The organism is Gemmatimonadota bacterium (assembly GCA_041390105.1).
GTDB lineage: Bacteria > Gemmatimonadota > Gemmatimonadetes > Longimicrobiales > Gaopeijiaceae > JAGQIF01.
Genome location: JAWKQO010000001.1, coordinates 1885053 through 2115738, shown reverse-complemented (window position 1 = coordinate 2115738; position 230686 = coordinate 1885053). Strand labels below are relative to the sequence as shown.

The following is a 230686-nucleotide window of genomic DNA, read 5'->3' as shown; positions in this document are numbered from 1 at the left end:
GGTTCCGGTGCCTTTTCCACCGGTCCCTCAACGAGGAGCATCGATGCCTCCCAGGGTCGTCAGTACGGGCCTGGTCGCCGGTTTGGTCATGAACGTGTTCGGCTGGCTCGGGAACCAGTTGTTGCTGGGACGTGAGTGGGAGGCCGCCATCGCAGGCTCCCCCTTCGCCGCGATGCGTACGCGGACGATCTGGCATGAGCTGGGCAGCCTGGCGCCGGACTTCGTGTATGGGCTTGCTCTCGCCTGGTTGTTCGTGGTGACTGCGCGCGCGTTCGGACCCTCGCGCGCCCAGGCGTATTCGGGAGCTGTCGTAGTGTGGCTGGTGGCCATCGCCACGCCCCTGCTCGGCACCGCCAACGCTCAGTTGATGCCTTGGCGCGTAACCCTCCTGACCGTTGTACTGGCACTCGTCATCATGGTGCCTTTGGCCGAACTGCTGTGGTGGCGCCTCGGGTCGACCGTGGGTCGGGCCTCGGCACCAGGTGGATGACGGGACTATTCCCACGATGTTCCCCGCCCGGCGCCCGACAGCCGGCCCCGGGGCTCCCGGCCATCTTTCGACTGAGGAGTAGCCCCTTTCCTGGAGGAATACCATGGAAGGCCAGGAAGCTCGCCAGAGGGCAACCCGCCAGGTCGAAGCGAAGCTCGGCTTCTACGTCCACGCGGTGGTGTACGTGGTGGTCAGCGCGCTTCTCGTGGTCGTCAACCTGAAGGCGTCCCCCGCAGACCTTTGGTTCCAGTGGCCGCTTCTTGGCTGGGGGGTCGGCATTCTCATGCACGGGTTGAACGTCTTCGTATTCGAAGGTCGGTCGCCGGTACGCGAGCGACTGATCGAAAGAGAGTTGAGGAAGAGCAGTGCGAGCAGGACCTGATGCCGTTCGCTTCTGCTCTCACCCTCTGACTCGGCGGCTCGTGCCTGCCGGGGTGTAGAATCGGGATAGCGCCATGGACGTGAAGACCAACAAGGACGTGGTGCGCCGATTCTACGAGGAAGTGATCAACCAGTTGAGGCTGGAACGGATCCCCGAGTTGGTGGGCGTTGAGTACACCGAGGTGATGGATGGTCGACGTCACCCCGTGGGTCTCGCAGGAGTCGAGGCGCATGCCCTCGGCGTCCGCGGGACCTATCCGGACCTGCATCTCACCATCGACCGTCAGATCGCCGAAGGCGAGTGGGTGGTCAGCTGCGTCACGGCTACGGGTACCCAGGCGGGCGAGTGGATGGGGATGGCGCCGACGGGGGAGCGGGTGACGTTCACAGGTGTCAACGTGGACCGCGTCGTCGACGGCAAACTCGTGGAGCACGGCGGAGCGGCGAACATGCTCGGTCCGCTTCTCGCCATCGGGGCGATCCGCGTTGTGGGCCCGGGAGGCCCGACGGCCTGAGACGGTCCGGAACCCGGCGCCCGCTCGAACCGGAGCCCCCCCGTTGCGAGCACCCTCTGGTGGAGACGCCGGATCCGGCGGTAGGGTAGCGGCAGAGGCGAGCCACTGGCCCGCAGCGCAGTCCTCGAGCCTTCGCCCTGGTCACCGGAGCCGGCGTGCGGCGGGCGAGTCGCCTGCGCGCGCTCGCGGGTGCGGATCCAAGGGGGGCAGAGCCGCAATGGACGACGTCTGGGCGGAAGGCGAGAGCTACGAGCCGTACGTGGGCCGCTGGAGTCGCCTGACGGCACGGGCGTTTCTCGAGTGGCTCGACCCCGCGCCAGGGTCGAAGTGGATCGACGTGGGCTGCGGAACCGGAGCGCTGAGTCATGCCATCCTGGCGCTGACTCAACCGGTGCGACTGTTGGGAGTCGATCGCTCCCCCGGGTTCGTGGCGCATGCGCGCCGCACGTCCCCAACCGGGCGGGCCCGGTTCGCGGTGGGCGACGCGCAAGCCCTCCCGGTGGGCGGCGGCCGGTTCGACGTGGCAGTGAGCGCACTGGTATTGAACTTCATGCCCCGGCCGGAGCGCATGATCGCCGAGATGATTCGCGCCGTCCGCCCCGGCGGGAGCGTGGCGCTGTATGTGTGGGACTATGCGGCGAAGATGGAGATGATCCGGTGTTTCTGGGACGCCGCCCTGGAGCTGGACCCCGCGGCAGGCGCGCTGGATGAAGCATGGCGCTTTCCGCTCTGCCAGCCCGACGCCCTCCGTGCGCTCATGGCGAACGCGGGGTTGAACCGGATCGAGTTCGAACCGATCGATGTCGCGACGGTTTTCGGTGACTTCGCGGACTACTGGTCTCCGTTTCTTCGTGGCCAGGGGCCGGCGCCGGGCTACGTGGCCTCATTGGACGAGTTGGCCCGGGAGCGATTGCGGAAGGAGCTCGAGCGCCGCCTTCCAGTAGCGACGGACGGCTCGATCGCGCTCGTTGCCCGAGCGCTGGCGGTCGGGGGGCGGACGTGACACTCGGGCCCATCGGTTTGACAACTCGTGGCGACCTGCGGTACGTGATGGGTCCATTGAAAGGGCCGCCTCCAGAGGGCGCGAACCTTTGAGGAGGTGCCGCTGTCATGCGTGAGCCCAGGAATCCAGGGTTCGAGGTGGTCGTTCGCGAGAGCTTCGCGGCGCAGCGCTTCATGGCGACCATCGGAGCGACACTCGATCGCCTCGCGCCCGGAGAGGTCGACATCCGCGTGCCCTTCCGCCCCGACTTGACTCAGCAGCATGGCTTCCTTCACGCGGGAGTCGTCTCCTCGGTGCTGGACAGTGCCTGCGGCTATGCGGCGTTGAGCTTGATGCCCGAGGGCGTGGGCGTGCTCACCGTCGAGTTCAAGACGAACCTGCTGGCCCCCGCGCGGGGCCGTGGCCTCATCGCCCGTGGTCGGGTCCTGCGGTCCGGTCGGACGATCAGCGTGTGCCAGGCTGAGGCGTCGATGCTCGACGAGGACGTGGAGACGCCGGTGGCGACCATGCTGGGGACGATCATGACGATTCGGGAACGACCGGACGTCGTGGGGTGAGGCCGAAGCGACGAAACGAGCCGATGTCGAAACGTACTCCCCCGCAGACTGTGGGCCCGGTTGAAGGCGAGGCCCTGCTGGAGACCCTGAGCGCACGCTTTGCAGCCAACCCGCACCGTCACCCGGGCATCGCCTGGGCGGACGTGCGGGCGAAGCTGGAAGCCCAGCCGGCCAGGCTATGGGCGCTCAGCGAGATGGAGCGTACGGGCGGCGAGCCGGACGTGGTGGGCCTCGACACGAACGCGGACGAGTACCTCTTCGTGGACTGCTCGAAACAGAGTCCTGAAGGCCGACGCAGTCTCTGCTATGATCGGGCGGCCCTGGACGGACGGAAGAAGCACAAGCCGGAAGGGAACGCCGTCGAGACCGCCGACGCCCTGGGTGCGACCCTGTTGGACGAGGCGGAGTACCGGCGCCTGCAGGAGCTGGGCGAGTTCGACACCACCACGTCGAGTTGGCTTCTCACGCCGCCTGCCATCCGGGCGCGCGGAGGCGCCATCTTCGGGGACTACCGCTACGGAACCGTGTTCATCTATCACAACGGGGCGGAGTCCTACTACGCCGCCCGCGGGTTCCGCTGCGTGCTACGCGTGTAGGTGCGGCGCGTCGCGGAGGGGCGGCTCAAACGGACCGAAGCGCGCTCCTACCGCCGCTCCCCCGCGAGGATCAGCACCCGGCCGCTGCGCGTTCCGTTGATGGCGCTGTAGGCAGACGTGAGCAGGAGGTCTACCACACCGTCGCCGTCGACGTCTCCAATGCCCGTGGCGTCGAAGCCGAACGTCTCCCCGGGCACCCGGCCGGTGATCGCGTAGAGCAGGTGGCCGTCCTTGCCGGAGCGGATGTAGACCTTGCCTCCCGACGGTGCCGCGGCGGCGTGCTGCCATGCTCCGATGACGACGTCGTCGAGCCCGTCCCCGTCGATGTCGCCACCCAGGTCGGCTACGCCGATTCCGAATCCGTCACCGGCGGCTTCGCCGGCCAGTGTATAGAGGCGGGCGCCGGACGCGCCGGAATGCACGTACACCCGCCCGGTCTGCGGGCCACTGGTTCCGTCCGCCCAGTCCGACGAATAGACGTCCGGAACTCCGTCGCCGTCCACGTCGCCCAGGATGGAGACGAACATGGCTCCGTTCTGGGCGCCTGAGGCTTCCGCTTCGACCACGAAGTCGGGCTTCGCGGTGAGCCCGGTGAAGACGTAGGTCCGGCCACCCTGGGTGGGCCCACCTCCCGGTGCGCCGACCAGGAACGCACGACGCGCGCCGAAGCGCCAGCCTCCGACCGCGCTCCCGAAGCCCTCCCCCGCTTCGCCTTTCCGCTCCCACAGGACGCTGCCGTCCTTCCCCGAGTAGACCCGGGCCACTCCGGCGCCCTGGAGCGCGGCCGGTGCGCTCACGATCACGTCGTCGTGCCCGTCCCCGTCGAGATCACCGACATCGGCGACTCCGCCGCCGAAGCGATCGGCGGCGTCCCCGCCGAACCGGTGCAGCACGCGCCCGTCCGCACCCGAATAGACGTAGGCCGCACCTTCTCCCGGCGCTCCCGCGACGACGTCGGGGATGCCATCCGCGTCGACGTCCCCAGCCGACTCGATGCTGGTGCCGAGTCCCGCGCCCTCGGTTCCGGTGGCCGACCAGAGCAGTCGACCGCTGCCGCTCGAGTAGACATACACGCGGCCGGCGCCTCCTGCTGCCTGGGTGGCCGACGTGGTCATGTCGTGGATGCCGTCGCCATCCACATCGCCGATGTCCCGAGCGATCCAGCCGAACACGTCTCCCTCGGCCTCTCCTCTCCAGTCCCGCAGGATGCGGACGGGTTCCACGAAGGGCGACGCGTACTCCGCTGCGGTCGGGAAGAGGCTGGCGTAGCGCGGATCCTTACGGAGTACTGCTGCCTGGGGGACCAGCCCGATCTGCGTGAGATTGAAGGCTCCTCCTTCCTTCACGTGCTGCAGTCGCTCGAAGGCGTGGTCCAGGTCGCCTTCGGCAGCGTAGGAGAGCCCGGTGAAGTAGTAGGCCTGCCAATGGGTCGCCGGTGTCTTCTCGGCTTCGGCCAGGGCCGCACGAGCCGACTCGTAGGCTCCGGCACCCAGGTGCGCTTGGCCGAGCAGCAGCCAGGCGCGCGCGTTCTGCGGTTGCTCTGCGGTCAGTCCCTGCAGGATCTCCACAGCGCCCGCATAGTCCTGGTTCTGGAGACGCTGGACGGCCTGCTGCATCGGTGGCGCCTGCGCCGCGACCGCGCTGGAGGCGAAGATCAGAGAGGGGAGCAAGAGGACGCACCGACGCAAACGCATGCCGCACCGACCGTTGGCGACGAGGAGACAAGTGGACCCGTTGGGAAAGGGCCGCGGGTGGCCGTTCCCAGCCGGGTTGTACGGTGGGTGGGGCCTGGGGTTACCGGAACGGGAGGTCGTCGGATCGGTATGCCCTTGTCATGAAACGCGAAACGCGTGGCACCAAGGGTTGGGCGACGGGCGCCGCCGCGGCGGGAGCGACCGCGATGGGAGCGATGGCGGTGGGCGCCCTGGCCATCGGGGCGCTCGCCGTTGGACGGCTCGTGATCAAGAGGCTGCGGGTCGGTCGCTCACACTTCGGTCGTCTCCAGGTCGACGAGCTCGACGTAGGCCGGTTGCGCGTCGGCGAGCTGGTGGTCGTCAGGGGTCCGCGTCGTATCCGGCTCCCGAGGAAAGCCGCCGGCAACGGACGCCAGATCCCCCGCTTTTAGCGGCGCCGCCCGGCCCACCGAGCCGGGGGGTCTCGGAGTGCTTGCGCACGGGGGCCGGGCGGAGCATGGTGGGCCACCATGAGCCGCCTGATGCGATTCCCCGGTGCCGTGCCGCGCGACCCCGCCGTCGACGCCTGGCTGCAGGATCACGCCGGTGCCCTGGGCGAGCTGGCGCGCACCTGGTTCGACGTCCTGCGAGGCTGCGGAGACGACGTGTGCGAGCTGCTGCACGACGGTCAGCCCACGGCCTGTGTGGGCGACGCCGCCTTCGCCTACGTCGATGCGTTCAGCGCCCACGTGAACGTGGGCTTCTTCCTGGGCGCCGAGCTGCCCGATCCGCGGGGGCTGTTGGTGGGCAGCGGGCGCTTCATGCGTCACGTCAAGCTGAGGCCTGACACCGTCGTCGACGTCGCCGCGCTCGAGTCTCTCGTCCAGACTGCCTACGCGGACGTCCGAGATCGTGTCGGCGTCGTCGACGAGGCCGCGAGCTCGTAGCGGGCGCGGCGTCCGACGCGGCCATCGAACCGGAGAGCACGCGTGGAACGCGCCGTCCCGATCCTTCCTGCCGACGCGCTGGACGTGGCTAGGGCCTTCTACGTGGACCAGCTCGGCTTCGAGGTTCTGTTCGAGGCCTCCGCCGACGGGAAGCGAGGCCTGCTGGGCGTGGGCCGCGGAGGAATCCGCCTCACCATCGACAGTCCGATGGAGGGACACGGCCGAGCGGCCTGTGTGTCGATCGAGGTCGCCGACGTCGACGCCCTGTTCGCCGAGTGGAGCGCGCGTGCGGACGTGCTGCGCGAGCCGAGGGACGAGCCCTGGGGCGCCCGCACCTTCGATCTCCTGGATCCCTCCGGGAATACCCTCTTCGTGATGGGTCCTCAGCGGGGAGCGGGGGACAGTCGGCCGGACCAGGCGCCCGCGCGGCCTTCGCCCGAGGGCCTCGAGGAGCTGCACACGGACTTCGCGCGGGCCATGCGAGAGGGAAACACGACCGGCGTGTTGGAGCGGCTGCACCCCGACTATGTCCTCTGGTCTGCCGGCCGACCGCCGGTTCGCGGACGGGAAGCCCTGCGTTCGGCCTTGGACGCCGCGTTCGAGCGGTTCGCCGTGGAGCCCACGTTCGACTGCGAGGCGCGCGCCGTGCAGGGGGATCTGGCGGTCGAGCGAGGATGGGACGTTCAGGTGCTTCACCCCCGAGCGGGCGGAGCGCCACTGACGCAACGTCAGCGCGTCACCCTCGTGTCCCGCAGGGACGAGGACGGACGGTGGCGATTCGTGTGGGGCATGTCGCACGGGGTGGAAGGCGGTGCGACGTGACCGCCGACACCTGAGGGACCGCACGTCGTCGCATGTGGTCACGACTCTCCCCCACGACGCAGCGCACGCTGCTCCGCATCGTACCGTTCGGGGTGATCTGGCTCCTGCTGGCGCAGGTGTTTCTGATCTCGGACTATGCCGCGACCGGCAGCTTCTCCGACGTTCCGGACACGGCCATCCAGTTGACTCCGGCCATCTACGTCTTCGCGTCCCTGGCCGTCGCGTCCGTCGGCCTGCTGGTCGGTGCGATGGAGCTGCTCTTTCTGAATCGTCGCTTCACCGAGCGGAGCCTGGGCGTGAAGCTGATCGGAAAGACCGCGTTCTACGGCGTGTTCCTGGCGGCGGTCATCGGCGTGACGTTTCCCATCGCGGCTGCGATGGAGATGCAGACCGGTCTGACGGATCCCCGCGTATGGGAACGATTCAAGGCCTTTGCCATCAGCAAGACCAGCCTCGGGACGGGCGTGCAGCTGACCGCGTCCCTGGTGGCCTCGCTCTTCTATGCGGAGATCAGCGAGCACCTCGGACCGCACGTGCTGACCAACTTCCTCACTGGGCGCTACCACACGCCCAAGGAGGAGCGCCGCGTCTTTCTGTTCTCCGACATGAAGTCGTCGACGCAGATCGCGGAGCGACTCGGGCACGCGCGCTACTTCGACCTGCTGCGGGCCTACTACCAGGCGTTGGCCGAAGCGATCGTACAGACTGGCGGACAGGTGTACCAGTACATCGGCGACGAGGTCGTGGTCTCCTGGCCCGAGGCGATCGGAGTGCGGGACGGCAACTGCATCCGTTGCGTGCTCCAGATGCAACGCGATCTGGGACGGCGAGCCGGCTGGTTCCAGGCCCGCTTCGGTGTCGCTCCGGAGTTCAAGGCCGGGCTGCAGACGGGACCCGTGACCACCGGTGAGATCGGGGCCCTCAAGAAGGAGATCGTCTTCACGGGCGACGTGCTGAACCAGACGGCACGGATTCAGGGACAATGCGGAGCGCGGGGAGTGGACGTGTTGGTGGGCGATGCCCTGGCCTCCCGGCTCGCGGGGGTGGAAGGCGTGGAGTTCCGGTCGCTGGGGGAGCAGGTGCTGCGGGGAAAGGACCAACCCGTGGAGTTGTTCGCGTTGGCGAGGGAGGGATGATGGGCGACGAGCTCGAGGAAGTGCGGGCGTTCTGGAACCGGATCGCGGCGGATTGGCAGATCCAGGTGGGGCACGACGGCGATCAGAACCGGCGACTCAACTCGGATCCGGTGCTCTGGGAGCTCGTGGGAGACGTGAGCGGACTCGATGTCCTCGATGCGGGATGCGGCACCGGCTACCTCACCCGGGAGTTGGCTCGCCGAGGGGCTCGGGTGGTGGGCGTCGACGTGTCCGAGAGGATGATCGAGATCGCCAAGTCGTCGGCTCCCGAACTCGACGTTCGTGTCGACTCGGTGACCGCGCTCGACACCCTGGACGACGAGCGGTTCGATCGGGTGGTCTCCAACTACGTCTTGATGGACGTGCCGGCCCTTCGCGACACGCTGGGGGCTTTCTACCGCGTCCTCCGGCCGGGTGGCGCGGCGGTTCTCGTCTTTTCGCATCCCTGCTTTCCCCAGGGGATGCGCACCGAGGATCCCGAGGGGCGCGTCGCATACGTCTGGGCGCAACCCTACTTCGAACCCCACAAGGTCGTGGAGCCACCCTGGGGGCACTTCACGTCGGACTTCATCTGGTTCCATCGACCCCTGTCGGACTATTGGAAGGCGTTCCGCACCGCGGGCTTCGTGGTCACGCACTTCGAGGAGCCGCGTCTCACTCCTGACCGGTATGCGCTGGCCCGGTCGGCGCGCGAGCTCGAGCGGGCCAGGACGCGGCCCTACTCGGTGGCGTTCAGGCTGGAGAAGTAGGCGGCGTCCGTACCGCGACAAACCGGCCGCGGCGCGCTATTGTCGTGAACGGATCGTCCGCGGCGGCACTGCGTGGCTGGGCCCGGAGCGCAGTGAGTGGTCGTCGGAGAAAGGGTCCCGCGCACAGGTCGGGAGGGAGTTTCGGAATGGCGGAGGGTGGCGTGAACTGGACGGGAATCTTGCTGCGGCTGATCGCCGCCGCTGCCTTGGTGCACCTGACCTACAACCCCGAGGGGGTCTCGTTCTACCACTGGGCCGTGGCGCCCCTCTTCCAGAGCCCCCTGCCGGAGGGCTATCCCAGCGCCCTCATGTTTCTGAGCGGGGTGCTCATACTGATCGCTTGGGCGGTCTTCGTGCAGGCTACGCGGCGCTCTCTGGGCATCAAGGGGGCCATCCTGGTGGTGGCGCTGGGGATCGGGTTGGTCTGGCTGCTGGTGGAGTGGGGAGTGCTCTCGACCGAGGGAGCGCCCGCCGTCACGCACCTGGCGCTGGGAGTGATCTCGCTGCTGCTCGGCGTGGGCCTCAGCTGGTCGCTCCTCAGCCGGCAGATCACCGGCCAGGTCGACATCGACGAGAGCAACTGAGGGGCCGAGGCCGTTTGCGCCGAATCGGGAAGGCCGCTGCCACTGAGCGGGCCATCACCCCGCCCGCGGCGCGGGGTGCCGACCTGACCAAAGTCGGGGTTGCCGGTGCTGCCGACGGCTCCTATCCTTCGCGCTCCCCAACGAATCCATCGGAGCACCGATCGATGAAGAGCATCGCCATCCCCGCACAGGACACGACTCGCCGTCGCATGACGGCGCTCGGCGTCTTCGTGCGTCCCCAACCACTCCCGGGGTGGCGGTAGTCCTACACTCGCGCCAGGCGAAAACGGACGGCCTCCCGGTGACCCGGGAGGCCGTTTTCGTTTCCCACTTCGGCTCTGATGGAGATCCCATGCCGGTAGAGAACACCGAGATCGAACGGCGGCAGTCGGAGCGTCCTCAGGAAGGCGGTGTGCTCCAATTGATCGTCGACGCGTTGCGGGGCCGGGGGGCGTCCCCCACCGAGGGGCCGCTCACCTCCGCCATCCTGCTCCTGGCCATCCCGATGGTCCTGGAGATGGTGATGGAGTCCATCTTCGCGGTGGTCGACATCTTCTTCGTGTCGCGTCTGGGGGCGGATGCCGTTGCTGCCGTGGGCCTGACCGAGTCGCTGGTGATCGTCGTGTACACGCTGGCCATGGGACTGTCCATCGGCGTGACGGCCACCGTGGCGCGCCGCATCGGTGAGGGAGACGCGGAGGCGGCGGGGCGCGCCACCGCGCAGGGCATCCTGCTGGGCATCGCCATCGGCGTGAGCCTGGGCCTGATCGGCCTGTGGAAGGCGCCGGCGCTGCTCGCGCTCATGGGCGCGAGCGAGAGCGTGGTGGTGGTAGGACAAGGGTACGCCCGCCTCCTGCTCGGCATGAACAGCGTGATCGTATTGCTGTTCCTGCTCAACGCTGCATTCCGGGGAGCGGGGGACGCCGCCATCGCCATGCGCGTGCTGTGGCTGGCCAACGGGCTCAACCTGATCCTGGATCCGGCCCTCATCTTCGGGCTGGGGCCGTTCCCGGAGATGGGCGTGACGGGCGCTGCGCTGGCCACCACCATCGGTCGTGGAACCGCCGTGTGCGTCCAGCTGGTCACGCTGTTCCGGTTGTCGGACCGACTGCGGGTGGCGTGGGCGCTGTTCCGGCCCCGGCTCGACGTCATGGGCCGCCTGGTGCGGCTGTCCGCCACGGGCACCTTCCAGATCTTCGTGGGAACGGCGTCCTGGTTGGGCTTGGTGCGGGTCATCGCGACGTTCGGGGCCGAGGCGGTGGCGGGCTACACGGTGGCCATCCGCATCGTGATGTTCGCGCTGCTGCCCGCCTGGGGACTGTCCAACGCGGCCGCCACCATGGTGGGCCAGAACATGGGGGCAGGGCTGCCGGAGCGTGCGGAGTCCGCCGTGTGGAGGGCGTCGTTCATGAACTTCGTCTTCCTGGGCACGGTGGGCGTGGTCTTCGTGGCCTTCGCCCCGCAGCTGGTGGGATTGTTCGGCGTGGATGCGGTCACGGGTCGTTACGCGGTGCATGGCCTGCGCATCATCGCGGCGGGCTTCTTGTTCTACGCGTACGGCATGACGCTGACCCAGGCCTTCAACGGGGCCGGGGACGCCTGGACGCCCACCTGGCTCAACGTCGCTTGCTTCTGGATGTGGGAGATCCCGCTGGCCTGGGGGCTGGCGGTGCGGGGAAGCTGGGGAGCCGAGGGAGTCTTCTCGGCCATCGCCATCGCCTACGCCACCCTGGCCGTGGCGGCCGCAGTGCTCTTCCGCAGGGGGCGCTGGAAGGCGGTCACCGTCTGAGGCCAGACCCGGAAATGGCGTAGTTCTGCGGATTTCACGGGGCGTGAGGGTGGAGGGCGGCGGCTTTCGCTTCTCGGGGTGAAGGGAGAAGAACCTGAACCCCCGAGGAATCGAACATGAAGCGCATGACCGCCGCCTTCCGCCCCGCGCTCGCGCTCGCGATCACGCTCGTCGCCGCCGCCTGCGACAAGAGCGCCACCGGCGTGGATCCCGAGCCCGTGGCGCCCACGGCCCCCACCGTCGCCACCATGGCCGTCACCGGATCGGGGACGGTCTACCTCCGTGCCACGCTGGCCGCCAACGTCACGGACGTCGATGGCGACATCGCCGACGTCACGATCGATTGGGGCGACGGCACCACCTTCACCGTCGCCAACGGCTTCGATGCCATCAAGTTGGACCACGACTTCCCCGCGGCCGGCAAGACGTACACGGTGACCCTGACCGCGCGCGACGCCGGCAACCTCAGGACTACGTCCACGAAGTCGTTGAAGATCGATCCGGCCCCCCGCGCCTGCTTCGACGTCAAGGTCATCGGGGTCTGCTACCAGACGCATCCCAACTACAAGGGCGCGGACCTGGTCTTCACCGCCTTCGACAACAAGATCACCTCGATCACGCTCTCGACCACCAAGAACGACATCGAGACCTTCGTGCCGGTGGCGGGCATCGTCGGGCAGGCCAAGGTGCGCCTGACGGCAGGGTTCTCGGGTAGCCGCGGAAAGAGCTCGATCCGGCTGCGCGTCTACTCCTGCACGCTCTTCACCATCTGCAGCTCCGAGATCTACGACAAAACCCTGAAGTGGTAGCGCGAGGGTCCATGGATCGGGTCGAGGTGGGCGAACCCCCGACGACTGAACTCGCCCTCCCGACCTTCGAGGCCGCTCCGCCCTTCCGGGCGCGGGCGGCCTCGCCGCGTCCGGGGGGTCACCGACTGCGTCCGGGCCGCACACGCCGCAGTGCCCGGCGGCGGAGCCGCTCAGGAGGGGAGGTTCGCTGGCCTGCGGCCCTCGAACCTGAAGCGCACCCGCTGGCCCCCGGCGTCTTCGGCCACCTCGAACCAGGCCGGCGCGCCGGTGTCGACTCCGCCCCGAGCATCGCGCATCTCGGGGAGGGGGATCACGAACAGGCCGGTCAGGTCCAGCGTGTCCTGTGCCTCCTCCTCACCCATGTCACCGATATCGACCACCACGGCGCTGTCCTGGAGCAGGGGCAGCTCGTACTGGATCAGCAGGTCGGTCTGGAGCGGGGGCAAGCCGGGGACCGCCAGGGTGCCGCCTGCCGCCAGCAGGTCCGGTACGCGCCGCCCGTTGAAGTCGAGCGCGTCGTACAGGCTGGGGTCGTAGTGCGCGTACGAGCCTGTGGCGATCGCGTCCAACGCGGAGAGGATCCCGACGAAGTTGGTGCGACGGAGGTGCTGCTTCTGGGGGTCGTCCCGCCAGGCGCCCGACTCGATCAACACCGTGCTGGCACCCCAGGCGCCGATGAGGTCGCCGAAGGCACGCGGGTTGAACGTATCGTCGTACTTGGCGATGTGGTCGTCCACCAGGGGGCGCATGGCCGTGAGCACCACGGAAGCCACCTGCATGGCGCGCCGCCGCTTGTCGTCGACGCTGCGGGCGGAATCGAACGCCGGCGTCAACAGCGCGATGGCCACGCCTCGGTCGGAATCTCCGACACGTACGGCCGCGTTCTGGTCGTGCAGGTTGAAGCCGAAGGCGGGGCTCAGCGAGTCGTTGAGCGCCTTGAGCAGCCGACCCTCCGGCGTCTGCAAGCGACGCGCGTCCCGGTTCACGTCGATGCCCTGGGCGTTGCGGCGCCGGAAGCGCTCGGCGCCGTCGGGGTTCAGCATGGGTACCATGTACACGGTGGCCCCTTCCGCGATGCGGCGCGCCAAGGGATGCTCCGGTTGCTCATGGAAGAAGCGCACGATGTCGGCCAGCGCCATGGAGGCGGTGCTCTCGTCTCCATGCATCTGCGACCAGAGCAGCACGGGGACAGCTCCCCGCCCGTAGCGCAGCAGACGGATGTCCCGGCCCTCGGCGCTCGTGCCGACGACCGCTGCCTGCACCGTGCCTCCGAGGTAGGGGGTCACGCCGGACCAGTAGCGCGCGTGGTCGAAGCGCCGATCGTCCAGGCCGGCCACCCGTACTGCTTCATGCAGCGTGACCAGCTCTTCCGGCGAGGTTTCGGGTGGCGGCGGCTGGAACCGTTCGGGACGCTCGCACCCGGCCAGCGCGGACAGCACCACCAGAAGACCGCCGCGTCCTCTCATCAGAACGCGAACAGCCGGGTGACCTTGAGCGTGAGCAGTCGGTTGATCAGACGGGGATCGCCCGGCGCGGGGTCGAGATTCCGTCGCTCGGAGTAGACCAGGAAGAGATCGCTCAGCGGCGCGTGGATGATGTTCAGGCGCACGTTGGTGACCAGCTCGTCCGCCGATGTGTTGTACTGCACGAACGCGTTCAGGAACGTGCGCGTGTTGCGCGAGTAGCCGAGCCGACCCCCGTACAGGTCTGCGTCGACCTCCTGACCACCCAGCGTCAGCCGGTTGCGTTGGTAGCTGCCCTCGATGAACCAACGGAAGGTGGGACGCAGCGTGATCGTGCCCCCGACCGAGGTGCGGTCCCCGTCGTAGAAATCACCTTTGGTCATGGTCAGCGATCCGGCAACGGGCCGGCCCCCGTCCGAGCGGTAGGTCAGGGAGGTGAGCCCGAAATCGTACTCGCCGGCGGGTACCGTGGCGCCGGCGATGGCGGTGGCGTCGGCGAGCCGCTCGTATTGCCGCACGTGCTCGACGGTCAGGGTGGAGCTGTCGAGGAAGTGGATCTGCAGTCCCGGCGTCACCTCGCGGGTCTCGAGCTCCCCATCCAGATCCGTGTAGACACTCACGTCCACGTAGGGATTCAGCTCGGCCACGTTGGGCAGGTCGGGCTGCGGGTGGGCACCCATCGTCACGAACCCCTGCCGGAAGCCGCGCCTGGCCACGAAGCCCAGATCGGGCTCAAACCCGTCTCCCACGGTCTTGCCGAAGGCGGAGAGGTCCCATAGTGGGTTGCGCCAAGCCACCTCGACCTTGCCGGCCGTGTTCTGGCCGGTGGCGTCGGGGTCGTCGGTGAAGGCGAAGTAACTGTTCACCAACGTGGATCCGAACCGGAAGTTGCCGTCCACGCCGAAGGCGCGGTTGTAGTCGTCGGAGCCAGCGGCGGTCTGCTGGCGGTTGACGAACATGAAGCCGATATCGGAGCTGGTGAAGAGGTTCCGTCGCAGGCGCAACACGGAGAAGTTCTCCGCGGGTGCCAGCGTGTCGGTACGGGTCTGCATGTTGAGCAGGCCCACGTCGAAATTGCCGATGCGACCCGTGAGGCGCGCACCGCCCGCGATGGGCAGGGGCTCGCGACCGGGGGATAGTCCGATGCGGCGGGAGTGGAACAGCTTGAAGTCCCGCGGGCTCGACCCCAGGCGGTAGTTCCGGACCTGGGCGTCCTGGAAGCTGAAGATGCCCTCGTTCTCGAGGAAGAAGTCGCGCTTCTCGGGGAAGAACAGCGGAAAGCGCGTCAGGTTGACCTGCTGCTCATCCACCTCGACCTGGGAGAAGTCAGTGAGCGCGGTCACGTCCAACGTCAGCTGCGGCGTCACGCCCCACTTGAGATCCAGACCGCCGTCCAGGTTCGTGTCGGTGCCGGTGACGTTGAGGCCCTGGGCTCGTCCCACGCTGGTAAAGGGCTTGACCCAGAGGTTTCGCCCCTGCTTCAGGTTGGTCAGACCGGTCAGGGTGCCCGCCAGGGACATCTTGTAGAGGCGGTATTGCCGCGAGAGCGGCGCCCACATCGAGTCTTCGCTGTAGCGGCGGATGCGGCGCGAGAAGTTGATTCCCCAGGTCTGCTCTGGCTTGCTGGCGTCGAAGCGCAGCGTGGTCATGGGAAGGGCCAGCTCCACCACCCATCCGTAGGGCTGGATGGAAGTGGCCACGTCGACCACACCTTCCCACTCCCGATTCACGTAGGCCTGGTCGTTGAAGGCCTGGGCGTCGAACAGGGCGCCGGCGGGATTGATCGCGAACATGAACGCGTTCTGCCGGTCGAAGTAGGTGTCGAGCGCCACACCGAAGATGTCGGAGTTCTCGGTACGGAAGTCCTGCTCCAGCCCGGCCGAGAAGAGTTGGTCGGGACGGGCGTCGAAGAGCACCGCTCCGATGTAGATGGTCTCGTCGTCGTAGAGGATGCGCACCACGGTGCGTTCCCGTGAGTGGACGCCCTGCCGTGGGATGGTGGCCCAGAAGACACCGTCGGTGGAGTCGGCCTCGAGCCACGCGTCCTCGTCCAGCACGCCGTCCAGGGTGATCGCGGCCGTGGTGTGGTGAGCGGCCAGCGTGGGTCGGGGCAGGGAGAGCGGATCGTCCACCGCCGCCATGGGGGCCTCGATGCCGCCCGCCTGGGCGGTCGCGGCCGAAGGACGTGCCGCTGCCAATGCGGCCAGCGTGAGGAGCGCGCAGGGGAGCGCGGAGCGGGATCGTGACATGGCGCCCGATTTGACCGCAGCCGAGCGGGAAGTCAAGTGGAGCGCCCTATCGCCAGGGCGAGGGAAGGGGGGCATACTTCCAGCGCCCGCGACCGACGGACCTCCTCCCGCACCGATCTTGAGCCGGACTGACGAACAACGCCGCACGCCCGGGCCCGTCCAGACTGCGGTGCGCTCCGGGACCCCGCTGACCCTGACCCTGTTGCTGTGGGCGATGCTGCCGGCGGCAGGTGGGGCCCAGAGTACCTCCGGGGCCCCGCCCCCCGACCTGGAGGCGCTGCCCCGGCCCACGGTGACGATCGGTCGGGTGTCGGGAATCGAGATCGACGGGCGACTGGACGAGCCCGCCTGGGCGAGCGTGGTCCCCATCACCGCCTTCCGGCAGGCGCAGCCCTTCGACGGAGAGCCGGCCTCCGAGGAGACCGCCGTGTACCTCGGCTACGACGAGGGCGCGCTGTACGTCGCGGCGGAGATGCACGACTCCGATCCCCAGGGGCTGATCACCAAGAGCCTGGAGCGCGACGCGCCGGGGATCCTCTTCGAGGAGATGGACGCGCTGGGGATCGGCCTGGATACGTTTCTCGATCGTCGCAACTCGTTCGTCTTCTTCGTGAACCCCGAGGGAGGCCTCAAGGACGGGCAGACGTTCGACAACGGCCGCAGCCGCGACTACGGATGGAACGGCGTCGTCGACGTGCGGACCACGGTACACGACCAAGGCTGGACCGTGGAGATGCGGATCCCCTGGCGAACGCTGCGCTTCGATCCCGGCCTGGCCGACCAGCGGTGGGGCCTCAACCTCATGCGTCGCATCCGTCGCAAGAACGAGGTCTCGTACTGGGCCCCGCTCGATCGGCGCAACCGGATCTTCCTGGTCTCGCTCGCGGGGACGATGGAGGGACTCGGCACCCTGCCTGCGGGGCGCAACCTGACCGTCAAGCCGTTCGCGCTGGCCACGCGCGCCTCGGGTACAGCGATCGCCACCGATCTCCGCGGCAACGAGGCCGACGCCGGTATCGATCTGAAGTACGGGATCACACCCAACCTGACGCTCGACCTCACCTATCGCACCGACTTCAGTCAGGTGGAAGCCGATCAGGAGCAGGTCAACCTCACTCGCTTCCCCCTCTTCTTTCCCGAGCAACGCGAGTTCTTCCTGGAGAACTCCGGCACCTTCACCTTCGGCGACGTGAACCATGGGCCGGGCTCGCCCCGCTCGGGCACGTCGCTGAGGGACTTCACGCTGTTCCACTCCCGCGAGATCGGCCTCAAGTCCGGAACGCCGGTCCCGCTCCTGGGCGGGGCGCGCCTGAGCGGACGGGTCGGTCCCCTCGAGGTGGGCCTGCTGAACATGCAGAGCGAGGAGTTCGCCGAGGACCCGGCCGAGAACTTCAGCGTGGTGCGGCTGCGCAAGAGCGTGCTCGGGGATTCTGACGTGGGTGTCATGTTCACCAACCGACAGGCCACCGGAGTGGAGGGCGGCGCGTACAACCGCACGGTGGGCTTCGACACCAACCTCCGCCTGGCCGGTCACCTGTACGTCAACGCCTACGGCGCCAGCTCCAGCGATGGCGAGCCAGGAGACGGCGAGGCGGCCCGCCTGGCCGTGGGGTGGCGGGACGCGTTCTGGGACCTCTCTTCAGCCGTGCGCCGCATCGGAGCCGACTTCGACCCGGGCATCGGCTTCGTGCGTCGGACCGGCATCCGGGAGGGCTATGCCACCGTGGGTGTACATCCGCGGGTGGGTCGCTCCTTCCTGCAGGAGATCAACCCGTACGTCGAAGGCACCTATATCACCGACCTGGACGGACGGCTGGAGACCCGAGAGGTCGGCGGTGCCGTGGCCTTCAGCTTCGCCGACCGCTCCTCGATCAACGTCTCGTATACGAATCGGTTCGAGCGGCTGAGCGCTCCCTTCCGGGTGTCCGGGACCGAGATCCCCATGGGCGACTACAGCTTCAACGAGGGCTCGGCCCGCTACAGCTCCAGCCAGGGTCGCTCGTTCTCGGGGTCGGTCAACGTGTCGGGCGGAGGCTACTTCGGCGGCACCCGCTTCAGTGTGGGCGGCTCGGGCCGCTGGCAGCCCAGCGCCGGCTTCACGGCCGAGCTGGAAGCCTCGCGCAACGATCTGTCGGTGCAGGGTCAGGACTTCACCGTCAACCTGTACAGCGCCCGCCTCAAGTACGCGGTCTCCACCACGCTGAACTTCGGTGCCTTCGTTCAATACAACGGCGACACCGGAGAGACGATCACGAACCTGCGGGCGAACCTGATCCACGCGCCCTTGAGTGATCTGTTCCTGCTCTACACGGAACGCCGCGAGCGGGACGGCGGCGGAGTGCTGGAACGTTTCGTGACGCTCAAGGTGACGCGCCTGCTCGTCTTCTGAAGAGGAAGCCTCCGATGGATGCACGTCCCAGAGTCGCTCTCGTCACCGGGGCAGGGTCCGGGATCGGGCGTGCCTCGGCGCAAGCGCTGGCGCAGGGCGGGTTCACGCTGGTGCTGGCGGGGCGACGGGCCCAACCCCTCGAGGCGTTGGCGGCCGAGCTGAGGGAGGGCGCGCTGGTCGTTCCGACCGACGTCTCCGACCCCGCCGCCGTACACGCGCTGTTCGACGCCGTGGAAGCCCGCTTCGGCAGGCTCGACCTGCTGTTCAACAATGCCGGAACCGGTGGGCCCGCAGTGCCCTTGGAGGCGCTCTCCGTGGAAGACTGGCGGCGCGTGGTGGACACCAACCTGACCGGTGCCTTCCTGTGCGCGCAGCGGGCGATCGCGCTCATGAAGCGACAATCTCCCTCCGGCGGGCGGATCATCAACAACGGCTCGCTCTCGGCGCATACACCCCGTCCCTACTCGGCGCCCTATACCGCGAGCAAGCACGCGCTCACCGGCTTGACGAGGTCGATCGCCCTGGAGGGCCGTGCTCACGGCATCACCTGCGGACAGATCGATATCGGCAATGCCGCGACCGCGATGACGCAGCGGATGGCCGAGGGCGTACCACAGGCGGACGGGTCGACGAAGAGCGAACCCCGCATGGATGTGGACGACGTAGCCCGAGCGGTGGCGTACATGGCGAGCCTGCCCCCCGACGCGATGGTGCTGAGCCTGACGGTGATGGCGGCGGAGATGCCCTTCGTGGGACGGGGCTGACCACAGCGACGTTCGGGGCGCGACCGAGGAGCCCCCGCAGGCGGACGCCCCGGCGCTCGGGTGTCGCCCGCCACGGGGAATCGCGCGCAGCCAGGGCGAAGCGAGGGCCGGTCTACTCAAGGGATGGGGGGGCCCCCATCTTTCCCGACTGACCCCACGCTCGACTCCAGCCGCCCAGGTCCCATGCTCCGAACCCATCCGGCCGGCCGCGCCCTGGCGCTGACCCTGCTCTCCTACAGCCTGAGCGGCGCGGCGCCGCTGAGGGCCGCGCAGCAGGCCGGCAATGACGTGGGGAGCCAGCCCGAGCGCTCGGTGATCGACGGATCGCCCGCTCCTGCGGCCCCCGCCTCGATCACGCGTGACGCCTCCGGGCGCGCCACCGTGCGGGCCATCCGCTTGAGTGAGCCACTCCGTCTCGACGGCCGCCTGGACGAGCCGGTCTACGAAGGCAATGAGCCCTTCGGCGACTTCATCCAGGCGGCCCCGGTCTCAGGGGCGCCCTCCACGGAGCGCACGGACGTCTGGATCTCCTACGACGACGAGAACCTGTACATCACCTGCCGCTGCTGGGACTCCTCTCCGCCCTCGACCTGGATCGCCAACGAGCTGCGCCGCGATACGCCCGGACTCCGCAACAACGAGCACTTCGGTGTGATGCTGGACACGTTCTACGATCGGCGCAGCGGATCGATGTTCTACGCCAATCCGTTGGGGGGCCGCTCCGACTACCAGGTCGTGGATGAAGGTGGCCCCAACACCGATTGGAATCCCGTATGGGACGTGGCCGCGGGCCGCTTCGACGGAGGCTGGACGCTCGAGATGGCGATCCCCTTCAAGTCGCTGCGCTACAAGGAGGGGCCGGAGCCGCTCTGGGGCATCCAGATGCGGCGTTCCATCCGCCACAAGAACGAGTGGGCGTACCTGAATCCGGTCCCGGCCTTCCTGGCCGGACCACAGGCGCTCAACCGCGTCTCCTCCGGAGGCACCCTGGTGGGGCTCGATCTTCCGCCGGCCGGCAGCAACGTGGAAATCAAGCCCTACGGGCTGGCGGGGCTCAATACCGACCGTACGGCCGATCCGGTCGTGGACAATCGCACGAGTGGTGATGTGGGGGTCGACCTCAAGTACGCGCTCACATCCAACCTCACCGCCGACCTCACGCTGAACACCGACTTCGCGCAGGTCGAAGTGGACGAGCAGCAGGTCAACCTCACCCGCTTCAGCCTCTTCTTCCCCGAGAAGCGCGAGTTCTTCCTCGAGGGGCGCGGCATGTTCGACTTCGGCCGCGGCGGGGGTGGGTTCGGATTCGGCGGGGGCGGCGGCGGTGGAGGGGGTGGTGGTGGTGGCGGAGGGGGTGGCGGTTTCGGAGGAGGCGGCGGAGACGCGCCTTCACTGTTCTACAGCCGCCGCATCGGGCTTCAGAGCGGTGAGCTGGTGCCCATCCAGGCGGGGGCGCGCGTCACGGGCAAGGTGGGCTCCTTCGGCGTGGGCGCCATGAACATCCAGGCCGGAGGCGTGGACGCGGCGGGGATCCCGTCCACGAACTACTCCGTGCTGCGCGTCAAACGCGACATCCTGAAGCGCAGCTCCATCGGCGCGCTCTTCACCAATCGCTCGCAGGCCGCCGGGGGCGAGGGCTCCAATCAGGCCTATGGCGTGGACGCGGCGTTCGCGTTCTTCACCAATCTGAATCTGGGCGCCTACTGGGCCCAGACCGCCACCTCGGGCTACGGTTCCGACGATCAGAGCTGGCAGGTGCAAGGCGCCTACGCTGCGGACAAGTACGGGCTGACTGCTTCTGCACTGGAGGTGGGTGCCGACTTCAACCCCGAGGTGGGTTTCTTGAGGAGGAGTGGCTTTCGCAAGTGGTCCACATCCGCCCGCTTCAGCCCGCGTCCGGCCGCCGTGGAGGCGGTCCGCAAGCTGACCTGGGTGGCTACGGTGGACTACTTCGAGGACCGCCAGGGACGCATGGAGTCCCGCAGTCAGGAAGCCAACTTCAACATCGAGCTGGAGAACAGCGACCAGGTGTTCTTCCAGACCACCAAGGCGTTCGAGCGTCTGGTCGACCCGTTCGAGGTGTCCTCCGACCTGACCATCGTTCCCGGTGCCTACGAGTTCACCGACTACCGGCTGTCCTACAATTTCGGGCCGCAGCGGCGACTTTCCGGGAACGTCGCCTTCAATTGGGGCGAGTTCTACGACGGGTCCATCCGTTCGCTCAGCGTGAACCAGGGCAGGGTGGTGGTCACGCAGCGCCTCTCGCTGGAGCCCGGTGTCAGCCTGAACTTCATCGACCTACCCGTTGGCGAATCCACTCAAACCGTGCTGCGACTGCGCGCGGACTACGCCTTCACCGCGCGCATGTTCGCGAGCAGCCTGTTCCAGTACAACGAAGACGCCAACAGCCTCTCCAGCAACGTCCGCTTCCGCTGGGAGTACCGGCCGGGCAGCGAGCTGTTCGTGGTATGGACCGATGAGCGCGATACGGGACCGGGTGGAACCGGGCTCCGCAACCGGGCGCTGGCGCTGAAGTTCACGCGATTGCTGCGGTACTGAGGCCTGGGTCGAACGGATCCCTGCCTTGACCAGGGAACGGTTCGGCGCTAATGGTAACCATATGGTTACCATTCTTGCCGAGACCGATCCGACCCTGGACCGGACCCTCCACGCGCTCTCGGACCCGACACGGCGGGCGATCCTGGCCCGCCTGACGGAAGGGGAAGCCACCGTGGGAGAGCTGGCCGCGCCCTTCGAGATCACCCGCCCCGCCATTTCCAAGCACCTGCGCGTGTTGGAGGGGGCGCACCTGGTGCGGCGTACCCGGGAGGGGCGGGTCAGCCGCTGCGTCCTGGATCCGACGCCGCTCAAGGACGTGGCCGATTGGGTGGGGCGCTATCAGCGGTTCTGGGAGCAGCAGCTGGACGGGTTGGCTCGGTACCTCGAGCGCACTGCGCCTACGGCGGCAGAGGAGGAGGGATGATGGGGGAGACGTCGACCGTGAAGGTCTCACGACGCGTCGAGGCGGGCCTCGAGCGCGTGTTCCGTGCCTGGACCGACCCGGCGCAGATGAAGCAGTGGGCCTGCCCCGAGCACGCCGTGGTCGAGGAGGCCAGCGTGGACCTGCGGGTGGGCGGAGGCTACGAGATCCGGATGCGGGGAGACGAGGAGCGCTACACGGCCTACGGAACCTATCGCGTCGTCCATCGCCCGCACCGACTGGTCTACACCTGGGATTGGCGTGAGGAGGCGCACCGGATGGGTGAGACGCTGGTCACGGTGGAGTTTGTCGCGTCCGGGGAAGGAACGGAGGTCACCGTGACCCACGAGCGTTTCCCGAGCGTCGAAGCGAGGGACGGGCACCAGTTCGGTTGGACGAGCTGCCTCGATCGCTTCGAGCGCCTGCTGGCGCCCTCGCGGGCGGGTGCAGCCGGTACAGGGGGCTGAGGCGCCGCCGCTCGCGCGTTGGTGTCCCCGCCAGCACCGTTTCGCCGTTGGGCTCCTTGGATGCCGCACACTCTCCAGGGAGGGACAGATGCCGAGACCCCCGATCCGCCGCGCCGGTATGGCCCTGACTGCAGCCGCCTTGGCCCTGGTCACGGTCCAGGCGGGCGCCGCCCAGAACGTGTTGAGTGCCTTCGCGGGGAGCGTCGAGAAGGGAGTCTACGAGGCGGACTACGATGCGCTGGAGTACCCGGTCGAGATCGCGGCCGACCCTGAGGTCGCTCGGGTCGAAGGTGCGCTGCTGAGCCGGGTGCTGACCAAGCCTCGGGACAAGAGCACGCTCGAGGTCTTTCGCAGCTACGAACGGGAAATCGCGTCCGCCGGCTTCACCACGCACGTGTCGTCGGGTCCGGGCCTGCCCCTGCAGCAGACAATCCGCAAGGTCTACATGCGTTCTGGAGCGCCCCTCAACGCGCGGGCCTACCGGAACACGGACGGCCGCGTGGGGCGGAGCGATCTCGACCGCATCGCGACGCAGCCCGACTACTATCTGGTGGCAAGCCGCACGCGGGGAAGCCACACGCTGTACGTCTGTGTGCTGATCTCCACGAACCAGGATCTGTACATGGTCGAGGAGCTCACCGTGGCGGCGATGGAGGAGGGCACTGTGAGCCTGGATCTCGAGCGGATGCGCTCCGAGATCGCCGAGACCGGGAAGATCGCGATCTACGACATCCACTTCGCCACCGGCAGCGCGGCGATCGAACCGGAGTCCGCTGCGGCCCTGGCCGTGATCGCAACGTACCTGTCGGATGCGCCCGGAGACTTCTACGTGGTGGGGCACACCGACGATACCGGAACGTTGGAGGGCAATCTGAGGCTTTCCGCCGAGCGAGCCGCGGCAGTGCGTGAGGCGCTGGTGCGAGACCACGGCGTGTCCGCGTCCAGGCTGGAGACCCGCGGGGTCGGCCCCCTGGCGCCCGTGTCCACCAACACCGGCGAAGCCGGCCGCGCGCTGAACCGGCGCGTCGAGATCGTGCAACGGCTCGGCGGGAGCCGCTGAGCCCGAACGCCGGATGCTGTGTCCGGACGCGGATTGCCCCGTATGGGGCTGAAAGCGTGGCCCGCCGCCCGCGTACGTGACCTCGTCCCTGGGACCTCGGTCTGGCGCATGCATCTGTCCTGGAGCGGAGGGAGAATGGTCGCGCGACGACGCAGCGTGGAACGGCTTCGCTCGCTTGCGGCGGCCGCGCTCTGGCCCCTGGCTGCGGCGTCCACGCCCCTGGTCGCGCAGGATCCCACCGGGATCTGGCGCATCGAGGAGTGGCGACCGGGCGTCCTCGCGAGCGTCGTGCAGGAAGGCGTGCCCTATTCACAGTATGCGACCTCCCTGATCGTCATTGGTTCGGACGGAGTCCTGGTCGTCGACACGCGGGACACGCCCCGTGCCGCCCTGGATCTGTTGCGGGAGATCCGCGCGCGCACGGACCTACCGGTCCGTTGGGTGGTCAACAGCCACTGGCACTGGGATCACATGGGTGGGAACCAGGTGTTCGCGGACTCGTTCCCGAACGTGCAGATCGTCGCCCAGGCGAACGCAGCGCGGCGCATACGCGAGGACGGGGAGGCACGCTTCCAAGAAGAGATCGACCGGCTGACGGCCCGCTCGGAGCGGCTGCAGCGCTGGTTGACCAACGGGGAGACGGACGACGGCAGGGCGTTGAGCGAGGCGGACCGCCAACAGGTCGAAGACGTGCTGGACCGGGATCAGGTTCGCGTCCAGGACCTGGGCGCGGTGCGAGTGACGGCTCCAACCCTCGAGGTGCAGGACGCCTGGAGTCCGCCGGGTTGGGAGGGGATGGTGGAGGTCCGGCATCCCGGCCCTGCGCACACGGACGGAGACCTGATCGTGCGCCTCCCGGGCGCGGGGGTCATGGCGGTGGGCGATGTGATCGAGCAAGGACTTCCCTGGTTCGGGGATGGTACCGTGGGCGGGACGCGCGAAGTGTTGGACCATCTGGATGACCTCCTTCCACTTCCGGGCCACGGCCCGGTGCCGGCGGACCGTTCGCTGTTGAACGGACAGCGGGCGTTCCTGGACGCAGCCTGCACCGTGCTGGAGCGGGTCTGGACCTCCGACCAGCCGGTGGACGAGGCGCTGCTGGCGCTCGACCTCGATGCCCACGCCGCGGCGTTCCCGGGAGTGGGCAGGGAGGCCTTGATCGACTTCGTGCGGGGCGTCCTGGAGCAACGGGCCAACGAGCGGCGCGCGGGAGCGGCGGGTTTGCTCTAGGACCTTGCTCGCCCGCGACGTAGCGGGCCGTTGCTCTGGCACTGCGCCGACCGGAAGTGCCGATCCGCCGCATCACGTTGCGCGTGCCTTCCCCGGGGACGCATTCTGCGGCGCCTGGTGCATCACTTCCTTCGTCGGGGCGTCTGGTCGTGGGTTCTCCCGTTGTTTCCCCTGAACGTGAGCGTGCCGCGCTCGCCGAGCTCGCTGCTGCCTACGGCGTCAAGACACACTATTTCGACGGTCTCGACCGGCCCGTCGAGGTGGCGCCAGACACCCTGGTGCGTGTCTGCGCCGCGCTCGGTGCCGCGATCGCGCGCGCGTCCGATGCGCCCGACGCGCTACGCGCCCACCAGGAGGCGGTACGGACGACTGCGCTCCCCCCGGTGTTGGTGGCGTGGGATGGCACCTTACCCCGCGTGCACTGGGCCGCGGCCGGTCCGGTGCGGGCCGAGGTGCACCTCGAAGGCGATGGAGTGATCTCGTTGTCGGTGGCCGAGGGCGTCCTGACCACCGACGCGCCGCTGCCCTTCGGCTACCACCGCTTGACCGTGGAATCGGGGTCCCACGTCGAAAGCGCCAACGTGATCGCGGCTCCAACGCTGGCGTTCCGTCGCGACCGGGACGGGCACAGTTGGGGCGTGGGCACGCAGCTGGCGGCGCTGCGCTCCCGTCGCAGCAGAAGTCTGGCGGATCTCGCAGACCTCGAGCGCTTGTGCCGGTGGGTAGGTGCGCACGGGGGAGACCTGGTCACGGTGCTGCCGCTGCTGCCCACGTTCAACGGCGCGCCCGCCGAGCCCAGCCCCTATAGCCCGGTGAGTCGTCTGTTCTGGTCGGAGCTCATCCTCGATCTGGGCGGCGGCCATCGTCCCACGAAAGCCCCCGGCGTGCTGGACGTCTCCCGCGCCGATGAGGAAGTGCGGGCGGCGCTACGAACGCTCCCGGTTCCGGACCGGGCCGCACTCGATGCGGAGTTGCTGCGCTACGCGCGCTTCCGGGGCGCGCAGGCGCGCTGGGGCCGCAACTGGAGGGACTGGCCCTCGGGCCCCCGGGCGGGGCGGCTTTCCGACGGGGACGTGGACCTCGAAGAGGAACGCTTTCATCTGGTGGCGCAATCGCTGGTGCGTGGCCAGCTGGACGGTCTGCGCCACCGGTTGGAGAACGACGGTGTGCGTCTGGGCCTCGACCTGGCGGTGGGCGTGCATCCCGACGGATACGATCCGTGGTCCCGCCAGCCGCTCTTCGCGGAAGGCATGTCGGTGGGCGCGCCTCCCGACCGGGGCTTTCCTTCGGGTCAGGACTGGGGCTTCTCTCCCGTGCTGCCGGCAGCCTCGCGCGTCGAGGGGCATCGCTATCTGGCCGCGTCCATCGCTCATCAAGCCAGCCTGGCCGGGGTGCTCCGTATCGATCACATCATGGCCTGGACCCGGCTCTACTGGATTCCGCACGGGTTCGGGTTGCACGAGGGGACCTACGTGACGTATCCGGCAGAAGAGCTGTTCGGAATCCTCACGCTGGAATCGCATCGACACCGGTGCGAGATCGTGGGCGAGAATCTCGGGACGGTGCCTCCCGAGATCGGCGAGGCGCTTCCACGCCACCGGATCTGGGGGATGTACCTGGCGGAATTCGAGGCCATGGGTGACGCGCCGCAGTCACCCAGCGAACAGCAGATGGCCCTGATCGGCACGCACGACACGCCCACGTTGGCGGGATGGATCGCTGGGATCGACATTGACGAGCGGGTGCGCTGCGGGCTCCTGCGCGAGGATGCGGCGCCGGGCGAACGGGAAGCGCGCACGGCCGGGGCACGCCGCCTGGCAGAGCTGCTGCTCCGCGACCCGGACGATCTCCCCACGCTGTTGGGCGCCCTGCTGGACTGGCTCGGGCGCTCGTCCAGCCCACTGGTGGTTCCCTGGCTCGAGGATCTATGGCTGGAGTCCGAACAGGTGAATCTACCCGGGACCCGCTCTTCAGAGCGCCCCAACTGGCAGCGACCCATGTCGCGGCTGCTGGACGATGTCATGGCCGACGTCGAGGTGGCGGAGCGGCTGCGCCGCCTCCAGGCCGCACGTCAGGCCGCCTCCGCGGATCCCTCCCCCTCTGACTGAGCGAGATCGTATGTCATCCGAGCTCTCGGGAGCAGCGACGCCCCACGACCGGGACCGCGGTCCTGCACGGGCCGCGGCGGAGACCCTCAAGCGCAAGCCGCGCCTCTCGTTCTGGGACATCTGGAACATGAGCTTCGGGTTCCTGGGGATCCAGTTCGGGTTCGCGCTGCAGAACGCCAACGTGAGCCGGATCTTCGAGACGCTGGGGGCCAGCGTCGAGGACATTCCGATTCTCTGGATCGCGGCGCCCGTGACCGGACTGCTGGTCCAGCCGGTTGTCGGCTATCTGAGCGACCGCACCTGGAACCGGCTGGGCCGGCGCCGTCCCTTCTTCCTGGGCGGAGCCATCCTGGCCACCATCGCCTTGATCCTGATGCCGAACTCGCCCGTGCTGTGGATCGCGGCGGGGATGCTCTGGATCATGGATGCCTCCATCAACGTTTCGATGGAGCCCTTCCGCGCGTTCGTAGGGGATAACCTCCCCTCCGAGCAGCGCACCACCGGCTTCGCCATGCAGAGCTTCTTCATCGGCACCGGCGCGGTGGTGGCCTCCATTCTTCCCTGGCTCCTGACGGAACAGTTCGGCGTGAGCAACGAAGCCCCCGCCGGTGTGATTCCGGACTCCGTGCGGCTGTCCTTCTATCTGGGCGCAGCGGTCTTCTTCGTGGCGGTGTTGTGGACGGTCCTGCGCTCCTTCGAGTATTCGCCCGACGAGATGGCGTCGTTCGAAGAGAACCAGTCGCGAGAAGCGTTCATCAAGGACATCCGTTCCCCCGCGCAGCTGGCCGAGAACGGGGGGCGTCAGGTGGCGTGGGGTGCCACGCTGGCCGTGGTGGGGACGTTGTTCACGCTCTGGCTGGCGAGCCGATCCATCCATGAGGTCATGGTGCTGTCTTCCGGCCTCATCGTGGTAGGCGCCCTGCTCATGGTGTCGGGGGCGCTGCAACGCGCGGGACGGTCCCAGAACGGCTTCGTGACCATCCTCAACGACTTCCAGGACATGCCGCGCACCATGAAGCAGCTGGCCTGGGTCCAGTTCTTCAGCTGGTTCGCCCTCTTCGCCATGTGGATCTACACGACCGCGGCCGTGACCAGCCACATCTACGGCGCGTCCGACCCCACCTCGGCGCTGTACAACGAGGGGGCCAACTGGGTGGGTGTCTGCTTTGCCACCTACAACGGCATCGCCGCCCTGGTGGCCTTCCTGATTCCGGCGTTGGCCCGCCGCACCAGTCGCCGGGCGGCACACGCGGTCTGTCTGGTATGCGGAGCGCTGGGGCTCCTCTCGGTCTTCCTGATCTCGGACCCGACGCTGTTGCTCGGGTCCATGGTCGGCGTCGGCATCGCCTGGGCGAGCATCCTGTCGATGCCCTACGCGATCCTGACCGGGTCGCTGCCACCCTCGAAGATGGGGTACTACATGGGTGTCTTCAATTTCTTCATCGTGATCCCTCAGATCGTGGCGGCTTCAGTACTCGGCTTCCTGATCGGGCGCTTGTTCGGCGGTGAAGCCATCTACGCGCTGTTGGTGGGTGGAGCCTCCTTGGTCTTGGCGGCCCTCCTGACGATGCGGGTCGACGATCACGACGATGTGGCGGCTGCCAGTGCGAGGTGAGGAGGTGACGATGGACTGGCGCGCGCGCAGGACTGGACGAACCCAGTGGGGCGCAACACGGGTGGCGCTCACGCTGGCACTGAGCACGGTCACCGGGTTCGGGTGCCGCGCGGAGGCGACTCCCGCAGGCGACGCTGCGGCAGACGAGCCTCCCACGTCGGCGGCTGTCGCTCCCTCGGAGCCCGAGTTCTGGAACAGCGCCACCGTCTACTTCCTCCTCACGGATCGGTTCAGGAACGGGGACCCGTCCAACGACTTCGCACTGGGGCGCGCCCGGGATGGAGCGCCCCTGCGAAGCTTCCTGGGCGGGGACTTCCGCGGTGTCCTCGAGAAGATCGAGGAAGGCTATTTCGACGCCCTCGGCGTCACGGCCCTCTGGATGACGCCCTTCGTGGAGCAGATCCACGGAAGCGTCGACGAAGGCACCGGACAGAGTTACGGCTTCCATGGCTATTGGGCGCGGGATTGGACCGCGGTCGAACCTGCCCTGGGCAGCGTCGAGGATCTACGTGCGCTGATCGACGCGGCGCACAGGCATGGCATGCGGGTGCTCATGGACGCCGTGATCAACCACACGGGCCCGGTGACGCCCCTCGATCCACAGTGGCCGGACGAGTGGGTGCGCACGGGTCCCCGCTGTGTGTACACGAACTACGTGACCACGGTCGAGTGCACGCTGGTAGACAATCTCCCGGACGTTCGTACCGATCGCGACGAGCCCGTGGAGCTGCCGCCGCTGCTGGTGGCCAAGTGGGAGCAGGAAGGACGGCTCGCCGAGGAGCGGGCCGAGCTCGACGCGTTCTTCCAGCGCACGGGGTATGCCCGAGCGCCCCGCTACTACCTCATCAAGTGGCTCACCGATTGGGTGCGGGAGCTCGGGATCGACGGGTACCGGGTGGATACCGCCAAGCACTTCGAGGAGCGGATCAGCGCCGAGCTGGCGCGCGAAGCCGAAACGGCGCTGGCGGAGTGGCGGGCTGCCCATCCCGAAGCTGCCGGCGACGATCTGCCCTTCTTCATGGTGGGTGAGGTCTACGGCTACGATGTCGACGGCGGAGCGGAGTACGACTTCGGAGATCGACGCGTCGATTACTTCGAGTTCGGATACGATGCCCTGATCAACTTCGGATTCAAGCGGGCCGCGACGGGACCGATCGACGACCTGTTCAGCCGCTACTCCAGGGCGCTGAGCGAGGGAGCCGTGGAGGGCTCGGCGATCCTGAACTACGTGAGCTCCCACGACGACGGGGAGCCCTACGACCTGGAGCGGCGAGATCCGCTGGGGGCGGGCACGCGCCTCCTGCTTTCACCCGGTGGTGCGCAGATCTACTACGGCGACGAGGTGGCGCGACCGCTGCAGGTCGCGGGTGCGCAAGGCGACGCGAACCTGCGTTCGCCGATGGAGTGGGACGCCATCGACGGTGGCGACGTCCGCACGCGTGAGATCCTGGACCACTGGCAGAAGCTCGGACGGTTCCGCGCCGCACACCCGGCGGTGGGGAGCGGACTGCATCGCTCGCATCAAACGGACCCGTACATCTTCAGCCGTACCTTGGAGCGCCCCCAGGGTGCGGACCGGGTGTTGGTGGCACTCGCTGCGGCACCCGGCGTGAAGACGATCCCGGTGTTCGGCGTGTTCGAGGACGGCACGGTGCTCGAAGATGCCTATTCCGGCTGGACGGGCCCGGTGCGTGCCGGGGTCGTCACCGTGGAGAGCGCGTTCGGGATCGTCCTGCTGGGAGAGCCCCGGTGAGAGCGGCGGTCGTCGTCCGCCGTACCGCCGTCCTCCTGATCGCGGGTCTCCTGCCCGAAGGCACGCATGGACAGGAGGCACCCGCGGGCCCCCGTCTCCGCGCCGAGGTCGAAGGAGGGCGGGCCATCCGCCTCTCGTTCGTGGGGGTGGCGCCCGTCAGCGACCCGCGCGAGGTCCGACTCACGGATGGGCGAGGACGGCCCCTGGTGATCGAGGCGCTGCTGCCCAACACGGCCGACGCGGTACTGTTGGTGCCTGCCGCACCGTTCGATCCAATGCGCGTCCACTACGTGGAGGTTCCCTCGCTCGAGCTCGCGGCGTTGGTACGGCGCGATCCGCTCTTCCGCGCCCTGTACTCGGCCAAGCCGCTGGGCGCGCTCGTTGCCGAGGACGGAGCCCGCACCGACGTGCGGATCTTCGCCCCGCGAGCGACGGCGGTGCGGCTGTTCCTCTATCGCGCCAAGGACGACGCCCCGGAGGAGGCGTTCCAGGTGGTGGGGATGGTGCGTGATCCGGACGGCGTCTGGGAAGCCACTCTGGACGGGGATCTGCACGGCTCCTGGTACGATTTCACCGTGCACGGTCCGGACGACCCGGGCAACTGGTTCTACGAGACCCATCCCGTGCACATCTCCGACCCCTATGCGCTGGTCAACGACGATGCCCAGGGGAAGTCGAGGATCTGGCGCGACGGACCGCCGCCCCCGCCGGTCCGTGGCGGCCGCCCCGCCATGGAGGACGTGGTCGCCTACGAAGTGCACGTGCAGGACTTCACCGATCTGCTGCCGGTGGCCCTCGAAGACCGAGGCACGCTCGCGGCGTTCGCGCGCGCTGGACTCGTCAACCAGCACGGAGAGCCGGTGGGATTCGACCACCTGGTCGAGCTCGGCGTCAACGTGGTGCACCTCATGCCGGTTCAGGAGTACCTGCACTATCCGGACGAGGCCTGGAGAGCGGCGTTCGCGGAGGACGACTTCGCACGCACGATGGGGATCGACCGCGAGAACTACCAGTGGGGATACCGCACCACCCACGCGTTCGCGGTCGAGAGCCGCTTTCGGCCTCGCGGTGCGGAGCCAGGCTCCGAGCGAGAGTACTTCAAAGCGTTGGTGCGCGCCTTCCATGACCGGGGCATTGCCGTGGTCATCGATGTGGTCCCGAACCACACCGGGGAGAACATGGATGGGCGCCACTTGCTGCTCAATTTCAACGCTCTGGATCTCCCCTACTACTACCGGACCGACGAACGCCTCCAACACATCGGGCCCTTCGGCAACGAAGTGAAGTCCGAGGAACGGCCGATGGTGCAGCGCTGGATGCTGGATCAGCTCCGCCATTGGGTCGAGGTGCTCGGCGTCGACGGGTTCCGCATCGATCTGGCCGGTCAGATCGATCGCCAGACCTTGGGCTGGATCAAAGCCGAGCTTCCCTCCGATCTGATCCTGTACGGAGAGCCGTGGATCGCACCGAGTGACCCGGACGTGCGCGCCAACCCCGACTGGGCGTGGTACAAGGCCGATGCGCCCATCACCTTCTTCCAGGACGACGCCCGCAACGCGATTCAGGGATCGCCCTTCGACGTCGAAGACCGGGGCTGGGCCGGGGGGGATGCGGACGCGCGCGACGCGGCCATGCGGGCCCTCGCCAACGACTACCCGGAAGAGCCTCGCACCACGTCCGGCATCGCCTACGTCGACATCCATGACAACTGGGCGCTGACCGATCGATACGCCAGCGAAGACCACGATGGGCGGAACGGCGTGGACCTGGGCGCCGTGCGTCGGGCCGCCGGATTGCTGCTGACCTCGGCAGGGCCGGTGGTGCTGCACGGGGGGACGGAGATGTTGCGTTCCAAGGGGCTGGCGCCGCTCGAGGCCCGAGAGGTGGAGGCGGTGGGCGGCACCGTCCACTTCAAGGGCCGGGACGATACGTACAACCTGCGGGCGCCCAACCGCTTCCTGTGGGAGACCCTGGCCCCCGGTTCCCCACAGGCTGCGATGCGGGACTATTGGAAGGGGCTGTTGGCGCTACGTCGCTCCTCCCACGGGTCCGTCTTCCGGGTGCCGCACGTTCCCGAGGGGCACTATCGCTGGATCACAGCCGACGATCCCCATGTGCTCGGCTACGTCGTGGGCGAGCAGGTCCTCGTCCTGGTGAACAACGGAGACGAGGCGGTGCGGGTGCGCGTCGACGTCGGCGAGGGTGCGTGGCGTCAGGTGGCCGACGCCGAACGGGTCGACGTGGAGCACGGCGTGGCGGGAAGCCTGTCGCGCCTCGCCGGAGGGAGTCACGAGATCTCCGTACCGGCCGGCGCCTTCTTGCTCTGGGTCCGCGAGGCCTCTCAGTCCTCCAGATAGTCCGGCCAGCCGGGCTTCGTCTGCGCCGCGAACACCACGAACGACTCCAGATGGGCCACGCCGTGCTGGGTGGTGAGCGCATCCATCGTGAAGTCCCTCAGATGTTGGATGTCCCGCGTGGCCACGTGCATCAGGAAGTCGTGCTCGCCCGTGACGTGGTAGAGCGCCCGCACCTCGGGGAGCGCGATGGTGTGTTGGCGGAAGGCCTCCACCAGCTCGCGCGTGTGGCGGGCCAGCCGTACCGCCACCACGGCCTGAACGCCCACACCCAGCGCCCCCGGGTCGACGACCGCGTGGGCTCCGGTGAGGACGCCGCGGTCGAAGAGCCGCCGTACGCGCTCCAGACAGGCGGACGGGGATAGGCCCACGCGCTCGGCCAGGTCCCGGTTGGAGAGCCGGGCATTCTGCACCAGGAGCTCGATCAGGCGCCGATCCGTTCGGTCCAGGGGTGTTTCCATGGTTTGATTCCGAATTTAATGCGGTCAACTTGAAAGTGAGTAGAAGATAATACCATCCTTGTGCTGTAACTCAGAACAAGGAGGCCTTCCATGCGTGCCAGAACGAGGTTCGCCACCGCCGCCGTCCACGGTGCCTGGGACCCGAAGGGCCTCGGGGCGGGAATGGTGCCCCCGATCGACCTGTCCACCACCTACCGCCTGCCGATCGGGCCGGACGGGCCCGCCCTGATGGACGGATGGGTGGCGGGCGAGGAGTTGGACGGGTCGCCGATCTATGCGCGGCTCCACAACCCCACCGTCGCAGCCTTCGAGCGTGGGCTGGCCCGCCTGGAGGGCGCGGATGGAGCAGTGGCGTTCGCGTCGGGGATGGCGGCCATGACTGCGGTCCTGCTGGCGGCGCGAGTGGCGGGCCAGGGGAACCACGTGGTGGCGGTGCGGCCGCTCTACGGCGGGACCGACCACCTGCTCTCCAGCGGACTGCTCGGGCTGCGGATCACCTGGGCGACACCCGAGGCGGTGGCTGAGGCGATCGAGGCGGATACGGTCCTGGTGATCGCGGAGACCCCAGGCAATCCCACCCTGGATCTGGTCGATATCGAGGCGCTGGTGCGGGATGCCGGCGACGTGCCGGTGTTGATCGACTCCACCTTCGCTACGCCAGTGCTCCAGAACCCGATCGCGCACGGCGCGACGCTGGTTCTGCACAGCGCCACCAAGTTCATCGGCGGGCACTCGGACGCGCTGGGTGGCGTCGTGGCGGGACCGGACGCGTGGGTGCGGCGTCTGCGGCAGGTACGGATCGCGACCGGAGCGGTGCTGCATCCGCAGGCCGGCTACCTGCTCCACCGCGGCCTGGCCACACTCCCGACGCGCGTGCTGACGCAGCAGCGTTCCGCAATGACGCTCGCCGAACGGCTGCGCGCCCATCCTGACGTGCTGGAGGTTCGCTACCCGGGACTGGCGGCCAACGCCGGCCACGCCGGGATCGTGGCGCGTCAGATGCGTGGGCCCGGCACGATGATCGCCTTCCGTGTGCGCGGCGGATCTGCGGCGGCTCAGGGGCTGCTCGGTGGCCTGCGCGTCATCACCCCTGCGGTGAGTCTGGGTTCGGTGGAGACGCTGATCCAGGTTCCGGCAGACTTCACACACCGCGCCATGGATGCGGACGACCGTGCGGCTGCAGGGATCCCGGACGACCTGCTACGCCTTTCCGTCGGTCTGGAAGATGTTGAAGACCTGTGGGCGGATCTCGCCGCAGGACTCGAAGCCGCGCGCGAAGTGGGTGTGGACCGCGCAGAACGTGTGCTGGCCGGCGTGTGAGCGGGACTCAGCGCCAGCCCAGCTCGATCACCTCGAAGTCGCGCGCCCGCAGGCTGGCGAACGCCGGGTTCAACACGTCGTTGTTCCAGCGCGCGTCCATGGTGCCCTGTACGTAGAGGTCGCTGCCGTTGTCTGCGACGATCAGCCCGTAGCGTTGCATCGCCCGGAAGATGCGCTGGACCTCCGGCGCATACCCGGAGAGATCGACGCTGGGTTTGAGACGCAGGCGCGCTCCCATGGGCAGAGCGAGCGGGTTGGAGCCGGCGGCGTGCGACGCAGGCCAGACGTAGCCGTTGGTCGACCGCACCGTGACGCGGAAGGCGTGCTCAATCTCTTCGCTTCCCATCGCCTCGTGCGCCTTGACCAGCCCCGGGAAGATGGCGAGGCCGGCAGCATCGGCGGACGTCCACCCCTCCGGGCGCCGATCGTTGCGGCCAAGATCGAAGACGGCGCCTGAGCCCGCCTCCCAGCGCCCGGCCGACGCGTTCCAGCGTGTGGCCCAGGTCTCGAACAACAGCCAGCGGTCGCGGTCGACGATCAGCAGATGCCGGTCGCCCTCGTCCCCGCCTCCGGGCGCAGCGCCTTCGACGTGGTTCGCCTCGGTGCGGGCGACGGACGGGATCGGATAGCCCAACGGCCGACCCGGGGCACCTTCGTCGCTTTCGTCGCCGTAGAGCGTGAACGTGACGGGAACCAGCGGCTGCTCTCCGTCCACCGCGACGTAGGGGATGCCATAGGGCGGCGGTCCGAAGTCCGGGTGCAGGCCGCGGTCGGGACCGATGAACTGGATGAAGGCGCCGGAGCGCGGGTCGACCGGTGCGGTGGAGAGGTCGCGGTTCCACCAGTTGTCGGCGGGGAAGGGACGCCGCCCGGACAGCTCGTCCAGCAGGACCACCCCTTCCTCGCCGGAGTCCTCCGGTGCAGCCGGCGCGCCGGAGCAGGCGGGGAAGCAAGCGAGCATGAGCGCGAAGAGCGGGATGTGTCTTGGCATGGGCAGTTGGACTGCAGCTTTCGTGCTGGCCCCGCCGCTTCGGGCCCGAGCTGCACCGGCTGCCGCCCGGGGCCGCTTGCGGTGGGCGGGCCCGGTGTCGACGTTGGCCCTTCCGTTGGCCCGTTGGCAGCGAAGCATCCTGGAGACGTTCCCATGTCCCGTCTGTCCCGCCGCGACTTCGTCACTCGCTCCGCCGGCATCGGCGCGGGCGCCCTCACCCTCGGACGCCTTCCCGAGGAAGCCGGCGTCCACGCGCGGCGGGTCGGCACGCCGATCGTGATCACCAGCCACGACAACGCCACCGGCCGCCAAGCCATGGTGGAGGCGTGGGGCATCCTGGGGAACGGCGGCTCGGCGCTGGATGCGGTGGAACGGGGCGCCAATGTGATCGAGGTCGATCCAGAGGACACCAGCGTGGGCTACGGGGGCCTGCCCAACGAGAACGGCGTGGTGCAGCTCGACGCCTCCATCATGGACGGCAAGACCTACAGCGCCGGGTCGGTGGCCTCCATCGAGAACATCAAGACCCCGTCGTCGGTGGCGCGCCTGGTCATGGAGCGCACCGACCACGTGATGCTGGTCGGTCCTGGTGCTCTGGCCTTCGCCAAGTCCTTCGGCTTCCCCGAAGAGGACCTGATGACGGAAAAGTCACGGGAGATGTGGCTGCGTTGGAGGGAACAGCACAGCGAGAACGACGACTGGGGACCACCCGACCACATGCGTGGCCGACGCACCGGAGGATCGCAGGACGCCGGGGCGTCGGGGCGCTTCGACCCCTACGGTCCCATGGAGACACACCACGGCACCACGAACGTGCTGGCCGTCGATGCCAACGGCGACGTGGCCGGCATCACCACGACCAGCGGCATGTCGTGGAAGGTGCCGGGTCGCATCGGCGACTCGCCCATCATCGGCGCCGGCCTGTACGTCGACAATCTGGTGGGTGCCGCAGGCGCCACCGGGCGCGGCGAGGACGTGATCAAGTCGTGCGCATCCTATTTCATCGTGATGCGGATGCGGGACGGTCGCAGCCCGCAGGAGGCGTGCGAGGACGCGCTCCACATGATCGCCGAGCGCTACCGGGCGGTGGGGATCGACTACATGCCCGGTGAGAAGTTCGTGGCCATCAACAAGGATGGCGAGGTCGGCTGTGCGCAGTCGCAGACCCGTCGCGAGCCGGGGATGACGGTGGCGCAGGGAGGCTCCATCGAAGTGGTGCGGGGCAGCATTCTCTATCCGGCCGGATAGGGGGCTTCAGATCCTCCATGTCTGTTGCGGACTCCCGTGACCGACGCGGTCCGCGTGTAAGAAACGTCCCCGAAACGGGACACTTCGTTTTCGTCGCTCCTCAATCCTTGCGGCGCGGTCGGTGTCGATCGCAGGCAGGGCCCCCTAGTTTCGCGTTGAGAAGGGTCTGCTCGCGGCCCATTGCTTAACGATGCGAGCATTTCCGCAGCACACCCACTTCACGGCGACCGCGAGAGTAGCGAGATTCGTCGTCAAGGTCCGCTGGGGCCGGCCAGAGGTGTCCCCCGCCTATGACACTGGCCGGTTGGCAGGGGCTCTATGGTACGGTCGAGCGCCGATTTGGCCTTCAATCGCCCGGTTTTGGCGATGCGCTACCACCGGCACCTTCAAGGTGCCCGGATGAGGCCGAAGCCCGGCCGGCGCGCATCTTTCCCGCCAAGACCGTCAGAAGTCTCCCCGCACCCTCCGTCGAGATCTCCCCGATCGGTACGGAAGCGTGTAGTCCGTAGGGTCCAATTTCCCCCGGCAGGCTTCTCACAACAATCAACCTCGAGCAGCCGGTCGACGACCGGAAGGGGTGGTCCCCATGCTGCGGTTATGGGTCCGTTCCGCTGTTCTCGCCATGTTCCTGGCACTCCCCTCGGGGAGCGTCCTCGCGCAACAGCCGACGACGCTCACTGGGAGGGTCAGCGCCTCGACCGGCGAGCCTCTCGCCTCGGCCAGTGTCTTGGTCGAGGGCCTGAATCTCGGCTCCCTCACCAACAATGAAGGGCGGTTCCTCATCATCATCCCGGCCGCCCGCGTCACGGGGCAGACCGTGCAGGTCACGGCCAGTCTGATCGGCTGGACCTCACAGAGCCATACGGTGACCTTGCAGCCCGGCACGCAGAGCCTGGACTTCACCTTGAACGTCGACCCGCTCCGCCTGCAGGAGCTGGTGGTGACAGGTGCAGGCACCCAGCGCGCTCGGCAGAAACTGGCCACGACCATCAACACCGTGCGCGCTGAGGACATCGAGCGCGCTCAGGAAGTCAACATCGTCACGGCCCTGGCCGGGAAGGCGCCCAACGTCGAGGTCACCAGTTCGGCGGGTGATCCCGGAGCGGGTGCCTACGTCCGCATCCGAGGTGCCAATTCGCTGTTGGGAGACGGCCAGCCCCTCATCGTGGTGGATGGCGTTCCGGTCGACAACAGCTCCTATAGCATCGAGACCAACGCGGCCGGTACGGTGGAGCAGAACCGAGCGGCCGACATCAACCCTGCCGACATCGAGAGTATCCAGATCCTCAAGGGGGCATCTGCCTCGGCCATCTATGGATCGCGCGCGGCCAACGGCGTAGTGCTGATCACGACCAAGTCCGGCAAGGCCGGAACCAACAATGTGCAGTACCGCATCTCCGCGTCATTCGATCAGGTAAACAAGGAGGTGCCGCTGCAGACCCGCTTCGGCCAGGGGCTGATCGACCTGCCAGACGTGGGGGGCACTACCAACGACGCCTGCATCGACGTCTACGGCCTTCCTCAGGACCGCTGCCCCACCAGCTGGGGCGCAGAGTTGGGTGCGGGCGTTCCGACGTTCGATCATGCAGGCGAGATCTATCAGACCGGGACGCGCTACGACCAGTACATGAGCTGGTCCGGCGGAAGTGAGACCACGCAGTACTTCCTCTCGCTTGGACGCACCGACCACGGTGGTGTGATCAAGGGCAACTCGAACTACGACCGTACCACCGTCCGCCTAGTGGGGAGTCACCAGTTCCGAGACGATCTCAAGATCGGTGCGAACTTCGCCTACACCGATTCCCGGGGTGACCTGATCCAGCAGGGATCGAACATCTCCGGTATTCAGCTGGGTGCGTTACGTACGCCTCCTGATTTCAACAACCTACCCTACTTGACGGAAGACGGGCTGCACCGCAGCTATCGGCGCCCGAACCCGACGTCGGTCACGCAGGGCAGAGGCTACGACAATCCCTTCTGGGTAGCGAACGAGATTCCGAACACATCCGAGGTGGGGCGGACGTTCGGCGACGTCAATGTCACCTACACGCCGTTCAACTGGCTCACGGTCAAGTATGCGCTGGGCGCCGACTACTCGAACGACGACCGCCTGACGGTCTTCCCCAAGAGTTCCTCCGACTTCCCGGACGGTCGCATCATCCGGGCGGATCTGAACAGCTTCCAAGTGGACCATAATCTGGTCGCGACAGCGGAGCACCAGTTCACCGACTACCTGACCACGTCGCTCTCGGTGGGGCAGAACCTCAACCACCGCGAATTCAAGCGCTATCAGGTCAACGGACAGAACCTGATCCTGGGGACCGATCAGCTCGACTTTACGGTGGACCGGATCCCCGACGAGTTCTTCTCGAAGATCCGCACGGACGGGTACTTCGCCCAAGGGTCTGTAGACCTCTACGACCAGATCTTCGTGACCGGCGGTGTACGCCTGGACGGATCGTCGACCTTCGGGGGCCAGGATCAGCGCTTCTTCTACCCCAAGGCCAGCGTGGCCTGGGACTTTACGCAGTATGTGTCGCACCGGGCACCGGTGTCGTTCGGGAAGCTGCGTGTGGCCTACGGCGTGGCCGGCAAGCAGCCGGACCCGTACTCGAACGTGAGCGCCTACACGACCGGGACGATCACCGACGGGTGGCTGAGCCCCAACGGGCTGCAGACCATCTACTCGGGTCTGGAGGGGGTGATCTCGCAGGCGACCCTGGGGAACGCCGACATCAAGCCCGAGCGGACGTCCGAGTTCGAAGCGGGCGGCGACCTGGCGCTGTGGAGCAATCGCCTGGCGCTGGGGCTCACCTACTACCGCCAGAACACCACCGACGCCATCCTGCCGGTGAGCATCCCACCGAGCACGGGTTACACGTCCAAGTTCGCCAACGCTGGTCGGTTCGAGAACTGGGGTTGGGAGGCCACGGCGGACCTGAGGGTGCTGGACAACAGTGATTTCAGCTGGAGTGTCGGCGCCCAGTGGGCCAGGAACCGGAGCTGTGTGAAGGATCTGGCCGGATCCGAGCAGTTCGGCCTGGCCGGATTCACGGGCGCAGTCGCGTCGGTGATCCGACCGGACCGCGATGCCAACGGCAACATCACCACCTGCCATCCGTTCGGCGTGTTCTACGGGGACGACTTCATTCGCTTCGGACGCGGGTCCACCGTGGACGGTGTCGACATCGACACTGCCTACCCGGGTTGGCGGACGGGTGACCTGTTCATCGGAGAGGACGGATTCCCGCAGTACGATGAGCAGAATCGCGTCATCGGAGACCCGAATCCGGACTGGACCGGAAGCATCCGCTCCTCGGTGACGTTCCGGAAGAACCTGACGGTGAGCGGCCTGTTGGACATCAAGTATGGTGGCGACGTATGGAACGGCACCAAGGGTGCGCTCTTCTTCTTCGGCACGCACAAGGACACCGAACCCTATCACGGGCAGGGCAAGAGCGAGGTCTTCGGTCAGACCTACTATCCGAACGAGCGCGTGCATGGGCCGGGAGCCGGGCAGTCCGTCAATCTGGATTGGAACAGCTGGTTCTGGGGCGGGATCGGAAGTGGCTTCACCGGGCCCAGCAGCCAGTTCGTCGAAGACGGCGGCTTTGGCAAGCTGCGGGAAGTGCAGGTGTCCTACACGTTCAACCAGGGCGAGGTGCTGGACCGCCTCGGTCTCAGCAGCCTCACGCTGGCCGTTGCCGGCCGCAACCTCTGGACGCACACGAACTACTCCGGTATCGACCCCGAGTCGAACCTCTGGGGTCAGACGCTGGGTCGCGGGATCGACTACTTCAACAATCCCCAAACCCGGTCATGGGTCGTCAACCTGACCGTGAACCGGTAGGAGGGATCGATGAACATGAACCGAGGGATCGCAGGTCGCATGGCGTCGCTGATGGTTCTGGCGAGCATGCTGCCCAGTTGTGACTTCATTCAATCGACGACCGTGGATCCCAACGCCGTCCCCGACGCGACGATCGACCAGCTCTTCGCGGGGATTCAGGTCAACACCTTCTACTTCTCGGAGAGCCAAGTTGGACGTCTGGCGGCGATCTGGACGCAACAGATGGCAGGAACCGACCGTCAGTTCGCGACGTTGGATCAGTACGTTCTCACGGAGGGCGATGCCGACGGCGAGTTCTCCTCCGTCTACACGGGGGGCGGCCTGGTGGATCTGAAGCGGGCCGTCGCACTGGCCGAGGACGGCGGACGCAGGGTGTACGCCGGGATCCTCAAGATCCATGAGGCGTATCTGGTCGGCATGGCTGCCAGCGTGTGGGGAGACATTCCCTTCTCGCAGGCCGCCGACCCCGGTGTGGCGACGCCAGCGCTCGACGATCAGAGCCAGGTCTACGCGAGCGTCGGCCAGATGTTGGATGCCGCGATCGCGGACATCTCCAGCGGTGAGGGCACGGGTCCGGGAGGCTCCGATCTCAACTTCGGAGGCGATGCGGACGCCTGGCTCCAGATCGCCTACACGTTGAAGGCACGCTTCCTGATGCACCAGGCAGAGCTGGGGGGAGCGGCGATGTACCAGGCCGCACTGACTGCGGCCCGCCTGGGCATCGACGACCCCAACCGGAACTGGCGGGCCATCCACAGCACCGCGGCGCCCGAACAGAACCTCTGGTTCCAGTTCATGCGTGACCGATCGGGGTACATTTCGGGCGGCGACTATCTGATTCCGCTAATGACCGCGAATCAGGATCCGCGCCTGAGTCTCTACTTCGCGCAGGTGGATGGGGCCTACCAGCCCCGGGTGTCCAGCCTCTCCGAGACGGGCTTCGGCGCGAGGGACTTCAGCTTCCCCTTCGTGACCTGCGCCGAGGCGCGCTTCATCGAGGCTGAGGCGAGTTACCGGCTGGGGGATGAAGCGGGTGCACGCGGCGCCGCGTTGGCGGGGCTTGCGTGTCAAGAGTCTGAGTGGTCGGTGGATCTGTCCGGGATCGCCACCACCCTGCAGGCAGCCGGCGGGCCGGAGCTATTCGACCGCATCATGGAGCAGAAGTACACGGCGCTCTTCCTGAACGCCGAAGTGTGGAACGACTACAAGCGGACGTGCAGGCCCGGCTTCGTGCCGCGGGCGGGGGGAGTGCCGGGAAGGCTGTTCTACGGACTGACCGAGCGTCAGACGAACCCGAACATCCCCGCCCCGGCACAACAGCCGCAGCGCAACGCCAATGATCCCAACCCCTGCACCTAGTCGGGTGGTGGATCGAAGGATGAGAGGTCCCCAAGCCTCCCATTCGGAGCGTCCGGAGTGCGGCCCCTACGGCGCACTCCGGCGCGCGGCTCTCGCGTGGATGCTGGCCGTGTGGGCGCTGACGGGCTGCTACCACTACGTGCCCGTGGCGGAACCGGTCCCGAGAGGAGCTCTGGTTCGTGCGCACCTGTCCAGCCCACTCGATGTCGAGCTGCGGCAGGTGACGGCGCGCGACGTGACGTTGCTCGACGGGGAACTCATCCGTTGGGACGACGTCGACGGCATGGCAGTGTCCGCGCGGTGGCTGTTGCAATCGACCGGTTACGAGATGGGCGGAGAGGGATGGACGGTGGAGATTCCGGCCGACGTGTTGAGTGCCGTAGAGCAGCGACGCCTCTCGCTGCCACGTACGTTGGCGTTGGTGGCGGGAGGCGTCCTCGGGACCTATCTGGCCTTCGATGCCATCGGCATCGGTGGGTTCGGGGACGGTGGAGGCAACAGCGGCGGGCAGACGCGGTGACCCGCGTAGCTCCGGGGAGGAAGCACGCCCCTTCTCAGATGGGGCAGTGGCGCGTTGGTGTCCCCCGCGCCCACTCGTCGATCAGGGCTGCGACGTCGACGCCGGGAGCGATCAGGCAGACGTGGCCGTGTCCCTCCAGGATGCGCAGCGATGAGCCCGGCGTCAGCCGGTGCATCAGACGCGCCTGCGCAACGGAGGGAACCAGGTGGTCCCGGTCGGCGGCCAGGAACAGCGTGGGCACGTCCAAGTGGGGAAGACGGTCGCGTACGTCGTAGCGCATCAAGACGCGCAGGCGATTCACGTACCCCTCACGCGTGGTTTCCTCCGTGAGCTCGAGAAAGCGCTGGATCTCGTGGCGGTGCGTGTGTGGGGAGTGCATGCGGAACGCCGTGAGCCTCCGCACCACCGCCATGGTCTGCCAGGAGATCAAGCCCAGCGCCCGCACCGCCAGCCGCAGCCGGTATTGTGGGCGGAAGTACGGAAAGGAGTTCAGGATCACCAAGCCGGAGACCCGCCCGGGCCGAGCCAGCGCGTAGCTGAGAGAGAGGGTGCCGCCGAACGACTCTCCCACCAGGATGGGGGGGCGCCCGGCCGGCAGGTGCTCCAACACGGTGTCCAGGTCCTGGATCAGCGTGTCCATCTCCTGCGCCCCGTCCCTGAGGCGGTAGGTGAGCACCGTGTGGCGCTCCGCCAAGGCCGGTGTCTGCCGATAGAACAGCAGACCGGTGCCGTCGATGCCCGGGACGTAGACAAGCGGCGGCCCTTTCCCCACGATCTCTATGCGGGGATCGTAGGTCGGCACGTCCGAATCGCGTTCCGGAGGCGCTCCCCCACTGCCCGAGGGTGACATGTCGGACATGGGGCAGAATACCGAGCGAGGCGTCGGGAGATCCGCGTCCGAGCCTCTGGCCGCGGCGGGCCGGGCTCCTGGCGGCGGCGTGGCGCGCGTTTCTCGCGTTGCCTGGACGTTCGTGTCCGTCCTGGCGGTCGAGACGCTGGTGGTGGCGCTCGCGCTGGCGTTGCCCGGAATGATCGGGGTCTTTGCCCTGGAGCAGACCGTCGGCAGCCCCTACGAGCGGGCTCTGGTCCTGGCGCTGATCGCGGTGCCCGCCTTCCTGCTGTTCACGCTCGGCCTGATGGTGTGGTCGGCGCTGGCCACCCGCGCCCTGGGGTGGCGCACGCCTCCCAACGTGAGCCTGCCTCTGGCAGAGCTGAGCTGGCCTCTCCTCGACTGGGCTCGGGGCATGGTGCTTCAACACTTCACCCGCCTCTTCGCCGGGGCGGTGTGGCGGGCCAGCCCGGTGTGGACGTTCTACCTCCGGCTGAACGGCGCCCGCATCGGACGCCGGGTGTACGTCAACACCCTCTCGATCGTCGATCACTCGTTGCTCAGCATCGGCGAGGGAACCGTGATCGGCTCCGACGTACACATGGGGGGACACTGGGTGGAGCGTGGCGCCGTGCATACCGCGCGCACCACCATCGGTCGCGATGTGACCATCGGGAACGGCAGTGTGGTGGGCATCGGTGTGACGATCGGCGACGGTGCCCAGGTGGGCGCGCTGTGCGTGGTCCCGAAGTCGACGCACATCGAGGCCGGAGCGGTCTATCTGGGCGTTGCTCGGCCCAGCGGGGACCGGCGGGGCGCGGCCGACAGCGACTGAGGGCGCGCCAGCGTCCCGATCCTCCGGGTGGCGCGGCCGGAACCCTTCATCCGCTGCCCGATCCGGTCAGCGACCGATCATGCGCCTGGCCCGCTGCAGGTTGCGCGCCGCTCCCTCGTGGCCGGGGTCCACCTCCACGGCGCGCTCAAAAAGGCGCATCGCCTCCTCGCCGTCACCGCGGCGCGCCAGCAGCACTCCGAGATTGTTCAGGGCGTGGGAGTTGGCGGGCTGTAGCTCGATGGCCCTTCGGTAGGCTCGCTCGGCGCGGGCTTCATCTCCGAGGTCCGAGAGCACCAGGCCCAGATGATAGTGGACGTCGACCATGGTCGGGTCGAGCTTGACCGCCGCCTGCAGCTCCTGCAAGGCCTCGTCGTTGCGCCCGTTCTCGGCGAGAAGGATCCCGTTCGTCTTGCGGACGCTGGCGACCTCCGGCATGAGGCGGGCCGCCTCCTCGGAATAGCGCAGAGCTTCCTCGAGACGGTCACTGCGCTGCAACACCGTCACCATCTGAAACAGTGTATGCGGGTCCCGCACGATCGCGGTCGCACGTTCGGCGAGCCGTAACGCTTCTTCCTGCTTGCCGGCCCAGGTCAGGACACGGGACAGGTTCGTGAGCGCCGTCACATTCGCCTCCACGTCGACGCTGCCGTTCACGCGCTCACTGATGCTCGCGATCTCCGCCTCATTCCAACTGGAAACCGGGGTGGCGACCTCCATCTCCACCATCTCATCGATGATCGCCAGCGCCAACCTGCGGTTGACCTCGATCGTCGGATGCACATGATCGAGAAAGCTCTCCTCGCCGGGAATGCCGTCCGGTGCAGCCCGCTCGACCATGCCTGCGAAGTCCACCAGGCCGTTGGCGGTCCGGGACGCGACCTCGGAAACGATGTCCGGAATCGGTGTGAGCGCCCGCAGCGGCGCGACATCCTCGTCCCGCGCCAGGATGAACGCTCCGCGGGCCTCGTTGGTGTCTCCCAGGGCGAGCAACGCCCTGCCCTCGAGGAACAGGAGATCGGCGTCCCGCGGGTCGATCGCGAGGCCGCCCGTGGCGAGGTCTGCGGCCCGCTGGTACTCCTGGGCGTCCACCTGTTCCGTGATGGAGGCTTTGAGCTGACGGATCTGGACAACCTCGGTTGCGTCCAGGCCGGCGCTCGGTTCGGACTTGAACGGTGAAAAGTCACGGATGTTCGACGCGGGCGAAACGAAGATGATCCCCGCCCCGGACTGCTGTCCGATGTCGGCCATGCGCTGCAGGCTGATCTGAAAGTGCTCCAGCACCGCGTCGCGCATGGCGTCGTCGCGGTGATAGTCCTCGGGCCCGACGGATCTGTCCAACACCGCCTCGACCTCGGTGCCGAGCTGCGCCTTCGGGGGATAGACGATGTCGGAAAGCAGGCTGTAGAGGCGAAGCCGCGAGGCGAGCGACGCCAGATCGCGCATGAACTCGGGCGTCTGCAGCAGTCGGTCGTAGGTGCGCTTCTCCAGAAACTCGTTGTGGCCCGTGTAGATGACGAACAGGTCGGGCTCGTGTCGAGTCAGCTCCTCCATCACGCGCACGACGCGGTAGCTGGCGTAGCTGATGCCGCCGGCGTTGATGACTTCCCAACGCTTCCCTGGATCCACGGCCGGTAGGAAGGCGCGCAACCAGCCACAGAAGGACGTGCGGTCCTCGTACGGCCGCCCGTAGGTCGTGGAGCCTCCGAGACAGAAGACTCGCTGGACCCCCGCCGCCTTGGGGACTGGGAACTGCTGCTGGTTGAACCAGTTGAACTTCGTGCTCGCAGTCTCGAAGACGCGCTCACCGTCCGGTGTGCTCGCCTCGACGAAGAGTGGCGAGTATCCGGCGAACCCGACCAGCGGATCGGACCGCTCCTGGAGGGGCTTCACGCCCGCGAGGTAGAGGAGCCCTTCCATCACGAGGAGGAAGACCAGCGCCACGGCCAGGCCGAAGGCGGATTGCTTGATGATCCTGGTCACAGGAGGTTCATTGCGTTCAGGCCACGTCCGAGTCTCCTCCCACTATAGCACGATCTAGCCGAGCGAGCCGGCCGTGATGAGCTCCAGCAGCCCAGGGACCGCACGGTCCGCCATCGACCTCAACTCCTCTGTCGTCCGGTTCTGGACCGGATGCTCCACCCATAAGACGCCCGGTTCGAAGCCCAGGCTCCGGGCCTGGGCCGCCGCCGCGTCGCGGAACTCGGTCGTCGCGACCAGGACGCCCGGGATGCCCAGGTCGTCCCAGGCCTTGATGTCGTGCAGACCGCACGATGTGCACGACCCTCAGTCGGCGAGCGCCTCCACCACCACGTGAGCGCGACGCGCAACATCCTGTACGAGGTCGGGGTCGGCGGGTTTGGCGTTGGTCGGCTTGGAAGCCCGGATCACGTCGATGCCCCGCTCCACGAGACGCGCCTGAAGGTGATCCAGGAATTCGTCGCTCCGGATCTTTCCGAGATCGAACAGGGCCACGGTCTTTCCGTCCAAGGAGGACGGCGGTGCGACGCGGGGGCGCATGAGCGGCGAACGTTCGGAGGTGGGGTCGTGCAGAATCGTCATGCCAGAATCTCCCGTGTCACGGGTTGCGACTCGTCGGCGGCGCGGCCGCCGATCCAGCCCGAGATGATTGCCGAGTAGAGCCCGGCAGGGCCTCCTGCCCGAACGAGCAGCAGCCCATTCGGATGGAACTTGGGAATCGCGGGATCGCCCGCGCGCTCTGCCGGCACGCCCTCGCCGATGCCTCCGGCTCCACGCACGACCTCTGCGCCGGGGCGCGTCGTGGCCGCCTGGAGCTCGGCGGTGATGCGCGCACGGTCCCAGCCCGCCGCTTTGAAGATCCCGTAGTGCTCGGGGGCCAGCACGAGGATGGCGTTCCCCCACTGACAGAGCTTGGTGTGGTTGACCGCAAGCAGGCTGGCCGCCAGCGACCGCGTCAGCTCTTCCGGAGTGCGAGAGCGTTGGTCCACGACCCCCTGGATGCCCTCTCCCTGGAACAGCGTGACCGCGCTCTTCCCGGGAGGGATGCCGCGCGCGACGGAAAGTGGCTCCCACGCCGGATCCGACTCGTCCTCGGCGAAGCAGAAGGTGAACTTGCTGGGGGCGCCGAGCGTGGAGCGGTCGATCTCCCCGGGTCGACCCCCGCCCACGTTGCGAACGATGAGGTTCAGCGCTCGACCGATCGTTGCGGTGGCTCGATTGCCGGGGCCCAGCGCGCCGATGCCGGGATTCATTCCGAGCCTGCGGGCAACGGGCCCGTTCACGACGATGACCGGGCTCGAGAAGCAGGTCGTGCAGGTGACCCCGTGCAGCGTGAACCGTGGATCCAGCGCGGTCTCCACGATGCCGAGCAGCAGGGGGAGGTACTCCGGCCGACACCCCGCCAACACCGCGTTGATGGCCACCTTCTCCACGGTGAGTTCCGCCAGATCCGGTGGCATCCTCCCGATGACCTCGCCGGGCTCTCGAACCGTGCCCGACAGCATGCGCAGGATCCGCTCCGGGGTCGGTGGCACCACCGGGAGCCCGTCGCTCCAGCCACGGTCGTAGCAGACCTCCACCGGGTCCTGGAACCGATCCACCTCCACCGGTCTGCTCTTGATCCCGGGGTCGCCGTAGCGGGCGGTGAGGATCTCCGCGACGCCGGGCAGGACCGAGAGCGAGCCGCAGCCCGCTTGCCACTCGCGAAGATCCGCGCCCAGGCCAGGCAAGCTCGTCAGAGTCCGCCAGTCCTCCCTCACCCATCCTTCGGTGCGTGCGGTTTCCTTGCCCCCTTCCACTCGGATCACCGTCGGCACCGTGTGCACGCCCAAGCGAAAAGACGTCTCCAGGGACGAGTCGTCCCGGACGTCGGAGAGTCCATGGAGGAAGTCACCTTCGTCCTGGAACCAGGCGTGGACGCGCGTGCCGGCCTCTTCCAGCTCGCGCAGGACGGGCACGACCAGCCGACAGGTGGGGCAGTCGGCCTTCAAGGCGACATGGAGGCCATCGGCCAACGCGAGTGGGGCACCGGATGGGGTAGCGCGCATCGAGGAGCGTCCGAGAAAGCGTCGCAATGGGCGAGACCTTCCGAATCATAGGGGTGGACGCGCGCCCGCGCCCGTCCCGCACGGGTTGCTGGAGGCCTGTATCTCCAGCACCCGGGCCCCGCTTCCCCGCCGGGGCCGCCGGTCGGGGCTGGGCCGCTTGCGCCCGGGCGCGGTCTATGCTAAATATTCAGCACACTGCTATGAAACTAGCAGCGCCCGCCGACGTACGGTTGGGACATCCGACTGCCGCCGGGGGCTCGGAGGGGGCGCAGTGCGGGGCTGGCGCGGACCGAGGAACGTGAGGGGACACGGATGAGTGAAGAGCTACCGTTGAGCCGCCGCGAGCGGCAGATCATGGACATCGTCTACCGGCACCGCGAGGTGGCGGTGAGCGATGTCCTGGACGAGCTACCCGATCCCCCCAGCTACTCCGCCGTGCGTGCCCTGATGCGCGTGCTCGAGGACAAAGGACATCTGCAGCACCGGCAGGACGGGCCGCGCTACCTCTACCGGGCCACGGTCCCGCGCACCCAGGCGCGGGAGCGGGCCTTGAAACGGGTGCTCGACACGTTCTTCGAGGGATCGACCGAGAAGGCCGTGGCGGCGCTGCTGGATCGGACCGCGGGATCGCTGGAAGCGGAGGAACTGGAGCGGCTGTCGGCGCTCATCGAACGGGCTCGGCGGGAGGGGCGATGATGGTGGACGTGTGGAGAATGGTGGTGGCCTTCGGACCGACGCTCGCGTTCGGGCTGGCCAGCGTGCTCGTGAAGGGGGCTGTGCTCCTCAGCGTGACGGCACTCGCCGCCCGCGCGCTCGCTCGCACCCGCTCGGCGGCCGTGCGACATCTGGTGTGGGTCACCGGGATCGGTGCGCTGCTGCTCCTCCCGGTCCTGTCGGGGGTGTTGCCCCGTTGGCAGGCGCTTCCCGCGCTGGTTCGACAGCCGGCCCTGGCGTTCGACGTCTCCGAGGAGGCGGTGGCAGCGTCGCCGGCGCTGGCCTTCGACGTCTCCGAGGATGCGGCAGCGCCAGCGGTTCGGGACGTGACGGTCCCCTCGGTGCTGGAGCCCGTGGCCGTCGCGGGAGTCGGCACATCGGTGACGGCGGCTCCGAGCGTCGGTGCGCGCGGCGGCGACGCGTTGGCGTTCACTCCCCTGCCACCGGCTCTGGAAGGCAGCGCACGATTCCGGCTCGACTCCGTGAGCATGGAGGGCTCCGCCTGGTGGGCGTTGCTGCTGCTCTGGGCCGGCGGTGCGGGCTTGCTCGGGCTGACGACGATCGTCGGACTGGTCCGGGTGGCGGCCCTGGAGCGCGGCACGGCGCCGCTCACGGGAGCGCGCTGGGATGCGCTGCTGGAAGACGCCTGCGCGGACATGGGCGTGACGAGGACGGTACGCCTGGTTGAAGGCGAGGGGATCCCGGTTCCCATGACCTGGGGGCTGAACCGCCCCGTGGTGGCGCTGCCTGCCGACGCGCGGTTCTGGAGTGACGACCGCCTGCGTCAGGCCCTGCTGCACGAGCTCGCGCACGTGGTGCGCGGGGATCAACCCGTGATGCTGCTCGCGCGTCTCATCTGCGCGCTGCACTGGATGAACCCGCTTTCGTGGGTGGCACTCCACCAGTTGCGGGCGGAGAGCGAGCAGGCGGCGGACGACCGCGTCCTCTCGGTCGGCACCCGAGCGAGCGACTATGCCGCGGGGCTGATCGCCGTCGCGCGCGGGCTTCCGGCCAGGCAAGAGCTTCCGGCAGCTGCCTTCGCCATGGCCCGCAGCAGCCAGCTCGGAGGTCGTGTGGAGGCGATTCTGGACCCGGCGCGCCGCCGTGCGGGAGCGACCCGCTGGGACGTGCTCGCCGTGGTGATCGTGTTGAGTGGGTTCGCGGTGCCGCTCTCGGCTCTCGCCATGCGCAGCAGCGAGCCGACACTGGCGGGGCTGGTGGAACTCGTGCCGCCGCTCGCGCCCGACGTCACGGTGCGCGTAGTGCCGGACGTGGGCGTGTGGGTCGAGGTGCCAGCGGTTCCGTCTCCCGTGGTGGCACCGCTGGCACCTGGGTTGCCCGGGCCGGAGCCCGTGCCGGTGGACGTCGGGTGGGTGGAGCCTGCGCTTACGCTGCTTCCCCACCTGAATGCGCTCCCCCACGCGGCTCAAACGGACCCATGCTTCGATCCGGACCACCGCGTCAAGAGTGACCAGGTCAACGTCGACGACGAGCGCATGAGGGCGTTCTGGGCCACGGCCGCATGCACATGGGAGTTGGAGGTGCGTGGCGAGGTGCGCTTCTCGGAGGACGAGAGCGGGATCGAAGCGCTCTCCCGTGGTGGCCGCTTCGAGCTCGAGCAGTCCGGCCAGGGGGCGCGCAGGCGCATTCGCATCGAGTCGGGTGGCAACGGGCGCTTGGAGCGGCAGTACTGGGTGGACCGGGATGAGCGTCCCTTCGACGAGGCGGCCGGCTGGCTGGCCCAGGTCATCCCGGAGGTGTACCGCGTGACCGGCCTTGACGCCGAAGCACGCGTGCAGCGTATCCTGGCACGCGGCGGTGTGCCGGCCGTCCTGCAGGAGGTTGGCCACATCCGCTCAGGGTACACCACGCGCATCTACCTCTCGCACTTGTTGGCGACCGGTGGACTGAGCCCATCCGAAGTGGCGGCCGCGCTGGACACGGCGAGCGAGCAGATCTCCTCCGACTACGAGATGGCGGAGCTGCTGACCCGCGTCCAACATGACCTCGCTTCCCAACAGGTTCGCGTGGCGTATCTGCACGCCGCCCGCACGATCGAGTCCGACTACGAGATGCGCCGCACCCTGGAGGCACTGCTCCGGGAAGATTTGACTCCGGCGGAGACCGGGGCGCTCATCGAGCTCGCCGCCGACATCGGATCCGACTTCGAGGTGGTGGAGCTCCTGGTGAAGCTCGCCCGTCAGGCGGACATGGACGACGCCACCCTGACCGCCTTCCTCGATGTGATCCAGAGCGTAGAGTCCGACTACGAGGCCCGCCGTGCCCTCGCGGCCGCGCTGTCCAGCGCCCCTTTGTCGGACGGTAACGTCGACCGTCTCCTGGACCGGGTCGACACCATGGACTCGGACTTCGAACGGGCCGAGGTCCTGCTCGACCTGGTGGGCCGCCTCGACTCCGTGGGAGACCGCGTGCGACAGCGCCTGCTCGACTCCGCGGACCGGCTGTCCTCCGACCACGAGCGCGGCCGGGTTCTCTCGGCCGTCGCCCGCGCCCGCTAGCAGCGGCGTCTGCAAGGGGGCCCCGCAGCGCGGGGCTCCCCTGTGCGTCGCCCGCTCCCAACTCACCATTCCCCCCGAGTTCTGCGCCATGTGTGCTAAAAAAACAGCACTTGTGTTCTTCGTCGGCATGGTGGGGTTGTCCGCCCTGGTGCCGGTCGCGTCGGTGGCCCAGTCCAGCCAGGGGGGAGAGCGCTCGCGCTCCCTCACCGTGCAAGCGGTCGCCGTGCCCGCAGCGGCGTTGCACCTCGACGGGCGTCTGGACGAAGACGTCTGGGCACGCGCGCCCGTGGTCAGCGACTTCGTGCAGAAGGAGCCGATCGAGGGAGCGCCGCCCAGCCAGCGCACGGAGGTGCGCGTGCTCTACGACCGGGACGCCCTCTACGTGGGTGCCCGTTTGTACGAGAGTGACGGGGAGGTGGTGCGAGCGCCGGTCGGTCGCCGCGATGAGGAGGGGCAATCCGACTTCTTCCTGGTGAGTCTCGACACGTATCTGAACCGACGTACGGCGGTGACCTTCGGCGTGACGGCCGGCGGAGTGCGCTTCGATCGCTATCACGCAGTCGATGACGAGGAGAGCTACGACGACGCCTACGACCCCGTCTGGGCGGCGCGCACCAGTCGCGATCCCGGAGGCTGGAGCGCCGAGATCCGCATTCCGTTCTCCCAACTGCGCTTCACTCCGGGCGTCGAGCAGCGGTGGGGCATCAACTTCGCGCGAGGCATTCCCCAACGGGAGGAGCGCATCTACTGGGCGGCAGTGCCACGCGACGTGCGCGCCTGGGCCTCACGCTTCGGAACGTTGGAGGGCATCCGAGCCGTGGATCCCACCCGTGGCGTGGAGATGCTCCCCTACGTCGCCAGCGAGGCGACGCTGATCTCGCAGCCAGACCCGGACGACCCGTTCGCGCGGGCCCGGGAGGGCTCGGTGCGGGCCGGCGGAGACCTGAAGGTCGGCTTCGGTCCCAACGTCACCCTGGACGCCACCGTCAACCCCGACTTCGGCCAGGTCGAGGCGGACCCGGCGGTCGTCAACCTCAGTGCCTTCGAGGTCTTCTTTCCGGAGCGCCGGCCCTTCTTCACGGAGGGGAGCCAGCTCTTCAACAACGGCAATCTGTTCTACTCCCGCCGCATCGGGGGCCTGCCGTCCGTGCCGGTGGACGCCGACTACGTCGCCGCCCCCGAGACCGCGACGATCCTGGGAGCCGGCAAACTGACCGGCCGCCTCGAGAGCGGGACGTCGTTCGGGGTGCTGGGGGCTCTGACCCGAGAAGCTCGCGCCCGCACCTGGAGTGCCGACGAGGGCTTCGCGACGACACGCATCGCACCGCGCACCGCCACCGGGGTCGTCGCAGGCGAGCACGAGTTCGGTCGCGACGCATCGACGGTGGGGGTTCTGCTGACGGGCCTGCACCGCACCCTGGACGGCGCTGACACGCTCAGCGACTTCCTGCACCGCAGCGCTGTGGGCGGGCAGGCCAACTTCAACCTTCGCTTCCGCGGAGGCGCCTACACCGTGGCGGGGGCTGCGGGCTTCACACACGTAGAGGGAAGCTCCGCGGCCATCCTGCGCACGCAGCGTTCGCCGGTGCACTACTTCCAACGCCCCGACCAAACGCACGTATCGCTCGACCCCACGCGCAGCGCGCTGGTGGGTCATACCGGGTTCCTCACAGTCAGCAAGAACAGTGGCGCCCACTGGTTGTGGAGCGCGGACAGCTACTGGGAGTCCCCGGGGTTCGAGCCCAACGACGCCGGACGGCTGGGGAATGGGGACGAACTCGGCGGCTTCCTGAACCTGACCTACCGGGAGACGCAGCCCGGGCGCTGGCTCCGGAACTACTCGGTCACCGTGTCGCAGGAGAATCTGTTCACGTTCGACGGCACACGGACGTTCGGTGCATTGCGTTCGGACGCACGGCTGACGTTGCCGAACTTCTGGCGGATCAACCTGACGGCCTGGCGCGACTTCCGCGCTCAGTCGCCCACGCTCAGCCGTGGTGGTCCGTTGGTGGGCACCGGGCGAGCCTGGGTGACCATCGCCCAGCTGCTCTCCAGCGCTGCCTCCGACACGCGCTGGAACGGCCGCATCTTCTTCGGAGAAGGTGAGCAGGGCGAACGCACCATGCGTCTGAGCGGCGAGCTGTCGCTCAGGCCCGGGCCGCGTTGGCAGCTGTCGCTGGCACCCAACTACCTGATCCAACGCAATCCGCGCCAGTACATCTCGCGCCTGTCGGGTGGCCCCGCGGCGACCTTCGGCGACCGCTACGTCTTCGCGTTCACGGACCGCACCACCTTCCTGGCGGAGATCCGGGCCTCCTACGCCTTGGCGCCCGACCTGACGCTGGAGGTTTACGCCGAGCCCTTTGCGGCCTCGGGTCGCTTCTTCGGGTACGGCGAGCTGCCGGAGCCGGGAAGTCGCGCGCTGCGCACCTACGGTGAGGACGGCACCCTGCTGACGGTGGACGAGAATGGGACCCGCACGGTCAGCGAAGGCACGCAGTCGTTCACGCTCGCCAATCGCGACTTCAACGTGCGCTCCTTCCGCAGCAACGCGGTGCTGCGCTGGGAGTGGCGACCCGGGAGCACGCTCTTCCTGGTCTGGCAGCAGGACCGCTTCTCCAGCGTGGGCGAAGGCAGCCGGGTGGGTGCCGGCGACCTGTGGGATGCCGTGACCACGCCCGGCGAGCACCGCCTGTTGCTCAAGGCCAGCTACTGGCTTCCCGTGGGATAGGGCGGAGCGCGGGTCAGGGGGCGTGGCCCCCCGACCCGCTCGCTGCTTCACTCTTCGCGCAGCGACTCGGCAGGGTCCAGGAGCGCTGCTCGGCGGGCCGGGATCCACGCAGCCAGCAGCACCATGGTGAGCAGCAGCGCGCTCACCGTACCCAGGGCCACCGGGTCGTAGGGGCTCAGGTCCAGGAGCAGCGAGCGCAGCAGGCGGGAGAAGACCACGGAGAGCGCTCCTCCGATGAGCAGTCCCGGGAGCGCCAGCAGGAAGCCCCCCCCGAGGAAGCGGAAGGCCACGCTGCTGCGGTCGGCGCCGAGAGCCATGCGGATGCCGATCTCCCGCCGGCGAAGGCCCACCGAATAGGACACCACGCCATAGATGCCCAGTCCCGACAACAGCAGCGCCAACACGCCCAAGCCGGACGTCAGCCAGGCCGCGATACGCTGCGGGAGGATCCCGACGGCGGTGTACTGGCCGAGGGTCGTGATCGCACCGAGGGACAAGTTGGGGTCGAGGTCGAGCAAGGTGCTGCGCAGGCCGCGGAAGACGTTGTCGGGGAGCGCGTCCGAGCGCACGACCACCTGCGTCGCGGCTGTCCATTCCTGCGGGAGCGGGAAGTAGAGGAACGGCTGCGCTTCGTCGGTGATCAGCTGGTTCTTGGTGTCGGCCACCACGCCGACCACCTCCCACGTCTGCACCGCCAGGCTGTCACCGTCCTGCACGCGAATGCCGATGGAGCGGCCCACGGCCGTTCCGTCCGGCCAGGCGTTCGCGGCGAACGACTCGCTCACGACCACAACCCGTGTGGAGCCGCGGGCGTCGGCGGGCAGAAAGGTGCGGCCCCTTCGCACCGGCATGCGCAACGTCTCGAAGTACCCGTCGGAGACGCGATTGAAGTCGGTGCCGAAGGGAGCACGATTCCCCTCCGCCATGTCCCATCCTTCGGGGACCACCGACGTACCGGAGCTGGACAGATCGAGCGGCAGGTCGGACGCCAGCGCTGCCTGCGTGACCCAGGGTTGCCCTCGGAGCGCTTCCAACAGGCGGGTCTGGAAGATGCGCCCCCGCTCCTCGTCGTAGCCGTCCAGGGTGAGGTCGAGGGCGGTGACCCACGCCCCCTCGGCCTGGAATCCGGTCTCGATGGCGGCGGCCCGTTGCAGGGACCTCACGAACAGGCCAGCCGCCACCAGTAGGATCAGCGAGAAGCCCACCTGCGCGGCGGCGAAGACCAGCCGCATCCGACCGGCACGAGCACCGCCGCTCCTTCCCTCGCCCCGGGCTCCGCCTGCGAGGCCGGTGCGCGTGGAGCGGAGGGCGGGAAGCAGGCCGAACACCAGCCCCGTGAGCAGGGTGATGCCCGCGGCGAAGCCGAGCACCCGATAGTCCGGTGCGAGATCGAGATGCAGGGGGATGGGGATGGGAAGTGTGTCAGGCCGAATCCCGGCCAGCACCCGGCCGGCGAGCAGCACGCCGAGGCCGCCTCCCAGGGCGAAGACCACCAGCGTCTCGACGGTAAGCTGTTGGATGAGGCGCGCGCGGCTGGCGCCCAGCGCCAACCGCACCGACATCTCGTGCTCGCGCGACGTGGCCCGCGCCAGGAACATCCCCGCCACGTTGGTGCACGTCACCATCAAGATCAGGCTCACCATGGCCAGCAGCGCGGTGATGAAGAGGCGCACGCCACCGCGACCGTTGCCCGGGATGGGGCCCAGAGGAACCGCGCGGAAGCTGCGCCGCGCGTTGGTGGCGGGATAGGCGCTGGCCAGGCGTGCGCCCACGGTGGCCAGCTCCTCGTTCAGACGGTCCAGGTCGGCACCGGGGGCGAGCAGCCCGAGCGCGAGGTGCCAGGACGCATTGCGCGCGGCGAACTCGTTCGGCTCACCGTCCAGCAGAGGCACCTGACTCAAGGGGATGTAGACATCCGGCTCGGCTCCGACCATGTGCCCGCGGAACGCGGCGGGCGCGACGCCCACCACGGTGTAGGGCAGGCGGTTGATGTGGAGGGTGGCGCCCAACACGTCCGGATCGGCGCCCATGCGATCCTGCCAGTAGCGGTGGGAAAGCACCACCACCGGGTGGTTGCCGGTGGTCGTGGACTCGTCGGAGAGGAAGTAGCGGCCGCGGCCCGGAGGAGCACCGAGAAGCGAGAAGTAGGTGGGTTCGACGGCGAACGCGATCGCACGTGTACCCTCGGCACCCTGCGACAGGCTGACCAGCTCGAACGTGAAAGCCGACGTGGACGCCAATGCGCTCACCTGGTCTCGGACGTCGGAGTAGTCCGGGTAGGCGAAGGTGTCGAAGCCCGAGCCGTCGAAGGACCGACCCAGCTCTACGACGCGATCGTAGTTGCCCACGCCCGGCAGCGGTCGAAAGAGGAGCGCGTTGGCGGCGCTGAAGACCGTGGTGTTGGCCGCGATGCCGATCGCGAGCGAACCCGCCGCGATCAGCGAGAACAGCGGCGCGTGTCGGAGCCCACGCAGGGCGACCCGCAGATCCCGCAACCAGTTGCCGAGCACGTGCCCTCCTCCGTTGGTGCGATGTTCGTCATCGGGCCGCGCGGCCCGGAGATCTCCCTTCCAGCGCGCCCGCACTCCACCGAGGGTCACATCGAGCAAGCCGCGGAGGCGGACGGCCCAGAGGGCTCGACCGGCACCGCGGGGTTGGGCTGCCGCCTGCTCCAGCATCCGCGTCCACACCCGGTGCATATCCTGGCCATACCGCGATCGGAACTCGCGTGGGTGCAGACGCAGCAGCAGCCACCAGAGTGCTTCGAACAGCGATCTCATGCGGTCCCGGGCTCCAGCAGCCGGCGTCGGCGGGCCAACTCCAGCGTCCCTTGCAGGCGCTTCAGCTCGGCGACCAACGCGTCGCGCCCGCGGGGCGTGAGCGTGTGCACGTTCCGCTTGCCGCCCGGTTGCGGCTCGTCCGGGTCGGAGGGCGTCTCACGGATCCACCCCGTCTCTTCCAGGTCGCGCAGGGAGCCGTACAGCGTGGCCGGCCACAGCTTCATGGCACCGTCCGTCTGCTCGAGGACTTCCTCCATGATGGCGACGCCGTGCAGGGGGCCGCGGGAGAGGGCCAACAGGATCTGGAACCACTGGGGCTTCATCAGGTCTGGCACCGCACGCTCCGGGGCAGGTGCCCGACGGACCGCTGCGCGAGAGCCCTTCCCAGGGAGGCGCCCAGCCGCCGGCGAGCATCTATACTGGTCGATATAGATAAGAACGAAGACGCACCGCGGTGGGTTTCAGGCGGGGCCGGGCACACTCGAGGGGCGGGGGCCGCTGCACTGCCGTCGGGCCGGCCGCTGCCGGCTGCGCCTCAGCTGACGGGCTTCGTGGCGGGACCCTGAATCCAGCGCCCGGGCTTTTCCCCGGTCAAGGCGCCACCCCGGATCACGAGGACCCCGTTGACCAGAAGGTGCTCGATGCCGGAGGAGTACTGGTGGGGGTCCGCGTAGGTGGCCCGGTCCTGGATGGCGTCAGGGTCGAAGACCGCCACGTCCGCCAGCATGCCGGGAGCGAGCCTGCCCCGGTCCGTCTGCCCCAGCCAGGTGGCCGGCATGGACGTCATCTTCTTGACGGCCTCCTCGAGCGAAAGCACGCCCAACTCGCGTACGTAGCGCGCCAGGACCCGGGGGAACGCGCCGTAGCTCCGTGGGTGGGGGAAGCCCTCCCCGTAGCCGACGTTGTCGCCGTCCGTCTCGATCATGGCCAGCGGGTGCTGCATGATACGGATGACGTCCTGCTCGTCCATGGCGTGGTAGATGGCGCTGAAGCCACCGGCCAGCTGCAGCTCGATCGCCAGATCGATCCCGGCTTCCAGATCCATCCGCCCGAATCCGCGATCCTCCGCGTAGTCGGCGAGCGTCTTCCCGTCGTAGCGGGGGTCGGAAGGCAACGTGCGGAACTGTACGCGGGCCAGGTCGGCACCCCCACGATCCTTCATCCAGATCTCACGCATGTCCGCTTCCATGCGCTCACGCGTGGCGGCGTCCGCCACCCGCTCGGCGAAGCCGGCGGCGCCACCGGCCAGTGCCCACTGCGGGAAGAGGATGGAGGAGCCCGTGCTGCTGGCCGCGTAGGGATAGAGGTCGTGCGTGATCCGCAGACCGGCCGCGTTGGCGGAGTCGATCAGCGCCAAGGAACGCTCGCTCCACCCCCAGTGCGCGGCGCCCGTGGCCTTGTGGTGGTTGATCTGGGCGGGGATGTCCGCCTCGTCGGCGATGCGGATCAGCTCCCGGACCGAATCCAGCAGGCCGGAGCCTTCGTTGCGCATGTGGCTCACGTAGATGCCCCCGTACTGCGAGGCCACCTTGGCCAGCTCGATGATCTCCTCAGCTCTTGCGTAGTTGGCCGGAACGTAGAGGAGTCCGGTGGACAGCCCCATCGCGCCCTGTCGCATCGACTCGGCCACCAGCTCCCTCATCTGGTCCAGCTCTTCGGGGGTGGGGTCGCGGTTGTCGAGCCCCATCACCTGGCGACGCACCCAGGAGTGGCCGGCCCAGAAGGCGAGGTTGGGCGCGGTCTCCAGGCCGGACGCGAAGGTGTCCAGCGGCCAGGGTTGATCGCCCGAATGCAGCGAAGCGGACAGCGTGGTGATCCCCTGGCGGAGGAAGTTCTCCGACAGCGGGTAGTCGGCAATGGAGAGCTGCACGTGCGAGTGGTTGTCGATGAAGCCGGGGGTGACCACGCGCCCCGTCGCGTCGATGACCTGGCGCGCCTCGCTGGCGTCGATGCCCTCGCGGGAGATGGCTACGATGCGGTCCCCCTGAATGGCGATGTCCGCCGGGAAGCGGGGAGCGCCGGTGCCGTCCACGATCTGACCGCCCTTGATCACGACATCGTACGTCTGCGCGAAGAGAGACGGCGCTGCGAGCAGGAGCGCGACGAGCAGCAGCACGCCGGGGTGGCGCGCGAGGGTCGAGAGGTGCGGGGCACGCAGCGTGACGGATCGCATGGCATCCTTCCGGATGGGCAGGGCGTCGAAGCGAAGCTCGCAGATGCGCCCGCACCATACCGCGCGGGCGGGCCCACCGCCAAGGCGGGTCCTTTCGTGAGTGCTGCCAATGCCCTATCTGAGAAGCGGGCGCGCGAATGGCGCGCGCCCGGTCATCGACAGGGCGCTGCCCCCACCCGAAGGCCATGTAGGTGCCCACGGACCGAGTCGCCTGGTCACGCATCGTTCTGCTCGTTCTCAACAATGCCTTCGTCGGAGGCATGGTGGGCATCGAGCGGACGGTGCTGCCGTTAATGGCGGAAGCCGACTTCGGCGTCGCCTCCACAGTGGCCGCAACCGCGTTCATCGTCACGTTCGGGCTCACCAAGGCCTTGATGAACCTGGCGGCTGGAAGCCTGGCGGATCGACACGGCCGGCGGCCGTTGTTGCTCCTCGGGTGGCTCTATGCGATTCCGGTTCCGCTCATCCTCATGTGGGCGCCTTCCTGGGCGTGGGTGCTCTTGGCCAACGTGCTGTTGGGCATGAACCAGGCGTTGACGTGGTCCATGACCGTGGTGATGAAGGTGGATCTGGCGCCGCGCAGCCTGTGGGGCAGGGTGATCGGCTGGAACGAGTTCGCCGGATACGCCGGGATGTCGGCCACCGCCGCGGGAACGGGAGTGATCGCCAGCACCTATGGCCTGCGACCGGAGCCGTACTATCTGGGTCTCGGCGTCGCGGTTGCGGGTCTCCTGCTGGCGATCGGTGTGCGGGAGACACGGCCGGTCCCTCGCGCACGGCAGGGCTGGACGCCCGTCCCACGCCCTCCCCGGCTGCGCACCGCGCTCGGGCAAGGAACGTACGCGCATCCCGGGTTGTCCTCGGCCAGCCTCTGCGGGCTGGCCACCAACTTCAAGGATGGGGCGCTGTGGGGTCTTCTGCCCTTGCTCCTGGCCACGCGGGCTCTCTCGCTCGGAGGGATCGGCTTCGTGGTCGCGCTGTACCCGGCGATCTGGGCCGTCACCCAGCTCTACTTCGGACCTCTCTCGGACCGCATCGGCCGCCGAGTCCTGATCGTGGCCGGCATGGGAGTGCAGGCGTGCGGTGTGTCGCTCTTCGCGTGGGGCGGCTCGTGGGCGTCCGCCGTTGCGGGGGCGACTTTCTCGGGGTTGGGGACCGGGATGGTGTACCCCACGTTGCTGGCCTTCGTCTCCGAGCAGACGGATGCGCGGGGGCGCGCGTCTGCGCTCGGCGTCTACCGGCTATGGCGCGACTCGGGGTACGCGTTCGGTGCTCTGACGGCGGGCGTGCTCGCGGATCTGCTTGGCATCCGTGCGGCACTGGTCGGCGTCACGGCGGTGCTGCTGCTGGCGTCGGTGACGTTCAGGCAGCGAGTCGACGCCGCCTGACCTGCGAGTTCTGGAAGGGCGTCCCCCGCCCCTGCCAGGAGCCGCGCACGGAGACGACCAGGCGACGACGCCCTGGCATCGTCTCGCGTGCGTGGACCACGGGGCGCAAGGCACCCCGATGGTCGCCGACGGGCTCAGGCGCTGCGACGCGCCTCGTCGGTGCTCTCTGGCAGGAATCCGGGCTCGGAGGAGGGATCGGCGCCGCGCAGGAGGGCCACCAGACGTGTGCGGTCCTCCGCTCCCGGCAGTCCCCACCCCTTCTCGTAGTGGAAGACGGCATCGACGGTCTTGGCACCGAAGTGCCCGTCGAGCAGTTCCAGGTGGTCTCCGGTCACCAACCCAGGATGGGCCACCCCGCAGGTGTGACTCAGCCACAGGAGCTCTTTGCGTAGCGTGAGCACATAGTTGGCGAGGCGGGCCGATTTGTCCGTCGGATCGAGGCCGCGCATCAGCCACGCGTTCTGCGTCGCCACTCCAGCCGGGCAGTGGCCGGTGTGACAGCGTTGAGCCTGGATGCATCCGATGGACATCATGGCCTCGCGCGCTACCGCGACCAGATCGCAGCCCAGGGAGAATCCCAACAGGGCGTTCTCAGGAAAGCCCAGCTTGCCCGAGCCCACGAAGGTGACGCGCTCGGCCAGGCCCGCTTCGGCGAACGTGCGGTACACGCGGGAGAACCCGAGCTTGAAGGGCAGGGCCACGTGGTCCGCGAACACCAGGGGCGCCGCACCGGTGCCTCCCTCTCCGCCGTCCACGGTGATGAAGTCGACGCCACGGTCCCCGCCTGCCATGTGACGGGCGAGCTCCTGCCAGAACTCGATCTCCCCCACCGCGGACTTGATGCCCACGGGCAGACCGGTGACCTCGGCGATGTGCTCCACGAAGTCCAGCATGGAGTCGACGTCGTGAAAAGCGGAGTGGCGGGCTGGGCTCACGCAGTCCTTGCCGGCGGGCACGCCCCGGATGCGTGCGATCTCGGGCGAGACCTTCGCGGCGGGAAGCACGCCCCCCAGCCCGGGCTTGGCTCCCTGGCTGAGCTTGATCTCGATGGCGCGCACCGAGTAGTGCTCCAGACGCTCCAGGAGTCGTGCCTCGCTGAAGCGACCCTGTTCGTCGCGAGCGCCGAAGTAGCCGGTCCCCAGCTGCCAGATGAGGTCGGCGCCGTGCGCGTGGTGGGGCCCCACGCCGCCCTCACCGGTGTTGTGCAGGCAACCCGCCAGGAGTGCGCCGCGGTTCATGGCTTCGACCGCGCGTGCGGAAAGCGCGCCGAAGCTCATGCCGGAGACGTAGACGGCGGAGTCGGGCCGGAAGGCGTGCTTCCGGCCCCGAGGCCCACCCAGCACCTTGGCGGAGGGGATCCAGTACTTGCGAGCCCCCTTCTCCTCAGCGCCGTGCGGAGCGGTGGTGCCCGACTCCCCGAAGGCGGAATGCTTGATGATCAGGAAGTTCGGATCCTCCTCGACGCGCTCGTCGGTTCCGAATCCGAAGTAGTTGTTCTGTCCCTTGGCCGAGGCGTAGACCCAACGACGTTGGGCGCGGGAGAAGGGCCGTTCCTCGGTGTTCGAGGTCACGATGTACTGACGGAGCTCGGGTCCCACGGACTCGAGCCAATAGCGGAAATGTCCGACGATGGGGAAGTTGCGCTGGATGGCGTGCTTGGTCTGCGTGACGTCACGCAACGCCACGGCGGCGACGACGCCGACCACGATGACCAGGATCCACATGCGCTGCGACCCCCCGACCAGGGACTTGGGGTCCCTCGACCGGAGGGCCCCGCTTCGAGAGAGTGTCGGACGGAGGTGGCGGATCTTGCAGGGCGGCAGCCGTGCGGGACCTGGCGATCTCCCGAGGCGGAGTGTCTCTTGGGACTCGTCTCCAACCCCGTGAGCCATGCTCGATCGCCGTGACTTCCTGAAGCGCTCCGCCGTCCTGGCCGGCACGCCGCTCCTCCCTTTCCGTTTCGCCGAGGCGCTTCACCGGCAGGGCCTGCCCTCACTGCGCGAGACGGTGGTCATCAACGCGCTGGGCGGCATCGCCAATCCCAACCTGCGCACGCCGGGTGACGCCGCTGCCGGCCTCGGGACCGACCCCTCCGATCTGAAACGCGAGCTGGACCGACGGGCGCTTCAGGACGTGGTGAACTCCGGCACCAGCGCCCTGAACCTCACGCTCGGCTACGTGGCGGGCCCCTTCGACCCGTTCGAGTACACGATCCAGGAGATCGGCAGGTGGGACGCCATCGTGCGCCGCTACCCGGAGGTGCTGCTCAAGGTCTGGACCGCGGCGGACATCGAGACCGCGAAACAGAGCGGACGCACGGGCATCATCTTCGGCTTCCAGAACTCGGCGATGGTGGGAGAGCGGGCGGAGCGAGTGGATACCTTCGCCGACCTGGGCGTCCGCATCATCCAGCTCACCTACAACGTGCGGAACCAGGTGGGTGACGGATCCATGGAGACCGAGAATCGCGGCTTGACGCCCTTCGGGTTCGAAGTGCTGGAGCGGCTCCACGGCGCGCGCGTGCTCGCGGACCTGAGTCATTCGGGCGAGCGCACCTGTCTGGATGCGATCCGGGCCTCGTCCGGGCCGATCGCCATCACCCACACGGGGTGCCGCGCCGTCACCGATCTGCCGCGCAACAAGACGGATGAGGAGCTCCGCCTGCTTGCCGACAAGGGCGGCGTGGCCGGCATCTACTTCATGCCCTTCCTGCATCCCCAGGGACAGGCCCGGGCCGAGGACGTGGTGCGGCATGTCGAGCATGCCCTGAACGTGTGCGGGGAGGACCACGTGGGGATCGGCACGGACGGGGGAACGACCCAGGTGGACGACATGGAGGCCTACCGGGCCGTGATCCGCGAGGAGATCCGTCAGCGCGCCGCCGCCGGCATCGGCGCCCAGGGCGAGTCGGCCGACGTGGTCCCGATGATCCCGGACCTGCAGGGGCCCGACCAGTTCCGCAAGCTGGCGGGTCTGCTCCGTCAGCGCGGCCACTCCTGGGCGGTGGTGGAGAAGGTGTTGGGCGCCAACTTCCTGCGGTTGTTCGGGGAGGTCTGGGGGGGCTGAGCCGAGTCGACCCTGGCGGTCCCCAGGCGCCCCGGGCATTTTTCGCACCTGGCTGGTCGCCCGGGGGGAGTTCCTCCGGCCTGCACCATCGCAGCTCCAACCCGAGGTCAGGCGTGAAGGTACTGGTTCCGGCCCTTCTGGCGGGCAGCGCCCTCCTGGTGGTCCGCCCGGCGGCGGGCAGCCCGACCGTGGGCTCCGGCGGCCCCTCCTGGAAGCCGGCTGCCCAGGTGATGGCCGACACCCTGGTGCGGCAGGTGGCCCGGACCGACCGGCACGGACCGGTGGGCTCCGCGCCGGGGGCGTCTCGGACCCAGCGGCACGACCCGGCCCCAACGGCCGCCGCTTCCGCGGCCGCGCCCGAGCTGGACGGTCTGATCGACCGCTACTGTCAGCGCTGCCACAACGAGCGACGCCAAAGCGGCAATCTCTCTCTCGCGGACTTCGCGGTGGACGGGGCCGCGGCGGAGGTCGAGACCGCGGAGCGCATGATCCGCAAGTTGCGGGCGGGTATGATGCCGCCGCGGGGTGCGGACCGACCCGCAGGGGACTCGCTGCAGGCGTTGGCCTCGACCCTGGAGACGCTGGTGGACCGGGCCGCGGCCGCGCATCCGCATCCCGGGACGCGCCCCTTCCAGCGGCTCAACCGAGCGGAGTACGCGCGCCTCGTCCTGGACGTCCTGGGCATCACCGTGGATGCGGCGGAGTGGCTGCCCGCCGATCCGCTCAGCTCGTCGTTCGACAACATCGCCGATGCGCAGACCATCTCTCCCACGCTGATGGATGCGTATCTGACGGCGGCTTCCGAGGTGGCGCGACGCGCGATCGGTCAGAAGGACGCGCCGGCGAGCTCGGTCACCTTCACCAACGCGCCGCAGGTCTCCCAACACGAATGGGAGCGGGTCGAAGGTGCCCCCTTCGGCACGCGCGGCGGGATCAGCGTGCTGCACTCCTTCCCAGCCGACGGCGAGTACACGGTCGATCTGGCCTTCATGTCGGGGTGGGGCGAGCGCTTCCATGACATCGACGTCTCCGTGGACGGCGAGCGCGTGGCGCTCGTGCAGTATGGCGGCGACATCGACTTCCAGGGTCGCAAGGCCTTCCCGGTGCGCACCGATCCCGTGTTCATCCGCGCGGGTGAGCACCGGGTGGTCGCCGCGTTCGTCCGCCGGATGGACGGCCCCTACGAGGACCTGATCCGCCCCAACGATTGGTCGCTGACCGGAACGGAAGCGTCCTACGGCACCACCTCGCTCCCGCACATCACCGCGATGACGCTCGAGGGTCCGTACAACGCCGTGGGGGTCTCCGAGACGCCGTCGCGCAAGCGCATCTTCACCTGCCGGCCCACCACGCCCCGTGAAGAGCAGCCCTGCGCAGAGGCGATCGTGGGACGGCTGGCTGCTCGCGCCTACGGTCGCGCGCTCGAGGGAGACGACCTCGCCGATCTGATGCGCTTCTACGAGCTGGGCGCCGAGGAAGGTGGCTTCGAGGTCGGCGTGCGCACTGCGCTGGAAGCCATCCTGGTGAGCCCGCACTTCCTGTTCCGCATGGAGCGTGAGCCCCGCTCGGCGGTTCCTGGGGAGGTCTATACGCTTTCGGGTCCGGACCTGGCCGCGCGCCTCTCGTTCTTCCTCTGGGGCACGGTGCCGGACGAGCGTCTGCAACGCACGGCGGCCAGCGGCCAGTTGAGTGATGCGACCGTGCTGGAGGCGGAGGCGCGCCGACTGCTCGCCGACCCGCGCTCGGCGTCGTTGGCGACGCGCTTCGCCGGGCTTTGGCTGCGTCTGCAGGACCTCGACAAGGTCCAGCCTGACGCCTTCTGGTTTCCGAACTACAGCCGGCAGCTGGCGCAGGCGATGCGACAGGAGACCGAGCTGTTCTTCGATCATCTGGTGCGCGAGGACCGGAGCCTGCTCGATCTGTACGGAGCCGACTACACGTTTCTGAACGAGCGGCTGGCCGCGCACTACGGGGTGCCCGACGTCTACGGGGAGGAGTTCCGCCTGGTGAAGCTGTCCGGGGACGAGCGGCGCGGGATCCTCGGCCACGGGAGCGTCCTGGTGCAGACGTCGCTCGGCAATCGCACGTCACCGGTGTTGCGTGGCAAGTGGGTGATGGAGGTGCTGTTGGGCACGCCTCCGCCGCCACCGCCGCCCGGTGTGCCGGACCTGGAGGAAACGGCGTCGGCTCGTGCGGGAGAGGTGCTCAGCACCCGGCAGCGCATGGAATTGCACCGGGCCAACCCGAGCTGCGCGTCCTGCCACCAGGTCATCGACCCCATCGGGTTGGCGTTGGACAACTTCGACGTGACGGGCAAGTGGCGCATCCGCGAGAACGGGGTCCCGCTGGACACGCAGGGCACGTTCTTCGACGGTACCGAGATTGCCAGCCCGGCCGACCTCTCGCGGGTGCTGCTGGAGCGGCCGATCTCCCTGTCCCGGACCTTCACGCAGAACCTGATGGCCTACGCGCTGGGCCGACGTGTGGAGACCGAGGACCAGCCCACGGTGCGGGCGATCGCGGCGGCGGCCGCAGCACAGGACTACCGCATGTCGGCCTTCATCCTGGGTGTCATCCAGAGCGACGCCTTCCGCATGAAGCAGGCGTCGCCCGGAGCCAGCACTACTGACGAGCGGACTCGCTGAACGTAGGGGACCGTACCACCATGCACTTCCTGACCGGAAAGACGGTGCCGCGCCGCACCTTCCTGCGAGGAGCGGGCGCCACGTTGGCGATGCCGCTCCTGGACGCGATGCTTCCCGCCGGACGGCGGAATGGAATGGGCCGGGCCTCGTCGCCGACCCGCCTCGTGTGCATCGAGGAAGTGCACGGGGTGCCGGGCTGCAACGAATGGGGCGCATCCCAGAACCTGTTCGCGCCTGCGGCGGTGGGACGAGACTACGAGCTGGAGGCGGGCAACGTCCTCAAGTCGTTGGAGTCGTGGCGCGAGCGCATGACCATCGTCAGCAACACCGACGTGCGCATGGCCGAGGCCTTCGACGCCGAGGAGGTGGGCGGCGACCACTTCCGCTCCAGCGCCGTGTTCCTGACGCAGTCCCATCCCAGGCAGACCCAGGGTTCGGACATCTACTGTGGCATCTCCCTGGACCAGTTGCATGCACAGCGCTTCGGCCAGGATACGGTGCTCCCCTCCCTGCAGCTCTGCATCGAAAGCACCGACAAAGGTGGGGGCTGCGACTACAACTACTCCTGTTCCTATACCGACTCGATCAGCTGGGCGTCGGCGACGACCCCCTTGCCCATGGTGCGCAATCCCCGGACGGCCTTCGACCTCCTCTTCGGAGCCGGCGGCTCGCCGGAGGAGCGAGCGCTACGCCGCCGCACGCACCGTAGCATCCTCGACTGGGTGGCCACCGAGATCGCGCAGATGAAGCGTGATCTGAGCGCCGAAGACCGGCGGCGTGTGGACCAGTATCTCGACAGCGTCCGCGAGATCGAACGGCGCATCCAGCGCATCGAGATCCAGAACACCAGCGGAGCACCGCGTGACCTGCCCGAAGCGCCTCCGGGCGTGCCGGACTCCTTCTCCGAGCACATGCGCCTGATGTTCGACCTGCAGGTGCTGGCGTTCCAGACCGACATGACGCGCGTGGTGTCGTTCAAGACGGGGCGGGATGCCTCCAACCGGGTGTTCCCCGAGAGCGGTTCCGACAAGGCCTTCCATCCGGCTTCGCACCATGGCGGGAAGCAGAAGAGCATCCTCGAGTTCAACCAGATCTGCCAGTACCGCGTCGGGCAGCTGGCCTACTTCCTGGAGCGCCTGCAGCAGACCAGCGATGGCGACGCCAGTCTGTTGGATCAGTCCCTGGTCGTATGGGGCTCGCCCATGGGGGACGCCAACCTCCACAACCACCGCCGCTGTCCGTTGGTGGTCTTCGGCGGCGGTAACGGGGCCCACCAGGGCGGACAGCACCTGAAGGCGCCGGACGGGACGCCGATGGCCAACGTCTTCGTGTCCCTGCTGCAGGGGCTAGGGCACGACGACCTCGCCTCCTTTGGCGACAGCACCGGCGAGTTCTCGCTCCAGCCATGAGGAGCCGGATGCGCCCGCTGGGCGGTACCGCCAACCTCACGCGCACGGTGGGTCTGCTTGGCCTCGCCGTCCTGTTGCTCGGCCTCAGCGGGCTGGAGACGCCCGTGGCGGACGCGGCCCAACGGGGCGACCTGGACGCGGTCAAGGAGCTGTTGCGGGCGGGGGCGGACGTGAACGCGGCCCAGGGAGACGGCATGACCGCGCTGCACTGGGCTGCGGAGCGCGGGGACGTGTCCCTCGCGGAGGTGCTGCTGTATGCCGGCGCCGACGTGGACGCGGGAACGCGCATCGGACACTACCGGCCGCTGCACCTGGCGGCGCAGTCCGGCGACGCGGACATGCTGCGGATGCTGCTGGCCGCGCGCGCCGACCCGGAGGCGGCCACGTCCAACTCGGGGGCCCGGCCGCTTCACCTCGCGGCCGCTTCGGGGAGCGCTGCCGCCGTCCAGGTGCTCATCGACGCGGGCGCGGGGATCGACGCGCGCGAGAGCGCTTGGGGTCAGACGCCGCTCATCTTCGCAGCGGCCGCGGGTCGTGTGGAGGTCATTCGCGCGCTGCTGAAGGCGGGGGCCGACCCCGGGCTGGCAGCCTGGTCGGTGGACACGGCCGAACAGGAGGCGGCGGACCGGGCGGCGGAGCGGCGTCTGCAGCAGGTGTTGGCCGAGTTCAAGGAGCGCGAGGGGGGAGGTCCCGGATGGCAGCCCACGCCCCGCCAGGTACAGGCCGCCATCGACGTCTACCGCGAGGTGCAGCGGCGCTGGCCCGACGTACCCGATCCCGCGGAAGAGGAGCGCCAGAAGGCCGAGGCGCAGAAGAAGACGGAGTCGGAGGACGCGCAGGAGGAAGGGTCGGCAGCACCCGACAGCGTGGCCGCAGCGGACAGCGTGGCGTCGCCGCCGGGCCAGCGTCCAGAGTCCGACGACGCATCCGCCGAGGACTCGGCCGCGGCCGTCCGTGCGGACTCCGCCAAGGCCGAAGAGCCCAAGCCACTCACGTACGGGCAGCTCGTGCATGGATGGGGTGGGCTCACGCCCCTCCTGCACGCGGTGCGACAGGGCCACACCGACGCGGTGCTCGCCCTGTTGGAGGGCGGAGCCGACATCAACCAACCTTCGGAGGGCGATCACACCTCGCCCCTGCTGATGGCCGCGATCAACGGGCAGTTCGATCTCTCGCTGCTGCTGCTCGGTCGCGGCGCCGACCCCAACCTGGCCAGCACGGCGGGCGCCACACCGCTGTTTGCCGTGCTGGAGCGGACCTGGGCACCTCGGGCCTCCTACGCCCACCCGGTGGAACACCAGCAACAGCGCGTCACGCATCTCGATGTCATGAAGGCGCTGTTGGATGCGGGGGCCGATCCCAACGCTCGCTTGACCACGCATCTGTGGTACATGGAGTACACCTTCTCGGTGCTCGGGGGGAGCGGCATCAACCTTCAGGGCGCCACTCCATTCTGGCGCGCGGCCTACGCCTTGGACGTGGACGCCATGCGCCTGCTCAAGTCCTATGGGGCCGACCCCGACATCCCCACCACCAAGCCGCCTGAGCGCCGGCGCCGCGCCCAGGACGAAGAAGAGAAACCCGCCGAGGAAGGGGAGTCGGCGGATTCCACGATGGCCGGAGGGGTCGCAGTCGACGCGGACGATGCGAGCGCCCGTGCGGACTCAGCGGCCGCCGCGGTCGAGAGCTCCGAGGGGGGCGCGCCGCTCAAGGCCAACGCCGAAGGCGAGAGTGCGCACGAGGAGGAGGCGCCCGCCGGTGAGGAGGAGGACGAGGACAAGGACTACTCTGGTGTGCCGCCCGTTCCCGTGGGCGGCCCGGCCATCTACCCCATCCACGCGGCCTCGGGCGTCGGGTATGGTCAGTCCTTCGCGGGGAACGCGCATCGACATGTGCCGGACAACTGGCTGGCGGCCATCAAGTTCCTGGTGGAGGAGTGCGGCGCCGACGTCAACGTGAGGGACGCCAACGCCTACACCGCGCTCCATCACGCCGCGTCGCGCGGAGACAGCGAGCTGGTCCGCTACCTGGTCGAGCAGGGGGCGGACGTCACGGTGGTGAGTCGGAAAGGCCAGACCACCGCAGACATGGCCAACGGCCCCGTCCAACGTGTGCAACCCTTCCCGGAGACGGTGCAGTTGCTCGAGAGCATGGGCTCGAAGAACAACCACAAGTGCGTCTCCTGCTGAAGGGTGCGCCCGTGGCAGGTCGCCCGCGAGCCCCCTGCGCGGGTACCCCCCTTCTTCAGCGACCTGCTAGCGAGCCTCCGCCGTCCGCTCCCGCTCCTCGACGCGATCGATGAGGTACTGGTAGGTCGACGCGTAGGCCAGCTCCGAGCTCTCCCACTGCGCGAGCGCTTGTTCGTAGCTCTCGATCAAGTCGTCGAGTCCCCTGCGGCCGCTCTCCGTCACGCCCTCGAGCGATGCCAACACCTCGGCCTTGGCCTTCATCTGACGCAGCACCACTCCCAGGTCCCTGCGGCGGGAGATCAACCCGAAGTACTGCGCCAGCAGGGGCCGGGGGATGCCGCTGCGACGGGCGATGGCGGGGTCCGGTAGGGCGACCTGCAAGGCTGCGGCGCGGTCGGCGAAGGGGTCGGCGATGCGGGCGAACGCCTGCACGTCGTCGGTGAAGGACCGGTTGCGCGCCACGTTCTCCACCAGCTCGGGCGTGCGCCGGCTTCCCAGCCAGCCGGGGACCAGCGCCACCAACATCGAGAGCCCGGACGTGCTGGCCCCCACCCGGGCGTCACGGGCGGCCACCAACGCACCGCCCAGGGTGCCGAGCCCTCCCACGGTGCGGAGCGCCGTGTCGAGCCGACGGTCGCCTGCTTCGGGAAACAGTAGGAGCGTGCGGGCGGTGGCGCTGATGGCCTGGAGGGTGGTGCCCAGGTCCGCCCATGCGCGCACGTGGCCGTAGAACTCCCCCACGGTCCACAGCTCGAGCTCCCTGGCCGTGGCCTCGGCGGTCGCGGTCAGGGAGTCAGCCCGCTCGGCGGCCAGGGCATCCGTCTGATGGACCTCGCGCAGGGCCTCCATCTCCAGGGTCAGGGTAGCCACCGCGCGCTGCAGGTCGGCGTTCTCGTCCTCTCGGACCACGAGCTGCGCTTCCAGGGAGTCGACGATGGCTCGCAGCTCGGCCAGGTCGGTGCCGGGGGTGGTGAGGCTGAGCCGCACCGCCTCGGCGAGCTGTTGACGCCGCTCATGGAGCTCGCGGGCCAGAGAAGCCGTGGAGACGGTGGTCTGGCGATCCACGCGCGCGACCAGATCCTCCAGGCGCAGGCGCAGGCGTTCGATGTTGGCGGGGGCTGGGCTGGTCTGGACCTGGGCGATCCCTGGGGTCGCGCTCGCGATCAGCAACGACGCCACGAACGGCCAACGGCTGCGGCGATGGGCCATGGCGGGGCTCCGGCGGCTCGAGGAAGGCGAAGGAGGCCTCCCTCTAGATAGAGCACCGAAGCCGACGGGGTTCCGCGGGGGAGTTGCCCGCTCCGCAACCCGCGAGGCCCCGTCCCGCGCGCAGCGTCAGGCGCGGAGCCGGGGGAGGGAAGAGGTCAGGCCTCGGGGCGTCCGTCGTCCTCGACGGGGCCCATCTCCTCGTCGAGTTGCCGTGCCCGCTTCCGGATCCACCAGCCGATGCTGCCCATCAGCCCGAAGGGCAGGGCCGACATGAAGGCGGCGGTGACGAAGAACGCCCGGCGATTCTCGTCGTTGGCGTCGAAGCACACGGGGCACGCGTGCAGGGCGTCCGGAAGGACGACCAGCAGGGCGAGAATCAGGATGGGGATCCAGCGGGCGCGTGTCATAGATAGACCTGAAAGTACAGGAACGGCCACAAAACCACCACGAAGTACCAGAAGATCTGGACCGTAGCGAAGTGGTCCATGCGAAGGCGTCCCCGCCGCAGCCGGGAGAACGCCCAGACCAGGCAGAGGATGGCGGCCACGGCATGCAGGGCGTGCGCTCCCACGATGAGGTAGAAGAACGCGCCATAGGGGTGGGCGGTCATGGTCAGGCCCTCCCGGATGAGCCCCACCCACTCCGCGCCCTGGAAGCCCACGAAGAAGAGGCCGAGCAACGCCGAGATGGCGAGAGGCACCAGCGCCTGCCGCGGCTGCTTCTTGTAGGCGAAATGCGCGAATCCCAACACCAGGCCCGAAACGAGGAGCGCGGCCGTGTTGATGGCGGTTTCCTCGAAGGGAAGGCGAGGCTGACCCAGCGGAGGCCAGAGCTGTCCGACCGCGCGTGACTTCACGATCACGTGGGCGGAGATCAACCCGGAGAACATCATGATCTCCGTGAACACGAAGAGCAGCATGCCCATGACGGAGTCGGGCACCAGCTTGGGCCGCTGCTGCGCCTCCGGGCGCTCCATCGTGAGAGTGGCGTTGCTCATCCGGATCTCAATGCCTCCGGGCGCCGCGTGACGGGGGCGCCCTCCGTTCGGTCAGCCGCCCGGGGGCGACTAGTGCTGTTCGCCCGCCGCTGCGCCATGCTCGCCCTCGAGCGGGATGCCCCGCTCGGTGGCGGCCTGGGCGGCCTCGTTCTCCCAGTTGGTGCCGGTGTGGCGCATCACGTCCGGCGCCACCGCAAAGAACATCAGGAACATCAGCATCAGGGACGCGGCCAGCACCCACTTCATGATGCGCCGCTCCGTACGGAGGTGCATGAAGTTCTGGATCACCAGGTTCGCTTTGACCAAGGCGATGCCGAAGGCCGTGATCAAGGTGACCCAGAAGATCCCCAGGAAGGGGCCCGCCACGCTGACCACCAGGAGGATCAGCAGCGTGAAGTAGATGCGGGTGTAGTTGATGTGGTGCTCGGCGTGCTCGCTCATGTCACCCCTACTTCGCGATGTACAGGAGAGGGAAGAGGAAGATCCAGACCACATCGACGAAGTGCCAATAGATCCCGATCAGCTCCACGCGTTGCAGCTCGCGATTCCTGGCCGCGTCCCGAGCCACGAAGGCCATGACCACAGCGCCCGCGATCACGTGCAGCGCGTGCAGCCCCGCGGCCGTGTAGTAGAAGCTCCAGAAACCGTTGGCCGTGATGGTGTAGCCGTGGCTGATCTCGGTATACCACTCGAAGCTCTTCACCCCGATGAAGGTGAGAGCCCCCAGAATGGTGAACATCAAGAAGCGCGCCGCCTTGGGCCCCTCGCCCTTCTCCGCGGCCTGGTGGGCCAGCACCGCCGTGAAGCTGGAGGTCAGCAGCACGAACGTGTTGAACGCGCCGATCCACGTGTTGGTCACGGCGGCGGCGTTGGCCCACTCCGGGTGTCCGATGCGGAACATCAGGTAGGAGGCCAGCAGGCCGCCGAAGATCACGACCTCGGAGGCGAGGACCCACCAGATGGCCAGGCGGCCTGTGGGGATTCCCGTTGCGTATCGAGTGGTGGCGATAGGCTTCACGTTACGTCGACCTCAGGCAGGAAGGTTCTGCGGCCAGTAGTCCTCGGAACGGTCCGGGTGCCCGTACTCGTAGGGGCCCCGGTACACGCGCGGCATCTGATCCGGCGGCCAGTTGCCGTGCGGCGGCGGTGACTCGGCCGTCCACTCCAACGTGTTGGACTTCCAGGGGTTCTTGGGCGCCTTCGGACCCTTCCGAATGCTGTGGAAGAGGTTGTAGAAGAACACCAGCTGGAAGAGCAACATCACGATCAAAGCCACGGTGGCCGTGATCCGCAGCGGCTGCATGGCCGCCAGCTCGGGGAAGTTCTGGAAGTTGTAGATGCGCCGGTGCTGACCGCCCAAGCCCAGCACGAACAGCGGGATGAAGATGAAGTTGAAGGGGATGATGGTGCCCCAGAAGTGGATCTTGCCCAGGGTGTCGTTCATCATGCGGCCGAACATCTTCGGGAACCAATAGCTGAGCGCCGCGAAGGTGCCGATGATGGCGATCGGGAAGAACGTGTAGTGGAAGTGGGCCAGCACGAAGTAGGTGTCGTGCAGGTAGATGTCCGAGCCGCTCGCCCCCAGGAAGATCCCGGTCACGCCGCCGATCAGGAACTCGGCGATGAAAGCCAGGGCCCACAGCATCGGGGTATTCAGCGTGATGGATCCGCCGTACAGGGTCGCGATCATCACGAATAGCAACTCGGCGATGGGCACCGAGATCAGCAGCGTGGTGACCGTGAAGATGTTGGCCATGCGGGGATCGATGCCGGCGATGAACTGGTGGTGAGCCCAGACGAAGAAGCTCAGCACGCCGGTGGCGACCGCCGTGTACAGCATGATCTTGTAGCCGAACAGCTTCTTGCGGGCGAAGGTGGCCACGATGTCGATGACGATGCCGATGGCGGGCAGCAGCACCACGTAGACCTCGGGATGCCCGAAGAACCAGAAGAGGTGCTGCCACAGGATCGGGTCGCCGCCCCGGGCCGGATCGTAGAAGCCGGTGCCGATGGTCTGATCGAACAGCAGCATCACTGCGCCGGCGATCAGGGGTCCGACCGACAGCATGAACAGGATGCTGGCGATCACGATCATCCACACGACCATGGGGATGTCATAGGCCTTCATGCCCGGGGCACGGGAGTTCATCAGCGTGGTGATGAAGTTGATGCCGCCCAGCAGGAAGGCCACGAACTCCAGAGCCACCGCGGTGAGCCACAGGCTCGACCCCAGCTTGGTCAAGCTGTACTCCGCGTTGGCCGAGAGCGGGGGATACGAGGTCCAGGCCCCTCCGAACCCACCGCCCTCGACGAACAACGAGGCCAGCAGGAGGAGGGCGCTGACCAGGAAGACCTGATAGGAGAGGCGGTTGATGCGCGGGAACACCATGTCGTCCGCGCCGATCATCAACGGAATCAGGAAGTTCCCGAAGGCGGCGATCAACACCGGCATCGCCACCCAGAAGATCATGATCGAGCCGTGGTTGGTGACCAGGGCATTGTATTCCCCGGGAGACACCACGCCGAAGCCCGGCACGGGAAGGCCGGGGAAGGCGAGCTGCATGCGGAAGACGTAGGCCATCAGCCCGCCGATCACGCCCATCGCCATCCCCGTGAAGAGGTACTGCATGGCGATGATCTTGTGGTCGGTGGACCAGATGTACTTGAGAATGCCCTGCGGTCCGTGGTGCTCGTGCGCGTGCGCGTCGTGACCGTGGACGTCGGTGGCGGCGACCTGAGCCATACTCTCGCTTTCCTCCGCTACTGCGAGTTCACGGGTGTGTTCGCAGCGACCCAGGCGGCATGCTGGGTCGCGTCTTCGATGAAGATCCGTCCACCCATCACGCCGTGGCCGATTCCGCAGATCTCGGCGCACTGGATGTCGTGGGTTCCCGTCTCGGTGGTCCGGAACCACCCCGTGATGGTGCGGCCCGGCACGGCATCCTGCTTGAGGCGGAAGACCGGAACCGAGAAGTCGTGCAGCACGTCGCGGGACTGGAGCTGGTAGTGGTAGGTCAGCCCGTTCTGGATGTGGAGCTCGTCCGTGGTCCAGATGTCATCGGGCGTGTCGAGCTCGTTGTCGGCGCCGGGATGTTGGAAGACCCAGGCCCACTGTTGTCCGATCACCCGGACGGTGGCATCGGCCTCGGGGAGGTTCTGCTTGACGTTGTACCAGACCCGCACCGCTGCCACCACGATCACGACGTCGCACAGCAGCACCAGTCCGTGTGGGATCGTGATCCAGCGCTTGAGGTGTTTCTCCTTCCCCGTGATGTACTGGCTCTTGACCCCGTCCTTGGCTTTGAACTTGAAGATCAGCCAGAAGAACATCCCCTCGGCGACCAGGAACCAGAAGCCGGTCAAGAGGAGGATGATCAGGATGACGTTGTCGATCGATCCCGCGTAGTCGGAGATCTGGGCAACCATGTTCTGGGGCATCGCCTACGGATTCCGTCGGGTCAGAGGATGAAGAGAAGCACGGCGCCGATGAAGAGCACCGCGCCGATCACCGTGGCCAGGAACGTCTTGCGCGCGTCGAGGATCGCCGGGTTGGATTCGTCCGGGATGTCCAGGTAGGAGTCCTTGATCGACACCTGCTCGACCGAGATGCGGCCCGTGGGAGTGACTTCGCTCGCCATGCTGGTTCCCCCTACTGCAGCGTCTGGATGTAGGCGATCACGTTCGTGACCTGCTGGTCGTCGAGCAGCGCGGAGTTCGGGCGCATGGTCTGCCCGAAGCCGTCGTTCGGATTGGCGCCCCGCCACCCCTTCCGGAACTTCTGGAACTGGGCCAGGAGGTACCAATCGTGCTGCCCCACCAGCGGCGGTGCCCGCACGACCTCGATGCCCTTGCCGTCGGGACCATGGCAGGCCACGCAGGTCTGGAACGACTGACGGCCCGCCTCCACGTCCCCGTGAAGGGTGGCGGCCGCCGCGACCTGCGGCATGCTGGCCACGTATTCGGCCACCGACTCGAGATCTCCTTCGAGGTCGAGCGCCTGCACCATGGACTTCATGCGCAGGCCCACGGTGTCCATGGGGTGGGCACCCCGCCAGTTCTGGCGGAAGCCGTTGAGCTGGGCTTCGATGTACCACTGGGGCAGGCCCGCGATGGCCGGTGCGCCCAGAACCTGGTTGCCCGCTCCGTTCGCGCCATGGCAGGGAGCACAGGTGTCGTAGAGGGCTTCCCCGCGGGCGATTCCCTGGGAGGGTGCGGCCCCGCAGGCCACGGTGCCCAGGAGAGCCATCAGGCCCACCCCGAGCTTCAGCGTCCGAGTTGGATGCATCGTCCTAGGCTTGGCTGGTTGATCAGGCGCCCGAGGCGAGCCGCTCCAGCGGAATCGCCTCGTCGATGAGCATGATCGGGATCTCTTCCCGCACTGGATACAGCAGGGACCCGTCCTCACGGACGAGTCCGGCCTCTAGAGCCACAGCGACCGTCTCGCCTGCGCGGTTGGTGACCGTCCCGGAGGAGATGGCCCGATTCAGGCGGTCCAGCAGGGCCGGCTCGGCCACGTGCAGGGACTGCTTGGATTCCGGGCAGACCAGGATCTCCAGAAGCTCCGGATCGATCATTCGGAAGGCGTGCTCTCCCGCTGGGCCGGGGGGCTCCGACCGGACCGATCGTCCGACCCGGCCTCCCCGAACTGAAGCCCCACAAGGTACCCAAACGGGGGCATTCTCGGGAGGTCGGGGTCCAAGCGCAACACCGAGGCGGGAGGGACCGTTGGGGAGGGTCTGGCGCGGCCTCCCGGAGCGGTGGTCCCTTTCGCATCATGAGTCCCTCCGAACCCCACCAGCGCGCGGCCCGGCACCTCGGTGCGCTGCTGAGGGCCGAGGGTACGGCCGACCGAGCCCGGCACGAGCGCGCCTACCTGAAGAGCTCGCTCCGGCACTGGGGGGTGCGGGTGCCGGTGATCCGGCGCCTGACCCGTCAGGTTCTCAAAGAGATCGGCCCCGACCTCCCGGACCCGCGCCCGCTGGTGGAGCAGCTGTGGGGCTCGGGCGTGCACGAGATGCGCATGGCCGCCGTGGAGGTCCTGCGGGCCCGCGCGGACGCTCTGGGGCTCGCCGATCTGGAGTGGTTGCGGCGGCTGGTCCGGGAGGCGGGGACCTGGGCGCTCGTCGATCCGCTGGCGGCAGACGTGGTGGGTGGGTTGCGCGAGCGGGTGCCCGCTGTGGCAAAGCGGCTCGACGCCTGGGCGCGGGATCCCGACTTCTGGGTGCGGCGCGCCGCCTTGTTGGCGTTCCTGGGACCTCTGCGACGCGGCGAGGGTGATTTCGAGCGCTTTGGGGACTATGCCGACCGCATGCTCGACGAAAAGGAGTTCTTCATTCGCAAGGCCATCGGGTGGGTGCTGCGGGAGACGTCCAAGAAGCGTCCCGCCCTGGTGACCCGGTGGGTCGAGCCGCGCGCTGCCCGCATGTCCGGGCTCACGCTGCGCGAGGCGACGCGACGAATGGATGAGCGCACGCGTGAGCGGCTGTTGGCCGCCCACCGGAGCGGGGCGCCCGACGGGGAGCCCGCATGACCCTGCTCGGGACCGCGCTCCTCCTGCTGCAGGTCCAGCTTCCCGCCGATTCCGGCCTCGCGCACGCGAGCGGGCGCCCGGCGCCCGTGGTCCAGGCTACGTTCGCCAGCGAGGCTCCGCGCTTGGACGGCCGCCTGGACGAGGCCGTGTGGCGCCAGGCGATTCCTGTCACGGACTTCAGGCGGGATCTGCCCAGCGATGGAGGGCCAGCCAGCGAGCACACCGAGGTGCGTGTCGTCTACACGCGGGACGCGCTCTATGTCGGTGCGCGTCTGAACGCCCGCGACCCGGGTACGGTCTCGCGGCTCCGCGGCCGCCGCGACTCCTTCTCCCTGTTCAACGACCAGTTCCTGGTGATGGTCGATTCGCACCACGACCATCGCACGGCCTACGTGTTCGGCGTCACGCCGGCCGGCGGGCGCAACGACCTCCTCGTCCCGGACGACAGCCGGGACGGCCTCGATCCCTCCTGGGACCCGGTATGGGAGGCTGAGACGCGGGTCGATGAGAAGGGCTGGGTGGCGGAGATCCGCATCCCCTTCACGCAGCTGCGCTTCTCCGAGGAGGCCGAGCGGCCGGTCTGGGGCATCCAGTTCCGCAGGGACATCGTCGCGGCGGGCGAGGCGGCCGACTGGTCCTGGGCACCCGCCAGTGAGGCGGGCTTCGTCTCCAAGTTCGGGCATCTGGTGGGTCTCGAACGCCTGGAGGCTCCCAACCGACTGGAGATCCTCCCCTACACGGTGGGGCGGGGGTCCTTCGATCAGCGTGCCGATCCGGACAGCCCCTTCGATGACGGAAGCGTATTCGGAACGTCGGTCGGTGTGGACCTCAAGTACGGGCTCACCCCAGCGCTTACGCTGGATGCGACCGTCAATCCGGATTTCGGTCAAGTGGAGGCCGACCCGGCGGTGGTCAACCTCAGCGCCTTCGAGACGTTCTTCGAGGAGCGCCGCCCCTTCTTCGTCGAGGGCGCGGGGGGGTTCGAGTTCGGTGGGTTGAGCTCCATGAAGTTCTTCTACTCACGAAGGGTGGGGCAGTCACCGTCGCTCCCGGCCAGCGGGCGCTATGTGGACCGACCCGCCGCCTCCACCATCCTGGGTGCGGCCAAGCTGTCGGGCCGCACGGCTGGAGGTTGGACGGTGGGTGCCCTGAACGCGACCACCGATCGCGAGCGCGCACGCATCACCGACTCTCCCGACGGGCCTGTCGTCACGGTACCGGTGGAGCCGCGCGCCAACTACTCCGTGCTGCGCCTGCGACGCGACTTCAACGAGAGCGCCAGCGAGGTCGGGGTCATCGCCACCAGCGTCTTCCGGGAGAGGGGCGACCCCGCGTTCGAGGTGTTGCGGGACCGCGCCTTCACCGGTGGCGTCGATTTCGCGCATCGCTGGGCGCGCCGCGCCTACGTGGTGCGAGGGTGGGTCGGGGGGAGCCGCGTCCTCGGGAGCACGGCAGCCATCACGCGCGCCCAGCGTGCCTCCGCGCGCTACTACCAGCGCCCCGATCAGGCCTATGTGACACTGGACCCGACGGCGACCGCGCTCTCCGGGTTCGGCGCCGAGGTGGAGCTGCAGAAGCTGGCGGGGGCCTGGCTGTTCGGGCTCAACGGCCAGTCGCTCTCCCCGGGATTCGAGCTCAACGACGCCGGCTTCCAGACGCAGGCGGACCGGCACGTGGCCCTGGTGAGCGGCCGGCGCCGCTGGGTGCAGCCCACGGCCTGGTTTCGTTCCTTCAGCATGGGCCTGCTCGGCGTGTCGCAATGGGACTTCGGGGGAACGCGCACGTCGAGCAACCTGCGCTTCGATCTGGTGGGGCAGACCCACGCGTTCCGCAGCTTCGACGTCAACCTGCGTCATGAGCTGGAGGCTTTCGACACGCGCGCGACGCGGGGTGGTCCGCGCGTCGTGCGGCCCCGCCTTTGGGGACTGGGCGCAGGCATGCACACCGACGATCGCAAACCGCTGTCTGGAAGCGCTCGCGTCAATCTGACGTCAGGGGCCGAGGGCTCGTGGTCCATGGCGATCACGCCCAGCCTGGCCGGCCGCGGACAGGGCTGGTGGAACTGGAGCGCCACCGCGGCCTATCGCCGCAGCGAGGACGATGCGTTCTACGTCGCGCAGGGCGTGGACTCCGCCGCGGCGACGACCTTCGGCTCGCGCTACGTCTTTGCCAACCTGGCGCGCGAGAGCGTGGACGTGACGCTGCGGCTGGACCTGGCGCTCACACCCGACCTGACCTTGCAGCTCTACGCCCAGCCGTTCGTCGCCAGTGGCGCCTACACCGATTTCCGCGCCTTGGCCCGGCCCTCGAGCTACGACTTCCTACGCTACGGGGACGGAGCCTCGACCGTCAGCAGCGACCCTGGCACGGGCCGAGTGCGGGTCGACGCCGACGGAGCCGGTCCCGCCGCGACGGTTTCCTTCGCGGATCCGGACTTCCGGCTGCGCTCGCTCCGCGGCAACCTGGTCCTGCGCTGGGAGTACCGGCCGGGCTCCACGCTCTTCTTCGTGTGGAGCCAGAATCGCTCGGACCGGGTCACCGATGCCGAGCTGGAGCCTTGGGGGGACCTGAGTCACACCTGGCGTGACCCGGGTCAGCACGTCTTCCTCATCAAGGCGAACTACTGGCTCGGCTCCTGACGGGCGGACTGCCGCCGCCATCGTCTGCGCTCCAGAGCGGGCGCCCCCCCGCGAGATTCAGCAGCCCGGTTCCACCAGCTCGATCTTGTCCGGCTGGTTGGGCACGACGCAGATGAACTCGAAGGGCTCGGGACCCAACGAATCGTAGGAGTGAGGCACGCCGGCCGGGATGTAGACCACGTCGTCCCGGTTCACCTCGATCACCTCTCCTCCGATGGTGACCCGCGCTCGCCCTCGCAGGACGTACTGCTCGTGCTCGACGGCGTTGGTGTGGAGCGGCATGCCGCCGCCCGGCTCCATGATGAAGCGCCGCATGGCGAAGTTCGGTCCCTGATCCGCACCGATCAGAACCTGCATCGACGTGCCGGAGCCCGCTTTCACCGCTTGGGCCTCGATGTCGCTGGCGTGCTTGTGACTCATGGTTCCTCGCAGGGCTGACTGGCGGGTGCGGAACTCGATCGGCGGCGCGGCCGGAGCCGACCCGTCAATCTGGGTCGGTCCGGCCGCGCGGGGAAGTCAGGGGGAAGCGCGCTGCCCGGAGGGGGCCCGCGCCGGCGACCGTCTACATGGGCTCGTCGGCGGAGGGACCGTACATGCCCGGCACGTGCAGGTCGTTCAGCCGCAGATACACGCCGAGCTGCGCGCGGTGGTGGATCATGTGGTTGAAGACGAAGCTTCGCAGCACCGCGACCTTGGGCATCGTCATGTAGACCTTGTCGCCGTCGCGCATGGTCCAGTTGCCCATGAGCGTCTCGTCCGAGGCGCCGGCCAGGCAGGCTCGCGCGCCCGCCAGGGCCTTGTCCAGCCGTTCGATCGCCTCGGCGCGCGTGGCCGGCATGAACGGTTGATAGTCGAAGGTGGCGAAGTCGAGTTCGTCCATGTCGATGGTGGCATTCGTCCACTCCGGCAACTCGGCCAGGTGACCGACCAGGCGTTGCATGGTCATCGACTTCTGGTGGGGCGCGTACTCGGGGATGGTCTCCGGGACGTGCTCCAGCATCCGTCGCAGCTGCGCGAACTCGTGGTCGAACTCGGGAAGGATGGATTCTGCAATCATGCGCCTTTGTCCTGGGTGAAGGTTCGTAGAGAGACGTTCTGGAGATTCACGACGGTTGCCGGCGGTGCCAGACGAGCGCGGGAAGTGCGTCGGCTTGCCGTTCGAACATGATGTCGATCAGGCGTACGGCATTGCCGTAGGAGCGTGTGGACGGGTCCAGCAGCAGGGCCTGCAGCAGGCGGTCGCGGGAGCGCTCCTCGTAGGCCTGCACGAGCAGGTGATTGATCGAGCACTGCGTTCGCAGCAGCGCCAGCGCCGCCTCGGGCAGCGCCTCGACCGGGAGCGTGCGCAAGCCGGCTGCATCCACCTGGGCGGGAAGCTCCACCACCGCATCGTCCGGGAGCCCTGGCAGCGCGCCGCGGTTGGGTACGTTCACGGCGGCGAGATCGTGTGGCACGCCGGCCGCCAGGCCCTCGATGATGGGGATGGCCAACTCACCGGAGGGCCGGGGGTCGTCCACGGTGGGGCCCCGGTGGGGGCTGGGCTTCAGACGACCCTCACGGGCGGGATGGAACAGGGGCGTGTCGGTGGGACGGTCCCGGAGGTTGTAGATCCACGGTGGGACGCGGTCCGACTCCCAGGGGTCGCCGTCCGCCGGGTCGTGGAAGAACTGCATGTCCTGGCTCGGCAGCAGGTCGCCTGCCCAGGCCAGGTACTCACCGATGTGGTTGGCGCCCGGTGACGGCCAAAGTCCGTAGGTGCGGAGCAGGATGCGGGAGAGGGCGATCTCGTCGAAGTCGTGCAACCAGTGCGCCCGGGCTTCGCGCTCCCGAAGCTCGGGATAGAGATCCGCTCCCGTCTCCCGGTCCCGGATGGAGGTGAACCACGTGAAGTGGTTGAGTCCCGCCGAGTGGATCTCCAGCGAGTGGACGGGGCGCTCCAACAGCGCGGCGACCTGCTCCATGCCGGCGAAGACGCCGTGACAGAGGCCGATCACCCGCACAGGACCGAGGCGGGTTTGCGCCTCACACAGCTTGGTCAGCGGATTCGTGTAGTTCAGCAGCACGGCGTCCGGACACAACCGGCCCATGCCCTCCACCACCTCGAGGGACGGCGGCATGTTGCGCAGTGCGTGGAAAAGCCCGCCTGGGCCACCGTTCTCCCCGTAGATCTGCTGAAACCCGAGACTGCGGGGAATGTGGAAGTCCTGCGACCAGTAGAAGTAGCGGCGGCGCTCCACGGCCATGATCACGAAATCGGCGTCGGAGAGCGCCTCCTGCAGGTCCGTCGTGGCATGGAAGTGCACGGGCCGCGAGCGGGCCTGCGCCAACGCCGCTGCGAAGGCGCGGGTGGCCTCCACCGCGCCGGCGTCGAGGTCCATCAGGGTCACCGACGGCTCCTGGGCGCACAGCGCATCGCTCAGCAGGATGTCTGTGACGGTGGCGGGTCCGAACTCCCTGCTGCCCGCACCGATGAGGACGAGATGAAGGCTCATGACTCCGCGGCTGTGGACGACGCTTCGCGTGACGCGAGCCGGAGCGTCAGCGCTCCGGCCACGAGGGAGAGCGCTCCGACCGCGGCTCCGGCGAGCGTCCGCCCGGTGACAACGTATCCGATTCCCAGCAGGGCGGAATAGAGGAACGCTGTGCTCAGGAAGAAGCCCAGCCACCGTGCGGAGGATCCTCCATCCACCGAGACCCCCGGGGCGCTCCTGGCCACAGGCCCCCACCAACCGGCTGGGCGCACGCGACGATAGAAGGCATCGAGCCGCGCGGGGTCGTCGGGTGGCGTCAGGAGGGCGACGGTCATCCACAGCACGGTGGAGACGAGCACGATGCCGGTGGCGCGGATGAAGTCGTACTCGCTGCCGTACACGAGAAGCAGGTTCGTTTCCCACCCACCGGGAAGCAGGCCGGCAGCCGCGAGCCCCCGGGCGATCAGGCCACCGTTGGCGAGCACCAGCGATGCGACCATGGCCGCGATCTCCGCCCAGGCGTTGACTCTCCACCAGTACCAACGCAGCAACCAGACGAACGCCACTCCGGCGGTCAGCTCGATCACGTAGATCCAGGCGCGCTGGATGGAGGTCATCTGCCAGGCACTCACGGCGGCCACCACGGCCAGCAGAAGGACCGCGACCCGGGAGGCGCGCACATAGTGCGACTCAGACGCGTCCCGGCGGAGGAAGCGTCGGTACACATCGTTGACGAGGTAGGACGCCCCCCAACAGAGGTGGGTGTCCATGGTGCTCATGAACGCGGCCAGAAAGGCGGCGACGACCAGGCCGCGCAGCCCCACCGGCATGAGCTCGCCGATCATCATCGGGTAGGCGAGCTCGGGGTCGGCCACCAGGGTGGGCGCTGCGCTCGCAGCGGGCAGCACCAACAGCGAGCCCAGTCCCACCACCACCCAGGGCCAGGTCATCAGGACGATGCCCGCGAGGGCGAACCACAGGGCGGCCAGCAGCGATTGCCGCTCGTTCTTCGTGGCGAAGAGCCGTTGGGCCACGTAGCCGTCGCCCTGCCCGCTCCGCACCCAGAGGAACAGGATCAGGCAGAGGAACGACGCCAGCTCCAGTGAGCCCATGTGCGAGCTGTGCGGCATCAGGTCCAGCGCCGCGGGAGGAGCGTCGGCCAGCCCCCGCACTCCGTTCGCCAGCCCCCGCGGCCCACCCACGCGTGCCAGGACCAGTACTGCCAGGATCAGAGACCCGATCATCCCCACCACGAATTGGAGAAGGTCGGTGGCCACCACGCCCCATAGCCCCGATGCGGCCGTGTAGCTGAGTGCGATCAACCCGGCGACGACCAGCGTGACCACGGGATCCCAGCCCAGGAGCACCTGGCTGAACTTCACCATGGCCAACATCACCCACCCCATGACCACCGCGTTCTTCAGCACGCCCTGGTAGATGGCGGAGAAGCCGCGTAGCAGGGCGGCCGGCCGCCCCGAGTAGCGCAGCTCGATGAACTCGGCGTCGGTGAGGATCCCGGCGCGGCGCCACAGCTTGGCGTAGAAGAAGACGAGAAAGAGGACGCCCGTGCCCTCGTACCACCACAGCCAGTTGGCGACGATGCCGCGCTCGCGCACGATCCCGGCGGTGGCCAGCGGCGCATCGGCAGCGAACCAGGTGGCCGCGATCGAGGTGCCCGCCAGCCACCAGGGCAGCCGGCGTCCGGCCACGAAGTAGTCCTCCACGCTCGCCCCGGCCCGACTGGCAAAGATCCAACCGATCACCAGGACCACCAGGCCGTAGGCCGCGATGACCACGAAGTCCGGACCGGTCAGCTGCACGGCCCGGACCTCGATGGCTGCGAGGTCGCGCCGTCAGCGCGACCCGAACGAAAGCAGATTGGCGAGGATGCGGTAGGCACCGGGCACAGCGTAGGGGGTCTGCCGGTGCAGAGCCAGGGCAACGTAGGTGTAGTGCCCGCGGCCGAGCGGGGCGGTGAGCCATACGCCCCCTTGGGGAGCCTGTCCGTGATCGTGGGTCTCGACGAGCGCCGTGAACTCGGGTCCCCACCGGGAGAAGAACTTGGACCCGCGCTGCTCCACCCAGCCCTCGAAGTCGTCGACGCCGATGCGGTTGGGGGCGTTGAGCAGCGGATGCTCGGGGGCCAGCAGCTCCACCGGTGCGTCTTCTTCGGAGACCTCCTCCGCGTTGTCGGGCAACTCTGCCGCGTAGGGAGCCAGGCTCGCCGCGTCGAACTCTGGCGTTTGGTAGAGCACGACGAGATGCCCACCGGCCTCCACGTACTCCAACAGACGCGCGTTCTCTCGGGCCAGGGTAGGGCGCACAGCATAGGCGCGCGTTCCCACGACGATCGCGTCGAAGCGGTCGAGAGGTGCCTCCGCCAGCGCGGCGTCGTCGAGGACGGCGACCCGCGCTCCCAACGCCATGATCGCGTCCGGGATCTGATCGCCGACCCCCTCCACGTAGCCGACCTCGAGGGCGGGCGCGATGCGGGCGTCCACCCGCAGCACCCTGCTCCGGGCGGGCACGTGGAGCGATCTTGGTTCGAGATCGCGGTGCACGATGCGCTGTTCCTCCGCCGCGTAGATGGAACCGCCGATCTGCGCCACGGCTTCGATGTGCTCCGTGGCGGGCCCACCGGGCGCCGGCTCCACCTGGAACTCGCTGATCTGACGCTCGCCGGCGGCATCCAGAGCGAATGCCACCGACGCCGGTTGCACGCTCCACCCGGCCGGTATGGTCAGCGACAGCGTTCCGGCCACCGGCATGCCGGTGGTTTGCTCCACCTCGGCAGAAACGCGGAAGGCGCCCGCGGACGACGGCAGAAGGAGATGGACGGCGGGCTTCAGCCGCACCGACACCGGAGGCACCACCTGGAGGCGCCGCTGCTCTACGCCGTAGGGCAAGGCGGGCTCTTCACCGCGAACGGGAGCGCCCACACGCACGGTCTCCCCGTGCACCGCGAACGACGCCACCACCCGGAGGGGCAGCTCCGACCAGGGGAGGTGCAAGGCGGACGAGTCCCGCACGCTGTAGTGGGTGTCGCCCAGGCCGTCGCGGGCGAAGTAGGCGCCGGAGGGCTGCGCATCGGCGGCGACGCGCACGCTCCAGGCCTGTGGAGCCGAGGCCTCGTCGCGCACCATCCATCCGGAGGGCGCCTCCAGTGTGAGCCTCACGTCCGTGAGGTAGCGTGGGTAGGCGGACGCGAAGCGAGCCTGCACGCGAAAGGACTGGCCCGGCGCCAAGCGGTGCACGGCGCCGCCTTCGTCCGTGGCCAGGGCCGTAACGGTCACGCCCAACGCGAGACGCAGCGCGGTCTGGGCTTCGAGGATCTTCCGCTCGAGCACGCGCCGCGCTTCCGGTGCCTCCGTGGCTGCTGTGTGTGCTTCGCGCAGGGCCGCCAGGGCCTCGGCGAGGGGCTCGACCGCACCCAGGCCGCTGTCCAACTCGACGCGCCCGCTGGCCCGTTCGATCGACCGTTGCGCGCGGGCCAGGGCGGCGTGGGCCGCGCGCGGCGCCTCTTCCGCAGTTTGTGTGAACAGTCCGGAGAGGGACGTGTCCAGACCCGCGAAGAACGTGGAGTCGGGTTGCGCGTCTGCGCGGCTGCCTCCGTCGTCCAGTCGCTCATAGCGATACACGACCGGACCCTCGCTCGTGCGCCGCCGCCCTGCGGTTTGCGATCGCTGCAGGGAGAGGCCCTCGGACCCCACGTCCAGAAACGATCGCCCCAGCAGATCGAACGATCGGTTCACGTCGATCTCGACATGCGTGAGCTCACCCTCGCGCACGCCGCCGCGGTAGAGCCGTTCGACGCGCCAGGGGCGGAGGCCCTCCTCGGCGATCTGATCGGGGAAGCGATCCGGGTCAGCGGCGGCGGCGACCGCGAGCGGAGTGAGCACGCCGGCCGCGTGATGATGCCCGTGTCCGTCACGCTCCGATCCGTGCCAGCGCGAGACCACCACGCGGGGGCGTTCGCTGCGCAACACACGCACGAGATCGCCCAACACCGCCTCCTGATCCCACGAGCGCAGGGCCTCGTCCAGCGTCTTGGAGTAGCCGTAGTCGACCGCGTTGGTGAAGTACTGGGCGGAGAGCCCATACCAGCGCCCGGCCAACAGCAGTTCCTCCGTGCGTACCAGGCCGAGCGCGTCGAAGAGCTCCGGCCCCAGCGCGTTGGCACCCGCCTCGCCACGGTTCAGCGTCAGCAGCGTGGTGCGTACGCCCCGGCCGCGCGCCAGGAGGGTCAGCAATCCCGCCTGCTCATCGTCCGGATGGGCGGTGGTATGCAGGAGCGACGCCGTCGTGGAAAGCCGGAGCAGTGCCTGACGGAGACCCGGAGTGCCGCGATCGAAGGGGAGCGTCGCGACCGCGTCGGCTTCGAGGGTTGGGGACTGGGCCCGAGAGGGGGCCGGCACCATCGCCGCGCCGACGATCGAGAGGCCGGTGACGAGGCGGTGGCGAGGGCGACCCACCCAGACACGAACCTTCACCGCTGCTCCGCCTCCGGTCTGCCGCGCATCACGTCAACGTGCTAGAAGAGTCTGAACTGGACGCGCAGCAGGCGCCCGGGGCGGGGCAGGCCGCATTGATCGTACAGCGCGGTATCCGTGAGGTTGTCGACGCCGACGCGCGCCTCCACGCGACTCATGAGACGGCTGCCCGTCGAGGAGGGCAGCGCCCACGAACGTCCCACGTCGACGTTCCACCAGGCACCACCAGCCAGCTCCACGTCAGCGCCGGTGTCCGGATGCTGGCAGAACTGCGTACCGGTGTAGCGCAGTGCGGTTGTGGCGGAGACCCCGGAGAAGAGGGGGAAGCGCGCCTGCACGCTGCCTGACACCTCCGGCAGATTCTCGGGTTGGCTGGACACGTCGACGGTGTCGAAGAGCTGCACGGACTGCAGTGTCAGGTCGCCGCTGAGAGTGAGACCCCCGAACGACTGCGTGAGCAGGAGCTCGGCCCCCGTGCTTTCCAGTCGATCGGAGTTGACACGCTTGCGCAGGCGGCTGGGGAGCGTGATGCGGCGGATGGCATCACTGAGGCGGTGATGGAAGCCCACCACCTGCAGGTCGCCTCCGCCCAGCCGGGTGGTCACCCCTCCTTCGAAGGCCACCAGATGCTCGGGCTGGAGATCCGGGTTGGGCTCGAAGCGATTGAGGGCCTCCGAGTAGGTCTCGCGCAGGGCGGGGAAGCGACCCCGCCTGCTGGCGCCCATGTGCAGCAGGGTGCGTCCGTCGTTCACGACGGCGGACAGCCCCGCGCGTGCTCCCCAGTCGTCGAGCGTACCCAGGGAGGGCAGGCCCCCGGTCTCGGGGGTCTTCCCCTGGTCGAACGCGCCGCCGACGCTGAAGCGTAGTGCTTCGATGGCTCCGTCCGAGGCGTCGACGAGCTTCCAGATGGTCTCGACGCCCAGGCTTGTGAGTTGCTGTCTGTACTCGCGTAGCTCGCCGTCGGTGGTGGCGTCGTGGTTGATGTCGGCATAGGTGAAAGCCGCGCGCAGGTCCCCGAAGCGCCCCAGCGTGTGGTCACCCAGCATGCGTACCGTCAGCGTGCGCGCATCGCCTTCCTCCGTGCCGATCACCTCGTCGTAGGCGCGGGTCGCGAACGACTCGATCTCCGTGCGGCCCAGATCGAGCCCGAGGCTCACCTCGAGGTCGCCTCGGCCCCAGGGGGTCGCGCGATCTCCGGTTCCCCCCGACGCGGCCACGATGGCGCGCGTGATGTCCGGGTAGCGCCAAAGCCGTGGCTCTTCGACGTCCAACTCGCCGGCGATGCCGCGCTCGGCCTTGAACCCGGACCCGGAGAGCGAGAACCAGCGGCCGCCGTCACCCTGGAAGCGCAGAGCGCCGAAGCCGTTGAACTCGCTGAAATCGGTATTGAGCCGCAGCGACTCCTCCGTGGGCACCGGCTCGCGCACTCCCTGGGGCAGCGTCGCGCCGGGGGAGTCCCGCAGCCCGAAGCCGCCGCGCAGCAGCCAGCGTCCGCTGGTGCTTTCGAAGGGACGGGCGCCGGTGACCGACGTGCCGTAACCGCCCACTTCGTCGATCCCGCCAGAGACCTGCAGGGAGGCATGCTCCGGAAAGGAGGTACCGTGGCCCACGCTCATCTGCACCACTCCACCCAGGACGTTGGGCCCGTGCAGCATGGAGGACAGCCCCCGCACCAGGCTGATCTCGGTGGTGGCTCCGGCGGGAAGCACCGACACGTCGGTGCGTGCGTCCCAACCGAGCGTGAGCGGCACCCCGTCGAGGAGTACCGCGACCTGACGTGACTCGGACCCCCGCACCGAGATCTCGGCTTCGCCTCGCGAGTTGGTACGGACGTGAACACTGGGAAGCTCCCTCAGCACGTCCTCGACGGTGGGGGAGACCGCCAGCGACATCGAGTCCATGTGGATCTCGTAGGCGCTCGCGCCCCCCACCGTGGTGACGGGGCGGGTGGCGACCACGCGGAGCTCGTCGAGCCGGTAGACGGTGGTGTCCGCGCGCGTAGAATCGGGGCGATCCTGGGCCGCGGCCGCCGTTGCCGAGAGCGCCAGCGTGAGGGTCACCAGCTGGAGCGGGCGCACCGTGGGGAATTCCAAGACCGGCCCTCCGGGCGGGGCGGACGTTGCCGTGAACGGGGCGTGCTGCTACACCAGCGTGGAGAGGCAGGTCCGAGTCGGCAAGGAGGAACGGGGAGCGCATGAAGGCCGGGGCAAAACGACTGCGCCGGGGGGTACTCTGGATCCCGATGACGCTGCTGACTGCCTGCGCCGGGCACGGTGCGTCGGCGGGCGGGCCCGCGCCGCGCGACGGCGTGGTCGAGGTGTCGCTCCTCCACCTCAACGACGTCTACGAGATGACACCCATCGAGGGTGGGGCGGCCGGCGGGTTGGCGCGCGTGGCCACTGTGCGGGATCGGCTGGCCGCTGCGGATGCGCCTCTTCTCGTGACCTTCGGGGGCGATCTCCTGAGCCCCTCCGCGATGGGCACCGCCCGAGTGGACGGCGCGCGCCTGAACGGTACGCAGATGGTGGCCGTCATGAATGCGTTGGGCCTCGACGTCGCGGTGTTGGGCAACCACGAGTTCGATATTGGCGAGGTGGACTTCCGCGCCCGGGTCTCCGAATCGCGTTTCCAGTGGCTGGCTACCAACGTCACCGACTCGGCGGGGCGGCCTTTCGAAGGGGTCCGGCCCTGGGTCTTCCGGACCGTGGGGGACAGCGACGGTGACACCGTGCGCATCGCCTTCGTGGGCGCGGTCCTGGGTTCAGGGGCTCCCGCCTGGGTGCGCGTGGCCGATCCCCTGCCCAGCCTGCGGGATGCGGCAGCGATCGTCGCCGATTCCGCGGATGCAGTGGTGGCGCTCACGCACCTCAACGTCGCGACCGACCGAGCGCTCCTCGAGGGCACGGCTGACGTCGATCTGGTGTTGGGAGGCCACGAACACGAGGCGATGGTCGTGGCGGTGGGCGATCGCCTCATCGTGAAGGCGGACGCCAACGCTGTTTCCGCCGCGCACGTCCGCATCCCCGTGGCGCAGGGCCGGGCCGGTGTGGCGGTCGCCGAGATCCTCCCGATCACCGATGCGCTCGCGGAGGACCCTGCCGTCGCCGCGGAGGTCGCGTCCTGGGTGGAGCGCGCGTTTCAGGGATTCCGGGCCGACGGCTTCCAGCCGGAACAGGTGATCGCGCGGATCCCGTCGGACCTGGACGGGCGTGAGGCCGAAGTGCTGTTGCGTCCGACGGGTCTCACGCGCTTGATCGCCGACGCGTTCGCCGCCGAGGACGCGGACGCGGATGCCGTGCTCTACAACGCGGGCTCCATCCGCTTCGACGACGTGCTGCGGGCCGGACCGGTCACCGAGTACGATCTCATTCGGGTGCTGCCCTTCGGAGGGGTCAGCTACAGCGTGGACCTGAGGGGCGACGTGCTGGAGCGAGCGCTGGACCAGGGCGCGCAGAATCGTGGCACCGGGGGGTTCCTGCAGACTGCGGGTGTGGAGGGGGCCAGCGGAGCCTGGCGGGTCGCAGGAGCGCCGCTCGATCCGGGGCGGACCTACCGGGTGGTGTTGCCCGACTACCTGCTGACCGGCCGCGAACGGGGACTCGGCTTCCTCGCAGCCGACCAGGAGGGGGTGAGCGTGCAGGCAGAGCATCCGGACATGCGCCTCTCGGTGAAGGCCGAGCTGACCCGTCGGTTTCCCCCGGCCGGGAGGTAGCTCTCCGAGCCCTCCCCAGGGGCCCCATGCCGGCGCCCGAGAGCACCGTGCTGACCGACTGACAAGTGTGTTTGTCAGCATGACAAGTCCACATTACGTTCGGGGATCTACTTCAGCCCCGGACGCCGATGGACTCCCTCCCCTTCGATCCCCGAGTGCGGGACCGGCGCGAAACGCTCGGTCTCTCGCAGGTCGAGCTCGCGGGGCAGGTCGGGATCAGCCGTCAGGCGCTGGGGGCCATCGAGGCCGGTCGTCAGGTACCCTCCACCCTGGTGGCCCTGCGTCTGGGCCGGGTTCTCGGCTGCCGCGTGGAGGACCTCTTTCGGCTGGACCCGCCGGCGGGGCTACGGGTCCGCCTGCCGGAGGTTTCCGTCGGTTCCCTGCCAGCGAGGGCCGGCGGTTCCGTCCGCCTGGCCCTGGGGTGGGTGGATGGGCGCTGGGTCGGCCACCCGCTCGGCTCGGACGGTGCCGAGGCCGCCGACGCGCTGGTCACCGGGTGGGACGGGCGCGCCGCTCTGCTTCCGGTTGAGCCGCTGGTGGACCCGGGCCGGGCGGAGACGAATCTGCTGGTGGCGGGATGCGCACCGGCCCTGGGCGGCCTGGCCCAGCGGACCGGTCTCCGCTTCCCCGACGCGCGAATGACCTGGCTTCCTGCCAACAGCGCGCGCGCGCTCGAGCTGCTGGCCGACGGTCTGGTCCACGTGGCGGGCGTTCACCATGCCCGCGACAGCCAGGAGACGTTGGAATGGGTGGCCACCCACCTGCCGGGCCGGTCCTTCACGCTGGTGACCCTGGCCGGATGGCGGCAAGGCATCCTCACCCGGGCCGGCAACCCGTTGGGCATCGAGGGGGCGGAGGACCTTGCTCGCCCGGGTATGCGGCTGGCGCTGCGGGAGCCTGGAGCGGGCGCCAGCGAGTTGCTGAGTCGGGCGCTCGCGGCCGCGGGAGCCCGGCGGGCCGCTGCGCCTGGGGACGTGCAGGCGGGCGGGCACATGGAGGTGGCCGCTCTGGTCGCTGCCGGTGCGGCCGACGCAGGCATCGCCATCGAGAATGCCGCGTTCGCCCAGGGACTCGCGTTCCGCCCTCTTTCGGAGGAGCGCTTCGACCTGGTGATCCCCACGGAAGCGCTTGCCGCCCGTCCCACCGAGCGGCTCCTGGACCTGCTTGCCGACGCCGCCGTCCGGCGTGAGCTGGCCGCCTTGGCGGGATATGACAGCGAAGTGACCGGCGAGCGACGGGACTCCATCGACGCTGGGCGGTCTTCGTGAAGCGCGCTTCGACCCTGGCGCTGCTCATGGCGCTGGCAGCGTGCGGGGGTGGGCGTCCACCAGCCAAGGTGCTCACGGTGTTTGCGGCCTCCTCCTTGACCGACGCCATGCAGGGCGTCGCGTCGGGGTTCGAGCGCGACCATCCCGGGACCCGCGTGGCCCTCAGCTTCGCGGGGAGCCAGGTGCTGCGCGTGCAGATCGAGCAGGGCGCACCCGCCGACGTGTATGCGTCGGCGGACCCGCAACACCTGCAGGCGCTGGCCGAGGCGGGCCTGGTGGTGGAACCGACGGTGTTCGCCCACAACGCGCTGGTGCTGGTGGTGCCGGAGACGAACCCTGCGGGCATCGAGTCGTTCGAACAGCTTCCGCGTGCGGAACGGGTGGTGCTCGGGGCGCCCGAGGCCCCGGTGGGAGCGTACACACGCGTCCTGCTCGAACGGGCCGCCGACGAGCTGGGTGCCTCGTTCACGCGCTCGGTCCTGGACCATGTGGTCTCCGAGGAGAGCAACGTGAGACTGGTGCTGGCCAAGGTCGAGCTGGGCGAAGCGGACGCCGCCATCGTGTATCGAACCGATGCGGCCGCCGGGCGACGCGTACGGTGGATCCCGTTGCCGGCCGCGCTCGCGCAGCGCCTGGACTACGGGGCCGGCGTGGTGAGAGAAAGCAGCCACGCCGATCTGGCCTCTGTATTCGTCCGCTACCTCCGCTCCCCGGAGGCCAGCGCCCTGCTGCTGGACCTGGGCTTCGAGGTGGATTGAGCATGTCCCGTGCGCGCCCGGGGCAGGTGCTCCGTCTGGGAGGGGCGGGTGGGTGGCCCGGTCATCTGTTGGCCGGAATGCTTCTATTCTGTCTTGCCCTTCCGGTGGTCGCCCTGCTGGCATCCTCCTCGCGGGAGGCCTTGACCGCCGGCCTGCGCGATCCGCGGGTGCTGCCGGCGCTGCTGCTCAGCCTGCGTTCCACGTTCGTCAGCCTCGCGCTCGTCCTGCTCACCGGGACGCCGCTCGCCTGGTGGCTGGCCCGTTCTCCCGGCCGGCTCCGCGGCCTGCTGGAACCGTGGGTGCAGCTCCCCATCGTGCTCCCACCGGCGGTGATGGGGGTGGCGCTGCTCGATGCCTTCGGCCGCAACGGCGTGCTGGGCCCCTGGCTGTCCGCGCTGGGCCTGCAGATCCCGTTCACCACCACGGCGGTGGTGCTGGCACAGGTGATCGTGTCGGCACCCTTCTACGTGCAGTCGGCAGCGGCCGCCTTCGGCGAGGTGGACGACGATCTGCTCATGGTGGCGCGTACCTTGGGTGCCTCGCCGACCCGCGCCTTCCTGCGGGTGGCGGTGCCCGTGGCGCTCCCGGGGCTCGTGAGCGGAGCCGCGCTCTGCTGGGCGCGGGCGGTGGGTGAGTTCGGGGCCACGCTTCTCTTCGCGGGCAGCCTGCCCGGCCGTACGCAGACCCTGCCGCTGGCCATCTTCGCAGCCCTGGAAGCAGATCTGGACACGGCGCGCGCGATCGCGCTCATCCTGGCCGTCCTGGCCGTGGGTGTGCTGATGGTGATGCGCCTGCTGCCGCGCCGAGGGTCGCGACTACGCCCCCGCGTGGGAGGCGTGTCGTGAGCGTGGGCTGGGAGGTGGCGCTGGAGGGGCGCCTGGGCCGGCTGAGCCTCGATCTCCGGTTCCAGACCGGCGGGGCGCCGGTGGCGATCGTCGGCCCCAACGGTGCGGGGAAGACGACGTTGCTGCGAGTGCTGGCCGGAGCACGTGTCCCGGTGCGCGGCGTCATCCGCGTCGACGGCCGGACGCTGCTCGACAGCGCGGCGGGAATCGACATCCTGCCCGAGCAGCGGCGGATCGCGTATCTCCCCCAGGGCTACGCGTTGTTCCCCCATCTGAATGCGCTCGACAACGTGGCGTTCGGCGTGGCAGCCAGCTCACGCGCGAACCGTCGGCGCGAGGCGCGCCGGTTGCTCGCGGAACTGTCCGCCGAGCACCTCGCGGAGCGGACGCCGGAGCGTCTTTCCGGTGGAGAACAACAGCGGGTGGCGCTGGCGCGTGCGCTGGCGACGGGACCCCTCGCCCTGCTGCTGGACGAGCCGCTGGCCGCGCTCGACCCCACCTCGCGACGGAGTACCCGAGCCTTCCTGGCGGAGTACCTGAGCGCTCGTCGGCGCCCGGCACTCGTCGTCACGCACGAGCTGCGTGACGTGATCGCGCTGGGCGGCCGGGCCATCGTGATCATGGACGGACGCGTCGTGCAGGTGGGGACGGTGGCGGAGCTGGCTGCGGACCCGGCCAACGACTTCGTTGCCGAGTTCTTCCAGGCGGTGGAGGTGGCGCAGCGCTGAGGCACTGCCCACTCACGGCGACGCAGCAGCGTCTCGAGGATCGAGCAGTGCGGTGGTGACTCTGCGCTCCCTCTGCTTGCAGGTGACGCCTGCCCGCCCCACGATTCCAGCCGGAGGTGGAGCGTATGCGCCTGACAGTGTTGGGCTGTGTGTGGTTGGGAACGGCGTTGCCGCTGGCCGCCCAGGTCAGCTTGACCGGTGTGGTCGTCGACGCGCGCACCGACCTGCCCATCGAAGGTGCAGCGTTGACCCTGCTGGGCACCGACCGTCAGCTCGTCACCACCGCGGACGGGGCCTTCCGCTTCACCGGTCTTCCCGCCGGCGACCTCATCCTCCGCACCCGACGGCTGGGGTACGCCGACCGGGCGGATACGCTGTCGGTCGGGGACGGTGAGACGCTGGATCTGCGGGTCCCCCTCAGCGTGCGTGCCATCGATCTGGCACCGATCGTGGTGGTCGCTCGCGGGCGGGAGCGCGACCCGGCGCGCGCCTTCCGGCTCGACGGGATGGACCGCGCGGCCATCGAGGCCGTACTCCCTCGTGCGCACACCATGCAGGATCTCATCCGCCAGGCCAACGTGCCCGGACTGGAGCTCTACGAGCTGCAACAACCCGGGGAGAGCGCGTCGCTGTGCATCGAGCTGCGACGTGCACGCCGCGACCTGAGGAACACGGGCTGCAACTCCGTTTCGGTCTACATCGACGGCCGGCGTGCCATCAACCCCACCTCGGCGTTGGTGGACCTTTCCCCCGAGGTCATCGAGCGCTGGGAGATCGTCGACCCCATCGATGCCCGCGTCCTCTACGGTACGGACGGGGACCGCGGTGTGCTCGCCATCGAGACGCGCATCCCCGTGGACGGAGACCGAGCGGCGCCGCGGGTGGCTCGCGATCTGGCCCGGTTCCGCGTGGTGATCGCGGCGGTGGGTGGCGCACCGGCCACCGTGCACGATGGCCGCGCGCTCACCTTCGGCACGGGCAACGGCGACGCTCAGTACACGGAGCGGACCGCCTGGCGGCCCGGCGTGCTGGTGGCGGTGCAGGCGCGCGTCGCCGGGTGGCTCCCAGACCTTTCGCTGGGCGCCTACGCCTTCTCGGGAGGGTCGGAGGCGCGCTACGGAGGCACCGGAGCCGCCGGCACCTTCACGACATCCCTGTCCACACAGGGCGTGGACCTCACGCTCCGCCCTCTGCTGCACCGGAGTCTCCTGTGGGATCTGTACCTGGAGGCTGGGGCTTCGCTGGCGCGTGAGGAGCTGACGTTGGAGGATCCCACTCCTCCCGGTGCGGGACCTGAGGTGGTCGAGATCCTGGCGACGCATCTGGAGCGGAGCTGGACCACGCTGGGCGTGGCGGTGGGGATGCACCTCGAGCGCCAGATCAGCCCGGCCTGGAGCGTGTTGGCCGGGGGCCGAATGCGGTTGCTGACGGGTGGCAAGGCCGACGACGCGCTGGAGCCCCGCGATGGATCCGCGCCTGCTCCACTGCGCTTGCCGATGGCGGACGAGCGTCATGCGCGCACCACCGTGGAGGTGGGGCTGGTGCGCCGGCTGGGGCGGTAGGAGCGGATCGGCGCACCTGCGCTCGCACGCGTCGGCACGTCCGCGGTGTCCTTTGCGACGCGCTAGCGCACCACGTCCGCTGGATCGAGCACGGGCACGCGCACGATGATCTGGCCCGACCGCGCGAACGCGAACAACACCTCGACGGTGTCCCCCGCGGCGGGAACGGCGGCCAACTCCTCCAGCATGCCGTGCAGTGCGCCCGGGCGGAGCTCCACAGTAGCGCGGGGCGGAATCACGAGTGCGTCCAGGCGTTGCATGCGCATCACGCCGTCGGAGGAGGTCATCTCGTGAAGGGAGCCCGTGCGGGCGAAGGGCGCCACGATGCCGCGCAGCGTGTCGGGCAGCGACCCTGGGTTGCTCACCGTTGCGTACACCGACATCTGGTTCTGCCCCAATGGATCGGCCGCTCGCGCGGCCGACACCTCAACGTCGGCGTTGGCGCGCCAATCCAGTCCCAGCAGAGCGCGCACGCCCGACGCGATCACGTCGGGATCAAGTGCGTCGGGCGGGTATCCGAAACGTCCCAGACGGTCTGGCGTGAACACGTAGAGCAGTCCCGGGTGCGCTACCTCGTACGGCCCCTCCTCGGGATAGTCCTGTGGCGGACGGCGGAAGCCCAATTGCCCCAGGATCGCGTCCAGCTCGTCGAAGGTGGGGCTCAGCCCCACGAAGGTCGGGTCCATGGCTCCCAGCCAGCTCCGCAACTGCTCCGGAGGGTCGCGCGGCGGATCCACCCCGATGAAGACGCTCAGCACCTGTTCCCGCTCCGCCGGCTCCAGGCGCTGCAGCGCCCGCGCCAGAGTGGCCATGGTGATCGGGCAGATGTCCGGGCAGTGCGTGTACCCGAAATAGACGAAGGTGACCTTGCCTCGCGCGGCTTCCCTCAGGTCGAACAGCGTACCGTGCTGATCGGGGAGCCGCGCCATGGGCAGGCGATAGGGTTGCAGGAACACCTCACCGCGCAGGGACCCGAGCAGCGCAGGGAGTGGGTCCTCGGCCGCGGACGAGCACGCCGCGGCCAGGAGAGCGGCGCCGAGCACCGGCACCCGGAGGCAGGGGCCGACCCTCACACGCCCTGGCGCACGTATTTGCGGATGGCACCCGCGGCGCGCTCGATCTCTTCCATGGAGTTGTAGAAGTGCGGCGCGAAGCGGATGCCCGGACGATCGGCTCCCGGTCGATTCGAGCACACGATGCCCTCGCTCTCCAGTGCGTCGGTCAGTCGACGGGGATCGAGGCCGGCCGGGTCGAACGACACCACCGCGGCGCGCCGGGTGGCATCGGTGGAGGTCCACAACCTCACGCCGTCGATCGCTGCGAGGGCCTCCACGAGCGCAGAGGTGAGTTCACGGCTGCGCTCTTCGATGCGCCCCTGTCCGATCTCTCCGAGGAAGTCCATCTGCTCGCCCAGCGCGTGGATGGCGGGCTCGTCCCTCTGGCCCATCCCCTCGTGTGTGCGCGACAAACCCGTCTCGCCGACATACGCGCTGTAGAGGCTGGGCCAGAAGCGGCCCTGCACCCGCGGGTTGACGTACAACAGGCCGGTCTCCTTGGGGCCACAGGGCCACTTGTGCGCGGAACCGGAATAGAAGTCGGGGTCGACGTCGGAGAGATCCACGTCCAGGAGCCCGAACGACTGCGCGCCATCCACCAGACTGAGAGCGCCGTGCTCGCGGGCCAGCGCGCACAGCTCCTTCGCCGGGAAGAGGTCCCCGGCGGTGTTGGTCAGGTGCGTGAAGGCCAGCACGCGGGTGCGCGGCGTGAGCGCGCGGGCGAAGGCGTCCAGGTAGTAGTCGGCACCGGGGTGGGGGTTGACCTGCTCGACCACCTTGACCGTGTATCCGAAGCGCTTGGCTTTCTCTCTCCAGGCCTGGTGGTTGCTCGGATGGTTGTCGCCGAAGATCAGCACCTCGTCGCCCGCGCCCAGGTCCAGGCCGTTGGAGACCCAGTTGTTGGCCTCGCTGGTGTTGCGGGTGATCAGGATGTGCTCGGGAGCCACGCGCAGGTGGCGGGCCACCTTGGCACGGGAGCCCTCCTTCACGCCGTGCATCTCGGTGCGGAAGCTGGGAAGCGGATCCGTGTCCATGCGCTCGGTGAGCTGGTACACGTTCTCGAGCGTCGAGCGGGGCGAGGGGCACAGGTTGGCCGCATTGAGCACCGCCAGCTCGGGCGGCATCAGGAAACGAGCCCGCACGTCTTCCCAGAGGCCCGCGGCACTGCGGAGGCTGAGTGCTCCCAGCGGCGCCGGTCTCGCCAGATCCAGGCCCGAGCGTCCCAGGAACGCGGCGGATCCGCCGAGGGCGAACAGGCGGGCGAACTGACGACGATCGAGCGACGAGGACATGGGACGCTCCGGACGGAGGAAGGCGGGCAGGCCGCTGGCGCTAGCGTAGACCGGCGGCCCACCCGCGGGCAAGCGGGCTACGGCCCCACGTGCACGACGCAGCGCCGCAGCGAGCCCCGCGTTCTGTGCTCCCAGACGTAGACGCCTTGCCAGGTCCCCAGGGCCAGGCGCCCACCCAGGACCGGGATCGAGAGCGTGGTGGCGGTCAGCGCGGCCTTGATGTGGGACGGCATGTCGTCCGGTCCTTCCGTCGTGTGGGTGAAGGCGGGGTCGCTCTCCGGCACCAGACGGTCGAGCCAGCCCTCCAGATCGTGGCGGGCGGACGGATCGGCGTTCTCCTGGATCGTCAGGCTGGCGGAGGTGTGCTGGATCATCACCGTGCACAGGCCGTCCCGGACGCCGGCCTCCACCACGCACGCCTGCACCTGGCGGGTGATCTCGTGGAGGCCCTTCCCCCGGGTGGGCACCTCGATACGGGTGGTCACGCCCCCACGTTCGAGCGGGCGCCCGGCCGGGGTCAAGCAGCGGGGAGGTTGCGCGCGGGGATGCCGATGGCCGGTGGGGGCTGTAGGATCGAACCGATTCCCTCGCCCTTCCGTCAGGAGACCGTGATGGTTCCGCGCCACCTCGCCTCGTCGCTCTGGGGGTTCTTCCTGCTTGCCGCGTCGGTCGTCGCGACCGGCTGCTCCGGGCCTGGTGACGGGGGGACCGCTTTGCGCTTCAGCGTGACGCTCCCGGCTACCCTCGCGGACGCGCCACTGGACGGGCGGCTCTTGCTGCTCATCTCGGCGGACACCACCGCGGAGCCGCGCTTCCAGGTCAGCGATGCGGTCACCACCGCGCAGGTCTTCGGAGTCGACGTGGAGGGGTGGGCACCGGGCGAGGAGCGAGTGGTCGATGGGGCGGTGTTCGGCTACCCGGTCGCCGCGCTGGGCGACCTTCCTCCCGGCACCTATCGCGTCCAGGCGCTGCTCAACCAGTACCAGACCTACCAGCGGGGGGACGGCCATGTGGTCAAGCTCCCCCCGGACCGGGGCGAGGGGCAGCAATGGGCCCGCAAGCCGGGCAACCTGTACTCCACTCCGATGGAGATGCGCATCGATCCGGGGGTGGCCGCGACGCTACGCGTCGAGCTCTCACAGGTGATCCCCACGATCCCGGATCCGCCGGAGACCCCCTTCGTCAAGCATGTGAAGATCCGCAGCGAGCGCCTGTCGGCGTTCTGGGGCACCGACACCTATCTCGGCGCCCACGTGTTGCTCCCGGCCGGCTTCGACGAGCATCCGAATGCGCGCTACCCGCTGGCGGTCTTCCACGGGCACTTTCCGTATGACTTCGGAGGATGGCGAGAGTCACCACCGGACATGAGCACGCCGTGCGAGTACAGCGCTCGCTTTCGGTTGGACTGCTACAACCACGTGGCGGATTCGGCCGCGTGGGAGCTGTATCAGGACTGGAACGCGCCCGGCTTCCCACGGATGCTGGTGGTCGAAATCCAGCACGCCAATCCATACTACGACGATTCCTACGCGGTGAACTCCGCCAACCTGGGACCGTACGGCGACGCCATCCAATACGAGCTGATTCCCGAGATCGAGCGCCGCTTCCGTGGTCTGGGCGAGGGATGGTCGCGCTTCACCTACGGCGGTTCGACCGGCGGGTGGGAAGCCATGGCGGTGCAGGTCTTCTATCCAGAGGAGTACAACGGGGCCTTCATCGCCTGTCCCGACCCGATCGACTTCAGGGCCTACACGGTGGTGAATCTCTACGAGGACGAGAACGCCTACTTCGCGGAAGGCCCCTTCAAGCGAACCCCGCGGCCGGGCGCGCGCGACTGGTTGGGCCACGTCACCATGACGCTGGAACAGGTGAACCATCGCGAGCTCGCGTTGGCCACGCACGGGCGCTCCGGCGATCAATGGGATATCTGGCAGGCGGTCTACTCGCCCGTCGGTGAAGACGGCTATCCCAAACCGATCTGGGACAAGCGCACCGGCGTCATCGACCGGGCGGTGGCCGAGTACTGGAAGGAGAACTACGACCTCTCCTACATCCTGCAGCGGGACTGGGCCACCCTCGGACCCAAGGTGCAGGGCAAGCTGCACATCTACGCAGGCGACATGGACAATCTCTACCTGAACAACGCCGTCTACCTCACGGAGGAGTTTCTGGAGTCCACCAGCAACCCCTTCTATGCGGGGGAGGTGGACTATGGAGACCGCGCCGAGCACTGCTGGAACGGCGATCACACGCGCGCCAACGGGTACAGCCGGCTGCGCTACATCCAGATGTTCGCGCCGCGCATCGTCGAGCGGATGCAGCGCAGCGCACCCCCGGGTGCCGACCTCAGAAGCTGGCGCTATTGATGGAAACGCCAACCCGCTCCGGAGACCGATCGATGTCCACGCCGCACGTCCGTCGCCTTCCGCTCGTGGTGCTGGGCCTGCTGGTGGCCTGCGGCGGGCGGGAGATGGAAGAGGCGGAGCCCTGGTCCTTGGACACGCAGGCCGTTTCCGGCGCCTTGGCGGCCATTCATCCCGAGGCGATCGAAACCCACATCCGGGTGCTGGCCCACGACAGTCTGGCCGGGCGCGCGCCGGGAACGGCGGGGTACGAAGGTGCGTCCCGCTATGTGGAGGGTAGGCTGCGGGATCTCGGGCTCGCGCCGGCGGGGGTGGACGGGAGCTACCGCCAGCCGGTCCAGCTCCAGGAGAGCCTGGTGGACGAGGCGGCGAGCGGCCTCACGGTGCTGGGAGAGGGGCGTAGCGTTTCTCTGGTCTACGGGCTGGACTACTACTTGAGCCCCGATCCGGATCGGCCTCAGGTGGACGTGGAGGCTCCGGTGGTGTTCGTGGGGTACGGCGTCTCCGCTCCGGCTTTCGGCTACGACGACTATGCGAACATCGACGTCTCCGGGAAGGTCGTTGCCTTCCTCTCCGGTGCTCCGCCGTCACTCCCGAGCAACCCGCGCGCCTACTACTCCTCTGGTGCGGTCAAGCGCGACGAAGCGGTGTCACGTGGGGCGGTCGGGATGCTGAGCTTCAACGCGCCGGACGACCCGCGCTTCCGCTGGGACGTCAACGTGGCGCGCGCCAAGCGGGGCGGGTTCGCCTGGTTGGAACCAGGCGTGGAGGCGAGACCTGGAGCAGCGGCTCTACGAGGGTCGGCGAGCCTCAACCACTCGGCCGTGGACCGGTTGTTCTCGGGGACGCCCAAAGCGCTCGCCCAGGTCTTCGCCGACGCGGCCGCCAGCGTTCCACAGGCGTTCGACCTTCCGTCCCGCGTGCGCATGACCACCACCACGCGTCACCGGCGGGTGGACAGCCACAACCTGGTGGCCCGCCTGGAGGGGAGCGACCCGGCGCTGTCGAACGAGCACGTGGTCTACGTCGCCCATATCGACCACTTCGGCGTGGGCGTACCCGTGGAGGGGGACTCGATCTACAACGGAGCGCACGACAACGCGTCGGGAGCGTCGATCGTTCTCGAGATCGCGCGGGCCTTCACCGCATTGCCCGAACCTCCGCGACGGTCGGTCCTGTTCCTGTTCGTGACGGCCGAGGAATGGGGGCTGCTGGGATCGGACTACTTCGTGAATCACCCGACCGTGCCGCCGGAAAGCCTGGTGGCGAACTTCTCGCTCGACATGCCCTTCCTTTTCCATCCCCTCAAGGACATCGTCCCCTACGGTGCCGATCACTCGACGCTGTCGGAGGACGTGAGCGCTGCTGCCGAGCGCTTGGGATTGGGCATCGGCCCCGACCCCATTCCCGAACAGGTGCTCTTCATCCGGAGCGACCACTTCAGCTTCATCCGGCGGGGCATTCCCGCCCTCTTCATCAAGAGTGGCTTCGAGACCGGGGACGATCGGGACGGCGCCGCCATCAATGCCGACTGGCGCCGCGACATCTATCACACCCCCCGGGACGAGGCCGACCAGGGCTTCGACTTCGGCGCCGGCGTGACCCATGCCCAGGTCAACTTCCTCACCGGCTACCGCGTGGCCCAGCGTGCGGCCCGGCCCGCTTGGAAGGAAGGCGACTTCTTCGGAGGGCTCTTCGGACGAGCGCCCGTGTTCTGACCCGCCGAGGGCGGGGCGTCCATCGGGACGCCCCGCGCTGGACTCGATGTGGGATCCGCTGCCGCTCGCTGCTGGATCGTCAGGCAGCGGGCCACAACCATCCGAACACGCCGCCGGCCAGGAGCGCGTAGACGAGGCCGTCCGCTGCGAGCTTGAACCCGGTCGACCACTTCTGACCGAACCAGATCACGTCGTGGAAGTGGGCGATGGAGTGGCTGATCCACACCACTGTGCCGGTGACTCGGAAGACCATCAGATAGTCCGCGCCCGCCGGGAGGGTGCGGGACGCCAGGTACGCGGCCAGCACGCCGATGAAGACGTAGAGCAGGAACGACGAGACCAGCTGTTTGCCCATCGGCACCATGCCGGCCGGTGAGAGGACGCGCAGCAGGCCCACCGGCCCCTTGGCCACCCGGTCCAGATACGCGGGGTCCTTCATGTCCGCGCCCCCGGAAGCGAACGGGAAGAGGTAGACGCCGCGACTCAGGTTCTGGGCCCGTAGCGCTCCCATCAGGGCGTCCTCGTCGGGCAGGCGCACGTAGTCCGTCTTGTGGTGGGGAAGTGCCATCCAGATGATGGCGCTCACCACGAACGTGATCACGGCGGACAGCAGGATCGGCAGCCAGAGAGAGAGCAGGGGGACCATGCGACCTCCTCGGGATGGGTGACCAGGGAGCGGCGGCTCCGCTGTGGCCCATCACCGATAGCGCCCCGTCGTGGCGGGCGCCATGGCCGACTCAGACGCGTGCGTGCGCCCGCGGCTGCCTCGCCTCTCCGGCGGTCTGGAAGGTCCAGAGGAAGTCGGTGAAGCCCTGCCAATAGTCGGTGAGCCCGTTCTGACCGGTCAGGCGCATGCGGGCATCGTAGAGCTGCCGGAGCCCGTCGCTGATGGGGTGGGGTGGCGACTTGGGCACCGCCGGCAGGAACGCTTCGGCGAGCTCGGGACGCAGTCCGGCCCGTTCGGCCAACTCCCGGTGTCGAGTCGGGTCCTCGTCAGAGAGCGTCTGCAGGTGCCGGTTCAAGCGCTCCGCGCGCGTCGATTGCACGAGCACCGGATCGCCGGAGGTGGACAGTGCCAGGTGGGAAAGCACCTGAGCGTGCAGCTCCTTGAAGTACCCGCGACGGTGCACCAGCTCGTGCGCCAGGATGTGGGCCTCGAACACCCCCGTGTCGCGGAAGATCGCGATGTCCCCGGAGACGATGTCGCACGCCCCGTGTGCGAAAGGCAACAAGAACCCGGCGAGCGTCATCCCCCGCACTTCGGCGCTGGTCTCGACCACCTGGCCGGTCAACGTGGCCAGGTAGTCCGTCAGGCGCGCGTTGGCGCGCAGGGCCAGCTCCTGCCGAGGGGGGCTTTCCGCCGTGTACTCCTCGTTCAGGGCCTCGACCAGACGGGCGATCTCGGCTTCCCGAGCCTCCCGGGGCATCGGGACGAGTCGGTGCACGTCGGCTCCGAACTCGCGCTCGAACTCCACCTTCCGCACTCCCAACCGTGCGGCCCAGTCGAGCAGAGCGCTGCCGGCGTAGCTCAGGAAGGCAGCCGTCTGGATGGCCCGTCCGACCGGCGTCACTCCCAGCAACAGGCGGGCGGCCACCGGACCCCCGACCATGAGATCGGTCAGGGAGACGGGGCTGTAGGTGGCGAAGTTCGGGATCTCGATGCGCTCCATGGTCCTTCCTTACTCGATTGGGAGCCTGCTGGTTTCCCAACCGCCTCTGAGCCCCCATCGCCGGGGGCACGCCACTTTTGCGGTGACCTGCTAGTATAGGGCGCGCGTGTGGAACGAGCGCATCACCAGGAACACCAGCCCCCTGCCCATGGATCGGCCCGGCGTACACAAGGAGCCCAAGCCCCTCCGAGGCGGCCAGCGTCTGGGCAAGTACCGCTTGGAGAAGCGGCTGGCCAGCGGCGGTTTCGCGAACGTCTTCCAGGCCATGGACACGGTCGAGGGCGTGCGCGTGGCGCTCAAGGTGCCGCACGCGCGCTTGATGAACGAACGGGTGTTGCGCGTCTTCCGCCACGAGGCCCGCCTGGTGGCCGCCCTGGATCACCCCAACATCCTGCCGATCAAGAACGCGCAGATCGTCGAGGGGCACTTCGTGATCGCGACGCCGCTCGGTGAGGAGACGCTTCACGATCGCCTGAAGACCCGCCTGTCCACGAAGATGGCGCTGAGCTACGCGGAACAGCTCCTGGACGGGCTGGCCTATGCGCACCGCCGGCGCATCCTGCACAGCGACGTCAAGCCGGAGAACCTCATTCTCTTCCCACGGGGCCGGCTGCGGCTGACCGACTTCGGCATCGCCAAGGTGGTGCAGCGGACCATCCAGGGGTCGGGATCGGGGACGGTCGGCTACATCGCCCCGGAACAGGCCATGGGTCGACCTTCGCTGCGGTCGGACGTGTTCTCTGCCGGGCTGGTCCTGTATCGCCTGTTCAGCGGGCGCTTGCCACAGTGGCCTTTCGATCCACCCCTGCCCGGCGAGGAACGTCTGCTCGAGCGGCTGCACCCGGATCTCGTGGCCCTCATCCTTCGCGCCATCGAGGTGGATGGCCGCAACCGCTACCGCGATGCGGACCAGATGTTCGCGGCCTTCCAACGGCTCAAGCCGCGAGCGCTCGGGCATGTGACCCGCCGACGTACCCGGCGCCAGCGGAAGACGCAGAACGGCAATCACTGGCAAGAGGTTCGTTTCCGGCAGTTCAAGCGTGAGCACGGCAAGGACCTGGAGGCCGTGCACGCCTGCCCCGGCTGCAAAGGACCGGTGAGCGCCGCCATGCACCACTGTCCCTGGTGTCGGCGCGAACTGGACAAGGTGCTGGGCGAGTCCCGCTTCCCGGCGCACTGCCCCCGCTGCGGCCGCGGCGTGAAGAAGGACTGGAAGTACTGCGCCTGGTGCTACGGACCCTCGATCGGAGACGGTGGTGGTCGGCGGTATTCCGATCGCCGCTACACCGCCACCTGCTCCAACGCCTCCTGTTCACGAAAGGAGCTCATGCCGTTCATGCGCTATTGCCCCTGGTGTCGCAGCAAAGTGCGGCGGAGCTGGCCGGTGCCGGGCTCCAGGCAGCGCTGTCCATCGTGCAAGAACGGAGTCTACGGCTCCTACTGGAGTTGGTGTCCGTGGTGTGCCCGCGGCCTGGGACCGCACGCCGGATGAGACCGGATCCTCGGATCTATCGGGACAACGGTGAGGGCCTGATCGACTCCTTCGAAGGGGAGGAGGGTCGGATCGGCGTCCTCTGCCAGCGTCACCCGCAGGTGAGCGGCGAGAGCGAGGACGCGGCCGCAGTCATTCCCATCGAGAACGGCGGATGGGTGCTGGCGGTCGCCGACGGCGTCGGAGGGGCACGCGGCGGAGAGATCGCCTCCCATCTCGCGCTCGAGCAGATGGCGCGGGTGGTGGGCAGCGAGGAGCTACCGCTGCGGGAGCGCGTGATGCAGGGGTTCGAGGAAGCCAACACGGCCATCCTCGATCTCGGCGTGGGCGCGGCCACCACGCTGGCGGTCGTCACCGTGGAGGGGGGGATCGTTCGTTCCTACCATGCCGGCGACTCCGAGATGTGGCTGGTGGGGAGTAGGGGTCGCGTGAAGTATCGCACCGTCTCGCATTCCCCGGTGGGCTACGCCGTCGCGTCCGGCGTGCTGGATGGGGATTCGGCGATCTTCCATGAGGAGCGCCATGTGATCTCCAACCACGTCGGCAATCGCGAGATGCGGATCGACGTCAGTCCTCCGCTGCCGCTCGCCTCCCAGGATACCGTTCTGCTGGGGACCGACGGGCTCTTCGACAACCTCAAGGAAGCCGAGATCGTGGAGCGCATCCGCAAAGGGCCCTTGCGGCTGGCCATGAACGAGCTGTCTGTGCTGTGCACGGCACGCATGGCGGCGGCGCACGAGGGACAGCCTTCCAAGGAGGACGATCTCACCTTGATCCTCTACCGCGGTCCCCGACGGACGCGTGCGAGGGGGCCAGGAGGCACGTCGGGCTGACCATGCCTTCCAGTCCTCCGTCGATCCGCTACGCACGCAGTCGCGACGGCGTAGACGTCGCGTATTGGAAGCTCGGACGGGGACCGGTGCTGGTACACACGCCGAACGTGCAGCTCGGCCACGCACGGGCGGAGTGGGCGGTGGAGGGCATGCGGCGTTGGTACGAGAGCCTTGCGCGCCACTTCACCCTGGTACGGTACGACCATCGGGGAGGCGGACTCTCGAGTCGCGACGGCAGCACCCAGTCCATCGACGCGCTGGTCCGCGACATCGACGCCATCGTCGAGACCGTGTCCACGGAGCCCATCGTGCTGCTGGGCTGGCTCAGCGGCGGCCTCCCCGCGATTGCCTGGGCGGCACAGAACCCGGAGCGCGTGTCGCATCTGGTGTTGTGGAGCAGCTTTGCCCGCGATGCCGCGCACGGCCAAGCACCGCGACTCAAGGCCCTCTTTCAGATGGCGGCCACCGACTGGGAGCTCTTCACCGAGTCGATGAGCCAAGCCGCTCTCGGTTGGCGTGACGCGGACGAGGCCCGACGCTGGGCGGCCGTGACTCGGGAAGCGACAACGCAGGCCGAGTTCCTGGCCTTCCTGCGGGCGCGGCGGGAGTGGGACGTGGACGAATACCTGGAACAGGTGGACGCACCGACGTTGATTTTCCACGACCGCTCGAACCCGCTCGCCAGCGAAGAGCGGAACCGCGAGCTGGCTGCCGGAATCCCCGGTGCGCGTCTCGTCGTGTGCGACACGGAGCGCGGCACGCCCGGCGCTGACGCTCTGGAAACGGTCCTCGCGCTGGTCGGGCGGGGCGAGGGCCTGGCGAGTGGCCTCGAGGAGCTTTCTCCGCGCGAACGGGAGGTGCTGGGCCTCGTGGTCGAAGGCGCGAAGAACACGGAGATCGCCGAGCGGCTCTTCATCAGCGTGAATACGGTCACGCGACACCTGACCCACATCTACGCCAAGCTCGGAGTGGCCGGACGGGCCCAGGCCGTGCGCTACGCCCTGGAGCGGGGGCTGGTCGACTACTGATATCGGGGGCTGGTCGACTACTGATATCGGGGGCTGGTCGACTACTGATATCCGGGATCCCGGGATCCCGGCCGGCCCCGATCCCACCTTCCTGTAATTCCGCCCCACTCTCGCAGGATCGAGCTTCCTCCCAAGCGGCCCGCATCGCTCCCGATGCCGGCGCTGCGTGGATCCGGAATCCCAAGGAGGAGATCATGCTGAAGCGCTCGCTCGCGATCGCGGGAGTACTGGTGCCTGGGTTCATCGTCGGGTGTGGGGACGGCCCGATCCTCCCCGGCCGAACCCCGTCGGGGGGGCTGGAGGCAGCCGCGTCCGCCGCGGGGGCGGGGCCCGTAGGGGCTCCCCGTTGCGTTCCGTTCAAGGTGAGTGGCACTCCGGGATCGGTACAGATCCACGGGGGGCCACCACCCGCTCCGCTCGACATCACCGTCGACGCGGAGGGACAGGCCACGCATCTCGGGCGCTATTCCTCCTCGGCCAACTTCCTGGTCACGTTCACGTCGCCGACCACGGCGGTCTTCGATGGGGGTGGGTCCTTCACCGCGGCCAACGGCGATCAGCTCGCCTTCACGTACACGGGGGACTTCTTTCCGGGCCCGGTCGCCGGTGGCCTCGGGGACTACGAGCTCACGGGTGGAACGGGACGCTTCGCCGGTGCGACCGGGACCGGCGTGTTCAGCAGCGAGGGCGGGCACACTACGTTCGACGGTGACCTCTGCGTTGCCCGCTAAGGAAGCCCTGCACACGTGGGGCTGAGCTTCCTGTGTCCAGGGTCGACCGTCGGCGTCCGCGCGGGAACATCCGTTCCTTCGCGGGCGCCGCCCGACTGCCCTCCGGCGTCGTCACGGTTCCGTTACCAAATGAACCTTGAACGGTGATGGACGCGCCGGGATCTTTGCGCCGAGTCCGGGACCGACCCGGGCCGTCCGCACCACCCCGAGTGACCATGAAGAAGACCGTGCTCGCCGGTGTCCTGCTCACCCTGGCCTGCGGTGGTGGCCGTGAGGGGGGCGAGCGCACCGTCATCCAGAACAAGGGATCCGACACGCTGGTGAACGTGGCCCAGGCCTGGGCAGAGGCCTACCGCACCGTCAACCCCAATGTCGCGGTGGCCGTGACCGGCGGCGGTTCCGGGACCGGGATCTCGGCGATGATCAACGGCACCGTGGACATCGCCAACGCGAGCCGCAAGATGACCTCTGAGGAGATCGAGGCCGCGCGGGCCAACGGGCACGATCCCATCGAATACATCGTGGGCTTCGACGCGCTGGCCATCTTCCTGCACCAGGACAACCCCATCACCCAGATGTCCCGGGCACAGCTGAAGGAGATCTACGGGGACGGCGGAACGGTGACCAAGTGGTCCCAGCTCGGGATCACGGTGCCCGGGTGTCCGTCGGACGAGATCATCGTGGTCAGCCGGCAGAACAACTCCGGGACCTATGCCTACTTCCGCGAAGCGGTCCTGGGAGAGGACGGTGACTTCCGGCTGGGCACCCGCGACATGCACGGCTCCAAGGACGTGGTGGACCTGGTGGAGAACACGCCCTGCGCCATCGGCTACTCCGGGCTGGCCTACGCGACCGACCACGTGAAGATGCCTTGCATCGAGACCGACGACGGGGGCTGCGTGGCGCCCTCGGTGGCGAGCGCGCTCGACGGCACCTATCCGATCGCCCGGCCGCTGATCATGTACACCTCCGGCCAGCCCACCGGGGCGGTGAAGGAGTACATCGATTGGATCGAGAGCCAGGCCGGCCAGTGCATCATTCTCGAGCAGGGGTACGCTCCCGCACAGTCGGTGACCTGCGCCTGACGCACGAACCACGTAGGATGTCCCGGGGCGTCCCCAGTCGGGGACGCCCCGGAATCACAAGAGGGCCACGGAGCGGCGGGGCCCGAGGACGTCGGGGAGTCGTATGTCGCACTTGGAACAGCGGCTTGAGCAGGACGAGCAGGCCCTCCGGGCCGGGGTGGCCAAGGTCGGAAAGTGGGTCGAGGAGAACGTGACGGATGCCGTGCAGGCGCTGACCACTCACGATCGCACTCTGGCCAACCGTACCATCCTTCGTGACCGTGCGGTCAACCGGCAGATCGAGGATCTGGACCATCTCTGTCACGTATTCGTCGTCAAACATCTGCCAAGCGCGGGCCATCTTCGTTTCGTTTCCTCGGTATTGCGTGTCAACGTCGCCCTGGAGCGGATCGGCGACTATGCGGTGACGGCCTGCCGAGAGATGCTCCAACTCTCGGCGCCGGTGCCAGAGAGCGTGGGCGCCGACCTTCAGATGCTGGGTGAACAGGCCGTGGCCACACTGCGGGCGGCCGTCGAAGCCTTCGTGAACGGCGACACCACCATGGCCGCGCAGGCCGAAGGGATGGCCAAACAGGTCGAGCCGACCTTTTTGCGCGCATATACCGACCTCACGCGGGCCGGCGACCGGGACGAGCGTCAGACGCGTGACCTGTTCAGCACACTGCTGGCGGCGCGCGTGATCAAGCGGGTCGCCGATCAGGCCGAGAACCTCTGTGAGCAGACCTACTTCCAGGTCACCGGTGAGGCCAAGGGCGCCAAGACCTATCGCGTCCTCTTCTTCGACGAGCGCGGTGATCTCCTGAGCCGGATGGCCCAGGGGTTCGCGCAGGAAGCCTACCCCGACAGCGGTCGCTTCCGCAGCGCGGGGTACGCGCCCGCGGGGACGTTCGATGCGGGCCTGGTGTCGTTCCTGCGCGGACGCGGAATCCAGGTGGAGGGGGCCCCGGTGCCGCTGGCCAAAGCGCTGGACGTGCCCAAGCACTACCACGTCATCGTGGCGATCGGCGCCAAGGCCTCGGACCATATCAAGGACATCCCCTTCCGCACGGCCACATTGCGTTGGGATCTATCCGGGGCCGTCAAGGAGGCCGCGGCGCTGCCTGAGGAGGAGCGCTACGCTTCGCTCTACCGGGCCGTGGCCGAGCAGGTGACGAAGCTCATGGAGACCCTGGGTATCGAGACCAGCCGGTGAGCGAAGTCGCACATCCGTCGGAGGAGGCTGCCGAGTTCGATCGGCGGACGATGGACTGGTGGATCGACCGCCTGGTCCAACTGATCGTCTTCGCAGGCGGGATCAGCGGCATTGTCTTCGTCATCGGCATCTTCGTGTTCGTCACGAAGGAAGGGTTGCCCTTCCTTACGGGTCGCTTCTCCTTCACGGAGTTCTTCGGCTCGCAGGCCTGGCGACCCACCTCGCGGAATCCTACGTACGGTGCCCTGGCGTTGATCGCCGGCACGGCCAGCGTGACCGGCCTGGCCATGGTGGTCTCGGTGCCCTTCTCGCTGGGTGCCGCCATCTACATCGCAGAGTTCGCGCGCGGTCGCACGCGCGAGTGGTTGAAGGTTCTGGTGGAGATGCTGGCGGCCATTCCCTCGGTGGTGTGGGGCTTCATCGGTCTGTCCATCATGAACCCGCTCATCATCGAGCTCTTCAACCAGCCGGTGGGCCTCAACGTGCTGAACGCGGGGATCATCCTGGGCCTGATGGCGGCGCCCATCATGACCACCATCGCCGAGGACGCGCTGAAGGCCGTGCCCGACCACTACCGGGAAGCGGCGGAGGCCATGGGCGCCACCCGCTGGGAGATGATCCGGCACGTGGTTCTACCCGCGGCCAAGAACGGCCTGGCGGGTGCGGTACTGTTGGGCGTGGGCCGTGGCTTCGGTGAGACGCTGGCCGTGCTGATGGCGAGCGGGCACTCCATCCACATCCCCACCAGCCCCTTCGATTCGGTGCGGGCGCTCACGGCCACCATCGCCGCCGAGCTGGGTGAGGCCCCGCAGGGCTCCGATCACTACCGAGCGCTGTTCACACTGGGGATCTTGCTGTTCGCGGTGACCTTCACGATCAACCTGATCGCGGATCTGGTGATCCGCGGCGTCCGGAAGAAGTGACGATGTTCGAGGCCACCTCCATCAACCAGCGTGACCGGCGGACCGAGCGTCTGATGCAGATGCTCTTCCTGCTCATGACGCTGATCCTGGTCGTACCCGTGCTGCTGATCCTGGGCGTGCTGATCGTGCGCGGCGGGCCCGCCATCTCGTGGGAGTTCCTCACCAGCGAGCCCACCGACCAGATGCGGGCGGGCGGCATCTTTCCGGCGTTGGTCGGGACGATCTGGCTGGTCGGCGTCGCGTTGGCCGTCTCCGTACCCATCGGTGTGGCGGCAGCGATCTACCTGTCCGAGTACGCCAGCGACAACTGGCTCACCCGCATCATCAACCTCGCCATCATCAACCTGGCCGGCGTGCCGTCCATCGTGCATGCGCTGTTCGGGGTCGGCGCCTTCGTGTTGTTCTTCGGCCTGGGCACCAGCATCCTGGCGGCCAGCCTCACGCTGGCGGTCATGACGCTGCCTGTGGTGATCGTGGCCACGCGTGAGTCGCTGCAGGCGGTGCCGCAGGCGTTCCGGGAAGCCTGTTGGAACATGGGCGCCACGCGCTGGCAGACCATTCGCAAGGTGGTGCTGCCCAACGCGATCAGCGGCATCCTCACTGGAATCATCCTGGAGGTGTCCCGCACGACCGGGGAGACCGTGCCGATCATGTTCACGGGTGCGGCCTTCTTCGTGCCTTTCCTGCCGGAGGGGGTCTTCGACCAGACCATGGCGCTGTCCCTGCACCTCTTCGCGGTGTCCACCCAGGTGCCGGGTGTCCCCGAAGCGCTGCCCTACGGGGTCGCGCTCGTGCTGATCTCGTTGGTGCTGGCCATGAACGCGCTGTCCATCGCGTTCCGGATGTACCTCCGCAACCGCCGGAAGTGGTGAGCGTGGTGCGGGCGGCCCGGCCCAAGCTCGAGGTGCGTGACCTGACCATCCGCTACGGCGGGAGGGCCGCGCTCAGGAACGTCACCCTCGATGTGCAGGAGAACGAGATCTTCGGCATCATCGGGCCTGCCGGGAGCGGGAAGACGTCGTTTCTGCGTGCGCTCAACCGCATGGACGAGTTCGACCGCAACATGGCGGTCGAGGGGGAGGTCCGCTTCAACGGGAAGGACGTCCGCAAGTGGCGCAACGTCTTTGCGCTGCGCAAGCGAGTGGGCGTGGTCTTCCCCCTTCCCGTCGGCCTTCCGCTTTCGATCTACGACAACGTCGCGTTCGCGCCCCGCCTTGCGGGGGTCAAGGCCAAGGCGGAGTTGGACGAGGTGGTCGAACGCTGCCTGCGGCGCGCCGCGCTCTGGGACGAGGTGAAGGACCGTCTGGGGTCGCTGGGAAGCCTGTTGTCCGGAGGCCAACAACAGCGACTCACGATCGCGCGGGCGCTGTCCCAGGATCCGGAGCTCCTGCTTCTGGACGAGTTCTCCATCGCGGTCGATCCGGTGACCACCATGCGCATCGAGGACGTGCTCAAGGAGCTGAGGCAGGAGCTGACCATCATCCTGGTCACCAACCTGGTTCAGCAGGCGCGCCGACTGGCCGACCGTACGGCGTTCTTCCTGACGGGGGAATTGGTGGAGGTGGCCGAGACCGAGGCGCTCTTTACCGGTGGGGTGAAGGACCGCCGTACGGCGGACTACGTGGAGGGGCGCTTTGGCTGAGCCGAACCAACCTGCCCCGTCCGGTGGGGCTCCCCAGAGCGCCTACGCCATCGAGACCCGGGACCTGAACCTGTGGTATGGCGATTTCCAGGCGCTGTTCGACGTGAACCTGGGCGTGAAACGTGGCATCATCACGTCGATGATCGGTCCGTCGGGGTGCGGCAAGTCCACGCTGCTGCGCAGCTGCAATCGCATCGTCGAACGACTGGGGTATGTGCGAACCACGGGGGGCATCGAGGTGCTCGGGCACGACGTGCTGGCGCCGAACGTCGAGCTGGTCCAGGTCCGCAAGCAGGTGGGCATGGTCTTCCAGCGCCCAAACCCCCTGCCGCTCTCCATTCGCGACAACGTCCTGTTCGGGTACCGGCTCCACGAGAAGGACAAGAAGCTGTCCCGCGCGGAAGAAGATCGCATCGTGGAGAGCGCGCTGACCGAAGTCCTGCTGTGGGACGAGGTCAAGGACCGCCTCGATCGCCGCGCCACCAGCCTGTCGCTGGAGGCGCAGCAGAAGCTGTGCATCGCCCGCCTCCTGCCCGTGAAGCCCGCGGTGCTGCTGATGGACGAACCCTGCTCGGCGCTCGACCCCAAGGGCACCGCGGCGGTGGAGGAGTTGATCTGGTCGTTGCGTGGGGAGTACACGATCCTGATCGTGACCCACAACATGGCGCAGGCGCGTCGGGCCAGCGAAGAATGCGTCTTCATGCTGCTCGGGAAGGTGATCGAGCACGGGAAGACGGAGGAGATGTTCCTGGCTCCCGACGATCGGCGCACGGCCGACTACATCGAGGGCCGCTACGGCTGAGTCGGATGGGGCGAGAGCCGCTACGGCAGGGTCGGATGGGGCCCGGCCGCGCCAGGACCGGGCACTGTGCTCCGGACTCTATTCCTAGGACCCGCCCGTCCGCACGGAAAGCCCCACCTCCAGCGAGCGGCGACCCGCGCGGTTCTTGGCCTGGGGGAGTTGAAATGCGTCCGCGCCGCTTTGCGCTTGCGCCTGGGTGATGTCGGCGCCTGGCTGCCCGAGGGTCAAGCCGCGCCAGCGACCGCCTACCAACACGCTGGCCCGCGGATGCACGACGTACTCGAAGTCGGCTCCCACCACGGCCCCGATGGTCGCCCACGTGCGGTCCATGTGGCCGGCGATGAGCTCGCCCAGTCCGGGGGCCGCCGCGAACACGCCGGCACGTTCGACCGCGAAACGCTCCCAGGCGATCACGGGGCCCGCCAGGAAGCTCAGGTCCCAACTGGGGCCCCGGGTCAATCGAGGCCGCGCCGCCAGCTCCAGCCCGACCGTCCGGAACGAGTGCTGTTCGAAGGCCACGCCGGCGCCCAGGAATGACGCTTCCGAGGAGCCGGACAGCAGGAATCCGGACAACTCGAGCTCCGGAAACCACCCGAAGGGCCGGGCCCGAGCGGCCACGCGAAGTCCCGGCCGCCACGAGGTGCGCTCCGTGTAGCGCGTGGTGGTGATGAGTTGTTGGTAGGTGACGACCGCTTCCCCATCGTACACGTCGTTGGGTGAGGACCCGATCATCGTGATCGCGAAGCTGAAGGGAGCGTCGTCCCTGGCGTATACCGGGAGGCGACGTTCCGTGACTCCCGTGCCGCTGCGCGTCTCCACCAGGATGACGCCCCAGTGCCCGGCGTCCCCGTACAGCGTCGTTGCGTCGAGCGGCGAGAGGACCTCGAAGCGTTCGATGTTGTCCGGTGGAATGTCGGCGAGCGCGTAGAGCGGATCGACCTGCAACCGTCCGTCGACGTAGACATTCATGGTGAGACAGGTGCCTGACTGACTGCCCTCGAAGCGTCCCGTGCGCACGCGTGGGTGCTCGACGCAGTAGGCGGGACGCTCGCCCGGCATGGCCGAGTACTTCACCCGCACCGGTACGGTCGTGTTCTGGACCAGGTCGGCCAGGTTGCTGACGCGAGGGAGGATCTTCTCGATCTCCGTGCGAGTCATACCAGGAAAGCGGCCTGTGATGCCCGTACCCAACGTGCTCCGGCGCGCCACCACGTTGATCGGCTCCAGCTCGATGGCCGCGACGCTCACCGTCAAGCGGACCTCGACCCGCTCTCCTGGCGCCACCCCGAGCGTATCGGTGCGCGATCGGTACCCCGGGTGACTCACCTGAAGAACCACGAACCCGGGACGAAGCGACTCGAAGCGGAACTCGCCGAGCGGACTGGTGAGCGCCCGCAGGTTCGCGCCGAGGACCACGACTTCCGCGCCCTCGACGGCGGTGCGCCCCTCGGCGTCCAACACCACCCCCGAGAGTGTGGCCAGCGAGGCCTGCCCGGTGGCGGGTGTCGCGGAAAGCGCCAACGCCGCCGAAGCCGTGGTGAGCGCCGCTACCAGGACTGCGAGGGAACGGGATGGGAGCACGGAGGCCTCCTCGGGCAGAGCGGGACCGGTCCCAGAAACGTACGCTCGGGTGCCCGGTCTGTAACCTCTGGCCGGGTACCCCGGTGGGTCAGGAGGGTCGCGGCGTCCGAGGTAGGGCGCAGGCCCAGCCAGTGGGGCGCGGGGTCAGCGGCAGATGAACTCGCGGGCGGGATCCTCGTGCAGCTCCAGGTAGATCACGTCGCCGGGATCGACCGACAGCTGCCCTGTGACGCACCGCGGTCCGGCGAGGAAGTCCATTTCCACGCGCAGGGGCAGAGATACGGGCCAGGAGAGCTCGAAGCTCTCCTCCTGCTTCCCGCGGACGATCCCCAGGCGAATCCGCTCGCCTCCGCGCAGCGCCCAGAGGGTCGCGTCCGAGAAGTTGAGGTTGAGCACGTCGATGCGGATGTCCCGCGTCTCGTCCCTGAAGACGTCGGAGCGCGGGGTTGCGCACCCCAACGGCAGCGCGAGGAGGAGAAGCAGCAGCGTGGCTCTGCGCATGGCGCCTCCAGAGGTGGACCCGCCGCTACAGACCCGCCTCCCCCGGGTGGGTTCCGGTGGGCAGGGCAGGGATGCGGGAAGACCGGGGCCCTGGCTCCGGCGGTGCCCTTCCCGGTATCGTAGCCGCGTGAGCCGATTGATCATGCCGGGCCTGCACTGGATCCAGGAGCTGGGCCCTTCCCGACCAGGGATCGTTCGCACCGCCTCGAGCCGCCAGGCTGCGTGGGTGACCCCCGAGCGCGAGGTGTTCGTCCCGCAGAACGCCTTCCTGTTGGCCGGAGAGCGCACCTTGCTGTTCGACACGCTCTCGCCTGCGGCGGCCGAGCACGTGATCGCGGAGCTGGAGCGGGTGCTGGAGGGTCGCACGCTCGACTATCTGGTGGTCTCGCATCCAGACGTCCCACATGCGGCCAACACCTTCGCCATCCTGCGTCGATACCCGGATGCCCGCCTGGTGGCCCCGCGCTACGGAGAGGGACACGCGCTCTATCACCTCGATCATGCCTGGCAGGTGGGCGAGGGCGACGCCATCGATCTGGGGGGCTTCGTGGTGCGGTTCCACGAGGCTTCGTTCCTGGACGCGGCCATCTCCTTGTGGATGTCGGAGGACGTCACGGGCACCCTGTTCACCGTGGACTGGATGGGGCTGCCCCTCCTCGACGGAGAGGGGCTGAGCTTCATGGACGAGCTGGACGTCGTCGACGAAGACCGCTTCTACGAATTCCACGCGCGCGTGCTCTTCTGGCTGCAGTACGTCGACGCGGAGCGGGTCGAAGCCGAGATGCGCCACATTCGAGACCACTATCGCCCACGCATGATCGCCCCGGCCCATGGACCGGTGATGCGCACCGACGTGGATCGCTACCTGGATCTCATGCAGGGCGTGCCCCGCCACATCCTCGCCACGGGCCGGGTGGGGGTGTTGTGACGGAGGGGTTCTCCACGGACAGCGCCCGCGTGGTGGCGCTCACCCAGGAGGTCTTCTGGGTGGCGGAATCGTTCGCCCTGGCACCCGAGCGGCACGAACACGTCGCCGTCTATCTGTTGCGGTCGGCGGTTGGGTGGATCGTGATCGACTCGGGCTCGTTCCACCATCGCCACACCATCCTGGAGGCGATCCAGGAGGTCACCGGTGGCGATGGAGTGCGCGCGCTGATCCTTTCCCATTCGGACTACCCGCACTCGGGCAACATCGGTGCCCTGCGGCAGCGCTGGGGCGACTTCGAGATCGTGGCGTCGTGCGGAGACCCCGGGATCCAGGGGCTCCCCTACGCGACGCGTGTGCACATCGGCGGGCGCGAAGCGGTGCTGGGGCGGCCCATCCGCTTTCTCGACCCGCCGTTGGCGGATCGCTCCCATACGAGCTGGATCTACGACGAGCTCTCGCGGGTCCTGTTCGTGGCCGACGGTTTCGGCTCCTACCACCGCCCCGAGCACCGCACGCGCACCTCCCGGGACTTCGCGGAGGGCATCTCCGAAGAGGCCATCGAGCGCTTCCACACGGACGCCGTCTCCTGGTTGCGTTTCGTCGACCCTGGCAAGCTCATGTCGACGCTTCGTCACCTCTTCGAGAAGAATCCCATCGAGTGGGTGGCGCCGATCCACGGACACCCCATCGCGGGACAGGACCTGCCGGAGTATCTGTGGCGCCTGGAGCGGGGTGTGCGACGGATCGTCGAACGCGACCGCGCGCGCGGCGCTCCGATCTGACTCAAGCGACCGGGGAGGCGGGCCGGTCGTCGCGGGTGTCCTTGCGAACGGAGCCCCCGCGGCCGCGCTTCACGTGGACAGGGGCGGGGGCGGAGTCAGCACGCGCAGTTCGTCGATGGCGCCACGCCCGCTGCGCTCGGCCAGGTGCAGGATGCTCGCAGCCATGTCGGCCGGGTCGATCCAGAGTGCAGGATCCACGTCCGGCATGGCCGCGCGGTTCCCAGGCGTATCGAACGCTCCCAACGGGTGGACCAGGGAGACCCGGATCCCCTCGCGCGCGAGCTCCAGGCGGAGCGAGCGCAGGTACGCGATCAGTGCTCCCTTGGACGCTGCGTAGGGGCCCATCCCGGCGGCACCGTCGAGTCCGGGGGCGGCGCCGATGCCGATGATGAAGCCGTTGCGGCCTGGAGTCAGGTGGGGAAGCGTGGCCCGAATCGCGTTGTACGGCGCTTCCAGATTGACGGCCAGCATATGGCGGAGTTGGTCCAAAGTGCTGGAGCGGGCGTCGCTCATGGCGAACCCACCTACGAGATTGACCAACCCGTCGACGCCACCGGCGTTGCCGACCAGCTCGGCGATGGCCGTGCGGGCAGCGTCTTCGTCACCGAGATCCACCACTCCGACGGCGGCGCCAGCATGTTCGCCCTGCAAACGCTCCCGTTGCTGGCTGGTGTGGGCGGCCAGTGCCAGCCGCCACCCTGCCGCCTCGAACGCGTGGCTCACATGCGTGCCCAGCGCACCGCCCGCGCCCGTGATCAGGACGGTTCTGCGAAGATGCGTCGATGGTGTCGTGGTGGACATGGGAAGCCGGCTCCGGTGGGAACGGGAGCTCGGAAGCTAATGGCGGACGGAGGCGACGGCACACGGCCGGGAGCGGTGTGCAGGCGTCCCCTGGCGTCCTTGCTTCTCTAGACGCTGGAGGCGTGCAGGACCATCACGCCGGACAGCACCAGTGCCGTTCCGGCCAGATGCGCGAGGGTGGGGCGCTCCCCCAGCAACAAGCCACCCAGCATCATGGCCGTGACGGCTTCCACGCCCAGCACCACCACGTAGGTGGCCGTCATCTCGTGGTGGCGCATGGCGACGGCCTGAGCGGCCGCTCCGATCGCCACGAGAACGAACATCACGATGGTGGGCGCGGTTTGGGTCAGTCCCGCCGACTGCTTCATGAAATAGCCGGCTACGCTGAAGCAGAGGGCTGCGAGCAGCGTGGACAGGGCGAACATAGACCATCCTGGAACAAGGGCCCGCATCGCGAAGCCGCGACGGGGTGTTTGCCCATATCGCGCCAAAGGGCACGCCAGGAGGTCATGGCGCCTCCGGAGCCGGCGTACGCGCCGGAGGGGCTGGTGGCCGGGGGGTCCTCGGGCGACGGCCTCCCGGCCGCCGCCCGGAGCGGGGGCGTTCCCAACGCGGGGTGCCCTGAGCGGGTGCCGGCGCCTAGAACACGGACTCGAGCGTCACGGTCAGGCTGCGGCCGGGCTCGGGCCGGAAGAAGCTGGCGTTGGAGAACTCGGCGTAGAGCGCGTTCCCGAGGTTGGCCACCCCCAGGGTGAGGCGTTCCTCGGAACGCTGGCCCACGCGCAGGCGGGCGCCGACGCGGGCATCGTGCACCGTGAACGCCGGCAGGATGTCGCCGAGCGGGTTGCTGGCCAGATCCACGTCCTTTTGCTGGCCGTTGTGACGGACGTCATAGGCAGCGAAGAAGCGACCTTGCGGCTCGTCCCAGCGCAGCGTGCCGGTGATCCGGTTGGAGAACGACTCACCCGTGGGGTTGTCCGGCCGCAGCACGTCCTTGGAGGCCAGATGGGTGAAGGTGCCGGCGGCGGTGAAGCCGGCGCCCAGTCCGAGCTGTGCGGAGGCCTCGATCCCTTCGTAGGTCAGCTTGTCGATGTTGGTGGGTTGGAAGGCTGCCAGTCCTTGGATGGTGTCGCCCCGTACCTCCGTACGGATCCCGTTGCTGAGCTGATTGCGAAAGGCGAACAGTTCGGCGGAAGCGCGCGGTCCCTGATAGCGCACGCCCAGGTCCACGCTCACGCTGGTCTCGGCCTGCAGGTCGGGATTGCGGACCTGATAGGCTCCGGCCTCCGGCACCGGACCTTCGAAGAACCACTCGATGAGATTCGGGGAGCGGAAGCCGCGGCCCACGGTCCCCACCAGGCTCCACTCGTCGGCCAGGGGCACGATGGCGTTCAACGATGCCACCACCGCCCGGTCGCTGCGATCCACCGCTCCGAGGCCGAGCGCGGGTGCTGCTTGCGCAGACGCGTTGAGACTCTGGGCGCGCACGCCGCCGATGAGCGTCAGGTGGGTCAGCTCGAACTCGGCCTGGGCGAAGGCGCCCAGCGAGCGGTACGTCGCGTCGGGAACGTTGGAGAGCGAGCTCTCCTCCACCTGGGGAGGCCCAAATCCCGAGACGGTCGTCACGGAGTGGTCGGTGTTCTCCGAGCGATCATGGAAGCCATCGACTCCATAGGTGAGCAGGACGTTGGAGACCAGCTTCTTGGCTTCGAGCCGCCCGCCGAAGGTCACGAGGTTTGTGAAGTTGTCCGTATCGATCGTGATGCCGGCACCGGGAGGAGCTTGCGGTCCGAATCCCTGGAAGAAGTCGAAGGCCAGGCTCCGCTCGTTCTTCTGTCCATACCCAACCACCTCCACTCGGTCTGCCAAGCCCCACGCTCCCTGACCCATGTAGCCGGCGCTGATCTTGTTGAAGCGCTGATCCGGATACGTGATCTCGATCCGTGGTGTGCCTGGGGCGTAGGCGTCCGGTTCGACCAGGCCGAACCCGGCATTGTCGGCCCGGTAGCGGTCGCCGCGAACGAAGACCTCGTGCCCCGGCGCGAGCTGGTAGGACAGTCGCGCGTCCAGTCCCAGGTCGTCCACGCCCGTGTTGGCGACCGCCTGGTCCCCCACGAGCGTGATGTCGCCGAAGGTGCCGGCCGGAGCGACGTAGGCGCCCGCAGTGCGCCACGACCCCCCCGCTTCGAAGGTGAGTGCGCCTTCCCGGCCCGAGACACGGGCCGTGGTCCGGTGCAGCTCGTTCGCCGAGCCATAGCGATACCCGAGCAGGCCATGCACTCCCGCTTCCTCGGGCCGTTTGGTGATCACGTTGACGACTCCACCGATGGCGTCGGTGCCGTACAGCACGGACGCCGCACCCCGCACGACCTCCACGCGTTCGACGGTGTTGATGTCCGTGAGGGCGGGCACCTCCCCGAAGTCCTGTTGCCGGCGCGCGTTGTTCAGTCGGATGCCGTCCTGGAGGAGGAGGATGCGCTGTCCGCGCAGTCCCCGAATCACGGGGCGGGGCTGTTGGACGCCGACGCCCGTCACATCCAAGCCGGGCAGCGTGCGGAACAGATCGGTGACGCTCTCAGCGCTCTTCTCTCGCAAGTCGATGGCGGTGACGACGCTGACGGACGCAGGCGTGAGGAAGACCTCGCGGGCGGTGCGAGTGGCCGTCACCTCCACGCCTCGCAGCAGGTAGACCAGCGTGTCGCCTCGGACGCTGTCCGACCGCATGGGCAGCTGAGCATCGAGGGGAAGGACGGAACCGAGGACGAAGAGAGGAAGGGTCGAGCAGAGTTTGAGCAGACCGCGAACGGTCTTCTTGGGCGCGTACACGAGACCGGTTCCTTCAGCGATGTGATAGGGAGCGAACGGGCACGCTCACTCCGAACATGATTGAAGCTAGAAGCGGTCGGGGAAGGCGGGCATTCGGGGGAGTACGGAGGGATGCATCCGTACTTGTACGGATGTGTGGGAAGCCCCACACGGGGCGCGGGTGCGGCGCCCCCGATCCGGGGAGTGCCCCACCTGTGCAGGGGCTCGCTACGCTTCGTCGAGGCGCATCTCGATCACGAGGCGCGTCAACCCGGCCACGGTGCGTACCTCCAGCTTGTTCATGAGGCTTTCGCGGTGGGTCTCGACCGTACGGGGGCTGATTCCCAGGGACTCGGCGATCTCCTTGTTCGTGCTTCCTCGCGCGATGAGCACCAGGACCTCGTGCTCACGGGGGGTGAGCTGGGCGAGGCGGCCCTGCAACTCCTCGGACTCGGCCTCCCGTTCCAATGCCTCCCCCAGCGTTCCAGCCACGGAGTGCGGGAAGTACTCCTCGCAACGGGCAACCGTACGCACCGCATCGCGTAGTTGGTTGGGAGGCGTGTCCTTGAGGACATAACCGTTGGCTCCGGAGCGGACCGCTTCCAGGACGTATTGGGGGCGCTCATGCATGCTGAGGATGAGGATCCCCGAGTTGCAGCCGCCGGCCCGCAGCTGTCGCGTCACCTCGAGGCCCGTGCCCTCCGGCATGGTCACGTCGAGAATGACCACATCCGGCCGCGTCCGCTCCACGAGCTCCACCGCGGCGGCCCCGGACGCTGCCTCGCCCACCACTTCGAGATCGGCGGCCTGACCGAGCACGCGGCGAATCCCTTCGCGAACGACGGCGTGATCGTCGGCGATCACGATGCGAATGGCAGGTGTCGATGTCTGGCTCATGACTCCGCACGGATGGGGAGGACGACCTGGACGCGCGATCCGCTGTCGTCCCGATCGAAGTTCAGTGTGCCTCCGACCGAGGACAGGCGCTCGCGCAGTCCCGCGAGGCCCGATCCGCCTGACTCCACCGCGCCGTGGAGGCGTGTGCCGCCGGAGTCGGCGACCTCCAGCAGGACGGAGCGGCCGTTGCGCCGCAGGGAGACATGGGCGGCGGCGGACGCAGTGTGGCGGGCCACGTTGGACAGCGCCTCCTGCAAGGCGCGAAACAGCGCCAGCTCCGCGTCGGGCTTGAGGTCCGGGAGGTCCCTCGGAAACTCGGTGGTGAGGGTCAGACCGCCCCGCGACCGGAAGTCGTCGACCAGGGCCGTCAAGGCGGGCAACAGGCCGAGATCGTCCAACAGGGCAGGCCGAAGCTGCTCGGCCACCGAGCGGATGCTGGTGATGGCGCTTCCCACCAGGCCCAAGGCCGTGTCGAACTCGTCGCCCAGCTCCGCGGGAGCCCGTTCGCGCAGCGCTCCGAGCTCGAGGCTGAGCGCCGCGAAGACCTGGGCGGTTTCGTCGTGCAGCTCTCTCGAGAGTCGGCGGCGCTCCTCTTCGTGTTGGCGCACCGTGCCCACCGATAGGCGCTCCAACGCCTCGGTCCGCTCGCTCAGGCGTCGGTGCAGCGCATCGCTCTCCAGGGCGGTGCCCATCTGCTGTCCGAGTGCGGCCAGGAAACGGTCGTCGAGCGCCGTGAACGGGTCACGAGCCGCGCTGAGGATCACGAGGGCTCCCGTGATCCGGGCGCCGTTCACGATGGGTAGAACGGAGACGAACCCCTCCGTACGACGATGGCCGAGCCGGATGCGCTCGGGAACGCCCGTCTCCAGAGAGCGACGGATCCCGGCCTCGATGGGACCGTTCTTCTGCTGGGTCTCCCATCCGGCGCACTCCCCTGCGCCGATCCGGTAGCCACCGCCCTCCCCGGCAAGGTAGAGGGCGGCGCCCCGCACTGCCGGCAGTGTCAGCGGCCGACCCACGAGCACGCTCAGCACGTCTCCGCCGGCCGATGCGCGCTGGAGGTCCCCGGAGAGGGCGGACAGCGTCTCCAGCCCCCGGGCCAGGTCCTCTTCGACGAGCAGCAGAATGCCCAGCCCGACGCTGAGCTCGAAGACGATGTCCAGATAGTAGCCCCACGGGGTCCATGCGCCCTGAGCGCGGAGCAGCGGGTAGTCCAGATGGTGAAGCGCCCAGAGCGCGAACGCGACCGCCAGCCAACGAGCGGCCTGCGAGCCCACGCGGCGTTGATGGACGAAGAAGACCGCACCGGTCCACAGCGTGGCCAGGCTCAGGAAGAGCACGGCCGGGAGCGCCGCCCAGATGAAGTGCTCCAGGCGGTAGATGGCCACGTAGGACCACAGCGGGGGAAAGAGTGCCAGCCAGGCGTAGCTCCACCTCCACTCGGGCCGCCGCGAGAACTGCAGCGCGGCCCAGAGCAACGTCAACGCCGTCCACCCGGTGATGACCTGGTGCCAGAACAACCAGATCGAGTGCTCGCTCAGCAGAAAGGAGAGGATGGCGAGCAGACGCAGCGCGTACAGGCTCCAGGCCAGCGCCCACCAACGGAAATAGGGCTTGCGGTACCGCAGGAAGAGGCCGAGGCAGAGCAAGCCCAGGCCGATGGTCACCGTCAGCTGCAGGAGCGTGGCGCCCAACTCGTCCAGGGCCCCCGCGGGCACGTGCCAATTCATGACTCAATCGTAGGGCGAACGGCGGGGGCGTGTCGAGCGCCCGCGCGTCGGCGTCACGCCGAAAGGTGCTCCAGCGCCGCCTGGGCCCCGCCGCTGCGATGGGGCACCCCGGCGGCGCGCAGCCCCATCTCGACTCCGCTCAGAGTTCCCATCAGCATCAGGTCGTTGAAGTCGCCCAGATGCCCGATGCGAAAGACCTGGTCGGCCAATGGACCGAGCCCGCTGCCCAGGGACATGTCCCACCGCTCCAGGATGACCCGCCGGAGCGCATCCCCCGAGTGGCCCTCCGGCACGCGCACGGTGGTGGCCGCGTTGGAGTGCTCGGATGGACGGGTGCTGTAGGTCTCCAACCCCCAGGCAGCGACGGCGCTGCGGGTGGCCGCGGCGAAGCGTGCGTGGCGAGAAAACACGGTTTCCAGCCCTTCCGCCTCCAGCATGCGCAGGGCCTCGTCCAGACCGAACAGCAGGCCGGTCGCCGGCGTGTAGGGGAAGTAGCCGTCGTCGTTGAAGCGGATCTGCTCGCTCCAGCTCCAGTACGAGCGAGCCAGGGTTGCCTGCGCGCTTCGTTCGAGAGCGCGCGGCCCCACCGCGGCGAACGCGAGGCCCGGAGGGAGCATGAGCGCCTTCTGCGAGCCGGAGATGCACACGTCGACACCCCACTCGTCGTGCCGGTACTCGGTGGCGGCCAGGGACGAGACCGCGTCGACCAGGAACAGTGCGGGGTGCGCCAGCTCGTCCAACACGGCGCGCAGCGCGGGCAGCTCCGTGGTCACACCGGTGGAGGTCTCGTTGTGGACGACCATGACGGCGCGGATGCGCCGCTCGGGGTCCGCGCGCAGCGCGGCGCGCAGGTCGGCGGCCGACACGCCGGTTCGCCAATCCCCTGGGACCTTCACCACCTCCAGGCCCAGGCGGGCCGCCACTCTGGACCATGCCTCTGCGAAGAAACCCCGATCGAAGAAGAGGACCCGGTCGCCCGGCGAAAGGGTGTTGGTCATCGCCGCTTCCCAGGCGCCCGTGGCGCTGGATGGATAGATGAACACGCGTCCCTCCGTACGGAACACGCGCTTCATGCCGTCCAGGACACGCCGGGCCAGCGCCTGGAACTCGGGGCCTCGATGATCGATCGTGTTCCTGTGCATGGCGCGCAGGATGCGGTCCGGCACGTTGCTGGGGCCGGGGAGCTGCAGGAGGTGGCGGCCGGGGCGATAGGTCACGGTGGTCGGGGTCGGAGGTGGATCCGCGGCCGGAGAGGACGGGGATCAGGGCGCAGCATCCGGCTTCCGGCCGGCCGCCGTCAAGGGCCCCGATTCGGGCCCGGTTCCTGCTCCCGCGCCCGGTGCGGCCTGCCCGTCCACCCCGTATCCTGATGCACCCTTCAACTCGATTCGTGTGAAGAACGGTACAAACGATACACGGCGCGCGCGCTCACTGGGCAAGCGCCTCATGCGTGTCTTCAGTGGCGAGGTGCACTGGGACCGCAGCACGCGTGGCATGTATGCGACGGACGCATCGATCTATCAGGTCCTCCCCCTGCTGGTGGCCAAGCCCCGGAGCCGAGAGGATCTCGAGGCGGCCCTGACCATGGCGCGCACGGAGGGGTTGTCGGTGACGCCGCGCGGCGCCGGGACCTCTCAGGGGGGCCAAGCCATCGGTCCGGGCCTGGTGCTGGACGTGAGCCGACACCTGCATCAGCTGCTCGAGGTGGATTCGACCCGACGCACGGCGCTCGTGCAGCCGGGCATCGTGCTCGATCGCCTCAATCGAGCGCTACGCCCGGAAGGCCTGTTCTTCCCCGTGGACGTGGCCACCGGATCGCGCGCGACGATCGGGGGGATGGCCGGCAACAACTCTGCGGGCGCGCGCTCCATCGTGTACGGTCACATGGTGGAGAACGTGCGGGCCCTGCGCACGCTGCTTCCCGACGGTTCTCACGCGGAGTTCCGCACGCGCCGAGGAGGGGAGGTGGGCGCAAGCCGAGCTCCCGAGCACCTGCGCCGGCGCCTCGCTGCGCTGCGGGCCCGAGAGGACGCAGAGTTGGAGCGCAGGCTTCCGCGAGTGCCCCGGCACGTGGCTGGCTACAATCTGCATCGTGTCGAGCCGGATGGACGGGGGCTCGGCGACATCCTGGTGGGATCGGAAGGCACGCTCGGCCTCTTCACCGAGATCGAGCTGGCGCTGGCACCCCTCCCGGCGCATCGCGTGCTCGGTGTCTGCCGCTTCCCCACGCTACACGCGGCGCTGTCCGCGGTTCCCGCCCTGGTCGAGTTGAGCCCGAGCGCAGTCGAGCTGGTCGACGGGACCGTCATCGAGCGCGCCTGGGCGCTACCTCAGTTCCGGGCCACCGTGGAGCGGCTGGCGCGAGGCGCGAGCAACGCATTGCTGTTCGTCGAGTTTCAGGGCCCTGAGCGGGACCGACTCCGGCGACGCCTCGACGAGGTCGTGGAGTTGCTCGATGAGCGTGGGCACCCCCGCGCGCTGGTTCGCGCGGAGACGCCGGAGTTCCAGGAGTCCATCTGGGCGCTGCGCCGGGCGGGCATGAACCTGGTGACCGCGACACGCTCCAGTCGCAAACCCGTCTCCTTCCTCGAGGATTGCGCGGTTCCCGTGGAGCGCCTTGCGGAGTACGCCGAGCGGGTGACAGAGGTCTTCGATGCCCATGGATTGACCGGCACCTGGTACGCGCACGCGTCCGTGGGCTGCCTGCACGTGCGACCCGCGCTGGATCTCAAGACGGATGAGGATCTCGGTCGCATGCGCACGGTGGCCGAGGCGATGTTGGACATCGTGCGAGACCTGGGAGGATCGCATTCAGGCGAACACGGCGACGGGCGGCTACGCTCGGAGTTCCTGGGGCCCATGCTGGGGTCCAGGCTCACACGGGCCTTCGCCGAGATCAAGGCAGCCTTCGATCCGAACGGCTTGCTGAATCCCGGAATCATCGTCGATCCACCACGCATGGACGACCGCCGGCTGCTGCGCTACGGACCCGCGTACCGGGAGCTCCCCGTGCTCACCGGGCTCGATTGGAGTGCCTGGGGCTCGTTTCTGGCGGCAGCGGAGGCGTGCAACAACAACGGCGCCTGCCGCAAGCGCGAGCCTGGCGTGATGTGTCCTTCGTTCCGGGTGACCGGAGACGAAGCCGACGTCCCCCGCGGGCGCGCCAACGTGTTGCGCCTCGCGCTCTCCGGTCAGCTCCGCCCCGATGAGCTGGTGCAGGAGGAAGTGGCGCAAGCACTCGATCTGTGCGTGGGCTGCAAGGCGTGTCGTCAGGAGTGTCCTGCCGGCGTGGACGTGAACCGCATGAAGACGGAGGTGCTGCACCAACGCCGTCTCGCGCACGGAGTGTCGGTCCGCACTCGCGCCTTCGCCCACCTGCCGAGATTGGCGCCCTGGATGGCGCGTCTGCCGGGCCTCGCGAACCTCCCGGCCCGCTCCCCCTCTGCCGCGCGGCTGCTCGAGCGTGTATTGGGGGTGGCGCGAGCCCAGGCGTTGCCGCGTTGGCGCTCCGACCCGTGGAGCGAGGCCGAATTGGGGCCGGGACGGGCATCGTCCGGGGAGCGTGACGTGTTGCTGTTCGTGGATACGTTCACCCGGTACTTCGATCCGGAGAACGCGCGCGCGCTCACACATGTGTTGCGCAGGGCCGGCTATGAGGTGCGCTCGCTTCCTCGGGCGCCAGGCGAGCGACCCTACTGCTGCGGCCGTACCTATCTCTCCGCGGGCATGATCGACGAAGCCCGCGCCGAGGCGACGCGCTTTGCCGAAGCCCTCTCGCGCGCCGGCTCTCCCCACTCCCCCGTGGTGGGGCTGGAGCCCTCCTGTGTCCTCACCATGCGCGACGAGTGGCCAGCGCTCCTCCCGGAACCGTCCCTGCGCGAAGCGCCGGCTCTGCTGGTGGACGAGTTTCTGACAGGCGAGCGCGAGGCCGGTCGCTTGGCCCTCGAGCTGTCGGCGATCCCGAGCACCCGTGTGCGGGTCCACGGCCACTGCCACCAGAAGGCATTCGGGTTGGAGGCGGCCACCCTGGCCATGCTGCGCTTGATCCCGGGCGTGCACGTCGAGCCGCTGGCCGGTGGCTGTTGCGGCATGGCCGGGTCGTTCGGCTACGAGGCCGAGCACGCCCAGATCTCACGGGAGATGGCCGGGCTCGACCTGGTGCCCTTGCTGGGCCAGTTGCGGGACGGTGAACGGGTGGTCGCCAACGGAACCAGCTGTCGCCACCAGATCGGTGACCTTACCGGCATCCCCGCGGTACATGCCATCCGTCTTCTGGCAGAGGCGCTCGGGTAGGCTCACGCTTCCAGCGCAGTCCGACTCGTAGGCCAGAGTCCCGGCCGGAGCCGTCGACGCGGCGGGGGAGCTGCCTTGCGTGGGCTCCAGCGGACACGGATCTTCTCGCTTCTCCATTCCCGACGCCCGAGTGCACATCCATGTTCGACCGACCTCAAGCTGGCGAGTTCCTGCCGTACTACGCGACCTACATCGACCAGGTCCCCGACGGAGATGTGCTCGACCTGCTGGCGACGCAGATCGGGGAGACCGAACGCCTGATCCGTACCTTCCTGCCCGACCGCGAAGCGTACCGCTATGCGCCGGACAAGTGGAGCGTGCGCGAGGTGCTCGGGCACATCATCGACGCGGAGTGGGTGTTCTCGCTGCGGGCGCTCTGGTTCGCGCGCAGCGACCCGTCACCCCTTCCGGGCTTCGATCAGGACATCTGGGCGGAGGCGTCCAACGCAGGGGATCGTCCTCTCGAGGACCTCCTGCGCGAGTGGCGTGCGCTACGGGCCGCCAACCTGGAGACCTTCCGAGGGCTGGGTTCCGACGTCGCGATGCGCCGCGGCGTTGCCAACGGCTACGAGGTGACCGTTCGTGCACTGATCTGGGTCACGGCGGGCCACGAACGCCACCACCAGCGACTCCTGCGGGAGCGCTACGGCGCGGCCTGACGGTATCCTCGCGCTCGCTGCCCCGGTCCCGCTGGAGTAAGCCAGCGCCGGGGTCCGGCCCCACTCAGGAGGCGAGGCGGACGAAGATGTCGGACGCCACCAGGTCGAACACGGCATCGAGATCCGCGGCCGTGGGCGCCACGTAGGTGCGCCCGCGCGGCTGACCAGGATCGGAGATCCCGCCCTCGTTGGACAACTCGTCGAGGTAGGACTCGACCGCCCATCCCAGGCCGATGGTGTAGATGTAGGCCCCGTCACCCCGGATCGCGCTGGCCCAGGTCCGCCCATCGTCGTGCGCCTTGGTGCGGGCGAGGTCGCCGTTCCAATAGCCGAAGCAATTGGAGGAGTTGGCGCACCCATCCACGGAGGGTGGGTTGCCCTGGTTGGGGAGGGTGTTGAGCGGATCGTCCCAATACCCGACCACGTTGCTGCCGGTCTCGCCGACTGCCATCACTCGATCCTGCTCGGATCCCGGGAGTCCGATCACATCGCGAAAGGCCGTGGGCCGCCCGTCTGTGAAGAAGACGACCACTTTGACGGAGCGCTGTCGCACTGCGCCGCCTGTCAGCTGGTCGTAGGCGTACTTGAGCGACTGCCCGGTATTGGTCCAACCCGCAGAGGTCATGGTGTTGATGGTACTGGTGATGGAACCGGTGAAGTGATCCGTCAGCCAGACCCGCTGCGTGGCCCGCGTATTGAACCCGACCAATCCCATCTGGTCGATATTGTCGTCGAACTTCTGCACGAAGGAGCGCGCGGCATCCTGGAGATCGCCCCAGGCGCCGGCCTGCTGCAACGAGCCGGAGTGGTCGATGACCAGGATCAGGTCGACGGGAGGGGTCGCCGCTTCGGCGCGCGCCCGGATGTCCACGGTCGTGCGCCCCAACACCCGCGCCAGCAGCGTCGGCATCGTCTCCGAGGCCGTCACCTGCACGGTGTTCTCACCGAACTGGTTCTGGCCGAACTGCACACTGAGGTTGGGTCCTTGGTTGCCGTTCCCCAGCCCGTTCGCCTGGGCGATGGCCAGCGCGTGCTGGCGCGCTTGGCCCTGACCGCTGCGGAAGACACGAGCGCCGGCGAGCGCTGCGGCGTCCACGGCCCGCACCATGCGGGCGCGGCTCAGATACGCGCGCCCCATGTCCACGGCCAGCCCACTCATCCCGAGCAACAGCACCATGGCGAGCGCGACGAAGAGCACGACGGAACCACGCTCGTTGGACCAGGCGGGCCCGGGGCCAGTGAAGGTGTCGCGCTGTGAGCGGATGGACATGGATGCTTCCTCCAACGGTGATGCGAAAGACCGATCTAGAAGACAGCCGCCTCGTACAGCGAGGACGGGAGGATCCGTCCGAGCACACCGGAGAGCGGGGTGATCGGCTGATACGCGTAGAACACCTCGACCGTGTAGAGCACCCGACCGTCCTGCAGCCCGGAGATGCTCTGCAGGGCCGCTGCCGGAGACCCGAGCGGGCCCATCTGGCTCGCTCCCACACTGCCTCGGGAGAACTGGTCCGTGACGGTGGGCGTCGAACCCTGGACCACCACGCGACTGGCCACCACACCGCCACGGGCGGTCATGTTGATGTCGCCCCCATTGTCGATGACCACCTGGGCCACCTCGGTGAGCGTGGCTCCGCGGGACGCGAGGCTGGCCCCCTCGCGCGACAGCCCGGCCATCGCATGGGCAACGGTGAAGGCGTACCCCAACTCGATGGTTCCGAGCAGGAGGAACAGCACCACCGGAAGCACGATGGCCAGCTCGATCAGCTCCTGGCCGCGGTCGCTCCTCGCCAGCGTCCGTCGCAGGCGACGGAGGGCGTCCCTAGAAGATGGGCTCATTCTTGACCGTGGTGCTGACGGTGATCGGCATGGTGGTGGGCATGAAGCTGGGCAGCATGCCCCCTCCGAACTGATACAGATAGGTGAGCGAGATGCGCACCAGCTCGTCCGGTCCGCCCCCGTTGGACGGGTCCAACACGATGTCGGAGACGGGGATGTTGAGCTGGACGGCCCGGTCGACCAGGACCTGTTTGATGGACTCCGCGCGCGACAGGGGCGTGCCGGTGGCCGGGTCCGTCAGCGTCTGACCGGTGATCGCGAAGCGGGCCGCTTCCTGCACCGCGTTGCGCACGGTGGCCCGCGTGTAGAAGTGGCGCCCTACCTCCACGACGGAGAGAAGAAGGAAGACAGCCACCGGGATCGCGATCGCGAACTCGACGAGGCTCTGCCCCCGCCGGCGGTGCCAGAGTGAACGGATCAGTCGCATCGGTCTATGCACAGGTCTCGGCGCCCGGGAGCCGCACCGGGCGGTACGAGTAGTTCTCGTCCCGCAGGGTGGCACCGGTCGCCTGGAAATACCGCTTCCAGAACTCCTTCACACGTTGGCCCGCGTCATTGTCCACGCGGCCGCCCACCACCACCACGCACACGCCGGAGAGGTCCGGCAGGATGCCCTTCTCCACGGCGGTCGTCACCCAGTCGCCCGCAGGCATGCGCCGCTGACCCTCCATTTCGATCTCCGCAGTGGATTGCAGCATGTCGGAGAACAGGTAGAGCGTCTTGCGACTGTCCGGGCGGACACGGAACTCCTCGGCCACGTCGTGGAGGGTCGACAGGATATCGGTTCCCGTGATGCGGTCCCGGCCCGTCGTGTCCGCGAAGGCCGAGAGATAGTCGACCGCGTCGCGCAGGAAGCGGTCGCGGGCCACGGAGTCACCCGGGAGCACGAGGTCGGCGCGCTCCCGTTCGGGTACCGTCTGGGACCAGCGCTTGGGAACCTCCTCGATAGAGCGCTGCAGGAGCTCGAGCGCGGTGATACGGTCCCCGTGCCCCAGCGAGCGGATACGGTCCCGCATGAGGTCCCTGGCCTGCATGAGCTGGTGCCCCTGGATGCTCTGCGAGCGGTCGAACACGAAGGCCACGTGCTCGGGCGGGCGGGCCGCTTCGGCAGCCAGCAGCTCGCGCTGCTCGGCGCTCGCGGCCGGGTCGATGCACCCGCTCAGGGAGCCCAGCGCCGCCAGGACGAGGGCCGCCGTGGACGTGGACCGCGTCATTGCTCGGTGGCCTCCCGGTTGAAGTCGACCCGTACGACCTCGAAACGCTCTCTCAGGTCGGCCAGGTCGGACTCGTAGACCTCGGGAGTGTGCAGGGCATGGTTGCCCGTGAAGAGCGGGCCCGCGTCCAGGTTGAGCAGGCTCGATTCCGTTTGGGCACCGGCGGGGGCCGGCGTGCCGCGTCGGACGCGCTCGTTCTCGTTGCGGTACAGCGCGATCACGTCGTCCAGCTTCCCGGCCATCTCGGCGAGGTGCCGCTCGCTGTGCAAGGCGAGGAGCCCCTTCAGCTCGCGAATGTGCTTGGTGGACTCCCCGAGGATGGTGGTGACCTCCTCGGAGGCCTCCTCGGCGGCCGCCACGCATTCGCGGCGCTCGTCCTCGAAGGTACTGTCGTCGAAGTACTCCCACCGTCGGACGCGGCGGTGGTAGTACGCCGCACAGATCGCGCAGAGCACCAGCGTGAGGTTGAGCAACAGGATCGGGAAGCTCAAGCGGCTCATAGACGTCGCGTACTCGCGCAGCTCGGTCGCGGCCGCTTCCATGTCGTCTGCCCGGTCGGCCCGCTCGTTGGCGGTCAAGAGGTCGCCGTCCACACGCAACCAACCAGCGTCGCGCCGGAGCTCGGCCACGACGGCAACGTCCTCCTGATAGCGCTCTTCGCCCACTTGCCCCAGCGTCATGCGCGCTTGGAAGAGCACACCGATGACCAGCGCCAAGCCGGCGCCGGTCAGCACCAGGGGAATGATGTGCTCCAACGACGAGCGCCCGGCCACGGTGTCGCGGCGCATGCGCTGATCGCCCAGCGACACCAGATCGCGCAGGGAACGGCCGAAGAAGTGGCCGAGCACGCAGAGGAAGGTGACCACACCAGCCGCCAGGAGGGCCGCATCCGGGCGCAGCAACAGCTGGGCGAAGACCCGTTGCGCCCCGGCCAGCCACCCGTGCGACACCTCGGTCAGGATGCGGATCTGACGCTCGGTGAGGGGATCCCTCGGGAGAAGCGAAGCGAACACGGGTGCGTTCGCGAAGTACTCCACCAACGCCAGGAACGAGACCGCGAGCAGGTAGGCGCGGGTGGAGAGGCCTCGCGTGCCGTCCTCACCGTTGCGCTGCAGCTCTCGCGAGACCTCTTGCCTGCGCATGGACAACCGGGCTTTGGTACGCTTCAGCTCGTGCGTGAGACGCTGGATGCGGTCGATGAGGAGCGACGCGCGTCCCACGTTCTCGGAAAGGGACTTCTCCTGCTCGGCCCACCGGCTCTCGACGGTCGCCCGTTCCTGGGCCCGCCAACGCTCGTACGCCGAACGGCAGCGCTCGCGCAGCTCGATCTCGGCGGTGGCGAGGGGCAGCTCCTGGTCCTTGCCATCCCGTTGTGCCCGGGCGTCCTCACGGGCGCGGCGGATCGCCTCACCACGGAGCTTCTCCACCACGCCGTGCATGTCCCGCACGTCGTAGTCGGGCGCGCGGGTGAGGTCGGCCTCGGTGTCGGAGGCGACTCCCACCGGCTTGGGCCCGGCCTTTCCCAGCCGGGACAACCAGGAGCCAGCGGACCCGCCCTCGTCGGGCCGGGGATCGTAGGCGAGCACTTTGGGACGCTGGCTCATCGGATCTCCCACTCCAGGGTGTCGCCCGGCCGGGTCCCGGTTTCGGCCAGCGTGCCGGCCGGAACCTCGAGCGCGTAGCGCGCGTCCTTGTGCACGCGGGTCCGATCTCCGGGGCGGATGGTGTCATAGGTCGCCACCACGCGCCCCTCCGGGTCGAGAAAGGCCACGTCGATGGCGAAGCGCATTCCGTACATGTGGATCGCCCGGCAGGGCATGAGCATCAGCCCCTCCCCCGGCGAGAGCGCGTCGCGACCGAGCAGGCCGCGCAACCGCGACCATGGGCTGTCGGCGACGCCCACCCGGATCCCGAGCGTGCTGTTGCGATCAGGGTTGCGGACGACCAGTGCGGGCATCAGAGGCCTCCGAGCAACTCGCGGAAGAGGAACAGGGCGGGCCCGATCACGACCACGAACGTGGCCGGAAAGACGAAGAACGCGAGCGGAAAGAGCATCTGGATCGTGGTCTTGGCCGCAGCTTCTTCGGCGCGTTGGCGGCGCTTGGTGCGGAGCGTGTCCGCGTGCACACGAAGCGAGTGCCCGATGGAGGTACCGAAGCGATCGGTCTGGATCAGCATGCTGACGAGCGCCCGCATGTCCTCGAGTCCCGTACGGGCGGCGAGCGTCCGCAAGGCGTCCATGCGCGGTGCACCAGCGCGGATCTCCAGGTTGGCGATGGCCAACTCCTCGGCCAGCTGCGGCGAGACGGCGTCGATCTCCTGCGCGACCCGGAAGAGGGCCTGGTTGAGGCCCAGCCCGGCTTCGACACAGACCACCAACAGATCCAGCATGTCGGGGATCGCCCCCTGGATGGCGCGCTGACGGCGGCGGGCCCGCATCCGCACGACCAGGAAGGGCAGGCTCCAGCCCAGGAGCGCCAGGAATGCGATGCTCACGACCCAGAGCAGCGCGTTGGCTTCTGCAACCGTGAGCAGGAAGACGGCGATCGAGCCGGCCCCGACCGCCGCGATGAGGCGCACGGAGAGGAAGAGGGCAACAGCCTCCGGGCTCCGGAAGCCGGCCTGGAGCAACCACTGACGGATGCTCTCCTTGGCGCGCGGGCCCACCGCCAGACGGGTGCCCAATGCCTCCATGATGAGGCGGAGCTTCCGCCGCCTGGCCTGGCGAGCGCGTCGCTCTGCCAGGCGGAGGTGGACCGGCAGGGGGATGCGCAGGGCGGCCAGTTGGCGGCGCAGAACGCGACCCTGTGAATTCGCGGCTTCGTTCATGGCCACGACCAGGAAGCTGGTCGAGAGCGCCACCAGGGCCATCACCAGATAGATCATCGTCCGTCTCCTAGAACTCGACGTCCGTGATGCGACGGATCACGAAGAAGCCGATCACCTGCATGCCGAGCGCGAAGGAAAGGAGCAGGCGCCCGAACGGTTCCTCGAACAGGGGGCGCATGTAGTCGGGGTTCAGCAGGAACATGCCGCCTCCCGCGACGAACGGAGCCGCGCCCAGCACAATGCCGGTCATGCGGCCCTGCGCCGTGTGGGTGCGAAGCTGCCGACGGAACGTGAAGCGCTCACGGATGACCTCGGACAGCTTGTCCAGGATCTCGGCCAGGTTTCCGCCCACGTCCCGCTGGATGAGGAGGGCCGTGGCGAAGATCCGTACGTCGGGCAGGGACACGCGGTCTGAGAGGGACTTGAGGGCCTCGTCGAGGGGAAGGCCGTAGCGCAGCTCCTCGAAGACCTGGCGGAACTCGCCAGCCACGGGCTCGGCGGCCTCCTCCGCGACCATGCCCAACCCCGTCGAGACGCCGTGCCCGGCACGGATCGAGCGCGTCAACAGATCGATGGCCTCGGGGAAGTGGGCCTCGAAGGCGTTCATGCGCTTGCGCCGCTTGCGTACCAACCACAGGTAGGGGAGCGCCGCTCCCGTCGCCGCGGCCGGTGCGGCGCCTTCGAGCCCCAGCCCCAGAGCGGTCAAGGCGAAGCCCACCGCGACGGCCGTGCCCAGCGACAGCGCCAGGAAGGCACCCAGGCCCAACGCGGCTCCGCTCTGCTCCAGGAAGTGATGCAGGTCCTGGAGCCGCGGCACGCGGGCCAGCAGCGGCTTCAGCCAGGGGGGAAGGCCCTTGCCCTGGGTGCGCAGGAGGCTGGTTGCGCGAGGGGCCGCGCCGTCCGCGCCGCGCTGCGCCAGGCGCTGCAGCTCGCGCTGGACCAGGCGACGATGCGCCAGGAGCCGTAGGGCTTCGATCAAGAACGCGATGGCGAACGTCGCCAGAGCCATCGTGACGAAGGCGATGAGGGCGGTCAGCCAGGGCGCGCGGGCCACGGTGCTCATCGACGCTGCTCCCAAGCCAGGTCCAGCAACTCGGCGTTGGCGGCGCTGGCGCCCGTGAACAGCGACTCGGCCAGGTGCACCCCGTAGTTACGGAGGCGTTCGGCGTACTTCGGTCGGATCCCTGTGGCCTGGAAGCGGCCCACCACCTTGCCGTCGGCGTTGACGCCGTCCCGCTCGAAGACGAACAGATCCTGCATGGAGATGACTTCGCCTTCCATGCCCACCACCTCGGCGATGCTGGTGATGCGGCGCGTGCCGTCCGAGAGGCGACTCACGTGGACGACGATGTCGATGGCGGAGGCGATCTGCTCGCGAATGGCCTTGTCGGGCAGGTGGAGGCCGGCCATCGAGATCATGGTCTGCAGCCGGCTCAGGGCGTCGCGCGGGCTATTGGCGTGCAGCGTGGTCAACGAGCCGTCATGGCCGGTGTTCATGGCCTGCAGCATGTCGACCGCCTCGGCGCCGCGGACCTCGCCCACCACGATCCGGTCGGGGCGCATGCGCAGCGAGTTGATCACCAGCTGGCGCTGACTGACCATCCCGGTGCCTTCCACATTGGGAGGCCGCGTCTCCAGCCGTACCACGTGGGGCTGCCGCAGCTGCAGCTCCGCCGAGTCCTCGATGGTGACGATGCGTTCGTCCGAGGGGATCGACTCGGACATGACGTTGAGCAGGGTCGTCTTTCCGGCGCCGGTTCCTCCGGAGATCAAGATGTTCAAACGCGCCCGCACGCACCCGTCCAGGAACTCCTGCATCTCACGGGTGAGGGTCTTGGTGCGGAGCAGGTCGCTGGCCTGGAGAGCGTCACTCCGGAACTTGCGGATGGACAGATGGGGGCCGTCCACCGCCAGCGGATGGACAATCGCGTTCACGCGGGAGCCGTCGGCGAGCCGCGCATCCACCATGGGCGATGAGTCGTCGATGCGGCGTCCGACCGCGGAGACGATGCGGTCGATCACCTGCAGCAGATGGGCCTCGTCGCGGAAGCGGATGTTGGTCTTGTGGATGCGCCCATTGCGCTCCACATACACGTGATCCTGCGTGTTGACGAGGATATCCGAGACTTCCGGGTCCTGCATCAGCGGTTCCAGCGGGCCCAGACCAAAGACCTCGTTGAGCACCAGCTCGGCAATGAGCTCGCGCTCTTCCAGGTTGAGCGGCGCCTCTTCCTGGACCAGCAGCGTGCGGACGATGGCCCGAACCTCGGAGACCGCCTCCTCGTCGTCGCGGTCGATGATGGCGCTGAGGTTCAGTCGTTCGATCAGCTGGCGATGGATGCGCGTCTTGATCTCCTCGAACAGCGGACTGTGCTCGCGCTGATAGGAGATCTCGGGCCCGTGGGACGCAGCGATGCGACGGGAGTAGTTGGACTCCTGGCGCCTGCGTTCCCAGGCGGGAACGTCGTCCACGCCCTGGACGTCGAGAGCGGTGCCCGGGAGGGTCGGACTATCCGGCATGGTTCATCGCCTTTCCGTTGGTCGTCTTGCCGCTCGTGGCCCGACGCTTTCCGGATCCAAAGGGGAGAAAGCCGAAGCGGGAGGGGCGGGATTCCACCTCCACCTCACCGATCTCGCCCGCCAGACCGCGCAGGTCGCGGGCGAACGCCGAGCGGGCGTCGTCCACAACGGGCCGGCCGGCGTTGAGAGCGCCAATGACGGCGCGGTAGTCGTTCGCGACGGTCCAATAGGTCTCCAGACCGAGCGCCTTCTCGATCTCCGTCTCGGAGATGATCTCCCGCGCATCGAAGCGGTTGAGGATCAGCCGGAGGGAGTCGTCGGCGGCGCTGCGCCGGAGCTCGCGTAGGAGCGGCAGACAGCGGGCCAGGTTGCGTACCGAGGCCAGGTCCGGGGTGGTCACGAGCAGGACCTCGGAAGCGGCCTGGAGTGCGGCCACGGTCGGCGCGTTGAAGGACTTGGGCGCGTCGACCACGACGAACTCGTAGGGCCCCCGCAGGAAGTCGAGGATCTGCGCCACGCGGTCCACGTCCGCGCTCTGGGGATCCGCGGGGGCGTAGGGCGCGGCGAGGACGTCCAGGCCGGAGTCGTGGCGGTCGATGTAGGACGCCAACAAGTCGGAGTCCACCCGGTGAAAGTTCCGGAGCAGGTCGGCGACGCTGAACTTGGGCTCGATGCCCAGGGTCAGCGCCGTCTCTCCCAGCTCCAGATCCAGGTCCACGAGCAGGGTGCGTTTGCGGGTGAGTCGGTGAAGCTCGACCGCGAGGTTGGTGGCCAGCGTGGTCGAACCCGAGCCGCCTTTGGGACTAAAGACTACCAACAGCTTTCCCGGCGACTTTGACCCTTCAGGAGCTTTCTTGCCGAGCTTGCGGATGACCCGCTCGATGGCGTCGCGTACCGCGGCTTCATCGATGGGCTTCTCCATGTACTCGGAGATCCCGGCCTGCATCGCCGAGAGCAACAGCTCCGGCGAGAGATCGGGGCCGAAGCCAATCAGCTTCCGACTCGGGTTCGACTCGATGAGGAACTGGGCGAAGCGCAGCCCGATGGAGGGGTTGTGTTCCAGGTCGAGGAACGCCAACTCCGGATTCAGCGCGTCGAGCTGATCGAGATGGCGGGCCTCGATGTCCGTGAACGGGGCGTCGACTTCCATCGCCACCGTGACGGCGTCCTGGCCCGCGATGGCGCGAGCCAGGTCCGCCCTCAGGGTCGGATCGATCGAGAACAGGGCGGCCTTAACGGCCATTGCCGTTCTCCCGCGGCGGAAGGCGCGACTCCCAGGTGGAGGGCTCGCCCGTGGGGACGTCGATGGCCCTGTCGCTGGGACGGACCAGTTCGGGCGTGACCAGCACGAGCAACTCGGTGCGGTTCTGCCGAAGGTCCTTCGAGCGGAAGAGGGCACCGAGCACCGGAATGTCTCCCAGCAGCGGGATCTTGCTGCCGTTCTCCACGACGGTGTTGTCCATGAGGCCGGCGATGGCGAAGGTCTGTCCCGGCATCAGCTCCACCGTCGTCTCGGCCTTGCGTGACGTCAGCGAGGGGACACGGAAGCCGGACAGCTCGATCCCGTTGGCGAAGTCGAGTGAGGACACCTCGGGCGCCACGTGCAGTCGCACCGCCCCCGAGTTGGTGATGTCCGGCGTGAACTTCAGGCGGATGCCGAACTCCTTGAAGACGATGGTCACCACCGTGTTGGCGCCTGCCCCCTGGGCCACCGGCACGGGGAACTCTCCGCCGGCCAGGAAGGACGCTTCTTCGCCAGGCATCGCCAGCAGGTTGGGCTCGGCCAGGCTGCGGAAAAGACCCTGGCCCCTCAGCGCCTGCACGAAGGCACCGAAGTTGGAGGCGTCGTGGAACAGGAAGAAGTTGACCGCGTCCGAGAAGGTCTGCTCGGGGCCGTCTCCGTCGATGAAGTCCCGCGTGAAGGGAACCACACCACCGGAGGTCAACGCGCCCTCGTCGTCGCCGCGCAGGTTGCGGGGATCGACTCGGGTCACGTTGATGCCGTACTGCTCGAGCGCGTTCCGGGAGACCTCCGCGAAGCGGACGTGCAGCAGGACCTGTCCTTGATCGGGAGTACCGAGATGGTCCAGAACCGTGACGTCCTCTCCCAGCGTCTGGGCCAGGGCCACGGCCTTGTCACGTGTGCGGGCGTCGCGGACTTCGCCGGTGAGCACCACGCTGCTTCCAACCGCCGAGACGTTGATGCGCTCGTCGGGGAAGAGACGCTGGAACTCGGCCTCCAGGGTGGCGGCGTCCACCGTGACCCGCACGGTGTAGATGGTCAGCGTGCCTGCGTTGTCCCAGATGAGCAGGCTGGTGGTGCCCCCGACCTTGCCGTTGACGACCACCTCGTTGTTGGAAACGAGGACTGCGTCAGCCGTCTCGGGATCGGCAATCGAGACGCGGCGAAGGCCGGAGGGCACCGTAACCAGAGCGGAGTTTCCGACCGCGATGGTGATGAGCCGCTCGCGGCCCGTGTTCTGGGTGACCCGCAGTGGTGCGGCCATCGCAGCGCTGTCCGGCGCGGCCTGCGCCTGCAGCGCGACCGGGACCAGGGCCAGGAACGACAGGGCGATGACGATCACGCCACGCCCGGGGCGACGGGTCTCCATTAGTTGCTCCCTCCGGGGATCACGGAGCTCGACTTCTCGGGCCCGCGGAACAGTTCGATGGCAGGGCGGGGTGCCGCCGCCGGTGCGCTGGCCCGTCGAACGGGAGCGCGGGTCGGCCGCTTGGACGAAGGCAGCAACGTGCCGGTGCTGGTCCCTTCGGTCTCGGCCAACTCCAGATCGAGCGGGTTGCGCAGCACCAGCTGGATCCGACCTTTGGTAGTCGCCAGGGTGAGCTTCTCCGCCTCGGACGGGTCCACGAGCAAGGTGACGACCGGCACGGACTTCGGTTCACCGCGGAAGTCGCGCTCGGTGGTCTGACCGGCGGCGAGGACCTCGATGTTCTGCAGCACCAGCTGGGTGCGAGGCTCCTCCACCTGAGCCGCCTGGTCGAGCGTCGCCACCACATCGACGCGGGTGCCCGGCGTGGCCCACCCTGAGACCGCGATGACGTCGTCGACCTTCACGCTCATCGCGCGCTTACCGGCCGGAATGGTGATGGCCAGGCCGGATCCGGCTTCCCGGTTGGCAAGCTTGGTGGACATGAGAGGCTCGTTGGCGCGGATCGAGACGATGACGCCGCGTCCCACCACCTCGGCCGGCGAGAGGGCGTACCCGGCGGGCGCGTCCCCTTGCGGCCACGAGACCAGCTTGATGTCCTGTGCCTCGATCACCTCGCCCGGCGCGAGATCGCGCGCGGCCAGGACCACCTCGGTGGCTGGGACTGCACCCAGCACCTCCGTGGGGCCGGTATCGCGAAGGAACGTCCAGGCCAACCAGGCCGCGGCTGCGCCGGAGGCGAGGGCCAGGGAGAAGACGAGTCCGAATCTCTTGGTCATGGTCAGTTCACGTCGTGTGGGATCGGCCGGTCAAACCAGAAACCAGCCGGCCAGGGCTCCAGCCGCGATCGCCACGCCGTACGGCAGCGCGATCGCGTCCGGGGAATCGAGAGTGAGGGGTGCGCCCTGGCCGGTGCCTTTCCAGCCGTTGAACGTGCGCAGCCCGAACGTCGAGATGATCGTGTGAAGGTTGGCAGCGGTCTCGCGCACTCGACGACGCGCCAGGATCTGCATCACCGCCATCACACCGCCGACCAGAGCCATGACCAGCAGCGCTGTGTCCAGACGAGCCGGGCCGAGAAGCGCGCCAGCTGCGGTGAGCATCTTCACATCTCCGCCGCCCAGCCCTCCGGTGAGGAAGAGCAGGAGCGACAGCGCGAAACACAGTCCGGCACCGGTGAGTCCCTGCCCCAGGGCGGCGAGCCCCAGAGGCGCACGCCACAGCAGCGCCGCCACGAGCACGCTGACGGTCAGCGCGTTCGGGATGCGACGTTCCCGTACGTCGAACCAGATGCCGCCCAAGGCGAGCACCAGGAGAAGTACGGTCGGAGCGAGGGGGAGCGTATTCATCGGCGTCGGAGATCGGGTCCGGGCCGGAGGCGAAGGTGCCTCCGGCCCGAGGTCCCGAGGCCCTAGTTGTTCTGCAGAGCCGTCGCAGCGTTGTTGAACACCGCGGAGATCTGGTCACGCAGCACGATGATGGCTGCGGTCACGCCGAGCGCGATGATGACGATCAACAGCACGTACTCGGTGAGGTCCTGACCGGACTCGTCACGCCAAAGAGCGTTGAGCAGGGCGGGCATCGAACTTCCTCCAGACACACTGATTGGGGTTTTCCTCGAGTCGGCCAGGTGCCGCTCGGGACGACGTGGCGCTCATATGGAGGACGTGTGCCAGGGGTGGGCGAGGGGTGGAGGGGGTTCCGTAACCTGCTGTGGAATGGCGACTTACATGGAAGAAGCGGGGCGGGTCTCAGCCGCGTCCACCCCCCCTTGACGTTGGGAAAGTGTGGGGCGGGCACGACGGCTGTGTGGAGAGTGCTGCGACGCTGAGCACCGCGTTTTGCACGATGCAACAGCGGAGCAGCAGCAAAACGCGGAAGGTTCGATCAGCGAAACGTGCCGAAGTCGATCACGCGCTGGAGTGTGTCGGCCGTGAAGCCGACCTGGAAGACGGGGTTGGGTTCGGGCGGTACCTGGGACTCGATGTAGCCATAGAGAGAAGACACACGCGCGTAGACCCCCGGCTGGGCGGCGCAGCGGAAGCCGAAGCTGGTGATGCCGATCTCCACCCAGCGCGCGCCGTCCTCGACGAGGAAGGGACCGCCGCTGTCTCCCTGACACGATCCGGTGCCCAAGGTCGGCGCGCCGCAGATCATTCCATCCGTCAGGTTCTGGACGACCTGGCTGCACTGCTGAGTCGAGATGACCGGAAGCGGTGCGACCTGGAGGACCTCGGACACGGACCCCGTGGGCAGGGTGAGACCCCATCCGATGATGGTCCCGACCACGCCTGCCGCGGAGAGGGTGGGATCGGATCCGTCGTCGGGCCAGATCCGCCGCACCATGAAGGGCCGGTCCAACTCCAGCAGGGCCAGATCGGAGTCGAACGTGGCGTTCTGGCCATAGGCGGGGAAGATGCGCAGGCGGCTCACCCCCGCGACCGTCCCACCACTATGATAGATGGTGCTCCCCACGCGCACGGTGACGTCCGGAGCCGTGAGGCCGTCCACGCAGTGTGCGGCCGTCATGACCCAGCGTGCAGCGATCAGCGTCCCGCCGCAGAGGGCGGTCGTCCCGCCCCCGAGATCCATCCTGAGCGATACCTGGAACGGATAGGTCTCGATCGTGGTGTCGGTCCCCCCGATGATGCGAGCCTGTTGGAGGGGCACGGCCGGGGCCGGTCCGGTGAACGTGGGTGTCCAGCCCAGGGTCATCTCCAGCACCACCGTATGCGACATGGACTCGTCCAGGCCGGTGAAGGCATAGGCGCCTGTGGTGTCCGTCACGGCCGAGGGCTCTCCAGCGTCGCGCTCGGAGTCTCCGTCCCGATCCAGAAAGACGGTCCGACCGGCCGATCCCGGCTCTCCGCTGTCGCGGACGCCGTCGCCGTCCAGATCGTGCCAGACCGTCCCGCGCAACGTGGCGGCGCCGGTGCCGGGGGCCGTGTTCACGGTGATGCCTGTGCTCGCCGTGTCCGCCGCACCGCGGGCGTCCGTCACCACCAGACGCGCCGTGTACTGGCCGGGTGTGCCGTAGGTGTGGGTGGTCGTGGCCCCCGTGCCGGTACCTCCATCCCCGAACGTCCAGGCGTAGCCCGCCAACGTTCCGTCCGGATCCGCGGAGGCGGTCGCGTCGAAGCTCACCGGCAGCGGGGCGTCCCCGCTGGTGGGGGTGGCCGAAAAACGCGCCACCGGCGGTTGGTTGGCCGCGGGCGCCGGGGGGGCGGTGGACCCGCCGTCCCCGCAGGCGGCCACCAGGGCCAGGAGGAAGGGGATGGGGCTCCAGAGCTTCGTCATGCGTTCTGCTACCGCTCGCCCAACGAAAGGGTTACCCCTAGGAGGAGATTCGCGGGGCCAAGGTGCTCCGCCCCGGACCGGCCGGGCAAGCACCTGTGGCCCCATCCCTGGAGGTTCGACGATGAAGCGACGCACGCGCTGGCTGCCTCTCGTGATGCTGACGATCGCTTGCGGCGGCGGTGACCAACCCGCCCCAGCCGGGGACGCCATGGGGGATGACCCCGACATCGCGCCCACGGCCGCTGCCGCGGCGGCTCCGGCCGCCCTGTCGGTGCGGCTCGATCGGGCGGACGCCAACCGAGCCGACTATCACGTGAGCACCATCCCGGGAGGGTGGGAGATCCAGACCGGACCGCATGGCATCGCCTGGGATCCCTCGCAGGTCGTTTCCGGTGACTTCACGCTGTCCGCTACGCTCACCGAGGTCGGCGCGCCTCCAGGGCACCGCGAGGGCCTCGGCCTTTTCTTCGGTGGAAGTGACCTGGAGGGTCCCTCCCAGCGCTATAGCTACTTCCTGGTCCGCGCCGACGGTCGCTATCTGATCAAGCGGCGTCTCGGCGAGGAGACCCCCAACGTCACGGATGGGTGGATCGAGGAGTCCGCTGTCCACTCCGCGACCGGCGCGGGCGACGTGACGAACGCCCTGTCGGTGGTACGGGTCGGCGACCTCGTGCACTTCGCCGTGAATGGAACCCAGGTCGCGACGCTTCCGACGTCCGAGGTGGACGTGGACGGCATCGTCGGTGTGCGAGTTTCCCACAACCTGCAGGTGCGGGTCGAGGACTGGACGGTGTCGCGTTGAAGTCCAGCCGAGGTCCGCGACGGAGCCTGGCGCTCGTCGCCGGCGTTCTGCTGCTGGGGGGGTGCCAGACGCTGCGGGAGATCGCGGCCCTGGAGCGCGTCGACTTCAGCCTGGATCGGGCCGAGCACGTGCGACTGGCCGGTCTGGAGCTGGACCGTGTGCGCTCGATCGCCGACGTGAGCGGATTCGACATCGCCCGGGTGGGAGCCTCGATCGCGGCGGGGAGCCTTCCGTTGGAGCTGGACCTGGTGGTGGGCGCGCTGAACCCGGAGGAGAACCCAACCCAGGCGCGCCTGGTGCGCATGGAGTGGACGTTGTTGCTGGAGGATCGCGAGACCGTCAGCGGCGTCTTCGACCAGGCCACCGTGCTTCCCCCGGGGGTTCGCACCGCGGTGCCGATTCATGTCGGTCTCGACCTGGTGGACTTCTTCGAGGGCAGCGCCCGGGATCTGGTCGAATTGGCGCTGTCTCTGAGTGGTCAGGGCGGCGCACCCAAGAACGTGAAGCTGCGCGCGCTGCCCATCATCGACACGGCCTTGGGTCCCATCCGCTATCCGACGCCCATCACCATTCTGAGCGAGAACGTGGGCGGATAGCAACCGCGGCCGCGCCGGCCAGACGGCGTGGCTGACTCCCCTCGCCACGTCCGAGGTGCTCGTGGCGGCGGCTCGAGCGCCTAGATCTCGATCTCCAGACTGGAATGGCGCAGGAACGAATAGCGAAACCGGCCCGGATGCTCTCCCTGGTAGTCCCGTACCCGCTCACGCACGTTCTCCATGTGGGTCGCGCGGGCGGGGATGTGCAGAGCAGTGGGGCTGGAGCTGAACCAGAGCCGGAAGGGACGGTCCACCTCGGGATTGTCGCTGCGCTCGTGGTCCTTTCCCACGCGTGAGCGCAGGAACACGTCGATCACCGCCAGGTCGGGGTTGTGGTGGGCGCCGTCCCCGCAGAAGAGATAGTGGTCCGCGGTGATGCGCTTGGCGAAGACCTCGCTCACGTTGTGTTCAGAGCCGTGGTGCTGGACCTTGAGCACGTCCACATGAAGGCCCCCTCCCGGCTCGATCACTCCGGTGCGCTCGAGTCCCTTCAGCACGTCGCTGCCGTGGCCGTCGCCGGTGAGGAGCGCGGTCCGGCCCTCCTCCTCCACCAACAGGAGAATCGAGGCCAGATTGGGGACCGTGACCTTGCCGCGGTTTCCCAGCTCGGTGGCGGCGAGCCGTAGCTGAGCTCGCGCCGCGGCCAGGCCGGTTCCCGCCAGATCGCGCTCGTCCGCGTCGGCGGCCTCGCGGATCTCCCTCAGCACCTTGGCGTTGGCGTCCAGCCAGGCGTCCCATTCGCTGCGCAGCGCCGCCAGGTCCTCCTCGAACGGCCCCAGAATGCGCACGGAGGCGCTGCCCAGAGGGACGGGGTCCTGGTCGTCGCGCGCAAACAGGAGGCGCCCCTGGCTGGGCGGATTCAACGGGATGCCGAGCTGCGCGGCCCCGACGCGACGCGACAGTTGGATGGCCTGCTTCTGACTGAAGGCCAGATCCGTGCGCGAAGTGCCGAGCACTTGCTGGCCGGGATCGGGATGGTAGACGAGCAGCCGCGCCATGGCGGCGTACAGGTCGGCGATGGGTCCGGCGTTGTCTCCCACCTGTTCATGGAAGGCGTTGTGCCAGATCTCGCCGATGTCCGGGGGCTCGGGAGACTCAGGTTGTGGATGCGTGGCGTGTCCGTGGTCCAGGTGGTGCCGGTGGACCACCCAGGCCACGTGGTCGTCCATCATCCGCAGGATGCCGGAGATGTGATCTCCGTCGATGTGCGAGACGCAGACGACGTCGAGGTGTTCGCCCGCCCGACGCATCTGGCCGAGGAACGGCGCGGCATGAGCGCGGAACGAATGAGACATGCCGCCGTCCACCAGAAGGGTGCGACCGTCCCGGCTCGTCACCAACAGACAATCCCCCTCGGCCGCGTGGAACACCCGGATCTTCATGGCGTCACGTCCTCCCGCTCCTGGAGGGCGCGGGCCTCGCGCAAACAGGCGTCCGGGTTGAGCCGCCCGAAGCCCGCGTCGTTCTGCCAGCGGTAGTCGTGGCCCGGAAGCGGCGTCGCGGTGCGACGCATGATGCCGTGGATCTGGGCGGCGGTCAGGTCCGGGGCCACCGCCAGCATCAGGCCCGCCACGCCGCATACGAAGGGACTGGCCATGCTGGTGCCGGTCATGGCCACCCACTCCTGATCCGGCTCGAATCCACGTGCGGCCACGATGTCCGTTCCGGGGGCCGCGACATCGGGCTTGGCGCGCCCATCGCGCGTGGGTCCCTGGCTGGACGTCGGATTGATGCGGCTCGACGCCTCATCCAGGTTGGCCACGGACAGAACCCGTTGGCCGCAGGCCAGCGAGCTCACGGTGGAGTCGTCCACGTAGGAGCCCTCCGAGAAGAAGGAGGGGAAGCGCCATGCCTCTTTCTCGCCCACCGGCCCCAGGCGTCGCGGGTCATCCCGCTCGATCCAGGCGTGAAAGCTCCCGTCGTGGATCTCTTCTCCCTCGAGACGCACCATCCACTCGCCGGACGAGATCCCCACGACTCCGTCGGCCGACAGCAAGGGGCTCAGGTAGAGCGCGATGTAGTTCTCGCCGTTGGCGTGGTGATACACCTCGTTGTAGATGCTGACGTAGCTCCCGTCGGGTAGCTGGTGGTTCTCGATGTACTGCCCTGGCTGCACCGGCCCCAACCAGTCGCCGCCGGGCGGCCTGAGCGATACCGAGAGCCGGTCCTGCGCGGGGTGCCAGATCTCCATCTCGTTCTCCGACAGATCGGCGATACCGTTCCCCACCACCTGCCATCCCAGGTCCCGGGTGAGCCCCGCCGCCGGTATCCGGCCGCTCGCGTGCACACGCCCCATGACGAAGCCCACGTCGCCGTCGTAGAGCGCGCTCTCTTGACCGGCATTACCGGCCGCCACCGCGATCGCCCGCCCGCGCTGCGTGAGCGCGGAGTCGATCCAGCGGCTGATGGCGGAGCTGGCGTCGTGCGCGTGTCCGTTGGTCCCCAGGCTGATGTTGATGGAGATGGGTACCCGGCCCAACTCCAGTGAGAGCGCCAGCAGATACTCGATGGCCTCGGCGATGCGCGTGGAGTCGTAGAACGACCGGCGGCGATCCAGATCCTCGTCCGTGAGCGCCACCAGCACCCCGGCCAGCATGGCCTTGCGGCAGATGCCGCGGTTCCCGGCGGCAATGGACGCCACGTGGGTGCCGTGGGACGCCGCGATCATCTGCGACTGCCGCTCGATCTCCTGCGGCGGGACACCCAGCGAAGGCGAGGCGCGCAGCGCCTCGTTCAGGTCCTCCTTGCGGAACTCGGCGCCGTAGTCGAACCCCCGGCCGCCGTTGCGCGCGGCAGGGCTGGGTCTGGCGTTCCCCCCTTGGTCCCAGATCCGCACCCAACGTGTGTCCTCGCCGTCCAGGAAATCCGCATGCGCGAAGTCGAAGCCTTGAACGTCGATGATCCCGATCAGCACCCCCTCGCCCTCGTGGTGCTGGGCCGCGTCTCCGAAGCGCCGGACCGCCGGGTCCGGTGCGACCGGCGAGCCGGATGCGATGGCGGGAGTGGGCGCTTGCAGTGTCTCCCCCGGTTCCACGTACTGGACTTCCGCCGAACCCACCAACGACGCGAGGTCGTCGAGGCGTCGGGTCGCCGTCCGCAGGGTGCCGGTGCCGGCGCGGAAGTCACCGGAGGTCCGGCCGGACCACACCGCAGCATCGTCCGACAGGGTGACGAAGAGATTCACCTCGACGTCCGAGGGCACCTTCTTCAGCTTGTGCTTCTTGAGTGGGCGGGGAAGCGTCTCGGGCGCGGGCAGCGGGGTCGCGCACGCCCCCCGGAGCAGCGGCGGCACGGCACCCTCCGCCTCCCCCCGGACCCGCAAGCAGGCGGCGTGCTCCGCCCGGAGGGTGTTCACCTCCGAGCTGCCGTTGCGGATCATGCGAAGACGGGGGTGGATCTTGATCTCGGCGCTGCCGAGTCGCTTGGGGTCGGATCGCGAGGGCATGGGCACGTTCCGGTCGAAGTCGCTTCGCCTTTTGCACGATACCGCCTCGGTCCGCTGCGCGCATGCGCCGCGTGGCGCGGGCCCCGCGACCTACGGCCGCTGGCTTCTCGCACCGTGGACCTGCCCGCCGATCGGCGCGAGACTAGGGGCTGTCGCAGGCGCTTCCCTGGAAGCCGCCCCCCTGAGCCGCGCGCCTTGGGATCCCATGACACGCATTCCGGTCCTGGACGGACACAACGACACGCTCACCCAGATCCGCAACGCTCCGGCGGAGGCACGCCGCACGTTTCTCGTACGCAGCGAGCTGGGCCACGTCGATCTAGCGCGGGCGCAGGAGGGAGGCCTGGCGGGCGGCTTTTTCGCCATCTTCACGCCGTCGCCGGGGCGCGAGCGTGTGCGCAGGCCCCGCATGGACGCGGAGGGGCGCGCGGTGCCGGGCGCCTGGGTGGTGGAGCCAGCGCGTCGCGTGAGTCGACGCAGCGCGCTGACCTACACGCTGGCGGTGCTGTCCGATCTGTTCCGCCTGGAGCGGGATGCGGCGGGCAGCGTGGCGGTGGTGCGGTCCGTGTCGGAGCTGGAGCGCTGTCTGGAAAACGGCACCCTGGCCGTGATCGCCCACGTGGAAGGCGCCGAGGCGATCGATACCCGCATGGAGGCGCTGGACGTGCTGCACGCGGCCGGCCTCCGCTCTCTCGGCCCCGTGTGGAGCCGTCCCAACGCGTTCGGCACCGGAGTGCCCTTCGACTTCCCGGGCTCACCGGACATCGGACCTGGCCTCAGCGCGGCGGGCCGGCGCCTGATCAAGGCATGCGCACGGCTGGGCGTGCTGGTCGACCTGTCCCATCTCAACGAGCGTGGATTCTGGGACGTGTCACGCTTGCACGACGCGCCTTTGGTCGCCACCCATTCGGCCGTACACGCATTGTGCCCCTCCCCCCGCAACCTGACGGACGCTCAGCTCGACGCCATCGGAGCCAGCGGGGGGCTGGTGGGCATCAACTTCCACACAGGGTTTCTGCGCGCCGATGGCGATGCGGAGCAACCCACGTCGCTGCAGGAGATCGTGCGCCATGCCCGCTATGTGGCCGATCGCATCGGCCTCGAGCATGTGGCGCTGGGCTCGGACTTCGACGGAGCGGTGATGCCCGTGGACCTGCAGGACGTGACGGGCCTGCCCCGCCTCCTGCAGGCCTTCCGTGACGCGGGCTTCCACCAATCGGACCTCGAAGGCATCGCTCATCGCAACTGGGTGCGTGTACTGCGGCAGATCTGGGGCGACGCGTGACGCCGGACGAGGTCCTGCGCTCGGTGTTCGGCTACGAGACCTTCCGTCCCGGGCAACGCCAGATCATCGATGCGGTGGTCGAGGGTCACGACTGCATCGCGGTGATGCCCACCGGCGCGGGCAAGTCGCTGACGTTCCAGGTGCCTGCCAAGATTCTTCGGGGCACGGTGTTGGTGATCTCGCCTCTCATCTCCTTGATGAAGGACCAGGTCGACGCGCTCGAGTCCCTGGGCTTCCGCGCCACCGCCATCAACTCCACGCTGGACTTCGAAGAGCGCAATCGGCGGTTGGCCGCGCTCAAGTCGGGAGCATACGAGTTGGTGTACCTGGCGCCGGAGGCGCTGACGCGGTTCCTGCGACGCGAGATGAGGGGCTGGCCCCTCTCGTTGATCGTTGTGGACGAAGCGCACTGCATCTCTCAGTGGGGGCACGATTTCCGTCCCGCGTACCGGAGCCTGCAGGGCCTGAAGGAGGAACTGCAGGGGATTCCGGTGCTGGCGCTGACTGCAACGGCCACTCGCCCGGTGGCTCGCGACATCCTCCGGCAACTGGGCATGGTCAAGCCCAGGGGCTACAAGGGCTCGTTCTTCCGGCGCAACCTCCGCGTCTACGTGCGCCGCAAAGGAGAAGGCGACACGCGGGCGGAGATCCTGGGGCTCGTGCGCGCGCGGCAGGGCGAGCGGGGCATCGTGTATTGCCTATCGCGCAAGGCAGTGGAGCAGACGGCCGCATTCCTGGAGAAGAAGGGCGTGCGGGCGGTGCCCTACCACGCGGGTCTCTCAGACGAGGAGCGGACTCGCCATCAGGACGCCTTCGCCAGGGACGATGTAGACGTCGTCGTGGCGACCATCGCCTTCGGCATGGGCATCGACAAGTCGAACGTACGATTCGTCATCCATCGAGACATGCCCAAGGACGTGGAGTCCTGGTATCAGGAGATCGGCCGGGCGGGACGGGACGGGCTACCCAGCGACTGCTTCCTCTTCTACTCCTGGGCGGACGTGAAGCTGCACGAGCGCTTCCTGGACGGAATCGAAGATCCTGAGCAGTACCATGCCAAGCTGCAGGCCACCCGGGGACTGTATCGCTTGCTCGAGCAGGGCGGCTGCCGTCATCGGGCCATCCTCGCCTACTTCGCTGAGGAGCTGGACGGATGTGGCGATGCCTGTGACGTCTGCACCGGTGTGACGGTGGAGTCGCTCGCAGCGGAGGGAATGACCGCCTCGTCGAAGCGGTCCGGCGAGCGGCCCCGACGCGACGCGAGCGCGACCGGCACCGGAGACGACCGCGCCTTCGACCACCTGCGCGACGTCCGTAAGCGGGTCGCCGACCGACAGAACGTTCCGGCCTACATCGTATTCAACGACAAGACCCTGCGGGCCCTCGTGGAGCAGATGCCCCGCACGGCGGACGAGATGCTGGAGGTGCCCGGGGTGGGACCAGCCAAGTTGGAGCGCTACGGACAGGTGTTCCTGGATGCGTTGGAGGAGCTGCGCGCGGAGATGAGCCCATGAACGGTCCCGTCCGACGTCGAGGCCAGGGCGCCGCAGCCCTGCTGGTGGCACTGACCGCGTGTGCGGGTGGAGATGGCCCCGCCGATGAAGCGGCGATCGCGGCGGCGGACGCCGCCTACGCCGCGGCCTGGCTTGCCAACGACTCGGTGGCGGTCATGGCCACGCTCACGCCGGACGCGGTGATCGTCCCTTCCGGTCGCTCGGCTCTCGCGACGCCCGCCGCCATCCGTGGCTTCTGGTGGCCGGAAGGCGGCGCCGCAACCGCGGTGCGGCGGTTCGACCTTCGACAGGAAGAGGTCGGGGGCAGCGGGAACCTGGGGTTCGCGCGCGGCTCCTTCACGTTGGCCTTCGACTACGATGGCCAGTCCTATGAGAGCGGGGGCGAGTACGTTTCTCTGCTGCGCAAAGGCCCCGACGGCCGCTGGCGCATCTCCCATCGTTGGTGGAGCGACCGACCCCGCTGATCCGATCAGCCCGCGTCGCGGCGCAACGCCGTGATCGCAGCCAGGTGATGGTCGTCGTGCTCCGCGACGAAGAAGCAGAGGTCGGGAATCGACATGGGTTGTCGCAGGCGGGGGTGGAGCGCAGTACGCGTGAGGTCCGCGGGGTGTAGCGCTTCCAACTCGACCACCCACGTGAGGCGTGCGTCGCGGAAGTCGCCGAGCAGTGACGAAAGCGGTCGTCGGTTGTGGTTCGCATCCCAGGTGGCGCGGTTCTGGAGATCTGCCTCCCGCAGCACGTCGACGCCCGCGAGCAGCTCCCGGAAACGGGCGTGCCACAGGCGCTCCAGGTCCAGCAGGTGTCCGGCCTGCTCCTGGATCGACCAGGCGTCTCCCGGCCGTTGAACCAACGTCTTGGCCGAGAGCCCTCCCATCCGCTCGCCGAGGCGGCCAGGCGTGCCTCGCAGGCGTTCGATCAGCTCCGGAAGCACGTCCGGCGCGAGTCCCAGCGCGAAGCGGCGGTCGAACCACTGTCGGCGAGTCATCACACCCACCCTGCGCCGCGGGGAAGCTCGAGAGCCTCGGCACCGAGGAATCTCCGAAGCTCGTCCAACGCGTCGGCCACCCCGCGGGCGAAGCGCGTGTCCCTCTTGAAGCTCGGCTCCAGGTGCAGGGACCGGACCTCGAGCACGCCGCGGTCGCGATGCAGCTTGGGATCCAGTCGTCCCACCAGACGGCCGTCGTGGAGGATCGGGAGCGCGTAGTACCCGAACTCGCGCTTGGCCGCCGGCACGTAGATCTCGACCCGGTAGCGAAACCCCAGGAGCTCCTCCGCGCGCTTGCGCTGCCAGAGCAGGGAATCGAACGGAGTGAGCAGGGTGGTGCCCTCAGGTTCGGGCAGCTCGCTCAACGCATCCAGATGCTCGCTGAGCATGTACCACGGTGTGCGCTCGCTTCCCACCTTGACCGGCGTTACCCGGCCGGAGCGTAGCGCTCGCTCCAGGACCCGTTTTCGTTCGGCGGCGCTGGCGGCGTGCGCGGTCCAGTAGCCGACCAGATGGCGTTCCGGGGCGACGCCATTGCCGGAGAGGCCGATCAGGAGCCAGCTGTCCTCCGCATCGCGCGCGCGCGCGGCCTTCGCGTCCGGGTAGACGCGCTCGGCCAGATCGTAGACACAGCGAAAGTGTCGCCGGTCGTGCACCGCCAGCTTCCCTTCGTGCCAGAGCAGCTTCAGGGAGCGCCCATCTTCCTTGGTGAGCGGGTAGCTACCGCCCGGGCGCCCGTCCGCGAACTCATCGGGACCCAGCTCGAAGTCTCCCGCCTCCAGCGGGCCCTCCTCCCGGATGCGCTTCAGGACCCGTCGCCGGGAAGCCGTCGAGGTGGCGTAGGTCGACCACCACGAACGCCGCGTCCATGATTCCGGCGGGAAGTCCCGCATGCGCCGGAGACCCAGGGGCAGGTGGGAGATGGGGAGGAGGGACGCCTCGTGACCCCAGTACTCGTAGGCGCGTCGCTCGCGGTAGATCCAACGGTCCAGCTTGGAGCGGGCGAAGGCGCCGAAGCGACTCCAGAGCGTCAGGTAGTGGGCTCGTTCCACCACGTTGATCGAGTCCAGTTGGAGTGCGCCCGTTCTCTCCAGGTGGTCTGTGAAGCTGCCTGCGGTGAGGGGCAGCTCGCCCCGGGGGCGCGCCAGCCCCTGGCGGGCCAGCCAGAAGCGCACGGCTTCGGTCTCGGTAAGGTGCACCATGAAAGGAACATAGCACGGCCCTTGCCGGGAGGCGGACCGGCCACGGCCGGGCTGGGTCGAGGGAATCCCGATGATGGCTTGCCTCCCGGTTTCACGCCTTCGATGGTGAAGCCCGCGCGCATCTCCAGGAGAGCACCATGACCGACCGATGGCAGGAGGTCGAAGCGCTGTTCCACAGCGCTTTGGAGCAACGCCCTCAAGAGCGGCGTCGTTGGCTCGAGGAGGCGTGCCCGGACGTCGAGGTGCGGAGCGAGGTGGAGGCGCTGCTCGCGTCCGAGGAAGCGGCCGGCGGGGGGACGTTCATCGACGGTGCCGTCCGCGTTGCCGCTGGGGCCCTGGAACAGGAAGAGGGCTCCTCCCGGGCCGGACAGCGGTTCGGCGCCTGGCGCCTGATCGAGGAGATCGGGCGCGGTGGGATGGGTACGGTCTGGTTGGCGGAGCGGGCCGACGACGCCTACAGCGCACGGGCGGCCCTCAAGTTCGTGCGGGGGGCGGTGCTCACGCCGGAGTTGGAGCGTCGCTTCCGGGCCGAGCGTCAGATCCTCGCCGACCTGCAGCATCCCAACATCGCGCGTCTGCTCGACGGCGGCGTGGGTCCCGACGGAGTGCCGTTCCTGGCCATGGAGTACGTCGAGGGTGCTCCCTTCGACGAATACATCGCCGCCAAGGGGGCCAGCCTCGAGGAGCGGCTGCGATTGTTCCTCACCGTCTGCGATGCCGTGCAGCACGCGCATGCGGCACTGGTCGTGCACCGAGATCTGAAGCCGTCCAACATCCTGGTGGACGGGAGTGGGACGCCCAAGCTGGTGGATTTCGGCATCGCCAAGCTCCTGGGGGAAGCGGGCGACGACGAGGTGACCCACGCCGTACCGCTGACCCCCGCCTACGCCAGTCCGGAGCAGGTTCGGGGCGAGCGTGTCACCGTGGCCAGCGACGTGTTTTCCCTCGGCGTGGTGCTGTACGAGCTACTCTCTGGAGTGCAGCCCTTCCGCAGTCGCGGCGACACCGCGCGCGACGTCCAAAGTCGCATTCTGGACCAGGAGCCGGCTCCTCCCAGTACGGCGGCCGCGCGCACCGGCGAGGTCGGCACGTTCGTGCCTCCCCAACGGTTGAGCGGCGACTTGGACCGCATCGTGATGATGACCCTCCGCAAAGAGCCGGAGCGGCGCTACGCGACCGTCGGGCACCTGGCCGACGACATCCGTCGTCATCTGGAGGGGCGGCCGATCGCGGCCCGCCCGGCCACGGTGGGGTATCGGCTGCACAAGTTCGTCTCGCGTAACCGCGCGGCCGTGGTCGCCAGCGTGGCGGCCCTGCTGTTCGTCACCGGGTTGATCGCATTCTACACGCTGCGGCTGGCCCGCGAGCGCGACGTGGCCCAGCAGGAGCGCGCCACCGCCGAACAGACGGTCGCGTTCCTGGCGCGCATGTTCGACCAGGCGGGACCCGGCAACGCGTTGGGCGACAGCGTCACGGTGCGGGCGGCGCTCGACCGCGGGCGCGTGCGCCTGGGCAACGAGCTGGAGGAGCAACCGCTGGTTCGGGCGCGGCTGCTCAACGCCATCGGTCGGACCTACCTCAGCCTGGGGGCGTTCGCCACAGCGGACTCGTTGCTGATGGAGGCGCTGGACCTGCAGGAGCCGAAGGACGGGGTGACGGCGAGCGCGGCGACCGCCGATGTCCTGGACAACCTCGCGCTGCTCGAGGCGCGACGCGACGGCTACGATGCGGGCATCGCCTATGGGGAGCGCGCGGTCGCGATCCGGGAGCAAGCGGGGGACCCACTCCTGCTCGCGAAGTCCCTCGTGAATCTGGCCTACCTGTTGAGCAGCACCTCCGCCGACAGTGCCGTGGCGTTGCTGGACCGGGCGCTGGCGCTGCAGGAACCCACGTTGGGCCTCGAATCCACGGAGTTGGCGGATACCCGCTATGCTCAGGCGGTGGCGCTTCTGAGGGGCGGACGCTACCCCGAGGGCATTGCGGCCATGCGTCGGGTCCAGGCTGTGCGCGAAGCGCGATTGCCGCCGAACCACCCCGACCGCAGCTCGGTCCTGAACGCCCTGGCGATCGCCTACGGTCAGAGTGGGGAGCCGGACTCGGCCCTGGTGCTCTTCGAGCAGGCGTTGCAGGGACAGTTGGCGGTGTTCGGTCCCGAGCACCCGGAAGTGGCCTTGGGACTGGCGAATCTGGCCACGGCCATCCAGAGCAAGCTGGGAGTGGACACCGCCGTAGCGCTGCTGAACCGGGCGCTGGAGATCCGGACCGGCGTGTTCGGGGAGTGGTCGGCCGACGTTGGCAATACGCTGATGACGATCGGTAACGCCTACAACACCAGCGGAGAAACGGAACGCGCCATCCCGTACTACGAGCAGGCTATCGCCATCTACGACTCGGTTCTGCCGCCCGGGCACCGTGCGATGGCGTTCCCCCTGTACAACCTCGGAGTCACGCTGAATGATCTCGACCGTTTCGCGGAGGCCCGGCCCTACCTGGAGCGGGCAGTGGAGATCGCCGAGCGTGTGTTGGGTCCCGATCACCCGAGCACCGCGATCGACCTGCAGGCGCTCGGCGTGGCCGTGCGCGCGCTCGGGGACACCACCGAAGCGGTTCGTCTCTTCGAGGACTCCATCGAGCGCTTCGGGCGCGGGGCCCCCGAGCATCCCTGGGTGGCCTATCCCGTGGAGAGCCTGATCGCGACACGGAGGCGGCGGGGCGAGTTCGAAGACGTGGAGCGCCTATCCCGGAGCCACTGGAGCGCCATCGAGCGAATCTACGCCTCCGACCCCGGTGGTCTCGCGAATGCCCTGGAGACGCGCGCGGAGGCGGTGCGCGCGTTGGGCCGTAGCGTGGAAGCCGATTCGCTGCAGGCGCGGGCGCGCGCACTGCGGACAGGGAGCTGATGCGGACGGATCAGCGAGGCGTCAGCGACGTCCTGCCCTGCGCGTCTTGCAGGAACGCCTCGACAACGGCCCAGGTGGCCGCAACATCTCCGTGGGCACGGTCCGCCACCAGCATCGACGATCCGTGGGCGCCCGGGTCCGCCACGAATGTGCGGTGGCCCATCGCCTCCAACCGGTCAAGTTGCTCGCGCACCGAGGGAATCTCGGCCTCCGATCGGGGGCGCAGCGCCAGCAGCGGCAGGTCCAGGTTCTCGGCCCAGGGTTCGGGTCGGCATCCCTCCATGGGCTCCCCGGTGGCCGGCGAGAAAGCCAATACCGCAGCGACGTCGTCGGTGCGGCGGGCGGCCAGCTGAATCACCAGCGCCGCGCTGTAGCTACTTCCCCAGAGAATCGCGCGCCGCTCGGGCTCGACACGGCGGGCGTGCTCCAATGCGACCTCGAGGTCGGGGAGTGCCTCGCAGTAGCCGGGCTCTTCGGCGTACGCTGCCGCGGTGCGGTTGCGCCCTCCGAACAACTCTCCACCGGAGCGTTGATCCACCACCAAGAGGTTGTACCCAAGGGCTCGCAGCCGGGGCAACAGGGGGGCATACTCCGCTGGCCCGCTCGCTCCCCCTTGATGGAACAGGAGGATGAACGGGCGGCCCCGCGTGGCCTCGCTGCGCAGCTCCCAGACGTGGACCGGGGCCCCGGAGCCGGGCGCGAGGATGCGCTCCACAGCGACTTCCTGTGCCAGCAGCGACGACGCGGGGGCCGTCACGGCCAGGAGTAGGCTGCCGAGAAGAAACGAGCTGCGGCGCATGGGCGAGTCCTGTGAGGTGTGCTGTCCCATACGTCGGACAAGCCGCTCGGCTACCGGGTCGCGGGGATGCGCTGGGTCACCTCGCCTTGCTCGTCCAGGAACTCGATGCGTGCCTGGCCGTCCTCGCCCACCGCGAGACGCAGCCGGGGGCGGCCCTGCGGATCTTCCAGAGTGAGAAGCGCCGTTCGGTCGGCGCTCCCCAGAAACACACGGTGGGCACCGAGCTCACCGGAGGCGGCTCTGGCCTGCAGGGCGGCCTGAGCCTGAGACCGCTCCGCTTCGCTGCCCAGGCGGGCCTGCTGGAGCAGGTCCACGAGATCCATGAGGGGAACCTCGGTCGAGCGATCCCACACGTTGAGACCCGCGCGCCGGGAGGTCCCGTCATCGACGTACTGCATGGCCACAACCTGATCCTGCCGGAACTGATCGAACGAGAAATGTCCGCCCGCGGCGTAGCCGTCGCTCGTCTCGCTCCCGTGGAACGTGAGACCCCCCACCTCGTCCCCACGCTCGTTGAAGAAGATCATTCCTGCCGCACTGGTGCGCCCGGCGGAGAGCTCGCGCGGAAGCTCGCGACCATCCATGCGCGGCCCGGGGAGGTTGCCGAACCCGGCCAGCACCAGTGCCGGCAACCCGTCTGGGTTGAGCACATTGAGGCGCTCCACGTCGAGCGTCTCGAAGCGCCCCGCCTCGCTCCTGCGAAAGCCCGTGGTGGCGAACAGCACCAGCACCACCGTGCTCAGGAGAGCGTAGGCCTTGAGCCAACGCACATCACGCTCGATCGAGGAGGACATCGTGCATCTCCCGTCCGAAGGAAGCGGGTGCTGCCTGCACCCGCGGCTATTCGTAGAGGTCGTCCAGGGCCGTGGAGGCCAACTCGACCAGGAACGCGGCGATGCGCGTGCAGGCCGCGGCCAGGAACGCGCGCCCGCTGTCGGCGGTCGCGGCGTGGGGGTCCCCGACTCCGGTGTCGTCCGTCACGGCGCGCCAATCCCGGGGCGCCCAGGCCCACCCTTCGTTGAAGCCGGTGACCTTGAAACGGCGCGACGCACCCGTGCCCCAGCGCCCCTTGGGCAACACCAGGTCGGGGCGGAGGGCCAGCATCACGGAGGTCTCCAGCTCGCCCGCGTGGTCTCCGGGCTCATCGAAGAATCCACGGGCGTCGACGGCTCGCCACCAATCGAAGGTGCAGAGAAACACGTCGGAGTCGAGCTGCGCCTCGCGGATGAGGGGCTTGAAATCGTTCCCTCCGTGGCCGTTGCAGATCGCCAACCGGGGAATCTCCGCTGCTTCCAGGCTGCGCAGCACGTCGAACAGGAGTTGCAGCTGCGTCGAGGGAGAGACGTGCAGGGTCGGCCCCAGGCCGAGCTGCGTCGAGTTCACGCCGAACGGCACCGCGGGGAGCACCACCACGCGCGCTCCTCCGTCCCAGGCCAAGCGCGCCGCCTCGGCGGCGACGCCTTCCGCTTCCATGGTGTCCGTCCCGAAGGGCAGGTGCAGGTTGTGCGGCTCCGTGGCTCCCCAGGGCAGCACGGCGAGGTCGTAGCGCGTCTCCCGTACCAGCTCCCAGGTGCTCTCGCTCAGGAGCCAGGGGCGCTGCAGGGCGCTCACCGCGCCCCCTCCGGTCGCGGGGGGTCGCTGACTCACTCGGGTTGCCTCGCCGGGCCGCGCTCCGTCACCAACTCGTAGTGTTGGGAGCGGGCATCGAAGCGCGCCAGTACGGCCCGCGCGGACACCGGAACGTACGCAGTCTCGTGGTCCTCGCCCGCGAATCGCTTGACCGCGTCCCACGAGTCGAACGCCATCTCGGTGATGAACTCGATCTCGCCCTCCGAGGGGCGTCGCAACAGTCGGATTCCCCGGTATCCGTCCACGCCCTTGGCCTCGATGCCAGGGAAGATCTCTTCCAGCAGGAGTCGCTGGTAGCGATCCGCGTTGGCCGGCGTGGTCCAGCCGTGCCAGATGCGCACGATCATGCGGTTGCTCCGGTATGCAGAAGGGGCGACCATGCAAGCCTATCTCCAGCCCCGGGGGCGAGCAACGCATGGCGGCACTCGAGCGGGTCGATCACCTGGTGGTGGCAGCGCCGGACCTCGAGCAGGGCGTGGCCTGGGTGGAAGCGCGCCTCGGTGCGCGCTTGCTGCCGGGGGGGCGCCATCCGGCCTGGGGAACCCGCAACGCGGTCCTGCCCATCGGCCCCTCGACCTATCTCGAGGTGATCGCACCCGATCCGGAGCGCTCGGACCCCGACCTGCCCTCGCTCTTCGGCATCGACCGTCTGCGGGAACCCGGCCTGGTGGCGTGGGCTGCCCAAGGCAGCGACATCGAGCAGACCGTGTCACACCTGCGCGAGCGGGGCGTACGGCTGGGGGAGCCACGTGCGGGGGGGCGGGTGCGTCCCGATGGGTCGCGTCTGTCCTGGGTGCTCACCGATCCCGCCGCCCTGGATCCGGACGCGCTGCTGCCCTTCCTCATCGACTGGGGAGAAAGCGAGCACCCCGCGGCATTCTGGGATGGCCAGGTACGACTCATGTTGCTGTGTGCCGAGCACCCTGATCCTCCGTCGCTGCTGAGCAAGCTCGCTGCGCTGGGATTGGACATGCCGGTGTCGCGGGCACCTTACGCCAGCCTCGTGGCCCGACTACGCTGCCCGGCCGGCGAGATCGAGCTGCGCAGGCCCGCAGACACAGGAGAGTGACGGGTGGGAGACTACGAGACGGCCGCGGACTTCTACGACCTGCTCTATGCAGGGGAGAAGGACTACGCTGCTGAGGCCGCGTGGCTGGCGGAGTGCATCCGTGAACGCCAGCCGGCGGCCCGTTCTCTCCTCGACGTCGCCTGCGGCACCGGCGAGCACGCGAAGCACCTGGCCGCAATGGGGTTCCGGGTGGACGGCGTGGATCTGGAACCGGCCTTCGTGGCTCGGGCCGCCGCGAAGCTCCCGGCCGGGCGCTTCCAGGTCGCCGACATGGAGCATCTCGATCTGGACGAACGCTACGACGTCGTAACCTGCCTCTTCTCATCGATCGGATATGCGTGCACCGTGGAGCGGCTCAACCGCACGGTGGCGGCGTTGGCTCGGCACCTGGCCCCTGCCGGGGTGCTCATCGTCGACCCCTGGTTCGAGCCAGGCCAGCTCACGCATGGGTTCGTGATGACCGTACTGGGTGCGGACGAACAGGCCAAAGTGTGCAGGATGAGCCGCACCGTGGTCGACGGGCGACTCTCCGTGCTGGAGTTCGAATACCTGATCGGACGAGCCGGTGGGATCGAACGCGCCAGCGAACGGCATACGCTGGGGCTGTTCACCGAGGCGGAGATGGGTTCGGCGTTCGCAGCTGCCGGGCTGCGGGTGGAGCGTCTGCCCGAAGCGCTGCGCACGCGGGGCATCTATGTGGGGCGTCCCGCCGACTGAAGGTCCGCGAGCGGGGCCGCCGACCGGAGAGGCCCCCGGGGCGGCGCGCGGAGTTCTCCCGACAGCCGGTGGGCGCGGGTCCGCTCAGGTTGCGAGGGAGCGATCGGGGGACGGGTGAACATGCGCTCGGGCACGCTGAGGATTCTGGGCGGGATCGGAGCCCTCGCGGGGGCGGTCGCCGCCACGCTGGTGGGCGGCGCCTTGGTGTGGGAACGGCGGACCCATGCCCGCGTCGCGGCGCTGCTCGCCCGCATCGAGGATCCCGGTCTCTCCGACATCGATCCGGTCACCGTGCCGGAGCCGGTGGCCCGCTATCTCGAGCACGCGCTCTCTCCGGGCGCCGGCACGATCACCTGGGCCCGCCTCTCCCAGCGGGGCCAGTTCCGGGCCTCGGTCGAGCCCGAGCGCTGGGCGCCGTTCAGCGCGGTGCAGGTGTTCCGCGCCGAGCCACCCGGGTTCGTCTGGGATGCGGCGATCCGGATGACGCCGGTCGTCCCGGTCCGTGTGCGGGACGCCTACGGAGAAGGACACGCCGAGATGCGCGCGAAGCTCGGTGGGCTGTTCACCGTGGTCGACGCGGCGGACGAACCCGCGCTCCTGCGCAGCGCGCTCATCCGTTTCCTCGCCGAGTCGGTGTGGATTCCCACGCGCCTACGTCCGGGCCCGCATCTGCAGTGGCGCGCCGAGGCTGCCGACACCGCTGTGGCGACGCTCACGGATGGCGACGTCTCGGTGTCGCTCCGCTTCCGCTTCGATGCGCAGGGGGACGTGGTCGAGATCTTCTCCGCCGATCGTCCCCGTGAGGTGGACGGCGGCTACGTGGAGCAGCCCTGGATCGTGCGCTTGAGCGAGCACGAGTGGGTGGACGGGTTCAGGATTCCCCGACGTGGTGAGGTGGCCTGGCTTCCGCCCACCGGCGAGGAACCGTATTGGCGTGGGCGCGTCGAGTCCCTGCACTTCGAGACCGTGCCCAGCTGGCGGCCACATGCCACTCTGGAGTCAACTCCGTGAGAATCGCACTGGCGTTGTTGCTGATCGTGCACGGCGTCGCGCATGGCGTCGGATTCGCGGTCCCCTGGGGGCTGCTTCCGTCCGACGAGCCCGTCGACACCACGTTGCTGGGCGGACGGCTCGACCTGGGTGAGGCCGGGTCGCGCGCCTACGGTGTGCTATGGTTGGCGGTCGGGGTTCTGTTCGCCGCGGTGGGGCTCCAGGCCCTGTTCGGCAGGGGGGCCTGGCCGACCTGGTCGGTGGGCCTGGCGCTGCTCTCCGGCGTGATGTGCCTGCTCTCGCTACCCGTCACGCTGGTCGGGCTGTTGGCCAACGCCGCCGTGTTGGTGGCGGTGTGGGTCTGGAAGAACAACGGCTACTGACGTCGTCCTGCAACGCCCCGACCTCCCTCAGAGCGGTCGCGGAAGGGACTACGCTCCGTCGCCTCCTTCCGTGCCGGACAGGTCCGTGCGCGGCCCTTCGGGATGCGAATAGACAACCTCTCCATTGAAGACGGTGAGATGGCACGTCATGTCCTTCAAGTCGGCCGTGGGCACGGCGAGGGGATCCCGGTCCCATACGGCCAGGTCCGCGTACTTGCCCACTTCGATCGAGCCGATGACATCCTCCATGAACATCTGGCGTGCGGCCCAGATCGTGAACGAGCGCAGGGCAGTGAGCACGTCGACCGACTCGGAGGTCCCATAGGGGTGCGCCCCGTAGACGCCCAGGAGCGGCTCGCGCGCCACGGACGCCCAGATGCCGTAGCGTGCGGGGAAAGGCGTGACCGAGTAGTCGGACCCGCCGGCCCAGCGGATCCCGCGCTGCAGGTAGGTGCGAAACGGATTCAGGCGTAGGGACCTCTCTGGCCCGAAGTTGCCTGCGTAGGTATCCCCGATCCACCACATGAAGCTCGCCGAGGGTTCAGGGTAGGCAGCATCGAAGCGGGACTGCAGGTCGGCCATCACGTCCAAGGCGTGATCGGTGGGGATGTTGGCGTGGATGATCCCGTGGCGCAGCCCGGCGATCGGGTTCGCGTCAAGGGCTTGCTGGTAGCTGTCCACCGTCCAGTCGATGCCGCGGTCTCCGATGGAATGGACACTCACATGGAGTCCGGCATCGTGGAACAGGCGAATCTGCCTGCGGATCAGCTCGGGATCGCGGGTGGGATACCCGCGATTGCCACGGTCCACCTCCGTGCTCTCGCGATTCCAATCGTCGTATAGCCACGCAGTGCGCGCGCCGCCACTCCCGTCGATGTAGAGCTTGACGCCGCCGGAGATCAGGTGGTCGTCCGGCCGTGATTCGTAGGGGCGGGTGCTCGGTCCGATGCGTTCGATCAGGGCTCGGGTTTCCTCGATCGTCCCGGGCGCTCGCCAGAGCCCGAATACGCGCACCGTCAGGTTTCCCTCCTCCAGTACCTGCCGATAGGCTGCCCAGGCGTCCTCCGAGACACCGGGGTCCTTGAGCCCGGTCATACCCTCGGCATTGAACGCATCCGCCAGGGCGGCCATGCCCTGGCGCACCTGGGCGGCGTCGAATTCGGGAATGAGGCGGCGCACCAACCCCTGGGCCGACTCCTTGAGCACCCCCGTGGGTCGTCCGCTCACGTCCCGATCGATGGTTCCGCCGGGTGGGTCCGGCGAGCCGGCCGTGACGCCAGCCAACTCCAGCGCCCGGTGGTTGGCCGTGCCGTAGTGTCCCATCGTCTGGGTGATCCACACGGGGTGATCGGGCGCGGCGCGGTCGAGATCGGCCGCGGTGGGAAGGCGCAGCTCCTTGAGCTTGCCCTCGTCCCAGCCGCGCCCCTGGATCCAGGTGCCGGACGGTAGCCGCTCGGCCTGCGCCGCCACCGCGGCCACGATGTCCTCGACGCTTCCCACTGTGGGATAGCTCAGGTCGAGGACGAACATCCGGTCCACCGCGCCCCCGTTGAAGTGGGCATGCGCGTCGAGGAGTCCGGGAGTGACTGCCCGGCCGTCGAGCTCGACACGAACCGTCTGGGGTCCGGCCAGGGCGGCGACCTCGTCGTTCGTGCCCACCGCTACGATGCGCTCTCCGCGCACCGCGACCGCCTCGACGATGCGGTCGCTCGCGTCCACCGTGATGACCCGGCCTCCGAGGAGGATGAGGTCGGCGGGTGGGTCCCTGTCCTGCGAGCACGCCTGTGCCGCGAGGAGGGCGAGTGCCAACAGGGCCGGTCCACAGCGCAGGGTCCCTGACACGGAGCCCTCCTCAGTAGCGCGCGAAGATCTCTCTCAATCCCTGCGCGTCGTGGGTGTGCATGAGGGCGAGCATCAGGAGGATGCGCGCCTTCCAAGGGGAGAGATCCGGCGCGAGCAGGGCACCCAGCGGCGCAGCCGGATCACCGACGATGCGGCCTCCAGGTACGCGCGAGGCCAACACCACCGGGATGCCGGCCGCGACTGCGGCACGCACGCCTTCCCTCGCCCCGGGGCTGGTCCGGCCGCCCGCGAAGGTGGACAGGACGATCCCATCGGGGCGGCGCGCGATCAGGTCCTCCAGGTCGCGGCGTTCGAAGCCCGTATAGTCGTGCGCCACCAATACGCTGGGGAGTGCCGCGCTGGCGCGCACGTCGAACGCACTCTCCACGGTGTGTGGCTTCAGCGAGGCACGCAGGAAGACCACCGTGTCCGGATCGACGTAGCCGAGGTGGCCGAGCTCCGGGGACGCGAAGGTGTCGACCCGGCGGTTGTCCGTCTTCCAGACATCACGGGCGGCCGAGATGTCCTCGTTCAAGACCACCAGCACGCCCTGCCCTCGCGCGGAAGGCGAGGCAGCGACCCGGACGGCGTTCAACAGGTTGGCCGGGCCATCCGCCGAGATCTCCGTGGCGGAACGCATGGAGCCTGTCACCACCACCGGCCTCGCGTCCCGCACCGTGAGGTTCAGGAAGAACGCGGTCTCGTCCATGGTGTCGGTGCCGTGCGTGACCACGATGCCCGCGAGCTCCGCGTCCGCAGCGAAGAGCGCGTTCACCCGTTGGGACAACGCCAGCCAGTGGGCGGGCGTCATCTGCGAAGAGCCCACCCGGCTGAACTCCTCGACGCTCACGCGCGCGTGCTGCAGCAGCTCCGGCACGGCGCTCACCAGACTGTCGCCGCTCGCCATGGGGGCGTCTGAGCGACTGGCGATGGTGCCACCGGTGGTCAGGATCACCACACGGGGCAGGGGCGCCTGGGCGGTGAGCGGCGTGGCGGCCGTGGCGAGAACAACGAGCAGCAGCGCGATCACTGGGTGCCTCGGGTCAGGTGGTGCTCACGAACGTGCTCCACGCCCAATTCGTCGGTCCAGAGTCCGAGCACATAGTCATCGCCGATCTCGAAGACCCTGAATCCCTCAGGGAGCCGAATCGTGGCGCGAACGGCCCCGTCCGGGTCGTAGATCGTCCAGGAAGGCGCGGGAGGGAGCCGGGCCCAGGTTGGCTCCGAGACCCAGACGCTGCCCTGCGGGTCGATCAGGAGAGATCCGTAGGCGGGGCCCGTCCTGGGGTGGGGCGGCTCGGAGAGGAATTGGGCCAACTCAGCGCGTCGCGCTGGATCGGGATCGGGGTAGGTAGAAGCCGCGCTGGCAGCCCAATCCTGGACCTGGGCCTCCGTCACGGTCAGGTCCACCGCCGGACCACGAATGAGGCGCAATCGCCTGCCGTCAGTGCTCCACGTCTCGATCTCGTAGGTCTCCTGCGTCCCCAAGTAGACGCGATCGTCGTGAACTCCGAATACGAGCGAGCGGGCGAGGGGCGCTGCGCTCATCAGCGGGCGGCCCTCGCGGGTCCAGACGGCCTCCTCATAGCCAGGGAACGTGCCCAGTGGCGCACCGACACCGTCCTCAGGGCCGTACCTCAGGATCGTGGACGAGGAGCGCACCGCCGACCCGAATGGTGCGCGTCCATCCTGCGTCAACGAGTAGGGCGGCTCGTCCATCCACTCGATCCAGAGGGAACCGTCGCCGGCCCGCTGGAGCGGGGCAAAGGGGACGACGCGCCCACCGCCGAGTGTGCGGGTGTCCAAGAGCTTCCCTGTCGTTGACCAGACGCTGATCCGCCGCAGCCCTGAGTCCAACGCCATGATCGTGTCGTTCACGACCAGGAGGTCGGCGAGCCGGGTGAACTCGCCTGGACCCTCGCCTTTGCGACCCAAGCGATGGATCAGCCCGCCCTCGCGATCGAAGCCACGGATCTGGGTCGCTCCTGCATCAGCGATCCAGATGCTGCCCTCACTCGTTCGACGTGCGCGTACGACACGAACGAACAGTTGGTCCTCGTCTTCAGGATCGCCACCGATGTCGATCGCAGGTATCGTGTCGACAACCCACACCGGAGCGGCGTCCAGCGCGGCCTGCGAATTCTCGACGATGGAGATTCCCGCGCTGTCCCGTCCGAGTACCGGCGGTATTTCTGAGCCTCGGTCGCATCCCCAGGCCGCGATGAGGACCACAGTGACGGGCACGGAGAGTCCCCCGGCGCCGCGCGACGGCCGTTGTGGCGCCCCCGGAGGCCTTCCGACTCGGTACCCAGACACTGCCTACGGCGCCCGATAGACCACGCGCCCACCGATGATCGTATAGACCACGCGCGTGCTCGGAATCTCGTCCTCGGGGACCTCGAGAATGTCCTTGGACAGCACCACCACGTCGCCGAGCTTGCCGGGCGCGAGCGAGCCCTTCACGTCCTCCTCGAAGGCCCCATAGGCGGGCCACACGGTGTAGCTCTTGAGCGCTTCCAGGCGGCTCATGCGCTGCTCTGGATAGAACACCGAGCCGTCCTTGGTGCGGCGGGAGACGGTGGCGTAGTAGTTGGCGATGGGGTCGACGTCCTCGACCGGCGCGTCGGTTCCGTTCATGACCACCGCGCCGCTCTTCAGAAGGCTCTGCCACACGTAGGCGCCGTCCTGGGCCCGCTGCTCACCCAGGCGGATCGGTACGAAGGGCGCATCCGAGGTGGCGTGGATGCCCTGCATCGACGCGATCACACCGAGCTCGGCGAAGCGCGGGATGTCGGCGGGATCCAGATGCTGCGCGTGCTCGATGCGCCAGCGCCAGTCCGAGCGCTCGGGGTGCGCGGCGAAGGTCTGCTCGAAGATGTCCAACACCTCGCGATTGCCGCGGTCACCGATGGCGTGGATGCAGAGCTGGTAGTCGTTGGCCGCGGCCAGCCGCGCGGTCTCCTCCAGGTCGGCGATCGGCACCGTGTTGAGGCCCGAGCTCGACGGCAGGTCCGTGTAGGGTGCCAGCAACCAGGCGCCGTGTGAGCCCAGGGCGCCGTCGATGTAGCGCTTGATGGCGCGCACGGTCAGGTGGTCGTTGCCGTAGCCCACGGTGCGGTAGCGCGGCAGCGCCTCGGCCAGCTCTTCGTTGGAGCCGGCCAGCATCACCCAGAGCCGCACGTCCAGTTCGCCTGCGTCGATCATCGACTTGTACAGGTCCACGGTGCTGGGAGAGGCGCCCGCGTCCTGGAACGAGGTGATCCCCTTGGAGACGAGCTCCTGGTTGGCGAGGGCGGCCGGCCTCCGCGGATCGACCGGCGTGGCGGCTGCATAGACTGGCGCGAGCAGATCCTCGGCGGTCTCCTTGAAGAGGCCGGTGGGCTCCCCGCCTGCGTCCTTCAGCACCTCTCCGCCCATCGGGTCGGGCGTGGAGCGCGTAACGTCCGCCAGTTCCATGGCCTTGGCGTTGGCGAAGGCGGCGTGTCCGCTCGCGTGCACCAGGATCACCGGGTTGTCGGGGGAAATGGCGCTGAGGGTGTGATGCGTAGGGATCCCCTCCACGCTTCCGGTCGGCGTATGCGTCCACTTCTCCTGATGCCAACCCCGCCCCCGGATCAACTCTCCCGGTTGGGCCGCCGCCACCGCTTCCTCCACTCTGGAGACGATCTCCTCCCAGCTCTCCGTGTCCATGAGGTTGAGCTGGATCTGGGCGTCCCCGACCCCCATGTAGTGAGCGTGTCCTTCGATGAAGCCGGGAATGGCGAGGCGACCCTCGAGATCGATCACCTCGGTGGAGGATCCCCGCCGCGCTGCGATCTCGGCCACCGATCCGACCGCCAGCACCCGCCCGTCCTTGATGGCGATGGCCTGTCCTTCGGGTCGGGCCTCGTCCACCGTCACCACACGTCCGTTCGTAAGGATCAGGTCGGCGGCCTCAGCGGCGGGCGCGCCGTCGCCTCCACAGGCCGCGAGGGCCAGCAGGGGCAGGAGGGGGAGCATGCGAATAGTCCGGTCGAGCATGGAAGCCGTCTCCGTCATCGTGGTCGCGGGGCCAGGTCGAGGCGTGCGGGAGCCGCTCCTCCCCCCGCGCGATCCGAAAGGGGATTCCGTAGATTCTAGGCTCGCGGGCCCCGGTCCCGCGAGCACCGCCCGCCCGGAGGACTGCATGACCGCCCGATGGACCCAACCCTTCTCCGCACTGCGCCCGTTCGCGCCAGCGCTGCTTTCGGTTGCAGTCGCGTGGGGCTGTTCCGGGCAAGCGGACGAGGCACCGGGTGCCGGCGTGCTGGCCACGGAGCCCCGGATCACGGTGGCGGACGTCGGTCTGGCAACCCCCGAGTCCGTCCTTCACGACCCGGCGGCGGATGTCTACCTGGTCTCCAACATCAACGGCGACCCGTTCGCCAAGGACGACAACGGGTTCATCAGCCGGCTCGCGCCCGATGGGGCGGTGTTGGAGCTGAAGTGGATCGACGGCGCGGATGACGACGTGAGCCTGAACGCGCCCAAAGGGATGGCCATCGCGGGCAGCTCGTTGTTCGTCACGGACATCGACTGCGTGCGCGTGTTCGACCTCGCCTCGGGAACGCCCACCGGCGAGGTCTGCCTCCCCGAGGCCACGTTCCTCAACGACATCGCCTCGGACGACTACGGCACGCTCTGGATCACGGATTCGGGATACGAACCGGGGTTCGGGGCCTCCGGAACGGACGCGGTCTACCGGATGGCAGCCGATGGTCGCATGAATCCCGTGGCCCTGGGCGATTCACTGGGGCATCCCAACGGCATCGCCATCGGAAGCCGCGGGATCTTCGTCGCCACCTTCGGGAGCGGCGAGGTCTACACCCTGACGGCCGACGGCCAGCGTAGCACCGTGTTGCCTCCGTCGGATCGCCAGTTGGACGGCGTCGAGTTCGTCCGTGACGGCGGGTTCATGTTCTCGAGCTGGGGCGAGCAGGCGGTGCTGCGCGTGGGTCCCACTGGCGCGCTCCGCCGTATCGTCACCGACATCGAGACGCCCGCGGACATCGGATACGATGCCGTGCGCAACCGGGTGCTCATTCCGCTGTTCAACACCAATCAGATCATCATCGAAGCGCTCGACGGCTGAGCGCCCTTCACCACCCAACCCACCGCACCTGAACATGTCCATCGATGCTGTGCCCGCTGAAGACCGGGCTCGTCTGATCGTACGTCGCCTTCTCGCCATGAAACCGGGCGAGCAGGTCGCCCTGGTGTGTGACCCCTCCAGCGAGCGCGTCATGGTCGACGCGCTGTGCCACCAGATTCTCGAGGCGGGCGCCGAGTTCACGGTGCTCACTCAGCCGGACCGGGACACCGATCGCAAGAACGAGCTGACGCCGACGATCCAGAAGGGCCTGGAGGCGGCCGACGTCGTGATCGGTCTGACCCGTTCCGGGGGGGCGCCCACCTACCACCACGCCGTCAAGAAGCTCTACAAGGCCAAGACCTTGCGCGGCATGTCCATGGTGATGCGTACGCTGGAGAACTACACCTCCGGCGGGGCTCTGGCGGACTATGATGCCCTGAAGGCGGAAGGGGAGGAGCTGGCCGCGCTCTGGCGCTCTGGCTCCCGCATCCGGGTGACCACGCCGGCCGGTACCGATCTGACGGCGATCATCGCGGGTGAGGACGTGATCGTTGAGTGCGGGTTCGCCACCGAGCCCGGTCTGGAGGCCGCGTTCTCCGATGGGGAGGTGTCGCAGATGCCCACCGAGGGCACGGCGCAGGGCACCATCGTGGTGGACGGTCCGGTCGCGCACCTCGGTGGCGGAGAGCCCATCCGCCTGCGCATCGAGGAGGGCCGGGTGGCCGCCGTGGAATCCGAAGGGCCGCGCTCGGACGCGCTGCGTGACATCATCCGCCGCGTTCCCCGGGCCGACAACATCGCCGAGATCGGAATCGGTCTGAACGGCGCCTGCCGGCGCAACGGCGACTTCGAGGAGGAGAAGAAGGCCAGGGGGCTGGTGCATATCGCCATCGGGGACAACGTCTTCTATGGCGGCACCGTGCACTGCTCGGTGCACATGGACATGGTGCAGTACGCGCCCACCATCCGCATCGACGAGCATGTGGTGGTCGATGCGGGCGAGGTGGTATTCGACCGCCGTTGAGCGGCGCCCCGGTTCGCCGGGGGGCAACCTCCTTGCTTCCTACAGAGTCTAAGGGTAAGAATCTGTAGGGAGGGGTGCTCCGCCGGGCCGGGGGGTGAGCCTCAGAGCCTTCACGAGTGGGGCGGCGTCCCACTCCCGGACCGGCGAGTCCCACTATGAGCTTGATGAAAGGCACCCTGGACGTGCTGGTGCTGAAGTCCCTCAGCTGGGGACCTCTGCACGGGTTCGAGATCACGACGTGGCTCGAAGATCGTTCCGCCGGTCAACTCTCCGTGGACGAGTCCGCTCTCTACCAGGCGCTGCATCGGATGGAAGCCAAGAGGTGGCTCTCCGCGGAGTGGGGTGTAACGGACAACAACCGCCGGGCGCGCTACTACACTCTGACTCGCGCCGGACGGAGTGTGCTCAAGGCGGAGAGCGACCGCATCACTGGATACGTGCGCGCGCTCACGGACGTGCTTTCCGCCCGAACCGCGTAGGGGTCGGAACATGCCACGCATCCGTACCGGCATCCTTCGAACGCTCCGCTTGAAGCTCCGTTCCCGTCAGGCCACGCGCTCCGAGCTCGACGAGGAGCTGCGATTCCATCTGGAGGCGCGCACCGAGCAGTTGATCGCCGGGGGGATGGAACCAGAGCCCGCCCGCCAAGAGGCACGACGTCGTCTGGGCCTCGACTCGGCGGTCGGCGCGGCCCTGTACCGTTCCGCGGAGCGGCGAGACCGGCAGTTGCAACGGAGCGAGAGCCTGAGCGAGTGGACCCACGACCTGCGGTACGCGCTGCGCGGCCTGGTCGGCCGGCCAGGCTTCACGGCGGTGGCGGTTCTCACGCTGGCCCTGGGCCTGGGAGGGAGCACAGCCTTGTTCAGCGCTGTGTACGCGCTGCTTTTGCGGCCTCTCCCCTTTCAGGATCCCGACGCCCTGATGCGGGTGGTGCAGGTCCGACCCGGGACCGCTCCGGTCGACGCTCCGCAGCGGGAGTCCGTCTGGTCGTATCCCAAGTACGAAGCACTCCGTGAAGCGCAGTCGGTGTTCACGGAGATGGCGGTCTACACGTCCGCGGGGCCGGCCATGCTGGAGACCGATCATCCCGAACGGGTGAGGGGGGAAGTGGTGGGCGCCGGCTACTTCTCGCTCCTGGGCGTGACCATGCAGCTCGGGCGCGCGTTCACGCCGGAGGAGGACGAGGGACCGGGCAGCCGCAAGCTCGTGGTGCTGGGAGACGCCCTCTGGCGGAGCCAGTTCGGCGGAGACTCGTCCACGGTCGGTCGCTCGGTGGTGATCGATGGTGAGCCGCTCGAAGTGATCGGCGTCGCGCCGCCGGGATTCCGCGGCCTCACCGGACGGTCGGAGGTGTTCCTGCCGGTCATGCGTTGGCCCGCCTCGGAGTTGAGCCAGCCCTACTCGCACATCTTCAACGTGGTGGCGCGGCGCCGGGGCGACGTCTCGTCGGGAGCGGCGTCAGCGGCGACCGTCGAGGCCGGCGCTCGGGTGGCCGAGCGCTATCCTGGATCGGACGCCTCTGAGGTCTGGTCGGCCCGGGCGACGCCGCTGGACAACGCGCGGGTGGCGCCTCGCATCCGCCGCTCCGTGTGGGTGCTGTTCGGCGCGGTCGGCTTTGTCCTGCTGGTTGTCTGCGTGAACGTCGCCAACCTCCTGATGGGCCGCTGGCGGGCCCGACGCGCCGACTTCGCGGTGCGACAGGCGTTGGGAGCGTCACGTGCGCGCCTGTCCAGGCTGGTGCTCACCGAGTCCCTCCTGTTGTCGACACTGGGAGGGGTTGCCGGCGTAGGGGTCGCCGCGCTCGGCACGATGCTGCTCCGGCGTGTCGACCCGATCGCCCTGCTGCGCTCCAACGCCCTGGGTCTGGTCGACTTCTCGACCATTCATCTGGAGCCCCTCCCGTTGCTGTTCGGCTTGACGTTGGCCGGTCTGACCGGCGTTCTCTTCGGGCTCGTCCCGGCGTACCAGGCCGGTCGCGCATCCGTCGTATCCACGCTGAAGGAGGGTGGGGCTGGCGTCTCCGGAACGCGGAGCCGCTCATGGGGCCGAGCCACGCTGGTCGTGGTTGAGGTCGCCATGGCGGTGGTGTTGCTGGCAGGCTCGGGGCTCATGCTGCGGAGCCTCGCCCACCTGCTCTCGGTTGACCCCGGATTCGACGAACATCGACCAGTCATGACCGCGGACCTGTCGGCTGCCCCAGGCGCCACGCCTCGGGACTCCCTGCCGGGCTTCTATCCGATGCTGGCCGCTCGCCTAGAAGGGCTTGCCGGTGTGGAGTCCGTGGGCTTCGCGCTCTGTCCCCCGCTGTCGGGTGGCTGCGCCACCACCGTGATGACGTTCGAGGACCGTCCCGACATCGCGCTGGACCAGGCCCCCGAAGTGGGCGTGCACCGCGTCACGGGCGGGTGGTTCCGGACGGTTGGCGTGCCGCTCTTGCAGGGCCGGGTCTTCGGCGAGCAGGACGGTCCGGACGCGCCGCAGGTCGTGCTGGTCAATCGGACCGCGGCAGAGCGCTTCTGGCCGGGGGAGAGTCCGGTGGGGAAGCGCATCGCGATCTACAGTTCCGGTTTCGACGACGGGGCCACGGTGGTCGGCGTGGTCGGCGACGTGCTCTACGACACCCCGGAGCGCGGCGCGCTACCTGACGTGTATGTGCCGCTCACGCAGGCGCCCCACCCGCGACCGTCGCTGTTCGTACGTACGAACCCGCGGATGGGCGACCCGAGTTCGCTGCTCCGTGCCGAGCTGCGTGCCGCCGCGCCCGGCTTCGCCGTGGAAGACGTCCGAAGCCTCGAGGATCGGACCGCGGATGCGACCGCGCAGGCGCGGTTCGGCGCGGTCTTGCTGACGGGTTTCGCGGCGGTGGCGCTCTCGTTGGCGCTGCTCGGGATCTACGGCGTGATGTCCTTCTCGGTGTTGCAGCGTCGGCATGAGATGGGAGTGCGCATGGCGTTGGGCGCCGATCGCGAGCGTGTGCTTCGCCTGGTGCTTGGCCGTGGACTCACTCTCACGCTGACGGGGCTGGTGCTGGGGGCGCTGCTGGCGGCCGTTCTCACGCGTGCGCTCCAGAGCCTGCTCTTCCAGGTCGCGCCCACGGATCCGGGAGTATACGCCGGCATCACCGGCGTGCTGCTCCTCACAGGCTTGGCAGCCAGCTGGCTTCCAGCGTGGAGAGCCGCACGCTTCGACCCGGTTTCGGCGTTGCGAGGCTGAGTGCCGCCGGCGCGGCTACGAGGGCCGCCGCCGGGTCCGGCCTCACCCTTCCGGCGGCGTCCACTCCGCGCCGCCCCGCACCAGCGGGCGGCCCGCCAGCGCGCCGGTGGCCGCGCCGTCGCGGATGGCGAAGGTGCCGTTGACCAGGACGTGCACCGTGCCCTCCGAGAACACCTGGGGCTCCTGGTAGGTGGCACGGTCGAAGATGCGTGTGGGGTCGAGCACCACCACGTCGGCCTTCATGCCCTCCCGCAGGTAGCCACGGTCGGGGAGGCGCAGGAAATCCGCTGCCAGCCCGGTCATGGAGCGGATGGCGAACGGCATGGTGATCACGTCTTCGTCCAGGACGAAGTCCCGTAGCTTCTTGGTGAACGCGCCGAAAGGCCGAGGATGGGTGATGACCTGATCCGGGCTGGGTGTGCGTCCATCCGTACAGGTCATCATCCACGGCATGCGGGCCAGGACCTTGGTGTTCTCGGTGTCGTAGAGGTCGAGGTTCATCACCGCCGTGCTGCCGCCCCGCAGGATCCGGCGCACCGTCGCGGGTACGGGCTGATTCCACTCACGCGCCACCTCTCCCACCGTCTTCCCGTTCAATTCGGGGCGGGGGTCCACGATCATGATCTTGTCGGCACCCCCACGGATCTCCAGCATCTCCATGGTCTGGCGATCCAGGATGCGCGCGGTGTCCGGGTGGTCGAAGCGCCGCTCCATCTCGGTCTGGCCGCCGGCAGCGGCCCAGCGCGGTATGGCATACGCCGCCAGGTTGGACTGCGTGGCCGTGTAGGGATGTTGAGCGGCCTGGACGTCCACGCCACGCGCCCGGGCCTCCTCGATCATGCGCGCCCCCACGTCGGCGCGGCCGTAGTTCTTGGCACCCTGTGGGTTGAAATGGCTGAAGATGACCCGAGCGCCCGACTCTTCACCGATCCGGATGCCCTCGGCCACCGAGGCGTCGTAGCCGATGCCTTGATAGGAGGCGCCCAGGTCGCGGTCGTGCGTGTCGTAGATGGCTCCGGGCTCGCCCGCTTCAGAGACCGCCACGCGCGACAGCTCGATCACCTCTTCCGTCTCTGCGTAGTAGCCGGGCGTGTAGAACAACCCGCTGGACAGACCGAAGGCGCCGCCCTGCATGCCTTCGCGGACGAGCGCCCGCATGCGCTCCATCTCCTCGGCATCCGGGGCACGGGCCTCCATGCCCAAGACCGCCCGCCGCACGGCGCCGTGACCGACGAAGTCCACGGCGTTGGTACCGATTCCGTTGTCGTGCCAGCGTCGCAGTTGACCCGCCACATCCGGATCACCGCCACCGTCGACGCCCAGCACCACCGTGGTGATGCCCTGGAACAGGAACGGCTTGGCGTCACGACCCCAGGGCTCGTCCAGCTCCGCGTGGGAGTGCATGTCGATGAATCCGGGCGCCACCAGCAGATCGGTGGCGTCGACGGTGTCGCGCGCGGTTCGCCCAGCCGCACCGGCGTCCCCGACAAAGAGGATGCGATCCCCGCCAATGAGCACGTCGGTAAGGGTGGCATTCCCGCCGGTGCCGTCGTAGACCTGGCCGCCACGGATGAGCAGGTCGGCCGGCGCGGTCGCATCACACGCCGCCAGGACGATCAGGGCCAGTGCCAAGCCGAGGGGCGTGGCTCGGCTCTCCAGGCGGCGCCGTGAAGGAGTGTTCTGCATGGACGGTCCGGTGGTGGGTGGACTCACGAGCCTCGGGGGCGCAGCCAGGCGTCGCGCAGGGGCTGCGAGCCCGGCAGCGGCGTTGCGCTCAGGGCGGGATCGGCCTCGAGCCGGAGCGTGGCGCTCTGCATCCGACCGCGGGACTGCCACTCGATCGTGACCGAGTCGCCGGGTCGCTTTCCGGCCAGAATGCGTGCGATGTCGCCGGCATCGCGGATGGACTGTCCGTCGAACCGGGTCACCACGTCTCCGCTCTCGATGCCGACAGCGTAGACCGCGCTCCCCTCCAAGGGACGGGAAAGCACCGTCGCTCCGTCGCGCGTGCTCTCGAACGACAGGCGCAGCGTGGCCCGATCCGGCTGGGACGGCGCCAGCCGGTAGCCTCCGGAGGCCAGAAGCGCCTCGAAGTCGGGGACTTCAGTGCCGGTGACGTAGCGGCGGAAGAAATCCGCGGCGAAGGTGGCGTCACCGCTCACCTCTGCCAGCGCGGACTCGGCGTCCTCGACGCGGTAGGGACGGAACGGCTTGCCATGACGCGTCCACAGCAGGCGCATGAAATCGTCGAGCGTGCGGTTGAAGCGAGAACGCAGCGTCAGGTCGAGCGCGAGGCCGAGGGCCGAGCCCCATGTGTAGTAGGAGATGAAGATATTGGCGGTGTTCTGCGGGTCGATGGAGACGGCGGCGTCCACGAAAGGCGCATTGCGGCTCATTTCCACTGCGCTTCGGTGGTGGAAGCCCGGGCTGTTGACGACCCCGTTCACCATCCCGGCGATGCGCTGACCGAACGCAGCGGCATCCAGCACGCCGGCACGGGTCATCGCCAGGTCGTCGTAGTAGCTCGTGAAGCCCTCCGCCAGCCAAAGCTCGTTGGACACGTTGGCCGCCTCGAAGTCGAACGGCTCCAGCGTGACGGGACGGATGCGTTCGACGTTCCATGCATGGAAGAACTCGTGCGCGACCGTGCCCAGAACGCCCACGGCATCCTCGGGCAGGTGGGCCACGCGATTCACGACGGTGGAGTTCCGATGCTCCATCCCGTCTCCTGAGATCCACGGGAGGTAGGCTGCCAGGAAGGTGTAGGTGCCGTAATCGAAGGCGGGCAGCTCCCCGTAGACCGCCGTCTCCTCGCGCACCACCGCCTGCACCATGCGTAGGTAGTCGTCGAAGGCCGCGTCGGTCCCCTGATGCCGGAGGGCGAAGCGGAGAGTTTGGGTGCGTCCCCCGCTCTCGACGGTCCACTCCCGCCAGGCGATGTCTCCCAGCGAAGTGGGCGAGTCCATCAGGTAGGCGTGGTCCGGAGCGCGGAACAGGTGCGGATCGGACGTCGGCTCGAGCTGCGTAGCGACGTCCCATTCGGCGCCCGCGGGGGGCGCGAACCGCACCTCCACCGGTCGGTCCGTCATCTGTCGCGCCCACATGTAGGTGGCCGGCGCATTCAGCATGGCGCCCGTGGGATCGATCTGCGCGTACGTGCCGTCCCCGCGATCGCCGAACAGTGTGTAGGCCACCCGCACGGTGCCCTGGTGGCCGCTCACGTTCCACTGGTGCAGATCGGGTCGCGCAACCTCGAGCGCGTGGCCGGACCCGTCCGTGATCTCCACATCGTAGACGTTCTTGGCGAACTCGTGTAGCGCGTAGCGCCCCGGGGAGGTGCGGGCCATGCGCAGCTCCAGGGTACCGGACGGCACGTCCGCGAAGGTGGCGGTGATGCGCGCCTCGTGGTGGACGGCGTTGGGAAAGGCGACCTCGTAGCGGACGGGGGCTTGGGCCGTGAGCGGGGGCGTCAGCAGCGCGCACGCGAGCAGAAACAGGTGCGTCGAGCGAGAGGCGAGGTGCATTCCGGAACTCCTGGACGAACTGGAGGATCGAGGTTGGAAGGTAGGGCGTTCCCTCGGCCCGCACATGACCCGGAACGAGAACGGGCGCGGGGGAACGTCCCCCGCGCCCTGCGGCCGCCGTCCTGCGCGGACCGGCCGGCCCACCGACGGCGTCAGTCCTCGCCCCGGCCCCGTCGGCCCCGGTCGTCGCGGCGATCGGGCCGGTCGTCGCGCCCGTAGTCGTCGTAGCGGTCGTACTCGGCGTACCAGCGGCGCACGTTCAGCCGCACCACGTCGACCCAGGGATCCCGGCCGTAGGCGACCAGCTCCGCCACCGGAGTGCCCCCGGCCCGCACCTGGAGTACCCGCCCCCCGCGGGCATAGGGCACCCACCGACCCACCAACCGCCCGCGGGCGCCGATGCGGTCGGCGTGCCGTTCGAGCCGGTCCACCGTGCCCCGACCCAACAGCCGACGCAGCTCTCCGCGGTCCAACCGGTCGTCATAGAAGCGACCCAGTCGACGCACGTCGAAGCGGGCGTCCCAACGGACGGTGCGCCACAACGGGCGGTAGGCGTAGTCTCGGCGGTCCCGATCGCGCACCACGACGACGCGGGCGCCCCAGCCTCCCGAACCCACCCCGATGTCGATCCGCCCGCGAGCGTCCACGTACCCATCGCGACCCTCATAGCGGTCCTCCCGCCGGTCGTACGCGTCTCCCGAAAGCACAGGGGCTTCCCCGCGCACGCCGGTCCGAGCCCGTGCGTCCGTCGCGAAGTCGTCGACGATCTCGAAGTCGTCACCGTTCAGCGGGCCCAACCGGTCCGCGGCTCCTTCGAGCGCGGCTTTCGTCTCCCACCACTCATCGACCTCCACCCGGGCCTGCGCCGAAGCGGAGGACGCCGTGAGGGGAAGGACAGCGGCGAGCAAGCCGGCTGAGCGTACCCATCTGCGTTTCATGGCGACCTCCTCCTGTTCTGCGGAGGTGGCCACCGACCCATCGCCGGCTGGCGCTCCTCCGCGCTGAACGTTCGGAAGGCAGAGGCCATGCCCGACCGGTACGGACCGTCTAAGCGATTATAGAAAAAGAAGTTAACGTGAAGAAGGCCGGTCCCGCTCGGCCTCGGCTCTGTCCTTTCTGGAGGACAGATTCACTCGGGAGCTCAGCGCACCCGGTGACCGGCGATCCACACGGAATGGATGCGCCGGGTGTTGGCGATGTCCTGGAACGGGTCGGCCTCCAGGACCACCAGGTCAGCCCACTTGCCGGGCTCCAGCGTGCCCACCTCCGGCAGCCCCATGCAGCGGGCCGCGGTGCGGGTCGCCGCCAGCAGGACGGCCGCGGGACTCATGCCCGCGGCGCTCATGAGCTCCATCTCCCGGTGCTCGAAATAGCCCTGGAAGCGCCCCGCCGGTCCGGTGTCGGTGCCCAGCGCGACGGGGAGTCCGGCCCCTGCGATCACCACCAGATTCAGGCGCGCGGTCTCCAGGGCCTGCTTGTAGCGCTGCGCGGCGGGATTGGCGCGCACCTCGGCCTGACGCGCGGGGTCGGACAAACGCCGCAGCACGGCAGTGTCGGCCTGGGCCAGGAAGAACGAGTCAGCGAAGAATTCCGGAGTGGACTCGTAGATGAACGTGGACACCTCGCGCATCAGCGTGGGCGAGTAGCAGGCGCCGCTCAGCGAGAGCGCCTCGATGAAACGGGCGTCGACCGTTCGATCGCGAACGGAATGCGCGATGAAGTCCGCGCCGGCCTGGAGCAGCGCCCGGGCGTCCTCCAGATAGAAGATGTGGGCGGCCACCTTCAGTCCCCGCGCGTGGGCCTCGTCGATGACGGCCGTATAGACGTCGGGCTCCATCTTCCGGGTCGTGCCCAGGTTGTCGTCCACCCGGATCTTGACCCAGTCGACGTCCATGTGGTCGAGTTGGGCCACGACCTCCCGTGCCGCATCGGGCGTCTCCGCCTCCACCACCGGACCCGCCACGAACAGACGCGAACGGTCGAGCTCCGGCGTATCCTGCCCGTTGCGTAGTGCAACTCCCTCCTCAGCGTCTCCACCCAGGCTGACCACCGTCGTCACGCCGTACCAGGCGTAGAGCCGGAGCTGGCGGAGCAGGTTCTCCTCGGTGTAGTGGCCCCCTTCCAGCCCGAGCACGTCGCCCACATGCCCGTGGCTGTTGATGAAGCCGGGGACGACCCACAATCCGCCCAGGTCCGTCACTTCCGCGTCGGCAGGGACCCGAACCGTGGACGACGGTCCCGCAGCCGCCACTCGACCGCCCTGGATCAGCACCGTTCCGTCTTCCGCCAGCGGAGCGTCCGTCCCCGTCCAGAGTCGAGCATGGGTCAGCGCCCGCACGGGGGCGTCCGCAGCGGGCGACGGCGCCCTCATCGTCGCATCCGCCGGTGGCGGCGGCGCGTCGCCTCCGCCGCAGCCCAGGAGGAGCAGTGTCGCAACCACCCAGCGTCGATCGGTCATGATTCTCCAGCGTCCGGATCCCAGGGGAAGGCAGGAGGATCGGGGCGCCGTCAGGGGCCGGTCAAGCGCGTCGCACCCGCCTGCCGGGCACTGTCGGAGCGCCAAAGCGGGAAGGGATTGCCCCCCTACCGCTGGCGCGTCCTGAGGGTGTGGCGCTGTAAGACACTGCCACCAAGCGTGTTGCGTGCCTGGATCCAGCCGCCCCCCGCTGGCGCACATGTTGCGATGGTTCCCCCCGGACCCGGATGCACCGGGGTCCTGGGACATTGGAGAACCCCCCATGCAGCGATCCCACTTCCGCACGGCTCTGCTTTCGGCTGCCCTCGTCGCAGGGCTGAGCGCACCGGCCTCCGCGCAGATCGGCTTGACCGCCAACATCGGCACCCTGGGTGTCGGTGGTGACGTCGCGCTGGCGGTCGCGCCCTTGATCGGTCTCCGCGGCCGCGTGACGGTGCAGCCCTGGGAGCCCACCCGTACCGTCGACCAGGTCGAGGTGACGGCGAGCATGTCGTCCCCGAACATCTCTGCCTTCGTCGACTTCTACCCGCTGGGTCGGACGCTGCGTCTGGTCGGTGGCGTCGTGAAGTTCGGTTCGAACATCCAGGTGGTGGGTGTGCCGCTGGAGCCGGTCGAGATCAACGGCGTGACCTACCAGCCTGAGCAGGTCGGCAGTGTCACCGGCACGATCCTCACCAAGGAGTTCGCTCCCTACGCCGGCATCGGCTTCGGGAGCCCCATCGGCGGGTTCGGCCTGGTCGTCGACCTGGGCGTGGCGTTCCAGGGTGCGCCTGGCGTCGCGGTCAGCACCGACGGCCTCCTCTCGACCGAGGCCGCGTTCCAGGCGGACCTCGACGCCGAGATCGCGCAGATCGAGCAGGATCTGGAACCGTTTCGCTTCTATCCGGTGGTGAGCATCGGGTTCTCCATCGGACTCTGAGCTTCGTCCATCCCCCCGACGGGGGAGGGCGATCACCAGCCTCTTCTTCGGAAGAGGACCTCCTGAGCCGGACGGGCACCCACAGTGGGTGCCCGTTCGAGTTGGGGGGGCAAGACGACCTTCGCCTTGTCCGGGCGGTGCCCGCGAAGCGACTGTGTTGCAGAACGCGTTGACCCCGACGGAGAACAGATTCGTGCCCCCGCGTGTCCGACAGGCCGGTGCCCTGGTCCTCATGATGATCGCCCTGGGCGTCGCCACGGGCTGCGTCGAGGCGTTGATCCTGTGGACCAAGCAAGCGGCCTTCGGCCAGGTCATCTTCGTCAGTCGCCACGCGCTCTGGATGACGCCGTCGCTGTATGCCCTGATCTTCGGTGCGCTCGGTGTCCTGCTGGGCGCGCTCGCGCTGGTGTTCCCCACGTGGGTGACGGCTCCCTTCGCGGTCTTCGTCGGCGTGTCGTTCGGAGTTGGGTGCCTCTTTCTTCCAGTGGGGGCCATCCACCGCATCGCTGCCGCCATCTTGTCCGCTGGAATCGGCGTCCAGATGGCGCGCTACACACGTGAGCGCCCTGCACGGGCGCGCCGATTGCTCGGGGGCGCTCTGGTGACCCTGGTGGCGCTGTCGGCTGCGGCGGGTGCCGTGGGCGAAGTCCTGCGGCGCACCGACTCGAGCGGATTCGCAGGCCCCGTCAGCGGCATGCGCACCGGAATGCCCAACGTTCTGCTGGTGGTCTGGGACACCGTGCGGTCGGCGAGTTTGAGCCTCTACGGACACGCGCGTCCGACTTCACCGGTGCTCGAGCGCCTGGCACGAGAGAGCGTCGTCTTCGATCGCGCGTTCTCGGCGTCTCCCTGGACCCTCCCCGGTCACTCCACGCTGTTCACCGGCCGTTGGCCGCACGAGCTGTCGTCGAGCTGGTACTCGCGCCTGGACGATGCGGAACCCACCATGGCCGAGGTGTTCCGCACCGCCGGATACACCACCGGGGGCTTTGTGGCGAACCACCACTACACGAGCTACGACTCGGGTCTGGGCCGGGGCTTCGACGTCTACCAGGACTATCGCGTCAGCCGTGAGCAGTTCCTGCTTTCTTCGGCGTTCACGCAGACGCGGAGCGGGGGGCGGATGGTGCGTGCCCGCTCTCTTTCAGAGCTCTGGTCGGCGCTGCGGGAGTTCAACTGGTACGTGGACGTCAAACGCGGCAGCGACCGCAAGCACTCTGATGACATCAACGACGAGTTCCTGACGTGGGTCGACGGTCTGGGCAGCCAACCGTTCTTCGGATTCCTGAACTACTTCGACGCCCACGCCGGCTACTGGTCGCCTCCGGAGTTCAAGCGTTTCGGCCAGGGGGCGGAGGCGGCGTATGAAGCCGCGATCGCCTATCAGGACGATCGCCTGGGGACGCTGCTGGAGGAGTTGGAGCGCCGGGGTGTGCTCGAGAACACGCTGGTGATCTTCACCTCCGACCACGGGGAGTTGTTCGGTGAGCACGGCCTCAATGGCCATGCGCACAACCTCTACCTTCCCGTGCTGCACGTGCCCCTGCTGATCCGCTACCCCGGGGGCGTGCCTGCGGGCGTGCGCGTGGGCGCCGAGGTCAGCTTGCGGGACGTGCCCGCCACGGTCCTGGACCTCGCGGGTATCGATGCGGGCGGCGTTTTTCCGGGCAACTCGCTCACCCGGTATTGGTCCGGCACGCCACAGGAGGCGGCTTCGCTGCTGGCCGAGGTGCAAGTGGGGCGGAACAACCCTCCCACGGATCCGATCAGCCGCGGCCCCGTTCGCTCCGTGTTGCAGGACGGATGGCAGTACATTCTGAACGGCGACGGCGTCGAGGAACTGTACGATTACGCTGGGCGCCCGGGAGACGAGACCAACCTGGTGGAGTTGCCCGAACACCAGGCGCGGCGCTCCGCCATGCGCGCGTGGCTGGAGCACGTCGTGCCGGAGTCAGCAACCACCGGCGCCACCTCACACTAGGGAAGCTCCCCGCACCGTGCGCTGCCCCCGCTGCGCAGGGCTTCCTCGAGTGGGCACCAGGCCCACCCCGTCGGTCGCTACACGCCGGTGCTGATCACCGAGACGGCGGCCTGCCCTTGATCCACGACCTGGGCGCCCCGGCCGCTGCCGTCGAACGTGCGGACCTGGATGCCGAAGGTGTAGTTGTGACCGGCACCCCAGCCCTCCGTACGCCCGATGTCCAGCAAGTAGCAGCCCGAGGGAATCGCATCGCCCGGCTCCCACATCGTCTCGTGCACGGACCACACCGCAGGGTCCACCACCAGCGAGATGTTGGACGTGATGCGGAAGTTGGCTTTGGTCAGACCTGTGACGGGTGATCCGTCGTCCGCGCGCGAGACCGAGGCGTAGAGGAGCAGTCGGTGCCAGGAGTCGCCGGTCGACTCTCGACTGACGGCACTGACGATCAGACGGGCCATGGTAGGGCTCCGGTAAGGGGAGAAGGGATCCTTTCCCGGAGCGCAGAGCGCGGCGCAGAGCGGTCAAATCACCTCGATCGGGCTCGCTCTTCAAACCCTGCCGCCCCCGCGCCCATCCAACGGAGGCATGTCCGTTCCCCCCTGTCACTGGGCATCGATCATGGAACAGCTCGGCCGGGACCTCCGCTTCGCTCTGCGAACCCTGCGCATGCGTCCTGGCTTCGCCCTGGTCGCGGTCCTGACCATCGCGGTGGGCATCGGCGCCAACTCCGCCATCTTCAGCGTGGTCAACGCGGTGCTCCTGGAGCCCATCCCGGTGCACGAGCCCTCCGAGCTGGTGGTACCCGATGTCATCTCCCCCAACGGATACTCCATCAGCCTATCGATCCCGAATCTGAGGGATTGGCGCGAGCGGAACCGTTCATTCGCGTCGATGGGGATGAACATGAGTCGCACGCGGACGCTCACGGGTGGAGAACGCCCGGAGATCGTGCGCACGCGCTGGGTGCTGGGTGACTTCTTCGAGACCCTCGGCGTCGCTCCGGCCCTGGGCCGCACCATCCTCGCTGAGGAGACCTTCGAAGGGGCTCCAGCCATTGCGGTCGTGACGCACGCGTTCTGGCAGAGGCATTTCGGAGCGGAAGACCCCTTGGGCCGAACCCTGGTGTTGGACGACGAGCCCTTCACGGTGGTGGGCGTCATGCCGGCCAGCTTCCAGTTTCCGGATGTGCGGACCGACATCTTCATTCCCATGGGCTACTACGCCGCCGGCCTTTGTTGGACCAACCGGGACTGTTCGCAGGGAAGTTGGGCGATCGCGCGCTTGGCGCCCGGCGTCACGCTCGAGTCCGCCCAGCGCGACCTGAACAGCATCGTCGAGGGCATCGAACAGGAAGAAGGTCAGCGGGTGGCCCATCCGGAGCTCGAGTCGCTGGCGGACTACTTCGTGGGCGACATCCGCATCAACCTGTGGCTCATGGCCGGAGCGGTGGGGTTCGTTCTGCTGATCGCGTGCGCGAACGTGGCCAGCCTCATGCTCGTACGTGGAGAGACCCGTAAGAAGGAAGTGGCGTTGCGTGCCGCTCTGGGTGCGGGTCGCTCCCGCGTGATGCGGCAGTTTCTGACGGAAAGCCTGGTGCTGGCCGGGGTCGGGGGCGTGGTAGGCACGGCGCTGGCCTTCGTGGGCATTCGTCTGCTCGTACCGCTGATCGCGGAGTCCCTCCCTTCCGCGATGGCGGCGCGCATCGGACTCGATGTACGGGTTCTCCTGTTCACCGGGGTTGCCACGCTGCTGGCGGGGTTGGTCTTCGGCCTCGCCCCCACGCTGCGTGTTTCGCAGACCGACCTGGTGGGCGAGTTGAAGGAGGGAGGGCGCGGTTCCCCAGGACCGGGCCGCAGTGCGCTGCGCTCAGGGCTGGTGGTGGTGGAGGTGGCGCTCTCTCTGGTCCTCCTGATCGGCGCGGGCCTGATGGGTCGTAGCATCCTGCACTTGAAGAACGTCGACAAAGGATTCAGCGAGGAGGGCATCTTCACGGCGGAGGTCACGCTCCCTCGAGCTCGCTACGAGGGACATGATCCTGCCTGGGCGTTCTTCCGGGAACTGCACCGGCGTGTGCAGGCCCTGCCCGGGGTTCGCACCGCGTCCCTGACGCAGATCCTGCCCCTCGAGGGCAGCAGCTGGGAGCAGGGCATCTACCCCGAGGGCGTGGAGCTGACGCAGGAAAACGTCCAGTCTGTGCTTTTCTACATGGTCACGCCCGAGCACTTCGAGGTGTTCGGGATCCCGCGTCTGGCCGGTCGGGGCTTCGAGCCGCAGGACCGCGACGGCTCCGTACCCGTCGCCGTGATCGACGAGACCATGGCGGAGCGCTTCTGGCCCGGTGAGAGCGCGCTGGGAAAGCGAGTGACCTTCGAGAGTCGAAGCCATGAAGGTGACGAGTCGGAGCGGATCTGGCGGACCGTGGTGGGTGTCGTGAAGAACGTGCGGCACTATGAACTGGAGAACGCGTCCCGCATCACCGTGTACGTGCCGTTCGAGCAGACGGAAGGAAACTGGACCACATCCCTCAAGATCGTGGCGAAGACGGCCGGGGCACCGGAGCTGCTCACCGAGGCCGTGCGCGCCGAGCTGGCCCAGCTGGATCCGGAGGTCCCCCTCGACGAAGTCCAGACCATGTCGGCGGTGGTGGACGAGGCCATGTCGGGGCCGCGCGCCCTGGGCGCGCTGCTCTCGGTGTTCGCATTGGTGGCGTTGGTGCTCTCGGCCATCGGTCTGTTCGGCCTGATGGCCTATTCGGTCACGCAGCGCTACCGCGAGTTCGGGATCCGGATGGCCCTGGGGGCCAGCGCCCGCGACGTGGTGGCCAGCGTGTCCGGTCACGGGCTGCGCCTCGCCGGCACGGGTGTGTTGCTGGGACTGGTCAGCGCGCTGGCGCTCACCCGGGTCATGGCAGGCCTGTTGTTCGAGGTCGACCCGCTGGACGTTCGGACCTTCGCGGTCGTGTCGCTCACGCTGCTGGTGGTGAGCGCGCTGGCCACCTGGGTGCCGGCGCGCCGGGCCACGAGAGCAGATCCGGCGACCGTGTTGCGGCAGGAGTAGCGGCGCAGCACTGTCCTTCCCGGCCGCCCAAGGAGGCGGTCCTCCGCGGCGCCCGGACCCGGTGCCACGGCCCTCCAGGGAGGCAGGCCGGTGAGCTTCATGGTAGCGCTCGGTGGGCTCGCCGTGCTGCTGCTCGCGGGATTCGCGCTCCAGGCGCGCATTCGCGTCCTGGGTCGGCTGCTCCTGCCTGCGTCGGTCATCGGTGGGTTCATCGGCCTGCTGGGCGGACCGTATGTGTTCAACGTGGTCCCTACCGATGTGGTGAGCCTGTGGAGCGGCTTGCCCGGCGTGCTCATCAACTTCGTGTTCGCCGGTCTCTTCCTGGGCGTGCGGGTTCCCAACGTGAGTGTGCTGGTGCGCTTGGGTGGGCCGCTCTTTCGCTTCGGAGCCGTCACCTCCCTCGGTCAGTACGTCGTCGCCTTCGTCTTGGCGATGGTGGTCCTCACGCCCGTATTCGGGGTGCCGGACCTGTTCGCTTGCGTGTTGGAGGTCGGATTCGCGGGCGGACACGGCACCGCGGCGGCGATGGCTGGTGTGTTCTCCGACCTCGGTTTCGAGGCGGGCGGGGCCTTGGGTCAGATGTCGGCCACGGTGGGCATCGTGGTGGGCGTGGTCACCGGAATGGCGTTGATCCAGTGGGGGGTGCGGCGCGGCTTCACCACGCAGATCGGGGCGGAGGCGCTGGAGGGCGCCGCGCTCTCCGAGCAGCTCGCCAGCGTCATCCCCGCGGATCGCCGTGCGCCCATCGGCCGCGCCACCGTGCGCGCGAGCATCCTGGACCCGCTCACCTACCACCTGGCCGTGGTGGCCCTGGGCATCCTGCTCGGATGGGTGGCATTGCAGGGTGTTCGGGCGCTGCACCCCAGCCTCTCGGGGTTCCCGTTGTTCCCCCTGGCCATGTTGGGCGGCATGCTCCTGCAGTTCCTCGCCGATCGCACCGGGGTGGCGGGTACGTTCGATCGTGGCACGTTCCAACGCATCACCGGCTTGGCCTTGGATCTACTGGTGGTCGCCGCCATCGCCTCGCTTCGCTTGGACCTTTTCCTCGAGAGCGTGGTGCCGTTCACGCTGCTCATGATCGCGGGAATCGCCTGGACGTTGTTCACCTTCGTGTGGCTGGCGCCCCGCATGCTCGAGACGCACTGGTTCGAGCAGGGCATCGTGATGTACGGCACGCAGACCGGCGTGACGGCGGTCGGGCTGATGCTGCTGCACATCGTGGATCCGGACAACGAGACTCCGGCGGCGCAGGCCTTCGCCGCCCGCGCGATCGTGGGCTCGCCCCTCTTCGGCGGCGGCCTGGTCACGGCGACCATCCCGCTGCTCGTGCAAGCGAACGGCGTGCTGCCGGTTCTGGGGGGCAGCACGGCGTTGGCCCTGCTCATGGTGTTCTGGCCCCGGCGTCGAGTCCGGACGTAGCGACGAACCGCTCGGTGTCGCGATCGGTTCCGGTGGGTGGACGTGCCGATCCGAACCGTGGGGGCGCGGCCCCCCTCAGCCGATTTCGAAGCGGTCCAGCCCGAAGGACTCCAGTGCGCGCGGTGTGGTTCCGCTCACCGCCCACTCCGCCAGCAGCGGTGCCACGGCCGGAGCGATCGCCCAGCCGTGGCCGGTCCACCCCGTCGCGAAGAGGACGTTCTCGGTGCCGGGCGTGCGGTCGATGACGGGAATGCCGTCGATGCAGATCGTTTCCGGACGGTCGGCCCAGGCGGACGCAACCCGTACGCCGCCCAGCGACGGGAACACCGCAACCGCCTGTGCGACGTTGCCGGCAACGGTCTCCGGGGTGGTCTCGCCTGCGCCCCGTTCCGGGTTCCAGCGTCCGCGCCATCCGCCCGACATCATGACTTCGCCGGCGGGGGTCATCTTGAGCGCCAGAGGACGATGAGCGTGTCCGATCAGGTGGCGAAACGGCGGGGGTGAGACGGGCTCGGTGAAGACGGCCTGGGGCAGAACGGTCCAGACCGGGAGAACGAGGCCCCAGACCGCCTCGAGGAGGGGAGCCACCCCCGCGTTGGCGAGGAGCAGCAGCGTTTCGCCAACCTCGATCCGTCCGCCGTCCTCGAGCTGCACCGCGCGCGCTCGGGAGCCCTCGAGCACGACGTCGGTCACGCGAGCGCCCTCGATCGCAGCGGCCCCTTCGCGCTGCGCCGCCCAGGTGTATGCCAGTGTAGTCGCGGTGTGATCGGCGACCCCGTCGAGCGGGCAGTGCAGGGCGCCCAGGATGCCCTCCGCCAGCCCGGGCTCCAGGGCGTGCACGGCCTGCGCGTCCAGATGGGAGGTGGGGATCCCCAGCCCTGTCTGGACGGCGGCCCGCACCTGTGCGGCGGGGATGTCGTGGTGCCGCTCGTACAGCAGGAGCTGGCCACACCGTTGATATCCGGTGGGAGCGTCCAGCTCGGCCTCCAAATGGGGCCACCGTGTGTATGCCTGCCGCATCAACGGGAGCTCACGCAGGTCGCGGCCGTTGGCCCGCACGCCGCGCTGGCCGGCTCCGCCGGACGCTCCGCTGGCGAAGGTGGACCCCTCCAACAGCGCCACTTCTCGGCCCCGTCGAGCCAGCTCCCATGCGGTGGCGGCCCCGTAGATCCCGCCTCCGACCACGACGATCTGCGCGCTCTGCGTGTTCATGCGCGCAAGATCGGTCCACTCCCGGTCGACCGCCACGTCCTCGGTTCCGGTCGCGAGGGGGCCCGGCGCCCACGCTACCCACGACCGTGGCCGCAACGGAGGTCGCGCGTCGGGCGTATCGACCTAGCGAAGGCCACCCCTCCAACCCGGAGGCAAACCATGCGCCGTCTCCCGTCGCGCCGCCCTACGGGGAGCATCCCCGTGTCTTCCATGGCGGATATCGCCTTTCTACTGCTGGTGTTCTTCCTGGTGACCACGGTCTTCCCGCGGGATCAGGGCCTCGCGCTCGTCCTGCCCGCCAAGGACACGACCGTACCGGTTTCAGCCACCAACCTGCTGCAGTTCGTAGTGCGCGCCGACGGGTTCGTCGAGGTGCGGCGCGGCGAGGGCGAGCAGGTGCAACTGGTGCGACCCGCCGACCTACGCGCGGTCTGGCGTCAGGAGTTCGCTGAGAATGCTCGCCTCATCGCCCTGATCGAGACCGACGGCCACGCGAGCTACGAGCGGATGATCGAGGTGCTCGACGCCCTGAAGGCTGCGGGCGCCGAACGGATCTCGCTGCGCATGGTCGCCCGCTGACCGAACGCCGCCCCCCGAGGGCCTCCCGTATCCGAATCGCCATTCGCGGGTAGTCCACGCAGGAGGTCCGCAGCGGGGCCGTCTTCGTGGAGAGGTCATGGCAGAGGCGACAGAGGTCCGCGACGAGCCGCGGATGGCCTGGTCCGTGCGTATCGCGCGGGTCGCGGGCATCCCGGTCCAGGTGCACGCCACGTTCTTGCTGCTGCTGGGCTGGATCGCCTGGATCCATTGGCGGGAAGGCGGCACGGTGGCGGCTGTCGTCGACGGCGTGCTCTTCATCCTTGCCGTGTTCCTGTGCGTCGTGCTGCATGAGCTGGGGCACGCGCTGGCGGCCAGGCGATTCGGGATCGTGACGCGCGACATCACGCTGTTGCCCATCGGAGGCGTGGCCCGACTGGAGAAGATGCCGGACAAACCCGCTCAGGAGTTGTGGGTGGCGGTGGCCGGACCGCTGGTCAATGTCGCCATCGCGATTCTGCTCTGGGTCGGACTGTCCTGGAGCGGCACGCTGCGGCCCCTGGAAACCGTGGGTGTGGCCGAAGGTGGCCTGCCCGAGCGGTTGCTGATCGTCAACGTGATGCTGGTGATGTTCAACCTCATCCCGGCCTTTCCCATGGACGGTGGGCGCGTGCTGCGCGCGCTGCTCGCCATGCGCATGGGCCTGCTGCGCGCCACGCGGGTCGCTGCGGCCCTCGGGCAGGGGCTAGCGCTGGTCTTCGGCATCGTGGGGCTGATGTACAATCCCTTCCTCGCCTTCATCGCGCTGTTCGTCTGGATCGGAGCGGCCCAGGAGGCCAACGTCGTGCAAGTCCGGTCGCTGCTTTCGGGCGTCTCTGTCCGCGAGGGGATGATCACCGACTTCGAGGTGTTGGACGGACGCGATCCGCTCTCCCACGCCGTAGAACGCGTGTTGGCGGGCACCCAGGAGGAGTTCCCGGTAATCGAGGACGGGAGTATCAGCGGCATCCTGACCCGGGCGCACCTTCTCAAGGCGCTCAGCCAATCGGGCCCGGGCATCCCGGTGTCCGCGGCCATGTCGCGTGAGCCGCGCTGGATCTCGCCGGACGAGAGCATGGAGCGCGCCCTCGAGCTTCTACGGGCAGCCGACGGGAGCGTGCTTCTCATCGGCGACGGAGGCCGTCTGGTGGGGCTGCTCACGGAGACGAACGCGAGCGAGCTCGTGCAGATCCGGGCGGCACTGCAGCACGTGTAGACGGACTTCCGGGGGTCGCCGGGAGCAGAGCGCATCTCGACGTCGGCGCCGCTCCCATTGAAGCGACGACGCCAGCTGGGCGGGGTGCGCCGCGTTGCCCCCTTCGGCGCCGCCTCCTATCGTGTCTCGACGCCCAGGTCGAGACGGAACTGGCTCTCTCCCTCCAAGGAGAGGGCCGCCCCACGGGTCCCGCCTCCCACCTCCGTCCTCCTGGGAAGGCGCGGTCGCATACCGCGCGTCATACCGCCGCGTCCTCTTCCATTTCAGGAGGTTCGCACCATGCACATCATTCGTAGCACTTCCCATCCCCCCGGGGCGACACGTACGCGCCCAGGCGGTCGCCCTCACGTGAGTGCAGCCCGCGCCACCCTCGTGGCGGTGGCGCTCGCCTGGGGGGCTCCCCTGGCCGCACAGAACCAGGTCGGTGGACGCGTGATCGACGCGACCACCAACCAGCCGTTGTCCGGTGCCCAGGTGTCGATCGCGGAGACAGGCCAGGGCGGCCTGACGCAGGCCAACGGGCGCTTCCTCATCGTCGGTGTCCAGCAGGCCAACGTCACGTTGGAGATCACCATGCTGGGATACCGCACGGTAAGGCAGCAGGTGAGCACCGGCACCGTCGACTTGGTCATCCAGATGGAAACGGCGGCCGTGCTCCTGGACGCCATCGTCGTGACCGGCGTCGCAGGGGAACAGCAGGCGCGATCGATCGGCAACACGGTGGCGACCGTGCGCGCGGATGAGATCACGGAGATCGCGCCACCCGCTAACGTCGAGTCCCTGCTCAGCGGAGCGGCTGCCGGAGTGCAGATCGGCCTTGGAGGTGGAGAGGTCGGAAACGGCGCCAACATCCGCATCAGGGGAGCCAGCTCGGTGTCGTTGAACTCGCAGCCGCTTCTATATGTCGACGGCGTGCGTGTCAACGGCAACAATGCCGACGTGGGAGGAGGGGTTGGCGGTGTGGGCGTCGACAACAGCGTACCGCCGTCCCGCCTCAACGATTTCAGTCCCGAGGACATCGAGTCCATCGAGGTGATCAAGGGGCCCGCCGCGGCGACCCTCTACGGCACAGAGGCGTCCAACGGTGTCATCAACATCATCACCAAACGGGGCGCTCAGGGCGCACCCCGGTTCACGCTTTCCGTGAGCCAAGGCGCCAACTGGCTGCCCAATCCGGAGACCTACTTTCCCCACACCTATTTCGTCTGTCAGGGCACGTCGGGGACGTGCGCGCCCGGTGAGGTGACCGATTTCAGCCCGCTGCGTGAGGACCGGCTCCGCTACGGCTACGACTGGTTCCAGACCGGCCTTCCTCAGGGGTACGCGGCCAGTGTGAGCGGTGGCAGCGAGGCGCTGCGCTACTACTTCTCCGGGGACTGGAACCGGGACGAGGGCGTCGTCGACTACAACTGGCAGAACCAGCTGAATGGTCGAGCCAACCTGGATTGGACCCCACGCCAGGATCTGGACTTCCACTTCGGCTTGAGTGGCGTGCATTCCAAGCTGTCCTCTTCGTCGGCCAATCAGCCTGTCACGACAGCCATCCTCTGGTCCTGCTTCGGGGGCTGTGAAGAGGGCTCGGGGGCCAACAATCCCGTGAATGGGCCGGCCCGGGGCTACATCGGCTACCTCCCGGAGGTACTGGCGGACTCCGTGGAGGGGTTCCAGAGCGTGAGTCGGCAGACGTACAACTTCCGGGCTACGCACCGGCCGACGGACTGGTTCACCCACCGCCTGGCCTGGGGTGGCGATTGGACCGAGACCAACAACACGCAGCTGTATCGTCCGATCAACGGTCCCGGACACTTCCAGCCGCGGGGATCCAAGTCGGCCATCCGGCAGACCACGCAGTACATCACAGCAGAATACTCGGCAACGGCCACCATCGAGCCCACAGAGAGCATCTCCTTGGCCACGTCCGGCGGGCTCCAGTACTACCAGAAACAGGAGGACTGGATCTACGCGGCCGGAAACATTTTCGCGGTGGCCACCCTGGAGACGGTAAGTGCCGGCTCGCAGAAGGACGCCGCCGAGGGCTTCGTGGAGAACAAGACGGCGGGTGCGTATCTGCAGGAGCAGGTCTCCTGGCAGAACCGCCTCTTCTTGACTGCCGCCGTGCGGGGGGACGACAACTCCGCGTTCGGGCAGAACTTTGACTTCGTGGTCTACCCGAAGTTCAGCGTGAGCTGGGTGGTATCGGAGGAGTCGTTCATGGAGGACCACGATTGGCTCAACGACCTCAAGTTGCGAGGCGCGTGGGGCCGCGCGGGACAGCAGCCGGACGTCTTCGCAGCGCTGCGGACCTTCCAGCCGGCGGTGGGCCCCAACGGCGCTTCGACGGTTCGCCCCGAGAACATCGGCAATCCCGACCTGGAGCCCGAGGTCGGCGAGGAGCTGGAGCTCGGCTTCGACGGCAGCTTCTTCGATCGACGCCTGGACGTGCAGTTCACGTACTACGACCAGGCACGCAAGGACGCCATCATCCAGGTGCCCGTCAAACCGTCCGTGGGCTTCCCCGGGATCCAGTTCCAGAACATCGGCGAGATCAGCAACCGTGGGTTCGAGGTCGGTCTCAATGCCCGGGCCTTCGAGGGCGAGGACTGGGATCTGGGGTTCACGCTCAACCTGGCGACCAACAGCAACGAGATCGTCAGCATGGGGGGGCTACCTCCGCAGATCCTGAACGGTGCCAACCCGACGACGGGCTGGGCCGGACAATACTTCGCAGAGGGCTTCCCGCTCGGAGCCATCTTCCTGAAGAAGGTGGTCTCCGCGGACATCCAGGGCACTGGCGTCAACGCGCGTGGCGTCAACGTCATGTGCGAGGGCGGGGCTGTGATCCCGGGAACGCCCAACCTCTCGCGTGGGGGTGAGGCTGCGGTCGCCTGCGCCGACGCGCCCTACATCTTCCGCGGGTCACCGATTCCCACGCGGGAGGCATCGCTGGCCTCCACGCTGACCGTGTTCGGCCGGCTGCAGCTGTTCGCTCAGGTCGATTACCAGGGCGGGCATCACATGGTCAACGGTACCGCCGCCGGAGGCCACCTGTTCTTCAAGGTGACGAGAGCCATCAATGAGCGCACCGATCCGATTTTGCTGGGCTACGAGGCGTTGGGCTCGGACGGCATCAACCAGGCAGGTCTCATCGACGCCAGCTTCGCCAAGCTGCGCCGTCTGTCAGCCAGCTACACGGTACCGGAGAGCATGGCAGCCCGCATCGGTGCGGAGCGTCTGACGCTGACGTTGTCCGGACACAACCTGGCCACGCTCTGGCAGGCGACCGACGAGGTGTTCGGCTATCCCATTCGAGATCCCGAGCAGAGAGACACGGGGGCCGCCGGCTCCGACCCAGGCGGTCTGCACGCCTACGTGCAGGAGGCCTGGCCGCCCATTCGGCGGTTCATGTTCACGGCCCGAGTGACCTTCTGATGACACCCATGGAGAGGAGACGAACGGTGATGAAGACGCAGAGGGCAACACGCCCGCTGGGGCGTCGCGCCGCCTCCCACTACGGGTGGGCAGCGTGGGTCGCGGGGCTGGCCGCGATAGGCGGCTGCAGCCTGGACGACCTTTTGGAAGTCGACCTTCCCGGCCGCGTCGTCGAGGCGTCGCTGGAGGACCCGCGACTGGCCCAGACCTTGGCCAACTCCGTGATCGCGGACGTCGAGTGCTCGTGGGACAACTACGTGGCTGCGGCGGCGCACCACTCGGATGAGTGGATCGCCAGCTCCGGGAACTCGACCATGGCGCGGTGGGGACTGAGGGACGTGCCTCCGACGTTCGCGTCCATGGCCACGGCGGCGTGCGGGACCAACTATGGACTCTTCACCCCGCTCCACGGAGCGCTGGTCCAGGCGGAGTCCAACTACGACCGGATCTCGGGCTTCGCGGACGCGGATGTACCGAACAAACAGGCGCTGCTGGCGACGATCCGGGCGTACGGGGCCTACCCCATCATCGCACTGAGCGAAGGCTTCTGCGGTTCGCCCATCGACGGTGGGGATCAGGTCCTGACGCCGAAGGAGCTGGCGGCACTCGCCGAGACCAAGCTGACCGAGGCGATCCAGTTGGCCACGGCCGCAGGCTTGGACAACATCAAGAACCTGGCGCTGGTGGGGCGGGCGCGGGTACGTCTCACCCAGGAGAACTTCGACGGGGTGTTGGAGGACGCGGCCCTGGTGCCCGAAGGATTCCTGTTCGTGGCGACGCGTGACGCCACGCCGGCGGATCGCCAGAACCGGCACTATGCGGCCATCAATGGGCAGGCGGCCGACGCCAACTCCCAGAAGCACGCCACCATCGCGCCCAACTTTCGCGCGCTCGAGTGGAAGGGAGTGCCCGATCCTCGGGTGCATGTGGAGTGGGACGGCACGCTGGGCTTCGACTTCTTCACGAAGCACTACCGGCACGACAAGATCAACTCGTTCTCCGATCCCACGAACATGGCATCGTGGAGAGAGGCGCAGCTGTTCATGGCGGAGGCGTATGCGCGTACCAATCGACTGGACGAAGCCAGGAACATCCTCGACGCCATGCATCGGCGGGTGAGTCTGCCCGAGGTGACGGCCGCGGACCTGCCCACCCAGGAGGACGTGATCGCCCACGTGATCGAGGAGCGGCGCCGGGAGTTCTTTTCCGAGGGCGGACACCGCCTGCACGACCACCTGCGCTGGCGGGGAACGACCCACAACGTGCCCTTCCTCGGCGAGCCCGGCTCGATCCATCCCAACGGGCAATTGTTGGATCCCGAGACCGGGGCACCACTGCGGGAGTACGAGGACTGGACCTGCTTTCCCGTACCTACCGTCGAGCAGCCCTGAGCGGCGCGGTACTGCTGGTCACGGCCCGGCGGAGCTATGGCCCCGCCGGGCCGCTTTCGTCGGTGGTGTCCGACTAGCGGGAACGTGGTCCGCGCAGGCGCTCCAGGAGCGCCGTGTTGAGACGCGTGTACTCCTCGCGCAACTCCGGGGGCGAGGTGGCAGCCCCGGCCAACGAACGTTCCGCCGCGGCGATGGCTCCCTCGATGTCTCCCTTCTTCTCCAGGATGAGTGCCTGACGGTGGAGCATGCCGATGTGGCCCGGGTTCTGAGCCAACGCCGCCTCCATCAGCTCCGCGGCTCGTTCCATGTCTAGGTCATGCTCGAAGTAGAACATGGCCGCCAGGAAGTAGGGTTTCCGCTCGGCCGTGAGAAGTAGCTCTTCGAGCTGCGGCACGACCGTTTCGCGCACGTCCACGGTGAGCGTGAGGGGGACACGGACCCGATCCCAGGTGAGCGCCAACGTGGCGGAGGCGCGCTGGACATCGTCCAGGGCCAGCGTGAAGGACTCCACTGCACCTGCGAGCGCCTCCGGCCGGGCGGAGACGCGTAGCGCGTCCTTGGAGTCATCGTAGGAGTAGGAGCCCCACTGGGCCTGGACCTCCTGGAAGATGATCGTCCATTCCGTTTCCCCGGGAATGCTGAACAGCTCATAGGTACCGGCCCCGAGGCGTTTCCCACCCACCGAGACGGGCGTGCTGAAACGGATGCGGGTAGCGTTGTCCGAACCGGTGCGCCACACCTGCCCGTAGGGTACCAGCCCTCCGAAGATCGTGCGGTTGCGGACGCGCGGACGGTGATAGTCGATCTCCACCTCGGTGCCCGCGATCTGCTGCAGGACCACGGCGTGCGGGTTGGTGGTGGGAATCCGGAACGCGGACTCCGGCTCCTGGGCCTGGAGACGCAGGCTCCCGGAGAGCCCGACGAGAAGACCGACCAGGACGGGAACGGGGATGGACGGGCGCACGGACGTTGCTCCGACGTGTGAGAGGCTGCTCCGACGGTGGGTGTATATACAGAGATGACGGGCGCCCGCTTACGGGCGGCGGGGCGGGGGCAGCGGCCTGAGGTCTAGCGGGGAATGTGCGGGTTGAGACGGTAGGCCATCTCCCGGACGGCGTCGGCATCCCCGAGAGCCTTGGTGGCCCACGCATGTGCGCGCTCCCAGGGCTCCTTCACCTGGGCGAGCACTCGATAGCCCGCGGGACTGACCACTAGGAAGTGGCTGCGGCGGTCCTCTCCCGGGATCGTAGCCAGCCAGCGGTTCTCCACCATGAGCTTGATGTTGCGGCTCAAGGTGGACGCCTCCATCAGGAGATAGGGCAGGAGGTCACGCTGTGTGGTCATCTCCAGCATGGCCACGGCGGCCAGGATGGTGAGTTGGTTGGCAGTGATCCCACACTCGCGCAGCTCGGCATCGTAGCGGGCCGTGACGGCCCGGCTGATCTGACGCACCCGGCCCGCAAGGCAGGTGTTGATCACCCGACGGGCCATGTCCGTGCCGGCCTGTTGGTCTTTGTTGCTCATCGATCGGGTCGGACTGCCGCTGTGCGCATGCCCAGAATCTACCAGCATTAGTTGTATGCGGAAGCATCTTTCCCGGGCTGTCCGCCGCCCCGGCTCGGGCCCGACCCTTCCGGTAACCAGCGCGCTCGCCCCGGCGTACTCCCTCTGTGTGTATCTACAAATACCATCGGAGGATCCGCGTGTCCGCAGGCGTGCCCGCCCCGCTGGGTCAGGATAACCTGGGGGGCCTTCGAGGCCAGTTTCCAACGGCGGTGACCGAGGGAGCAGGGGCCCTTCCGGGGCTCGGGGGTCTGGTGGTGGTGGGGGGCTGGTTCGCACTCACGCTGTGGATGGCCAGCGCGGGGGTCTTCGTGTGGGGGCGTGGTGTCGGGCCGCTCGGACCCGTACAGGTGGCGATCTTCCTTCCTCTGCTGATCTGGAGCGCGGCCTACGCGCTCTCGCCGGCACTGCGCGCCTGGGTTCAGCGGTTGGACGTCACGTTCCTCTCCGCCGTCCAGGTTCTCCGCATCCTGGGCGCCGCCCACCTGGTCTCGTGGGGTGCGGGCATCATGGCCGGGACCTTCGCGCTGTCCGTGGGGATCGGGAACCTACTGGTGGCCTTGTTGGCGTTGGTAACCACCTACCGTGTTGCTCATCGGCTCCGGGGGTGGCGGACGTGGCTGACGGCGCTGACGGTGATGGGGATGACGGAGTTCTCCATGACCATCGCGCTGGCGGTACTGGGCCGCTTTGCTACTCCAACTCCGTTCGATCCGCCAATGCGGGCCGGTGGCTACCTGGACTTTCGCGTGCCGCCGCTCAGCATTTTTCCGACGTACTTGATCCCGCTTTTCCTCACCGTCCACCTGATCACATTGGCGCGGCTCTTCCCGCGCCGCGGAGCCCGTGGGGCGCAGGCCGCCGCGATGCTTCTGGCCGTCTTCAGCCTGAGTGCGCCCCAGCACGTGAACGCGCAGCAGCTTGTGGGCCGTGTCCTGGATGGGGCAGCGCGAGCGGGAGTCGCTGCCGCCGACGTGGCCGTCCTGGATTCGACCGGGACGGCCATTGCCCGAACGCGCACGGGAGACGTAGGGGACTTCGTCGCTCACCTCCCAAGACCCGGATCCTTCGCGCTGAACGTGGACGCACTGGGGTACGCGTCGGCCATCACGGGAGCGCTGGTCGTCGGCGCTGGCGACGTCGTAGAAATGGAGATTCCGCTTTCGGTCGATGCGATCGCGCTCACGCCGATTCTGGTGACGGCGCGACGCTCCGACGCACGAACGTTGGCCGACTTCCGCCGTCGGCAGGATGTCGGAGAGAGGATGGGTGTGGGCGTGTTCTTCGATCGTGAGGCGATTGCCCGGCTGTTCAACCTGGCGACCCCGCTGGCCCAACTCCCGCGGATGGTGACGCACTACGACGAGAACGGCTACCTGCACATAGGGGACCCGCGTTGCCCAGGCGGCATCTTCCTCAACGGGATCTGGGCTGGCGATCGACCGGTGGACGTGTTCATGACCCCAGAGGAAGTTGAAGCGGTGGAGGTCTATCGCCCGGGAGAGTTGCCCATTGATCTTCGGCGGCCGCCGCCCGGGTTTGGGCCCTGCACCGCCATCGTCGTCTGGACCCGCCAAGGCGCCACGACGCAGGGTGGACGCGCCTGGCTGCGCTTCGGGATCCTGGGTCTACTCGCGGGGGGCACGGCCCTCCTGCTCACGGTCAGCTAGCCCCGCCGTTCCCGCCGCGGAGCAGCAAGCCCGCGACATGAGCCCACCGGTGGCTCCCTGTCGCCACTGTGGGGGAACCCGATCCCGGAGCCCCGAGTCCTGTGAGCACCTCGCGCGCCTGGCAGCTGGAAACCGCCGCAGCGGAACGCTACGATGCGGTGCTGGTCCCTTCCATCCTCGGCCCTGCCGCACAGGCGCTCGTTCGCTGGACGTCGCCGGCGGTGGGTGACACGGTTCTCGATCTCGGGTGTGGAACCGGCGCGGCCGCGCGCCATGCAGCCGCAGCCGCCGGTCCCAGCGGCCGCGTCGTGGCCGTGGATGTTCAGCCCGCGATGCTCGAGGTGGGGGCACGGGGATCGGACGCGGGCGCTCCCATCGATTGGATGCAAGCTCCAGCGGATCGGCTACCCCTGCCCGACGGGAGCGTCGATCTGGTGCTCTGCGCGCAGGTGCTGCAGTTCCTGTCGGATCGGGAGGCCGCGCTCGCCGAGGTCCGACGCGTGCTTCGTCCGGGTGGGCGCCTCGCCCTCAGCCTATGGGCTCCGCTCCCGCAGAGCCCCTACTTCGACGCGCTGGTGCACTCCATCGGCGCCCACATCGGGCAGGAGGTGGCTGGCGGTCTAGCCGCCGCGTTCGCGCTGGTGGACGCGGACGCGGTGCGTCCCCTGCTGCATCACAATGGGTTTGTGGCAGTGGAAACGGCGAGTCCCACGCTCGAGCTCCGCTTGCCCGGTGCCGCGCGCTTCGTCTCGACCCACGTCGCAGCCACACCGATGGCGGCGGGCTTCGCCGCGGCGCCGGCAAGTGCGCGAACTGCCGTCGTGGCAGACGTCGCAGAGCGGATGCAGGCCTTTGCCCGCGACGGGGACTGGGTCGTGCCTTTCACGGTGCTTTGTGTTCGGGGGGCTCGACCAACGCGGTAACGGCGGCGCTGGTGCGCGGGACGTCGAAGCGCCCCCTCAGGATGCGGGCAGACACCACGCCGTGTGCAGCGCACAGAGCCGTTCGAGCATCTCCTCGTTCTCCTGGCGCGTCTGCTCGCGCTCTTTCTCGCCCGCGAGCAGAACGATGACGCCATGGGGGTCGGGCGTTTCGTTCAGCATCACCGGATGCCGCAGCGTGGGACCGGAGCCGATGTCCCTGCCCGTCACCCCGGGGGCGTAGAACATGTAGTGCGGAGTCATGAACGTGCCGATGCTCTCGTCGCGCTCGGTGGACCGGTAAGCGCGCAGGAGAGGGGCGAGCATGTAGGAGACGCCCGAGCGAGGTGGAGCGCCGTAGCGTCCGCTGCGAAACCCTTCCTGCAGGCGGCGCTTCGCCTCCGACGCCGGAACGCCAGTGGCCCGCCAGCGGCCCAGGTCCAGGTAGGTCCGCAAGTGATCGGTGCCGGCCGCGTCGAACGCGATCGGGATCAGGATGTCCTCGGCGTACTCGTCGAAGGGCCAGGTGCCGTGACGAATGGCCGGATCGTCCCGCCCCACCAGCGCGTGAAAGCCGTTGCTGCCATGTTGCACCACCTCGTACCCGCTTCCGGAACGATAGACGTAGACTGTGGCCTCGTCTCGCAGGTGTTCCGGCAAGGCGCTCCTGGCCAACTGCACCTCGAGGTCCTCGGGCAGGGCAGGGGGGTCGTTCAGAGGCACGCCTCCGCTCGTGAGCGGGGCGCACAGGAGCAGCGCCGTCAGGGTCTTCATGGGCATGGTTCCGTCTGCGGGATCGATCCCGGGGCACGGGGAGGACACACGGCTTCCTACGCTTATATGTATATACCATTACAGGGCTCGCATACGGCTCTCGAGCCCCCGGCGGCTGCGGGAGGGAGCGGGAACGGGCCGCTGTAATCGACGAGGCGTCGCGACCGTAAGCAGCCTAGATGTGTGTATCTGCACACATAGGGCGCGGGTCGCCGCGAGCTGGAGAGGGACATGTTCGTGAGAAGGGACACCGTGGGCCTCGGCTGTCTGCTGCTCGTGATGGGGTCGGGACGCTGTGTCAGCGATCCGCTCGCGGCACTCCCGGCCCTGACCGCGGGGCAGACCATCGAAGGACTCCAGGACGTGTTGCCCTTCGAAGCGCGCTACGGGGCCGGCGGCGACCGCGTACGGATCACCGTGGACACGACCTCCACAGGCGCCGAGCCCACCTTCCAGTTCACCTCGGCCCTGCGGCGGGCCGGCGAGGCGGTCGAGTACGCGGATGTAGTGGCTCTCTCACGCCGAACGGGCGTCCCGCTGTGGAGCCGCTCCCCCTCTGAAGGAGGGGCCGCCGAGGTCCGACTCGAGTACCGCGGTGCAGTCATCGAAGGGACGATCGAGCGAGCCGGTCGGGCTGCGGAGCCGGTGCGCTGCGCGCTGGAGGAAGGCGTCTACAGCGGCGTGGGTTTGGGGATGCTCCTGGCCCAGCTTCCCCTCACGCCGAGCTACGCCGTGAAGCTTCCCTTGCTGCGGCGTTCCACCTGTACCATTGCATGGATTCCGGTCGCCGTAGCGGGACGTGAGACACTGGTTGGCGTGAATGGCCAGCGCTTCGACACGTGGCGCGTCGACGCTGGACCGTTCGGCACCTACTGGACCACGCCCGCCGCGCCCTATGTGATTCGACGGGCGACGGCGGGCGGGATCGTCCAGGAACTTCTGTCCTGGGAGATCCGGTAGCGGATACGCCTCAGCGCACGCCTACATCACCGGTCTTGGGCTCCTGGTCCTGCCAGAAGTAGTGGGGCAAAGGCCGCTGACGGGGGTAGATCTCGTCGAGGGTGTGGGCGTCGTAGAGGCGTCCGTTCTTCATCACGTGCGAGATGCTGCTGGAGTTGCGGATGTTGTCCAGCGGGCTCTGATCAAAGACCAGGATGTCCGCCAGCTTGCCCGCCTCCAGCGACCCCAGGTCGTTGCCGAACCCGATGGCCTCTGCGCCGTAGATGGTGGCCAGACGTAGTGCGTCGTGCTCGGACAACCCTCCCGATTGGATGCTCCACAACTCCCAGTGATACCCCACCCCGTGGATCTGACCGTGCGAGCCTACGCCGGCCCGGCCGCCGGCGTCGACCAGGTCCTTCACGAAGCGTGCGTGCTTGTAGAAGACGTGCTCCTCGTCCCGGAACCAACCTGCGCCGGGGCCGCCGCGGCGCGCGGCGCGTGATTCCAGTTCCTCGTAGGGCGTGAGGTGCCGCAGCTTGGCGTCGTCGAGCACCTCCTCCGTAGCGTAGTAGTAGTTCTCGGCCCAGGGCCCGCCGTAGGAGACGAGCAGCGTGGGTGTGTAGGTGGTCTGCGTCTGGTTGAACAGGCGAACCACGTCGCCATAGATCGGGGCAATCGGGAGCGAGTGCTCCAGCCCGGAGTAGCCGTCGATCGTATGGGTCATGTTGAGCTTGAAGTCGATGCCTCCCTCTACCGTGGGCATCAGCTCCAGTTCGCGAGCCGCCATGATCAGCCACTGCCGCTGCTGACGGTTGCCCGCCATGTACATCTTGAAGGTGTTGAGTCCGTAGTAGTCCTTGTAGCGCTTGAGGACGTCCCGGGCGTGGTCCAAGCTGCGAACGTTCTCACCCGAGAAGACGCCGGGGCCTGTGTGGTAGATGCGGGGCCCGATCATCTGCCCGGACTCCACCCGGTCGTGGTAGGTCAGGACATCCGTGGTTGCGGTCTGCACGTCCTGGGTGGTGGTGACCCCATAGGCCAGGTTCGTGAGGTACTGCCAGACCTGGTTGGAGTGGATGTCGTTGATCAGCCACTGCGTGTGATAGTGGGTGTCCACGAAGCCGGGCGTGATGGTCTTTCCGCTGACGTCGATGACCTGCGCGTCAGCGGGCACCTCCACCTGGCCGCGCGCTCCCACGGCCACGATGCGATCGTCCCGCACCACGATGTCGGCATTGTCGATGATCTCGCGTCCACGCATGGTCACCGCGCGTCCGCCCCGCAGCACCACGGTCCCGCGCGGCACGTCGCGTGCCACTTCGATGGTGATGCGCTGCTCGGCTGGCTCATAGCCGGGAGCTTCGGCTTGTTGCGCCTCCTCGGCCTGATCTCCGGCGCCCCGCTCGCTCGTCGCCGCCTCCACGCTGTCCTCGACGATGCGCGCCCGCGCCAGATCATACACCATGTGCGCGTTGCCAAGACTCCAATGCACCAGGGCCGCGTCGGCACTCCAGGCCGGAAACTGACCGCCGATGCGCGTGAGCTTGCGCACGGGGAAGGCCGCGCTCTCACCGCCCACCTGGATGGTGGGCGTGTCGCCCCCCACAACCGGGACGGTCACCACGTACAGGTCCATGCCGACCTGTGCGAGGGCCTGATCCCCCTTCGGTGCCATGATCACGCGATCGGCCGGAGGAGAGCGCTCCGCGCCGGGCTGCCGAGGCCCGTCCACCTTGACGTGCGCCTTCTCGTCCGTGCCGTCCCACCGGAACGACACCAGCCCGTTCTGGCGGTGGTAGGCGAAGATGCGGTCCGGATCGTCCGTGACGTGCAGGCCGCTCCGGCCGGAGGTGAGGCCGATCCGGGTGGCCGCGCCACCCGCGGACGGCACCCAGACGAACTCGGTGCCGAGCCCGCCGTTGAAGCCTCCCCGGTTCTCCTGGACGTCGCGTGCCGAGCCACGGATCGTGACGATGCGTGACCCGTCCAACGACCAGACGGTCTCCCGGTAGAAGCCCGCCGTTTGAGTGAGCTGTTGGGGTGCGCGGCCGCGCTGGTCGACGCGGGCCTTGTAGACGTGGCCTCCGGTCGCGTCGTCCCAGCTCACGAATGCGACCCACCGTCCGTCGGGCGACCAGGACGGATTGTGCTCACCGACCTCCTGATCGGTGAGCCGCGCTGGAGTGCCGCCGGGATAGTCCATCACGTAGACCCGATCGAGCGCCACGAACGCGAGCTTGCTGCCATCCGGCGAGGGTACCGCATCGCGGATCTGCCGCAGCACCATGGTGGGAGACGTCTCGACCGCGTAGTCGAAGCGCACGCGCGGACCGAGGTCCAGGTCCACGTCCACCCGGAACGGGATCTCCGTCTGCGTCTCGTCCTCCACGCCGATCTTCCAGATCTTCCCGCCGTAGGAGGCGACCACATTCCTGGAGTCCGGTGTGAACGAGAAGCCGGGGAGCGCATCCATGGGCGCCACCGACTCCTGGTCGTCCCGCTGTACAGGGTAGGCCAGCCAGCGCTCGCTGCCGGTGTTCAGGTCGCGAATGCGAAGACCCGTCTCTCCCCGGTGGCGCGTGCCGTAGACCAGCCACCGTCCGTCGGGTGACAGCGTGGGCCGCACCGCGGAGCCGTAGCGGGAGGTCATCGCGGTGGACGTCCCCGTCTCACGGTCGTAGACCGAGATCTGGTAGAGCGGGAAGACCGCGTTGTACATGTGACGACCATTGCGCGAGGCGTACCATACGTGGCGGCCGTCGGCGCCGAAGGCCGCGCCGGCCATGTGCGCTTGCGGACTGCCTCCATCGTGCAGCTCCACGCCGCTGCCCCCCTCCACGTGGTAAAGCCAGAGCTTCATGTTGCGCCCCTTGGACGCCACGATGTACTCCCCGTCTGGTGTCCACTCGGGAGAGAGGTAGTCGTCGGTCTTCCCTTTGGTGAGCTGCACGGTGTCCGCACCGTCCAGCGACTGGATCCACAGGTTCTCCGCGCCACTGCGGTCGGACACGAAGACCACCCGGGAGCCGTCCGGGCTGAAGCGGGGCTGGACGTCGTAGGCCATGCCGCTGGTCAGGCGCGTGGCCGTGCCTCCCTCGATGGGCATCGTGTACAGGTCACCGAGCAGATCGAAGACGATGGTGTGTCCGTCGGGGCTCACGTCGAGGGACATCCAGGTTCCCTCGCTGGCCGTGAAGCGCAGCGACTGGCCAGGCTCCAACGGAAGGTCCTTGGCCTTCTCCCCGGCACCGCCACGGGCCTGCGGCGCTTGGAACGCCGCGACAGGAGAGACGCAAAGGGCCGCCGCACTCAGCAGCGTGAGAAAGAGCATCGGGGGTCGCAGGGCGCGTGGCAGCATGGTCGGTCTCGGTCTCGGGAACGGGCGCGGTCCGACAGGGCGGGGAACCCTTGGGTCCGCGGGCCGCCCAAGAATGGCGCCCCCTGGCCAGCACCGCAAAACGAGCGGGCCAGCCTCGCCCCGGAGGGCGAAGCCGGCCCGACTGACGCCAGAACCCCGGGCTCGGGAGGTGTTGCCTTCCCGAGCTTCCGGGGTGGCCTAGTGCTTCATGCCGTGCAAGCCGGTCACCATCGCCTCGGTGTTGTGTCCGAAGCGGATGCCGTAGACGCCGTCGGTCGACTTGAGCTTGCCGGCGCCCACGACCTCGGAAACGGGATAGCTCGCTACGGTGGTGCCATTGATCTGGCAGGAGACCGTGCCGCCCATGACCATGATGGCGATCTCCTGCGTCACCTGCTCGCCGGGCCCGGCGGCGGTGTGCACGGCGTCGCTCATCTCGCCGCGGCGGCCGTTCATCTGGAAAGCCTCCGGTCCGAACCCGCGCACGATGAAGTTCCCGTTCCCGTACGCTGCGCAGTACAGATAGGACTGCTGGTCCGTGCCCATGTCGTTGCCGCCGATGAACAGGCCGTAGGGATGCGGGTGGTTGTTCAGGTTCATGTACTGGGGCTCGGTGAAGGTCGCCGAGACCATATAGTCCCCGCTCAGGGTGTTGGAGGCGTTCCAGTAGGCCACGGCCGGGCCTGTGGTCACGTGGAGTGCGTCACCGTCCTGGGCCAACTTGGCATCCTGCAGCGTCGCCCCGCGGCCGGCCTCGGCCGCGTCGATCTTGCCCATCCAGCCCGCCACCGAGATGCCTCCACCTTGCACGGCGCGAACCTCTTCCTGGGCTGTCATGTCCATCGGAATCGTCAAGAACAGCAGAGCCGCGGCCGCGAGCGCCGAGCAGCGGGTTGGACGCATGGATCACTTCTCCTGGTGTTTGGTGAACTGAACTTCATGATACGCCACTGGGGCGGAAACTTGCCATCGACCCGTCGCGGGCGGGCCAGGACCGCCCCGGCCTTGGCCTCCTAGCCGAGGCCTTGGGTCAGGAGCTCGTAGAGCTCCCGCGTACCCGTGGCCAGCGGGTGATCGATCCCCAGCACGCGCGCTTCATCCGCCATCAGGGCCTCCATCGCGCGCCGGCCGGCAGCGATGCCCTCGGGGTCCCCGGCTCCCCGTGCCTGCTGCAGGCGGGCGCTGGCCAGGTTGCGCCGGGCCAGGAGCGTGTCCGGGTGGTCCGGCCCCAGGGTCTGGGAGCGTGCCGCGATCACGTGCTCCTGGGCCGCCTCGGCCTCCTCCGCGCGCCCCACCTCGCGGTAACAGAACGCGAGGTTGTTCAGGGACAGGATCGTGACCGGGTTCAGGGAGCCCAGGATCCGGGCTCGGTCCTCGACCACGGCCTCCAACATCGGAATCGCCTCGTCCCACTGCCCGAGCTCCGCCCAGGCCGTTGCCGCGTTGTGGCGGGCCTCGAGGGTGTCGGGGTGATCGGCGCCCAGGACCCGGCTCCGATCCTCGAACACACTCATGTGCGCCTTCATGGCTTCCAGCATGCGGCCGGCGTCCGCCAGCGCGACCGCGTGGGAGCTCCGGGCAGCGAGCGTGCTGGGATGGTCGGGACCGAACACACGGCGTTTGGCCTCGATGAGCGCTTCGCCCTCCCGGAGGGCATGGTCCAGGCGCCCCACTCCCGCCAGGCAGGATGCGAGGTTGTGGCGGGTAACCAGCACGGACGGGTGTTCCTCACCAAGGACCGGGACCTCGTCCGCCAGGAGTTGCTCGAGCACCGGCAGCGCCTCCTCAGGCCGCCCCAGGGCCATGAGATTCAGCGCCACCTCGTTCCGGCTGCGGCGGGCGTCGGGGTGGTGGGCACCAAGGACGCGCTCCCGATCCCGCAGCACTGCACGCTGCATCGCCACCGCTTCGCCGATGCGACCCGTCGCGCGCAGCGTCGTGGCGAGGCATTCGCGGGCGTCCAGCGTAAACGGGTGTTCGGAGCCCAGACGGGTCGTCCAGTCGTCCACCGCGTTGCGGTAGGCGTCGAGGGCTTCGTCGTAGCGGCCGGCTTCCGCCAGCCAATGGGCCCGGATGAAGCGCAGGTAGCGGGCGTCGAAGTCCCCGTCTCCGTCCTGCTCAGCATGCTCTGCGATCATCGCGTCGAACGCCCGCAGGGCCTCGCTCACCCGGCCCAGCTCTCCCAGGGCGCGAGCCCGGGCCAGGCGCAGCTTCCACCAGGTGTCCCGCTGCGCGGGGGCGGCGACGGTCCAGTCGATGCCTTTGTCGGCGACCTCGACCAGGCGTGCGTACTCCAGGCCCTGCCGCAGGTGTTCCACCAGTTGCAGCACGGAGTCCGACACATCCTCGTCGAGCGGAAGGAACCCTTCGTCCGCGCCCAGCAAGTGCGCTTCGAGGATGGCGCGCCGCGCGGCGGTGGAGAGCGTATCCCAGTCGTCTTGCTGCTTGCGTTGACAGGCCCAGCGAAGGAGCGCGCCCCGCGCGCGGGCCAACTCGTCCGGAAGGAAGAGCGACCGCGACTCGCCCCGCGCCCGTTCGAAGAGACCGGGCTCGGTGAAGGTATCGAGCGCCGCATCGACGGAGCGGACCCAGCCCCAGGGGGCCCGAGCCGCGGACAGGCCCTCGTCGGCGTCGGTCAGGTGGATCAGCTCGGCCGCGGCCGGGATCCAGTCGGGATTGAAGCGGGGTCCCTGGATGGAGGAGAGCGCCAATACCTCCCGCACCGGCTCGGGGAGCTCCCGCCAGATGGCGTGGACGATCTCTTCGTCGCCGGTGGGGAGCGCGGCGATCTGAGCGGTGTCGAGGGAGCCACCGCCCGACTCCAGCGCCCGGCGCACCGCGCGCAGTGACAACAGCCCTCGTAGGCGGTTGGGGTTGCCGCCGGCTCGCTCGCAAAGGGCGTCGAGCAGGGCGGGGTCCGCATCCGGCGCGGTGCTGCGCACCAGGGTTACCAGCGCGTCGTCCGACAGGCGCGTCAGCTCGCGACGTCGGGCCAGCCCAGCGCGCGTCCAGCGATCGAGCGCGTCTCCGAAGGTGCCGGGTACATCGTTCTGGATAGCCACCTGGTCCGGCCACCCCGTGGCCAGGATCAGCACTCGCCCTGGGGAGGTGAGCAGATGGTCCACGAGCCGGACCGTGCCGGGGTCGGCCCAGTGCGCGTCGTCGATCACCAGGACGATCGGGAGATCTCCGCCGCTGACGTGCGCCAACTGGTCCGCCAGCTCCGCCGCGCGGTCCGCCTCGCGGCGGGTGCCCTCGACGTCGATGTGGCGGGACTGGGCGGCAGCCCGGCGACCCGCGAACGCGGACCACTCCTGGCTGAGCAGCCCCCACGTGGAGGTGGCGACGCCGTGCCACGTCATGGCGAGGTTCACGGGGTCGGGAAGCCCGACCAGGCCGGCGACCGCCCCCAGGGCGCCCAGCCTGGTCTTCCAGCGGTCGCCGCGACCTGCCAAGGCCCCCACCATCGAGCCCACGTGCGCTTGGATCTGATGCTCGGCGTACTGAAGCGCGGCCAACTCGCGTCCCATCTGGTCGCGTTGGCAACTGATGCCCAGCCAGAGGAAGGGGATGGGAGTATCCGCGGGAACCTCGAACGGGGCGGGGAAGACGCGTTTGCGCGCGTGCAGCCAAGAGGAGGCTCCGTCGGAAATACGGGGCGGCCAGTAGGCGCCGCCAGCCGCCAGCCGCGCGTACACCTCCTGCACGACGCGTGACTTGCCCCACCCCGTGGGCGCCAACAGCGCGTAGAGGCGTGAAGGCCCGGCGACGCGCACACGCTCGTAGGCTTCGGCCAGCTCGGCGACCAGGCGCTGCCGGTCGTCGCCGACGAACGCGGTGAACGGTGCGTCCACTGCTACGTCCCGGCCGTGCGCGTCACATCCCGATCCCGGGTCCTCGGCGCCTCAGCGCGGGAAGCCCCCCGTGGGCATGCGGGGAATGATGCGCAGTGCGTTGCCGTAGTAGACGGCCTTGAGCACGTCGTCCGGGAGGCCGATGCCGTACAGCTTCCAGAAGGCGTGATAGTCGCGGTAGTAGTCGAAGTACTCGTCTTCGGTCTCGAACACCCGCCAGTAGTAGGGATACTCGTCCGGTGCGAAGGAGTCTTTCCCGAACAGGATGCGGTCCTTGTACTTGGTGAAGAACTCCCGCGCGAAGCGCGGCTGCCGCCCCAGGTCGTAGAGCACCGCGCCCAGCTCGGTGTGCACGTTGGGGAAGCGGTCGAACAGCGCTCCCAGCCTTCCCAGGTCGTTCGCGTACCAACTCATGTGGGCCACCACCCACGTGGTGTTGGGATGCTTGGCCAGCAGTCGGTCGCGCTCTGCCATCAGATCGTCGAAGGTGGGGTAACGCGAGCGGTCGTTGAACTGCCGGTTGGGGAACAGCGCCATCTCCAGCCAACGCTCGTTGGTGAAGTCCAACGCTTCGAAGAACTCGGCCGGATCGCCCGTGTGGATGAACACGGGGATCCCGAGGCGGCCTGCCGTTTCCCACACCACGTCCAGCTCCGGGTCGTCCAGCGCCAAACGGGTGCCATCCGCCTTATTGGTACCCAGCCCGAAACCCTTGTTGATCTCGCCGATTCCGACGGCGCCCGCGCGCACGTCGGCCTCGAGCTGGGCTGCGATGCGAGCTCCCGATCCCGGTCCCACGTTGCGCAGATCGACGGTGGTGAAGAAGACGAAACGATCCTCGTAGCCTGCAGCTTTCACCGCGGCGATCTGACGGGTGAGACGCTCGCCCGACGTGCCGCGTGCCTGGACCATCACCTGGAGATTGAGCGCGTCCATGGCGCCCACCACCTCTTCGATGGCCGCCTGGTTGTCCAGCAGTGGCGGATGCCCGTGGAAGTCGACGGCGGGGAACCTGGCGCGCGGCACCGGATGCTCGGGGACCACCAACGTCGAGTGCGGCTTGTACTCGATGATGCTCGGGGGTGGTATCGTGGGCGTGGTGGGCCGCTGCGCGGCCAGATCGGCGACGGAGCCGAACGCGAGCAGGGCGAGGACGAGGGACGGGCGCATCGAGGACTCCGTGTGCGGGAAGGCCGGAACTGGGGAAGGTGCGGGAGAGGTCGGGCGCTGTACAGGCGGGCCCTCCCAACGGTCGGGTGGGGGACGGACCGCCGGTCGCTCAGGGCTCGCGCATCCCGGTGAATGCCGGTCCGATCAGACCGCGCCCGGCCCCTCCGGGTTCCGTTCGCGCCGCAAGGCCGCCAGCGTCCGCTCCACGGCGGAGGGGATCAGGAGGTCGTCGGAGATGGCGGCCAACTCCTCCGCCCGCGCCCAGGCGGCCTCGAGGTCGGTCGCATCACCACTCTCCAGCGCTTCCTCCGCACCGATCTCCAGGGCCAGACGCTCGTGGCGGGCGAGCTTGGCCAAGCGGGCGGACCTTCCCGGTCCGTAACGGCGAGCTGCCGCGCGGAGCTGATCGTGGAAGCCGGGACCCTTCTTGGCGCGGTGCGTCAACGCACGTTCGATCGTCTCGGGATCGGGGTTGAAGCGATTGACCAGCGGCAGCAGGGAGTAGATGGCATGCACCGCGTCTCGTCCGGAGAGCGTCCACCGTCCCGGCAGGGCCAACATCCATCCGTAGTCGTCGTCGGTGGCAACCAGACGGACGTTGTTCAAGGCGCGCCGGTCGAGCGTGTGCGCTCCGATGCGCACGACTCCCTGGCGCGGGGGTTCGAGCCCGGCGCGCAGCAGGGCCACGATCGCCAGCGGCGCCAGGAGCCCACCCGCGGCGATGCCCGCTCCCATCAGCCCCACGGACGCCACTGCCGTGCTGGCCCCCAGGATCCAGCGTCGTCGCCGGGGCCATGTGACCACGGCAGGAAGCTCGAGCTGCGCCCGACGGTGCAAGCGGTCCTGAAGGCGGCGTCGAAGCAGCGCTTCAGGATCTTCGTCCCCAACCCGGATGACCTCGAAGCCGTCCGTCCCGCGCGCCACGCTCAGGGAGGGACCCTGACTCACCATGGGCCACTCCGTGTGCAGCTGCTTGCAGCGCTGAATGGCCTCCCAACGCTGCTCCAGCGGCACCAGGTTCCAGCGGCCGCAGCGCTGACACACCACCCACAACCGGCCGCGTTCCGGATCGAAGGCCACCATGCGCCCGATGGGCAGGGTCGGCAGGTGCTCGTTGGGCTCGAGTGTGCCCCGGCAGGCGAGGCAGCTGCGATACATGGCGGCTCGGCCCCGGGGCGTCAGCCCGCGGTCGTCCAGGTCGCCACTCCGAACCCCACCGCGGCCACCGCCGCGGTGAGCACGGTGCCCCATACCAGGTCCACCGGAACCAGGCCGGCAGGGAAGCCGCGGAGCGTGGCCAGATTGGTGAGGTCGTAGGCGGCGTAGGCCACCAGGCCCAGCACGGCCCCGTTCAGCAGCGCCCGCTGCAGCGACTGCTCCGCGACGGCCGGGACGACAGCCAACAGCAGAACGCCCCCCAGGTAGATCAGGTAGAACGCCAGCGCGGCGCCCCAGCGCACCTCAGGCCGCATGAGCTCGCCCAGTGGCGGGCGTAGAACCCACGGGCCAGCACGCCCAACCAGACCAGATCGAGCGCCAGGAAGGCCAGGAGCATGGCGCCGTAGGTGGCGAGCGCGCGAAGCGGGCTCACGGCTTCCCCGTCCGCTTCCTTCCCTCGGCGGTCAGCGCGCGCTTTGGGTCTCGCTTCATCTTCTTGATGTACTCCACGCGGCGAAACCGCAGGGCCGACCAGTCCTCGTCGATGGCCACCTGCCGCACTCCCTCGAAGCCCGCGGATCCCAGCGCGTCGAAGCCCGTGTCGCGGTTGAACTCGCAGGCGTAGCGCTTGGACGTGCCTTTGGGGTAGGCGATCCAGACCACGGCATCGCCGCGCGTCTTGGCCGGCAGCTTGCCCGCGACCGCATCCAGGGCCGCCTGCCTCGTCACGAAGGCAACCAGGAAGTCCACGCTGGCGTCGGCCCCCCAACGCCGGAGCACCGCCTTCCCCTCGAGCTCGGCAACGGCCCGCTCGAAGCTCGCGGGCGCATCCAGGATCAGGACGCGTTCCTGGTCCTTGAGGTTGAGCTTGCTCCACAGACCGGCCATGGCTGCTGCCTACTTCACGTCCGGGCCCAGATGCTTGATCGGGCGATGGAAGACGAAGTAGACCAGGCCCGCACCGGCGGCGATGGCGCCCACCGTGGTGAAGAGGGTCGGCGGAGAGAGGCTCTCCAACTGACCGGCTGCCATCCCGGCGATCAGATTGCCGAGCGACGTCCCCATGAACCACACACCCATCATCTGACCCACCAGGCGGTGCGGCGCCAGCTTGGTGACGCTGGACAGCCCTACCGGGCTCAACGCCAGCTCACCCACCGTGTGGAAGAAATAGGTGACCACCAGCCACATGGGGCTGACGGGGTTCTCGGGCGTCGCGAAGCTGGCACCCCAGGCCAGCACGAAGAACCCAACGCCGAGCAACACGAGGCCCCACCCGAACTTCACCGGAATGGACGGATTCCGCTCGTCGAGCCGCACCCACAAGGAGCCGACGACGGGAGCGAGCAGGATGATGAACAGCGCGTTGACCGACTGGAGCCAACTGGTGGGCATCTCCCACGAGCCGATCGTACGGTCGGTGAGGCGCTCCGCGAACAGGTTGAGCGTGGAGGCCGCCTGCTCGAAGCCGGCCCAGAACATGGCGGCGCCAATGAACAGGATGAAGATGTACGTGACGCGCTTCTTCTCGTCGGCGGCGAGCCCGCCCATCGCCATCAGGTAGGCGAAGTACAGCACCGCGATCGAGACGATGGTCACGCCTGCTCCGCCCGCGATCGCCTCGATGGTCACGTTCACGGTGCCGGCCCGGTTCAGGAGCCACAGCAGCACCGTGATCACCGTCACCACGGCCACGCCCGCGATGAGCGCCCGGATGGCGCCCGAGCGCTTGTCGAGGGCGTCCTCCTGCAGCAGCCCCGCCTCCTTCAGGTAGGCATCGCCCATTCTGTACTGGATCAGACCCGCCAGCATGCCGACGCCGGCGGCGCCGAAACCCAGGTGCCAGTTGATGTTCTCGCCCAGATAGCCGCAGATGATCGGACCGAGGAAGGCGCCCAGATTGATGCCCATGTAGAAGATCGAGAAACCGGCGTCGCGACGTGCGCCCCGGTCGGAATACAGCTCTCCCACGATGGCGCTCACGTTGGGCTTGAGCAGCCCCGTGCCCACTGCCACCAGGCACAGGCCCACGAAGAACAGCACCTTGCTTCCCAGCGCCATGGTGAAGTGGCCGGCCGCGATGACCACGCCTCCCCAGAACACCGCTGAGCGCTGGCCCAGGATGCGGTCGGCGATCCACCCGCCCGGCAGCGAGAGCAGGTAGACCGACGCCGTGTAGAGCCCCAGGATGGCGCCCGCCGTGGAGTCGGCGAAGGCGAACCCACCGTCGGCGAGGGCCGCGGTCAGGAACAGGACCAGCAGACCACGCAGCCCGTAGTACGAGAAGCGCTCCCACATCTCGGTGAAGAACAGCGTGGCGAGCCCCCGGGGGTGCCCGAAGAACTGTTTCTCGCCGGGGGCCTGCAGGTGGGTCTGGGTCTGGCTCATGCCTGCTCCGTCGCGTCGAAGGCTGCGCGCCGCCCCCTGTTCCGCCGGGGGCGGTTTCCAGCTTAGGGGGCGGTCCCGCGTTCCACCAGCTACGGTGTCTGGCCGGTCCCGATGTCCACCGCCGCCTGGGGCGGGGCCGATCTTTCCCCAAACACCCGCCCGGCGTAGGCTGTCCTCCTCGAAGAACCGCGCAGTCTCCCGCCTTCCGCTGGAGCAGGTCCATGCCCGAACTCGGGGCCTTCCATCCGATCGTCGTCCACTTCGCCATCGCCCTCCTCTTCGTGGGGGTGCCGCTCCGCATCCTGTCGCTGTTCGGGAAATGGCAGTTTCCCGGGCCCGCGGCCCTGCTGCTGATTCTGGTTGGGACGGCTGCGTCCATGGTGGCGGTCAAGTCGGGGATCGACGCGCATGGGCCGGCCGAACGTGTCCCGGGGGCACGCCCGGCGGTGGTCGAGCACGAAGAGCTGGGGGAGAAGACCCGCAACATCTTTCTGGCGGTTGCGGCCATGGAGCTGCTGGCCCTGGCGCTCCGGAAGCAGCGCTACGGCCGCGCGTTCCTGTTCGGTTCGGCCGCGATCGGGGCCGTGGGCTTGTTCTTCATGTACGAGACCGGTGAGCACGGGGGGGAGCTGGTCTATTCGTATGCCGGGGGCGTGGGGACGCGCACCGGCGAGGAAGAGGATGTAGGTCGGCTCCTCAGGGCCGGCCTCTATCATCAGGCCATGCAGGACCGCGAGGCGGGACGCGCCGAGGCTGCCGCGCGCTTGATCGACGAGATGGCCCAACGCTCGCCGTCCGACCCCGACGTGTTGCTGTTGAGCGCCCAGTCCACACTGCAGGACCGGAACGATCCGGAAGGCGCCCTGGCGCAACTCGAGCGCATTCCCGGTGCGAGCGAAGGGCCCATGCGCCTGCGCGTGGCGTACATCCGAGCGGACGCGCTGGTGGCCATGGGCGACCGGGCCGGTGCGCTGGCCTTGTTGGAGGGACTCCAACAGGAGTTCCCGACCAGCACGCAGTTGCAGCGGCGGATCGAAGCCCTGCAGAACTAGCGGGGCGAACCGCCGGCCGGCGCTCAGGCCATCGATGGCGGGGCGTTCCGCTCCAGCAACACCGTTCCCGCCATCCGCTGCGCGGACTCGCGCACGTGCCGGGGCGCGAACCGGAAGACGGCTCGCCAGAAGGCCATGTAGCGCGGGGCCCGGTGTAGACGACGCGCCTCCTCTCCGGAGGAGCGGAACTCCGACTCCACCCATCCGAACGGACGGAAGAAGTCGGTGCCCTCTTCCGGCGCAAAGCGGAAGGGTGCCTGACCAGCCGCCGTGGCCTTCCCCCAGGAGCGTTGCATCATCTTGAGCAGGCGGGGGCTGGCCAGGTCGATCAGCCACCAGCGGTAGGCGGCGTGCCCCGCCAGGTCGGCGGCCAGCGCGCCCACGTCGGTGGGGTCCAGGTAGATGAGCAGGCCCTCCGAGACCACCAGAGCGCTCCGCGATCCGGCGGCCGACTCCGCCAACACGCGGCTGCGGGCGCCCGCATCGGCGAGGTCGGCCGTCACGGCGCGGTAGTCACACCGAGGGGGCGCATCTCCGATCACGGCGAGCTTGTGGTCCAGGATGTCGGGCAGGTCCACGTCCACCCAGCAGAGCTCCGCGGGCAGGTCCAGGCGCCAGGGACGCGCGTCCAGGCCCGCCGCCAGGTTGACGACCCGGTCCACGCCTCGGTGGTGCACCGCGTCCCGGATGAGCTCGTCGAAGACCTGCGTGCGCACGATCATGGCCCAGGCGGCCGCCCGGCCTCGTCGCATGGAGCGGACGATCTGCTCGCCCTTTTCCCCCGCGAGCTGACGGGCCCAAGGGTCCTGGAAGAGCGCGTCGGGGCGCTCCGTCTCCATGGCCCGGTAGACGGCGACCCAGCGGGCCGTGTCCGATACGTGCTCGATCCCAGCCATCCCGACCTCCTCCCACCCGGATGTGCCCCAGCCCCCCTGCATGACGGTGGGACGGCGGCTGGCCCGCGGTCAATCTGGAGGAGCCAAGGGGGATCCAGGTGGGCCTCCCGGAACGCGGGCACGCCCCCTGCTCCAAGGACGGGTCCGACCCGCCGGAGCCACCGATATCGGCTCCGGACGGTGCTGAGGGACCACCGGGCCGAAGCCCAGGCCCCTCAGCCTGTGGAAGGATCGCAACAGGGGTGGCCGTTCGTCGTGGACGGTTCCGCCTCTAGGGGCGAGCTTCCGAGCGAGCCTGAGGATTCGACCAAGGAGCAGGGCCGACGTGGCCATCGAACGCATCGAGGACGTGGAAGTGGGGGCTGTCCATACGGAGACCCGGACCTTCGACGCCTCGCTGATGGAGACCTTCATCGCGTTCACGCGCGACTCGGCGGGGATCCACACCAACCGGGAGCACTCGGCCGAGATGGGCTTCGAGAACCTGGTGGTGCACGGCTTCCTGCTCTCGACGCCCTTCAGTCGCATCCTGGGCATGGATCTGCCGGGTGAGAAGACCGTGATCGGCTCCATGGAGCTCAACTTCCACGAACCCGTCTACAAAGGGGACACCGTGACGTACACGGCCACGGTGACCCGAGTGATCAAGCCCCTGGGCTCCGTGCTGCTCGAGCTGCGCATCGTGAAGGACGATGGCACGGTGTGCGTGAAGGGGAAGGCCAACTGCGTCTTCACCTGAGCCGCGGGCCCTAAGTGGCCGCGGCCCGAGCGAGGACCCGCGACGAAGCGAACGGACCGCCCACGGTCCCCGACGAACCGAGTGTCATGCAGAACGATTCCCAAGGAGCGGTCATGAGCCTGGATGCCTTCGAGCTCTTCAAGAAGCTGCTGTACAAGAACGCCTTCATGTTCCGGAAGACGTTCGACAGCGTGGAGGAGGAGTTCGGCCAGCCCTGGCGCGAGGAGTTCGACCTCCACCTGCGCAACCTCTTCGGCATGGACGAGGAGCGCTATCTGTACGCGGTGAAGGGGTACACCAAGTTCGCCATCGACTTCATGCGTCTCGAGCGTCTGTTCAAGCAGAAGCGCGAGTACGAGCCTCAGACCTACGACGAGGCCAAGGAGCGGGTCTACATGAACCGCGACTACATGATGAACCTCTATCTGCCTGGGATCCTGGTGTCTCACTTCCTGTGGCGCCACCACTACCGGCAGTTCCAGTTCTACAAGGAGCAGTTCCTGCCGCGCCTGGATGCGTACGACGACAAGCGCTTCTACGAGGTGGGTACCGGAACGGGCTTCTTCACGGTGCAGGTCCCCCGCCACGACCCGGCCTGGCATGGGATCGGGATCGACATCAGCCCGTATTCCCGGGAGTTCACGCTGAACCAGGTGAACGGCTGGGGCTTTGGGAATCAGTTCACCTCCAGCGAAACCAACATCATCGGTGCTGGCCTGGAGCCGCTCCCGGTGGTGCAGTGTATCGAAGTGTTGGAGCACCTCTCCGACCCCCAGATCTTCTTGGACAACCTGCGGCTCATGCTGAGGGAGGGAGGGGTAGGATTCGTCACGGCGGCCCTCACCGCGCCCAACGCGGATCACATCTATCTGTACTGGGAGCCCGAAGAGGTGATCGCGCAGCTGGAGAAGGCCGGCTTCCAGGTCCACGACTACGTGGAGGAGAAGGGCTACGAGGCGCCACCCGAGGAGATCGTTCCCAAGGTGGCTGCCTTCATCGTGTCCTGATTCACACGATCCTGACCCGGGCTGGACCGCACCGATCGCGGGTCCGACCGACGCCCCCGAACGCGCCAGGCGCATGCTCGAGAAGTCCTACACCGAGATCCAACAGGAGCTGAAGGCCCGCGACCTCTCGGGGTTGCCGGCCTTTCCGGTGACCGTGCTCCGCAATGTGGTCACCGAGCCCATCGAGCCCTACCTGAAGTGGTTGGGCGCGGAGGCGGGCCTACGCCTGGAGCTCCGGTTCGGAGACTTCGACAACATCGTTCAGGAGGCGGTGGGCGGAGCACCTCGGTTGCTCAACGGTGAGACGGCCTGCGTGCTGGTCCATGTGCGACTGGAGGGCGTTTCTCCGGCCCTGGCTCGCGAGTTCACGAGCCTGGAGTCGGATGCGGTACACAGCGAGCGCGAACGCGTGGAGGACTGGATCCGTTCGGTGCTGGCCGGCATCCGGCGGCAGACCAAGGCGATGATCCTTTGGCACGGCTTCGAGACACCGCTCCACCCGGCCTATGGCGTCGTCGACGCGCACCAGCCTGAAGGTCAGGCGGAGGCCGTGGCGCGCCTCAATCAGGCGCTCCGCGCCGCGCTGGCCGAGCACGCCAGTGCCTACTACGTGGACATGGACCTGTGCCGCGCGCGAGTGGGTGCTCCGTCGTTCTACGACGCACGCTACTGGCACATCGGTCGCGCGCCCTACACCCGGGAAGCCCTGAGAGAGATCGCGCTCGAGGACATGAAGTTCGTGCGCGCGCTCCGTGGCCGGAACAAGAAGTGCCTGGTCCTCGACTGCGACAACACGCTTTGGGGCGGGATCATCGGGGAGGACGGGTTGGCGGGCATCAAGCTCGGACAGACCCACCCCGGGTCGGCGTATCGGGAGTTCCAGCAGGAAGTCGTGAGCCTGGCCCGCCGCGGTGTGATCCTGGCGCTCTGCAGCAAGAACAACGAGGAGGACGTCTGGGAGGTGTTCGACCGCCACCCGGACATGGTGCTCAAGCGAGACGACATCGCAGCCTGGCGGGTGAATTGGCAGGACAAGGCCAGCAACCTCCGCGAGCTGGCCGCCGAGCTCAACATCGGTCTCGACCACATGGTCTTCGTGGACGACTCCGATTTCGAGGTGGGCCTGATCCGCGAGATGGTGCCGGAGGTGCACGTGCTGCACCTGCCGGTAGCCAAGGCGGTGGAAAAGCGCGAGGCGCTGGCCGCCTGCGGTCTCTTCGATACGCTGACCGTGGCGGCGGAGGACCGGCAACGGAACGCCATGTATCGGGCGGAGGCTGGACGGAAGCGGCTGCAGTCCGAAATCACCGACATGGGCGGCTATCTGATGTCCCTGGAGATGGAGGTCGAGATCCGGCTGGCGGACGACCTGTCCACACCCCGCATCGCGCAGCTCACCCAGAAGACCAATCAGTTCAACCTCACCACCATCCGATACTCGGACGCAGACATCGCGGCCGCCCGCCACGCGGAGGACGCCGACGTGTTGAGCCTTCGGCTCAAGGACCGGTTCGGGGACACGGGGCTGGTGGGTGTGGCGCTGCTGCGCTACCAGGGAGAGGAGGCCCGGGTGGACTCGTTCCTGATGTCCTGCCGGGTGCTGGGGCGCGAGGTGGAAGACGTGTTCCTGGACCAGTGCCTGGCGCTGGCCAGGGCGCGGGGAGCCCGCCGGGTGGTCGGCGAGTACCGGCCTAGCCCCAAGAACCGCATGGTGGCCCGATTCTTCCCGGAGCGGGGCTTCGAGCCGCTGGCGGGGGAGGGGGGCGCGGAACGCTGGACCCGCTCGCTGGATGCCTGGGACCCGCCCCGGCGCGAGCACTTCAAGGCAGTGCACACGGACGTACCGGTCACGGTGACGGGCCCGGTGGGAACGAACTAGGAGAGAGACGGATGAGGGACACCGTTCGGCGAGTGGTGAGCAGCGTGCTCGGCGTGCCGGAGGACGACATCAACGAGAGCACCGGCCCCGATACCATCGAGGCCTGGGACTCGCTCCAGCACATGAACCTCATCCTGGCATTGGAGGAGGAGCTGGGCGTGCAGTTCTCCGACGACGACATCGTCTCGATGCTCGACGTCGGCACGATCTACGAGAAGGCGGAAGCGCTGGTCGCCGCCAAGTGAAGGCCGCGGGTCTGGATGTCGGGCGGACCCTCAAGAGCCTCTCTCTCAAGCAGCTCCTGGTCCGCATCGCGGAGGAATACCTCTGGTGGATGGTCCGGAGCCTGCCCGGCTTCTCCGGCGTCTATCTGCGCTACTTCTTCGTGAAGCTCTGCGCCGAGCGCGTCGAGGGCTTCTGCTGGATCAGCCGGGGCTGCACGTTCGCCAATACCTACAACCTCACCCTGGGCAAGCAGGTCAGCTTCGGGCGCAACGTCCTGCTGGACGCGCTGGGCGGACTGACCATCGGCACCAACTCCGGTGTGGGCCCCAATGCGGTGATCCTGGCTCAGGAGCACTCCGTGGTGGACCGTGACCCACTCGGGAACTCGGGCCACCGCAGCAAACCCATCGTGATCGGCTCCAACGTCTTCGTGGGCGCGGCCACCTTCCTGAAGGCCGGCATCACCGTGGGTGACGACGCCGTCATCGCCGCCAACTCCAACGTGGTGATGGACGTGCCCAAGGGCGGTTGGGTGATCGGTGTGCCCGCCAGGCCCTATCCGCAGGTGATGCGCGAGTTGCTGCTGGCGCAGCGCAAAGCGGCCGGCGCGGCGGCTCCGCGGTCGGAAGCGGGTCCCACCTCGTAGACGGCCGGGCCAGGGTGGGCCGGGACGCTCCCCCCGGCACCCGCCGCGGGTGACCCCGACACACCCATCCATCGCTCTCCCAGGTGCACCCCCGCCGTGCACACACCATCGAGGCTGCGACCTCGGGGAGAGAACTCCATGCGCGCCCGCATCGCGTTTTCGGCTTTCATCGTTCCCCTGCTCGTGGCCCGGGCGACGAGCGTCCTGGCGCAAGAGCCGCCTCCGATCCATGTCGAACAGGTGAGCAGCACGGCTGATCACCTGGTGGTTCTCCACAGCGGCGTGCCGGGCGATGTGCGTCGGTCCCTGTTCCGGATGGATCGGTCCGAGGGAGCCTGGCGACGCGTGGCGTCCGCCACCACGCGCTACGACGCGGACACCCGCACCTACCAGGACTTCGCGGTCCAGGTAGGTCATGAGTACTGCTACCAGATCATTGCCCGCAGCAGCGCGGGGGCAGGGAGCAACGACACAGGAGCCGCGGGGTGCGCGGTCTTCGACGCGGGCGACACCACGGTGAGGCCGCCCGAGCCGGCCACAGACGTCAGCGTGGCGGAGGCGCGCACCACCCACCTGGTCGTCGAATTCACGGACGGAGCAGACAACGAAGACTCCCTGGTGGTCGAGCGTCGCACGGCGAACTTGGCCGAATGGAGACCGATTCGAACGTTCGCGGCTCTCTCCGACCGGGGCCGATCGGTCCGCTTTCCCGATCGCGATCTCGAGATGGAGGTTCGGTACTGCTACCGCGTGCGGACCCACAACGTCCATGGCTCGTCCGTGTCGACGGGCGCCTGTGAGCGCACGCGACCCCTCGGGGTCGGCCTGCCCGATCCCGGAGCGGTGCGCGGCCCGGCGCTGATCACCATCACGCATCCCGCCGACAGCGTGCTCGCGGTCCAGTGGATCGACGACCCCGACAGCACCTCGGAGTGGAGCGTGTACGTATACGAGTCCGGAGCGCTCTCCGACCCGGTCCGCAGTGTACGCATCCGAGATTCCCGGAGTCCGGTGCAGGCGCGGCAGTCGGCGCGGTTCGATGATCTCGATCCGGGCGCGCTCTACTGCGTGGGAGTGGCACGGGGGAGTGCCCGGCCGCGCGGAGCCGAACGCTTGTGCGAGTCGCCGTACGGCCCGCGCAGCACCCCGGCCGACCTCGGCCCCACGGTCGCGGAGGTGCCCTCGATCGTCACGGCCAGGCCCACGCTGGAGAACGGAGAGATCCAGCTCGACCTCGACTTCGGGGCTCGGGGACAGGTGGTGGACCTTGTTCGGGCCCGGTCGGGCGAGCGCTTCAGTCGCGTTGCCCGCGCCGGGGACGACCGGCTGGTGGTCGGGCGACTGGCGGCGGGCGAGACCTACTGCCTGCGCATCCAGTTGCCCAATCGCTTCGCGACCCGCTACGGCGACCTGCAGTGCGCCACGACCCGGGCGGAGGCACCGGCCACTCCGCGAGGTCTCCGGGTCGCTTCGATCATGGGCGACCGTATCGAGCTTGCCTGGGACCGGTCCCCGCGGGCCGAGCGCTACCGGCTGCGCTTCGAGGGTGAGCGTCGCCTCTACACCGACCACGACGGCAGTCGGGACGGCATCGGCGTGACGCGCTACGTGTTCGAAGCCAAGAACGCGTATACCTACTGCTTCACCGTGGAGGCCGAGAACGGATTCGGGCGCTCCGGCCGCTCTGTGGCGCTTTGTGACGTACAGGGGAACGGGTCGTCCGGCGTGGTGGCCTACTCGACCGCGCTGGACCCCTACATTCCGGACGAAGGCTTGGTGCTCTTTCATCACACCGTTGCGCCCGGTCCGGGCCCGGGGGCTCGTCTCACCGGGGTGGATGTCATCGGGAATGCCGCCACGCCCTACGTGGTGCAGTTCCTCAAGGCCGGCTCCGGCACCCTCGTCTGCACGAGCGACCCGACGCTGAGCGTAGCGGTGGAGCCCGGCCGTGCTCTCGGGGGCCCTGGCCTCGAGACGCTGTTCGGCGCCGCCAGTCCCGAGATCGGCGCGAACGGGCTCACCCTCGTCGCCTGCAAGGTCCCTCGGACCCCGGGGGGCATCACCACGGATCCGATTCCCGTCGTGGTCCGCTACCGACGCTGACTGCGCGGGCGGGCTGTCAGGGGTCGTGTCCTGTCCTGGGAGCCCGCCCGCCGTTGACAGCCCCTCGTCGTCTCATTAATATCCGATCGGTTATATGAACGATCGGCGATAAATCATGAACTTCAGCGACCAGCTCGACGCCACCTTCTTCGCTCTGTCCGATCCCACTCGGCGCGCCATCCTGGAGCGCCTGGCGGAGGGGGAGGCCAGCGTGACGGAGCTGATGGAGCCCTTCGCCCTGAGTCAGCCCGCAGTCTCCAAGCACCTGAAGGTCCTGGAGCGGGCCGGCCTGGTGTCGGTCGGGATCGACGGGCAGCGGCGCCCGCGTCGGTTGGAACCTGCGGCCCTCGACGTGGCCAACGAATGGATCGAGCGCTACCGCGAGATCTGGGAGACCAACTTCCAGCGACTCGATGCGCTGCTCGAGACCTTGAAAGCCCGCCGGTCTCGATCAAAGGGAAACGAACCGGACTGACCGTCGCTCGAGAGTGAGCACACATTTGTCGCGCACCGCACAGCTGTGCGCTCATGGAGACCGCATGCCCAAGATCACACCGTTCCTCTGGTTCGACGCACCGCTGGACGACGTCGCCGCCTACTACGCCTCGATCTTCAAAGACTTCCGCGTCGTCTCCCTGTCGCCGCTGACGGCGTCCTTCGAGGTCGCCGGTCAGCGACTGCTGGCCTTGAACGGGGGCCCCAAGCACCCGTTCACCGATGCGGTCTCTTTCATGATCGACTGTGACGATCAGGCCGAGGTGGACCACTACTGGGACAGCCTCACCGCGGACGGCGGTGAGGAGAGCATGTGCGGGTGGCTGAAAGACAAGTATGGCCTCTCCTGGCAGGTGATCCCCCATGCGTTGGGCCGTTACCTCGGGGATCCCGATCGCGCCAAGGTCGACCGTGTCGTCCAAGCCATGCTGGCCATGCGCAGGATCGATATCGCAGCCCTCGACGAAGCGGCACGCGCGGGCTGATCCGGCCCGCACCGCATCCACCTCAGCTCCGAGTTCACGTCATGGTCATGCACATGCCAAAGGCCGAGGTCAGTCTGCCCGGCGACAGCACTGTCTTGGTGACGCGGTCCTTCAACGCGCCTCGCGAGCTTGTCTGGGAGGCCTATACCACGCCCGAGCTGGTCCGGCGTTGGCTCCTGGGCCCGCCGGGCTGGACCATGCCCGTGTGCGAGATGGACGTGCGCGTGGGTGGGAAGTACCGCTGGGTGTGGCGGTCCGAAACGGACGGCAGCCAGTTCGGCTTCCACGGAACGTTCCAGGAGGTGGATCCGCCCGCCCGGATCGTGAACGTCGAGATCTACGATCCGGGCGACGTCGGCGGCTCTATGGGCGAGGGCGGTGAGTGCCTGGTCACCGTGACGCTTACCGAGAGCGGCGGAATCACCACGCTGGCCACCCTCATGGACTTCGGCTCGAAGGAGGCCCGCGACGCCGCCGTGTCCACCGGCATGACGGAAGGCATGGAGGCGAGCTACCAGAATCTTGACCGGGTCCTCAGCCAGGGATGACCGCGTATTGCACCGTGATGCGCGCGGTGACCACGATGTCTTGAGGCCGGATCGGTGGTGTGTTCTGGACCCCGTATTGAAGGGCGATCCTCCCCGGGTCGTCCCCCTCCGGGTGCACTACCAGGTGCAGCACACGTCCTAGGCGCACATCGGCGAGCTCGGCGATGAGCCGGGCTCGCTTCTGGGCGTTGGCCACCGCTGCGGCCAGCGCTTGATCTCTGGCAGCCGTCAGGTCGGACGCGGAGAAGCGAACACCTCGAACCTGAACGCTCGGGATTTGAACCGCGCTTTCGATCACATCGCCTACCGACTCCACGCCGGTTACCACCACGCGGAAGTCGTTCTTGGCCACGTGCTCGAAGGGGAGCCCGGTGCGCTGATCCGTCCGTCCCGCCTGGACCGAGAACCCGTCGGTGATCATGGTGGGCGGCTCGATCGAGAAGCGCCTCAGCGCGTCCAGGACCCTGCGGGCCGCCTCCGTCACGTGTGTGGCTGCTGAGTCGGCCGTACCCGAGGTGACCGTGATGCTGAACAGGATCTCGGCGATGTCCGGGCGCACCGACTGCTCTGCGGTGGCTGAGACGGTGACCACCTCCGGCGTGGCGTTGTCCTGGGCAGCTAGGGGGAGAGCGAGGGACAGGAGGCCGAAGAAGGCGATACGACGAAGGCGGCGCATGGGATCCTCCAGGTCGACGGCCCCGATTCAGGATGCTACAGCCAGCCTACGCGCAGAGATCCCCAGGGGATTGTGGCGGGGACGCACCAAGCGGCGGATGGAGGGCCGTGGCGGGGGGCTATCGTCCGCGCCGGCCCAGTCGCGCTTCGACTCCGAGCCGCACCAGCGTGAGACGGGCGCCCACTGACCTCCGGTCCACCAGGGCGCCCTCACCGGTCTGGTAGTCGAGCACCCGGATGGGGGCATCGAAGAACAACCCCTCCAGCTCGAGCGTCAGTGAGGTGCGCGCCCGGTTCCCCATGCGAGCTCCGACGCTGCCGATGCCGTAGGCGGTTCCGTCTCCCACCAGCCAGCCGGCTCCTGCGGATACGCGGAGGCCCGCCCGCCTGCTGATCCGTGGCTCGAACGCCAGGCGCGCACCCACCGGCTGCAGCGAGACCCCGATGCCCCGGTCCCGCAGACAGGGCTCGTCGGGCGGACACGGAATGGCATCGCAGGTTCCGGTCCTCATGCCGGTCAACACCGATCCCTCCAGCTCGGCGCGCACGAACGACCTCGGAGACCACCCTACGCGAAGTCCGCCGACCAGCGGGGCTTCGTGCACGCAGCCGTCGACAGAGAGAGCAGACGGTGCTTGGGGGCCCATCCCCACACTCACGCCGAGCGACAGGGGCCATGCGTGCGCCTGGGCACTGGCGGGAGAGGTCAGTGCCAGGGCGAGGAGGGGCGGAAGAAGGCCTGACTTCATTGCTGCACACCTTGTCAGCGACGCTCGACGTTCCTCGAGGGAAACGCTTCACGGGCCGCGGTGCTTACACGCGCGGGCAGGGTGCCGGCCTGCCTCGGGGGGGCTTCCCGAGCCCTTGAGCAACCTTTCGGACCTTCGGCCTGTCGATTGGTCATGAGGGGCACGGGGTCGCCTATTTTTAATACAGTGTATAATATATAAGCACTATGGGTCGGGGCGGAGCGAACGGGAGGGGGGAGGTTCCCCGCAGGTGGGCGTGGCTGCTGACGCTGTTGATGCCCGGCGAGCAGCGCGATGCCGTGCTGGGGGATGCGGAGGAGGAGTTCCACCTCCGCACCGAGCGGGACGGACTCGCCGCTGCCCGCCGCTGGTACCGAAGCCAGGCGCTGAGGTCCCTCCCTGCCTGCCTGCTGCACCATGTACGCGGTGCCCTCGACGAGTGGCGTCGACCGGAACGGGAGGGGGAGAGGATGAGTGCGTGGGGGACCGACCTCCGGATGGGCTTCCGAGCCCTCCGGCGCAGACCCGGATTCTCGCTCACCGTGTTGATCACCTTGGCGCTCGGCGTCGGTGTGACCACGGCGCTGTTCGGTGTGTTTCGAACGGTATTCCTCGAGCCCATTCCACTGCCGGATTCGGGCAAGCTGGTGGTGGTCATGGAGGAGGCCGGGTTCGGCTGTTGTGGGCCCGCGTCCGGACCCGACTACCTGGACTGGGTGGAACGGCAGCGCTCCTTCGAATCGTTGGCTGCGATCAATCCGGGCTCCTTCACGCTGACCCGAGCGAGCGAGCCCGAGCGCGTGTACGGCACCTATGCCACGGCCAGCGCGTTCGACGTCGTCGGCGTCAGCCCCCTGATGGGGCGTGCGCTGCTTCCGGAGGATCAGGAAGCGGGAGACGTGGTGGTGTTGAGCTACCCGCTGTGGTTGAGCGCGCTGGGCGGCCGCCCGGACGTTCTCGGCACCACCCTGGAGTTGGACGGCCGCGCGTTCACCATCGTGGGGGTCATGCCCGAGGGGTTCGACGTCCCCTCCCCCTGGTCCCACTTCGGGCGCCACCGTTTGTACCTCCCGCTGGTGAACGAGCGGCTCCACGGCGAACGGGGAAGTCACGGCTTCCCGGTGGTGGCCCGGCTCGCGGACGGGGTCACCAAGGACATGGCGCAGGAGGACATGGCCCGGGTGATGCGCGAGCTGGCGGTCGAATACCCCCAGACCAACGAGGGTCGCAGCACGAAGGTCTTCACCGTCCACGAATACCTGTTCGGACCCGTGGGGAAACAGCTCGGCGTCATCCTCGGCGCCGCGGCCGTGGTCTTGTTGATCGCGTGCGGGAACGTGGCGGGTCTCTTGTTGGCTCGTTCGGCGGGGCGCGAAAGCGAGTTGGCCGTTCGTACGGCTCTGGGCGCGACCCGACGGGCGGTGGTGCGCCTACTGTTCTCGGAGGCCTTGCTCCTGGCGGCGCTCGGGGGCGCCCTGGGCGTGCTGGTCTCCTGGTTGGCGCTCGACGCCTTCAAGGCGCTGGTACCCCCGAGCATCCCGCGCGTGGAACAGGTCGCGATCGACGGGTGGGCGCTGGCATTCGCCGTGGCCGCCTCCGGCTTCACCGCCTTGGTGTTCGGCATGCTTCCCGCGCTCATCGCCTCACGCACCCATCTGGCCCGAAGCGTCAAGGAAGGCGGCTACTCCACGCTGGCACCGAGCAAGGAGCGCCTCCGCAATGCCTTCATCGTAGGCCAGTTCGCCCTCGGTCTGGTGTTGGCCAACGGTGCGGCTCTACTGCTGCAGAGCTATGCCGCGCTCCGGGGCCAGGACTTCGGGTTCGAAGCGGAGGGCGTGGCTACCATGTCCGTGGACCCTGCCGGTCCCCGGTACGAAGGGGACGCTGCCAAAGCGGCCTTCTTCGACCAGGTGATGGCCAGCGTTGGCGCCATTCCCGGCGTCACCCACGTGGGCATGGTGTCGCGCCTGCCCCTCTTCGGGGGAAGCAACGGCAGCGTATGGGTGGAAGGCACGCCGCCACGGCGCAGTGAAAGCGAAGGGCCCTTGGTCGAAGTGGTGAGTGTGGGCGGGGACTACTTCGCCTCCTTGGACATCCCGCTCCTGCAGGGACGGCTTCTGTTGCCCGAGGACTCGGCCCAGGCGGCGACGCGCGTGCTGATCAACCGAACCTTCGCGGAACAGGCCTGGCCCGGGGTCGATCCGCTGGGCAAGCGGTTCAGCTTCGAGGACGACCCCCCGAACTGGTTGACGGTGGTGGGCGTCGTCGGCGACGTGAAACAGTGGGGACCCGAGCAGCCCGCACTGGCGCAGCTCTATGCGCCCTACACCCGAGGATGGAGCTACTCGGCGTACCTGACGGTGCGGACCCAGGGGGATCCCGGTCCCCTCGTACCGCAGATCCGTCAGGCCATCCTCGCCATCGACCCGACAGTGCCCCCGTCCGACGTGAGCACCATGGTGGACCGGGTCGAGAGTCGCTTCGCTCAGCGCCGCTTCTATACCACCCTGGTGTCCCTGTTTGCCGCGGCGGCGCTGTTCCTGGCGGCGGCCGGTGTGTACGGCACCATCTCGTACTTCGTGGCCCGTCGGACCCGGGAGCTCGGGATTCGCATGGCGCTCGGTGCGGGCCACACCGGAATCATGGGACTCGTGGTGCGGCGGGGGGTACGCCTGGCCGTCGCCGGCGTGCTGGTGGGATTGTTGGGCGTGTGGGCCAGCACGCGCGTGGTCGAAGGGCTGGTCTACGAGATCCGGGCGCTGGATCCGCTCACCCTGCTGGGTGGATGTCTGACCCTGGCCGCGGTCGCCGTCCTGGCCTCGGCCATCCCCGCCGCCCGGGCCGTACGCGTTCCACCCACAGAGGCGCTCCGCACCGAATGATCTGCGAGAGTAGGGTGATCACGATCCGCGCCGCAGGCGCACCGCGCCGATTGGAGTCGAGGGATGGGTGAGTTCGAACAGTTGGTGCTGCTGGCGGTGCTGCGCCTGGACAACGAGGCCTACGGCATGGAGGTGCGCGAGGAGATCGAGCAGCGGACGGGCCGCAGTGTGTCGTACGGTGCGGTCTACACTGCCTTGGACCGCCTCGAACAGAAAGGGTACGTGGACTACCGCTTGGGTGAACCCACCCCGGAGCGCGGGGGGAGGGCACGGAAGTACTTCCGCGTGTTGGCGGAGGGCCGCGCGGCGCTGCGGGCTACCCGGCAGGCCCTGACGGTGATGTGGGAGGGGGTGCGCCTGTAGTTCTGATGGTGGTCTGGAGAAGCACGCTTTCTGGGTATGCAGCTTGTCCGCATGCAGCAAGCTAGTGTCCGGGGCGCGGTCTCGCAGGTGGCCCTCCTTCTCCCCCTCTTGGTGCCGCCCTTGGGCGAGGACCTCGACCCGGCGCCGCCCGCCGAGTATGCTAGAGAGCCACCCGACCTCAACGTGATCCACATGCGTCGACTCAGGCGCGGCCGGGAGTGGCACGGCCGCATGCGGGGGATCGCGATCTTGCTCGCACTCCCGATCATTACCGCGTGCGCCCAGTCACCGCCGCCTGGGGCGGACACGGTCGTCTTGGTACACGGGCTGGGACGCGGTGCCGGGTCCTTGGCGATCCTCGGTTCGCGGCTCGAGGCGGCGGGATTCCGTGTTGTGTCCTTCGACTACCCATCCACTCAAGAGCCCATCGAGTTCTTGGTGGAGCGGCTTTCCGACGAAGTGGTGCGCTGCTGTGCGGAGTCCGCGGAGCGGGTGCACTTCGTGACGCACTCCATGGGAGGGATCCTGGTACGCGCGTACCTGGCGCAGCAACCGATGCCGCATCAAGGACGCGTGGTCATGCTGGGTCCGCCCACTCAGGGCTCGGAGATCATCGACGCCTTCCGGCAGACTCCCTTGCTGTGGGCGGTGCTGGGCCCCGCCGGGGCCCGGCTGGGTACAGACTCGATGTCGCTACCGGCGCGCCTGCCGCCGCCGGCGTTCGAGCTTGGTATCATCGCCGGAAGCAGGAGCATGAACCCGATCGGCTCTTGGCTGATTCCTGGACCGGACGACGGGAAGGTCTCGGTCCAGCGGGCCCGCCTCGAGGAGGCATCCTTTGTCGTGGTACCTGGCACACACACCTTCCTGATGAACCGTCAGGACGTCGCCGACCAGGTGATCCACTTCCTTCGCGAGGGGCGCTTCCTCGACGTCCCGAGCTGACGCGCGGCAGTGGTCTGCCTTGAACGGGGGCGTCCGCCGCAGCGGCATACGAGGCGGCGGTCAGCCGATGATCCGACGACGTATCGCGGATGGGTCGCCAGCGGCTCACGTCTCCCCTCACCACTCCTCCGCTTCATCCCACCGCTCGTCCTCCCAGAACTCTTCTTCGGCCTCGGCAATCTCGGCCTCGTCGAGCGGCTCATCCGGTTCGTAGCTGAGCACACCGTCTTCGACGATGCGACGGATGTGATCGGCATCGAGGCCGGGCCGAGCGGCGCCGTGGCGCTGGCGGCGCCGCATCGCGGCAACCGCGAGCAGTACCAGGAACAGGAGTGGGATCCCGAACGCCACGGGTGCCGCCCTCAGCTTCTACGCGTTCGGGGCGCGTTGAGACCGCGGTGGATCACAGAGTCCCGGGTCGATCTGCTGGAGGTGGTGCTTGAGGTGGCCCACATAGTCGCGCATGAAGTACTCGAGCGTCGTTGGTTCGTCGGGAGAGACCAACTCCCAGCCGATCTGATGCAGATTGTGGTCGGCGCGCGGTCGCCGCAGCTCCGCGGTGGGCGTCTGCTCCATGACATGCGCCAGGTGCAAATTGAACGCGCGCCAGAGATCGACGACCTCGCTCCAGGTGGCCGCCCGGTAGGACTGTGCCGTCACCCACTCGTCTTGGGCGTAGCCATCGAAGCTGAGGTCCTCGCGGAACTGGGCGCGCACGAAGCGCTGGTGGTTATTGGAGGCGGAATCGATCAGGTGGCCGAGAATCTCGATTGGAGACCACTTGCCTGGGCCGGGGCGACGGGTGCCGACTCCTGGGGGCATGGCCGAGAGAACCGTGCTGGCGTGCTCGACGGTGGTCCGGAGGTCTTGGGCGAAGTCAAGCATCAGGGACCCGAGGAGTTGAAGGCTGCGGTCAGCGCCGACACGCATTCGCCGGTTCGTACAACGCCCAATCGGGGTCGTCGGGCCCACCGTCGGGCACGTCGTGCACACGCCGCCAGAACCGGATGTAGTCGCCGATGTAGCCCCAGCGCTCTCCGATCGTGGTCTTGGGGACGAGCACCTCTTCCAGACAAGGACACCAATCCCTGTCCACCAGGAAGCCGCCATCGTCGATGTAGCGCTCGCAGGACTCGCCAAAGGTGAGCGTGGGCCGCGCAGGATCGGGCAGGGCCTCCGGTACGTGTTCGGCCTGCAAGGTGGGCAAGAACAACGCCAACCGGCGCATGTTCTCCATCACCTGATCAAGGATCGGGTTCTCGCAGCCCCCGTCGAACAGCACGTCCATGTCCTGGCGGAGCGCCACGCTGGTACGGGTCAACAGCGCGACTGCCTCGAGTCCGCCAACCTGTCCCGAACGGTTCGGCCCCAACGCGTCCGGGTCGGTCAACCCGGATGGCACATCGACCAACGCGAGCGGCGAGTCCTCGTCCCACCAACGGTAGGGCTGGATGAAGTCGGGGTGCACGTAGGTGGTGTCCTGGTCGGTGATCCACTCCCACCCGTTGGGGTCCCTGCGAGTCCAGGTCTGGATCCATATAAACGCCCCGACGCGGGGGATGTAGGAGCGACACCGCGCCGAGTAGTTGCCGATCACGAACTTGTAGATGCGCCCGAACTCCCAAGCCTGCCGCGCTCCGGGGAATTCCCCTTCGTGGATGGCCCGGATCTCGGCGGCCATTCGGTAGCGCTGCCAATACCCGTCCTCGCGGTAGTCGAGGCCCGCGGCCGCATAGGCGCGAGACTTCAGCACCTCGTGCGCGGCTCGCTCCGCCGCGCGCTCCCGCCGATCAGCGTCCTCCTGTGCGTCCCGCTCGGCCAACACCTGCCGCGCCGCCTCGGCTCGGACCTCATCGCGCTCATACAACGCTTGGATGGCGGCGATGGTGTTCGTCCTGGCTCCCCGCACACCCATGCTGTTGCGGTCGTCCCAACTGAACGGCTCGGCGGCGCTCCGGCGGATGCCCTGCCAAGACTCGATCTGGATGGGCATCTCCACGTCGTCGCGGCCCGTGACTGGATGGCGGGCCCGTGCGAACGCGAAGCTCGATTCTGCCGGGCTGGGCACGTGGACATCCGTGGCGTACGTCCACACGTCGACGGCCTGGGCGCGGCGGGTGGAGGATCTGATGAGGGGCACGATCTCTTCCAGGAACCGGCGCCGGGTTACGGACCCGTAGCGCTGGACCGTTCCGGACCGCCCCTGGGCGTCCTGGAAGTCGAGGATGGGCTCGTTCGGAGCGATGTCCCGCACTACCGCCAGGTAGAGCCACTCTCCCCGTTCCGCGAGCTGATAGACTGCGAGGCCTGGGCGCGCCGAGAGGAGTCGCGCATCCGGAAAGCCGCGATCGGCCAATGTGCGTGGTGCATCCGACACGTCGGGGGCCACTCGAGGCGTTACGGTGGGATGGCCCTGGTAGAGCGCGTGCGCCGTGTTGAGGGGAACGGCCACCGCGTAGCGACCGGTACCGTCGGGAGCGCGGGGAAAGACATCCTGGTTGATCAGCTCCCGCAGCACCTGCGTCGCGGCTGCGACCATCGGTGGCACCACCCGCGAACGATCCCTCATCGGCCCCGACACGGCCACAGGCGCTGCGCTCTCCACGGAATACTGCCCGCCGCGCTCGACCAATTGCGCGGAGAGCAGCACGCAACCGGGCGTAGCGGAGAACGAGACGGGAGTGGCTGGCTGTCGGCGCAAGTCGGCCACGCCGTCGTAGAGGAGCGGTGTAGACGACTGGGCGAGGCGTGAGAGGCCCTGCAGGATGATGGGATCCGTGCATTGGTCGCCCCGGCTGCGAGCCTGGGCGCCGGCGACCTGGGGGGACGCCAGCGCTAGAGTCGCCAGGAGGAAAAGACCTGCGCGGGGATCGAGCATGCTACCACCTCGGAGTCGGGCCGCGAGGGTGGGTGGGCACCCGCCGATGCGGAGCGCTCTTGGCGAAGGTTCGGACAGCGGCGTGGCTGGTCAAGAGCGCCTGCCCTGGCGTGGATCTGAAGTTCGTAGGTGCCCCGGTCTCTGGAAGGTTCGCGGTCCGCGACGGTTTGAGATCGGGCCAGGCCGGCGCTACCCTTGCGAGAGTCAGGGGGCCGGCACAGCACGAGGTTCGAGCGAACCATGACCGAGCCACAGGAGCGCACTCCGTCGATCCTGCGCCGCATCAAGGAGCGGGCCCTGGTCCAATGGTCGCTGGCCTACCTGGCGGCGGCTTGGGCGGTCCTCGAGATCATCGACTTCGCCAGCGCCCAGTTCTTCTGGTCCTCCGCCATCCCGCGAGGGGCGGCCATCCTGGCCGTGGCTGGATTCTTCCTCACCCTCGTGGTGGCGTGGTACCACGGCGAGAAGGGTCGTCAGAGAGTCAGCGGGCCCGAGCTGCTGCTGGTCGCAGGCCTGGCCCTCGCCGCGGGGGTGGCGCTCTCCGTTTTCGCGCCCGGTCCGCCGGCGTCGGGCGCGGGGGCGCCTTCACCAACGGCGCGGACGTCAGGCCTCCCGCGCGTGGCGGTGCTCCCGTGCACGAACCAGAGCCCCGACGCGCAGGACCCCTACCGCGCCTCCGGGCTGCACGACGAAATCCTCTTG

Annotated in this window: 195 protein-coding genes (1 of these 195 running past the window's edge); 102 read left to right on the top strand and 93 right to left on the bottom strand. The window is 68.4% G+C overall.

Annotation, left to right across the window (positions count from 1 at the left end; all coding sequences use genetic code 11):
- Positions 1–43 precede the first annotated feature (43 nt).
- From R3E10_09275 to R3E10_09250, 6 genes are all read left to right on the top strand, one after another.
- Positions 44–490: a hypothetical protein gene (locus tag R3E10_09275; protein ID MEZ4415937.1), complete on the top strand. Its 447-nt coding sequence runs from the start codon at positions 44–46 to the stop codon at positions 488–490.
- Between the two features lie 103 nt (positions 491–593).
- Positions 594–872 (top strand): 2TM domain-containing protein, encoded by a 279-nt coding sequence (locus tag R3E10_09270; protein ID MEZ4415936.1) that lies wholly within the window; start codon positions 594–596, stop codon positions 870–872.
- Positions 873–945: 73 nt separating this feature from the next.
- Complete coding sequence (locus R3E10_09265) at positions 946–1386, top strand: ester cyclase (protein ID MEZ4415935.1); 441 nt, start codon at positions 946–948, stop codon at positions 1384–1386.
- Between the two features lie 217 nt (positions 1387–1603).
- On the top strand, positions 1604–2389 hold the full coding sequence (locus R3E10_09260; protein ID MEZ4415934.1) for a methyltransferase domain-containing protein: 786 nt from the start codon (positions 1604–1606) through the stop codon (positions 2387–2389).
- Positions 2390–2496: 107 nt separating this feature from the next.
- Positions 2497–2946 carry a PaaI family thioesterase gene (locus R3E10_09255; protein MEZ4415933.1) on the top strand — a complete coding sequence of 150 codons (450 nt, stop codon included), beginning with the start codon at positions 2497–2499 and terminating at the stop codon, positions 2944–2946.
- Between the two features lie 23 nt (positions 2947–2969).
- Positions 2970–3542, top strand: a complete 573-nt coding sequence (locus R3E10_09250; GenBank protein MEZ4415932.1) for a DUF4256 domain-containing protein — start codon at positions 2970–2972, stop codon at positions 3540–3542.
- Positions 3543–3589: 47 nt separating this feature from the next.
- On the opposite strand, the gene R3E10_09245 is transcribed toward R3E10_09250, so the two are convergent.
- On the bottom strand, positions 3590–5236 hold the full coding sequence (locus tag R3E10_09245) for a tetratricopeptide repeat protein (protein ID MEZ4415931.1): 1647 nt from the start codon (positions 5234–5236) through the stop codon (positions 3590–3592).
- Between the two features lie 140 nt (positions 5237–5376).
- On the opposite strand from R3E10_09245, the gene R3E10_09240 reads away from it, so the two are divergent.
- The 8 genes from R3E10_09240 (at position 5377) to R3E10_09205 (ending at position 12051) form a co-directional block, all read left to right on the top strand.
- Positions 5377–5667, top strand: a complete 291-nt coding sequence (locus R3E10_09240) for a hypothetical protein (GenBank protein MEZ4415930.1) — start codon at positions 5377–5379, stop codon at positions 5665–5667.
- Positions 5668–5745: 78 nt separating this feature from the next.
- Positions 5746–6162, top strand: a complete 417-nt coding sequence (locus R3E10_09235) for a DUF1801 domain-containing protein (GenBank protein MEZ4415929.1) — start codon at positions 5746–5748, stop codon at positions 6160–6162.
- 42 nt (positions 6163–6204) lie between these two features.
- Positions 6205–6984 (top strand): glyoxalase superfamily protein, encoded by a 780-nt coding sequence (locus R3E10_09230; protein MEZ4415928.1) that lies wholly within the window; start codon positions 6205–6207, stop codon positions 6982–6984.
- 32 nt (positions 6985–7016) lie between these two features.
- Positions 7017–8120: an adenylate/guanylate cyclase domain-containing protein gene (locus tag R3E10_09225; GenBank protein MEZ4415927.1), complete on the top strand. Its 1104-nt coding sequence runs from the start codon at positions 7017–7019 to the stop codon at positions 8118–8120.
- A complete protein-coding gene (locus R3E10_09220) occupies positions 8117–8869 on the top strand; it encodes a methyltransferase domain-containing protein (GenBank protein MEZ4415926.1) in 753 nt (250 codons plus the stop codon). The genes R3E10_09225 and R3E10_09220 overlap by 4 nt, the downstream gene beginning before the upstream one ends.
- Positions 8870–9030: 161 nt before the next feature.
- Entirely contained in the window at positions 9031–9453 is a 423-nt protein-coding gene (locus tag R3E10_09215; GenBank protein MEZ4415925.1) for a DUF6524 family protein, read from the top strand.
- A 352-nt stretch (positions 9454–9805) separates the two neighbouring features.
- On the top strand, positions 9806–11242 hold the full coding sequence (locus R3E10_09210) for an MATE family efflux transporter (GenBank protein MEZ4415924.1): 1437 nt from the start codon (positions 9806–9808) through the stop codon (positions 11240–11242).
- Between the two features lie 116 nt (positions 11243–11358).
- Positions 11359–12051 carry a PKD domain-containing protein gene (locus R3E10_09205; GenBank protein ID MEZ4415923.1) on the top strand — a complete coding sequence of 231 codons (693 nt, stop codon included), beginning with the start codon at positions 11359–11361 and terminating at the stop codon, positions 12049–12051.
- Positions 12052–12221: 170 nt separating this feature from the next.
- Here R3E10_09205 and R3E10_09200 read toward each other — a convergent pair whose 3' ends face one another.
- Together R3E10_09200 and R3E10_09195 are read right to left on the bottom strand one after the other, a co-directional pair.
- Positions 12222–13517, bottom strand: a complete 1296-nt coding sequence (locus R3E10_09200) for a M14 family zinc carboxypeptidase (GenBank protein ID MEZ4415922.1) — start codon at positions 13515–13517, stop codon at positions 12222–12224.
- Positions 13517–15763: a DUF5916 domain-containing protein gene (locus R3E10_09195; GenBank protein ID MEZ4415921.1), complete on the bottom strand. Its 2247-nt coding sequence runs from the start codon at positions 15761–15763 to the stop codon at positions 13517–13519. Before R3E10_09195 ends, R3E10_09200 begins: the two co-directional genes overlap by 1 nt.
- 118 nt (positions 15764–15881) lie before the next feature.
- Between R3E10_09195 and R3E10_09190 the strand changes: the two genes are divergently transcribed.
- From R3E10_09190 to R3E10_09140, 11 genes are all read left to right on the top strand, one after another.
- Positions 15882–18152, top strand: coding sequence for a DUF5916 domain-containing protein (locus tag R3E10_09190; GenBank protein MEZ4415920.1), 2271 nt, complete (start codon positions 15882–15884; stop codon positions 18150–18152).
- Between the two features lie 14 nt (positions 18153–18166).
- Positions 18167–18916: an SDR family oxidoreductase gene (locus tag R3E10_09185; GenBank protein MEZ4415919.1), complete on the top strand. Its 750-nt coding sequence runs from the start codon at positions 18167–18169 to the stop codon at positions 18914–18916.
- A 183-nt stretch (positions 18917–19099) separates the two neighbouring features.
- Entirely contained in the window at positions 19100–21475 is a 2376-nt protein-coding gene (locus R3E10_09180; GenBank protein MEZ4415918.1) for a DUF5916 domain-containing protein, read from the top strand.
- A gap of 61 nt (positions 21476–21536) precedes the next feature.
- Entirely contained in the window at positions 21537–21899 is a 363-nt protein-coding gene (locus tag R3E10_09175; protein ID MEZ4415917.1) for a metalloregulator ArsR/SmtB family transcription factor, read from the top strand.
- Entirely contained in the window at positions 21896–22363 is a 468-nt protein-coding gene (locus tag R3E10_09170; GenBank protein MEZ4415916.1) for an SRPBCC domain-containing protein, read from the top strand. Before R3E10_09175 ends, R3E10_09170 begins: the two co-directional genes overlap by 4 nt.
- An 88-nt stretch (positions 22364–22451) precedes the next feature.
- Positions 22452–23423, top strand: a complete 972-nt coding sequence (locus R3E10_09165) for an OmpA family protein (GenBank protein ID MEZ4415915.1) — start codon at positions 22452–22454, stop codon at positions 23421–23423.
- 135 nt (positions 23424–23558) lie between these two features.
- The gene (locus tag R3E10_09160) at positions 23559–24653 is read left to right on the top strand and encodes an MBL fold metallo-hydrolase (protein MEZ4415914.1); all 1095 of its coding nucleotides are present in this window, start codon (positions 23559–23561) and stop codon (positions 24651–24653) included.
- 149 nt (positions 24654–24802) lie between these two features.
- A complete protein-coding gene (locus tag R3E10_09155) occupies positions 24803–26761 on the top strand; it encodes a 4-alpha-glucanotransferase (protein ID MEZ4415913.1) in 1959 nt (652 codons plus the stop codon).
- 127 nt (positions 26762–26888) lie between these two features.
- Complete coding sequence (locus R3E10_09150) at positions 26889–28376, top strand: MFS transporter (protein MEZ4415912.1); 1488 nt, start codon at positions 26889–26891, stop codon at positions 28374–28376.
- 10 nt (positions 28377–28386) lie between these two features.
- A complete protein-coding gene (locus R3E10_09145; protein MEZ4415911.1) occupies positions 28387–30129 on the top strand; it encodes an alpha-amylase family glycosyl hydrolase in 1743 nt (580 codons plus the stop codon).
- Entirely contained in the window at positions 30126–32486 is a 2361-nt protein-coding gene (locus tag R3E10_09140; GenBank protein MEZ4415910.1) for an alpha-amylase family glycosyl hydrolase, read from the top strand. Before R3E10_09145 ends, R3E10_09140 begins: the two co-directional genes overlap by 4 nt.
- Here R3E10_09140 and R3E10_09135 read toward each other — a convergent pair.
- A complete protein-coding gene (locus R3E10_09135) occupies positions 32471–32944 on the bottom strand; it encodes an Lrp/AsnC family transcriptional regulator (protein ID MEZ4415909.1) in 474 nt (157 codons plus the stop codon). The genes R3E10_09140 and R3E10_09135 overlap by 16 nt on opposite strands.
- A gap of 90 nt (positions 32945–33034) precedes the next feature.
- On the opposite strand from R3E10_09135, the gene R3E10_09130 reads away from it, so the two are divergent.
- Positions 33035–34264 carry an aminotransferase class I/II-fold pyridoxal phosphate-dependent enzyme gene (locus R3E10_09130; protein MEZ4415908.1) on the top strand — a complete coding sequence of 410 codons (1230 nt, stop codon included), beginning with the start codon at positions 33035–33037 and terminating at the stop codon, positions 34262–34264.
- A 7-nt stretch (positions 34265–34271) separates the two neighbouring features.
- Here the strand turns inward: R3E10_09130 and R3E10_09125 are convergent, their stop codons facing one another.
- Positions 34272–35255, bottom strand: a complete 984-nt coding sequence (locus tag R3E10_09125) for a hypothetical protein (GenBank protein ID MEZ4415907.1) — start codon at positions 35253–35255, stop codon at positions 34272–34274.
- Positions 35256–35408: 153 nt separating this feature from the next.
- Here R3E10_09125 and R3E10_09120 point away from each other — a divergent pair, with 153 nt between their 5' ends.
- From R3E10_09120 to R3E10_09105, 4 genes are all read left to right on the top strand, one after another.
- Positions 35409–36503: a N(4)-(beta-N-acetylglucosaminyl)-L-asparaginase gene (locus tag R3E10_09120; protein ID MEZ4415906.1), complete on the top strand. Its 1095-nt coding sequence runs from the start codon at positions 35409–35411 to the stop codon at positions 36501–36503.
- A 586-nt stretch (positions 36504–37089) separates the two neighbouring features.
- Entirely contained in the window at positions 37090–40353 is a 3264-nt protein-coding gene (locus R3E10_09115) for a SusC/RagA family TonB-linked outer membrane protein (protein ID MEZ4415905.1), read from the top strand.
- Positions 40354–40362: 9 nt separating this feature from the next.
- A complete protein-coding gene (locus tag R3E10_09110; protein ID MEZ4415904.1) occupies positions 40363–41712 on the top strand; it encodes a SusD/RagB family nutrient-binding outer membrane lipoprotein in 1350 nt (449 codons plus the stop codon).
- 19 nt (positions 41713–41731) lie between these two features.
- The gene (locus tag R3E10_09105) at positions 41732–42232 is read left to right on the top strand and encodes a hypothetical protein (GenBank protein MEZ4415903.1); all 501 of its coding nucleotides are present in this window, start codon (positions 41732–41734) and stop codon (positions 42230–42232) included.
- A 34-nt stretch (positions 42233–42266) separates the two neighbouring features.
- On the opposite strand, the gene R3E10_09100 is transcribed toward R3E10_09105, so the two are convergent.
- A complete protein-coding gene (locus tag R3E10_09100) occupies positions 42267–43091 on the bottom strand; it encodes an alpha/beta hydrolase (GenBank protein MEZ4415902.1) in 825 nt (274 codons plus the stop codon).
- Here R3E10_09100 and R3E10_09095 point away from each other — a divergent pair.
- Positions 43081–43896: a hypothetical protein gene (locus R3E10_09095; protein ID MEZ4415901.1), complete on the top strand. Its 816-nt coding sequence runs from the start codon at positions 43081–43083 to the stop codon at positions 43894–43896. The two genes, R3E10_09100 and R3E10_09095, sit on opposite strands and share 11 nt — an antisense overlap.
- A gap of 66 nt (positions 43897–43962) precedes the next feature.
- On the opposite strand, the gene R3E10_09090 is transcribed toward R3E10_09095, so the two are convergent.
- The 3 genes from R3E10_09090 to R3E10_09080 are packed head-to-tail and all read right to left on the bottom strand — an operon-like array spanning position 43963 to position 47921.
- On the bottom strand, positions 43963–45876 hold the full coding sequence (locus R3E10_09090) for a tetratricopeptide repeat protein (GenBank protein ID MEZ4415900.1): 1914 nt from the start codon (positions 45874–45876) through the stop codon (positions 43963–43965).
- Between the two features lie 54 nt (positions 45877–45930).
- Positions 45931–46455, bottom strand: coding sequence for a UGSC family (seleno)protein (locus tag R3E10_09085; protein ID MEZ4415899.1), 525 nt, complete (start codon positions 46453–46455; stop codon positions 45931–45933).
- Complete coding sequence (locus R3E10_09080; GenBank protein MEZ4415898.1) at positions 46452–47921, bottom strand: thioredoxin family protein; 1470 nt, start codon at positions 47919–47921, stop codon at positions 46452–46454. The genes R3E10_09085 and R3E10_09080 overlap by 4 nt, the downstream gene beginning before the upstream one ends.
- A gap of 312 nt (positions 47922–48233) precedes the next feature.
- Between R3E10_09080 and R3E10_09075 the strand changes: the two genes are divergently transcribed.
- The 3 genes from R3E10_09075 (at position 48234) to R3E10_09065 (ending at position 53885) form a co-directional block, all read left to right on the top strand.
- On the top strand, positions 48234–48617 hold the full coding sequence (locus R3E10_09075; GenBank protein ID MEZ4415897.1) for a BlaI/MecI/CopY family transcriptional regulator: 384 nt from the start codon (positions 48234–48236) through the stop codon (positions 48615–48617).
- Complete coding sequence (locus R3E10_09070) at positions 48614–51154, top strand: M56 family metallopeptidase (protein ID MEZ4415896.1); 2541 nt, start codon at positions 48614–48616, stop codon at positions 51152–51154. Before R3E10_09075 ends, R3E10_09070 begins: the two co-directional genes overlap by 4 nt.
- An 88-nt stretch (positions 51155–51242) precedes the next feature.
- Positions 51243–53885: a DUF5916 domain-containing protein gene (locus R3E10_09065; GenBank protein ID MEZ4415895.1), complete on the top strand. Its 2643-nt coding sequence runs from the start codon at positions 51243–51245 to the stop codon at positions 53883–53885.
- Positions 53886–53932: 47 nt separating this feature from the next.
- Here the strand turns inward: R3E10_09065 and R3E10_09060 are convergent, their stop codons facing one another.
- From R3E10_09060 to R3E10_09050, 3 genes are all read right to left on the bottom strand, one after another.
- On the bottom strand, positions 53933–56665 hold the full coding sequence (locus R3E10_09060; GenBank protein ID MEZ4415894.1) for an ABC transporter permease: 2733 nt from the start codon (positions 56663–56665) through the stop codon (positions 53933–53935).
- Positions 56662–56988: a PadR family transcriptional regulator gene (locus R3E10_09055; protein ID MEZ4415893.1), complete on the bottom strand. Its 327-nt coding sequence runs from the start codon at positions 56986–56988 to the stop codon at positions 56662–56664. Before R3E10_09055 ends, R3E10_09060 begins: the two co-directional genes overlap by 4 nt.
- 212 nt (positions 56989–57200) lie before the next feature.
- Positions 57201–58838: a D-aminoacylase gene (locus tag R3E10_09050; GenBank protein ID MEZ4415892.1), complete on the bottom strand. Its 1638-nt coding sequence runs from the start codon at positions 58836–58838 to the stop codon at positions 57201–57203.
- A gap of 191 nt (positions 58839–59029) precedes the next feature.
- Between R3E10_09050 and R3E10_09045 the strand changes: the two genes are divergently transcribed.
- Positions 59030–60226 carry an MFS transporter gene (locus R3E10_09045; protein ID MEZ4415891.1) on the top strand — a complete coding sequence of 399 codons (1197 nt, stop codon included), beginning with the start codon at positions 59030–59032 and terminating at the stop codon, positions 60224–60226.
- Positions 60227–60360: 134 nt separating this feature from the next.
- Here R3E10_09045 and R3E10_09040 read toward each other — a convergent pair whose 3' ends face one another.
- Positions 60361–61950 (bottom strand): FMN-binding glutamate synthase family protein, encoded by a 1590-nt coding sequence (locus R3E10_09040; protein MEZ4415890.1) that lies wholly within the window; start codon positions 61948–61950, stop codon positions 60361–60363.
- A gap of 166 nt (positions 61951–62116) precedes the next feature.
- Here R3E10_09040 and R3E10_09035 point away from each other — a divergent pair, with 166 nt between their 5' ends.
- The 4 genes from R3E10_09035 to R3E10_09020 all read left to right on the top strand — a co-directional run bounded on the left by R3E10_09035 (position 62117) and on the right by R3E10_09020 (position 69535).
- Complete coding sequence (locus tag R3E10_09035) at positions 62117–63292, top strand: membrane dipeptidase (protein ID MEZ4415889.1); 1176 nt, start codon at positions 62117–62119, stop codon at positions 63290–63292.
- 113 nt (positions 63293–63405) lie between these two features.
- A complete protein-coding gene (locus tag R3E10_09030) occupies positions 63406–65937 on the top strand; it encodes a DUF1592 domain-containing protein (GenBank protein MEZ4415888.1) in 2532 nt (843 codons plus the stop codon).
- A 20-nt stretch (positions 65938–65957) separates the two neighbouring features.
- Positions 65958–67346 (top strand): DUF1552 domain-containing protein, encoded by a 1389-nt coding sequence (locus R3E10_09025; protein ID MEZ4415887.1) that lies wholly within the window; start codon positions 65958–65960, stop codon positions 67344–67346.
- An 8-nt stretch (positions 67347–67354) separates the two neighbouring features.
- Positions 67355–69535: an ankyrin repeat domain-containing protein gene (locus R3E10_09020; GenBank protein ID MEZ4415886.1), complete on the top strand. Its 2181-nt coding sequence runs from the start codon at positions 67355–67357 to the stop codon at positions 69533–69535.
- Between the two features lie 66 nt (positions 69536–69601).
- Here R3E10_09020 and R3E10_09015 read toward each other — a convergent pair whose 3' ends face one another.
- The 10 genes from R3E10_09015 to R3E10_08970 all read right to left on the bottom strand — a co-directional run bounded on the left by R3E10_09015 (position 69602) and on the right by R3E10_08970 (position 76315).
- Complete coding sequence (locus R3E10_09015) at positions 69602–70744, bottom strand: hypothetical protein (protein ID MEZ4415885.1); 1143 nt, start codon at positions 70742–70744, stop codon at positions 69602–69604.
- Positions 70745–70899: 155 nt separating this feature from the next.
- On the bottom strand, positions 70900–71151 hold the full coding sequence (locus R3E10_09010) for a hypothetical protein (protein MEZ4415884.1): 252 nt from the start codon (positions 71149–71151) through the stop codon (positions 70900–70902).
- Complete coding sequence (locus R3E10_09005) at positions 71148–71741, bottom strand: heme-copper oxidase subunit III (protein MEZ4415883.1); 594 nt, start codon at positions 71739–71741, stop codon at positions 71148–71150. Before R3E10_09005 ends, R3E10_09010 begins: the two co-directional genes overlap by 4 nt.
- Positions 71742–71810: 69 nt before the next feature.
- A complete protein-coding gene (locus R3E10_09000; GenBank protein MEZ4415882.1) occupies positions 71811–72182 on the bottom strand; it encodes a cytochrome C oxidase subunit IV family protein in 372 nt (123 codons plus the stop codon).
- Positions 72183–72189: 7 nt separating this feature from the next.
- Positions 72190–72759, bottom strand: coding sequence for a cytochrome c oxidase subunit 3 (locus R3E10_08995; GenBank protein MEZ4415881.1), 570 nt, complete (start codon positions 72757–72759; stop codon positions 72190–72192).
- A gap of 12 nt (positions 72760–72771) precedes the next feature.
- Positions 72772–74484 carry a cbb3-type cytochrome c oxidase subunit I gene (locus R3E10_08990; protein MEZ4415880.1) on the bottom strand — a complete coding sequence of 571 codons (1713 nt, stop codon included), beginning with the start codon at positions 74482–74484 and terminating at the stop codon, positions 72772–72774.
- A gap of 17 nt (positions 74485–74501) precedes the next feature.
- Positions 74502–75179, bottom strand: coding sequence for a cytochrome C oxidase subunit II (locus tag R3E10_08985; GenBank protein ID MEZ4415879.1), 678 nt, complete (start codon positions 75177–75179; stop codon positions 74502–74504).
- A 20-nt stretch (positions 75180–75199) separates the two neighbouring features.
- Positions 75200–75379 (bottom strand): hypothetical protein, encoded by a 180-nt coding sequence (locus R3E10_08980; protein MEZ4415878.1) that lies wholly within the window; start codon positions 75377–75379, stop codon positions 75200–75202.
- 11 nt (positions 75380–75390) lie between these two features.
- Positions 75391–76026, bottom strand: a complete 636-nt coding sequence (locus tag R3E10_08975; GenBank protein ID MEZ4415877.1) for a c-type cytochrome — start codon at positions 76024–76026, stop codon at positions 75391–75393.
- 22 nt (positions 76027–76048) lie between these two features.
- Entirely contained in the window at positions 76049–76315 is a 267-nt protein-coding gene (locus R3E10_08970; protein ID MEZ4415876.1) for a hypothetical protein, read from the bottom strand.
- 200 nt (positions 76316–76515) lie between these two features.
- Here R3E10_08970 and R3E10_08965 point away from each other — a divergent pair, with 200 nt between their 5' ends.
- The gene (locus R3E10_08965; GenBank protein ID MEZ4415875.1) at positions 76516–77271 is read left to right on the top strand and encodes a DNA alkylation repair protein; all 756 of its coding nucleotides are present in this window, start codon (positions 76516–76518) and stop codon (positions 77269–77271) included.
- Positions 77268–79910 carry a DUF5916 domain-containing protein gene (locus tag R3E10_08960; GenBank protein ID MEZ4415874.1) on the top strand — a complete coding sequence of 881 codons (2643 nt, stop codon included), beginning with the start codon at positions 77268–77270 and terminating at the stop codon, positions 79908–79910. The genes R3E10_08965 and R3E10_08960 overlap by 4 nt, the downstream gene beginning before the upstream one ends.
- 57 nt (positions 79911–79967) lie before the next feature.
- Here the strand turns inward: R3E10_08960 and R3E10_08955 are convergent, their stop codons facing one another.
- From R3E10_08955 to R3E10_08930, 6 genes are all read right to left on the bottom strand, one after another.
- Positions 79968–80330, bottom strand: coding sequence for a cupin domain-containing protein (locus R3E10_08955; protein ID MEZ4415873.1), 363 nt, complete (start codon positions 80328–80330; stop codon positions 79968–79970).
- 142 nt (positions 80331–80472) lie between these two features.
- On the bottom strand, positions 80473–80967 hold the full coding sequence (locus R3E10_08950) for a DinB family protein (GenBank protein MEZ4415872.1): 495 nt from the start codon (positions 80965–80967) through the stop codon (positions 80473–80475).
- Positions 80968–81013: 46 nt separating this feature from the next.
- Positions 81014–82402: an alpha-galactosidase gene (locus R3E10_08945; protein ID MEZ4415871.1), complete on the bottom strand. Its 1389-nt coding sequence runs from the start codon at positions 82400–82402 to the stop codon at positions 81014–81016.
- Positions 82399–84201, bottom strand: a complete 1803-nt coding sequence (locus R3E10_08940) for a sodium:solute symporter family protein (GenBank protein MEZ4415870.1) — start codon at positions 84199–84201, stop codon at positions 82399–82401. Before R3E10_08940 ends, R3E10_08945 begins: the two co-directional genes overlap by 4 nt.
- A 33-nt stretch (positions 84202–84234) precedes the next feature.
- Positions 84235–86871 carry a PIG-L family deacetylase gene (locus R3E10_08935; GenBank protein MEZ4415869.1) on the bottom strand — a complete coding sequence of 879 codons (2637 nt, stop codon included), beginning with the start codon at positions 86869–86871 and terminating at the stop codon, positions 84235–84237.
- A gap of 41 nt (positions 86872–86912) precedes the next feature.
- Positions 86913–88964, bottom strand: a complete 2052-nt coding sequence (locus tag R3E10_08930) for a TonB-dependent receptor (GenBank protein MEZ4415868.1) — start codon at positions 88962–88964, stop codon at positions 86913–86915.
- 149 nt (positions 88965–89113) lie between these two features.
- Between R3E10_08930 and R3E10_08925 the strand changes: the two genes are divergently transcribed.
- The 6 genes from R3E10_08925 (at position 89114) to R3E10_08900 (ending at position 95744) form a co-directional block, all read left to right on the top strand.
- Positions 89114–90583, top strand: a complete 1470-nt coding sequence (locus tag R3E10_08925; protein ID MEZ4415867.1) for a bifunctional metallophosphatase/5'-nucleotidase — start codon at positions 89114–89116, stop codon at positions 90581–90583.
- A gap of 128 nt (positions 90584–90711) precedes the next feature.
- Positions 90712–91851, top strand: a complete 1140-nt coding sequence (locus R3E10_08920) for a substrate-binding domain-containing protein (GenBank protein ID MEZ4415866.1) — start codon at positions 90712–90714, stop codon at positions 91849–91851.
- Entirely contained in the window at positions 91848–92609 is a 762-nt protein-coding gene (modA, locus tag R3E10_08915) for a molybdate ABC transporter substrate-binding protein (protein MEZ4415865.1), read from the top strand. Before R3E10_08920 ends, modA begins: the two co-directional genes overlap by 4 nt.
- 2 nt (positions 92610–92611) lie before the next feature.
- Positions 92612–93454, top strand: coding sequence for a molybdate ABC transporter permease subunit (gene modB / locus R3E10_08910; GenBank protein MEZ4415864.1), 843 nt, complete (start codon positions 92612–92614; stop codon positions 93452–93454).
- Positions 93451–94182, top strand: coding sequence for an ATP-binding cassette domain-containing protein (locus tag R3E10_08905; protein MEZ4415863.1), 732 nt, complete (start codon positions 93451–93453; stop codon positions 94180–94182). Before modB ends, R3E10_08905 begins: the two co-directional genes overlap by 4 nt.
- A gap of 125 nt (positions 94183–94307) precedes the next feature.
- A complete protein-coding gene (locus R3E10_08900; GenBank protein ID MEZ4415862.1) occupies positions 94308–95744 on the top strand; it encodes a carboxypeptidase regulatory-like domain-containing protein in 1437 nt (478 codons plus the stop codon).
- Positions 95745–95806: 62 nt separating this feature from the next.
- On the opposite strand, the gene R3E10_08895 is transcribed toward R3E10_08900, so the two are convergent.
- The 3 genes from R3E10_08895 to R3E10_08885 all read right to left on the bottom strand — a co-directional run bounded on the left by R3E10_08895 (position 95807) and on the right by R3E10_08885 (position 98576).
- On the bottom strand, positions 95807–96787 hold the full coding sequence (locus R3E10_08895; protein MEZ4415861.1) for an SCO family protein: 981 nt from the start codon (positions 96785–96787) through the stop codon (positions 95807–95809).
- 26 nt (positions 96788–96813) lie between these two features.
- The gene (locus R3E10_08890) at positions 96814–98091 is read right to left on the bottom strand and encodes an aminotransferase class V-fold PLP-dependent enzyme (protein ID MEZ4415860.1); all 1278 of its coding nucleotides are present in this window, start codon (positions 98089–98091) and stop codon (positions 96814–96816) included.
- Positions 98092–98168: 77 nt separating this feature from the next.
- Positions 98169–98576, bottom strand: a complete 408-nt coding sequence (locus tag R3E10_08885; GenBank protein ID MEZ4415859.1) for a secondary thiamine-phosphate synthase enzyme YjbQ — start codon at positions 98574–98576, stop codon at positions 98169–98171.
- A gap of 126 nt (positions 98577–98702) precedes the next feature.
- Between R3E10_08885 and R3E10_08880 the strand changes: the two genes are divergently transcribed.
- Both R3E10_08880 and R3E10_08875 read left to right on the top strand, forming a co-directional pair.
- Complete coding sequence (locus R3E10_08880; protein ID MEZ4415858.1) at positions 98703–100457, top strand: hypothetical protein; 1755 nt, start codon at positions 98703–98705, stop codon at positions 100455–100457.
- Positions 100458–100489: 32 nt separating this feature from the next.
- On the top strand, positions 100490–102172 hold the full coding sequence (locus R3E10_08875; protein MEZ4415857.1) for a M28 family metallopeptidase: 1683 nt from the start codon (positions 100490–100492) through the stop codon (positions 102170–102172).
- Positions 102173–102251: 79 nt separating this feature from the next.
- Here the strand turns inward: R3E10_08875 and R3E10_08870 are convergent, their stop codons facing one another.
- Both R3E10_08870 and R3E10_08865 read right to left on the bottom strand, forming a co-directional pair.
- Entirely contained in the window at positions 102252–102818 is a 567-nt protein-coding gene (locus tag R3E10_08870; GenBank protein MEZ4415856.1) for a hypothetical protein, read from the bottom strand.
- Positions 102819–102909: 91 nt separating this feature from the next.
- Positions 102910–103842 (bottom strand): hypothetical protein, encoded by a 933-nt coding sequence (locus R3E10_08865; protein MEZ4415855.1) that lies wholly within the window; start codon positions 103840–103842, stop codon positions 102910–102912.
- Between the two features lie 106 nt (positions 103843–103948).
- Between R3E10_08865 and R3E10_08860 the strand changes: the two genes are divergently transcribed.
- The 10 genes from R3E10_08860 (at position 103949) to R3E10_08815 (ending at position 113570) form a co-directional block, all read left to right on the top strand.
- Positions 103949–105334, top strand: coding sequence for a protein kinase (locus tag R3E10_08860; GenBank protein ID MEZ4415854.1), 1386 nt, complete (start codon positions 103949–103951; stop codon positions 105332–105334).
- Positions 105331–106167 (top strand): PP2C family serine/threonine-protein phosphatase, encoded by an 837-nt coding sequence (locus R3E10_08855; protein MEZ4415853.1) that lies wholly within the window; start codon positions 105331–105333, stop codon positions 106165–106167. Before R3E10_08860 ends, R3E10_08855 begins: the two co-directional genes overlap by 4 nt.
- Positions 106168–106169: 2 nt before the next feature.
- Positions 106170–107195: an alpha/beta fold hydrolase gene (locus R3E10_08850; GenBank protein MEZ4415852.1), complete on the top strand. Its 1026-nt coding sequence runs from the start codon at positions 106170–106172 to the stop codon at positions 107193–107195.
- A gap of 194 nt (positions 107196–107389) precedes the next feature.
- Positions 107390–107926 carry a hypothetical protein gene (locus R3E10_08845; GenBank protein ID MEZ4415851.1) on the top strand — a complete coding sequence of 179 codons (537 nt, stop codon included), beginning with the start codon at positions 107390–107392 and terminating at the stop codon, positions 107924–107926.
- A gap of 215 nt (positions 107927–108141) precedes the next feature.
- Positions 108142–109011 (top strand): phosphate ABC transporter substrate-binding protein, encoded by an 870-nt coding sequence (locus R3E10_08840; GenBank protein ID MEZ4415850.1) that lies wholly within the window; start codon positions 108142–108144, stop codon positions 109009–109011.
- 103 nt (positions 109012–109114) lie between these two features.
- Entirely contained in the window at positions 109115–110203 is a 1089-nt protein-coding gene (locus R3E10_08835; GenBank protein ID MEZ4415849.1) for a PhoU domain-containing protein, read from the top strand.
- On the top strand, positions 110200–111126 hold the full coding sequence (pstC, locus tag R3E10_08830) for a phosphate ABC transporter permease subunit PstC (protein MEZ4415848.1): 927 nt from the start codon (positions 110200–110202) through the stop codon (positions 111124–111126). The genes R3E10_08835 and pstC overlap by 4 nt, the downstream gene beginning before the upstream one ends.
- 2 nt (positions 111127–111128) lie before the next feature.
- Positions 111129–111998 carry a phosphate ABC transporter permease PstA gene (gene pstA / locus R3E10_08825; protein ID MEZ4415847.1) on the top strand — a complete coding sequence of 290 codons (870 nt, stop codon included), beginning with the start codon at positions 111129–111131 and terminating at the stop codon, positions 111996–111998.
- The gene (locus tag R3E10_08820; GenBank protein MEZ4415846.1) at positions 111995–112768 is read left to right on the top strand and encodes a phosphate ABC transporter ATP-binding protein; all 774 of its coding nucleotides are present in this window, start codon (positions 111995–111997) and stop codon (positions 112766–112768) included. The genes pstA and R3E10_08820 overlap by 4 nt, the downstream gene beginning before the upstream one ends.
- A complete protein-coding gene (locus tag R3E10_08815) occupies positions 112761–113570 on the top strand; it encodes a phosphate ABC transporter ATP-binding protein (GenBank protein MEZ4415845.1) in 810 nt (269 codons plus the stop codon). The genes R3E10_08820 and R3E10_08815 overlap by 8 nt, the downstream gene beginning before the upstream one ends.
- Before the next feature lie 84 nt (positions 113571–113654).
- Here R3E10_08815 and R3E10_08810 read toward each other — a convergent pair whose 3' ends face one another.
- Together R3E10_08810 and R3E10_08805 are read right to left on the bottom strand one after the other, a co-directional pair.
- On the bottom strand, positions 113655–115151 hold the full coding sequence (locus tag R3E10_08810) for a carboxypeptidase regulatory-like domain-containing protein (GenBank protein ID MEZ4415844.1): 1497 nt from the start codon (positions 115149–115151) through the stop codon (positions 113655–113657).
- A gap of 144 nt (positions 115152–115295) precedes the next feature.
- Positions 115296–115652: a hypothetical protein gene (locus tag R3E10_08805; protein ID MEZ4415843.1), complete on the bottom strand. Its 357-nt coding sequence runs from the start codon at positions 115650–115652 to the stop codon at positions 115296–115298.
- A 127-nt stretch (positions 115653–115779) separates the two neighbouring features.
- Here R3E10_08805 and R3E10_08800 point away from each other — a divergent pair, with 127 nt between their 5' ends.
- Positions 115780–116580, top strand: coding sequence for an MBL fold metallo-hydrolase (locus R3E10_08800; protein MEZ4415842.1), 801 nt, complete (start codon positions 115780–115782; stop codon positions 116578–116580).
- Positions 116577–117362, top strand: a complete 786-nt coding sequence (locus tag R3E10_08795; GenBank protein MEZ4415841.1) for an MBL fold metallo-hydrolase — start codon at positions 116577–116579, stop codon at positions 117360–117362. The genes R3E10_08800 and R3E10_08795 overlap by 4 nt, the downstream gene beginning before the upstream one ends.
- A 69-nt stretch (positions 117363–117431) precedes the next feature.
- Here R3E10_08795 and R3E10_08790 read toward each other — a convergent pair whose 3' ends face one another.
- The 6 genes from R3E10_08790 to R3E10_08765 form a co-directional block, all read right to left on the bottom strand.
- Positions 117432–118163, bottom strand: coding sequence for an SDR family oxidoreductase (locus R3E10_08790; GenBank protein ID MEZ4415840.1), 732 nt, complete (start codon positions 118161–118163; stop codon positions 117432–117434).
- A 107-nt stretch (positions 118164–118270) separates the two neighbouring features.
- Positions 118271–118588 (bottom strand): SMR family transporter, encoded by a 318-nt coding sequence (locus tag R3E10_08785; GenBank protein MEZ4415839.1) that lies wholly within the window; start codon positions 118586–118588, stop codon positions 118271–118273.
- A 214-nt stretch (positions 118589–118802) separates the two neighbouring features.
- Positions 118803–120989, bottom strand: a complete 2187-nt coding sequence (locus R3E10_08780; protein MEZ4415838.1) for a TonB-dependent receptor — start codon at positions 120987–120989, stop codon at positions 118803–118805.
- Positions 120990–121196: 207 nt separating this feature from the next.
- Entirely contained in the window at positions 121197–121865 is a 669-nt protein-coding gene (locus R3E10_08775) for a response regulator transcription factor (protein MEZ4415837.1), read from the bottom strand.
- Positions 121862–123595, bottom strand: a complete 1734-nt coding sequence (locus tag R3E10_08770; protein MEZ4415836.1) for a histidine kinase — start codon at positions 123593–123595, stop codon at positions 121862–121864. Before R3E10_08770 ends, R3E10_08775 begins: the two co-directional genes overlap by 4 nt.
- 53 nt (positions 123596–123648) lie before the next feature.
- Entirely contained in the window at positions 123649–124812 is a 1164-nt protein-coding gene (locus R3E10_08765) for an aminotransferase class V-fold PLP-dependent enzyme (protein MEZ4415835.1), read from the bottom strand.
- 175 nt (positions 124813–124987) lie between these two features.
- Between R3E10_08765 and R3E10_08760 the strand changes: the two genes are divergently transcribed.
- The gene (locus R3E10_08760; protein ID MEZ4415834.1) at positions 124988–127888 is read left to right on the top strand and encodes an FAD-linked oxidase C-terminal domain-containing protein; all 2901 of its coding nucleotides are present in this window, start codon (positions 124988–124990) and stop codon (positions 127886–127888) included.
- Between the two features lie 140 nt (positions 127889–128028).
- The gene (locus tag R3E10_08755; GenBank protein MEZ4415833.1) at positions 128029–128547 is read left to right on the top strand and encodes a DinB family protein; all 519 of its coding nucleotides are present in this window, start codon (positions 128029–128031) and stop codon (positions 128545–128547) included.
- 64 nt (positions 128548–128611) lie between these two features.
- On the opposite strand, the gene R3E10_08750 is transcribed toward R3E10_08755, so the two are convergent.
- The 15 genes from R3E10_08750 to R3E10_08680 form a co-directional block, all read right to left on the bottom strand.
- Complete coding sequence (locus R3E10_08750) at positions 128612–129817, bottom strand: VWA domain-containing protein (GenBank protein ID MEZ4415832.1); 1206 nt, start codon at positions 129815–129817, stop codon at positions 128612–128614.
- A gap of 35 nt (positions 129818–129852) precedes the next feature.
- Positions 129853–130386, bottom strand: a complete 534-nt coding sequence (locus tag R3E10_08745) for a TadE/TadG family type IV pilus assembly protein (protein ID MEZ4415831.1) — start codon at positions 130384–130386, stop codon at positions 129853–129855.
- A complete protein-coding gene (locus tag R3E10_08740) occupies positions 130370–130813 on the bottom strand; it encodes a pilus assembly protein (protein ID MEZ4415830.1) in 444 nt (147 codons plus the stop codon). Before R3E10_08740 ends, R3E10_08745 begins: the two co-directional genes overlap by 17 nt.
- Before the next feature lie 4 nt (positions 130814–130817).
- On the bottom strand, positions 130818–131600 hold the full coding sequence (locus tag R3E10_08735; GenBank protein MEZ4415829.1) for a hypothetical protein: 783 nt from the start codon (positions 131598–131600) through the stop codon (positions 130818–130820).
- Positions 131597–133204 (bottom strand): hypothetical protein, encoded by a 1608-nt coding sequence (locus R3E10_08730; GenBank protein ID MEZ4415828.1) that lies wholly within the window; start codon positions 133202–133204, stop codon positions 131597–131599. Before R3E10_08730 ends, R3E10_08735 begins: the two co-directional genes overlap by 4 nt.
- Positions 133201–133557: a DUF192 domain-containing protein gene (locus tag R3E10_08725; protein MEZ4415827.1), complete on the bottom strand. Its 357-nt coding sequence runs from the start codon at positions 133555–133557 to the stop codon at positions 133201–133203. The genes R3E10_08730 and R3E10_08725 overlap by 4 nt, the downstream gene beginning before the upstream one ends.
- Complete coding sequence (locus tag R3E10_08720; GenBank protein MEZ4415826.1) at positions 133557–134486, bottom strand: type II secretion system F family protein; 930 nt, start codon at positions 134484–134486, stop codon at positions 133557–133559. Before R3E10_08720 ends, R3E10_08725 begins: the two co-directional genes overlap by 1 nt.
- Before the next feature lie 10 nt (positions 134487–134496).
- Complete coding sequence (locus tag R3E10_08715; protein MEZ4415825.1) at positions 134497–135492, bottom strand: type II secretion system F family protein; 996 nt, start codon at positions 135490–135492, stop codon at positions 134497–134499.
- Positions 135489–136949: a CpaF family protein gene (locus R3E10_08710; GenBank protein MEZ4415824.1), complete on the bottom strand. Its 1461-nt coding sequence runs from the start codon at positions 136947–136949 to the stop codon at positions 135489–135491. Before R3E10_08710 ends, R3E10_08715 begins: the two co-directional genes overlap by 4 nt.
- The gene (locus R3E10_08705; GenBank protein MEZ4415823.1) at positions 136939–138192 is read right to left on the bottom strand and encodes an AAA family ATPase; all 1254 of its coding nucleotides are present in this window, start codon (positions 138190–138192) and stop codon (positions 136939–136941) included. The genes R3E10_08710 and R3E10_08705 overlap by 11 nt, the downstream gene beginning before the upstream one ends.
- On the bottom strand, positions 138182–139561 hold the full coding sequence (locus R3E10_08700) for a type II and III secretion system protein family protein (protein MEZ4415822.1): 1380 nt from the start codon (positions 139559–139561) through the stop codon (positions 138182–138184). Before R3E10_08700 ends, R3E10_08705 begins: the two co-directional genes overlap by 11 nt.
- Entirely contained in the window at positions 139561–140397 is an 837-nt protein-coding gene (gene cpaB, locus R3E10_08695; protein ID MEZ4415821.1) for a Flp pilus assembly protein CpaB, read from the bottom strand. Before cpaB ends, R3E10_08700 begins: the two co-directional genes overlap by 1 nt.
- 30 nt (positions 140398–140427) lie before the next feature.
- Positions 140428–140967 (bottom strand): prepilin peptidase, encoded by a 540-nt coding sequence (locus tag R3E10_08690; protein ID MEZ4415820.1) that lies wholly within the window; start codon positions 140965–140967, stop codon positions 140428–140430.
- 62 nt (positions 140968–141029) lie between these two features.
- Complete coding sequence (locus R3E10_08685; GenBank protein MEZ4415819.1) at positions 141030–141200, bottom strand: Flp family type IVb pilin; 171 nt, start codon at positions 141198–141200, stop codon at positions 141030–141032.
- 305 nt (positions 141201–141505) lie between these two features.
- Positions 141506–142915: a trypsin-like serine protease gene (locus R3E10_08680; protein MEZ4415818.1), complete on the bottom strand. Its 1410-nt coding sequence runs from the start codon at positions 142913–142915 to the stop codon at positions 141506–141508.
- Positions 142916–143036: 121 nt separating this feature from the next.
- Between R3E10_08680 and R3E10_08675 the strand changes: the two genes are divergently transcribed.
- Positions 143037–143717, top strand: a complete 681-nt coding sequence (locus tag R3E10_08675; protein MEZ4415817.1) for a hypothetical protein — start codon at positions 143037–143039, stop codon at positions 143715–143717.
- Positions 143714–144313: a hypothetical protein gene (locus R3E10_08670; protein MEZ4415816.1), complete on the top strand. Its 600-nt coding sequence runs from the start codon at positions 143714–143716 to the stop codon at positions 144311–144313. The genes R3E10_08675 and R3E10_08670 overlap by 4 nt, the downstream gene beginning before the upstream one ends.
- Before the next feature lie 80 nt (positions 144314–144393).
- Here the strand turns inward: R3E10_08670 and R3E10_08665 are convergent, their stop codons facing one another.
- A complete protein-coding gene (locus tag R3E10_08665; protein ID MEZ4415815.1) occupies positions 144394–145695 on the bottom strand; it encodes an MBL fold metallo-hydrolase in 1302 nt (433 codons plus the stop codon).
- Entirely contained in the window at positions 145692–147758 is a 2067-nt protein-coding gene (locus tag R3E10_08660) for a S8 family serine peptidase (GenBank protein ID MEZ4415814.1), read from the bottom strand. Before R3E10_08660 ends, R3E10_08665 begins: the two co-directional genes overlap by 4 nt.
- A 205-nt stretch (positions 147759–147963) precedes the next feature.
- Between R3E10_08660 and R3E10_08655 the strand changes: the two genes are divergently transcribed.
- From R3E10_08655 to R3E10_08645, 3 genes are read left to right on the top strand one after another with little or no spacing between them, the layout of a single operon-like run.
- Positions 147964–149043: a dipeptidase gene (locus tag R3E10_08655; GenBank protein MEZ4415813.1), complete on the top strand. Its 1080-nt coding sequence runs from the start codon at positions 147964–147966 to the stop codon at positions 149041–149043.
- A complete protein-coding gene (locus R3E10_08650) occupies positions 149040–150557 on the top strand; it encodes an ATP-dependent DNA helicase RecQ (protein MEZ4415812.1) in 1518 nt (505 codons plus the stop codon). Before R3E10_08655 ends, R3E10_08650 begins: the two co-directional genes overlap by 4 nt.
- Positions 150554–151021 carry a DUF4440 domain-containing protein gene (locus R3E10_08645; protein MEZ4415811.1) on the top strand — a complete coding sequence of 156 codons (468 nt, stop codon included), beginning with the start codon at positions 150554–150556 and terminating at the stop codon, positions 151019–151021. Before R3E10_08650 ends, R3E10_08645 begins: the two co-directional genes overlap by 4 nt.
- Positions 151022–151026: 5 nt before the next feature.
- Here the strand turns inward: R3E10_08645 and R3E10_08640 are convergent, their stop codons facing one another.
- A complete protein-coding gene (locus R3E10_08640; GenBank protein ID MEZ4415810.1) occupies positions 151027–151542 on the bottom strand; it encodes a DinB family protein in 516 nt (171 codons plus the stop codon).
- Positions 151542–152744 carry a crosslink repair DNA glycosylase YcaQ family protein gene (locus tag R3E10_08635; protein ID MEZ4415809.1) on the bottom strand — a complete coding sequence of 401 codons (1203 nt, stop codon included), beginning with the start codon at positions 152742–152744 and terminating at the stop codon, positions 151542–151544. Before R3E10_08635 ends, R3E10_08640 begins: the two co-directional genes overlap by 1 nt.
- Positions 152745–152881: 137 nt before the next feature.
- Here R3E10_08635 and R3E10_08630 point away from each other — a divergent pair, with 137 nt between their 5' ends.
- Complete coding sequence (locus R3E10_08630) at positions 152882–155644, top strand: serine/threonine-protein kinase (GenBank protein MEZ4415808.1); 2763 nt, start codon at positions 152882–152884, stop codon at positions 155642–155644.
- 10 nt (positions 155645–155654) lie between these two features.
- On the opposite strand, the gene R3E10_08625 is transcribed toward R3E10_08630, so the two are convergent.
- The 4 genes from R3E10_08625 to R3E10_08610 are packed head-to-tail and all read right to left on the bottom strand — an operon-like array spanning position 155655 to position 158419.
- Complete coding sequence (locus R3E10_08625; protein ID MEZ4415807.1) at positions 155655–156443, bottom strand: alpha/beta hydrolase; 789 nt, start codon at positions 156441–156443, stop codon at positions 155655–155657.
- A 50-nt stretch (positions 156444–156493) separates the two neighbouring features.
- Positions 156494–157237, bottom strand: coding sequence for a hypothetical protein (locus R3E10_08620; protein ID MEZ4415806.1), 744 nt, complete (start codon positions 157235–157237; stop codon positions 156494–156496).
- Positions 157238–157283: 46 nt separating this feature from the next.
- Positions 157284–158054 carry a creatininase family protein gene (locus R3E10_08615; GenBank protein ID MEZ4415805.1) on the bottom strand — a complete coding sequence of 257 codons (771 nt, stop codon included), beginning with the start codon at positions 158052–158054 and terminating at the stop codon, positions 157284–157286.
- Positions 158055–158086: 32 nt separating this feature from the next.
- On the bottom strand, positions 158087–158419 hold the full coding sequence (locus R3E10_08610) for an antibiotic biosynthesis monooxygenase (GenBank protein ID MEZ4415804.1): 333 nt from the start codon (positions 158417–158419) through the stop codon (positions 158087–158089).
- Between the two features lie 68 nt (positions 158420–158487).
- Between R3E10_08610 and R3E10_08605 the strand changes: the two genes are divergently transcribed.
- From R3E10_08605 to R3E10_08590, 4 genes are all read left to right on the top strand, one after another.
- Complete coding sequence (locus R3E10_08605; protein MEZ4415803.1) at positions 158488–159141, top strand: VOC family protein; 654 nt, start codon at positions 158488–158490, stop codon at positions 159139–159141.
- A gap of 3 nt (positions 159142–159144) precedes the next feature.
- Positions 159145–159858 (top strand): class I SAM-dependent methyltransferase, encoded by a 714-nt coding sequence (locus tag R3E10_08600; protein ID MEZ4415802.1) that lies wholly within the window; start codon positions 159145–159147, stop codon positions 159856–159858.
- 120 nt (positions 159859–159978) lie between these two features.
- Positions 159979–160869, top strand: a complete 891-nt coding sequence (locus tag R3E10_08595; GenBank protein ID MEZ4415801.1) for a DUF6544 family protein — start codon at positions 159979–159981, stop codon at positions 160867–160869.
- Positions 160866–161231 (top strand): hypothetical protein, encoded by a 366-nt coding sequence (locus R3E10_08590; GenBank protein ID MEZ4415800.1) that lies wholly within the window; start codon positions 160866–160868, stop codon positions 161229–161231. Before R3E10_08595 ends, R3E10_08590 begins: the two co-directional genes overlap by 4 nt.
- A gap of 48 nt (positions 161232–161279) precedes the next feature.
- On the opposite strand, the gene R3E10_08585 is transcribed toward R3E10_08590, so the two are convergent.
- The 4 genes from R3E10_08585 to R3E10_08570 all read right to left on the bottom strand — a co-directional run bounded on the left by R3E10_08585 (position 161280) and on the right by R3E10_08570 (position 167093).
- Positions 161280–163073, bottom strand: a complete 1794-nt coding sequence (locus tag R3E10_08585) for an amidohydrolase (protein ID MEZ4415799.1) — start codon at positions 163071–163073, stop codon at positions 161280–161282.
- Between the two features lie 10 nt (positions 163074–163083).
- Positions 163084–164103, bottom strand: a complete 1020-nt coding sequence (locus R3E10_08580) for an asparaginase (protein MEZ4415798.1) — start codon at positions 164101–164103, stop codon at positions 163084–163086.
- Complete coding sequence (locus R3E10_08575; protein MEZ4415797.1) at positions 164100–165317, bottom strand: 6-bladed beta-propeller; 1218 nt, start codon at positions 165315–165317, stop codon at positions 164100–164102. The genes R3E10_08580 and R3E10_08575 overlap by 4 nt, the downstream gene beginning before the upstream one ends.
- Before the next feature lie 75 nt (positions 165318–165392).
- Positions 165393–167093, bottom strand: coding sequence for an amidohydrolase (locus tag R3E10_08570; GenBank protein ID MEZ4415796.1), 1701 nt, complete (start codon positions 167091–167093; stop codon positions 165393–165395).
- Between the two features lie 145 nt (positions 167094–167238).
- On the opposite strand from R3E10_08570, the gene R3E10_08565 reads away from it, so the two are divergent.
- The 4 genes from R3E10_08565 (at position 167239) to R3E10_08550 (ending at position 172420) form a co-directional block, all read left to right on the top strand.
- Complete coding sequence (locus R3E10_08565; protein MEZ4415795.1) at positions 167239–168183, top strand: SMP-30/gluconolactonase/LRE family protein; 945 nt, start codon at positions 167239–167241, stop codon at positions 168181–168183.
- Positions 168184–168217: 34 nt separating this feature from the next.
- Positions 168218–169207 carry a leucyl aminopeptidase gene (locus R3E10_08560; protein ID MEZ4415794.1) on the top strand — a complete coding sequence of 330 codons (990 nt, stop codon included), beginning with the start codon at positions 168218–168220 and terminating at the stop codon, positions 169205–169207.
- A 155-nt stretch (positions 169208–169362) separates the two neighbouring features.
- Positions 169363–169686, top strand: a complete 324-nt coding sequence (locus R3E10_08555) for a PadR family transcriptional regulator (GenBank protein ID MEZ4415793.1) — start codon at positions 169363–169365, stop codon at positions 169684–169686.
- Between the two features lie 10 nt (positions 169687–169696).
- The gene (locus R3E10_08550; GenBank protein MEZ4415792.1) at positions 169697–172420 is read left to right on the top strand and encodes an ABC transporter permease; all 2724 of its coding nucleotides are present in this window, start codon (positions 169697–169699) and stop codon (positions 172418–172420) included.
- Between the two features lie 42 nt (positions 172421–172462).
- Here the strand turns inward: R3E10_08550 and R3E10_08545 are convergent, their stop codons facing one another.
- The 4 genes from R3E10_08545 to R3E10_08530 form a co-directional block, all read right to left on the bottom strand.
- Positions 172463–174106, bottom strand: a complete 1644-nt coding sequence (locus R3E10_08545; GenBank protein MEZ4415791.1) for an amidohydrolase family protein — start codon at positions 174104–174106, stop codon at positions 172463–172465.
- A gap of 23 nt (positions 174107–174129) precedes the next feature.
- A complete protein-coding gene (locus R3E10_08540) occupies positions 174130–175944 on the bottom strand; it encodes a PDZ domain-containing protein (GenBank protein ID MEZ4415790.1) in 1815 nt (604 codons plus the stop codon).
- Positions 175945–176096: 152 nt separating this feature from the next.
- A complete protein-coding gene (locus R3E10_08535) occupies positions 176097–176882 on the bottom strand; it encodes a hypothetical protein (protein MEZ4415789.1) in 786 nt (261 codons plus the stop codon).
- Positions 176883–177085: 203 nt separating this feature from the next.
- A complete protein-coding gene (locus tag R3E10_08530; GenBank protein ID MEZ4415788.1) occupies positions 177086–178402 on the bottom strand; it encodes an amidohydrolase family protein in 1317 nt (438 codons plus the stop codon).
- Positions 178403–178682: 280 nt separating this feature from the next.
- Between R3E10_08530 and R3E10_08525 the strand changes: the two genes are divergently transcribed.
- The gene (locus tag R3E10_08525) at positions 178683–179339 is read left to right on the top strand and encodes a hypothetical protein (GenBank protein MEZ4415787.1); all 657 of its coding nucleotides are present in this window, start codon (positions 178683–178685) and stop codon (positions 179337–179339) included.
- A 193-nt stretch (positions 179340–179532) separates the two neighbouring features.
- On the top strand, positions 179533–181320 hold the full coding sequence (locus tag R3E10_08520) for a sulfatase (GenBank protein ID MEZ4415786.1): 1788 nt from the start codon (positions 179533–179535) through the stop codon (positions 181318–181320).
- Positions 181321–181397: 77 nt separating this feature from the next.
- Here the strand turns inward: R3E10_08520 and R3E10_08515 are convergent, their stop codons facing one another.
- Positions 181398–181778, bottom strand: coding sequence for a hypothetical protein (locus tag R3E10_08515; protein MEZ4415785.1), 381 nt, complete (start codon positions 181776–181778; stop codon positions 181398–181400).
- Positions 181779–181905: 127 nt separating this feature from the next.
- Between R3E10_08515 and R3E10_08510 the strand changes: the two genes are divergently transcribed.
- Complete coding sequence (locus R3E10_08510; GenBank protein ID MEZ4415784.1) at positions 181906–184377, top strand: ABC transporter permease; 2472 nt, start codon at positions 181906–181908, stop codon at positions 184375–184377.
- Between the two features lie 90 nt (positions 184378–184467).
- Entirely contained in the window at positions 184468–185796 is a 1329-nt protein-coding gene (locus R3E10_08505; GenBank protein MEZ4415783.1) for a sodium:glutamate symporter, read from the top strand.
- A 75-nt stretch (positions 185797–185871) separates the two neighbouring features.
- Here R3E10_08505 and R3E10_08500 read toward each other — a convergent pair whose 3' ends face one another.
- Positions 185872–187044 (bottom strand): FAD-binding oxidoreductase, encoded by a 1173-nt coding sequence (locus R3E10_08500; protein MEZ4415782.1) that lies wholly within the window; start codon positions 187042–187044, stop codon positions 185872–185874.
- Positions 187045–187167: 123 nt separating this feature from the next.
- Here R3E10_08500 and R3E10_08495 point away from each other — a divergent pair, with 123 nt between their 5' ends.
- From R3E10_08495 to R3E10_08480, 4 genes are all read left to right on the top strand, one after another.
- Complete coding sequence (locus R3E10_08495; GenBank protein ID MEZ4415781.1) at positions 187168–187587, top strand: biopolymer transporter ExbD; 420 nt, start codon at positions 187168–187170, stop codon at positions 187585–187587.
- 97 nt (positions 187588–187684) lie between these two features.
- Entirely contained in the window at positions 187685–188800 is a 1116-nt protein-coding gene (locus R3E10_08490) for a site-2 protease family protein (protein MEZ4415780.1), read from the top strand.
- Positions 188801–189148: 348 nt separating this feature from the next.
- The gene (locus R3E10_08485) at positions 189149–192229 is read left to right on the top strand and encodes a SusC/RagA family TonB-linked outer membrane protein (protein ID MEZ4415779.1); all 3081 of its coding nucleotides are present in this window, start codon (positions 189149–189151) and stop codon (positions 192227–192229) included.
- A gap of 29 nt (positions 192230–192258) precedes the next feature.
- Complete coding sequence (locus R3E10_08480) at positions 192259–193620, top strand: RagB/SusD family nutrient uptake outer membrane protein (GenBank protein MEZ4415778.1); 1362 nt, start codon at positions 192259–192261, stop codon at positions 193618–193620.
- A 73-nt stretch (positions 193621–193693) separates the two neighbouring features.
- Here R3E10_08480 and R3E10_08475 read toward each other — a convergent pair whose 3' ends face one another.
- Positions 193694–194584, bottom strand: coding sequence for a DUF2911 domain-containing protein (locus tag R3E10_08475; GenBank protein MEZ4415777.1), 891 nt, complete (start codon positions 194582–194584; stop codon positions 193694–193696).
- Positions 194585–194688: 104 nt separating this feature from the next.
- Positions 194689–195144: a MarR family winged helix-turn-helix transcriptional regulator gene (locus R3E10_08470; GenBank protein MEZ4415776.1), complete on the bottom strand. Its 456-nt coding sequence runs from the start codon at positions 195142–195144 to the stop codon at positions 194689–194691.
- Positions 195145–195323: 179 nt separating this feature from the next.
- On the opposite strand from R3E10_08470, the gene R3E10_08465 reads away from it, so the two are divergent.
- Both R3E10_08465 and R3E10_08460 read left to right on the top strand, forming a co-directional pair.
- The gene (locus tag R3E10_08465; GenBank protein MEZ4415775.1) at positions 195324–196853 is read left to right on the top strand and encodes a carboxypeptidase-like regulatory domain-containing protein; all 1530 of its coding nucleotides are present in this window, start codon (positions 195324–195326) and stop codon (positions 196851–196853) included.
- Positions 196854–196954: 101 nt separating this feature from the next.
- Positions 196955–197776 carry a class I SAM-dependent methyltransferase gene (locus R3E10_08460; GenBank protein MEZ4415774.1) on the top strand — a complete coding sequence of 274 codons (822 nt, stop codon included), beginning with the start codon at positions 196955–196957 and terminating at the stop codon, positions 197774–197776.
- A gap of 36 nt (positions 197777–197812) precedes the next feature.
- Here R3E10_08460 and R3E10_08455 read toward each other — a convergent pair whose 3' ends face one another.
- Positions 197813–198547, bottom strand: a complete 735-nt coding sequence (locus tag R3E10_08455; GenBank protein MEZ4415773.1) for a hypothetical protein — start codon at positions 198545–198547, stop codon at positions 197813–197815.
- A 231-nt stretch (positions 198548–198778) separates the two neighbouring features.
- Here R3E10_08455 and R3E10_08450 point away from each other — a divergent pair, with 231 nt between their 5' ends.
- Positions 198779–199507, top strand: coding sequence for a hypothetical protein (locus tag R3E10_08450; GenBank protein MEZ4415772.1), 729 nt, complete (start codon positions 198779–198781; stop codon positions 199505–199507).
- Positions 199508–199517: 10 nt separating this feature from the next.
- Here R3E10_08450 and R3E10_08445 read toward each other — a convergent pair whose 3' ends face one another.
- The 9 genes from R3E10_08445 to R3E10_08405 form a co-directional block, all read right to left on the bottom strand.
- Entirely contained in the window at positions 199518–202847 is a 3330-nt protein-coding gene (locus R3E10_08445; GenBank protein MEZ4415771.1) for an amidohydrolase family protein, read from the bottom strand.
- Between the two features lie 198 nt (positions 202848–203045).
- Positions 203046–203750 (bottom strand): hypothetical protein, encoded by a 705-nt coding sequence (locus tag R3E10_08440; GenBank protein ID MEZ4415770.1) that lies wholly within the window; start codon positions 203748–203750, stop codon positions 203046–203048.
- A 110-nt stretch (positions 203751–203860) separates the two neighbouring features.
- Positions 203861–206701 carry a tetratricopeptide repeat protein gene (locus R3E10_08435; GenBank protein ID MEZ4415769.1) on the bottom strand — a complete coding sequence of 947 codons (2841 nt, stop codon included), beginning with the start codon at positions 206699–206701 and terminating at the stop codon, positions 203861–203863.
- A 51-nt stretch (positions 206702–206752) separates the two neighbouring features.
- Positions 206753–207871, bottom strand: coding sequence for an amidohydrolase family protein (locus R3E10_08430; GenBank protein MEZ4415768.1), 1119 nt, complete (start codon positions 207869–207871; stop codon positions 206753–206755).
- A 144-nt stretch (positions 207872–208015) separates the two neighbouring features.
- Positions 208016–209029, bottom strand: coding sequence for a hypothetical protein (locus tag R3E10_08425; GenBank protein MEZ4415767.1), 1014 nt, complete (start codon positions 209027–209029; stop codon positions 208016–208018).
- 20 nt (positions 209030–209049) lie between these two features.
- Positions 209050–209343 (bottom strand): DUF2177 family protein, encoded by a 294-nt coding sequence (locus tag R3E10_08420; protein ID MEZ4415766.1) that lies wholly within the window; start codon positions 209341–209343, stop codon positions 209050–209052.
- Entirely contained in the window at positions 209298–209462 is a 165-nt protein-coding gene (locus R3E10_08415; protein MEZ4415765.1) for a hypothetical protein, read from the bottom strand. Before R3E10_08415 ends, R3E10_08420 begins: the two co-directional genes overlap by 46 nt.
- Complete coding sequence (locus R3E10_08410; GenBank protein ID MEZ4415764.1) at positions 209459–209917, bottom strand: hypothetical protein; 459 nt, start codon at positions 209915–209917, stop codon at positions 209459–209461. Before R3E10_08410 ends, R3E10_08415 begins: the two co-directional genes overlap by 4 nt.
- 9 nt (positions 209918–209926) lie before the next feature.
- The gene (locus R3E10_08405) at positions 209927–211417 is read right to left on the bottom strand and encodes a peptide MFS transporter (GenBank protein MEZ4415763.1); all 1491 of its coding nucleotides are present in this window, start codon (positions 211415–211417) and stop codon (positions 209927–209929) included.
- A 221-nt stretch (positions 211418–211638) separates the two neighbouring features.
- On the opposite strand from R3E10_08405, the gene R3E10_08400 reads away from it, so the two are divergent.
- Positions 211639–212469 (top strand): DUF2231 domain-containing protein, encoded by an 831-nt coding sequence (locus R3E10_08400; protein ID MEZ4415762.1) that lies wholly within the window; start codon positions 211639–211641, stop codon positions 212467–212469.
- Positions 212470–212492: 23 nt separating this feature from the next.
- On the opposite strand, the gene R3E10_08395 is transcribed toward R3E10_08400, so the two are convergent.
- Positions 212493–213365: an SAM-dependent methyltransferase gene (locus R3E10_08395; GenBank protein MEZ4415761.1), complete on the bottom strand. Its 873-nt coding sequence runs from the start codon at positions 213363–213365 to the stop codon at positions 212493–212495.
- A 325-nt stretch (positions 213366–213690) separates the two neighbouring features.
- On the opposite strand from R3E10_08395, the gene R3E10_08390 reads away from it, so the two are divergent.
- From R3E10_08390 to R3E10_08350, 9 genes are all read left to right on the top strand, one after another.
- Entirely contained in the window at positions 213691–214104 is a 414-nt protein-coding gene (locus R3E10_08390) for a MaoC/PaaZ C-terminal domain-containing protein (protein ID MEZ4415760.1), read from the top strand.
- Between the two features lie 113 nt (positions 214105–214217).
- Positions 214218–215111 carry a methyltransferase gene (locus R3E10_08385; protein MEZ4415759.1) on the top strand — a complete coding sequence of 298 codons (894 nt, stop codon included), beginning with the start codon at positions 214218–214220 and terminating at the stop codon, positions 215109–215111.
- 73 nt (positions 215112–215184) lie between these two features.
- Positions 215185–216990, top strand: coding sequence for an HAD-IIIC family phosphatase (locus R3E10_08380; protein ID MEZ4415758.1), 1806 nt, complete (start codon positions 215185–215187; stop codon positions 216988–216990).
- Between the two features lie 11 nt (positions 216991–217001).
- Entirely contained in the window at positions 217002–217235 is a 234-nt protein-coding gene (locus R3E10_08375; GenBank protein MEZ4415757.1) for an acyl carrier protein, read from the top strand.
- A complete protein-coding gene (locus tag R3E10_08370; GenBank protein MEZ4415756.1) occupies positions 217232–217861 on the top strand; it encodes an acyltransferase in 630 nt (209 codons plus the stop codon). The genes R3E10_08375 and R3E10_08370 overlap by 4 nt, the downstream gene beginning before the upstream one ends.
- A 138-nt stretch (positions 217862–217999) precedes the next feature.
- Positions 218000–219964 (top strand): fibronectin type III domain-containing protein, encoded by a 1965-nt coding sequence (locus tag R3E10_08365; protein ID MEZ4415755.1) that lies wholly within the window; start codon positions 218000–218002, stop codon positions 219962–219964.
- 115 nt (positions 219965–220079) lie between these two features.
- Entirely contained in the window at positions 220080–220439 is a 360-nt protein-coding gene (locus tag R3E10_08360; GenBank protein ID MEZ4415754.1) for a metalloregulator ArsR/SmtB family transcription factor, read from the top strand.
- A gap of 64 nt (positions 220440–220503) precedes the next feature.
- Positions 220504–220944: a VOC family protein gene (locus tag R3E10_08355; protein ID MEZ4415753.1), complete on the top strand. Its 441-nt coding sequence runs from the start codon at positions 220504–220506 to the stop codon at positions 220942–220944.
- A 47-nt stretch (positions 220945–220991) separates the two neighbouring features.
- Positions 220992–221492, top strand: coding sequence for an SRPBCC family protein (locus R3E10_08350; protein ID MEZ4415752.1), 501 nt, complete (start codon positions 220992–220994; stop codon positions 221490–221492).
- On the opposite strand, the gene R3E10_08345 is transcribed toward R3E10_08350, so the two are convergent.
- Both R3E10_08345 and R3E10_08340 read right to left on the bottom strand, forming a co-directional pair.
- On the bottom strand, positions 221479–222168 hold the full coding sequence (locus R3E10_08345; GenBank protein ID MEZ4415751.1) for an SIMPL domain-containing protein: 690 nt from the start codon (positions 222166–222168) through the stop codon (positions 221479–221481). The genes R3E10_08350 and R3E10_08345 overlap by 14 nt on opposite strands.
- Before the next feature lie 118 nt (positions 222169–222286).
- A complete protein-coding gene (locus tag R3E10_08340) occupies positions 222287–222916 on the bottom strand; it encodes a hypothetical protein (GenBank protein ID MEZ4415750.1) in 630 nt (209 codons plus the stop codon).
- A gap of 275 nt (positions 222917–223191) precedes the next feature.
- Between R3E10_08340 and R3E10_08335 the strand changes: the two genes are divergently transcribed.
- The 3 genes from R3E10_08335 to R3E10_08325 all read left to right on the top strand — a co-directional run bounded on the left by R3E10_08335 (position 223192) and on the right by R3E10_08325 (position 227106).
- Positions 223192–225798, top strand: coding sequence for an ABC transporter permease (locus R3E10_08335; GenBank protein ID MEZ4415749.1), 2607 nt, complete (start codon positions 223192–223194; stop codon positions 225796–225798).
- Between the two features lie 63 nt (positions 225799–225861).
- On the top strand, positions 225862–226161 hold the full coding sequence (locus R3E10_08330) for a helix-turn-helix transcriptional regulator (protein MEZ4415748.1): 300 nt from the start codon (positions 225862–225864) through the stop codon (positions 226159–226161).
- Between the two features lie 51 nt (positions 226162–226212).
- Entirely contained in the window at positions 226213–227106 is an 894-nt protein-coding gene (locus R3E10_08325) for an alpha/beta fold hydrolase (protein ID MEZ4415747.1), read from the top strand.
- Positions 227107–227223: 117 nt separating this feature from the next.
- Here R3E10_08325 and R3E10_08320 read toward each other — a convergent pair whose 3' ends face one another.
- Genes R3E10_08320 through R3E10_08310 form a run of 3 tightly spaced genes read right to left on the bottom strand, consistent with a single transcriptional unit; the run spans position 227224 to position 229984 of the window.
- Positions 227224–227457: a hypothetical protein gene (locus R3E10_08320; protein ID MEZ4415746.1), complete on the bottom strand. Its 234-nt coding sequence runs from the start codon at positions 227455–227457 to the stop codon at positions 227224–227226.
- Between the two features lie 18 nt (positions 227458–227475).
- Complete coding sequence (locus R3E10_08315) at positions 227476–227991, bottom strand: DinB family protein (protein ID MEZ4415745.1); 516 nt, start codon at positions 227989–227991, stop codon at positions 227476–227478.
- Positions 227992–228019: 28 nt separating this feature from the next.
- The gene (locus R3E10_08310) at positions 228020–229984 is read right to left on the bottom strand and encodes a hypothetical protein (protein ID MEZ4415744.1); all 1965 of its coding nucleotides are present in this window, start codon (positions 229982–229984) and stop codon (positions 228020–228022) included.
- Between the two features lie 240 nt (positions 229985–230224).
- On the opposite strand from R3E10_08310, the gene R3E10_08305 reads away from it, so the two are divergent.
- A protein-coding gene (locus R3E10_08305) for a hypothetical protein (GenBank protein MEZ4415743.1) crosses the window boundary here: on the top strand, positions 230225–230686 show its start. 1302 nt of this gene lie beyond the right edge of the window; only the first 462 of its 1764 coding nucleotides appear in the window; the start codon lies at positions 230225–230227; its stop codon lies beyond the right edge, outside the window.

Excerpts from the sequence above, each read along its gene's own strand:
- R3E10_08840 (MEZ4415850.1), top strand. The coding sequence starts at position 108,142 with ATGAAGAAGACCGTGCTCGCCGGTGTCCTGCTCACCCTGGCCTGCGGT.
- R3E10_08705 (MEZ4415823.1), bottom strand. The coding sequence starts at position 138,192 with ATGGCCGTTAAGGCCGCCCTGTTCTCGATCGATCCGACCCTGAGGGCG.
- R3E10_08920 (MEZ4415866.1), top strand. The coding sequence starts at position 90,712 with ATGGACTCCCTCCCCTTCGATCCCCGAGTGCGGGACCGGCGCGAAACG.
- R3E10_08510 (MEZ4415784.1), top strand. The coding sequence starts at position 181,906 with ATGTCCGTTCCCCCCTGTCACTGGGCATCGATCATGGAACAGCTCGGC.
- R3E10_09185 (MEZ4415919.1), top strand. The coding sequence starts at position 18,167 with ATGGATGCACGTCCCAGAGTCGCTCTCGTCACCGGGGCAGGGTCCGGG.
- R3E10_08660 (MEZ4415814.1), bottom strand. The coding sequence starts at position 147,758 with ATGCCCTCGCGATCCGACCCCAAGCGACTCGGCAGCGCCGAGATCAAG.
- R3E10_08595 (MEZ4415801.1), top strand. The coding sequence starts at position 159,979 with ATGCGCTCGGGCACGCTGAGGATTCTGGGCGGGATCGGAGCCCTCGCG.
- R3E10_08610 (MEZ4415804.1), bottom strand. The coding sequence starts at position 158,419 with ATGATCGTGCGCATCTGGCACGGCTGGACCACGCCGGCCAACGCGGAT.
- R3E10_08535 (MEZ4415789.1), bottom strand. The coding sequence starts at position 176,882 with ATGAAACGCAGATGGGTACGCTCAGCCGGCTTGCTCGCCGCTGTCCTT.
- R3E10_08530 (MEZ4415788.1), bottom strand. The coding sequence starts at position 178,402 with ATGACCGATCGACGCTGGGTGGTTGCGACACTGCTCCTCCTGGGCTGC.
- R3E10_08880 (MEZ4415858.1), top strand. The coding sequence starts at position 98,703 with ATGGTTCCGCGCCACCTCGCCTCGTCGCTCTGGGGGTTCTTCCTGCTT.
- pstA (MEZ4415847.1), top strand. The coding sequence starts at position 111,129 with ATGTTCGAGGCCACCTCCATCAACCAGCGTGACCGGCGGACCGAGCGT.
- R3E10_09105 (MEZ4415903.1), top strand. The coding sequence starts at position 41,732 with ATGAGAGGTCCCCAAGCCTCCCATTCGGAGCGTCCGGAGTGCGGCCCC.
- R3E10_08980 (MEZ4415878.1), bottom strand. The coding sequence starts at position 75,379 with ATGGCGAGCGAAGTCACTCCCACGGGCCGCATCTCGGTCGAGCAGGTG.
- R3E10_08730 (MEZ4415828.1), bottom strand. The coding sequence starts at position 133,204 with ATGAGCCAGCGTCCCAAAGTGCTCGCCTACGATCCCCGGCCCGACGAG.
- R3E10_09000 (MEZ4415882.1), bottom strand. The coding sequence starts at position 72,182 with ATGAGCGAGCACGCCGAGCACCACATCAACTACACCCGCATCTACTTC.
- R3E10_09055 (MEZ4415893.1), bottom strand. The coding sequence starts at position 56,988 with ATGAAGCCCCAGTGGTTCCAGATCCTGTTGGCCCTCTCCCGCGGCCCC.
- R3E10_08385 (MEZ4415759.1), top strand. The coding sequence starts at position 214,218 with ATGAGCCTGGATGCCTTCGAGCTCTTCAAGAAGCTGCTGTACAAGAAC.
- R3E10_09255 (MEZ4415933.1), top strand. The coding sequence starts at position 2,497 with ATGCGTGAGCCCAGGAATCCAGGGTTCGAGGTGGTCGTTCGCGAGAGC.
- R3E10_08560 (MEZ4415794.1), top strand. The coding sequence starts at position 168,218 with ATGTCCATCGATGCTGTGCCCGCTGAAGACCGGGCTCGTCTGATCGTA.
- R3E10_09195 (MEZ4415921.1), bottom strand. The coding sequence starts at position 15,763 with ATGTCACGATCCCGCTCCGCGCTCCCCTGCGCGCTCCTCACGCTGGCC.
- R3E10_08400 (MEZ4415762.1), top strand. The coding sequence starts at position 211,639 with ATGCCCGAACTCGGGGCCTTCCATCCGATCGTCGTCCACTTCGCCATC.
- R3E10_09160 (MEZ4415914.1), top strand. The coding sequence starts at position 23,559 with ATGGTCGCGCGACGACGCAGCGTGGAACGGCTTCGCTCGCTTGCGGCG.
- R3E10_09005 (MEZ4415883.1), bottom strand. The coding sequence starts at position 71,741 with ATGAGCAACGCCACTCTCACGATGGAGCGCCCGGAGGCGCAGCAGCGG.
- R3E10_08805 (MEZ4415843.1), bottom strand. The coding sequence starts at position 115,652 with ATGCGCAGAGCCACGCTGCTGCTTCTCCTCCTCGCGCTGCCGTTGGGG.
- R3E10_08445 (MEZ4415771.1), bottom strand. The coding sequence starts at position 202,847 with ATGCTGCCACGCGCCCTGCGACCCCCGATGCTCTTTCTCACGCTGCTG.
- R3E10_09150 (MEZ4415912.1), top strand. The coding sequence starts at position 26,889 with ATGAGCTTCGGGTTCCTGGGGATCCAGTTCGGGTTCGCGCTGCAGAAC.
- R3E10_08700 (MEZ4415822.1), bottom strand. The coding sequence starts at position 139,561 with ATGGAGACCCGTCGCCCCGGGCGTGGCGTGATCGTCATCGCCCTGTCG.
- R3E10_08740 (MEZ4415830.1), bottom strand. The coding sequence starts at position 130,813 with ATGCGACTGATCCGTTCACTCTGGCACCGCCGGCGGGGGCAGAGCCTC.
- R3E10_08890 (MEZ4415860.1), bottom strand. The coding sequence starts at position 98,091 with ATGTCCTCGTCGCTCGATCGTCGTCAGTTCGCCCGCCTGTTCGCCCTC.
- R3E10_08325 (MEZ4415747.1), top strand. The coding sequence starts at position 226,213 with ATGCAGCAAGCTAGTGTCCGGGGCGCGGTCTCGCAGGTGGCCCTCCTT.
- R3E10_08455 (MEZ4415773.1), bottom strand. The coding sequence starts at position 198,547 with ATGAAGACCCTGACGGCGCTGCTCCTGTGCGCCCCGCTCACGAGCGGA.
- R3E10_08755 (MEZ4415833.1), top strand. The coding sequence starts at position 128,029 with ATGTTCGACCGACCTCAAGCTGGCGAGTTCCTGCCGTACTACGCGACC.
- R3E10_08790 (MEZ4415840.1), bottom strand. The coding sequence starts at position 118,163 with ATGTCCACCACGACACCATCGACGCATCTTCGCAGAACCGTCCTGATC.
- R3E10_08525 (MEZ4415787.1), top strand. The coding sequence starts at position 178,683 with ATGCAGCGATCCCACTTCCGCACGGCTCTGCTTTCGGCTGCCCTCGTC.
- R3E10_09110 (MEZ4415904.1), top strand. The coding sequence starts at position 40,363 with ATGAACATGAACCGAGGGATCGCAGGTCGCATGGCGTCGCTGATGGTT.
- R3E10_08310 (MEZ4415744.1), bottom strand. The coding sequence starts at position 229,984 with ATGCTCGATCCCCGCGCAGGTCTTTTCCTCCTGGCGACTCTAGCGCTG.
- R3E10_08555 (MEZ4415793.1), top strand. The coding sequence starts at position 169,363 with ATGAGCTTGATGAAAGGCACCCTGGACGTGCTGGTGCTGAAGTCCCTC.
- R3E10_08330 (MEZ4415748.1), top strand. The coding sequence starts at position 225,862 with ATGGGTGAGTTCGAACAGTTGGTGCTGCTGGCGGTGCTGCGCCTGGAC.
- R3E10_08335 (MEZ4415749.1), top strand. The coding sequence starts at position 223,192 with ATGCCCGGCGAGCAGCGCGATGCCGTGCTGGGGGATGCGGAGGAGGAG.
- R3E10_08480 (MEZ4415778.1), top strand. The coding sequence starts at position 192,259 with ATGAAGACGCAGAGGGCAACACGCCCGCTGGGGCGTCGCGCCGCCTCC.
- R3E10_08720 (MEZ4415826.1), bottom strand. The coding sequence starts at position 134,486 with ATGATCTATCTGGTGATGGCCCTGGTGGCGCTCTCGACCAGCTTCCTG.
- R3E10_08715 (MEZ4415825.1), bottom strand. The coding sequence starts at position 135,492 with ATGAGCACCGTGGCCCGCGCGCCCTGGCTGACCGCCCTCATCGCCTTC.
- R3E10_09010 (MEZ4415884.1), bottom strand. The coding sequence starts at position 71,151 with ATGACACGCGCCCGCTGGATCCCCATCCTGATTCTCGCCCTGCTGGTC.
- R3E10_09050 (MEZ4415892.1), bottom strand. The coding sequence starts at position 58,838 with ATGCGATCCGTCACGCTGCGTGCCCCGCACCTCTCGACCCTCGCGCGC.
- R3E10_08405 (MEZ4415763.1), bottom strand. The coding sequence starts at position 211,417 with ATGAGCCAGACCCAGACCCACCTGCAGGCCCCCGGCGAGAAACAGTTC.
- R3E10_08470 (MEZ4415776.1), bottom strand. The coding sequence starts at position 195,144 with ATGAGCAACAAAGACCAACAGGCCGGCACGGACATGGCCCGTCGGGTG.
- R3E10_08570 (MEZ4415796.1), bottom strand. The coding sequence starts at position 167,093 with ATGCTCGACCGGACTATTCGCATGCTCCCCCTCCTGCCCCTGCTGGCC.
- R3E10_09025 (MEZ4415887.1), top strand. The coding sequence starts at position 65,958 with ATGCACTTCCTGACCGGAAAGACGGTGCCGCGCCGCACCTTCCTGCGA.
- R3E10_08395 (MEZ4415761.1), bottom strand. The coding sequence starts at position 213,365 with ATGGCTGGGATCGAGCACGTATCGGACACGGCCCGCTGGGTCGCCGTC.
- R3E10_08440 (MEZ4415770.1), bottom strand. The coding sequence starts at position 203,750 with ATGCGTCCAACCCGCTGCTCGGCGCTCGCGGCCGCGGCTCTGCTGTTC.
- R3E10_08850 (MEZ4415852.1), top strand. The coding sequence starts at position 106,170 with ATGCCTTCCAGTCCTCCGTCGATCCGCTACGCACGCAGTCGCGACGGC.
- R3E10_08945 (MEZ4415871.1), bottom strand. The coding sequence starts at position 82,402 with ATGAGCCTTCATCTCGTCCTCATCGGTGCGGGCAGCAGGGAGTTCGGA.
- R3E10_08365 (MEZ4415755.1), top strand. The coding sequence starts at position 218,000 with ATGCGCGCCCGCATCGCGTTTTCGGCTTTCATCGTTCCCCTGCTCGTG.
- R3E10_08635 (MEZ4415809.1), bottom strand. The coding sequence starts at position 152,744 with ATGGTGCACCTTACCGAGACCGAAGCCGTGCGCTTCTGGCTGGCCCGC.
- R3E10_09070 (MEZ4415896.1), top strand. The coding sequence starts at position 48,614 with ATGATGGTGGACGTGTGGAGAATGGTGGTGGCCTTCGGACCGACGCTC.
- R3E10_08990 (MEZ4415880.1), bottom strand. The coding sequence starts at position 74,484 with ATGGCTCAGGTCGCCGCCACCGACGTCCACGGTCACGACGCGCACGCG.
- R3E10_08690 (MEZ4415820.1), bottom strand. The coding sequence starts at position 140,967 with ATGAATACGCTCCCCCTCGCTCCGACCGTACTTCTCCTGGTGCTCGCC.
- R3E10_08355 (MEZ4415753.1), top strand. The coding sequence starts at position 220,504 with ATGCCCAAGATCACACCGTTCCTCTGGTTCGACGCACCGCTGGACGAC.
- R3E10_08960 (MEZ4415874.1), top strand. The coding sequence starts at position 77,268 with ATGACCCTGCTCGGGACCGCGCTCCTCCTGCTGCAGGTCCAGCTTCCC.
- R3E10_08420 (MEZ4415766.1), bottom strand. The coding sequence starts at position 209,343 with ATGCGGCCTGAGGTGCGCTGGGGCGCCGCGCTGGCGTTCTACCTGATC.
- R3E10_08620 (MEZ4415806.1), bottom strand. The coding sequence starts at position 157,237 with ATGTCCTCCTCGATCGAGCGTGATGTGCGTTGGCTCAAGGCCTACGCT.
- R3E10_09120 (MEZ4415906.1), top strand. The coding sequence starts at position 35,409 with ATGTCCCGTCTGTCCCGCCGCGACTTCGTCACTCGCTCCGCCGGCATC.
- R3E10_08605 (MEZ4415803.1), top strand. The coding sequence starts at position 158,488 with ATGGCGGCACTCGAGCGGGTCGATCACCTGGTGGTGGCAGCGCCGGAC.
- R3E10_09245 (MEZ4415931.1), bottom strand. The coding sequence starts at position 5,236 with ATGCGTTTGCGTCGGTGCGTCCTCTTGCTCCCCTCTCTGATCTTCGCC.
- R3E10_09080 (MEZ4415898.1), bottom strand. The coding sequence starts at position 47,921 with ATGCGCGCTACCCCATCCGGTGCCCCACTCGCGTTGGCCGATGGCCTC.
- R3E10_08345 (MEZ4415751.1), bottom strand. The coding sequence starts at position 222,168 with ATGCGCCGCCTTCGTCGTATCGCCTTCTTCGGCCTCCTGTCCCTCGCT.
- R3E10_09175 (MEZ4415917.1), top strand. The coding sequence starts at position 21,537 with ATGGTTACCATTCTTGCCGAGACCGATCCGACCCTGGACCGGACCCTC.
- R3E10_08750 (MEZ4415832.1), bottom strand. The coding sequence starts at position 129,817 with ATGTCCATCCGCTCACAGCGCGACACCTTCACTGGCCCCGGGCCCGCC.
- R3E10_08640 (MEZ4415810.1), bottom strand. The coding sequence starts at position 151,542 with ATGACTCGCCGACAGTGGTTCGACCGCCGCTTCGCGCTGGGACTCGCG.
- R3E10_08450 (MEZ4415772.1), top strand. The coding sequence starts at position 198,779 with ATGTTCGTGAGAAGGGACACCGTGGGCCTCGGCTGTCTGCTGCTCGTG.
- R3E10_09135 (MEZ4415909.1), bottom strand. The coding sequence starts at position 32,944 with ATGGAAACACCCCTGGACCGAACGGATCGGCGCCTGATCGAGCTCCTG.
- R3E10_08955 (MEZ4415873.1), bottom strand. The coding sequence starts at position 80,330 with ATGAGTCACAAGCACGCCAGCGACATCGAGGCCCAAGCGGTGAAAGCG.
- R3E10_08380 (MEZ4415758.1), top strand. The coding sequence starts at position 215,185 with ATGCTCGAGAAGTCCTACACCGAGATCCAACAGGAGCTGAAGGCCCGC.
- R3E10_08665 (MEZ4415815.1), bottom strand. The coding sequence starts at position 145,695 with ATGAAGATCCGGGTGTTCCACGCGGCCGAGGGGGATTGTCTGTTGGTG.
- R3E10_09200 (MEZ4415922.1), bottom strand. The coding sequence starts at position 13,517 with ATGAGAGGACGCGGCGGTCTTCTGGTGGTGCTGTCCGCGCTGGCCGGG.
- R3E10_09260 (MEZ4415934.1), top strand. The coding sequence starts at position 1,604 with ATGGACGACGTCTGGGCGGAAGGCGAGAGCTACGAGCCGTACGTGGGC.
- R3E10_08655 (MEZ4415813.1), top strand. The coding sequence starts at position 147,964 with ATGACACGCATTCCGGTCCTGGACGGACACAACGACACGCTCACCCAG.
- R3E10_08565 (MEZ4415795.1), top strand. The coding sequence starts at position 167,239 with ATGACCGCCCGATGGACCCAACCCTTCTCCGCACTGCGCCCGTTCGCG.
- R3E10_08735 (MEZ4415829.1), bottom strand. The coding sequence starts at position 131,600 with ATGACGCGGTCCACGTCCACGGCGGCCCTCGTCCTGGCGGCGCTGGGC.
- R3E10_08630 (MEZ4415808.1), top strand. The coding sequence starts at position 152,882 with ATGACCGACCGATGGCAGGAGGTCGAAGCGCTGTTCCACAGCGCTTTG.
- R3E10_08775 (MEZ4415837.1), bottom strand. The coding sequence starts at position 121,865 with ATGAGCCAGACATCGACACCTGCCATTCGCATCGTGATCGCCGACGAT.
- R3E10_09220 (MEZ4415926.1), top strand. The coding sequence starts at position 8,117 with ATGATGGGCGACGAGCTCGAGGAAGTGCGGGCGTTCTGGAACCGGATC.
- R3E10_08985 (MEZ4415879.1), bottom strand. The coding sequence starts at position 75,179 with ATGCCCCAGAACATGGTTGCCCAGATCTCCGACTACGCGGGATCGATC.
- R3E10_08545 (MEZ4415791.1), bottom strand. The coding sequence starts at position 174,106 with ATGCAGAACACTCCTTCACGGCGCCGCCTGGAGAGCCGAGCCACGCCC.
- R3E10_08925 (MEZ4415867.1), top strand. The coding sequence starts at position 89,114 with ATGACGCTGCTGACTGCCTGCGCCGGGCACGGTGCGTCGGCGGGCGGG.
- R3E10_08785 (MEZ4415839.1), bottom strand. The coding sequence starts at position 118,588 with ATGTTCGCCCTGTCCACGCTGCTCGCAGCCCTCTGCTTCAGCGTAGCC.
- R3E10_09145 (MEZ4415911.1), top strand. The coding sequence starts at position 28,387 with ATGGACTGGCGCGCGCGCAGGACTGGACGAACCCAGTGGGGCGCAACA.
- R3E10_08675 (MEZ4415817.1), top strand. The coding sequence starts at position 143,037 with ATGAAGCGACGCACGCGCTGGCTGCCTCTCGTGATGCTGACGATCGCT.
- R3E10_09065 (MEZ4415895.1), top strand. The coding sequence starts at position 51,243 with ATGTGTGCTAAAAAAACAGCACTTGTGTTCTTCGTCGGCATGGTGGGG.
- R3E10_08680 (MEZ4415818.1), bottom strand. The coding sequence starts at position 142,915 with ATGACGAAGCTCTGGAGCCCCATCCCCTTCCTCCTGGCCCTGGTGGCC.
- R3E10_08490 (MEZ4415780.1), top strand. The coding sequence starts at position 187,685 with ATGGCAGAGGCGACAGAGGTCCGCGACGAGCCGCGGATGGCCTGGTCC.
- R3E10_08550 (MEZ4415792.1), top strand. The coding sequence starts at position 169,697 with ATGCCACGCATCCGTACCGGCATCCTTCGAACGCTCCGCTTGAAGCTC.
- R3E10_09015 (MEZ4415885.1), bottom strand. The coding sequence starts at position 70,744 with ATGGCCCATCGCCGCAGCCGTTGGCCGTTCGTGGCGTCGTTGCTGATC.
- R3E10_08900 (MEZ4415862.1), top strand. The coding sequence starts at position 94,308 with ATGCGCCTGACAGTGTTGGGCTGTGTGTGGTTGGGAACGGCGTTGCCG.
- R3E10_08870 (MEZ4415856.1), bottom strand. The coding sequence starts at position 102,818 with ATGGTCCCCCTGCTCTCTCTCTGGCTGCCGATCCTGCTGTCCGCCGTG.
- R3E10_08430 (MEZ4415768.1), bottom strand. The coding sequence starts at position 207,871 with ATGCGCCCGTCCCTCGTCCTCGCCCTGCTCGCGTTCGGCTCCGTCGCC.
- R3E10_08515 (MEZ4415785.1), bottom strand. The coding sequence starts at position 181,778 with ATGGCCCGTCTGATCGTCAGTGCCGTCAGTCGAGAGTCGACCGGCGAC.
- R3E10_08965 (MEZ4415875.1), top strand. The coding sequence starts at position 76,516 with ATGAGTCCCTCCGAACCCCACCAGCGCGCGGCCCGGCACCTCGGTGCG.
- R3E10_09240 (MEZ4415930.1), top strand. The coding sequence starts at position 5,377 with ATGAAACGCGAAACGCGTGGCACCAAGGGTTGGGCGACGGGCGCCGCC.
- R3E10_08865 (MEZ4415855.1), bottom strand. The coding sequence starts at position 103,842 with ATGGAGCGCATCGAGATCCCGAACTTCGCCACCTACAGCCCCGTCTCC.
- R3E10_09210 (MEZ4415924.1), top strand. The coding sequence starts at position 9,806 with ATGCCGGTAGAGAACACCGAGATCGAACGGCGGCAGTCGGAGCGTCCT.
- R3E10_09040 (MEZ4415890.1), bottom strand. The coding sequence starts at position 61,950 with ATGTGGATCCTGGTCATCGTGGTCGGCGTCGTCGCCGCCGTGGCGTTG.
- R3E10_08495 (MEZ4415781.1), top strand. The coding sequence starts at position 187,168 with ATGCGCCGTCTCCCGTCGCGCCGCCCTACGGGGAGCATCCCCGTGTCT.
- R3E10_09180 (MEZ4415918.1), top strand. The coding sequence starts at position 19,100 with ATGCTCCGAACCCATCCGGCCGGCCGCGCCCTGGCGCTGACCCTGCTC.
- R3E10_09225 (MEZ4415927.1), top strand. The coding sequence starts at position 7,017 with ATGTGGTCACGACTCTCCCCCACGACGCAGCGCACGCTGCTCCGCATC.
- cpaB (MEZ4415821.1), bottom strand. The coding sequence starts at position 140,397 with ATGACCAAGAGATTCGGACTCGTCTTCTCCCTGGCCCTCGCCTCCGGC.
- R3E10_08425 (MEZ4415767.1), bottom strand. The coding sequence starts at position 209,029 with ATGTATCGCAGCTGCCTCGCCTGCCGGGGCACACTCGAGCCCAACGAG.
- R3E10_08350 (MEZ4415752.1), top strand. The coding sequence starts at position 220,992 with ATGCACATGCCAAAGGCCGAGGTCAGTCTGCCCGGCGACAGCACTGTC.
- R3E10_09060 (MEZ4415894.1), bottom strand. The coding sequence starts at position 56,665 with ATGAGATCGCTGTTCGAAGCACTCTGGTGGCTGCTGCTGCGTCTGCAC.
- R3E10_09130 (MEZ4415908.1), top strand. The coding sequence starts at position 33,035 with ATGCGTGCCAGAACGAGGTTCGCCACCGCCGCCGTCCACGGTGCCTGG.
- R3E10_09235 (MEZ4415929.1), top strand. The coding sequence starts at position 5,746 with ATGAGCCGCCTGATGCGATTCCCCGGTGCCGTGCCGCGCGACCCCGCC.
- R3E10_09165 (MEZ4415915.1), top strand. The coding sequence starts at position 22,452 with ATGCCGAGACCCCCGATCCGCCGCGCCGGTATGGCCCTGACTGCAGCC.
- R3E10_08770 (MEZ4415836.1), bottom strand. The coding sequence starts at position 123,595 with ATGAATTGGCACGTGCCCGCGGGGGCCCTGGACGAGTTGGGCGCCACG.
- R3E10_09170 (MEZ4415916.1), top strand. The coding sequence starts at position 21,896 with ATGATGGGGGAGACGTCGACCGTGAAGGTCTCACGACGCGTCGAGGCG.
- R3E10_08845 (MEZ4415851.1), top strand. The coding sequence starts at position 107,390 with ATGCTGAAGCGCTCGCTCGCGATCGCGGGAGTACTGGTGCCTGGGTTC.
- R3E10_09115 (MEZ4415905.1), top strand. The coding sequence starts at position 37,090 with ATGCTGCGGTTATGGGTCCGTTCCGCTGTTCTCGCCATGTTCCTGGCA.
- R3E10_08950 (MEZ4415872.1), bottom strand. The coding sequence starts at position 80,967 with ATGATTGCAGAATCCATCCTTCCCGAGTTCGACCACGAGTTCGCGCAG.
- R3E10_09205 (MEZ4415923.1), top strand. The coding sequence starts at position 11,359 with ATGAAGCGCATGACCGCCGCCTTCCGCCCCGCGCTCGCGCTCGCGATC.
- R3E10_09270 (MEZ4415936.1), top strand. The coding sequence starts at position 594 with ATGGAAGGCCAGGAAGCTCGCCAGAGGGCAACCCGCCAGGTCGAAGCG.
- R3E10_08710 (MEZ4415824.1), bottom strand. The coding sequence starts at position 136,949 with ATGCCGGATAGTCCGACCCTCCCGGGCACCGCTCTCGACGTCCAGGGC.
- R3E10_08875 (MEZ4415857.1), top strand. The coding sequence starts at position 100,490 with ATGTCCACGCCGCACGTCCGTCGCCTTCCGCTCGTGGTGCTGGGCCTG.
- R3E10_08625 (MEZ4415807.1), bottom strand. The coding sequence starts at position 156,443 with ATGCGCCGCAGCTCGTTTCTTCTCGGCAGCCTACTCCTGGCCGTGACG.
- R3E10_09265 (MEZ4415935.1), top strand. The coding sequence starts at position 946 with ATGGACGTGAAGACCAACAAGGACGTGGTGCGCCGATTCTACGAGGAA.
- R3E10_08835 (MEZ4415849.1), top strand. The coding sequence starts at position 109,115 with ATGTCGCACTTGGAACAGCGGCTTGAGCAGGACGAGCAGGCCCTCCGG.
- R3E10_08645 (MEZ4415811.1), top strand. The coding sequence starts at position 150,554 with ATGAACGGTCCCGTCCGACGTCGAGGCCAGGGCGCCGCAGCCCTGCTG.
- R3E10_09020 (MEZ4415886.1), top strand. The coding sequence starts at position 67,355 with ATGCGCCCGCTGGGCGGTACCGCCAACCTCACGCGCACGGTGGGTCTG.
- R3E10_08970 (MEZ4415876.1), bottom strand. The coding sequence starts at position 76,315 with ATGATCGATCCGGAGCTTCTGGAGATCCTGGTCTGCCCGGAATCCAAG.
- R3E10_09095 (MEZ4415901.1), top strand. The coding sequence starts at position 43,081 with ATGTCGGACATGGGGCAGAATACCGAGCGAGGCGTCGGGAGATCCGCG.
- R3E10_08540 (MEZ4415790.1), bottom strand. The coding sequence starts at position 175,944 with ATGCACCTCGCCTCTCGCTCGACGCACCTGTTTCTGCTCGCGTGCGCG.
- R3E10_08410 (MEZ4415764.1), bottom strand. The coding sequence starts at position 209,917 with ATGGCCGGTCTGTGGAGCAAGCTCAACCTCAAGGACCAGGAACGCGTC.
- R3E10_08685 (MEZ4415819.1), bottom strand. The coding sequence starts at position 141,200 with ATGCCCGCCCTGCTCAACGCTCTTTGGCGTGACGAGTCCGGTCAGGAC.
- R3E10_09100 (MEZ4415902.1), bottom strand. The coding sequence starts at position 43,091 with ATGTCCGACATGTCACCCTCGGGCAGTGGGGGAGCGCCTCCGGAACGC.
- R3E10_08360 (MEZ4415754.1), top strand. The coding sequence starts at position 220,080 with ATGAACTTCAGCGACCAGCTCGACGCCACCTTCTTCGCTCTGTCCGAT.
- modB (MEZ4415864.1), top strand. The coding sequence starts at position 92,612 with ATGTCCCGTGCGCGCCCGGGGCAGGTGCTCCGTCTGGGAGGGGCGGGT.
- R3E10_09075 (MEZ4415897.1), top strand. The coding sequence starts at position 48,234 with ATGAGTGAAGAGCTACCGTTGAGCCGCCGCGAGCGGCAGATCATGGAC.
- R3E10_08375 (MEZ4415757.1), top strand. The coding sequence starts at position 217,002 with ATGAGGGACACCGTTCGGCGAGTGGTGAGCAGCGTGCTCGGCGTGCCG.
- R3E10_08340 (MEZ4415750.1), bottom strand. The coding sequence starts at position 222,916 with ATGAAGTCAGGCCTTCTTCCGCCCCTCCTCGCCCTGGCACTGACCTCT.
- R3E10_08975 (MEZ4415877.1), bottom strand. The coding sequence starts at position 76,026 with ATGCATCCAACTCGGACGCTGAAGCTCGGGGTGGGCCTGATGGCTCTC.
- R3E10_08855 (MEZ4415853.1), top strand. The coding sequence starts at position 105,331 with ATGAGACCGGATCCTCGGATCTATCGGGACAACGGTGAGGGCCTGATC.
- R3E10_09125 (MEZ4415907.1), bottom strand. The coding sequence starts at position 35,255 with ATGCCAAGACACATCCCGCTCTTCGCGCTCATGCTCGCTTGCTTCCCC.
- R3E10_08745 (MEZ4415831.1), bottom strand. The coding sequence starts at position 130,386 with ATGAGCCCATCTTCTAGGGACGCCCTCCGTCGCCTGCGACGGACGCTG.
- R3E10_09275 (MEZ4415937.1), top strand. The coding sequence starts at position 44 with ATGCCTCCCAGGGTCGTCAGTACGGGCCTGGTCGCCGGTTTGGTCATG.
- R3E10_08315 (MEZ4415745.1), bottom strand. The coding sequence starts at position 227,991 with ATGCTTGACTTCGCCCAAGACCTCCGGACCACCGTCGAGCACGCCAGC.
- R3E10_08725 (MEZ4415827.1), bottom strand. The coding sequence starts at position 133,557 with ATGCCCGCACTGGTCGTCCGCAACCCTGATCGCAACAGCACGCTCGGG.
- R3E10_09250 (MEZ4415932.1), top strand. The coding sequence starts at position 2,970 with ATGTCGAAACGTACTCCCCCGCAGACTGTGGGCCCGGTTGAAGGCGAG.
- R3E10_09035 (MEZ4415889.1), top strand. The coding sequence starts at position 62,117 with ATGCTCGATCGCCGTGACTTCCTGAAGCGCTCCGCCGTCCTGGCCGGC.